This is a genomic window from Nitratireductor luteus (genome assembly GCF_026162365.1).
Taxonomy (GTDB): Bacteria; Pseudomonadota; Alphaproteobacteria; order Rhizobiales; family Rhizobiaceae; genus Chelativorans; species Chelativorans luteus.
This window is the reverse complement of the sequence record NZ_JAOANW010000006.1, coordinates 225,988-389,526: the sequence shown is the minus strand read 5'-3', so window position 1 is coordinate 389,526 and position 163,539 is coordinate 225,988. Positions and strand designations below refer to the sequence as shown.

Below are 163,539 nucleotides of genomic sequence, written 5' to 3'. Positions count from 1 at the left end.
CTGGTGCCCCATGACGGCATGCGCAAGACCATCGCCCGGCGCCTGGTCGAGGCCAAGACCACCATCCCGCATTTCTACCTGACCCTCGACTGCGAGATCGACGCGCTGCTGAAGCTGCGCAAGGAGCTCAACGAGGCGGCGCCGATGGTCGGGAGCGGCGATGGCGAGAAGCCGGCCTACAAGCTGTCGGTCAACGACATGATCATCAAGGCGATGGCGCTGGCGCTCAAGGCGGTGCCGGACGCCAATGTGTCGTGGACGGAGGCCAACATGGTGCGCCATCGGCATGCCGATGTGGGCGTGGCCGTGTCGATCCCCGGCGGGCTGATCACGCCGATCGTCAGGCGGGCCGACGAAAAGACCCTGTCGGCGATCTCCAACGAGATGAAGGACCTGGCCGCGCGCGCCCGCAACCGCAAGCTCAAGCCGGAGGAATATCAGGGCGGCACCACGGCGGTGTCGAACCTCGGCATGTTCGGCATCAAGGACTTCTCCGCCGTCATCAACCCGCCGCACGCCACCATCCTGGCGGTCGGCGCGGGCGGTGAGCGGGCGGTGGTGAAGAACGGCGAACTGGCGGTGGCCAATGTGATGTCGGTGACGCTGTCGACCGACCACCGCGCCGTCGACGGGGCGCTCGGCGCCGAACTGCTGGCCGCCTTCAGGAAGCTGATCGAAAACCCCATGGCGATGCTGGTTTAGCGCCACCGTTGCGTTTCATGGCATGATGAGTTCTGGGCAGACCTGATATGCCCTCCGCTCAACTCGGGAGACACTGGTTGCTGTTGTGTCAAAGGCCACAGCACCGCTAACGGCCTACCCCGCCCGCACCGTCTCCGCCACAAACCCACGTGCCATCAGTTCCCGTGCGGCGTCTTCCCAACTCGGGCAGACCGCGTCGGCGCCGGCGTCGCGCAGGATTTCGGCATGTCCTTCATAGCTGTGGCCGCCCGCGGTCAGGCCGATGGCGGTCATGCCGGCGGCAATCGCCCCTTCGATGCCGAAGGGTGAATCTTCGATCACCACGCAATCGGCCGGATCGAACCCCATCTTGCTTGCGGCGTGAAGGAACAGGTCGGGCGCCGGCTTTCCCCGCGCGACCATGGAGGAGGAGTAGATGCCCTCGCCCACAAGCCCGGCCAGCCCGGTGACGGCGAGGCTGTGATGGATCCGCTCCAGCGACGATGAAGACGCCACGCAACGCGGCCCCGAAAGAACGCTAAGGAAGTCGATCACGCCCGCGACCGGCTTCAGCCTATGCGTGAACAGCTCCTTCGTCACCGGCCACAGATCGGCCTCGCCGGCAGCCAGAAGCCGCTGGCCCGTTTCCGCGCCGATCTTCTCGATGATGTCGGCCTGCTTCATGCCCACGCATGCGGCCACCGCCTCGGGCCCGATGGCCAGGCCATGCCGCCGGTACACCTCGACATAGGCCTCCGCTGCCAGGGGCTCGCTGTCGACGAGGACACCGTCGCAGTCAAGGATAATGAGGCGCTCGGCCATGGCGTTCTCGCTTTTGTCGGAAGAGGTTGGGCGGGTGGAGCGACGAAGTCGTTTATCCCGAATGGGTAAGGCCCGGAAGCCCGTTCTTTCCGCCGGCGTCGAGAATGGCGCGAGCCTGCTTCATCGCCACGCGGCTTTCGACAAGGTCCGGCGCAACCCAATTGGGCTCTCCGCCCAGGAACCGGTCGAGATAGGCGGTCGCATAGGACGGCAGTTCCGCGACGTTCTCGCGATAGGACCACCAGGTACGCAAATCGCCGGCGCAGCGGTCGAGCCGGGGCGCAGCGCCGAACTCCTGCTCGAAAAGCGCGGCAATCGCACAGACGCAATAATTGGTGTAGAGGAAGCCTTCTGGCCAGAAGCGCACGATTTCGGCAGCCGGATCATGCTGCTGGACATCATCGGCGCCGCGCACGACCGTTGCCGGCGCCTTGCGGATCAGTTCCGCCAGCGCCAGCCCGGCTGAGAAGACGATGAAGTCGGCACGGTCGAGCCGGGCGAACTCCTTGCGCGCGTCGACGCGCTCCACCCAATCGAAAAAGACCCGACTCAACCGTGTCTCGTCGATCGTGTAGCATACGCCATAGTGGGCTGCGACGGCGCGCGCATTGGCGCGAAAAGTGGCCCTGAACCAGCGCAACTGCCGCAGCCGGTGCCGCAGGTCGGGCATTAGCGCCAGTTCATCCTTGAAATCCAGGTCCACAGGCTTCTCCTCGGAGGCGGTAGCTTTCGCAGCCTCGTCAAACTTATCATGCCGGTGGAAGAATCCAACAAACCGGCAGGCGGCTTGTTATACAAATTGACATTTGAAAAAACAAATGTTCTTAATCCTGATGTGACCGTCACATGACGAACACAATCGAAGGGGCTTCGGGAGGAGGTGCCTAATGGCAATTTGGCAATGGGGATTGCTGCTTCTGGGCGTGGTCTGGGCGCTCCAGTCCTATGGCGTTTGGCTGCAGATGCGCCACTATGCCGACGTCTTCAAAGGCATCACCGGAAAATACGATGACGGCTATATCGGCACCGGCAATTTCCACGGCCGGCTGAAGAAGGGTGCGATCGCCATCGTCGTGGTTTCGCCGGAGCTTAAGGTGCGCCGGCTGCTCACCATGTCGGGCTGGTCGGTTTTCACGAAATTCCAGCGCAATGAAGGCTTCGAGGGCATAGCGCTCGATCGGCTGCGCGCCGATCCGGCCATCTTCGGAGAAAAGAACCCCGGCGTGAAGGCAGCGGTGACCCAGGCGGTCCAGCAGATCGACCGGCGTATCGAAATGGGTGAGGAGCCCGTGCTGAACATGCCGGCGGTGCAAGCGACGGCCTGAACTGGAAGTTCAACGGCCCTCAGGGCGGGGGCGACGAGAGGAGGGAACATGTCATTCGTATCATTATTGGCGCAGCACGCCGATCTGGCTGCGCATAACCTGCAGATGGCAGGCGCGCTGGCTGGCGACGCGGCGCTGCACGGCAAACAGGCGATGCAGGGCGCCGGCAACGACCTGATCGTCCTGGCGCAGGCCGGCGGCGACATTTCGGTGGAGGAGTTCCGCGAAAGGCTCGAAAACGTTCAGCAGGAGGAACAGCTTGGCTGGCTGACCAACGCCGGCAAGTATTTCATCGGCATTTTCCAGAAGGGCGGCGAGGTCTTTGCCGGCTTCGTGACCGGCATCATTCCGACGCTGGTGGTGCTGATGACCGCCTTCTACGCCGTTACCGAGCTGGTCGGCGAGCAGCGGGTTCATGGCCTTGCCCGCAGCGCGGGCCGCATCGCACTCACGCGTTATACCGTGCTGCCGGTGCTCGCGGTCTTCTTCCTGACGAACCCGATGGCCTACACGTTCGGGACCTTCCTGGAGGAAAAGCACAAGCCGGCCTTTTACGACGCGGCGGTCTCCTACGTTCACCCGCCGCTGGGTCTCTTCCCGCACATCAATCCGGGCGAGTATTTCGTCTGGGGCGGCATCCTGGTCGCGCTCCTGGAGCTTGAAAACCGGGGCGTCGTGCCCGGCGGCTACCATATCACGGTGGCGATCTGGTACGCGCTTGTGGGCCTTCTCGTCATATTGCTCAAGGGCATCCTGACCGAGCGCATCACCGCAATCATGGCGCGCCGCCAGGGCGTCGAGCTTTAAGGCCGGGAGGGAAAAATGACAAAAGAATACAAGCCGGTAAAAATCTCCAAGGGCGCAGGCGGCTGGGGCGGCCCGCTCGTCATCCAGCCGACGATGGAGCGCAACAAGATCGTCTCCGTCACCGGCGGCGGCATCCACCCGGTCGCGCAGAAGATTGCCGAGATGACCGGAGCCGAAGCCGTCGACGGCTTCAAGGCGCCTCCGGTGGAAGGCGAGATGGCGGTGGTCGTGGTAGATTGCGGCGGCACGGCCCGCTGCGGCGTCTATCCGCGCAAGCGAATCCCCACCGTCAATTTGACACCGGTCGGCCAGGCCGGTCCGCTTGCCCAGTTCATCACCGAGGACATCTATGTCTCCGGCGTGAAACCGGAAAACATCGCCTTGGCCGAAGGCTCGGCAGAGGCGGTGGCGGCGGGCACGAAAGAGCCTCTTTCGGGCCAGGCAGCAGCATCCGCACCGCTTGCCCCTGCATTGGAGGAAGGCGGGCTGGTCGGCTTCATCTCTCGCATCGGCCGGGTGATGGGCCGCGTGGTCGGCATCTTCTTCAATGCCGGCCGGCGGACGATCGATCAGGTTATCCGCAACGTGCTGCCCTTCATGGCCTTCGTGACCATGCTGATCGGCCTTATCCTGTATACCGGCATCGGCGACGTGCTCGCGCAGCCGATGGGGCCGCTCGCCAACAACATCATCGGCCTCCTGGTCATATCGGCCATTTGCGGCCTGCCCTTCCTGTCGCCGGTGCTCGGCCCCGGCGCGGTGATCGCGCAGGTCATCGGCGTGGCCATCATCGGTCCGCAGATAGCAAACGGCACCATAGCCCCGGCAATGGCCCTGCCAGCGCTCTTCGCCTACAACACGCAGGTCGGCTGCGACTTCGTGCCTGTCGGCTTGGCGCTGGGTGAGGCCAAACCCAAGACCATTGAGATCGGCGTCCCGGCGGTACTTATCAGCCGCCAGATCATGGGCCCGGTCTCGGTGCTGATTGCCTGGGCTGTAAGCCTGGCCGTACTCTAGAACGTCCCTGTGCGGCGGCAACGCCGCCGCACAGATCTTCAAGAACAATGGTGGAGTGTAGTCCATGACGGTATATCTGAAGACGCGCATAACAGCCGTCGGTCCCGAAGTGGCCGACCTGGCCGAAGGGGGCGTGGTGATCCTCTTCGCCGACGGCGCGCCGGAGGAACTTGCCGAGGTTTCCATTCTCCACAAAAGCGTGGACGGACCCGCCGATAATCAGCCCGAGGCCGGCACCCCGATCCGCATCGGAGCACTCGACACGACGATTACCGCCGTCGGCGAAACGGCCTGGAAAAAGGTGCGCGACATCGGACATGTCGTCATCTCCTTCAACGGTGCTGCCGCCGCCGAACGGCCGGGTGAAATCTGCGCCGGGGTCGTGGATACCGCCGCCCTTGTCGCCGCACTGTCCAGCGGCACCGAGATCACCATCGGCGAATAGCCGGAACAGGCCCAGGAAAAGCAAAGCCCGGCGTTGCGCCAGGACTTGCCCGAAAAAATGAGCTAGATCGCACCCATGGAACGCTCGACAATCGTCAGAGTGCACGAAGGTCTGCACGCCCGCCCCGCCACCCGCTTCGTCAAGCTTGCCAAGAGCTTCGAAAGCGACGTGCAGATACGCAAGGGCGGCAAGGCCGTCAGCGCCAAGAGCTCGGTCAAGCTCATGCTGCTCGGCGTCAAGGAGGGCGACGAAGTGACGGTAAGCGCCGAGGGGGCAGACGCCGCCGAGGCTGTCGAAGCTCTGGTGGCCTATCTGGAGAACCCGCTTTCGGGCACCGAGGAGGGTGCAGAGCCCACCGCCACGGATATTGTTCCCACGGACATGGCAATCCCGTCGCAAGCGGCTGATGGCCCGCCGGCGGGCGCGTTCCAGGCGGTAGGCGCCAGCGAGGGCATCGCGCTAGGGCCGGTCTTTGCCCATTTCCCCGCACGAATCGAACCGGAGCAGAAGACCCTTTCAGCCGATCAGATACCGGACGAAAAGCAGCGTTTCGCCAAGGCGGTCGCTTCCGTCGAGGCCAGGCTGGACGCTTCGCTTGCCGCAGGCGACGTGCCAGCGAGCGACCGCGGCATTATCCAGGCGCTGCGCGATATCGCCGGCGACGACGAATTGAAGGCGGCGACGGAGCGCTCCATCGACGCCGGCCTCGACGCGGTATCCGCCGTCATCGCCGCCTCTTCCGGCATCGCCGGCGATTTCGCAAAGCTCGACGACACCTATCTGAAGGCGCGGGCGGAGGACGTCGAATCCGTCGCCCGGCAGATCTGCCTCGCGCTGCTGGGCGAGGAGGAGGCAAGGCTGGACGACATCGCCGATGGCGCGGTCCTGCTTGCCGAGGACATTGGCGCCTGGGACCTTGCCCGCGCGCCGTTGAAGCGCATCGGCGGCATCGTCTGCGGCCATGGAGGCGCCACCTCCCATGTGGCCATCATCGCTCGCACCCATGGGATTCCCGCCGTGCTTGGCGCCGGCGACAAAGTCCACGACTGGCGGCAGGCCCGGCAGATCGGCATCGACGGGCGCAGGGGCCTCGTCTTTCCCGATCCCAACGCGGAAACCCGCAGGAAACTGGAAGCCGGTGTGGCCGAGGCCGACCGCGAGCGCGCCGCCCTTCAATCGTACAGAGACGTCGAGCCGAAACGCGCCGACGGTACGCCGATCCATATAGCCGCCAATCTCGGTTCCCTCGATGAAATCGAGGTGGCCAGACAAGCCGGCGCGATGGGCGTCGGCCTGTTCCGCACGGAACTGCTTTTCATGCGCCACATGCACCTGCCCTCGGAGGACATGCAGGCCGAGACCTACGGAACGCTCGCCGCCGCCTTCGCGCCCTACCCTGTCATCGTTCGCACGCTCGATATCGGCGGCGACAAGCCGATTGCCGGCATCGAATTTCCCGAAGAGGACAATCCCTTTCTCGGTTGGCGCGGCATCCGCATGTGCCTCGACCGTCCCGACATCTTCAAGACGCAACTCCGCGCGCTGCTTCGCTCCGCCCTCAACGGCAATCTGAAAGTGATGCTGCCCATGGTTTCCGATGTCGGTGAAGTGCGCCGCACCCGATCGCTGATCGAGGAATGCCGCAAGGAACTGACAGCGGAAGGTGTGCCGCATGGCGATTTTGCCCTCGGCATCATGATCGAGACGCCGGCGGCCGTGTTCGCCGCCGATGAGCTTGCCGCCGAGGTTTCCTTCTTCTCGGTTGGCACCAACGACCTCACTCAGTATGTGATGGCGGCCGATCGGCTCAGTCCCTCGGTGTCGGCGCTGAACGATGCCGGCCACCCCGCCGTGATGGCGGCAATCGGGCAAGCGGCAAAGGCTGCGGAAAAAGCCGGGATCGAGATCGGCATGTGCGGCGAGGCCGCAGCCCGCGCTGACCTCATTCCCCGCTTCCTGGACATGGGCCTGACCGAGCTTTCCATGAGCCCGGCCTCGATCCTCGCCGTGAAGAAGCAGGTATCGGGGATTTTGGAAAAGGCGGCGGCTTCGTAGGCCACGGCCGACCCGACAAAATCCTACGGCAGATGCGACAGAAGCGCCTCGAAAACCTGCGTAAGCGCCTCGCGCGGATTCTCCCCCGACAGAGCTGACGCAATCCGTTCGGCACGCGCCTCGACGGCGAACAGGCCGACCTCCGTCAGATCGATCTCACCCACGATCTGGGGATTGAGGCTAGCAAGTGCCGCGGCGAGGACCGCCGGGGCATAGAGCCGGACGGAGGCGTTAAGCTCCTGGCCGGACGAATGGGTGGCGCTCCGGTCCGCCGACAGGATTTCCATGAGCATGGCCGCTGCCAGCGGTGCGACCTCGGACCGCGACCGGAAATTCCGCGAACCCGCATGGCTGAGCCCACGCACCCGGACAAGCGCTGAGGCGAAGACGGCCTCGCGCAGGGGTGCATCATGCAACCCGAAAAACGCGGCACTGCGCTTCGCGGCCGCATACATGTCGCGGCGAAAATCACGCTCGGCGGCCAGCCGCGCGATGCCCTCGACCACCAGATAGTGGCCAAAACCGCGCAGACCGGCGTTCTCGCGCAGATGCGGCGGTCGTACCGACCGAACAGTCTCTTCTGCAAGGTTCAGCGTATCGTCGACCAGGCTGACCGCGTGCGCCACGACCCCGAGCAGTGTGCTACCCAATATCGGCACGCGACGGTCCTCCAGCCTGTCGTGCCTATGCGCGCGGATGAAGTCGCGCACGTCGCGAAGCCCATCCTTGGTGCCCGCGACCGCCTCACCAGGCAAGGCGGCAAGCCGTTCTCCCGTGACAGGTCTCAGCATATGATATTACTCCGCTTCAACCGTTGTTTGCGTGTACAGCATTGACCGGACAGGTTGATCACTGCTTTGCTCCGGGTCATTGATACTTCGATTTTACACCGTCCATTGCCGAGGGGAAGCACAGGGTGCGCGAATGAACAAGGTCCGGAACAAGAAGCACGCCTCCGGTCGAGCAAAGCTCGCTGATCATGATGCCGAGATTTCCCGACAGGGCGTGACGGGCAGTTCCAAGACAGACCGCATCCGCACCCGCGCGGCGTGGATGTATTTCGTTGAGCAGATGACCCAGAACGAGATTGCCGAGGTGCTTGGCATCGGCCGGGTAAGCGTGGTGCGCATGCTGGCCGACGCGCGCGCGCGCAACGAGGTCAAGATCAGCATCGAGGGCGAGCTGGCCGAGATCACGCGCATCGAGCGCGCGCTGGAGAAGCGTTTCGGGCTGGACCAGGCCATCGTGGCGCCGCTGACCGACCCGCAGGCCGATCCCATTCCGGTGATAGGCGCGGCCACCGGCGGCTTCATTTCGGAAGCGATGACACAGGGCATGGCCGTCGGCGTCGGCTGGGGACGAACGCTTTCAAGCACCCTCCCCTATATAAGAGCGCGCCCACTTCCTGACTTCCGCGTTATCTCGCTGCTTGGCGGCGTGGGCGTCGCGCGTCAGTTCAACCCGCCGGAGTTCGCCTGGCGTTTCGCCCAGATCTTCCAGGGCGACGGCTATCTCATCCCCGCCCCCGCCGTTGTCGACAGCGTCGAGACCAAGCGCGCCCTGATCGAACGGTGCGGCCTTAAGGACGTGCTCGCCATGGCCGATGTGCTCGATGCCGTGATCCTTTCGGTAGGCGGCATCGCCTCCGCCACCACCTTCTATCGCGGCGGCTATCTCAGCGAGGCCCAGCGCGAGGAACTGGCAGCCAAGGGCGCGGTGGGAGACCTTCTTTTCCACTTCTTCGACAAAAATGGCAGTCTCGTCGATCATCCGGTCAACGATCTGGGCATGTCGGTCGACATTGACCGGCTGCGCCGCGCACCGCTGCGCATTCTGACCTCTGGCGGAGCCGAAAAGATCCCGGCGCTCATCGGCGCGATGTCGCTGATCGAGCCCACCGTTTTTATAACCGACGAGGAAAGCGCCCGCCAGATGCTGGCGCACAAGGGCTGACGGAAAGCGGACCGGTCCCCATGATGAGAAGGCGCGTCGCCCACGACAACCGCCTACAACTGCCCCGTCGCGCGATCATCCTATTTCGGCGGAATCTTGGAAAGGAGAAGCAGAAGCTCGCTCTGCCGGTGGGTATCCGTCTTGTGAAAGACGGATTTGAGACGCTGACGCGCTGTGCCGATGGTTATTCCGAGCCGCTCGGCAACCTCCCGCAGCGGCGCCTCCGACATCAGTGCCTCACACAACCGCGCCTCGGCCTCCGTTAGACCGAGTAGATGCGCGATATGGCCGGCCCGAAGCCGCGGCCTTGCCTCCAGATCATGGATCACCACCAGCGCAACCGCCGGGGACAGCATGGTCGGCGCCATAAACGGCAGCGATAGGCCCTCGAGCATAAGGGGACGCCCGGCACGCCGGGGAACATGCATGAGCGGCGGCTGAACCAGCGGACTGCGGCTGGTCGAAGCTGCGAGGCACGCATCGGCGAAGGAAAGGAGCCTCTGGTCGACGGGAGGTTCGGCGGCGCGCAGCATGCCGCCCCGGATCACCAGATCGGGCGCGCAGCCCGGCAGCAACGCCTCTGCAGACCTGTTGAGCTCCAGCACCTTCTTGTTGCGGCCGAGTAGAACCGCCGCTTTGGCCTGCGTGGCGAAAGTTTCCAACGCGCTATTCGTGCGTGCCGCCTCCGCAAAACGGGACAGGCGCATCATGCGTGAGAAATGTTCTGACAGGCCCTCCATTTGCCGGGCTTCATCCGGTGAAAAGAAGCCCTGGCGTTTGGAGCGGAGCAATGGAACGCACCACGGCTCGCCCTCTACAAGAAAGGCGACTGCGGCGAAGCCGGAATAACCCCAGCGCAGGTAAAGATCGTTGTAATGGGGAAGGCTCCTGCGTTCTTCGTCCGTTGCAAGATCGTGCTCGAGAATGACGCGCTTTTTCGCCAGAAGCGGCCAGCCGCGCTCGGACCGGTAGTGATTGTCGTACCAGCCGTGCTTAACATACTCCTCCAGAAAGGGGACATATTCAGGCGACGCCGGCATGGTTGCCGCAGCCTCATTGACGTCCTTGGGAAAAATCATCGACGCGGCGGCCCCGGCGGCCAGTGCAAGCTCGTGCATTGCTCCCGACCAGAGCTCAGGCTCGATCGCGGCATCATAGCACCCTTCGAGTGCCTTCTTGATCCTGTCCCGATCCACTCCCCTCAACCCCTGCACCCCGGCTGCCAGCCGGCCCACTGCCCCCAGCGGCATCAAAAACGTTTGCGGCCACTGACAATAAAATCGCTACTTTCGTAAGAATACAACGATAAGTTGGAATCGTTCTTCGTATAGCGGTAACCGACATAAGGCATCACGCCGAACAGGCTGATGGCCTCATGGGCCACGCCGGCCTGAATGCGAAAGAGCTGGTCCCGCTGCGGATCGGTTGAAAGGACGCCGGCGGTATCATACTGTCTGATGCCGAAATCCAGCTGTATGTCGGTATAGAACCCGTTCCTCCAGTACTTCTCCAGCCCCGCGCTGAACTCGACCATATTGGAGGACAAATGCTCCGCCTCGGTGGATTCGCGCTTTCCTTCGATGCCCAGGTTCGCGAACAGCCCATACGAAACCTGGTGACGGACCCCGGCCCGCCCGATGAGGCGCCACCCGTCAAGGTAGGGGTTGTCCGGGAAACGCTGGGCCTCCATGCGCAACGACAGATTGAGATCCGTATTGTCAAAGATGCCTCGAGCCGTCGACACCGCCCCGCCCCAGCGATAGGCGAAGAGCGCGTCGTGGCGCCACTGCACCTCGCCGACAGGCCCCATCGAAAGGCGGGCTCCGCCGACATCGAACTGGAGTTGCGCACTCGGGGCGAAAGTGTAGATGTCACCGCCTTCGTGTTCCACCGCCTTTTCAACCGTACCGGATCCGGCGACGATCAGGTCGACGGCCTCGCCGACGGCGAATCGTCGATAAAGAGTGAGCGATCCGGTAACCGTGCCACCGCTCTCTTCACGGCTCGATGAGCTGACCCGAAACGGCAGGCCGTTGAGATATATCGTGTCCTGGCCAGTACCCCGGTTAACGTTGTTGGATGGCATCGCCGTGAGCGATATGGATGCACCGAAATCGGGGTTGCGCCTGCGGTAAGCGGCCAGCGCCTCCCGGTATTGCCGCTCGATCGCCGGATCACGGATCAGCGCGAGGTTCCTGCGGATATGGAAGACGGCCGCCTTGTGGCGCTGTTGCGCGAGAAGCGCGTTGATGAGGAGATGGCGGGCACGGACATTGCCGGGTTCACTGGCGATTATGCGCCGCGCCCCGGACTCTGCGCAAACCGCATCGCCGCGCGCCAGGCAGGCATAGCCTCGCACATAGACAAGGAGCCATCTGTTCCCTGCGTCCTCGGCGGCAAATCTCGCCGCCAGCGCCCCCGCCTCACCGATCCGGCCCACCGCGATATACCGGTCGATATCGTCGCTAGGACGCGAAAGCGCCGGCGAAACCATGACGGCCAGAACAAGCGCCATCACCGTGCTACGTACCATCGCCACGGTCCCCACCGCCACGCGGACCGGCAACACCGGCCCGCTCACCAGGGCGTAAAGTCGATCCCTGCGTTTCTGGGATTTGCGCTAAGGCGTTCGCTCTCCGGCCAGGACACCCGTGATTACGTGGCTCGCTCCCTCGCCACCCACAATGGCACCGATCTGGCCGGCATCGGTGCCGTAGAAACGGCCCACCGCCGTGGCTTCCGTATCGTCGCTGATGCCGTCGGCGGCCATCTGTGCCGCAGCAGCGGCATTGGCCGTGAGTTCGGAAGAGAACCCGTTGTCTATGATGTCCGCCTGGCCAAGGGCGATCTCGGCGCCATTGGCGGAGATATCGTTGACGGCGCCGTTGCCGCTTTGAGTGTGGCTGACGCGGCTGTCTTTCAGAACGATATTGCCTGCCACCGTGCCGGCACCGAAATCGGCGTTCAGCTTCGTCGTGCCGCGATAGCGCACACGGCTGGGCTCGTCGATGTTGTAATCGGCGTTCTTGACGTAGGCTTCGATGCGGGCGTCGCCCTCATAGGTTGCCGACCCGGTGGTCGGCATATGGGAGGGATCGGTTTCAAGGCCGACAATCGTATAGCCCTCGGAAAACCCGTCCGCGTCATCAGCCGTGGCAGGAGCATTGCCATCCTTTACCCGGACACCATAGCCAAGCGGAACCATCGCAGTATCGCTAGCCTCCAGATCCGCCAGCGTGCCGAAGGCAGGGAAAAAGTAGCCGATCGTACGGTCGTCCCCATTCATATTCTTTTCAATCAGCTCATAGTAGCCGTCGGGATGAAGTTCGGTGCTTGTGAATTCCACGGTCTCGCCAGCGGCGTGAAGAATATAGCCGTCATCGGCTTTTTCGATCTTCACGGATTGCGGCTCATCCAGGCGATCATCCGGGGTGTCGAAGATCGTCTTCACCGGCGCGGCACCGCCCTCGATGGTGTCCCCCGTGTTGACCAGCACCTTGGACATGACGTCGACGGCAGCGCTGGCATAGGTAGCCTGATAGGCGTCGGCATAAGGTGCGGTAGCGATCGTGCCGGTGGTGGCTCCGCCACAACCGGCAAGCGCGGATGCCGCCAGTATGATTGGTAAGGCAGTGGTTCGCGATTTCATGAGATTCCCCCTGTGATGCGCGTTCATAGCAACGAGCCCAAGGGTAACTTTAGGGAAGGTCGGAATGACTCCGCAGCTCCCATTTGGTAGGTGCCACGGCAAATTCCTACCATTTTAGGTTGAAAGAATGCCATAACCCCGAGGTGAACCGGGCCTGCCGTTCAGAACCTGCTGATGGCCCGGGCGGCTTCAGCTGCGAGGGGGGCAAAGCGGGCGCAGAACTCTTCCGCCTGCCATTCGCCCAGCGAGCCGGCGACATGGATCGCGCCGCGCGGCACGCCGGCCGGGCCGAGAATGGCAACGCCGAGCGCCACCTCGCCGGGCAGAACCTCCTCCAGCGTCACGGCATAGCCGTTCTGCCGCGCCTCGCGCACCTTTTTGCGGATGGCATCGGGCTCCGTCAGGGTTTTCGCGGTGAACGGCGTCCTGTCGGAGCGGGTGATGATGTCGTCGACTTCCCCGTCGCTCAGATGCGCCATCACCGCCCGTCCTCCCGAGGTGCAGAATACCGGCACAGAGTGGCCCACCAGCGTGGCGAAGAAGGTCTCCCGCTTGCTTTGCAGGCGCGAGGCATAGACCAGGCGCAGATCGTCGCGCAGGCTGAGGTCGACGCGCTCGCGCACATTGCGCCGCAGCTCCAAAAGGACGGGCGAGGCGCGCGCGATCAAGAGGTTGAGCCTGAGATAGTCGAGCGTGTGGTCCAGGATTCGTATGCCGGGCACATAGCCCCTGTCGTCCGGGTCGCGCTCGATATAGCCGAGTGTCTTCAGCGTGTGCACGACGCGCTGTGCGGCGCTTTTGCCGATGCCTGCGGCGGTCGCGATCTCGTTCAGCGTAAGCGGCCGCCCCGCCTGGTGAAAAGACGACAGAACCTGCATCGCCCGGGCAATCGACTGAACGAACAAGGGATCGTCGGCATGCAGTTCCTGTTCCGACCTGACGCCGCTCTGCGCCCTCAAGATACTCCGCAACTGGTTCTCCCCATGAACGCTTCAAGAAATGCGTTGACTTCCAGTCGCTAGCATAACTATCCTGAAATTAATACAGTCGTATCGCACAGCAATACAAGCAATTCGTCTACGGCATCGGCCCGGAAAAATCGAAGACGATTTCTCGGAAAGCACGATGCGTGGATTCACGGAGTTGGAGCGCCTTGTGCGTCCGAATGGTCGCACGGCGCTCTATGGGGACCGAACAAGGCAGGTGTCTGACGTTGAACGCGACGGGGACGGGCGAACAGCTTTTTGTGGAGCGCGGGCGGACGATGCCTTCGCCTGAAGACGCATCCGCCCCGGGCGTTTGCCTCCGGATGACAGACGGAGGCGTGGCCTGATGGGCAGACGCGTGGCCATGGCGGGCTTCCTTCACGAAACCAATACGTTTGCCCCCTCGCCCGCGACACTCGCGAATTTCGAGCAGGGCGGCGGTTATCTTCCGATCTGCCGTGGCGACGAAATCCTCCGGCGCTGCCCCGGCGTCAATCTCGGCATTTCAGGCGCCGTCGAACGGGCCGCCGCCGCAAACTGGGACATGGTTCCCATCTTGTGGTGCGGCGCAATCCCGTCCGCCGCCGTCGAACGCACCGCCTATGAGGCCATCGCCGGAGAGATCGTCGAGGGCATCGCCAATGCCGGCCCGCTCGACGGCGTCTATCTGGATCTGCACGGCGCCATGGTGGCCGAGCATCTGGACGATGGCGAGGGCGAGCTGATCGCCCGTGTTCGCCAGGTGGTCGGGCCGGACGTGCCGATCGCCGTCAGCCTGGATCTCCACGGCAACATCACCCGCCGCATGTTCGATGAGGCCGATATGCTGGTGGGCTTTCGCACCTATCCGCATATCGACATGGCCGAGACCGGCTGGCGCGCGGCGGACCAGCTGGACCGGCTGATGGTGCGGGGGCGGCCCTTTGCCAAGTCGTTCCGCCGCCTGCCCTATCTCATCCCCATTTCCTGGCAGTGCACCTCGATGGAGCCGGCGCGCGGTCTTTACCGCGAGGTCGCCGACCTCGAAGAAGGTGCTGTCGCCAGCACCTCCCTGTTCACCGGCTTCCCTGCCGCCGATTTTCCCGAATGCGCGCCGACGGTCCTTGCCTATGGAGAGGACCAGGCGGAAGCGGACCGCGCGGCCGACCGTATTTACGAGCTGGTGCTTGCCGCCGAGAGCGCCTTCGCCGGACGCGCCTTCGCGCCGGATGAAGGCGTGCGCGAGGCCATGCGCATCGCCGCCGGCGCATCGAAGCCTGTCGTGATCGCCGACACGCAGGACAACCCCGGCGCAGGCGGCGATTCCAACACGACCGGCATGCTGCGCGCGCTGGTGCTCAACGGCGCCAGGCGAGCCGCCATCGGCATGATCGTCGACCCGGACGCCGCCAGGGCGGCGCATGAGGCCGGTGAAGGCGCGGAAATCGCCATTGCCCTCGGCGGCACCTCGGGCGTCGAGGGCGACGCGCCTTATGAGGGGACCTTCCGCGTCGCAAAACTGTCGAAGGGCGACCTCCATGCGACCGGTCCCTATTATGGCGGAACGCACATGAATGTCGGACCGTCCGCCTGCCTGGCCATCGATGACGTCCGCATCGTCGTCGCCAGCCACAAGGCGCAGATGGCCGACCAAGCGATGTACCGCTTCGTCGGCATCGAGCCGACCGAGATGGCGATCCTCGTCAACAAGAGTTCCGTGCATTTCCGCGCCGATTTCGAGTCGATCGCCGAAACCGTTCTCGTGTGCACCGCACCGGGCACGATGCCGCTGAGCCCCGCCGACCTGCCATGGACGCGCCTTGCCGACGGCATGCGGCTTTCACCAGGTGGTCCCGTCTTCCACCGCAGATCGGAGCGCCAGACCATGGAGGCCTGATCCACCGCCCCGGGCGCGGCGGGAGAACCCGTGCCCAAGGCGTCACCGCCGACCAACCATCGAAACCAAAAAAGGGAACACGATATGTTGCGAATTCGAGAAACCTTGAATCAGTTCCGCGGGCATACCCGCGGCGCCGTCACCGGCATCATGGCCGCGGCCTTGCTCGCCGGAACGGGCATGGCCACCCAGGCGCTGGCGCAGGAAAAGACCATCACTGCCGTCATGCATTCGGGCCTGCGTGTGCTCGACCCGATCATCACCACAGCCCATATCAGCCGCAACCACGGCTATATGATCTACGACGTGCTGGTGGCCGTTGACGAGAATTTCGAACCGCAGCCGCAAATGGCCGACTGGACCATCTCCGACGACAACCTCACCTACACCTTCACCCTGCGCGACGGCCTCAAGTTCCACGACGGCGAGCCTGTCACCGCCGCCGATGCAGTCGCTTCGCTCCAGCGCTGGGGCAAGCGCGATTCGGGCGGCCAGCTCATCTTCGACGTGACCGAAAGCCTGGAAGCCACGGATGACAAGACGATCGTGTGGACGCTGAAGGAGCCCTTCCCGGCCCTGCTCGACACGGTCGGCAAGCAGTCGGCCCTGCCGCCCTTCATCATGCCCGAGCGTGTGGCCAGCGGCTCCGCTGACGAGGCTGTGACGGACTACACCGGCTCCGGACCCTTCATCTTCGTCGAGGAAGAGTATCAGCCGGGCGTCTCGGTCACCTACAGAAAGAACGAGGACTACGTGCCGCGCGAAGGCGCGCCGAGCTGGATGGCCGGCGGCAAGGAGGTGAAGGTGGACACGGTGCGCTGGGTGACCATGCCCGACGCGCAGACCGCCATCAACGCGCTGCTTTCCGGCGAGATCGACTATATCGAGCAGGTGCAGATCGACCTTCTGCCGCTTCTGGAGGCAAGCGAGGACGTGGTGGTGGAGACCCGCGACGATCTCGGCTACCAGACCATCGGCCGCATGAATTTCAAGCACCCTCCTTTCGACAATCAGAAAATTCGCCAGGCAGCACAGATGGCGCTCAGCCAGGAGGACGTGCTCGCCACGCTCATCGGCAATCCGCAATACTACAAGGTATGCGGCGCGATCTTCGGCTGCGGCACGCCGCTGGCCGACGAGACCGGCTCGGAAACGCTGACTTCCGGCGGCGATATCGAGGGCGCCAAGAAGCTGCTGGAAGAGGCCGGCTATGACAACACGCCGGTCGTGCTGATGCAGCCGACGGATGTCGTCAGCCTCACCGCACAGCCCGTCGTCGCCGCGCAGGCGCTGCGCCAGGCGGGCTTCAATGTCGACATGCAGGCGATGGACTGGCAGACGCTGGTGACCCGCCGCGCCAGCCAGGCCAAACCCTCCGAGGGCGGCTGGAACCTGTTCTTCACCAACTGGATGGTGCCGGAAATCAACTCCCCGCTGATCAGCCCTATGCTGAATGGCCGCGGCGACGATGCCTGGTTCGGCTGGCCCGAGGATCAGAAGATCGAAGATCTGCGCGCCGAGTTCATCAAGGCCGACACGCCGGAGAAGCAGAAAGAGGTCGCCTCGCGGATTCAGGCCCACAACATGGAGAATGTCCTGTACATTCCGCTTGGCCAGTACATCATGCCCCAGGCCCGCAGCACGAAGCTGACCGGCATGATCGCCTCACCGGTGCCCGTGTTCTGGAACGTCGACAAGGTGGAGTAAGGCGCCCTCACGGGAAATTGCCGGGCAGCGGCCGGTTTTGCATCCACGCATCATAAGCCGACGCTGCCCTCATCCACCTGCCGGCACCTTCTCCCCGTGAACGGGGAGAAGGTGGTTGGCCGCAACGTTGGCGCCTCCTCTCCCGGTAAGCCGGGCACGGCGCGCGCACTGAAGAACCAAGGCACGGCACCCAATGCTAGGTTACATCATCCGGCGCATTCTCGCGGTCATCCCCGTGATGGTCATCGTCGCCGTTTTCGTCTTTCTGCTTCTGCGGCTGACGCCGGGCGATCCGGCGGCGATCATTGCCGGCGACATGGCAACGCCCGCCCAGCTTGAACGCATCCGCACGAGCCTCGGGCTGAACGACCCGCTGCATGTCCAATTCATCACCTGGGTCGGCCTGCTCCTTCAGGGCGAACTCGGCACGTCGCTGATCTCCAACACGCCGGTGACCAGCATGATCGGCCAGCGCATCTGGCCGACCTTCAACATCGCCGTGCTCACCATCGTCCTGTCGGTGCTGATCGCGGTTCCCATGGGCGTGCTGGCCGCGTGGCGGCATCGCACATGGGCCGATTATGCCGTCATGGCCTTCTCTGTGCTGGGCTTTTCCATCCCGGTCTTCGTGATCGGCTACATCTTCATCCAGGTCTTTTCGCTCGAGCTGCGCTGGCTTCCCGTCCAAGGCTATAAGGCGCCGTCCGAGGGTCTGTGGGCATTCCTGTCGCGGGCCATCCTGCCGTGCCTGACGCTCGCCACCATCTATGTGGCGCTTATCGCCCGCATGACGCGCGCCTCCATGCTGGAGGTGCTGGGCGAGGATTATATCCGCACCGCCCGCGCCAAGGGCGTCGCCGAACAGATCGTTCTTTTCCGCCACGCGCTGCGCAATGCGGCGGTGCCTATCATGACCATCATCGGCACCGGCTTCGCCCTCCTGATCGGCGGCGTCGTGGTGACGGAAAGCGTGTTCAACATCCCCGGCATCGGCCGGCTGACCGTCGATGCCGTGCTCGCCCGCGACTATCCGGTGATCCAGGCTATGATCCTTCTGACCAGCGCGCTCTACGTCTTCATCAACCTCGTCATCGACCTGTCCTACACCTTCTTCGACCCGAGGATCCGCTACTGATGGCCGCGACACCCGAACCCGCCGCCCGGCTGCAATGGCTCTTCGGCGCCGTCGCCCTCCCCAGAGGCTGGCGCATGGGCGCCGGACCGATCATCGCGGCCGCCGTCCTCGGCCTGATCGTGCTGGCCGCCATCTTTGCGCCGCTCATCTCGCCGCACGATCCCATGACCATGGACGCGCTGCAACGCCTCAAGGGGCCGAGCGACACCTATCTTCTGGGCACCGATGCCTATGGACGCGACCTTTATTCGCGCGTCGTCACCGGGGCGCGGGTTTCGCTGTTCATCGGCATCGGGGCAGCGTTCGTGTCGGTCCTGATCGGCCTGATGATCGGCCTCGTCTCCGGCTTCTTCCGGCTGGCCGACGCCGTCATCATGCGCATCATGGACAGCCTGATGGCCATCCCGTCGATCCTGCTGGCCATCGCCCTCGTGGCGCTCAACGGCCCCAGCATCTGGTCGGTGATCATCGCCATCACCATTCCCGAGATACCCCGCGTGGTGCGGCTGGTCCGCTCCGTGGTGCTGTCGGTTCGCGAGGAGCCCTATGTGGAGGCGGCCATTGCGCTCGGCTCCTCCATGCCAAAGATCCTGTGGCAGCATCTGATGCCCAACACCCTGGCCCCGCTCATCGTGCAGGCCACCTATATATGCGCCTCGGCCATTCTCACCGAGGCCATCCTGTCGTTCCTGGGCGCGGGCGTTTCGACCGAGATACCCACCTGGGGCAACATCATGGCCGAGGGCCGCATCTACTTCCAGCTCAAGCCGTCGCTGATCTTCTGGCCCGGCCTGATGCTGTCCCTGTGCATCCTGTCGATCAACCTCCTCGGCGACACCGCCCGCGACCTGCTCGACCCGCGGCTGAAGAAACGGGAGGGATGAGGATGCCGACAATAATGCTCAATGGTTGGAGGCGTCGTCCATGAAGTTCAAGAACCGCACATTCGACGACGCGGAAACCGTTCTCGATATCCGCAACCTCACGGTGAAGCTGGCCGGCAACGAAACCGCCGAGCCGGTGCTCGACCGCGTCTCGCTCAAGATCCGCGCCGGCGAGACGGCGTGCCTTGTCGGCGAGTCGGGGTCCGGCAAGTCGGTCACCTCACTCTCCGTCATGGGTCTTCTGCCCAAGGGCTCGTTGGTGGCCACGGGCGGCACCATCGACATGGACGGCAAGGATCTCCTGACGCTCAGCCCGCAGGCGATGCGCGAAATGCGCGCCCGCCGGATCTCGATGATCTTTCAGGAGCCGATGACCGCGCTCAACCCGGTCATGCGCGTCGGCGACCAGATCGAGGAGGTGCTGGATACCCACGCCCGGCTGCCGGGCGCAGAGAAGAGGCGGCGCGTCCTCGACATCATGGACCAGGTGCACCTGCCCGAGGTGGAGCGCATCTATCGCTCCTATCCCCACCAGCTTTCCGGCGGGCAGCGCCAGCGCATCATGATCGCCATGGCGCTGATCCTCGAGCCCAAGCTTCTGATCGCCGATGAGCCCACGACCGCGCTCGACGTGACGACGCAGCAGCAGATCCTGAGCCTGATCGGCGAATTGCAGGAGAAGCACGGCACTGCGGTGCTCTTCATCACCCACGACATGGGCGTCGTGGCCGAGATCGCCGATACCGTCCATGTGATGAGGCTCGGCCGGATCGTCGAGCAGGCACCGGTGGAAACGCTGCTGCGCCACCCGCAAAAGGACTACACCAAAAAGCTGCTCGAAGCCGTGCCCAGCCTCACACCCCGCCCCTACCAGACCGGCGAGGAACGCGAGACCGTTCTGCGCGTGAGCGGCCTCCAGAAGATCTACAGCACGGGAACCATCTTCGTGCGGCGGGAGCCGACGCGGGCGGCAACGGACGTGGCCTTCGCCGTCGAGCGCGGCCGCACCCTCGGCATCGTCGGCGAATCGGGCTCGGGAAAATCCACCGTCGCGCGTTGCATCATGCGGCTGATCGACCCGACCGCCGGCGAAGTCCGCGTCGCCGGCAAGGAGATCGCAACCCTTTCGCGGCGCGAGCTGCGGCCCTTGCGCAAGCATATCCAGATCGTCTTCCAGGACCCGTTCCGCTCGCTGAACCCGCGCTGGACCATCGGCCGGAGCCTCATCGAGGGACCGCTCAATCTCGGCGAAGACAAGCGCAAATCGCTTGCCCGCGCGGCCGAGCTTCTGGCGCTCGTCGGCCTGCCGGAAGACGCCATCGGCCGCTATCCGCACCAGTTCTCCGGCGGCCAGCGCCAGCGCGTGGCCATCGCCCGCGCCATTGCCATGGAGCCCGACGTTCTGGTGGCCGACGAAGCGGTCTCGGCGCTCGACGTCTCGGTGCAGGCGCAGGTTCTGGAGCTTCTCGACAGCCTGCAGAAGAAGCTCGGCATCGCCATCCTGTTCATCACCCACGATTTGCGCGTCGCCGCGCAAATTTGCGACGAGGTCGTCGTCATGCAGCATGGAAGGATCGTCGAACACGACACCGCCTGGAACGTCCTGTCCAACCCGCAGCACGCCTATACGCGCTCCCTCATCGAGGCAGCCCCCGGCCGCTTCTGGGATTTCGCCAACTTCCGTGAATTGCGGAGCGCGTGAAAAGCGCCCGGACCACCACGCCCAAAGAACGCTACATCGGAGCCAGCCCATGCCCGTACTGCCGAAGATCGCCGAATACGCCGACGAACTGACCGCCATTCGCCGCGACATCCACCAGCATCCCGAGATCGGGTTCGAGGAGGTGCGCACCTCCGGCATCGTCGCCCGGATGCTCCAATCCTGGGGCGTCGAGGTGCATATCGGCCTTGGCAAGACCGGCGTGGTCGGCATCCTCAAAGGCAAGGGCGAAAGCGGCCGGACCGTCGGCCTGCGCGCCGACATGGATGCGCTGCCCATGGACGAGCAGACCAACCTGCCCTTTGCCTCCAAGAATCCCGGCCGCTTCCACGGCTGCGGTCATGACGGCCACACCACAATGCTCCTGGGTGCGGCGCGATACCTGGCCGAAACTCGGGACTTCGCGGGGACCGCGGTCTTCATCTTCCAGCCGGCCGAGGAAGGGTTGGGCGGCGCCCGCACCATGCTGGCAGACGGGCTGTTCGACAAGTTCCCCTGCGACGAGATCTACGGCATGCACAACAATCCGCTCGCCGAGCCCGGCAAGATGGGCGTGAAGCCGGGTGCGGCCATGGCGGGGGCCTCCTTCTTCGACATCACGATCAACGGCGTCGGCAGCCATGGCGCCATGCCCCATCATTCGAAGGACCCCATCGTCATCGCCTCGGCGCTGATCCAGAACCTGCAATCGGTCGTGAGCCGCAACGTACCCGCCGTGCGCACCGCCGTCCTTTCCGTGACGCAGGTGCATTCGGGCTCGGCCTATAACGTCGTGCCCGGCAAAGCCGTCATATCCGGAACGATCCGCTACTTCGATGACGAGGTGATGGAACTCATTCACCACCGCGTCCGCACGCTATGCGCCGGCATGGCGCAGGCCTATGAAATCAGCATCGACGTCGACCTCAGGAACATCTTCGACGTCCTCATGAACGATCCCGACCTCTCCCAGGCCTATCTGGACGCCGCGCGCGACGTGGTCGGCGAGGAGAACGTCTCCGAGACGAAGGACCTCGTGACCGGCAGCGAAGATTTCGCCGACATGCTCAAGGTTGTGCCCGGCGCCTACTGCACGCTCGGTCATAAGGGCTCGATACCCGTCCACAATCCCGGGTTCATTCTGGACGATGAGATTCTTCCCGTCGGCGCCAGCATCATGGCCCGCATCGTCGAAAAGCGCATGCCCCTTTAAGCCCGGACCAATTGCCAACTCCCGAGGAAATCATTTCATGAACGTAACAAGCCTCCCCTTCGACGCCGACGCGATGCTCGCCGGCCTTAAGCCGTGGGTCGAATGCGAGAGCCCGACTTTCGACGCCGCTGCCGTGGACCGGATGATGGACCTTGCGGCCTATGATCTGGCCAGCGCCGGCGCCGAGATCGAGAGGATTCCCGGCCGCATGGGCTATGGCGGCTCGGTGCGGGCCCGTTTCCCACACAAGGATTTCGGCAAGCCCGGCATCCTGATTTCCGGCCATCTCGATACGGTTCACCCGGTTGGCACGCTGGCGAAGAACCCGTGGCGCATCGAGGACGGCAAATGCTACGGCCCCGGCATCCAGGACATGAAGGGCGGCAACTACATCAGCGTCGAGGCGCTGCGCCAGCTCGCGCTCGCCGGCATCGAGACGCCGCTCCCCGTCACCGTGCTTTTCACGCCGGACGAGGAAGTGGGAACGCCCTCGACGCGCGAGCTGATCGAGATGGAAGCCCGCAAGAACAAATATGTTCTGGTGCCCGAACCCGCCCATCGCGAAGGCTCTGCGGTCACGGGCCGCTTCGCGATCGCCCGCTTCAACGTCAAGACCACGGGCAGGCCCAGCCATGCCGGATGGGCGCTCAAGGACGGCCGCTCGGCCATCGCGGCGATGGCGCGCAAGATCCAGGAGATCGAGGCGATGACCACCGACGACTGCACTTTCTCGGTGGGCGTCGTCCATGCCGGCCAGTGGGTCAATTGCGTGTCGTCCACCTGCGAGGCCGAAGTTCTTTCGATGGCCAAGAAGCAGCAAGACCTCGACCGCGGCGTCGAGCGCATGCTGGCGCTGAACGGCGAGGAGAACGACGTGACCATCGAGGTCACGCGCGGTGTCACGCGGCCGGTCTGGGAGCCCGATGAAGGCACGCTCCAGGTCTATGAACTGGCCAGGGGGATCTGTGCCGAAATGGGCTTCGACCTTAGCCATTGCAGCGCCGGCGGCGGCTCGGACGGCAATTTCACCGGCGCCCTCGGCATCCCGACGCTCGATTCCATCGGCGTGCGCGGCAAGGGCCTGCACACGCTGAACGAACATATCGAAGTCGATAGCCTGGTCGAACGCGCCCGGCTGATGGCGGGTCTTTTGACACGGTTGAAATAGCCGAGCGGGATGCGTTCAGGGTGGATCGAGCGCGCCCGGAATAGGCCAGATTGGCGCTCACCCCGTCATCCCGGAAGCCCGAAGGGCTATCCGGGACCCATTGGCAGAACGGCATAAGGCACGGCCCAGTCCTCGCCCGGGCGCCTATCAGCACAACCCACACCCTCTATGGAACCCAGCCACGCCTCTCAATAGGTCCCGGCTCTGCGCGGCTCCGCCGCTTGGCCGGGATGACGGAGATGGGTGCGTTCGATCCGCCGGAACTCGTCATGCACAATGTCAGCCAGCGCGTTGATTGCGCCGCCGCACGACCTCGTAGGTGATGGCGCCGATGATGGTGACGGCGATCATGATCAGCGCCAGCGCGTTGACCGCCGGCGTCAGGCCGGTGCGCACCTTGGTGGCGATATAGACGGTGAGCGGCGTGTCGAAACCGCGCACGAAAAGGGTGGTGTTGTAGTTCTCGATCGACTGCAGCACCGCCAGGAAACCGGCAGCCAGAAGCGCCGGCTTCAAAAACGGCAGGATGACGCGGCGGAACACCATGAACTTCGAGGCGCCGAGCCCCACGGCCGCCTCCTCCTGCGTGCGGTCGAAGCGCTGCAGGCGCGCGGCCACCATCAGCATCACATAGCAGATGATGAAGCTCGATTGCGCCAGCACGATGAGGAACACGCCGCCGCCGACGCCGAGCTGCCGCCACAGCACCAGCGTCGAGATGCCGATCACCACGCCGGGGGTAAGCAGCGGCGAGACCATGACGGCATACATGAAGCTGCGCGCCCGCGCGTGAAGGCTGGTGAGCAGCAGCGCCGCCGCCGTGCCGATCGGCAAGACGACCAGCACCACGAAGAAAGCCACGACGGCAGACGTCCATAGCGATTGCCACATGCCGGTGTCGGCCCACAGCGCGCTGAACCATTGCAGGGTCGTTCCCTGCCACGGCGTGACGGTGGGAAAGCGGCTGGCATTGAAGGTGGCCGCGCCCATGATGGCGAGCGGCGCGAACAGATAGAGGAAGAAGGCGGCGAAATAGAAACCGAAGAACGCCTTGCGGATGCGGTCGGCGGCATTCATTTGGCCACCTCGGTCAGGCTGACGCGGGCGATGCGCAAGGTGACGAGCACGACCGTGAGGCAAAGGACCAGCAGCACCAGCGCATAGGCCGCGCCGCGGTTCCAGTCGCCGCCCTCGAAGAACCAGTTGTAGATGATCTCGGTGAACCAGCGGCTTCCGGGCGCGCCCAGCAAAGCCGGCGCGACATAGGAGCCGGCGGCCAGCATGAAAGTGAAGACGCAGCCCGTCGCGATGCCGGCTTTCGCGTGCGGGATGACCACCCGCCAATGGGTGCGCCAGACGGAGGCGCCCAGATCCCGCGCCGCCTCGATCTGTGACTTCTCCAGCGATTCGATGGCATTGTAGACCGGAAAGAGCATGAACAGGATGTAGGCATAGGTCATGCCGGCCAGAACGCCGCCGTCCCCGTACCATCGCACCGGCTCGTCGATAATGCCGAGCGACATCAGGAGTGCGTTCAGCGGACCGCGAAATGCCAGAAGGATATACCAGGCGAGCGTGCGCAGCACCTCATTGATCCAGAAGGGGATCGTGAGCGCCAGGAGGACGATCGCCGTCTGGTTTTGGGTGGCGTTCTGCGCCAGCCAATAGGCCAGCGGGTAGCACACGATGAATGTGACGAAGGCCACCAGCGCGCTTGCCCAGATCGTCTTGAAGAAGATGGCCCGGTGCACGCCCTCATTGGCCAGGTAAAGAATGTTGTCGAGGGAATAGACGTCGCGCGGGCCGCCGATCTCCGCCGGCGGCAGATTGGGCTTGAGCGCGTAGTCGATCATCATGATGTTGGGCGCCAGCACCATGCCGGTGAGCCACACCGCCACCAGCGCCACGAACAGGGTGCCGAGCCCGCCACCGAAGCGCTTGTAGAGATCAGTCATCGGGCAGCACCACGGCATTGACGTCAGCGAAAGCGAAGGATGCCCGCTCACCGATGGAAGGCGCGTGGCCGAGCCTGGTGCTGGCGATGGACGCGACGAGCTCGCCGCCATCGTCGAGCCTGCCATGGGCCAGCGCGAAGGCCCCCTCGAAGTCGATGCTTTCGATCTCGGCGGTCAGTCTGTTGCCGCCATTGCCGTCCGGCTCCAGCGCCTCGGGACGCACATAAAGCCGTGCCGTCTTTCCCACCGCCAAGCCGTCGCCGGCGCGCCCGCGCAGCCGTCCATGGGTGCTTTCGACCGTGGCGATGCCGTTATCTATGGCCGAGACCTCGCCGGCAATGATGTTCGTCTCGCCGACAAAGGTCGCCACGAAGGGCGTTGCCGGATTGTCGTAGAGCTCGCGCGGCGCGCCCACCTGTTGCAGGATGCCGTCGCTCATCACCGCCACGCGGTCCGACATGGCAAGCGCCTCGGACTGGTCGTGGGTGATGTAGATGAAGGTGACGCCGGTGCGCTTCTGCAGGCTTCGCAACTCGGAGCGCATGTGCTGGCGCAATTTGAGATCGAGAGCCGAGAGCGGCTCGTCGAGAAGCAGCACCTGCGGCTCCACCGCAAGCGCGCGGGCGATGGCCACGCGCTGGCGCTGGCCGCCGGAAAGCTCGCCCGGCATGCGGTCGCCATAGCCGTCGAGGGCGATGAGATGCAGAAGTTCGTCGGCCTTCTTCCGGCGCTCGGCCTTGGCGACGCCCCGCGCCTCAAGGCCGAACGCGATGTTCTCCCACACCGGCATGAGCGGAAACAGCGCCAGCGACTGAAAGATCATGGCGGTCGGACGCTGATCGGGGCCGAGGCCCGCCATGTCCTGCCCACCGATCAGCACCGCGCCGTCCGTCGGCTGCAAAAAGCCCGCCACGATGCGCAGGATCGTCGTCTTGCCGCAGCCCGAAGGCCCCAGAATCGAGAAGAATTCGCCCGCCTCGACGGTGAAGGAAACGTCGCTTACGGCGCGGGTGCGGCCGAAGGACATGCCGACGCTGTGCAGTTCTACGGAATGTGACATATTTGCTCAATGAATGAGGAGGGCGGGCGTGCCAGCGTCCGCCCTCCTAAGAAAAAGCCTCAGGCCGAAAGGAAACGGTCCTGATACTCGTTGCGCTTGGCAACGAACCAGCTCTCCTGGATCGGCCACCACCACAGCTTCTCCAGCGCATCGCCCGGATAGGCGGCGGCGAAGAAGGCCTTGGCCTCGTCGGAGATGAGTTCCTCGGCGCCCACGGCGGTCGAGTTGATCGAGGTGGCGTTGGTGTACATGGCGCCGGCTTCCGGCGTCAGGAACCAGTTGATGAAGGCGTAGGCCTGCTCGATATTCTCGGCGCCGGAGGGGATGGCGACACCTTCCATCCACGCCAGCGCTCCTTCCTTGGGAGCAATGAAGCCGATGGGCAGGCCTTCCTTGGCGAGCGATGCGGCGGTCGAATCCCAGGTCTGGCCGATGGCGCAGCCATTGACCCGGAAAGCGCCCTGCGCCTCGTTCTCATTGTTCCAGAATTGCACGATGTTGGCCTTGCGCGCGATCGCCTCCTGGAGGATGACGTCGTAGACCTTGGTCATGTTCTCTTCGGACTTGAAGGCGTCGGCCATCGGCAAAGGCAGCTTGCCCTCGCCTTGCAGCCAGAGGCCGAGGCCGACCAGCCCGGAATGGGCGCGGACCGTGGCCTTGCCTTCCATCTCCGGCTTCCAGATATCGCCATAGGAGGCCGTGCCGTATTCCAGCGGTGCCTGCTGCTTGTCGAAGGTCAGCGCCTCGGTGCCCCAATCGGTTGGGACCTGATAGCGCTTGCCGTCGATGACGGCGCCGAGATTGGCGGAGTTATTCCAGGCGCTCGGCAGGCACTTCTCGATGTCGACCTTGGACTCGTCGATGGGCTGGACCAGGCCGAACTCGACGTAGTTGGGCACACGGTCGACCGTCGGCCAGATGATGTCGAAGCCGGCGCCACTGTTGGCGCGAAGCTGGTTCAAGAGCTCGTCATTGGTGCCGTAGGGCGTGAAGTTGGCCTTGACGCCGGTAGCGCTCTCGAAGGCCGAAAGCATCTCGTCGTTGAGATAGCCGGCCCAGGCGAAGATGTTGACGGAACCTGAAGACCCCTGCGCGTAGCTGCGCGAAATGAAAGGTGCGGCGAGCGTGAGCCCGGCCACCGAGCCTGCGCCCTTCATGAAGGTACGCCGTTTAACGATTGTCATTTGATACTCCCCTGTTTCCGTTGCCTGACGCGCAGCGGTTAAGCATCACATGTTACATGACGATGAACATGCGGCAATTAAAATGCGCCGGCTATCGCTTGTGCCCTTTTGTCCCTGCGGAGGTTGCTGCAGGGCGCGCTATTCACCCCTGGCGGAAAGCTGGGCCAGCCGCGCCTTGAGGAACCGCCGCTCGGCCGGTTGGCGCGCAAGCTGGAGCGCGCGGCCATAGGAGGCTTTCGCCGCCTCGTGGCGGCCCAGCCTGCGCTGCATGTCCGCCAGCGCGGCGTGGGCAAGGTGATAGCCGTCAAGGCCGCCCCGTTCCATCGCCGCGCCAACGGCCTCCAGCCCCGCCTCGGGTCCGTCGCGCATGCCGAGCGCCGCCGCGCGATTGAGCGCGGCGACAGGCGAAGGCTCGATACGGACCAGCACGTCGTAAAGGGCGACGATCTGCGACCAGTCGGTTTGCGCCACTGCCGGCGCTTCAGCATGAACGGCGGCGATCGCCGCTTGAAGGATGTACGGGCCGACCCGCCGCGAGGCCATGCCCCGTTCGATCAGGTTCCGGGCCTCGGCGATCAGGCGGCGGTCCCACAGAGACCTGTCCTGATCCTCGAGCAGAACGAGGTCGCCGGCCGCATCGACACGGGCGGTCCGCCGGGCTTCGTGCAGCAGCATGAGAGCAAGCAGACCCAGCGCCTCGGTCTCGGCAAGCAGCCCGACCAGCAGCCGGCCCAGCCGGATTGCTTCTGCCGAAAGGTCCGCCCGCGTCAGGCTTGGTCCCTCGGTCGCTGCATAGCCCTCGTTGAAGATCAGATAGATCACCCGCAGAACACTATCGAGCCGCGCCGGCAGTTCCGCCCTGGCCGGGACCTCGTAAGGCAGCGCCTCGTCGCGGATCCTTGCCTTTGCCCGGACGATACGCTGGGCGATGGTGGGCGCGCGGGTCAGATAGGCGCGCGCGATCTCTTCCGTCGTCAATCCGCCGACTTCACGCAAGGTCAAGGCGATGCGGGCATCGGGGGCAAGCGCCGGATGGCAGCAGGTGAAGATGAGCCGCAGTTCGTCGTCCCGGATATCCTCGGACACGGCCAGTTCCGGCTCGCTCTCGGCCAGAACCTTCAAGTCCGGCAAGGCCGCTGCCAGCCGCGCCTGCCGCCGCCAGCGGTCGACCATCTTGAAACGGCCGGCCGACACGAGCCAGGCATAGGGATTTTGCGGAACGCCGTCGCGCGGCCACCGGTCGGCAGCGGCGGCAAAGGCCTCGTGCAAGGCCTCCTCCGCCGCCTCGAACCCGCCCAGAAGGCGGATCAGCGTCGCGAGCACGCGCCGCTTCTCGGTGCGGTAGGCCGCTTCGAGGGCGGCGCGGGCTTGCGCCTCGCTCACAGTTGCGGAGGGGGTGTGCTGAAATCGACCACTGGCCGCACTTCGACGGCCCCTATCCGCGCCAGCGGGTGACCGGCGGCGAGCCTTGCGGCCTCGTTGAGATCGGGCGCCTCGATTATGATGATGCCGCCAAGCATCTCCTTGGTCTCCATGAATGGACCGTCGACCGCCGACATCTTGCCATCGCGCACCTGCGCGGTCATTGCGGATTCGGGCAGTTCCAGCGCCTCGGCCGTGACGAAATGGCCGCTCTCCTTCAATACCTCGTCATAATTGGCGCACTCGGAAAGAGCCGCATTGGCCTCGGGGCTTCCGCCGAACAGCTTCTTGGGATCGTAATAGATGAGACAAGCGTAGCGCATTTCCAGGTTCCTTCTGTTGGTGTCTTGAACGCCCCTTGTCGTTCGGCACTGCCCGGATTCGACAAGCTAGAATATTTTTCTGCCCTTTGTCGAAATGGGCGCGCCGTTGACACGCACCGGTAAAGCTGGGCCAATATCCATGGAGCATAGGTAGTGGCAGGAGAGCGACATGATGCGCCGGGTTTCCCTTGTTCTCTTCATTCTTTGCAGCCTCGCCGTCACAGCCTCCGCGCAGGATGCAAGGCGCATCGTCACCACTCCCGACAGCGACTATTTCGGCTTCGACCTGCGCAGCGAGCAGGATGTCTCGCTCGACCAATGCTCGGCTGCCTGCCTTGGCGATCCGCAATGCCGCGCCTTCACCTACAATGCCAAAGCCCAATGGTGCTTCCTCAAGTCGGATTTCAGCAGGCTCGATCGCTTCGAGGGCGCCATCGCCGGCAAGGTGGTGACGGCCGGTGCCGGCCCGGACATCGGCGCGCCGCCGCCGCTTGCCTTCGTGCCCTCGCATATACTGCAGGAGGCCGACGCCTACCGGGGCGAAGTGCTGGGCAACGCGCCTTCCGGCGATACCGGGCTGGTCGCCCTCACATCGGCCGCCGGCCAGGCGCTAACCGCCTATGACGGGTCCAACGCGATGGCCAATTTCGAGGCCGCCATTGCCATCGAGCCGCAGGATGCGGCGCTATGGACGGGCCTCGCCCGGGCGGCAACGATTGCCCAACCGGACCGGAACCGGAGCGGCTATGTCCTGCAGCGCGCCGGCACAAGCGCCGGCGTGATCGCCTATCGGCTCTCGCGCACCGCCTACGACCGCGCTGATGCGCTCGCGGCCCTTGCCGCCGCTTTGGAGAAACGCACCCTTTTTCGGCCCGCCATCAGCACCTACGAGGCGAGCCTGGCGCTTCGCTCTTCGCCCGAGGTTCAAGCCCTTTATGCCGAACTGAAGCGCACCAAGGGCTTCCGGGTCGTCGACCATTCCGTCGATTCCGACAGCGCGACGCCGCGCGTCTGCGTCCAGTTCTCCGAGGAGCTCGTCAAGAGCGGCGTCGACTACTCCCAATACTTGACCGTCGACAACGGCCGCGCCGCGGCCATCGACAGGAGCGATCAGGAGCTCTGCGTCAGCGGCTTGCGGCACGGTGAGCAGTACCGCATCGTGGTCCGCCAGGGCCTTCCGGCGGCGATTGGCGAAGTGATCGCCGAACCTGTCCCGCTCGAAATCTACATACGGGACCGGTCGCCTGCACTGCGTTTCACCGGCGAGAATTTCGTCCTGCCCACGAGCGCCCGGCGCGGCATTCCGCTCGTCTCGGTCAACGCGTCGAGCGCGGAACTGTCGCTCTATCGCGTGGGCGACAGGTCGCTGGCGCGGCTCGTGGCGGAATCGACATTCCTGAGCCAGCTCAACCAGTATGAGATCGAGCAGGTCGCCAGCGACCTGGGCGAGGAAATCTGGACGGGAACGATCGAAATCGATCCCGAACGGAACAAGGACGTCGTCACCAGCATCCCCGTCGACGAGATCGTGCCGGAACGCAAGCCCGGCATCTACATGCTGGCCACCCTCCCCGAGGGCGACCGCAGCCAGAGCTGGGACAGCCGCGCCACCCAGTGGTTCCTGGTCTCGGACATCGGCCTGTCCACCTTTGCAGGCGGCGACGGTCTGTCGGTTTTCGCCCGCTCGCTCGCCACCGCCCGGCCGATGGCCGACCTGCGACTGAAGCTGCTCGCCCGCAACAATGAAGTGCTCGGCGAGGCGACGACGGACGCCGAGGGCCACGTCCGGTTCGCGCCGGGCCTTGCGCGCGCCGATGGCGGGCTCTCGCCGGCGGCCATCATCGCCGAGAACGGCAATGGTTTCGTCTTCCTCGACATGACGCGCGCCGGCTTCGATCTTTCCGACCGCGGCGTCACGGGGCGGCAATCGCCGGGGCCCATCGACGCCTTTGCCTGGACCGAGCGTGGCATCTATCGCGCCGGCGAAACCGTGCACGCGGCCACGCTCCTGCGCGATCCCTCGGTGGACGCGGTCGAGAACCTGCCGCTTACCTTCATCTTCCAGCGGCCCGACGGCGTCGAGGACCGCCGCATCGTCTCGAAGGGCGCGGGGCTGGGCGGCCATGCCGTCGATCTGGCGCTTCCTGAAAACGCCATGCTGGGCATCTGGTCCCTTCGGGTCCACACCGATCCCAAGCAGGCGCCGATAGCCGAGAAGGTGTTCCTGGTCGAGGATTTCGTCCCCGACCGCACCGAGTTCGAGCTGACCGCGGATCGCGACACGGTTCCGGTGGGCTCGTCTGTCGAGGTCACGCTCGACGGCCGCTATCTCTACGGCGCACCGGCGGACGGCCTGGCGCTCGAGGGACAACTGACCATCGGCACGACACGCACATGGGAGCGGTTTCCCGGCTATGTGTTCGGCCTGCAGGACGAGGACGAAGCCGAAACCGTGCGTGTGCCGCTGGCGGGCCTGCCCGACACGGATCCCGACGGCAAAGCCGCCTTCGACGTTTCCATCGACAGCGTGCCGTCGACGACGCGGCTGCTCACCGCCAATATCAGCGTACAGATGCGCGAGGCCGGCGGACGCGCTGTCGAGCGCGCCATAGACATCGGCATCGAGCCGGAAGCCGAATTCATCGGCCTGAGACCCGGATTTTCGGCCGCACAGGTGCAGGAAGGCGGCACTGCCGGCTTCCGCGTCATCGCGGCGGACGCCTCGGGCGAGCGCATCGCAATGCCGGGGCTGAAATGGTCGCTCCTGCGGGTCCAGCGGAACTACCAGTGGTACCGGAGCGAAGGTTCGTGGCGCTATGAGCCTATCGTCTCGACGAGCCTTGTCCAGGAAGGCACGGTCGACGCATCGCCCGGTTCCGAACCGCAGATCAGCATCCCCGTCGACTGGGGCCGCTACCGGCTCGAGATCGCCGGCGCTGAACCGGGCGGACCGGTCTCCAGCATCGAGTTCGATGCCGGCTGGTATGTCGAGGCGCTCTCGACCGAGACGCCGGACGGCCTCGAAATCGCGCTCGACCGCGAATCCTACAGGGTCGGCGACACCGCGAAGCTGAAGATTTCGCCGCGTTTTGCCGGCGAAGCACTGATAACGCTCGGCGTCGAGAACCTGAACCGCACCTTCACCGCCACCGTGCCGGCCGAGGGCACGACGATCGACATTCCCGTAACGGAAGATCTGGGTGCCGGTGCCTATGTGACAGCGACGCTGTTCCGCCCCGGCGAGGCGGCCGATAACCGCCTGCCGATGCGGGCGATCGGCGTGCGCTGGCTCAAGGTCGATCCCGGTGCGCGCAAACTTTCGGTTGCGCTTGAAACGGCGGAGAAGGTGCGGCCCGGCGAACGGCTCGCGGTTCCCGTCTCCGTCGGCGGGCTTGCCGCCGGCGAGGAGGCCTATGTCACGGTCGCGGCGGTCGATGTCGGCATTCTCAATCTCACGCGCTACGAGCCGCCCGCGCCGGCCGACTGGTATTTCGGCCAGCGCATGCTCGGGCTCGAGCTGCGCGACATATATGGCCGGCTGATCGACGGCTCCCTCGGCGCGGTCGGCCGCTTGCGCACCGGCGGCGACGGCGGCGGCATGACGGCGGCCGGAAGCGCGCCGACGGAAAAGCTGCTCGCCTTCTTCTCCGGCATCGTCCGGCTCGACGATGAGGGCAAGGCCGAAATCGGCTTCGACCTTCCGCAGTTCAACGGCAGCGCCCGCATCATGGCCGTTGCCTGGTCGAGGAGCGGGGTCGGAAGCGCGGCGAAGGATGTCGTCATCCGCGATCCGCTCGTGCTGACGACGAGCCTGCCGCGCTTCATGGCGCCCGGCGATGAAGCGCGCCTGCTCGTCGAGATCGCCAATACGGACGGCCCCGCCGGCCAATACACGCTGACGGCCGAAGGCAGCGGAGCGGTCGCACTCGATGCGCGCACGGCGCCGGAAAGCATCGACCTTGCCGCCGGCGGGCGGACCAGCATATCGCTTCCGGTATCGGCCGGACAGCCCGGCGCGGGCAGCCTCAGGATCGCGCTCGCCCATCCATCCGGCCTTGCCGTCGAAAAATCCGTCGCCCTGCCCGTGCGGCCCGGCGTCGCCCCGGTCACTATCCGGCAATCCGTGCCGCTCGCGGCCAATGGCGGCAGCCTGAGGATCGATGGCGGCCTGCTCGCCGACAGCTTCGCCGAGGGCGCTTCGGTCTCGGTCAATGTCTCGCGCGCGGAGGCCTTCGACATTCCCGCGCTCCTGATGTCGCTCGACCGCTATCCCTATGGCTGCGCCGAGCAGACGACCAGCCGCGCGCTTCCCCTGCTCTATGTCAGCGAACTGTCGAAGGCGGCGGGTCTCAAGGACGATCCCGCCATCAAGGGCCGTATAGAGGAAGCGATTACGCGCGTCCTGTCCTACCAGTCTTCTTCGGGAAGTTTCGGGCTATGGGGCCCCGGCTCGGGCGATCTGTGGCTCGATGCCTATGTCACCGACTTCCTGACCCGGGCGCGGGAACAGGGTTTCGCCGTGCCCGAGCAAGCCATGACGCAAGCACTGCAGAACCTGCAGAACGCCATGGCCTACGACGTCGACATCGCGGCCAATGGCGGTGAAATCGCCTACGCGCTCTATGTGCTGGCGCGCAACCGCAAGGCCTCGGCCGGCGACCTGCGTTATTACGCCGACACCCGCATGGACGAGTTCGCCAGCCCGCTCGCGCGCGCCCAGCTTGCCGCCGCGCTCGGGCTCTACGGCGATGCCGAACGCGCCGAAAGAAGCTTCGGCTCCGCCTTCCGTCTGGCCCAGTCCATGCCGGTGCGCGCCACTGCGCGGGCCGATTATGGCTCGGCCCTGCGCGACGGGGCGGCCATGCTGGCGCTTGCCGCCGAAACGCGGCCCGAACCCGCGCTCATTCCGCAGATGACCAGCTACGTCTCGGATGTCAGGGGGCGCACGCGCCATATGAGCACGCAGGACGAAGCCTGGATGCTGCTCGCCGCCCGCGCGCTGGGCGAAGCCGGCGACAGCATAGCGCTGACCGTCGACGGCGTCGCTCATTCGGGCGCTTTCGCCCGCCGCCTGTCCGGCACGGAGGTAGCCGCCGCACCCTTCACCATCGCCAATGCCGGCGCTGAGCCGATCAACGCCGTCGTCACCACCGTCGCAGCACCCCAGCAGCCGCTTCCTGCCGGGGGAGAAGGCTTCACCATCGAGCGCCGCTACTACCGGCTGGACGGGACGGAGATGAATGTCACGGAAGCCCGGCAGAACGAGCGCTACGTGGTGGTGCTGGACGTCACCGAGGCCAACGAATGGCCCTCGCGGGTGCTCGTCTCGGACCTGTTGCCGGCGGGCTTCGAGATCGACAATCCGAGGCTGGTCGACAGCGCGCAGCTGGAAAACTTTGAATGGATCGGTCAGACGGAGGTGGCCCACAGCGAGTTCCGCGACGACCGCTTCGTCGCCGCCTTCAACCGCGATGCCGGCAGCGACCGGACTTTCCGGCTGGCCTATGTGGTGCGGGCGGTGACGCCCGGCGTCTATACGCATCCCGCCGCCAGCGTCGAGGACATGTACCGGCCGGAATTTTCGGCGCGCACGGCAACCGGCTTCATGGAGATCACGGGCGAGTAGCGGTGGAAAGGTCCGGCAGAGCGCGAAGGTGGATACGGCGTAGCGTCTTGGGCGCAGCCGCGCTGGCGGTCCTGCTTGCGGCCGGCGCCTTCTTCACCCTCGACTGGCTGGACCGCGCCTTTCCGCCGCCGCTCGAAAGCGACGGCGGCCTTTCCGTCGAGGTGCTCGACCGCGACGGCGCGCTGCTGCGCGCCTATGCGGCAGCACAGGACGGACGCTGGCGGCTCAAGGCGGATGTCAGCAAGCTCGATCCGCAATTCCTGAAAATGCTCATAGCCTATGAGGACAAGCGTTTCCGGGCGCATTCCGGCGTCGATCCCATGGCGCTTGCCCGCGCAGCTATCCAGCTCGTCGCCAATGGCCGCATCGTTTCGGGCGGCTCCACCCTTTCCATGCAGCTCGCGCGCCTGCTCGAGCCGCGCAAGGAGCGCAGCTTTGCCGCGAAGTTCCGCCAGATCGCCCGCGCTCTGCAGATCGAAAGGCGGCTTTCCAAGGACGCCATTCTGGAACTCTACCTGACACTGGCGCCCTATGGCGGCAATCTGGAAGGCGTGCGGGCCGCAAGCCTTGCCTGGTTCGGCAAAGAGCCGCAAAGGCTGAGCCTGTCGCAAGCCGCGCTCCTCGTGGCCCTGCCGCAATCGCCGGAGGCACGCCGGCCCGACCGGCATCCGCAGACGGCAAAGTCGGCGCGCGACCGTGTGCTCGCCCGCATGGCCAGAGCCGGCATCATTCCCGAAAGCGAGGTGGAGCGTGCCGCGCGGCAACACGTGGCCTCGAGGCGGCTGCCGCTGCCGGCCTTCGCCGCGCATCTGGCCGACGCCACGATCCGCGCCGAACAGAACGCGCTTCATCATCGGCTCCTGCTGGACAGGGGCATCCAGGCCGCGCTCGAAGCGGTGGCGAAAGAAGGCGCGCGCCGCCTCGGCCCCCGCGTTTCGGTCGCCATGATGCTGGCCGATGCCCGTTCGGGCGAAGTGCTCGCGCGGGTGGGATCGGCCGATTATTTCGATCCGGCGCGCGCCGGCTGGATCGACATGAGCGTGGCGCAACGCTCCCCCGGATCGACGCTCAAGCCCTTCATATACGGACTTGCCATCGAAGACGGGCTGGTGATGCAGGAAACCATGATAGAGGACAGGCCAGCCGATTTTCATGGATACCGTCCGCGCAATTTCGACATGGACTATCAGGGCGACGTCAGCGTGCGCGATGCGCTGCAGATGTCGCTCAACGTGCCGGCGATCCGGCTGCTCGATGCGGTCGGGCCGGCCAGGCTCATGTCGCGGCTGAGAGCCGTTGGCGTGGTCCCCGTTCTGCCGCCGGGCGAAACGCCCGGGCTTGCGATCGGCCTCGGCGGCGCAGGACTGACGCTGGAAGGGCTGGTGCAGCTTTACGCCGGGCTGGCCAATCGCGGCAAGGCGCGACCCCTGCGCCACCACCCGGACGCGGAAGCCGCCAGCCCGGCAACGGTGCTGACGCCGCAGGCCGCGTGGCAGATCGCCGACATGCTTTCGGGCGTGGCGCCGCCCGAAGGCACCCCCCGTCTCGGCATCGCCTACAAGACCGGCACTTCCTACGGCTACCGCGACGCATGGGCGGTCGGTTACGACGGGCGTCACGTCCTGGGCGTGTGGGTCGGCAGGCCCGATGGGGGCTCGGTGCCGGGGCTGACCGGCTATCTCGCCGCCGCCCCAATCCTGTTCGAGGGCTTTTCCCGTTCCGGCGTCGGCGTCACGCCGTTTCCGCGCGCGCCCGCCGGGGCGGTGCGCCTTGCCGCTTCGGAAATGCCCGCCTCGCTTCGCCGGTTCGCTTCTTCGAGCGGCGCGCCCATTCCCGGCGCCCCGACCGAGCCTGCCCCCGAGATCGTTTTCCCGCCCGAGGGCGCCCGCATCGACCTCGGTTTCGCGCATGAAACAGACGCAGCGCCACTGGCCCTGAAGATCATCGGCGGGCGAGCACCGTTCCGCTGGTTGGCCAATGGCGAACCGCTGGCCGAGACGTTCCGCCGCCGCACCGCCTCATGGCAGCCCGACGGCGGCGGGGCTTCGACCCTCACGGTTATCGACGCGGCCGGCCGCACCGCGAGCGTCCGCGTCTTCCTGGAATGACGTCTGTCGAGGTTCAGGACGGGATTTCCGGAACCGGTGCGCTATGATTAGCTAGTTAATGGGACTAACTGGTTGGGCCTATCACCCAACCACCGAGAGACAGGCTGTCACGACGAGCAGGTGTTTGAACATTTGTCATTTCATAATTACTAATGTAACAGTAGTGCTCGGTGCAGGACCAGGCTGCCAGCGCCGTAAAGCGGCCTTCGCGGAGGTCGAGAGCAACGAGGTTCGATGAGCGGTTCCGTCTTCTTCCTGCATATGGCCGGCGCGGTGGCGCTGCTGCTCTGGGCCACCAGAATGGTGCGCACCGGCGTCGAACGCGCCTATGGCAATGTGTTGAGGCAGCGCCTGCGCCGAACGCTGGGCAACCCGGTGCTGGCGGCGCTGACGGGCCTTGCCATGGCGGTAGCCTTGCAAAGCTCCACCGCGGTCACGCTCCTCATCGGTTCCTTCGCGGGCCTCGGCATCGTCACCGGGCTGTCGGGCATCCTCGCGGTCCGCGGGGCAGAGGTCGGCTCCGCGCTCGTCGTGAAGGTGCTCAGTTTCGACCTCACGCTGCTGGTTCCGATCTGCCTGCTTGCCGGGACGGTGATCTTCCTGACCACGGAGCGGCGGCAGTGGCGGCAGTTCGGCCGCATACTCGTCGGCATCGGGCTGCTGATCCTGTCGCTCGAAATGATGAGCGAAGCAGCCGAGCCGCTGCGCCAGAGCACCATCGTTCCGCTGATCGTCGGCTATCTCTCCAGCGACCCGATCTCGGCCTTTTTGCTCGCCGCCGTCGTGACCTATGTGTTTCACTCCAGCATAGCGGCGGTGCTGCTTCTGACGACATTCGCCGCGCGTGGCATCGTTCCGCCCGAACTCGGCATCGTCATGGTGCTCGGCGTCAATCTCGGCTCCTCCTTCATCGCGCCGATGCTGACGCGCGGCTCGCCGCCGGCCTATCGCGTGGTTCCGCTCGGCAATCTGCTCATGCGCGGCCTCGGCTCGGTAGTGTTGCTGGCGGCTTTCGTGGTGTTCGATCCCTCGCTTGAGCGCCTGGGCGCCGATCCCGCCGACCGCATCATTCACGCGCATATCGCTTTCAACATCCTGATCCTTCTGGCCGGCATCCCCCTGTCGCGGCTGGTGCTCAAGGCGACAGAGGCCATAGTGGCTTTGCAGGCCGGCCCGAAGGAAGAGGAGCCGGCGGCCATCCGGGAAACGAGCGCGCTCGACGACGGCGCCCTCACAAATCCGCAGCAGGCGCTCGCCAATGTCACCCGCGAGGCCGTGCGCATGTGCGAAACCATCGAATTCATGCTCTGCCGCATCCTCGAACTGTACGAGAAGGCCGACCGCAGGGCGATCGACGCGCTGGCCACCATGGACGATACGGTCGACCGGCGCCATGCCGCGATCAAGCTCTATCTCGCCCGCATCACCGAGCGGGGCATGTCGGACGAAGAGGCCCGCCGCTGCCAGGAATTGCTCGGCGTCTGCGTCAAGCTGGAGCAGGTGGGCGATATCATCGTGCGCAACATGCTCGCGCATGTGGAGAAGAAGATGGAGCGCGGGGTGGAGTTCACCCCGGAAGGCTGGCGCGAGCTCTCCGGTTTCCATGGGTCCGTGCTGGCCAATGCGCGCCTCGCCTTCAACCTGTTGGTGACGCGGGACGCGGCAACCGCGCGTGAACTGGTGATGGAAAAGGACCGGCTGCGCGAAGTGGAAAAGGAAACGAGCAGACGACATTTCGAACGGCTGCGCCAGGGCTCGGAACAAAGTGTCGAAACCAGCTCAATCCACCTCGACACGATCCGCGACCTCAAGCAGATCAACTCGCTCCTGGCCACCCTCGCCTACCCCGTTCTCGAAGAACAGGGCCTCCTGAGCGGCTCGCGGCTGAAGGCAGTTTGAACGCTACTGCACCGTGCCCAGACCATCCACGAATGCGCCGTCGAGCGGTGTTTCGCCGAACCAGTTGAGCCGGTTCACGGTCGCGAAACCCTTGGCGATCATGCTGTTCTCGTCGCCTTCGCGCGTGCTGTGCGCACGGCCGCGCGGCACTACCAGCTCCACCAGATTGCCGTCATCCTTCACGACCGTGGCAGTACGGGCGATCTTGTCGCGGCCGATCCTCGGTTGGGTAAAGGAGGCCGGCAGGCGCGTCGGAAGGTTGACGCTCAGCCAATGTCCCTCGATTGCCCAGCCGGCGCGGCCTTGCCACAGCCCCCCGATCAACCGCGCCAGCCAGTCGGCGTCGCCATCCCGGACATCGGGCTCCTTGACGCGCGAGAAGCCGATAGCCGGCAGGCCCCAGAAGGTCGCCTCGCGTGCCACGCCCAGTGTTCCCGAATAAGCAAGATCCTCGCCGACATTGCGCCCGTCATTGACACCGGCGATCACAAGATCCGGCTTAGCGCCATCGCGGAACAGCCAGGTCATTGCCGTCACGACACAATCGGCGGGCGTGCCCGAGCAGGAGAAGCGGCGACCGCCGAGGCGGTACACGGTCAGCGGCCGGGCGACGGTCAGGGAGGTTCCGGCGGCGGTGCGCTTGCCATCCGGCGCGACCACCCAGACATCGTCGCTCAGTTTCGCCGCCGCCTCGGCCGCCAGGGCAAGCCCCGGAGCCTCGATTCCGTCGTCATTTGAAACCAGGATGCGCATGATCGCTCTCTATTCGATGATCTGGAGCCCGTGCGGGCGTCGGGCGCGTCACATTCCACCTTCTTGTTTTCCGCATTCATGCAGAAGTCAGGTAATTCCACCTGACTGCAGGACATCAAAGCTCTGCCCCGTGCGAAACCGGGTTTTGAGCGGTGGAAGGTGGTCCCGTATCTGGTGGAGAACATCCAGTTCGCAGGAGTGCCCGAGCACCGCCGGCCGGCCAGCCGCTTCCCACAGCGCAAGGTTCTCCGGCAGGGTCGGGTGCGTCGGCAGGCGTATCCAGGCCGCGCGCGCCCGCTCGACCAGCAATGCCGCCGGAGAGCCCTTCGGCAGATGACCTGTCAAAAGGATCGGATAGCCCTGCTTGTCGGCCGTCCGAATGGCCGCCTTCGCCGGGCCGGCCACACCCATGCCATCATGCACCAGCAGCGGCCGCTCGGGCAACGCTGTTCCTGTCTCCCAATCAATGGCATCAGCCAGCTTTTCGCGCAGGCGTTCGGCGCGCCCCGGCCGCAATGCGCCAGCCACGCCGATTTGCATGGCGAGCGGCGCGCGCATGCCGGCCTCGATCGCAAATGGCAGATCCAGCGTCGCCATCAGCTCCAGCGACCGCCCGGAAAGCGGTGTCGGCAGCAGGCAGCCATCCCGGTTGGCGGCAACCCATACGGCGATCTCTCCCGCCCGTTCCGCCCCCGAAACGGTGTCAATCCCGTAGGAGGCGTCCAGAACCAGGACATCGCAGGCGGGCAATGGCTGCATGTCGAAAACGGGGCTGTTGGGCACCATGTCGGCAGCGTAGACGATCCTTCGCCCCTCATGCTCCACCGAAAACCAGACCCCGCCCGCCACGTGGCCGGAACTGCCGGTCTCCACCCGCATCGAACCCGCTTCAAGCACATCGCCCGGCCGGAAGATGCGTATCTGCCCGCCATCCGGCGGAAACCGCCTCAGTTCATCAGCGTCGGCATATTGCGTGAGCGTGGCCGGCATCTCGGCCCGCGTCTCCGCCGTCATATGGATCGGCCCGCGATAGCCAAGTTTCAGAAGCCGGCACAGCGCGCCTATATGGTCCTCATGGGCATGCGAGATGAACAGCGCGTCGATCTCGGTAACGGGTCGCGCGAGAAGGGGATAATACTCATCGCCCGAAGCACCGACCTTGATGCCCGCATCCAGCATGATCCGTGTCGCCCCATCGCCCACCGCGATGCTGGTGCGGCCCTTCTCACCGAATCCGCCCTGAAGATCGACCCTCAGCATCACGCGACTCCAGCGGCCGGGATCAGCCAGCCCGAGGTCAGGCGTAGCCGCGCGCGACCGCCGGCTTCGAATGTCACCGGATCCAGCTGGTCGAAATGCAGCCCCGTATTCGGCGCGCCGTCGGGCTCGAACTCCACGCGCGCCGCGCCGCCGCGGTAGACTGCTCGCGTTATCGTACCCGCGAAGCCTTCGCCCTTGCCCGTTACCGCCTCGATCTGCGATGCGCGGCAGCAGATGCGAGCGTTCCTGCGCGGGGTTTCGCCCTTGCGGCAGCGCACGACCAGTTCCTGGCCCAGCACCTTGACCTTGCACTCGCCCTTCTTCTCGTCGGTCAGCACATCGGCCGGAAGCACCATGCCCTGCGATATGAAGGAGGCGACCATCTCGTTGGCCGGCTCATGATAGAGCTCGCGCGGTGTGGCAAGCTGCATCAGCCGGCCGTGATCCATGACGGCGATCCGGTCCGCCAGCGCCATGGCTTCGGCCTGGTCATGGGTGATGTAGAGGATGGTGGTGCCGGTGCGCTTGTGGAAATCGGCGAACTCGTCCTCCATGGAGGCGCGCAGATGCACGTCGAGATTTGCCAGCGGCTCGTCGAACAGCACCAGGCTCGGCTCGGCAACGAGACAGCGCGCCAACGCCACGCGCTGCCGCTGCCCGCCTGAAAGATTGGCCGGTCGTCGGTCGGCATATTGTTCCATGTTCACCAGGGCGAGCGCGCCTTTCACCCGCGCCTCGCGCTCGGCCCGGCCCACGCGCGCCACCTTGAGCGCATAACCGATATTCTCTGCCACGCTCATATGCGGCCACAGCGCATAGTTCTGAAAGACGATGCCGACGCGGCGCCTTTCCGGCGGCACGTTCAGTTCGGTCGACGACACGACGCTTCCGCCGATGCTGACGCGCCCGCCCGTCACCTCCTCGAACCCGGCGATCAGGCGCAAAAGCGTGGTCTTGCCGCAGCCCGAAGGGCCGAGCACGGCGAGAAATTCGCCATCCGCCACGTCGATGGAAACGTCGTCGAGCGCATTGGTCCCGCCGAAACTCTTGGTGACGTTGTGGATGCTCAATCCCGCCATGGAAGCACTCCGTCCGGTAATCTGTTTGCAAAGAGGCTGGCGAGCAGCATCAGGAGAAAGGTGGTCGCGACCATGATGGCCGAGACCGCCGCCGCATATTTGGAATCGCCCCCTTGCTCAAAGGAGAAGATGATGACGCCGATGGTCTCCGATCCCGACGACCACAGCAGCGCCGACACCGTCAGTTCGCTGAGCGCCGTCATGAAGATGAGCAGGCCGCCGGCAATCGCCGCTGGCGCGATCAGCGGGAAGATGATGGTGCGCATCCGTGTGAAAAGTCCGGCGCCGGCCACCTGGGCCGCCTCCTCCAGCGCTCGGTCGAGCTGGAAATAGCCAGTGATCGTCGGCCTCACCGCCAGCACCAGGAAGCGCGCCAGATAGGCGTAAAGGATGATCCACACCGTATTGTAGATATGGATCCCGGTAATCGGCATCGGTTTCAGGAACAGAAGCAGCGAAGCGATGGCAAGCACCACGCCCGGCAGCGCATAGGGCAGTTCGATCGCCAGGTTCAGCGCCTTGACCCAGCGATGTTTGCCCCACGCGATCGCATAGGCAAGCGGAATGGCGACGAAGACGGCAAAGATGGCGGCGGTAGCGGACAGATAAAGGCTGTTCACAAATGCGCGCTTGGCGGCCGCATGTTCGAGGATGACGAAACGATAGTTCTCCAGTGTCGCCGTATCGGCGCTTAGCGTGACACCATAGCCGCGCACAAGCGATGTGAGGATGAGTCCGATCAGCGGCAGCACCAGGATGAAGGCTATCAGCAGCCACATGCCGATCTCGACGGGAATGCGCCAGCGGCCAAGCCTGTAGGGCGCGGCGGGTAGCGAGGTCGACGTGATGCGGAAGTCGCGCCGCTTGGCTATCCTGTCCTGCAACAGGATGCCGACCATGGCGATGATGCCGATCAGCACCGAAAGGAAGGCGACCTCCGAAAGCACCGCCGGGCCGCCGCCGGCCAGCCGCTGATAGATGAGCGTCGGCAGCACCAGATAGTTTGCCGGGATGCCCAGAAAAGCCGGAATGCCGAAATTGCCGACGCAGGACACGAAGGTCAGCGCCGCCGCACCCACGATGGACGGCGTCATCAGCGGCAGGATGACTGTGCGCAGCACGCGGAACCAGCTGGCGCCGCTCGATTGCGCTGCCTCGACCAGTTCGCGCGGCAGTTTGCGCAGGCCGGCGCGCACGATCAGGAAGACCAGCGGCGCATACTGGATGCCGAGCAGCAGCACGATGCCTTCCGGCGAGTAAAGCGGATTGGGCGTGCCGAGCGGCGGCGCCATGCCCAGAAGGTCCAGCATCGGGCTGGACGGTCCGAAAACCTGCAGCCATGCGAGCGCCGTCACCTGCGGTGCGATCATAAGCGGCGTAACGAAGCACAGGACGAAGGCCTGGCGTTGGCGCACATCGCTCAGCGACACGAGAAGAGCGACAGCCACGCCCAGGACGAGCGCGAGAAGCGTGCCGCCGAGGCCGACATACACCGTGTTCCAGGTGGCGACCCAGGTAGTGTTGTCGACAAGCCCGGAGCGGATGATGTCGAGGGAAAAACGGCCGCCCGGAAGAACGACCTCCTGAAGAAGCCGCGCCATGGGGAGCAGCGAAAGGACGACGATGAGGACGACGATCCCCACCGTCAGGGCCATCTGCTGGCCCTGACGCTCCTTGAATGCGACGGTCATGCGGCGGAAACCTCAGCCGCCGAACATGGTGGAGAACTTCTTCTTGTTCTCGTCGATCTCCTCGACGACCTTCTCGACGTCGACGGACATGATCTTGACTTCGGTGCCCTCGGGCAGCCAATCGGGGCGGCCGACCGATGGCTTGGCCGGCAGATAGCCTTGCTTCAACGCCAGCTTCTGCCCCTCGTCGGAGAGAATGAAGTCGACGAACTTCTTGGCCGCATCCGGGTTCTTTGCCGTGGACATGATCGCCACCGGCTCGGTCACCGCCGTCACGCCTTCCTCGGGGAACACGAATTCGATGGGCGAGCCGTCCTTCTTGGCATTCATGGCCATGAAGTCGACGAGCATGCCATAGGCCTTTTCACCGCTGGCCACCGATTTCAGCACCGCGCCATTGCCGCGCACGGCGACATGGCCATTCTGCTGCAGCGTCTCGAAATAGTCCCAACCGAGATCGTCACGGTTGACGAAAGCCGAGAGCATGTAGGCGGCGGCGCCCGAATAGAGCGGGCTCGGCATGATGGTGAGGCCCTTATAGGCCTCGCCGGTCAGGTCGGACCAATGCTCGGGCTTCTGCTCCGCCGCGGTGTTATAGGCGATACCGGTGGTGATGAGCTTGGAGCCGAAATAGGTCCTGTCGGCATCGTAAGCCGTTTCCTCGAAGCCTTCGACATTGGCCTCCGGATAGGGCATCAGCCGGTCATCCTTCTTCAGCGTCTCCATGCTCACCGCGTCGGCGATCAACAGCACGTCGGGCTGCGGGCTGCCGGCGGCGAACTCGGCCGCCAGCTTGGTCATCAGGTCGCTGGTGCCGGAGCGGAAGATTTCGACCTCGATGCCCGGATTGGCGGCCATGAATGCATCCACCGTCTCTGCGGCGTCGGCGTCCGGCTGTGACGTGTACAGGACCAAATCCTCGGCGAAAGCGGCCGGGGCAAAGGCTGCGGATGCGAGCAGTGCAGCCGCCAGGGCTGCCCCGCGGATCATGTATTTGCGTTCCATCGAAATGGACTCCTTTTGTTTGCGTCTTCCGACGACTGTCGTGTCGGAACTCCTCCCGTGCATGCGCAGTATGACAGCCAGATAACAAATGCGCCCGTCAATTGAACATGAACATATGTTTTCGGTCAATAACAAAAGAACGCAATAATATTTCGCGATTCGGGGCGCCTTCCGCCCGTTTGCCGCTCCGGCTATGTGTTAGGTTTCGGGCGACGAGAGATGGGGAATCAGCGACGTGCCGCGAAACGCCAAAAGAACGAAGCTGGGCGAGCCCCCGCTTTCCTCGGCCGACATCAACGTGAAGATGGCTTGGCTCTACCACGTCGAGGGACTGACCCAGGAGAAGATCGCCGGCCTTCTCAATGTCAGCCGCATGAAGGTCATGCGCGCGCTGGCCTCCACGGCCCAGGAGCATGTCGTCGTCACCACCGTCAATGCGGACACGACCGAGCAGATCGCCCTCGAGCGGCAGCTGGAAAAGCGGTGGAACTTGCGCAGCGCCATCGTCGTGCCCGCGCCGGAGGAGGCCCGCAATCTGGAACGCGCCATCGGCCATGCCGTCGCCCGCTACCTCGAGGAGCAGTTCCAGGACGGCATGACGCTGGCCATCGGCGGCGGCGCCACCCTGCATTCCAGCCTCGCCTTCATGGCCCGCCGCGACCTGGCGAACGCCACGGTGATCGGACTCGTCGGCAGCCTGCCGCATTCGCAATGGATCAATCCTTCCATCGTGGCCACCAAGGTCGCCGAGCGGCTGAAGGTGGACAGCTATCAGATCAGCGCGCCGGTGGTGGTCGACGATCCCACGCTGCGCGACCGTCTGTGGGAGCAGCCCTCGCTGCGCGATGTGCGCGAGCGGGCCGCGCGCGCCGACATGGCGCTTCTTACCGTCGGCGAAGTCTCGCCCGACGCAACGATCTTCCGGCACGGGATCGTGCCGAAGTCCCTGATCGAGCCTTTGCGCGAGAAGGGCGCGGTGGCCAACATGCTGTGCTACTTCATCGATGCCGGCGGGCGGCTGGTGGACCATGAGATCAACCAGCGGGTGATGGCCATCGAGCTCGATACGGTCTCCCGCATTCCGCACGTCATCCTGGCGGCTGGAGGTGAGCAGAAGGTCGAAGCGATCCTGGCGGCGCTGCGCGCCGTGCCGACACAGGCCCTGATCACCGATGCCGCGACCGCCGCGCTACTGCTCCAGGAGGCCGACGGCTGAAGGCGGGCTACAAAGCCCGATTCAAAACCGCTCTCAGAGCAGCCCGCGCTCGCGCATGAAATCGTCGAGGCCGACATGCGTCATCGCCTCGAACTCCTCCACTGCCTCGATCACCGCGCGGCGCTGCGCGGCAATCAGCAGCAGAACCTGCCGCATCTCGCCCGAGATGCCGAAGCGCGACCACCGGTCTGCCAGATGCGCCGGCAGGCCCGCCGCCGCGCAGAAGCCCTCGATGCTTTCGTAGCCGAGATCGGCGATGAGCGCCTTCGTTTCCTCCGGCGAGGAGCGTGGATCGAGCGCATGATCGCGAAATCGCTGTGCAAGCAACCGCACATCGGCGGGCCCGCCCGCCAGAACCTTTCCGAGCAAATCGGAGACCCCTGCCGGTTTCTGTGTCTGCATGAGCATATCTCCTCTTCTGTTCCGACCATATGCCAGCCGCAAAAGCCACTCAATCGAAATCGAGTGGGAACAAGTCGTCATCGCACTGCGATTTGCTGCCGCGCACCCCCTTGCCCATTGCAAGCCGCATCGAAAACCGGCAGGACGGCATGAACATCCGTGCCGGAGACCTTGCGATGAAGCCTGTATGGGCCGTTGGCCTGATGACCGGAACCGTCCTCGACGGCAATATCGACATCGCCATGATCAGGACCGACGGCGAGCGCATCGAGGAATTCGGTCCGTGGGAGCTCGTCCCATACCCCCGCGATATCCGCGGCCTCTTGGCCGACACGCTCCAGGCGGCGCGGGCGTGGCGCTTCGAGGGACCGGAGCCGGAGATATTCGGCGAGGCCGAGCGGGCGCTGACAGAAGCCCAGTCGCTCGCCGTGAAGGACTTTCTGGCAAGGCACGGCCGCTCGTCATCGGAAGTCGCGGCGGTCGGCTTCCACGGCCAGACGGTGCTCCACGCCGCACCGCAGAACGGTGCGCGCGGCTTCACCCGGCAACTTGGCGACGGCGCGCTGATGGCGGGCATCGTCGGCACCGACGTCGTCCATGATTTCCGCTCGGCCGACATGGCGGCCGGCGGACAGGGCGCGCCGCTGTCGGCCATCTACCACAAGGCCATGCTCGACCGGATCGGCGCCGGCAGCGACACCGCTATCCTCAATCTCGGCGGGGTGGCTAACATGACCTGGCGCGACGGCGACACGGTGATCGCTTTCGACACCGGCCCGGCCAACGCCCCCGTCAACGATTGGGTTGCCCGGCATAGCGGGGCCGACATGGATTTCGATGGCAAGATCGCCGCCAGCGGCAAGGTCGATGAGGGCAGGCTGAGTGCGCTGCTCCAGCATCCGTTCCTGACGGCGCCCTATCCCAAATCCCTCGACCGGTTCGACTTTTCCGCCTCCATGGCCGATGGCCTGGGCGTTGAGGATGGCGCGGCGACGCTGACCGCGTTCACCGCGGCCTCGGTTGCCAGGGCGCTCGACCTCCTGCCGCGGCGGGCCCTTCGCATCGTGGTCTGCGGCGGCGGGCGCAAGAACCCGCTGATGATGCGGGAGATCGCCTCACGCACCGGATGCGCCGTGGTTTCGGCCGACAGCGTCGGGCTGCGCGGCGACGCCGTCGAGGCGGAGTGCTTCGCCTATCTGGCAATACGCTCCTTACGCGGCCTGCCCTACAGCTACCCGCTCACCACCGGCGTGAAATCGCCGCAAACGGGCGGCGTTCTGGCCCGGGCAAACCCCTAGGCGGGCAGCCGCCGAAGGGCTTATCGCCCACGGGGAAGCGTGCTACAGAATATTGGTAGCAGGTTGGTATCAGGCAGGCGTGAAGCAATGCAGGCGAAACAGCACCCGCTCCAGACGGAAATCTCGGGCGGGAAGCATCTGGACGATCTCGATACGTCCACGCTCGTCTCGACGCTGGTCGAAAGCCAGGCCCATGCGATCGGAGCGCTAGAAAAGGCGATGCCGGCGATCGAACGGGCCATCGAGGCGGCCCTTCCCGTTCTCTCCGAGGAAAGCGGGCGGCTGATTTATTGCGGCGCGGGCACGTCCGGCCGCGTTGCCCTCCTCGACGCCGTGGAACTCGGCCCGACCTTCGACTGGCCGCCCGAGCGCATGCTCGTGCTCCTGGCGGGTGGAACCGAGAACTTCGCCGCTGCGCAGGAAGCCGCCGAAGACGACACCGACGCCGCCCGCAAGGCCGTGTCGGATGCCGAAGTCGGTGCCACGGATGTCGTGGTCGGCATCGCCGCGAGCGGCACCACGCCCTTCGTTTTGGAGTGCATGTCGCAGGCCCGGAAGCGCGGCGCGACGACAATCGGCTGCGCCAACAATGACGGCACACCCCTGCTGCAATCCGTCGCTTGGCCAATCCTGCTCGGCACCGGACCGGAAGCACTGCCCGGCTCGACCCGGCTGACGGCGGGGACGAGCCAGAAGATCCTGGTAAACGTCCTGTCAACTGCGTTGATGGTGCGGCTCGGCCGCGTCTATCAAGGCCGCATGGTGTCCATGCGCGTCAGCAACAGCAAACTCGTCGGGCGAGCGGTGACGATGGTCATGGATATCGCCGGCTGTGACGAGGAGCCCGCCCGACAAGCGTTGGAAGTCTGCGCTTATGAGGTGAAACAGGCGATTCTCGTCGCCGAGGGCATGACACCCGGCGAAGCCGCCGCCCTGCTCAGCCGAACCCGGCAACGCCTGGACGAGGCCCACGCCCTATGGAAGGGCCGGTCCACGAGTTGAACCCGGTCAGTAAAGGCTCTTCTTACCGGCTTCCACCGTTCCCAGCACCTTGAACACCTGCCCGCTGCCCGCATCCCGGTAGAAATCCACCCGTTCGCCGTTCCAGTGATAGTCGAGATGCCGGGCCTGCACCGGATTGGCGGCGCAGTCGGGATAGAAAAGCCCGGCGCAATCGCCGTCCGGGAAGCGGACACTGGGATAGACCACGCCGTCCGAGCCCGCTTCGCGAAGCCGAAGGCCGAGCGCCTGGGCAGGTGCATAGTCGTCGAGCTGGAGACTTTCGGCCCATTTGGCCGGGTCTCGGCGCAGATCGTGTAGCGCGGCATCGACGTCCATCACGATCTCGCGAAATTGCGATGTCCAGCCCGGTGCCTCTTCCGTAGCCGCCATGAAGCGCTGATGATGATGGATGGTCTCGAAAAGAGCCGTCTCGAAGCGGTCGCCGACATAAAGGACGCCGAAGCGCCCGGCGCTGAAGCGGCTCGGGCGGTCGGGGCTGACATGGGTGAAAGGCGCCATGAGATAGGTCGCGCCGGGGCCGGCAACGCGGCGTCCGGGCGGCACCAGGTCCAGATTGCCGATATTCGCCATCAGCCGGGGATTGGTCTTCTGCTCGGCCGAAAGCAGCAGCGGCCAGTCGGCCGGGTCGGCGATGTCCTCGAAGAGGTCGATGGGAGGATAGAGGCTGCGGATGATGCGCACCGCGCCCTTCCAGCCCACCCGGCTGACCGGCGGTGTGGCCCCGCGAATGGCATTGCCGTTCACCAGGCTCCGCGCTCCGCGTCGAGATAGCGGCGCACGCGCATCAAATCCGTCAATTCGCCGCCCAGCATGATGTCGAGCGCCGAATTGCCGCCAAAGGCCTCATTGGGTTTCGATATCCAGGAATAAGCGCGCTGCGGTTCGCGGAAGATGATGCGCAGGGCCTTGTGAATGCCCATCAGGTTGGAAAGCCGCGCCCGGCCGTCCCTGTCGATGCGCCCGACAGCCCCCGCCTTCCAGCGCGCATAGGTGCGCACCGGCATGTCCAGCAGAATGGCTGCCTGCTCGTCGGTCAGTTTCCAGCGCGAAAACAGGTTGACCGCCGCGCGAAACATCGCCCCCGCCTCCTCGTCGCTGACCGGCGAGGGAATGAATTCGGCAGCGCGCGTATCGATCGGCTGTAAAAGGACCATGGAACATCTCCCGGCTCAAACGGTCATGGCGATAGACGCTATATCGCCTGTTACCGGAAATATAGCGTCTTTCAGCCATTTGGCAAGGAAATGATGAAATGCGCCAGATGGCGATTTCTACTTGGCGGCAGTGATTATGACCTCGACCTTGTAGTTCGGCGTCGCCAGCCTGGCCTCGCCACAGGCTCGCGCAGGCGGGTTTTCCGGATCGATCCAGCCATCCCAGACGGCATTCATGTCGGCGAAATCCCCCATATCGGCAAGCCATATGACGGCCTGCAATATCTTCGACTTCGACGAACCCGCCTCGGCCAGAAGCCTGTCGACGGAGGCAAGCATGCTCTCCGTCTGCTCCCTGACGGTCTTGCCTTCACCCACCTGGCCAGCCAGATAGATCGTATCGCCGTGAACGACGATCTGGCTCATGCGGGGCCCCTTGTGACGGCGTTCGATTGTCATGTTTCATCCTTTTGAGAAATTACAGGTAAACCGGAAGCCGGTTCTATCAGGCAGCCAAGCGGTCCGGCGCAAGCCGGGATACGAGGTCTTCCAGCACCGGCGTCCGGTTCTCCAGCAGGCTGGCGGCGAAGGCCGAAAGGGCCGGCGCCGTCTGAATGCCATAGCCGCCCTGGCCGGCAAGCCAAAAGAAATTCTTCGCCCCCGCATCGTAGCCCACGACCGGCGTATGGTCGGGCGCGAAGGTGCGCAGGCCCGCCCAGCTCCGCTCGACCCGCGTCACCGCCATGGTCACCGCCTGCTCGAACCGATAGAGCCCCTCGGCCACCACCATGTCGTCGGCAAAGGCGTCGTGCGGGTCCACCGGGTCCTCATCGCAGGGCGACACGAAAAGCCGTCCGCCATCGGGCTTGAAATAGAACTGCTCGGTCACCTCGTCGACCAGCGGCCAGCGCGACGGATCGATGCCCTCGGGCGCCGGCAGCACCGCCATGGAGCGCCGCAGCGGCGTCAGCCCGACAGGCGTCACACCGCACCGTTTCGCTACCGTATCGGCCCAGGCGCCAGCGGCATTGACGATAGTGCCGGCATCGATCGCATGGCGCCGGGTCTCGATCTTCCACCGCCCGCCCGCGTGCTCGGCGCGCACCAGCCCGTCGCCCGAAATCACCGTGGCGCCCTGCCCCCGCGCCTTCTTCAGCCACCCCTGATGCAGCGCATGCACATCGATGTCCTGGGCGTCGGGCTCGTAGGCGGCGGCCCGCAGATAATCCGGATCGAGGATGGGCACCATCTCCCGCGCCCTCTCCGGCGATATCTCCTCCACGCCGATTGCATCGGCGGCAAGATCGGCGACCGCGCCCGCCCGCTCCTCATCGGCAATGTAAAGAATGCCGCGCGGTGTAAGCAGCGGATGCGGGAAAAGCGCATCCTGCGCGCGAAACATCGGCCCGCTTGCCTCGTTCAGCGTGCGGATCGGCCCATTGCCGTAGTTGCGGATATAGATCGCGGCGGAGCGCCCCGTCGAATGATAGGCGAGATCGCGCTCCTGCTCGAGAATGACCACCTTGGCCCGGTTCTCCAACGCCGCCGCCAGGCCGACGCCGGCAATGCCGCCACCGACGACCAGAATATCGGTGGAAAGGGTTTCCTTCATTACGATCTCAGCCGATCTCGCCCGCGACGTCCGCCACCGCCGCTTCGGCAAGGTCGAACATCTCGTCCACCTGCTTCTCCGAAATGATCAGCGGCGGGCAGAAGGCGAGCGCGTCGCCCATATTGCGCGAGATCAGGCCGCGTTCCTGCATCGCCTTGTTGACCCGGCCGCCCAGCGCGCCAGCACCGGGCAGGCTTTCATGGGCGAACTCCACCGCGCCGATAAGCCCGATGCCCCGCGCTTCCACCGCCAGGTCGTGCTCGCCAAGCTGGTTCAGACGCTTCATGAAGCGCGGGCTGATCGCCTGCACATGGGCGACCAGATCACGCTCCTCGATGATCTTGAGGTTCTCCAGCGCGACCGCCGCCGCGACGGGATGGCCGCTGCCCGTATAGCCATGGCCCCAGACGCCGATCCTGGCCGATTCGTCCGCCACCGGCCCGTAGACGTTCTCGTTCACCAGCAGCGCCGAGATCGGCATGTAAGATGAGGAAAGCTGTTTCGACAGGGTCATGATGTCGGGCTCGAGATTGAAGGTCTCGGTGCCGAACATCCTGCCCGTTCGGCCGAAACCGCAGATCACCTCGTCGGCGACGAACAGGATGCCGTGTTTCTTCAAAACCGGCTGGATCGCCTCCCAATAGCCCTGCGGCGGCACGATGACGCCGCCGGCGCCCATCACGGGCTCGGCGAAGAAGGCGGCGATCGTCTCCGGCCCTTCCCGCACGATCATTTCCTCAAGGTCTGCCGCGCAGCGCCTGGCGAACTCCGCTTCGCTCTCGCCGTCCTTCTTCATCGTGCGGTAGTGCGGGCAGGTCGTGTGCAGCACGCCGTCGATGGGCAGGTCGAAGGAGCGGTGGTTGTTGGGCAGCCCGGTCAGGCTGGCGGCGGCCAGCGTCACGCCGTGATAGCCCTTGACGCGCGAGATGATCTTCTTGCGCTGCGGCTGTCCGAGCGCGTTGGAGCGGTACCAGATCAGCTTGATCGCCGTGTCGTTGGCCTCCGATCCCGAATTGGTGAAATAGGCCTTGGACATGGGCACCGGCGCCATGGAAACCAGCTTCTCGGCCAGTTCGGCGGAGGGGCCATGTCCCTTGTGGGTGAAGGTGTGGTAATAAGGCAGCTTCTCCATCTGCCGCATGGCCGCGTCGGCAAGGCGCTTCTCGCCAAAACCCAGCGCCACGCTCCACAGCCCGGCCATGCCCTCGATATAGCGCTTGCCGTTATTGTCGTAGACATGGATGCCCTCGCCCCGCTCCATGATCAGCGGGCCGGCCTCCTCGTGCTTGCGGGCGTCCGTATAGGAATGCAGGTGATAGGCTACGTCCCGGGCTTCGATCGAATTGGGCAGAGGTTTCATGGATCACATCTCTTCGGAAATTGCAGCCAGCGCATCGCGCGTGGCCGTCAGGTAGATTTCGGCATTGTCCGTCAGCGACGGGCCCAGATACCCGCCTTCCTGAATGAGTGCGGTCGGCAGGCCAAGAGCCACGATCTCGCGCGCCATTGTGGCAAAGCCTTCGCCCGTCATGTTCACCTCCGACAGCGGATCGTCGCCGGCCATATCGAAGCCGAGCGAGACGACCAGCGCTTCGGCGCCGAAAGCCTCGATCGCCGCCAACCCCTCGCGGAACCGGGCGAGGATGGCTTCGGCGCCTGCGCCGGGCGCAAGGCACAGATTGAGCGTCGCCCGCGCGCCCGCGCCCTCGCCGCGCTCGTCCTCATAGCCGAGATAGTAGGTCGGGTAGTTGTCCGGATCGGTATGCATCGAGCAGACGAACACGTCGCCGCGCTCATAGAAGATGTCGAGCGTGCCATTGCCGGTGTGGGTGTCGATGTCGAGGATCGCCACCCGCGAGAATTTTTCGCGCAGGCTCTGCGCCGCGATGGCCGCATTGTTGAAGACGCAGAAGCCGTTGGAGGCATCGTGCAGGGCATGGTGGCCGGGCGGGCGGCACAGGCCATAGACCGCACGCTCGCCCGCCTTCACGCGCGCCGCGGTTTCGAGCGCCGTCTGCGCCGACCAGTAGACCGCATCCCAGGTGCCTTCCCGCATCGGCACGGAAGTGTCCGTCGCATACCAGCCGAGCTGGCCGAAAACGGAGGAGGAAGGCCGGCCGGCGCGGCGGCCAGGGTGGCAATTGGGGATCGGCTCCTGATCGCCCGCCTCCGCCCGCCAGCGCCGCCAGGCATCCTTCCAGAAATCGACATAGCCCGCATCGTGGACCGCCTTGATCGGCGCCTCACCGAAATCGCGCGGGGCTTCTATCACAAAGCCGTTCCGCAACAGCATGTCGCGGATGAGGATGGCGCGCTCGGGCTGTTCGGGATGGCTGATATAGGCCCCCCGCCTGAAATATCGCTCGGGATCGTGCCTCAGCTGCCGCTCGTCGAATATGGCTTTCATGTCGTTCTCGTTTCACCTGCAGGGAAAGACCCCCGCTTCACATCAGTACCCACTCGCCCGATCCACCATCGTTTCCGGCACCATGCCCGCCACCACATCCTGCGCTGCCTGCGCAACCTGGGCGGCCATCAGAACCGACGAGGGTTCGCTGGCCTGATGGGGCGTGACCAGAACGCGGTCATGACGCCAGAATGGGTGCTCAGGCGGCAGCGGCTCGCGCTCGAAGACATCGAGCGAAGCCGCCCGCAGATGGTCGGCGTCGAGCGCCGCCAGCAAGTCCCGCTCAACGAGATGCTCGCCCCGCCCGAGCTGGATGAGCACCGACCCCCGCGGCATGGCGGCGAAGAAGCGCGCATCGAGGAGGCCTCGCGTCTCCGCTGTCAGCGGCAGCACGTTGATCAGGAGGTCGGAGCGCGCGGCAACGCGCATCGTCGCATCCGTCCCGGCCTCGTATTCGACGCCCGCCATGGGCGCAGCCGGGGCATTGCGCACCGCCGCCGCCACCTTGAAGCCCATACCCGTCACGGCCCGCGCGATGGCCCTGCCCATCAGCCCGAAACCCAGGATGCCAACCGTGCAATCGCGCGGCGGCACGAAGCTGTCGATGCCCTGCCGCGCCCACTCCTGGCGGGCCTGATGAACAATGTGATGGCGCATGTTGCGATGGTGCCAGACCACGTGCCAGGCGGCGAACCCGGCCATGAAATCGGCCTGGTTCTCGTCCCGCACCCGCGCCACCACCGCATCCTTGGGCAGGCTCGGGCAGTTGACGATGCTGTCGACGCCCGCCGCGATAGAGCAGGCGAGCCTGAGAGCCGGATAGGGCGCGAAGGCGTTCGCCGCCGGCCGCCATGCCAGGGCGAAGCGCACCTTTAGCGGATCGTCTATCGCCTCCGGCCGCCTGAGGCGGACGCGGTCGCGGTGTGGCTCGAAATAGCGCGCGAACATCTCTTCGAGATCGAACGCGGCGCTCAGATAGACGCCCTCGATCGGTTCACCCATTTCCGGCCTCGACCGGCTCGACGCCGCACCAGTCGGCGATGAAGAGGGCGATGGACCCGGTGACGCGCTTGATCGACGAAAGGCTCACCCGCTCGTCGAAGCCATGGATGTTCTCGGTAATAGGGCCGTAGACGAGGCATGGCATGCCGGCATAGATCACGAAGACGCGCGCATCGAGATAGCCCGGCGTGACGAAGCTTTTCAATTCGCTGGACGTCGCCCGGCGATGCGCCTCGGCCAGCGCGGTCTCCGCGTCGCTTCCCTCCTCCAGGATATAGCCGCGTGCGAAAAAGCCGTTCCACGTCACCTGCGGCGAGCGATTGCCGAGAAAGGGATCGTCCGCCAGTTCGCGCGCCAGATGCGCCTCGATCTCGGCCGCGCGCTCCTTGGGGTCGTCGCCCGGATAGATGGCGATGCGGCAGGAAAGCTTGCACCAGGCCGCAACGGTCGAGGCCCAGTCGCCGCCTTCGATCTTGCCGACATTGAAGTTGATCGGATGGTCCAGCTCGGCGAAATAGGGATAGTTCGCCTTCTGCCCGTTCCAGTCCGCGGTAAGCCGCTTCAGGCTTTCGATGACGCGGAAGCTTGCCTCGATGGCGTTGGCGCCGGTGCCCGCCTCGCGCACATGCACCGGGTGGCCCGCCACATGCACCTCGAACCACAGCACGCCGCAATTGGCCCGCACCAGCATCTCGTCCTCCGGCTCGGGGATGATGGCGGCGTCGGCCGTATAGCCTTCGACGAGGCAGGCCAGCGCGCCGTTGCCTGTGCATTCCTCCTCGACCACGCTTTGCACATGCACCCTGGCCGCCGGCTGAAGGCCGATGCGGCGCAGCGCGTCGAGCGCGAAGATATTGGCGGCGATGCCGGCCTTCATGTCGCCGCCGCCCCGCCCGTAAAGCCAATCGCCCACCCGCTTCGGCTCATAGGGCGGCGAGACCTCCCACATGTCGTGTGGGCCTTCCGGCACGACATCCATATGGCCGTTGAGGATCAGCGACTTTCCCTTTTCCGCGCGCGGCTGATGGGTGGCGACGACGTTGACAACATCGGAATAGTCGATGGCGACGGGTGAAAAGCCCGGATGGTCCCTTATCTTGTCCTCGTCGATCCTGAAGGTGCGCACGTCGTATCCGCGATCCACCAGCGCCTTGTGCACGAAGTCCTGAGCCGGCTTTTCTTCGCCGCGCAGGGAAGGGAAGCGGATCAGGTCTTCGGTGAAAGCTATCTGCTCCTCGAAGCCTTCATCGACGGCGGCGAGTATCTTTCGGGTAAGTTGTTCGTCCACTTTGGTTTTCCTGATCGTTTATTGACTGCGCCCAAATTGCTCCCTCTCTCCTGCCGGACATCTCCCCCTCAAGGGGGGAGATTGGCTGTCGTGATCTGCTTCGCCAACTCTTGAAGAAGAAGCGAAACATCGAGGAAAAGATAATCTCCCCCTTGAGGGGGAGATGCCCGGCAGGGCAGATGGGGGATGGCTTGGCGCCACCGAAAATCACCCTCACCCCGCCGCCGCCAATTCTTTCTCGCGGCCGGGAATGGCCTCGATCAAGGTTCGCGTATAAGCATTCTGCGGATTCTCGAAGATCGCGCGCGCCGGCCCCATCTCCACCACCTCACCCATCTGCATCACCGCGATCCGGTCGCATATCTGCGCGGCGACGCGCAGATCGTGCGTGATGAAGATCAGCGCCAGATTGAGCTTTTCCTTCAGCTCGGCCAATAGGTCGAGCACCTGCGCCTGGATGGAAACGTCCAGCGCGGAGACGGCCTCGTCGGCGATGATCACCCGCGGCTCCAGCGCCAGGGCGCGGGCGATACCGATGCGCTGCCGCTGACCGCCGGAGAACTCGTGCGGATAGCGGTCGATGGAGAGCGCATCCAGATCCACCAGTTCGAGTAGTTCGACGGCCCGCGCATAGGCCTCCGCCTTCGGCACGCCATGCGCCATCGGCCCCTCGGCTATGATGCGGCCGACCTTGGAGCGCGGATTGAGCGAGGCATAGGGGTCCTGGAAAATCATCTGGATCGATTTGCGCGCCTCGCGCAGCGCCCTGCCGCTCAGCTTTGCCATGTCCTGACCGGCAAGCCGCACCGTTCCCGCGTCCGGCGCCATCAGGCGCACGAGACAGCGCCCGACGCTCGATTTGCCCGAGCCGGACTCGCCCACAATGCCGAGCGTCTCCCCCTCCGCCAACGTCAGGCTGACATTTTGCACCGCCTTGACCACCCGCTTGTTACCGCCGAACAGGCCGCCGCCGGTGACATAGGTCTTGGACAGGCCCTCCACTTCCAGCACCTTCTGTCTGCCGATGGCATCCTGCTCGCGGTCCGTGGCGAGCTTCGGGATCGCGGCAATCAGCTTGCGCGTATAATCATGCTGCGGATCGTCCAGCACCGCGTCCGCCGAGCCCGTCTCGACGATCCTGCCATACTGCATCACCGCCACCCGGTCGGCGATCTCGGCCACCACGCCGAAATCATGGGTGATGAACATCACCGCCATGCCGTGCTTTTCCTGCAGATTGCGGATGAGCTCCAGGATCTGCGCCTGGGTGGTGACGTCGAGCGCCGTGGTCGGCTCGTCGGCGATCAGGATTTCCGGCTCCAGCGCCAGCGCCATGGCGATCATCACCCGCTGGCGCTGCCCGCCGGAGAGTTGAAACGGATAGGCCCGCGCCGCCTTTTCCGGATCGGGAATGCCCACTTCCGTCAACAGCGCGATGGCGCGGGCCGAGCGCTCCTTCGCGGTAAGCAGATTATGCGCCTCGAACACTTCGGCGATCTGATCCTCCACCCGCATCAGCGGGTTGAGTGCCGACATCGGCTCCTGAAAAATCATCGCGATGCGCCGGCCGCGCAGATCCAGGAGTTGGGCTTCGCTCAGCGTGAGGAGGTCGACGCCGTCGAACAGGATGCTGCCGCCGACCGGGCGCACGAGATCGGGCAACAATCCCATCATGGCATTGGCCGACATGGACTTGCCGGAACCCGATTCCCCCACGATGCACAGGATCTCGCCGGCGTTCAGCTCGAAGCTGACATCGTCGACGGCATAGTCGCGGTCGGCTCCTTCGGGAAGCGCGATGCGCAGGTTTTCGATGCGAAGGACAGGATCGCTCATCGCTATTTCCCCTTTCGCGCCAGACGCGGATTGAGCGCGTCGTTGAGGCCTTCGCCGATCAGGTTGAGCGCCAGGACGGTGAGCAGGATAGCGACGCCGGGGAAGAAGGAAAGCCACCAGGCCTGCCGGATGACGGTGCGTGCCGCCCCGATCATGTATCCCCACGACATCAGATTGGGGTCGCCCAGCCCGAGAAAGGAGAGCGAGGATTCCAAAAGGATCGCGGTGGCCACCATCAGCGACGCCAGAACGATGATCGGCGAGATCGTGTTGGGCAGCACCTGCCGCAGGATGATCGTGCCGCTGGTCTGCCCCGAAAGGATCGCCGCCTCCACATATTCGCGGGAGCGCAGCGACAGCACCTCGCCGCGCACCAGACGGGCCACCGGCGGCCAGCTTACGATGGCGATGGCCGCGACGATGGAATAGATGCTGGGCTGGAAGATCGCCACCAGCACGATGGCCAGCGCGAAGCTCGGCACCGTCTGGAAGAACTCGGTAAAGCGCATCAGCGCATCGTCCGCCCAGCCGCCGAAATAGCCGGCCAGCGCCCCGATGGGAATGCCGATCAGGAGCGCCGCCACGGTCGAGACAAGCCCCACCAGCAGCGACACCTGGGCGCCATAGGCCAGCCCCGTCAAAACGTCCCGGCCCAAGGCGTCCGTACCGAGCGGATGGGATGGCATGTCGAGGGGCGCCAGGAACGGCCGCTGGACCATGCGCCAGGGCGACTGCGGAAAGAGCACCGGTGCCAGGATCGCCACCACGAGCACGATGACCAGGATCACGACCCCGATGACGGCGCCGCGATTGCGGGAGAAGCGTTTCCAGAAATCAGCCATGTCAGCCCACCCGTATTCTTGGATCGACGAACCGGTAGAGAATGTCCGTGATGAGATTGAACAGAAGCACCATGGCCGACGAGATGAAGAACACGCCGAGCAGCACGTTGTAATCGCGCTGTGCCAGCGCCTCGAACATCAGCCGCCCGATCCCCGGCCATGCGAACACCGTCTCGGTGAGCACCGCACCGCCCACCAGTTGCCCCGCCTGCAGGCCAGCAAGAGTCACGACCGGCAGCATGGCGTTGCGGAAGATGTGGCGGCGCTGGATGATGCCGGACCTCAGCCCCTTGGCGCGCGCCGTCTTGACGAAATCGAGCTGGCTCACCTCCAGCATCGAGGCGCGCGTCATGCGCATGTAGACGGCCATGAAGAAGAGGCCGAGCGTGGTCGCCGGCAGGATGAGATGCTGGCCTATATCGAGAACGCGCCTGAAGCCGGTATAGTTCGCCCCCACCGTTTCATAGCCGAAGCCCGGCAGCCAGTTGAGCGTGACGGAAAACAGAAGCACCGCCATCAAGGCCGCCCAAAACAGCGGCGTGGCATAGAACAGGAGCGCCAGGGTGGAGATCAGCGTGTCGGACCATTTGCCAACCCGCGCCGAGGCCAGCACACCCGCCAATGTTCCAAGCAGCAACGAGATGACGAACGCCGTCATGGTCAGAAGCAGCGTCGCCGGCAGGCGCGAAAAGATGAGGTCGGCCACCGGCATCTGCTGCCGGTAGGAAAAGCCGAGGTCGAACTGCAGCACACCGCCGAGATAGATGCCGAGTTGCGTGAGGAGCGGCTTGTCGAGGCCGAACCGCGCGCGCAGATCGGCGATGAATTTCTCGTCGGCCGCCCCCGCCTCCCCCGCCATCACGGCGGCCGGGTCGCCGGGCGCGGCGTGGATGAGGAAGAAGTTCAGGATCAGGATGGCGATCAGGATGATCACCGCCTTGCCCAGTCGCATCAGGATAAAGCGTAGCATGGGTTACTGGCTCGAGCCTCACTGGTGGCTAACGTCGACGGTATGCGCCTGTTCACCCCCCTCTGCCTTGCCAGGCATCTCCCCCTCAAGGGGGGAGATTAGCTGTCACGACTGGCTTCGCCGCTCTCCAACCGCTGCAGGAAAAGCGCAACAGCTATGAAGGCTGATCTCCCCCCTTGAGGGGGAGATGTCCGGCAGGACAGAGGGGGGGCGCGAAGGGCGCAAACGCAAACAGATCCGCCGATCTCACTCTTCGATGTAAGCGTTCTTGAACCCGTCATTGACGCCGATGGCCGTGGTCACCAGATCCTTGACGTTGCAGCGGTAGATGGTCGGGAAGCCGAGTTCCAGAAGCCAGGCGACCGGAACGTCCTCCGTCAGTATCTGCTGGACTTCCGTATAGAGCTGCTGGCGCTCCTCCTTGGTCACGGCGACCGCGGCCTGCGCGAACAGTTCGTCGACCTTCGGGTTCTCATAACCTTCGACATTGTTCCACTGCGATCCCTTGGCGATGTTGCTGGAGATGTAGGTGCGGGCAACGCCCAGCGCCGGATCGCCATACTGGTAGAGATAGGTGAAGGCCATGTCGTAGTCCCACTCGGCCAGCTTCTGGTTCCAGCCGGCCACATCCGTGGCGACGATCTCGACATTGATGCCCACTTCGCCGAGATTCTGCTTCACCGCCTCGGCCCAGCGCTGCCAGGTCTCGCCATAGGGCAGCGGCAGAAGGCGCACGGTCTCGCCGTCGTAGCCCATCTCTTCCAGAAGCGCCTTCGCCTTCTCCGGGTCGTGATCATACTTGTTCACGTCGTCGGTGAAGAAGCGGGTGGAGGAGGAAACAGGGCTTTGGGCGATCTTGCCAAGATCGTTCCACAGCGCGCTCTTGGCGAACTCGCGGTCCATCGCATACATGACCGCCTGCCGGAAACGCTTGTCGGCGGTCGGGCCTTCGCGGTTGTTCAGCCACATCCACGAATGGGGTCCGAAATACTCCCAGCCCTTGTCGGTGATGCAGGTATTGTCCATCGCGGCGATGCGCTGGACGTCGAAATTCTCTACCGAACCGCCCGGAAGGATATCGACCACGCCCGTCTCATAGGCGACCGCGCGGGAGGCGGCATCCGGGATCACATGCCAGTAGATCTCGTCGAGATAGGGCAGGCCCTCCTCATAATAGTCCTCGTTCCTGACGAGACGGATATGCGAGCCCTTCACCCATTCCTCGAACTTGAACGGGCCGGTGCCGATCGGCGTGTTGTTGGCGGGGTTGTTCTCGTAGTCCGTGCCTTCATAGATGTGCTTCGGGATCATCGGCATGGTGCCGACCTCGAAGATGCCCATGAAGGGGCCGAAGGGCTGCTTGAGCTTGAAGACGACGGTCGTGTCGTCCGGCGCGGTGATCGATTCCACATGTTCGAGCGAGGTGCGCAGGCGCGCATGGGTCTCGCGCAGGAACTTGTCGGCGGAGAAGACGACATCGGCCGACGTGAACGGCTCGCCGTCGTGCCACTTCACATTGTCGTGCAGCTTGAACGTGTAGGTCAGCCCGTCCTCGGAGACCTCCCACGATTTTGCGAGCTGCGGCATCGGCTGCAGATCTGTATCGTAGCGGAGCAGTCCCTCATAGATGTTGCCGGCCACCATCTGGGTCGGCCCATTCTGCACCAGACCGACCATCAGGCTCGGCGGTTCGGGCTGGATCACCACATTGGCGCGCCCGCCGGAAACCGGCTCGGCGTGAAGGGCGGTGGAGACCAGGAGGGCCGCCGCGAGTGTCGTCAGTCTTTTCAGCATGGCTGTCGTTCCCCTTTTTTTGCCGGTCCCGCGGGCTGATTGCCTCTTCTTCGCCGGTCCGATTGGCTTTGCTTGTCCGTCTGCCCCGTCAGATCACCCTTATCAATCCACGAGGTCCGGATAGTGCTTGATGGCGAGGCGCTGGAAAGCGTCCCACTGCGGGTCCGGCTTGTTGCCGGTCTGGTGCTCGTCCCAGCCCTCGTATTGGCGGGCGGTCTTTTCCGCCAGGGCCTCGTCGATCAGTCGCGGCGTGCCGCCGGACGACATGATGGCAAGCTGCGCCCGGCAGGCGCGCTCCATGTTGAACATCAGCGCGAAGGCCTCGCCCACCGTGCGTCCGCAGGTGAGCAGCCCGTGATTGCGCAGGATCATCACATTGCGGTCGCCGAGATCGGCCACCAGGCGCTCGCGCTCGCCGAGGTCCAGCGCGATGCCCTCATAGTCGTGGAAGGCGACGCGCTTGTGGAACTGCAGTGACCACTGATTCAGCGGCAGTATGCCCTCCTCCATCGAGGAGATGGCGACGCCGGCCACCGTATGTGTGTGCAGCACGCAGTGCACATCGGGCCGCGCGGCGTGGACGGCGCTGTGAATGGTGAAGCCGGCCTTGTTGATGCCCGCGCCATGGTCGTCGCGCAGGATGTCGCCATTGATGTCGACGGTCACCAGGCTCGATGCCGTCACCTCGTCGAAGCGCAGGCCGAACGGGTTGATGAGGAAGGCATGCTCGCCTTCCTCGCGCGGCGCGCGGCTGGAGATGTGGGTGAATATGCTGTCATCCAGGTGGTAATGCGCGATCAGCCGATAGGCAGCCGCAAGCTCGATGCGCTCGCGCGGCTGGGCCTCGTTGACGTTGCTGGAGTGCTTCTGCGTATCCGCAAGTCGGCTGTGCGCGGTCATCTAATTCCCCTTCTGGTGGAACACCGGAAAGCGCAAGGCGCTTCCGAGCCCTCGATTCCAGGACCAAGGCCGTTCGGCGCGGCGAACCCGCCAAGAGCAGTCAGGCAACCACAGCGGCTCCATCATGTCAATTGTCGACAATCGGCAAAAATTCAGAAATACTCGTCAAGGTCCTCGCGCCAGCAGCGCGAAGTCCTGCAATTTGGGAAGGTCCGCCGAAAGCAGACCGAGGGCATGAACGGGAACGAGGCCGATGGACGACAGACCCGGCGATCAAGACAGGGACCGGCAAGGTGCGGACCGAATCGGCGCCCCCGGCGACGCGCGCCTGTTCTCCGTCGTCACCGCCACCGACCTCGTCACCCAGATCGCGCGCCAGATTACCGAGGCCATCGTCACCGGCCGGCTCAAGCCCGGCGCCCGCCTGACGGAGCTGCAGCTGTCCCGCGAGTTCGGCACCAGCCGCGCGCCCATCCGCGAGGCCGCCCGCCTGCTGGAAAGCCAGGGCCTCGTCGTCTCCAGCCCGCGCCGTGGCTTTTTCGTGCGCACCCTCGAAGCGGAGGATCTGCGCGACATATACGAGTTGCGGATCGGCCTGGAGCTCCACGCCGCCTCGATTGCCATTGACCGCATCGGCCCTGCCGACATCGCCGGGCTGGAGCGCCAGATCGAGAAAATGTACACGCTGGCCGACCAGGGCTCCTTCGAGCAGCAGATCTTCGAGGACTTCACCTTCCACCGCATGCTCTGCCAGGCAAGCGGCAACAGAAGGCTGCTCAGGGTCTATGACGAGCTCGCCACCGAAATGCGTTGCGGCATCACGCTCATCGGCAAGCTCTACGACGACCCCCACCGCCTCGCCGGCACCCACGAACCCATCCTTGAAGCGCTCAAGGAAGGCGACCGCGACCGGCTGCTGGCGGCGCTCAGATATCACATCGCGGTGGCGCAGGACGCGGTGGTCGAGCTGTTTGCCGGCACGGGGGCCAGCACCAGGGAACGCGGCTCCGGCTCGTGAAGGATCATCGAGGCCGGCGTGCCGGCAGCTCTTTCACCTGGCGGCGCGAATGTCCATATATGCCGATCAGGCAATAGGGAGCCCACCCATGATCCCGTTCTCCGTCCTCGACCTTGCCCCCGTTCCCGAAGGCGCTTCGGTTGCCGACGCGCTCGCCAACGCACTGGATTTAGCAGGCAAGGCGGAAGCTGCCGGCTACACGCGCTACTGGCTGGCCGAGCATCACAACATGCCGGGCATCGCCAGCGCGGCCACCGCTGTGCTGATCGGGCAGGTCGCGGCCGTGACCAGGCGCATCCGCGTCGGCGCGGGCGGGGTGATGCTGCCCAATCACGCGCCGCTCGTCATCGCCGAGCAGTTCGGCACGCTCGCCACGCTCTATCCCGGACGCATCGATCTCGGCCTTGGCCGCGCGCCGGGCACGGACATGCCGACGGCGCGGGCGCTTCGGCGCAGCCTGGAAAATGGCGAGGGCTTCCCGCAGGACGTGATGGAGCTGATGGCGTATCTGGGCGACGGCGAGCCCGGCCAGAAGGTGCGCGCCATTCCCGGCATCGGCACTCATGTGCCGGTATGGATTCTGGGATCCAGCCTCTACGGCGCGCAGCTTGCCGCGCATCTGGGCTTGCCCTACGCATTCGCCTCGCATTTCGCGCCGGCCGCGCTCGAACAGGCGGTCGCCGTCTATCGCGAGACCTTCCGGCCCTCGGCGCAGCTCGACAAGCCCCATTTCATGATGGCGCTGAACGTCTTCGCCGCCGACACCGACGAGGAAGGCCTTTTCCTGAAGACCTCCATGCAGCAGGCCTTCGCCAATCTACGCACCGGCAAGCCGGGCCCCCTGCCCCGCCCCGTGCACGACATCGACGCCCATCTGGACCCGGCGGTCCGCGCCATGGTCGACCAGGCGCTCGCCTGCACCGCCGCCGGCTCGCCGGAAACGGTGCGGAAGGGCCTTCAGGGCTTCATCGAGCGCCACCAGCCCGACGAGCTGATCCTCACCGGCCAGATCCACGATCATGCGGCCCGGGTGAAATCCTTCACGCTCGCCGCCGAAGTAATGCAGGATCTGCGCCTGGCCGCATAGCGGCACTCAAGCCTGAAAGGCCAGCCTCGCACCATTCTGCGCATCGAAAAGATGTATCCGCGCCGGGTCCACGGAAAAGTGCAGCGTCCCGCCCTTTTCCAGCGGCAGCTCGGGGTCCAGCCGCGCGGTGATCTCGGCTCCCTCCAGCATGCACACGGCAAGCGTATCGGAGCCGAGCGGCTCGAACACGTCCACCACGGCGGCAAAGCTTGCCCGTTCGGGCGCACAGACCTGCAGATGCTCCGGCCTGAAACCCAGCACCACCTCGGCTCCGTCCGCGGCCTCGACATCGCTGAGCGGCACGTTGAAAGCGCCGTAGCGGATGGCGGGGCTCCGTCCGGCGCGGTCGACGCGGGCGGCAAGCATGTTCATCTGCGGCGAGCCGATGAACTCGCCGACGAACCGGCTGTTGGGCCTGGCGTAGACCTCGTTCGGCGCGCCCGCCTGCATGATGCGGCCGTCCTTCAGGATCACCACCCGGTCGGCCAGCGTCATCGCCTCCACCTGGTCGTGGGTCACATAGATGGTGGTAGTGGCCAGCATCTGGTGCAGGCGCTTGATCTGGGTGCGCATGTCGACGCGCAGCTTGGCATCGAGGTTGGAAAGCGGTTCGTCGAACAGGAAGACCTTGGGCCGGCGCACGATGGCGCGTCCCATCGCCACCCGCTGGCGCTGGCCGCCTGAGAGTTGTCCCGGCTTGCGGCCTAGCAAATCCTCGATCTGGAGGATCGACGCCGCCTCGGCCACCAGGCGCTCGATCTCGCCCCTCGCCACGCCGCGCATCCTGAGGCCGAAGCCGATATTCTCGGCAATCGACATATGCGGATAGAGCGCATAATCCTGGAACACCATGGCCACGTCGCGGCCGCGCGGCTCCACCTCGTTGACCAGTCTGTCGCCGATCAGCATGCGTCCGCCCGAAATCTCCTCCAAGCCCGCCACCATGCGCAAGAGCGTGCTCTTGCCGCAGCCGGACGGGCCGACAAGGGCGACGAACTCGCCGTCGCGGATATCGAGGTCCACCTCGTGGACGGCGCGAAACTTGCCGTAGTCCTTGACGATCTTTTCCAGCGTGACGCTCGCCATGTGCCTCCTCCCGACCGTCCGTTCGCCAAGGGCTCACGCTTCGGTCCATCGCTGCCCCGCAGCCGGTCATTCTTCGTTCGCGGCAGATAATTTCAGGAAGCCTCTTGCATCCCGTCCGCAATATCGATTAATTATCGATAACGATAACGTTACGCAAGGGGGCGAAGCGCATGGCGCTCGAAAATTTCGATCCCGACGCTGCCGGCGACGGCGCGAGGCGGCTTTCGGAGAAGCCGGGCGCCCGCTCGAACCGGCGCAGCGCCATCATTTTCGAGCAGTTGCAGCGCGACATCGTGCTGGGCGACCTAGCGCCCAACGAAACCATCCTCGAGCTGGAGCTGGCCCAGCGCTTCGCCTGCAGCCAGAGCACCATCCGCGAGGCTCTCCTGCAGTTGCAGGAAGAGGGCCTCGTCCACCGCATGGCCCATCGCGGCACCCATGTCGCCGACTGCCGGGGCGACGACGCGCGCGAGCTCATCCTCGTGCGTCACGACATCGAATGCCGGGGAGTGACCCGCGTGATGGAGCGCTACGACCTGCGCCTGAAGCGCAAGCTGACAGCCGAGATCGAAGCGATGCAGTCTGCCGCGGGTGACGGCGACGAATATCTTCTGTCGCTCCACGACCGCAGCTTCCACCTCCAGCTTTACGAAGCTGCGGACCTGCCTTCGATCCGACCCATCCTGCGGCGCTGCCTCATCCACAACCACCGCTACAAGATCCTCAATTCCGAGCCCAATCGCGCCCTGCGCGAGACGGCTGACAGGCACCTCGCCATCATCGAGGCACTCGATAGCGGCGATACGGCCAAGGCCGTGGAGGCGCTGTCCCATCACATCACGACCATCGTCGACCTCGGACCGCATATCGTCGCCAAGCCCGGAGCGCCCGCCTGATGGACGCTCTCGCGAACGTCCCCTCGCCCGAGATGCAGGCTGTTATCGAAAGGCTGGCGCGCGAGGATGGCAGGCTGGGCGACCCGACCCTTCTGCCGCCCGCCGAAGGCCGGGCCATGGCCGCCGCCGCCAATGTCCGGTGGAACCGCGACCTGCCCGCGCTCGAGCGCTGCACCGATTTGTCTGTGCCGGTCGAGGATGGCCGCGCCATCGACTGCCGGCTATTCACACCCGCGCGGGCAGCATCAGGGCTGATCTTCTTCATCCATGGCGGCGGCTGGGCCTTTTGCAGCATCGACACCCATGAGCGCGCCGCCAGGCTGCTGGCGGTCGAAGCCGGTGTGCCGGTCCTGTCGATCTCCTACCGCCTGGCGCCCGAGAATCCCTTCCCCGCCGGTCTTGCCGATTGCGTGGTCGTATGGCGGCAGGTGAGGGCCGGCACGTCGCCGCTCGGCGCCGTGGACGGCCCGGTCGCCGTCGCCGGCGACAGCGCGGGCGCCAATCTGGCGCTGGCACTGATGCTCCACGAGCAGGCGGAAAGCCGGCCCGCGCCGGACCAGGGTCTTTTGTTCTACGGTGCCTATGATGCCGACTTCGGCTCGCAATCCTATCTGGAGCACGCCTGCGGGCCGGGCCTGACGCGCGGCAAGATGATGCGCTACTGGAACTGGTATGCCCCCGACCCCGCCGCCCGCGCCAATCCGCTAATCGCGCCCCTGCGCGCGGCCGACGCGGCGCTGGCCGCGCTGCCGCCGCTTTATCTCAACGCCGCCGGCATCGACCCTCTGCGGTCCGACAGCGAAAACCTTCATGCGCGACTGACGGCTCTCGGCAGGACCGACCGTCTGCGCATTCACCGGGGCGTCGTCCATGGCTTCATGCAGATGAGCCTGGATTTGGCCGAAGCCCGCACGGCCACGAGCGAGGCAGCGTTCGCCTTCCGTGAAATGGCGGGCGCAAGCAAATGATAAAAACACTCGAATGGAGGAGACAGAACATGCAACGCACCATCCTTGCGGCCGCGCTGGCGGCAGGCACCATACTTGGCGCCGGCAGTGCTCAGGCCGACGAAACCGTCCGCTTCTGGTACCATTTCGACAATGCCGACAATCCCATGTCGGCGCTGGTCGAAAAGTTCGAGGAGGAGAACCCCGGCATCAGGATCGAGGCCGAGAACATCCCCTGGAACAGCTACTACGACAATCTTTACACCTCGATCGTCGCCGGCAACGCACCGGACGCGGCGATGGTCAAGATGTTCGCCCAGCCGCGCCTTCTCGAAATGGGGGCGCTGGAGCCTATCGGCGAGATGGTCGAGGCATGGGAGGGCAAGGCTGACCTGCTCGACAACCTGCTCGACCTGACCAAGGCGTCCGACGGCAACACCTATTACCTGCCGATCCAGTATGTCGTTCTGTATCTCTACTATCGCCAGGACATGCTCGATGAGCTTGGCCTCGAAGTGCCCGGAACCTGCGACGAGTTCCGCGATGTCGCAATGAAACTCACCCGCGACACCGACGGCGACGGCCAGCCAGATATCTATGGCTTCGGATTCCGCGGCGGCAAGGGCGGCCATGACCATTGGGGCAGCTTCGTATTATCGCGCGACGTGAGTTTCGAGCCGGGCGGCATGCTGACCGAGGAGGCTATCGCCGGCACTCAGTTCGTGGTGGACCTCTTCCGCGAGGACAAGGTTTTCCCGCCATCTGCCCCCAATGACGGCTTCAAGGAGGTGATCGGCGCGTTCCAGGCCGGCAAGACGGCCATGACGATCCACCATATCGGATCGTCCGCCGACATGGTCGAGGCGCTGGGCGACAAGGTGTCGGCCACCACTGTGCCGGAATGCGGCGGCGGGCGCTGGACCGCCTTTGGCGACGAATCCACCGCGATCCTGTCCTCGGCGCAGAACAAGGAAGCGGCCTGGAAATGGATCTCGTTCCTGTCCAGCGCCGGCAACAACGCGCTCTTCAACGAGGCCACCGGCCAGCTTCCCGTCACCAGGACGGATTCGGCCTCCTGGACGCTGCATGAAAAGCGTTTCGTCGACGCCACGGTCAATTCCCTGCCCTTCGCCGAGCTGCTGCCGAACGTGCCGGAGACCTCCGACTTCGTGAACACGGTCTGGCCGGTCAACATGCAGCGCGCGCTCACCGGCGAGATCACCGCCCGGCAGATGAACGAGGCGATCGACGCGCTCTACAACCCGTAGGCTTGCGGCCGGCAGGGCTACCGCACAAGGGGCGCTGTGCCCTTCCTCCCTCCCCCTTGAGGGGAGGGATTGAGGGTGGCGGTCGCCGGCGGAGCCGGCAACACCGTATGCGATAGCCCTGCCTCCGACACGCTCAGGACGGGGACACGACGAAGAGTTCGATCTGATGCCAGCCGCGGAAATCCAGCGATCATGACCGACACACCGTTTTCCATTACAGCAGCCGGGGCCCCTCCCAAGGGCGGCCGGGCCTCGCTCGCCCGCCGCGTGCTGCCCTACGCGATGCTGTCGCCGGCGGTGCTGGTCACGCTCGCCATCGTCTTCCTGCCGATGGCGCAGGCGGCCTGGATGAGCCTGCACGATTATCTCCTGTGGAAGCCGAGCGGCTTCGCATTTGTCGGGCTCAAGAATTTCGCCACTGCGCTTTCCGACGAGGTGTTCTGGATATCGCTGAAGAACACCGCCATCTGGATCGGCCTCACCGTCCCCGCGCAAATGCTGCTGGGCCTGGTCACGGCCCTGCTTCTCAACCAGAAATTCCCCTGGCGGCCCGTCGCCCGCGCGCTCATCATCATCCCATGGGCTTTGCCCAGCGTGGTCATCGCCCTGATGTGGGTGTGGATCTACGACGCCAATTACGGCGTGCTCAACGAGTTCCTGCTGCGCATGGACATCCTTAAAACCTCCATCCCCTGGCTCGCCGATCCCGATACCGCGCTCTACGCGATCATCCTCACCCTCACCTGGCAGGGCTTCCCCTTTTTCGCGGTGATGATCCTGGCCGGCCTGCAGTCGATCCCCCGCAGCTATTACGAAGCCGCCTCCATCGACGGGGCGAGCGCCTGGCGGCAGTTCTGGCACATCACGCTGCCGGGCATTTCAGGCGTGCTGGTGACGGCGGTTCTGCTGCGCACCATATGGGTCGCCAATTCCATCGATGTCATCTTCGTCATGACCGGCGGCGGACCCGGCTACGCCACCTACACGCTGCCGCTCTACGCCTTCATCAAGTCGCGCACCAATCTGGATTTCGGCTACGGCTCGGCGCTGGCGGTGATGTTCACGATCATGCTGCTCGGCTTCGTGATCCTCTACCTCAAGCGCGCCGGAAAGGCGGTGAACTGATGGTCGGCAGGAAATCGAAGCTGCGCCGCATTCTTACCGTTGACCTGCCGATGCTGGCGATCCTAGCCTTCACGCTCGGCCCCTATCTGTGGATGCTCATCACCTCGCTGACGCAGGAAAGCCGGCTGTTCACCGACGGCCCCTCCCTGGTCGGCGCGACGCTGGAGAACTATGTCCGCCTGTTCCGGACCGTCGGCTTCCTGGAGAACCTGATGCACTCCTTCATCATCGCCGGCGGCACAGTGGTGGTGGGGCTGACGCTCAGCGTGACGGCGGCCTATTCCTTCTCGCGCTTTTCCTTCCGGGGCAAACGGGTGCTGCTTTTGCAGTTCCTCGTCATCAACATGTTCCCCATCGTTCTCCTGATCCTGCCGCTCTTCGTGCTGATGCGCAAAGTGGGGATCCTCGACACCCATTTCGGCCTGATCATCGCCAATTCGACCATCGCCATCCCGTTCTCGGTCTGGATGATGACGAGCTATATCAACGGCATCCCCAAATCGATCGACGAGGCGGCCATGACCGACGGCTGCTCGCGGCTGGGCGCGCTGTGGCGGGTGATCCTGCCGCTGTGTACCCCCGGCATCGTGGCCACCGGCATCTACATCTTCATCACCGCCTGGAACGAGTATCTCTACGCGCTGACGCTGGGCGGGCGAAACGTGCGGCCCATCACCGTCGCCATCCAGACGCTGATCGGCGAATACCAGGTGGAATGGGGCCTGCTCACCGCCGGCGGCATCGTCGGCGCGCTGCCCGCCACCATCCTGTTTCTCATCGTCCAGCGGCGTCTCATCAGCGGCCTCACCCAGGGCGCGGTGAAGGGCTGAAGCAAGGCGATGGATAATCCAAAAGAGGAAATGAAATTGCGAAATCCCGTCGGCATAATTTCCATGCAGTTCGTGCGCCCCTTCACACGCGAGCACTTTGCGCTGTTCGCCCGTATCAAGTCGCTCGGCTTCGACTTCGTCGAGATGCTGGTGCCCGAGCCGGAGGACGATTTCGACCCGGCCGAGGCCCGCGCCGCGCTCGCGGATAACGGGCTCGACGTCGTGCTGGCCGCCCGCGTCAACCTTCAGCGCTCCATCGCCAGCGCCGACCCTTCGGCCCGCAAGGGCGGGCTCGACTACCTTGCCTATTGCGTGGAGGTGGCCGACAGGATCGGCGCGCGCATCATCGGCGGCCCCCTTTACGGCGAACCGCTCGTCTTTGCCGGCCGCGCGCCGTCCCCGCACGGCGAGGACGAGCGCAAGGCGCGCGAGGAGCGCACCGTGGAAGGCCTGTCGCAGGCCGCTCCCCGTGCTCGCGATGCCGGCAAGGTGCTGGCGCTGGAACCGCTCAACCGTTTCGAGACCGACATCGTCTCGACCACGCGGCAAGCGGTCCACGTCGTCGACGCCGTCGCCGATGCCGGGCTCGGCATCGTGCTCGACACTTTCCACATGAACATGGAGGAGCGTTCCATGCCCGACGCGATCCGCCTTGCCGGCCACCGCCTCGTCCATTTCCAGGCCAACGAGAACCACCGCGGTTTTCCCGGCACCGGCCATATCGACTGGCCGCCGATCATGCGGGCGCTGGGAGACATCTCCTATGAAGGCCCGGTCTCGCTGGAACCTTTCCGCCGCGACGACGACCGGGTGGGCCTGCCGATCGCCCATTGGCGCCCGCCGCACGAGGACGAGACCGAAAAGCTCAAGGCCGGGCTCGCCTTCGTGCGCTCCTGCCTCGCGCTGGCGGAGGTGAACCAATGAGCCTGAAGATCGGCTGGATCGGTTGTGGTCGCCATGCCTCGCAGATGCTTCTGCCGCAGCTTGGCCGCAACGACGTGGAGATCGCCGCGGTCTGCGACCTCGACGGCGAGGCCGCCGGCCGCGCCGCCCGGCAATATGGCGTAAAGAACGTCTATGTCGATTACCGGGAGCTCATCGCCCACAGGGGCCTCGACGCCATCGGCATGGCGGTCGGCCCCGACCTCCACCACGCCGCCGCCATCGAGACGCTCGGCCGCGGCCTCCCCGTCTTTCTGGAAAAGCCGCCGGCGGCCACCAGCAGGGGTGCGCAGGAGATCAGCGCGGCCTCCAGGCGCGCCGGCAAGGCGGTGGCGGTCGGCTTCATGAAGCGCTATTCCACCGGCAACCGCATCGCCAGGAATGTCCTGCAGAAGCCCGAGTTCGGCCCGGTGCTCGGCATCACCGGCACCTATATGACCGCGCCCACCTATTTCGCCGGCGAAGTCGATTATACCGGCTTTTTCCTGCATCACTGCGTGCATTACATGGACCTGATCCCGTGGCTGACCGGCGCCGACTTCGCCGAGATGGCCCTGCGCAAGGTGGAGCCCGCGCCCGGGCACCTTCTGTTCCATCTCAATTTTTCCTGCGAGAACGAGGCCATCGGCACCATCGTCATGGGCACGGTGCAATCGCGCGGCACCCCGATGGAGACCATCCAGATCATGGGCGACCATGCAAGGGTGGAGGTGAACAACGTCATCAACGTCGCCTATTACCGCGACCCGCCCTTCAAAGCCGACGACCGGGCGGCCAGCCTTTCCAACGACGTCGACACGCTCTCATGGACGCCCAATTTCACCGCCGCCGCCAATGAGGACCACAAGGGCTACAACGCGCTGATCGCCGATGCCGTGGCGGCGCTGAAGGGCGAACCCAACACCGCCCCCACCATAGAAGACGGCGTCCGCGCCATGGGCCATTTGGAAACGATGATCGCGCTGCTCGGTTGATTCAACGACTGCGTTTCACGCCGAGCCCCTTCGCACCCCCTCTGCCCTGAGCTTGTCGAATGGGCCGGGCATCTCCCCCTCAAGGGGAGAGATCCTCTCTTCATCGATGTTTTCGCTTCTTCTTCAAAGGATTGGTGAAACCGGCCATGACAGCCAATCTCCCCCCTTGAGGGGGAGATGCCCGGCAGGGCAGAGGGGGGTAGCGCAGGGCACGGCGGTCGATCATAGCCATAACCCCCGCCCCACGATGACAACCCCCTCCCTCACCGCTATAAGCCACCAAACGTCCGACGGAGGAACCATTGGCGCGCATTGTCACGGCGGGTGTGGCCGTCATCGATTTTCTCATGCATCTCGACGAAATGCCCTCCCGGCCAGAGAAGTACCGGGCCCGGGACGCGGCCATCGTGGGTGGCGGCGGCGGCGCCAATTCGGCCGTGGCCGTCGCCCGGCTGGGCGGCGAGGCGATGCTGGCCACGCGGCTGGGCGGCGACGCCATCGGCACGATGATCCTCGACGGGCTGGCGACCGAGAGCGTCGACTGCCGGCTGATCAAGCGCTTTGCCGGCCGGCGCTCGTCCTTTTCCTCGATCTTCATCGATGCGGCGGGCGAGCGGCAGATCGTTAACTACCGCGATCTCGACATGGATTTCGGGGCGGACTGGCTGGAGGAAGCCGCCGTTCCAGCCTTCGACGCCGCGCTTGCCGACACCCGCTGGCCGCAGGGCGCGGCAGTGCTGATGCGGCTCGCCCGGGCGCGCGGCAAGCCGGGCGTCATCGACGCCGAAGCCCCGGTGACGGAGGCCGCCGACGCGCTCGGCCTGTGCTCCCACGCGGCTTTCTCCGCTCAGGGTCTGCGCGACTTCGCCGGAGAGGAGGCGCTGGACGAGGCCCTGCGGAAGGCTGCGGCCAGGCTCGACGCCTTCGTCTGTGTCACCGATGGCGGGCGCGGAACGTTCTGGCTCGAGAAGGGCGGCATCGCCCATGAACCCGCGCCAAAGGTGACCGTGGTCGACACGCTGGGCGCCGGCGACGTCTGGCACGGCGCCTTCGCCCTGATGCTTGGCGAGGGCAAGGACACCCGCGCCGCCATCCGCTTCGCCAACGCCGCAGCCTCCCTCAAATGCACCCGCTTCGGCGGCCGCGAAGGCGCACCCGATCGCCCGGCCGTGGAACGGCTGATCGCAGGCGTGTAAACGCAACTGCAGATCTAGAGCAGGCCCCGCATGGCGAGGTTGCGCATCAGCGCCGCCGCCCCGAAGGTCCAGGGCGGGCATTCGGTGCTGAGGCGCACGGTGTTCGAGAGCGCGCCGAGGCCGGGCGCGGAGATGACGACCCGGTCGCCCAGCTTGTGGGTGAAGCCCTCGCCCTCGTGGTCGCGGTCCTTGGTCGGCGCGAACAGCGTGCCCAGGAACAGCATGAAGCCGTCGGGATACTGGTGGTGCCGGCCGATCGTCTGGGCGACGAGGTCTTCCGGGTCGCGGCTGATCTCCGACATGGAGGAATGGCCGTCCAGCGTGAAGCCGTCCTCGCCCTCGACCCGCAGGTCGAGCTCGGCCCTGCGCACGTCATCCAGCGTGTAGCGCCCGTCGAAAAGCCGGATCATCGGCCCGATCGCGCAGGAGGCGTTGTTGTCCTTGGCCTTCGACAGGAGCAGCGCGGAGCGGCCTTCGACGTCGCGCAGATTGACGTCGTTGCCGAGCGTCGCGCCCAGGATGGCGCCGCGCGAATTGACCGCCAGCACCACTTCCGGCTCGGGATTGTTCCATTTGGAGACCGGGTGCAGGCCGATATCGGCGCCCCAGCCGACGGAGGAAAGGACCTGCGCCTTGGAGAAGACTTCCGCGTCGGGGCCGATGCCGACCTCCAGATACTGGCTCCACAGGCCCTCGGCGATCAGCGCCTTCTTGGCCGCGGCCGCCTCGGGCGAGCCGGCCTTCAGGTCGCGCAGGGATTTGCCGATGGCCCCGCCGATGCGCTCGCGGATGTTCTGCGCCAGCGCTGGGTCGCCCGCCGCCCGCTCCTCGATCACCCGCTCCACCATCGAGCCGGCGAAGGTGACGCCGCAGGCCTTGACCGCCTGCAGGTCGCAGGGCGCCAGCCAGCGCACGCCCTGGCCCGACAGCGTGGAAGCGCAGACTTCCTCGACCGTTCCCAGCGCATCGCCGTCGGCCTGCCGCACGAAACCTGCCGGGTCGTCCATCTCCATCACGTCGCGCACGGTCGGCGCCGCCTTCGAGGTGATGTCCACGAGCTGCCCGTCGCGCAGCGTGACCACCGCCGGGCCGATGCCCGGTCTCTCCACCCGGCCGAGATAGACGCCGGAGGCGTCGAGCGCGGGGACCGTGGGTTCGTTCATGATCAATTCTCCGCAGTAGGCGCGTCGGCGCGCAGCAGGCCGGCGCTCTTGAGGTCGGCCCACAGGCCCGTGGGAATTTCCCGCGCCAGCAGCACGATATTGGCGTTGACTTCCTCGGCCGAGACTGCGCCGGGGATGACGGTGCGCACCGCGGGGTGGTGCAGCACGAATTGAAGGGCGGCCTCGATCAGCCGCACCCCATGGGCGGTGCATATCTCCTCGATCCGCCGCACCCGCTCCAGGATGTCGGGCGGCGCGGCGTTGTAGTTATACTTGGCGCCCTCGACCGCGCCCGTCGCCAATATGCCGGAATTATAGGGACCGCCGAGAATGATGCCGATGTCGTCCCGCTCGCAGCGCGGCAGGAAGCTGTCCAGCGCCTCCTGCTCCAGAAGCGTGTAGCGTCCAGCCAGCAGGAAGCAGTCGAATGCGCCCTCGTCGAGCAGCCTTTCGCAGACCTGCCACTCGTTCACGCCCGCGCCGATGGCCTTGATGCGGCCCGCATCCTTCAGCTCGGCGAGCGCCCGGTAGCCGCCGCCGTCGAACAGCTCGCGCATCTTCGCCTCGCTCTCTTCCGGGCTGCCATGGGTGAAGACGTCGACATCGTGCACCAGCAATATGTCAACGGCCTCCACCCCCAGCCGCTTCAGGCTGTCCTCATGGCTCCTCATCACGCCGTCATAGGTGTAATCGAACACATAGCGCCTTTCCGGCACGTCGACGAAGGAAGCCGGCGTCACCTCGCCCGGCGCGCAATCCTCGAGCCAGCGGCCGATCTTGGTGGAAAGGGCCACATCTTCCCCGAAGCCGGCCAGGGCACGCCCGAAACGCTCCTCCGAGAGGCCGAGGCCGTAGAGCGGAGCGGTGTCGAAATAGCGCACGCCACCATCATAGGCCGCGCGCAGCGCCGCCTGCGCATTCTCCTCGCTGACGGCACGGTAGAGATTGCCGAGCGGCGCGCCGCCGAAGCCCGTCCGGGTCAGCATCACGGGCGCCTGCGCGCGCAACGGAACCTTGTCGCCGGCCTTCATGCCGATCCCTCCCATAAGCATTTTGCAGTCAGGTGGAATCACCTGACGTCCGCATAAATGCGGAAAACAAAAAGATAGAGCGTCCTTTATGCATCCGAACGGATGCATGGCGCTCTAAACCAAAGTCTGTCTCACCCCACCCCGAGCGCGCGCCGCCTGGCGCTATCGATATGCGCCTCCAGCGCTTCGAGCGCGGCTTTTTCGTCGCGCGCGGCAAGTGCCTCGACGATGCGCATATGCTCGTTCATCACCGAAATGACGAGTTCCGGCAGCATGCGGGTGTCTTCCTGGCGGATGACGCGGATCTTGACCGAGTTGACGCGGTAGATGCTGGAGATCAGCTCGTTGCCGATGGAATCGATCATCCGGTCGTGGAAGGCCCAGTCTATAAGCTGGGCATCCTTGAGAAGATCCGGCGTCACACCGTCTTCCACGGCCGCCCGCTGCACCGCCAGATGGTCCTCCCGCAGCTTGGCGATCTCCGCATCGCTCGCCGCCCTGCAGAAGCTGACCACGGCTTCCCGCTCCAGGATCAGGCGTAGCTGGAAGGCGTTGCGGATGAGGTCGATGTCGACATGGGCGATCTGCATGCCGCGCTGGGGAACGGTCTTGATCAAACCGTCCGCCTCCAGCCGCGGGATCAACTCGCGGATAGCACCCAGCGGCATGCCGGTCACGGCGACGAGCTCGCGCTGGGACAGGAACTGCCCCGGTCTGATCTCCCGAGAAAACAGCCGCTCCTTGAAGGTCTCATAGGCCTTCTCGCGCAGCGTCGTCGGCTCGCCCGCCTTCTGGTTCATGCGCTATGCCGCCTCTTATGCAGCCCCTTGTTACGCAGCCTTGTCCCGCCCCATCGCCTGCCAGATCTCCCTGAGCATTTCAACGTCGGAAGCGGGGGTGGAATCAAGGGGCGCGCGCACCCTGTCCCAGCCTTTTTCACCGCGCATCACGCCCACCAGCGCCTTCACCGCCGGGGTGACCGGCAGCTTGACCACCGCGTCGACCAGCGCGCTCAGTTCGGGATCGTTCTTGCCGGTCGCCACGAGCTCGGCAAGCCGGGAGGGGAAGAGATTGGCCATGCCGCTGATGGCGCCCGCGCCGCCCAGCCTTACGGCGTGGGCCAGATGGCGCTCGTCGCCGACGAGCACCTGCAGGTCGCGCTCACCGAGGAAAGCCTCGGTCGTCGCCCAGTCGCCTGCCGAATCCTTGATGCCCACGATGAACTCACCGAACCGATCCTTCAGCCTGCGCACGAGCTCCAGCGACAGCGCCGCCGCGGTCACCTGCGGGATATGGTAGAGGATGATGCGCGGCGACTGACCTGCGATCTGGCCGATCAGTGCCGAATACCAGCGGAAAAGCCCCTCCTGGCTGACGCCCTTGAAGTAATAGGGCGGCGGCACGAGGAGGGTGCGAATTCCCGTATCGAGCGAGGCCAGCGCCTGCTCGGCAACGCTGCCGACCGCCGCTCCGCCGACGCAGGCCACGATCCGGTCCGGCGCGACGCCGGCGCTGGTCAGCGCATATTGCGCCTTCAGCCGCTCCGTCATCGACAGCGAAGCCCCCTCGCCCGTGGTGCCGAACAGAGTGACCCGGGCGCAGCCATCGGCAAGCAAGCCGGTGGCATGGGCGGCCATACGCTCCAGGTCGATGGAGAAATCGTCCCGGAACGGCGTGACGAGCGCGGCGGAAATGCCGAAGGTTCCGCCGTTCTGGCGGCTGGAAGCGGTCATGAAAAACCCCTGAAGGATGTGTTTGCTGATTAACATGTTAGTGCGTTATCATCAGCGGCGCAAGCCCGCAGGGGATCGCTCGTAAGCTGTTAGCCCGCCGCCGCCCGCGCGGCGCGCGTGTCCGGCAGCAATATGGTCAAAAGCCCCAGCAGCGGCAGGAACGAGCAGGCTACAAAGACGAACTCGATGCCTTTCCAGTCGGCGATCACCCCCAGCACCGCCGCGGCGATGCCGGCCATACCGAAGGCCAGGCCGAAGAAGATGCCGGCGATCATGCCGACCCGGCCCGGCACCAGCTCCTGCGCGAAGACGACGATGGCCGGAAACGCCGATGCCATGACGACGCCGATCACGCCGGTCAGCACGATAGTCCAGGTCAGATCGGCATAAGGCAGCGCCAGGGTGAAGGGCAGGACGCCAAGGATGGAGAACCAGATCACCGTCTTGGCCCCGACCCGGTCGCCTATCGGCCCGCCGAGAATGGTGCCCAACGCCGCGCCGCCGAGGAACACGAACAGCAATATCTGCGAGGCCTGCACCGACACGCCGAATTTGTGGATCACATAGAAGGTGTAGTAGCTCGTCAGGCTTGCCAGATAGATGTGCTTGGAGAAGGTCAGTATGGTGAGCACCACGAGTGCAACGACGACCGTCCGCCGCGGCAGCATCGGGACCGCCGCGCCGGGCCGTCTGCCGTTGGCCGCGCAATAGCGGCTGTACCAGTTGCCGACCCGCCAGAGCACCATCATGCCCACCAGCGCCGCCAGCGAGAACCAGGCCACGCTGTCCTGCCCCCTGGGAACCACGATGAAGGCGGCCAATAGCGGGCCGATGGCGGAGCCGGCATTGCCGCCCACCTGGAAGAGCGACTGCGCCAGCCCGTAGCGCCCGCCGGAGGCCAGCCGCGCCACCCGCGAAGACTCCGGATGGAACACCGCCGACCCGAAGCCGATGAGCATGGCGCCCAGAAGGAGGAACGAATATTCCTGGGCATAGGCCAGGAACAGCAGGCCGGCCAACGTCGACCCCATGCCGACCGGCAGCGAATAGGGCATCGGCCGCTTGTCCGTATACATGCCGATCAGCGGCTGCAGCAGCGACGCCGTCACCTGGAAGGCCATAGTCAGAAGGCCGATCTGCCAGAAATCGAGCCCGTAGCTTTCCTTCAGCATCGGATAGAGCGCCGACAGCAGCGACTGCATCACATCGTTGAGCAGATGGCAGAAGCTCACCGCGAGGATGATCGTATAGGCCGTGGTCTCCCCGGAAGACCGGGCGCGGATGGCTGCCGTGTCGGCCAAGATCGTGCTCCTGAAAATGATCTGATACGGATCTGCGCCTGATCTTTACGCCCGTTGCGCGCGATCTTCTTTCGTGGTTTGGTCGAAAACTTTCGCAACTGGGCCATCCCATGAACGAGACATCCGCCAGCCACGGCCCCTCCGCCTCATCCCTGGAGGACCGCCACAACCGGATTCTGAGCCGGCTTGAGCAGGTCGAAGGCGCGGTGCTTGCCGTCTCCACCGACTATCCGGACGGCCACCGCGTCCCGGTTCACCGGCACAGCCGCTCGCAGCTGCTCTACGCCCTGTCGGGCGTCGTCATGGTGAGTACCGGCAAGGGGCGCTGGATGGTGCCGCCTGAACACGCGATCTGGCTGCCGGCCGGCACCGACCATGCCGTCGAGATGCTGGGCGAGGTCGAGATGCGGTCGATCTATGTCCTGCCCGATGCGCTGCACGGCCTGCCGGCGGATCTGCGGGTGGTCGCCATGACGGATCTGGTGCGCAGCCTGATTGTGGAGGCGGTGGCGCTGCCCCTGCCGCCGCGACGCACGGCCAGGGCGGGGCTGATTCTGGACCTGCTCCTGCATGAGGTCTCCGGCCTCCCGGAACGGCCGCTGGCGCTTCCCTTCCCGTCCGACCGCAGGCTTGCAGCGCTCTGCCGGCAGTTCCTCGCCGCGCCCTCGGCGCGGGCCACCATAGATGGCTGGGCCAGGGCCGCCGGCATGAGCCGCCGCAGCTTCACCCGCGCTTTCCGGCGTGAGACCGGGCTCGGCCTGTCCACCTGGCGCCAGCAGGCCTGCCTCTTCGCAGCCCTTCCCCGATTGGCCGACGGGGAAGCCGTCACCACCGTCGCCCTCGAGCTCGGCTATGAAAGCGTCGCCGCCTTCACCACCATGTTCAAGCGCATGCTGGGCAAGCCGCCCCGGGCCTGGCTGCGCTGAGCCCCGCACGAGCTTCCGACGCCCCATCAGCTCTCCCCGAAGCAGCCCTGCCGGGGTGATCTGAACCGGCCGAACATCTTCTCGCGCTTTCGGGATGGCCTGTGCGACACCTCGATCGCCTTGTTCAGCCCACTTATGCGCCCGGTGGTCCGCGTCCGGCGCCAGGGTTGGATGGGCCAGGGTTGGATGGGCTTGAAATAGGTGGGCCGCTCAGACAATTTGGCGATACCGTCCAAGCGCTAGTTGTGCCCCGACCGATGCTTACGCGTCAGCGCATTCTCGGCCCGCTTGATGCTTGCCATAATGTCTTGCCGGTCATGCCGCGTGGTATGCTCAAGCAGTGCGGTCTCGGCAAGCCGGGTGAGCTGACCCGAAAGGGCCTCCCGCTGAGAAGCCGCCGTGGTGGTAGCGGCCAGATCGCCCAGTATCTCCGCTATGCGGATCAGGATCGCAGGATGGGCCGTGCCGGCTTGTCTTATCGGATGGAAAGCCGCCGCGAGCAGGTCGGCGACATCGCTGCGGTCGGCGATAATACGCGTTTCACCGTCGCTGTCCTCTATCACATGTGGTTGAACGTGACGCGCAAAGATCTCCTCGAAGGCTGCACCCAGCCTATCGATGACCGCTATCGCCGTGAACGGGTCGTTGGTGCCGGGAGACAGCGCCCTGGTGGCGATCTCGACCAGTTGCCGAATTCCCTGTTCAGGATCTTGGGCGGAAGTGCGCTCTGTTCCGATTGTGAAGGCACGCCGAATCCGCTCCCGTAGCTCTTCGTCGGGAGGCACAGTGCTGTAAATGTCGACATGCTCGCCTTCCCGCAGCAGGTAGCGGCCGGCCCGGACCTTCACCGCGATGCGCACATTGGCCTCGCAGGCGATCGAAAGCAGATGGTCGTAATCCACCACCTGCACGTAGCCGGCCTTTTCCATGCCCATGGGCCAACGCAATCCTTGCAGCGGCTGCTTGCGTGCGTTCTCCTCGCTGTCGTGGTCAGGCAGGATATCGTGCAATGTGCCGCGGAACTCTTGCGAGACGGCTTCCACAACATTGTCGGCGATGATCGAGCGCGCGATCTTGTGAATATAGAAAAGGAGCGCCAGCAGGCAAAGGATGGTCAGCATGCTCGCCGCCGTGACGGCGAGATGAGGCACGCCATTCGACCCAAGGGTGTCATCGAGGGTCCGCAACACCAGAATGACATAGAGGATGGTGCCGATGAAGAGCCCTAGAACGGACTGGATTTGCCGGTCTCCCATGAAAATGGAGATCAGGCGGGGACCAAGCTGGTTTGCCGCGAGCGTCAGAATTACGAATGTAACGGAGACGACAAGCGAGGTCATCGTCATCAGCCCGGAAAGGAGGCTGCCGAGAAGGTCGCGCGCGGTCCCCGCATTTCCACTGTAGACCCACCAGATACGGCCGTTGGGACTGAGGTGGTGGCCATAGTTGAGCAGCACATAAGCGAGCCCCACGGCACCGAAGGCGAACAGCACGGGCACGGGCCAAAGCTGACCCCGCAGCAAAGCGAGGAAATTTCGGATGTGGTCCATGCAGCATCAACTCGGAAAGGCCGTTCGCGATCCATTGCAGAAGGCGCGGCAGCGGATTCGATCAATGTCGCCTCGCGCCGCCTTCGCGGACGAAGCCGGACTACCAGCCGAGCCGAACGACGACCGGCCGGGTCACCGTCAATATGTGCCGGCCCACGAAAAAATCTGACGAGCTGGCAATTTGGCCGCCTCCAGGAACAGAGACGCTCAGCGCTCGTTTGGAGGTTATGCCCTTTGTCCAGCCGCCGCGGAGCCGCGGCGGGAAGCGGAAGAAACAACACACCAAGAGGGTGATGATGACCTGGAGATGCGTCCCCTTGATCTGGTTGGCCTTGGGCCTTTGCAGTTCGGGCATGGGCCCTGCACAGGGGCAGGGCATGGCCTTGCCGGAGGTGGCGCGTCTGACGGAGGATCAGTATGGGCTTCTTTTAAGATCGCGCGATGTCCAAAGCGCGCGCGAGATGATCGAGCAGAACCTGGTCTATGGCGGCGATGGCGAAGAGATCGGTGACGTCACGGACCTGTTTCTTGGCCCGACCGGTGAGATGCTCGCTGTCGTTGCCGAAATCGGAGGTCTGTGGGGCATTGGCGAAACCGACGTTAGTATTCCGTCAAAGCTCGCGACGCTGAACAATCCGGCCGACGGGCTTCGCGGTGTTCTCGTTCCGGTCGAGGAAGACGAGGTGGAGGAACTCATCCCGGAGCGCTCGCTTTCGCTGGAAGATATCACGACGGATATACGGGAACTGGAGGAGCCCATCCGGTTGGAGGGCGGCGCGTGGCGAGCCACCGGTTTGATCGGTGATATCGCCCGGTACGAGGCGCCCGACGGATACCGGGAGTTCGGCATCGTCCTTGACTTCATTATTGAAGACGGCGGCGCGGTTACAGTGGTGTTGCAACCTGGACTCGCCTCCAGAATCCCCGATCTGCTTTCGGTGCCCTTCGAAAGCAATGCCGTGAGTTGGAGCCCGGACGAACCGTTCCTCGACCTCAGCTACTCGTTCGAGGAGTTGATGGCCGCGCCGACGGCCGACCCGAACGACTGACGGTTTACTTGCCATGTATGCCGCGCCGCGATCGCCGGTGAGAGCGCCGGCGACAACAACCGCAACGGGCCGGCTCATGTGCGTTTCGGCGGCGGCATAGGTCGCCAAATGCACGCCATCGCCTCGACAAAGCAGCCAAGGCCGCCGGCGGCCAGTTCGGAACGATCGGATGCCTTCTGACGTTGGGAAAGAGTTACCTGCTGATCGGACGGTGCCGAAGCGGAGTGTCGTCCACACGTGCCACAGATGCGATGGGAGGCTGTTGGATGCAGAGCAGGATTCTGGCCGAGAACAACGGGCAGCGAACCTACGCGCTCGTTCTGGAAACCGGCGATGAGGTGATGGCCTGCCTGAAGGATTTTGCTGAGCGCGAAGATCTCTCGGCAGCCGGCTTTTCCGCCATCGGCGCCTTCAGCAGCGCGGTCATCACCTATTTCGACTGGGAGAAAAAGGACTATCTCAGCAATCCGGTGGACGAGCAGGTGGAGGTGGCATCGCTCAACGGAGACGTCGCGCTGGCCCCGGACGGCAGCCGCGCCATTCATATCCATACCGTGCTCGGCAAGCGCGACGGCACCGCGCTCGCCGGTCATCTCGCCGAGGCCCACGTGCGCCCGACGCTGGAGATCATCCTGACGGAAAGCCCCGTGCATCTGCAGAAGCGGTTCGACCCCGAAAGCGGCCTGGTGCTCATACGGCCGGAGAGCTGAGCATTCGAGTTGAGCTTTTGAGCTGAGCGTTTCGGCCTTTCACGATCGCGGACGGATGACGCGGAACTTCCGGCCGCAGGTCTAGTTGGGCCAGTAGCTAATCCATCATCGAGCGCCGAGGAGACACAGCAATGGCAATGGTCGCCGATTTCATGCTCGACCGTCTCAACCAGTGGGGCGTCAAGCGCATCTACGGATATCCCGGTGACGGAATCAACGGCATCCTCGGCGCCCTCGGGCGGGCGGAAGACAAGATCGAGTTCGTGCAGACCGCGCATGAGGAGCTTTCCGCCTTCGCCGCCTGCGCCCACGCCAAATGGACCGGCGAGACGGGCGTCTGCCTCGCCACTTCGGGGCCGGGCGCGATCCACCTTCTCAACGGCCTTTACGATGCCAAGCTGGACCATACGCCCGTGGTCGCCATCGTCGGGCAGCAAAAGCGCATGTCGCTCGGCGGCAATTATCAGCAGGAAGTGGACCTGATCTCGCTGTTCAAGGACGTGGCCAGCGACTACGTGCACATGTGCACCGATCCGGCGCAGATGCGTCATCTCGTCGATCGGGCGATGCGGATCGCGCAGGCCGAGCGGACGGTTACCTGCATCATCGTGCCCAACGATGTGCAGGAAATGGACGCTGTGTCCTCTCCGCCGCGCCAGCACGGCGCGCTCTTTTCGGGCGTGGGCTATACCAGACCGGCTCATGCGCCCGGCGAGGCCGAACTGAAACAGGCAGCCGAGATATTGAACGGCGGCGAGCGCGTTGCCATGCTGATAGGCGCCGGCGCGCTGGATGCCGGCGCGGAGGTCATCAAGGTTGCCGACCTTCTGGGCGCCGGTGTCGCCAAGGCGCTGCTCGGTCGCGCCGCTCTGCCGGACGACCTTCCCTTCGTCACCGGTTCGATCGGCCTGCTCGGCACCCGGCCGAGCTTCGACCTGATGATGGGCTGCGACACGCTGCTCGTCGTCGGCTCCAGCTTCCCCTATTCCGAATTCCTGCCGCCCGAGGGCCAGGCGCGCGCGGTGCAGATCGATATCGACGGGCGCATGCTCAGCATCCGCTACCCGATGGAGGTGAACCTGGTTGGTGACAGCGCGGCGACCCTCCAGGCCCTTATTCCGCATCTGAAGCGCAAGGAAGACCGTTCCTGGCGCGACGAGGTGGAGAAGAATGTCAGCGACTGGTGGGAGCTGATGGAAGAGCGCGCCATGAGCGCCGCCGATCCCGTCAACCCGCAGCGTGTCCTGTGGGAGCTCTCGCCGCGCTTGCCGGAGAACTGCATCATCAGCGCAGATTCGGGCAGCGTCGCGAACTGGTTCGCGCGTGATCTGAAGCTGCGGCCGGGAATGAAGGCGTCGCTGTCGGGCGGGCTGGCGACCATGTGCCCGGGCGTGCCCTATGCGATGGCCGCCAAATTCGCCTATCCCGACCGCGTCGCGATTGGCCTGGTCGGCGATGGGGCCATGCAGATGCTCGGCAACAACAGTCTGATCGACGTCGCGAAATACTGGCAGCGTTGGAGCGACCCGCGGCTGGTCATCATGGTGCTCAACAATGGCGACCTGAACCAGGTCACGTGGGAGCAGCGCGTGATGGCGGGCGATCCGAAGTTTCCCGATTCGCAGGACGTGCCGGCCTTCGACTATGCCCGCTACGCCGCGATGATCGGCCTCAAGGGCATCAGGGTGGAGACGCCGGACGAAGTGGGCCCGGCCTGGGAGGAGGCGCTTAGCGCCGACAGGCCCTGCGTGCTCGACGTGGTGACGGACCCGAAAGTGCCGCCGCTTCCGCCGCACGTCACCTACGAGCAGGCGAAGAAATATGCCCAGGCGGTGGTCAAGGGAGATCCAGAGGCGATCGGCATCATCTGGCAGTCCTTCAAGCAGGCCGCGCAAGGCGTGCTGCCAAGCCGGCACTAGAACAGGGTGCCTTACCCTCGCCTTTGACCCTTCGAACGAGGGCGGGCTGCTGAGCATCCGGTACTAGGATCGTGAATGACAGAGGCGAAGATCAAGCGCATCGAGGTTCGCAGCATGCCGGGTTCCGACCGACGGTCCGCAGGGCGACGGGACTTTGCGCTGGGATTCCACCACCATGGTGCATCCGTGCCGTCAGAGAGAGTGGTCTCGATTATGTCTTTGCCCTTTTTGTCGAGGTATTCATAGCTTCTCCGAAATCAGACGCAGGCCAAAGGCCGCCAGCGCCGTGCCAATGACCCGTTCTATCCAATGGCCGAAGCGGTCATAGGCTGCGCGGGCCGGTCGCGTTGAGAGCAGGACGATCACAAGCCCATACCAGACGATCTCCAGAAGGAAGCCACCCACGAGAATCGTAAACTTGACCCACAGCGCGGTTTCTGGCGGTACGGCAACAGCGTAAAGACCAATAAAGCAGGCGATCCCTTTGGGGTTTGAGAGGTTGACGATGATGCCCATGCGCAGGCCGCGCAAGGTACCACTGGGAGCTGAACCAGACCGTTGTGCCGAAGTGGCAGGCTTGGTGGTCAGCCAAGTCATGACCCCGAGGTAGACGAGGTAACAGCCTCCGGAAATCTGTATGAGGCTCGCAAGCCAACCGACCTGCGTGAGAACCAAAGCCAACCCCGTCATCGTCAAGACCGCGTAGAAGGTCGCCGCAACGGCCAGGCCGAATGTCGCGCCTACAGCAGAAGACCGTCCACCTGAAATGGCAAGGCTTGAGATAAGCGTAAAGTTCGGGCCCGGACTCACGACAACAGCGGCATAGAGCCCAAGCGTGGTCGCGACAATCAGCAAATCCTGACTCATGATTGGCATCCTGACAGTGGTGCGCGAGATCGAAAAGCCATGCTTTCAGGCTCAGCTTCTACGCCTTCGCGGAGAGACCTGTTACGCGAACGACGGTGGGCAGCCTGCCGCAAATGTGCTCCTTATTCAATGTCCGCAACCAAGACCTCCAGCGTCGTCGCAGGCAATGTCTGCCTACGGGAGGTGGCAAAGCTGGCCACTACGGCCGGCAGGAGGCGCGAAGCGGCCCGGCGGTCCTGGGGCCATGAGCGCACCTTCCGCTATCGGGTTGAAGATGCCAGCAAGCGGCCGTTCAGCCGACGACTCCACCAGCTCATGGAGGCAGTTAATCGCGCCCTGGGTATTCATGTCATATATTCGGGCAAAGCAGCAGCCAACGCATCGATAGCCACGCGAATCTTCGACGGCAAGTACGGCGTCTGCAGCCAGAGCACATAATTGTCGAACACATGTCCGGGATGATCCGCCAGCAGCGGGACAAGTGATCCCGCCTGAATGCGCTCGCGAACCAGCCATGATGGCAGCCAGGCGAGCCCCATGCCCGCGGTTGCGGCGTCGGCGATCGCATCGAGGTCATCGAGACGCAGCCGGTTGGCTGGCGCGACCTCTGCCGGCGGCCGGCCTTGACGGGGAAACAGCCATGAATGGACCCAGCCGGGCCTGCTGTAGACGACGGCATGATGGCAGCCTAGGTCATCCAGGTCCCGTGGCCGACCGTGTTTCTCGAGATAGGATGGCGACGCACAGACGACCATGCGGTGGCGTGCGACGCGGCGTGCCATCACACCGGTCTTGTCCTCCAGCTTGCCGGTCCGGATGGCGAGATCGTAGCCGTCGTCCGCAAGGTCTACGATGCGGTCGTTGAACGACAGATCAAGCTCCAACTCAGGATAATGCTGCGCAAGCTCCAGCAGGATTGGGGCAACGCAGTGCTTGCCCAACAATGCGGGCATGGTGACACGCAGCCGCCCGCGCGGCTGGGAGAGCTGCTCGGCCACCAGCGCGTCCGCAGCTTCGGCTTCAGCGAGCACGATCCGGCAGCGTTCGTAGTAGGCACGCCCGAATTCCGTGATGCTTTGGCGGCGAGTTGTCCGGTTGATGAGGCGCACACCCAGACGCTCTTCAAGATACCGGACATGCTTCCCGACCATCGGTCCGGAGAGATCGAGCGCAGCGGCGGCGGCGGCGAACGAGCCCAGATCGACGGCTTTGACGAACACGGCCATACTTGTAAGTCGATCCACTATTGATAACCCTCAGTTTCTTCTGTCCTGCCTGTATGGCCATTTATCCAGAAGATGGTGGCATGCATAGATTATTTAGCTCAATTATTTTGGAGTTATAGCTGATGGCACGTGTCATTCGTTTTCACGAGCATGGCGGTCCCGAGGTGCTGCGCATCGATGAGGCCGATGACGCAGGGCCCGGTCCGGGAGAGCTTCAAATCCGTGTCAGAGCGCTAGGCCTCAACCGGGCCGAGGCATTGCTGCGCTCGGGATCGTACATCGAGACCCCGAAATTGCCCTCCGGTCTTGGCCTCGAGGCGGCGGGCACCGTTGCAGCAGTCGGTGAAGGCGTTGAGGGCTTCACGTCAGGCGATGCCGTCAGCGTCATACCGCCAATATCGATGGTGCGCTGGCCCGCCTATAGTGAGCTTGCCACGTTTCCTGCCGAGTTCGTTGTCAAGCACCCGCCATCGCTCAGTTGGGAAGCGGCGGCAGCCGTTTGGATGCAATACCTCACCGCATACGGGGCACTGATCGACATTGCCAAACTCCGCAGCGAGGACTTCATTGTCATTACCGCTGCGTCAAGCAGTGTCGGCCTGGCCGCGATCCAAATGGCCAACATCATTGGCGCAACCGTGATCGCGGTCACGCGGACGTCTGCCAAGAAGGAGGCCTTGCTCAACTCCGGCGCTGCCTATGTCATCGCCTCGGCGGAGGAGGATCTGGAAGCCCGGCTGAAGGAAATAACCGGCCCAGACGGCGTGCGTGTCGTATTGGACCCGATCGGCGGCCCGATATTCGGACCCCTGACGGCCGCGATGTCGCGTGGCGGCATTCTCATCGAATATGGCGGCTTGAGCTCCGAGCCAACACCCTTCCCGCTGTTCCCGGTGTTGAGCAAGACACTGACATTGCGTGGTTACCTCGTGCACGAGATCGTCGGCGATCCGGTGCGGTTGGAAGCGGCCAAGGGATTCATCCTCGACGGACTGGTCTCGGGGTCGCTTCGGCCGGTAATCGCCAAAACCTTTCCTTTCGATCAGATCGTCGAGGCACACCGCTTCCTGGAATCGAACAATCAGTTCGGCAAGATTGTCGTGACGGTTTGACCGATCCTGCACTCTCCCGGTTTGCGCGCCGCCAAAAAGGCGGCGGTGTCCGCAAACCGATGACCGTCGCTTGCGTCCTGGGCTGAACTTCAACACTTCACCGGGCTTTCGTTCGCCAAACGCAAGCCACCGGGCCGATTGGCTTGGAACTGGCAGTCGGTCAGCTCAACCAGGTCTCCGCGCGCAAACGCTCGACCGCGAGATCGACGAAGGCACGCACGCGCGCAGCGGCGCGGCGCCCTTCAACATGGACCACGTGGACGGGGATGGGGGGCGGTTCGTGGTTGGCGAGCAAGATCTCGAGCTTGCCGGTGCGGACCTCCTGCTCCACCTGGTAGGCGAGCAAACGGACAATGCCCCGCCCCGCCACGGCCGCGGCGACGGCGACCTCCGCCGAATTGGCAAGGAAGCGCGCCGCCGGCCGCACGATCCTGGTGCGGCCGGCGACCGGAAAGGCCCATTGCCGCTGCGGCACCGAGAAGGAGAAGTCGATCGCCTCCATGCGCAGTAGGTCGGCCGGCTCCCTTGGAACGCCACGCTCGGCGATATAAGAGGGCGCGCCGCAGACGACATGTCGCATGGAGCCGACCTGGATCGCCATGAGCGACGAGTCCGGCAGGTGCGCGATGCGCACAGCGATGTCGAGGCCTTCTTCGACAAGGTCGACGACCCTGTCCACCAGGAGAGTGCGCACCCCGACTTCCGGGTGGCGGGCGAGGAAATCGATGGCGATAGGCGCCACGAACAGACGGCCGAACATCGAAGGCGCCGTCACCGCGACCTGGCCGCGCAGTTCTGAATGGGCGCCGGTGGCGGAGGCCTCAGCCTCGGCCAGTTCTTCCAGAATGCGCCTGCCGTCCGCGAGAAAACGCGCCCCGGTTTCGGTCAGGCGGACGACCCGCGTGGTGCGACTGAACAGGCGCACGCCGAGATGGTCTTCCAGCGCGGCCACCGCGCGGGTGACGGCCGGTGGCGACATGCCGAGCCGCTTCGCCGCAGACGCGAAGCCTCCTTCCTCGGCCACGGCGATGAGAACCTGAATGCTCCTGAACCGATCCATCGATTGTTCCGATTATCGAAATTATTTGCTGAGCCTTTATCGTATTAACACAGTCTCTAAAAAGAACGATCCTTGCAACGTCGTCCATCCGATGTTGCTCAAGGAAGTTCCCATGTTCGCAGAAATGAAGCCTGTCCTCCTCCATCGCCACCCGCTCTCGGGCCATTGCCACCGCGTCGAGCTGTTTTTGTCGCTGCTCGGCCTGCCTGTCGAGTTCGTCGAGGTCGACCTTGCCCAAGGGGCGCACAAGGGGCCCGACTTCCTTGCCCGTAATCCCTTCGGTCAGATTCCGGTGCTGGAGGACGGCGACGTGGTGCTCGCCGACAGCAACGCCATCCTCGTCTATCTCGCGCTTACATACGACGCCTCGCGCAGCTGGTATCCGGCAGACCCGGTCGCCGCAGCTGCGGTTCAGCGGTGGCTGTCGGTCGCTGCGGGGCAGCTCGCCTACGGCCCTGCCACGGCACGTCTCGCCACCGTGTTCAAGCTCCCGCTCGACCACGAGCGGGCAAAGAGCATCGCCGACCAGCTTTTCACGATCCTCGAAGCCCATTTGGCCTCGAGGCCGTTCCTCGTTGGAGAGGCGGCGACCATTGCCGATGTCGCGCTTTATGCCTACACGGCGCGCGCACCGGAAGGCGGCGTGGCGCTTGCGCCTTATCCCAGGGTGAGCGCGTGGCTTTCCCGTATCGAGGCGCTGCCCGGCTTCGTGCCGATGCCCGAGGTGCCGGGACCCGTGGTTGCCTAGCAAAGCATCTCAAAGTTCAACCTTGGAGAGATCCATGTCCTCCCCGCAGACCTACCAGCCGCTTCCAGGATGGGATCGGGACAGCTCGCCCTACCATGCGGGGGAGCAGGCCGTGCAGGCGCGTGCGGGCGCCCGTGAGATGGCCGAGCGCATCGGGCGCAAGGTGATCCGAAGCTTCATGCCCGACCAGCACCGGGAGTTCTTCGCAGAGCTGCCCTTCGTCATCCTGGGCAGCCTCGATGCTGCAGGGCAGCCCTGGGCCTCGATCCTTGCCGGCCCGCCGGGCTTCGTGCAATCGCCCGATCCGCGCCGGCTAACGGTTGCAGGGCGGCCGCTCTCAAGCGATCCGCTGCGCACCAACCTCAGGAAGGATGCGGCCATTGGCGTGCTGGGCATCCAGCCCGAGACGCGTCGCCGCAACCGGGTGAACGGGCGGATGATCGAAGCTGGCAATGACAGCTTTACGATCGCCGTCGATCAGAGCTTCGGCAACTGCCCGCAATATATACAGGCCCGCGCGCCGCATTTCATCGCCCCTGCTTCCAATAGCGAAGCCGGCAAACCCATCCGCCGGGAAGGTGCGGTGCTCTCTGACGAAGCAGCCGAGATGGTGCGCACGGCCGACACATTCTTTATCGCCACCGCCTCGCCCGGCGCAGGCGGAGAGAACCCCGTCGAAGGCGCCGACGTGAACCACCGCGGTGGCAAGCCGGGCTTTGTCGACCTGCGACGGGAGGATGGACGCTCGGTGCTGGTCGCGCCGGACTTCGCCGGCAACTCTGCCTTCTCCACCTTCGGCAACCTGCTGCTCAATCCGAAGGCCGGCCTGCTCTTCGCAGACTTTGCCGCCGGTCATGTGCTGATGCTGACCGGTGAGGCCGAGGTGATCTGGGATGCGCCGGAGGTTCGGGCTTTTCCCGGCGCGGAGCGGCTCCTCTCCTTCCGCATGAGCGAGGGCCTGTTCATGGCGAACGCCTTGCCCATGCGCTGGTCGCACCCCGAGCCTGCGCCGCAAATAGCCGCCACCGGCACATGGGCGGATATAGCGCGCGCTGCCGACGACACAGCCCAGGCGAATACCTGGCGCCGTTTCGTCGTCACGCGGGTCGAAGAGGAGAATGGGTCGGTGCGCTCCTTCCATCTCTCGCCGCAGGACGGCAAGGCCATCGAGCCTCACCTGCCGGGCCAGTTCCTGCCGATCGCTGTCGAGGTTCCCGGCGAGGCGCAGCCACTCCGGCGCACCTACACGATCTCCAGCGATGCGAATGGCCGGGAATACAGACTGACCGTGAAGCGCCAGACTCACGCCGGTGAGCAGCCGAGCGTCAGCAATTGGCTGCACGCCTATGCGCAGGCGGGTACGGTCATTCGTGCTCTGGCACCGCGTGGCGACTTCATCCTCGATACGAGCAGCCGCAGACCCATCGTGCTTTTGTCCGCCGGCATCGGCGTAACGCCGATGTTCGCCATGCTCGGCCACCTGACCGGCGGCATGGTCGGACGGCCGCACCAGCCCGACCGTCCGATCTTCTTCATCCATGCCGCGCGGGATGGCGCAGAGCACGTCTTCTCCCGCGATGTCCGCCTTCTCGCCGAACGCAATACGAACCTGACTGTGCATGTGCGCTACTCCCGCCCGCGGCCGCAAGATGTTCAGGGGCGCAACCACGACAGCACCGGGCGCATCGACCGGGCGCTGCTGCAGTCCCTCCTGCCGCTTGACGACTATGAGGTCTATCTCTGCGGACCGGCGGGGTTCATGCAGACGGCCTATGACCTGCTGACCGGTCTCGGCATCGCCGATGAGCATATCCATGCCGAAGCCTTCGGCCCGGCGCGGCTCCAACGCCGGGCAGCGCCAATGCAGGAGGAACGCCGGAAGCTTGCGCCGGCGGCGGAAGCCGAAGTCACATTTCGTCCGGCGGACATACGCCTCTCCTGGAAACCGGCGAAGGGTTCGCTGCTCGACCTTGCCGAGGCCGCCGGCGTCGATGCCCCCTGGAGCTGCCGGGCCGGCGTCTGCGGCACCTGCACGGCCCGGCTCGTGGAGGGCTCCGTCGCCTACCCTGAGGAACCGACGGCAAGCTGTGGTCCTAATGAAGTCGTGATCTGCTCGGCGGTGCCCGCGAGCCGCGCGCTCGTGCTCGATCTTTGACGAATGTGCTGTGAATTAAGAGGCGGCATTTACGGGGATTGCCATCATCGCGCCATCGGCTACACCGGCTCGAAGATTCCGGCAGACGGGTGCGGGACTGAGACCGCGATGTCCACGGCGGCCATATGGAGCGATAACAGGAACGTTCCCCCTTCCGAAGCGCGGTCAGAGGCGTTTTGGCGTCTTCCGCAAGTCACTTTGACATATTCTGCCAGTCACAAGCGCTGCGCAATCGACCACGATCGCCTCTCACCGCCACCGGATCGGCATGAATGCATGCTGGTCCTCGGAATAGGAAAGACGGGCCATGGTGACGATCACGATCAACGACATTGACCATGCGGTCGAAGCGGACGAAGGCATGCCGCTTCTGTGGGTCATCCGAGACATCCTGGGATTGACCGGCACCAAATATGGCTGCGGCATCGGAATGTGCGGGGCCTGCACCGTGCTTATCGACGGGCAGCCCACGCGCTCCTGCGTGACACCCATCGAGAGTGTCGGCGGACTTGCTGTCACCACCATCGAAGCGATCGAGGACGATCCGGTCGGCCGCCGCGTGGTCGAGGCCTGGGTGGCAAGCCAGGTGCCGCAGTGCGGCTACTGCCAGTCTGGCCAGGTACTGGCAGCCACTGCGCTGCTGAAGCAGAGTCCGCAGCCGAGCGAAGAAGACATCACCGCGACGATGACCAATCTGTGCCGCTGCGGCACCTACAACGCCATCGCCGCCGCCGTGCGGCAGGCTGCGCAGGGTTGAGGAGGGCGAACGCATGAATGCCATCGAGCGCCACATGGTCAACCTTGAGCAATCGTCGGACCGCTCGCCGGTCAACCTGTCGCGCCGCGGCTTTCTCGGTGCGTCGCTCGGCGCACTGGTCTTGGGCGTTGCGCTGCCCGGCCGAGTGGCGCGCGCTCAGGAGGCGGCGGAAATCGAACCCGGCATGCGGGTGAGCGCTTTCATCGAGATCCGCGCCGATGGCGGCGTGCGGCTGCAGAGCCCCTTCATCGAAGGCGGGCAGGGCATCTACACCGCCCTGGCGCAGATCGTCGGCGAGGAGCTCGACGTGGATCCGGCCAGTTTCATCGTCGAATGTGCCCCTCCCGGTCCCGACTATCAGCTGGGCGGTTTCCGTTTCACCGGCGGCAGTCGCTCGGTCCGGTCAAGTTACGAGACGATGCGACGCCTGGGGGCGGCGGCACGGCAGATGCTGCTTCAGGCTGCGGCGGCGCGCCTTGATCTGCCGGTTGCCGATCTTTCCACAGAGCCCGGCCGCGTGATCCACCCGGCTTCGGGCCATGCGCTGAGCTACGGAGAACTTGCTGCGGAAGCCGCTGACCTTCCGGTGCCGGAGAACGTGGCACTGCGGGCGGAGACCGATTTCCGCTGGATCGGCCAGCCCGCTGCGCGGCTGGACGTCCGGGACAAGTCCATGGGCAAGGCCGTCTACACCATCGACGTCAAGGTGGACGGCATGCTGCACGCTGCGGTGCAGCATGCCCCGCGCCTCGGCGGCGAGCCAGGCACGCTCGCCAACGAGGCGGAGGTGAAGGCGATGCACGGCGTCCATTCCATCCATCGCCTTCCCGGCGCGGTGGCGGTCGTTGCCGACCTCTGGTGGCGCGCCCGTCAGGCAGTGGAGGCGCTGCAAGTCAGCTGGACCGAGCCTGCTCCCGACACGCAGAACGCCATGCCGGCGGACTTCTCCACAGAAGCGCTGCGCGCCAAGCTTGCTTCCGCCCCTGGCCCAGGCCTCCAGGCCGAATCCCACGGCGACCCGGCTGCTGCGCTGGAAGGCGCGGCGCGAGTGGTGGAAGCCACCTACGATGCGCCCCTGCTTGTGCACGGCCAGCTCGAGCCGCCGTCGACGATCGCACGCTGGAACGAGGACGGGACGCTCGATCTCTGGCTGCCGAACCAGGCGCCGGACGTGTTCCAGCAGGTCGCGGCGAATGTTGCCGGGATTGAGCAGCAAAATGTGCGGATCCATTCGCCCATGCTCGGCGGCTTTTTCGGCCGGCACTTCCTTTACGACAACGCCAATCCGTTTCCCCAGGCGATCCTCCTCGCCAGAGCCGTCGGCCGTCCGGTCAAGCTGATCTGGAGCCGGGAGGAAGAGTTCCTGCGCGATGCGATGCGGCCGCTCGTCGTCGCACGCTTCCGTGCCGGGCTTGACGCCGAGGGTCTGCCCACGGCCATCGACATTGAAGCGGTCGGCGATGGTCCGGGATTCGAGCCACCGGACACACCGAGGGCATCGGTAGTGGAAGGCCTGGCGGAAAAGCCCTATGCGATCCCGAACCGTCGGGCGGCGCATGTCAAGGTTCCCTATCCGGTTACGCTCGGCTACTGGCGCTCGGTCGGCCATTCCATGAACGCCTTCTTCTATGAGGGTTTTCTGGATGAACTGGCCGATGCCGGCGGGCACGATCCTTACGAGCTGCGCCTGCGCCTCCTGGCCGACCAGCCGCGTCACCGAACGCTGCTGGAGGCGGTCGGCGAACTCTCGGGCGGCTGGAAACGCGGGCCATTTACGGCGGAAGACGGCAGCCGGCGCGCCCGCGGCGTGGCCATGGCCTCGCCGTTCGAAAGCGAGGTGGCAACCATTGCCGAAGTCTCGATCGAGCATGGCGAAGTGGTTGTCCACGACGTCTGGGTCGCCATCGACCCCGGGAGCATCGTGAACCCGGCAATCGTCGAGGCGCAGGTCACATCCTCGGTGGCGATGGGCCTTTCCTCGGCACTGCTGGAGGAAGTGGTCTACAACGACGGCATGCCGCAGGCCCGCAATTTCGACCTTTATCCCTTCCTTGCGCGCTACCAGATGCCGCGCGTGCACGTGCGCATTGTCGAGAGCGGCGCGCCCATGGGCGGCATTGGAGAGCCGGGCGTTCCCGGCGTGCCGCCGGCCGTGGTCAATGCTGTCGCGGCACTGACCGGGCAGCGTGTCCGCAGCCTGCCGCTGTCGAAGGTCCAGTTCGAGGGAACTCTTTGATGAAGAGGGTGCTTGCGGCTGCTCTGCCGGTCCTGCTGCTTCTGGCAGGCCCGACAGCAGCCCAGGAAGGCGATGCCGAACGCGGGCAGGCCCTCTTCCGACGGCAATGCGCCGCTTGTCATCAAGTGGCGCAGCCGCGAAACGGTGTCGGACCGGCATTGCAGAATGTGGTCGGCCGGCCTGCGGCCAACGCGGAGGGCTTCAGCTACTCGCCGGCCCTGCAGGAGTCCGGCATCACCTGGACGCCCGGGACGCTCGACACCTATCTCGCCAATCCCGCCGGCATGGTGCGCGGTACGCGGATGATGCTGCGCGTGGCAGACGAGCAGCAGCGCCGGGACATCATCGAGTTTCTGGCTGCGCAATGATGCGGCGAGCGGCCATGCGCGGCTTGCTCACGATTGAAGCTATAGCCATAGGGGCCGGCCGGCTTGAATGCCGGCCGGTCCATTGATCCCCTGGCTCAGCCCCACTTCATCTCGCCTTTGGCGACCTTGGCGCCGATCTCGAGGGCGACATCCAGGCCGGCATCCGGATAGCGCTTCTTCATCGCCGCGATGAGTTCGGCGCTGTCCTTGGCCTTGGCGAACTCCTCTTCATAGGCGACAAGATAGTCGCGCGTGAAGGTGACGCCGGAGAGATCGGTCGGCCAATCCGGCTTCATGTGGCCGGGCACGACGATCTTCGGATTGTGCGCGGCGATGCCGTCCAGGGCGCGGATCCAGGCCGCGCGATCTTCCGGGTTGGGAACGTCGGCGATCCAGGGATGCAGACCACCATAAACCAGGACGCCGCCGAAAACCGCTTCGAGCGAGGGAACCCAGTGGTAGCGGCGATCGTGCATGTCTTCGATGGTGACGATTTCAACCGTCTCGCCGTCGACCGAAAGCGATGTCACGTCGGAAGGTTCCGGCATCACGACCTCGTCGACCGACTGCGGGCCGTTGTCGCCAAGCTGCGGTCCCCAGGCCTCGATCTTTCCCACGACATTTTCCTCGATGGCGGCGACCGTGTCGGGCGCTGCAATCACACGGGCATCCGGAAACGCGGCTTTCACCGGAGCGAGGCTGAAATAGTAGTCGGGATCGTTGACGCTGACGTAGACGGTCGTGAGCTTCAGGCCGCTCGCCTTGATCGCGTCGGCGACAGCGCTGCCGTCGGAGAGCGTAAAGCCGCCGTCGATGAGAATTGCCTCGGTGGCACCTTTGAGGAGCACGGGCGCACGGAAGAAGCCGCTGTCCTTGGTCGGGAAATACTCCCACGACAGTGACGATTGTGCCAATGCGGGCAGCGGCAAGACGGCCATGGCGGCACCGGCGGTCAGCGTCGTTTTCATGAGTTCTCTTCTCGTATACATGGAATGCTCCTGGTTTGGGGGTTGATGAGGAACTCAGTCCAGACGCGTCCAGCTCCCGGTGAGGGTGAGGAACTTGTGGTCCGGAAGCGTGATGGCGGCGTGGACGGTGTCGTATTCGAAATCCTCGACATGGGCGACGGTGATGCCGTCCGCCTCCTGCCAGGTCACCATGAACACGCCGGGGCGGATGTAGGTCGCCCGATAGGTTTCGGTGGTTGCGGCGGCCTCGAAATCCTCGGCGGCGAAGGGTGCCCATCGCAATGTCTTGCCATCCGTGTCGAAAGCGACGCGAAAGACGGGGTCGCCATAATCCGCCTTGTAGGTATGGCCGGTTGCGGGAAATGCGGTGTCGGTCACGGGTTTTCCTCGTTCTTTGCTTTGGGCGATGTCACGCGGCGCGCAGACCCGCGATCAGATCGTCAGCACCGCCATAGAGCGTGCTCGAATTGACGAGGCGGGCGTCCCGCCCCTCTCCAGCGATGAGGGTCGGCACGCCCCGTGCACCGAAGCGGTGCATCTCGGCCTGTGCCGCCTCGATCCGGCCCGCGTTAAACGCTCGCAGTTCTTCATCGGGGGCTGCAAAGCGCTCGGCGGCCTCATCGAGATCCAGTTCGGCCAGGACATCGGCGATGACGGCCAGATCGCCATTGTCGCGCCCCTCGACATAGCGGGCGCGCTGGATAGCCTTCAGGGCCTCGAACTCCCTTTCGGGCGCGATCAGGCGCACGGCGCTCAGCGCCAACGCGGCGGGGCCGGAATCCACTTGGCCTGCTCCGCTTTCCAGAACGTTCCTGCGATAGGCTTCACTGAAGATCTGGCCGGTGAGCTTGGCGATGCGCTGGTCGGCTTCCCATGCATGCGCCGCAAAACCGGCGTTCATCGGGAACGCGCCAGCGCCGGCGAACAATCCGGTCGGGATGATCGTGACCTCGATGTCGTCCTGTTGCATGAGCTTCCCGATCGCGGGCGAGGCGCCGTAGCACCAGCCGCAGAGCGGATCGAAGAGATAGGTGAGTTGGATTGTCTCGGACATGGATAAGGCTCTTTGTTATGAGGCGCCGACTTCCGGTTTGGCCGCCGGCCTCGGTTCAGTATCCGACGGTGAAGCGCTGGCGTATGTGCTTGGGGTCTTCGATCTCGTCCACCATGGCGATGGCGTAATCCTCGAAGGAAATGCTCGAACCGTTTTCGCCGGTCAGCAGTTCGTCCTTGCCGGTCCGGAACCTGCCCGTCCGCTCGCCGGGCACGAACAGGGCCGAGGGCGACAGGAACGTCCAGTCGAGGTCGTCGATCGTGCGCAGATATGCGAGCGTTTCGGCGCCTTTGGAGGCTTCCTCCTTGTAGGCGGCCGGGAAGTCGGGCTGGTCGAGAAGGCGCTTGCCGGGCGCGACTTCCAGGCTGGCCGCGCCGCCGACAACCAGATAGCGGGTGACGACCGCCTTGCGCAGGGCGTCGGTGATGATCGAGAAATCCGTGCCGACGAACCGGGTCGCGCTGACGACGGCGTCATGCCCCTCGACGAGTTCGGCCAGGGACGCGCCGTCCCGCGCATCGCCCTCGACGGCCGTCACGCCCGGCAGCGCAGGAGTTTTTACGGTGCTGCGCGCAATGGCTGTGACCTGATGTCCCCGATCGGACAGTTCCTCGAGAATGCGCGATCCGACATTGCCGGATGCGCCGATAAGCGCGACATGTGCCATGTCCATCCCTCTTCGGTTTGATATCCTGATCAGGTCTACAAACTAGACCTTGACCGGCCACCTATGGTATCGGGATCGCCCTTGCAAGACGTCATCGTCCGGTGATCAGGTCAGTCCGGTGTGACCACGGGCATCATGGAGCGCAGCAGAATGAGCCAGGAAAATCTCGTTTCCATTCCCTTCGTGTTCGAACAACCTTGTCCGATCAGAGACGTTCTCGACAGGATCGGAGACCAATGGAGTCTGCTCATTCTCCAGGTGCTTGAGCATGGAACCATGCGCTTCAGCGAGATCGAGCGAGCGATCACCGACATCTCCAAGCAGATGCTCTCCAAAACGCTGAGACGTCTGGAGGAGGACGGCTTCGTGCGGCGCACCCTCTATCCGGAGGTGCCGCCGCGCGTTGAATACGAGCTGACGGACCTCGGCCGCTCCTTCCTGGTGCCGATGAAGAGGCTCATTGCCTGGGCGAATGAGAACCATCGGGCGATCTGCGAGGCGCGTGGCGAATATGGCGTAAAGAACGGTGGCCGGTGAGCGGAGCTCTTGCGGTTCCTCGGCGACGGCCGCGATGGATGGCTCGATTGAGCCCACCCACGGCGTTGGTCCTGCGTGCAGCGGCGGGCAACGAAGCGCTGCGCCAGATCATCGCGAGGTCGCACGCCCCCGTTCGCGGCGGTTCGGTTTATTGGCAGTCGGCAGACAGCGAGGAAATGAGCGGTGGCTCGTCAGAGGGCACCAGGTGTTTTAGCTTCTGGGGATTGCGCGTGACGTAGATAGCGACAATCCTCGCGTTTGCGAACTGCAAAGCAGTTGTCTGCACGATATCGTCTGATTCAACTGTAATGAAACCCGGCAGCCCGTTAATGGTGGCATAGCGGATCAGCCGGGATGGCGACCTGGCAAAATACCGGACAAGCGCACCGAAGAGCTTCATCGCTGCATCAAGTCCGACTGCTGGGGCTATGGTCGCCGGAACCTTCCCGCCGCCATCGGCATAGACGACGATGTCCTCGGCCAGGAGCGTGCGCAGCGCGCGCATGTCACCGCTCCGTGACGCGGTGAAGAAAGCGGCCGCAAGCTTTCGCCCATGCTCCCCAGACGCCGTAAATCTCGGGCGGGCCTCATGGATGTGAGTCCGTGCCCGGCTGGCGAGCTTGCGGCACGTTGCTGCCTCTCGCCCGGTAGCATCCGCGACCTCATCGAAGCTCATGCCGAACACGTCATGCAGGAGAAAGGCTGCCCGCTCCAGCGGCGACAGCCTTTCCAGTGCGATCATCACTGGCAGCGTGATGTCGCTGGTCGGTTCCTCATCCTCCGGATCGACGATCGGTTCGGGGAGCCACGGTCCGATATAGATTTCACGCCGACGTCGGGCGGACTTCAGCTCGTTCAGGCAAAGCCGTGTCACAATGGTCCGCAGAAAGGCCGCCGGCTCTTGCACCGCCTTGCGATCGGAAGCGAGCCAGCGCACCCACGCATCCTGAACCACGTCTTCTGCGTCGGCAACCGATCCCAGCATCCGGTAGGCCATCTGGGTCAGGTGTCGGCGAAGATTGGAGCAGACCGGATGAGCACTTGTTTCAGTCATGGTACAGAATCTATCCGTCGATCATGTCATGAGGTTTCTACGTCCATACTTTTGCAGCCACGCGCGAATTGAAGCGCGGTCCTTGCCACGCGTCGACCCAGATGGCGCGCGGTCTCGAGATCGGACTCCGGTGGAGCCACGTCAGGACCCTCGTCAATATTCGACTGAGCGCCCGCGCCCAACCAGAATCCGAGCCTGTTCAGGTCGTCCTCTGATCCTGATGAGGAGCAGTTCGCCGGGGGCAGATCAAGGCTTACCCAATGCATTCCGTGCTGTGCGGCAAAGAGCGCCATTTGGATGAGTGTAGAGAGCTTGTCGCCGGATCTCGATCCGGAATTGGTGAAGCCGGAGGCGACCTTGTCCTTCCAAAGATAACCGCGGGCCATGATCGCGTTCGAGCTTGCTTCCTGGAACGCTTTGAACGAGGCGGAAGCCGCGCCGACATAGGTCGGTGCGCCGAAAATGATCGCCTGTGCCGCATTGAGATCGTCCCAACGCTGTTGCGCTTCCGCATCGGTCAGAAGCAGCGCGTTCACCCCGTCAATCTCTTCGACGCCTGCCCTGACCGCCTCGGCCTGGCGTCCGGTGTGTCCGTAACCGGTGTGATAAACGATCGCGACACATGTCGGTGGGGAAATCCCCGGTGCTCCGATGATGAGTTCCCGGCTCCTATCCTGATCGGCCATCTTCGTTTCCTTCGCGAATTGTCGGTTCAAGGAACATGACAAGGCAGCCGGGCAGGATGTGACGCGCGTGAGCAATTTTCTCGGGGTCGGCCTGACATTGCCCATCGCAGGGATGAGGTGCGGCACCAGCAGCGTCACGAGAGACGCGTTTGTTCCCAGCCGATACGATGAAGCTGAAACAATGGCTGAATGCGAGCGCCATCGTAAGACTGCGAGGACACCAACTGCCGCACACGAGATGCGTTTGCCCGCCGGCTTTTCAGCTTGGAGGGTTCCGCCCTGCTGGTCAGGACCAGATCCGGGACCAGAAGCCTCGAACGCTCAACGAGACCCTCGGCTACACGGCGGACCACCGGATCGACATTGCGGCGGGTGAGATTGATATTGATTTCGGCCTCTCACCTAAAGCACGGCCCAGGCCCGATAGCGTCCGCGTCCCGTGAGTTCCCGTGGCGCCAGTTCGCCGATCAGGTTGAGCGCCGCCCGTTGGGTGATCTTCAGCTCGTCGGCGATCATGCCGGCCGAAACGATCGGCCGCGACAGGATGAGTTCGGCCAGTTTCGGCAGGCGGGAGCTTTTTCGTCGCCCTCTTAGCCGGCGTTGGAACTGGGCGGCGGCGAGTTCCAGCCGGTCGATCTCCTTCATGCCGGCGAGCGCTCCGGCCGATATGGCGTCGAAGAAGGCATGGCAGCGGGTCGACGCCTTGCGCGACATGCGTTGCTCGCGGGGGATCTCGCGCAGGGCCGCCGCAAGGCTGAACAGATGCCGGGTCTTGCCCCTCTTGCGCAGGAACGCCGTGACCAGGAGATTACCCAGCCAGGGTTGCCGCTCCAGCGGCTGCAGTGCCTGCCATGCGTCCCAGGCGTGAAACGCCATCAGCACCGGCGGCAGGCCCGACGCCTCGATGCTTGAAAATCGGGCATGCCAGTCGGCCAGCAGGCCGCGCTCGTCCCTGTCCCCATCGCGGATCAGCGCGTCGATGGAGGCGGCGCCAGGTCCGGTAAAATCGGCCGCCTCCCCCGCTTGCGCCTGCGCTTCGCCCGGTGCCAGCGGCCACAGCGCGGCTTCAGCGGCATGGCTCCCTCCCCTGCCCTTCTGCGCCAGAAGCCGGTTGCTGCGCGCCAGCACCGCGTCGATCTCGGCCAACTCCTCGGCGAAGCGGTCGTCCTCATCGGGCGGCATTGCGGCCGCATCGGGCGGGGCCGGCCGTTCCGGCAGAGGCGCGGCAAGGCTCTCCTCCCGCGCCTGCAGCGCCGCGAGGCCGGCGGGCCCCGTCGCCCAATCGGGCGGTTCGGCGGCGATGCGCCGGCGCTTCCGCAAGACCATATGGGCGCGGGTCAGTTCGTGCGAGGGGCTGCGCACATCGAGCCGCCCGTCATGCAGCACCAGATCCTCCATGTGGACAAGTTCGCCTTCGAGCCAGCAGGCGGCAACCGCATCGGCGAAATCCCGGCGCAGCAGGAACCCATCGCCCCGGTCGCTGCGCCCTATCCGCTCGTCGAGCCGTGCGAGCCCGTCTTCCGCCCGTGCAAGAGGCGAAAGCAGGTCCGGGTGGTCGAGAAGGAGAGATTCGTAAGCCATTGGTTCATGGTTATCATTTCCTTAATACGGAAGCTATCTCAGTGTTAGCTTCCGTTGGTCGGGAAACGTCGCATCCATCAATTTCATGAATCGGTTGAGCCGGATCGATTCAGCAAATACGTTGGACGCGGAAAGCTTTGCCAGGCGAGACTCGGGCCATGGAGAAAACACCGTCCGAGCACCTTCTTTTCCGAATCGATGCCTCCCGCAATATGGCACGCTTTTATTGCCTGTCCATAGAATCCAGCCTGTTCGGCGATGCCGCGCTGGTGCGCCAATGGGGGCGGATCGGCACGCGCGGCCGCGCCCTGGTCAACCTCTATCGCAGTCAGACGGAGGCCCGGGCAGCCTTCGACCGGCTGCTTGCCGCCAAGCAGAAGCGCGGATACCGGCTGGATGCCAGAAGTCATCACGCCGCCTGACCTGAACCGAGCCGGTCCCGAAGACCACGCGCCGCCAGTACCGAAAGCATCGGCTTCAGCGAGAAATCTCCCATTTCCGCCCGCGCCGTCAGTCCGCGCAGATATCCGCCCGGCGATTTGATCTGGTCGATGCGCTCCAGGATCGCCGCGACCGCAGCCGCCGCAGCCGCCTGCCCCAGAACCTGCCGTGCTTTTTCCCAAGCGCTGCCCGATATGCCTAGCATGGAGCGGACAAGGTCGGCCGCCGCCGCCAGATCCCGCCAACCGGCGATGCCATGCGGCGCATAGTCCCTGATCTGGGGGCAGGCGGAGAGAACGAGCGTCAGCTCTATTGGCTCTACCGGTCGGCTTGGCCTTGGCGGTTGACAGCTGTCAACTTTCCGGGAGGAAGCGCTGACGTTACGGTCGTGCTTTTCAAAATCCAGTTGCTTATCTACTAAGGAATATTCTGACTCTGAACCCTCAATATGGCGCTCATTTTGCGCGTCATTGGCGCTCATTTTCGGTGATTCCGGGCTGGTTTCCGGGACGTTTGAGCTCGTTTCGACCGCTTGAACAGGGCTTTCAGCCAGGAATTCAGCCTCCAGACGCGCCCGCAGCGACACAAGCGCATCCCTGCGGCGCGTCAGTTCGGCCCGCGGCGTGTTGCGGCCGAGCCGCCCCGAGAGGGCTTCGAAATCGGCGATAAGGTCGCCCGCCGCCCTGCCCTCTTGCCCGGCCGCCTTCAGGATGGCCGCAATGTCGCGCAGATGGATGGTGATTTCGGCGCGCAGCATGCGGATCGCCTTCGCCTCCTCGCGGGCTTGCCCGGCCAGCCGCTCGATTTCGCCAGCCCGCATGACGAGCGGCGCAAGATCGAAGCCGAAGGCAGCCTCCACCTCGCCCTTGTCGTTGCGGCAGGCAAAGCGCTTGCCATTGGCGCTGTCGCGGCGCAGCATCATGCGCGCTTCCACCAGGCAGGCCAGATGACGGCGCAGCGTGGCCGGCGCCATGCCCCGGGTCCGGAGCGACAGTTCGGCGTTGGAAGGGAAGACGATCAACGGCCGGCGCAAATCGAGTTGGCGCTCGGGGTAAAAGCTCATCAGCGCTTCCAGCACGGCGATGGTGCGGTCCGACAGGCCAAGCGCGGCTTTGGCCTCCGTTACCGCGCGGATGAGTTTCCATTTGTCCGCCACGGCATCGGCCCGCGCCGAATCATCTTGCCCTGCGGCGGCCTTCCTGCTGCGCATTATTTGCTCGTTGAGTGCGAATTGCGCACGCGCCAACCCTCGCCCGCCGAATGGCGAGACGGCAAATCTGTCCGTCATGGCTCTTACCTTTCATCAGGCAAGAAAAAGACGGCCACCGGAACGGTCCGATGCTTGACATTGTCGGTCGGAAGTGATTCTTTCAGATTGCTACATCGAAAAGGGGCTTCCGGAATGGCAACGTTTCGGGGGCCTTTTTTCTTGCGGTCTCTACCTCGTTTTCAATTCATCTCGTTACGCTGTGGAACACTCTACGCGCGCCGGCCAAACCGTGGATAGATCGGCCGTGGGCCGATTGACCGCGGTCGGCCGACGCCAACTGTCATTCGCCCGCGCCTTCCTCGGCGAGACGTCGGGCAAGCTCCGGCAGGTGCTGCGCCACATAGGCGGCGAGCCCCGGATGGTTCTTCTCATCGAACTCAAGCTGCGGCCGTTCGCCCGGTGTCAGGCGGGCCACGATGCGGCCCTTCCCGTCCTCGATTACCCGTGGCTGCGGCTTTGGCGGCTTGCGGCCAGGCACCCGCTTGGCCAGCCGGTCGAAAAGCAGGCGGAAGCGCTCGTCCGAACCCGCATCGGCAAAGCGCCCGGAGCGGATTTCTTCCTGCGCCATCACCACGGCGGCTTCGCGCTTGAGAAATTCTGCCAAAGCCAGCCAGCGCGGCCGTCCGGCCTTGGGCGCGGGACCGATGGCGCGGGCTATATCGGCGGGCACGGCGCCGGCCACCGCCAGAAGCCGCGTCATCTCGGCCTTGTGGATCGATAGCGCCCGCTGGACGATGCCGCGCTCGAAGCCATGAGCGATCAGCGCATGGGCGAAAAAGGCGCGTTCGATGAAGGAGAGGTTGCGCCGCTCGGTGTTTTCCTTGCCCTGGGCCAGCACCAGTTCGTCATCGGTGAGCGTGCGGACGATGGCCTTGACCGGCTGACCCAGCCGAGCGGCGGCGCGCACGCGGCGATGGCCGTAGGCAACCTGGTACCGGCCTTCCGCTGTGGGGTGGGGGCGCAGGAGGACGGGGACCTGCTGGCCGTTCTCGCGCATGCTGTCGACCAGCCCCTGAAAGGCCTCGTCGCCCTTGTCCTCGTGGCTCAGCCGGTCGCGCACGAGCGAGGGATCGATCAACTCGGGATCGATCTCGACGACGCGTTCGCCCTTGGTCAGGCTTTCCTTGATGGCACGGGCCTCGTCGAGCTCCCGCGACATGGAATTGAGCGTAAGCCCCATGGCCTTGACCGCACCCGACGCGCTGCGACCGCCCTGGGGGGCCGACTGGCTCTTGGTCTCCGGTGCAGGTGGCAAGGGGTCCGGCGGTGCCGATGGAGCTTTGTCGGCCGGGGCAGGGGAGGGCGCCTCGCCTGGAAGCGGACCGCCGCCGAACAGTGCCTTGAGATGATCCTTGCGCTTGCTCATGCCGCTCCTCCCTCACGGCCCCCGTCACGATCCCATGCCGCGCGCACCAGCGCCTCGACCTCGGAATTGACAGCTGTCAACGCTTCCATGGCGCGATCGTAGGTCGTGCGGGTGAAATTGTCCCGGCCCACCTCGTAGAGCGTCTGCTTGGTCAGGCCGGCATCGGAAATCGCGGTGGATTTCACCATCGGCGCCGTCAGCACCCGTTCTCCGAATTGCGATCGCAGAAAGCCGACGATCTGCGTTTGCGGCCCGTCATTGGGCTCGTAGCGCGTGATGAGGTAGCGCAGGAAATCGAAATTGAGCGTTCCGCCGGCCGAACGCACCACCGATAGAAGATCGGCAGTCATGTAGAGGAACTGGCTCATGGAGGCCACGTCCAGCATCTGCGGATGCACCGTCACGATGACCGAAGTGGCCGCGCACAGGGCCGATAGCGTGAGGAAGCCGAGCTGCGGCGGGCAGTCGATGACGACGATGTCGTAATCGTCGGCGACCGAGGCAAGCGCCGCCTGGATGCGGGCGAAGAAGAAATCATCGGCCCGCGAGCCGGAGCCCGATCCCGTTTGCCGTTCGGCCAGCATGCGCGGCGTCGTGTGTTCGAACTCGTGCAGTTCGAGATTGCCGGGCACGATGTCGAGGCCGTCGAAATAGGTCTTGCGAATGATCTGCGAAAGCGGCCTGCGCTCCTCGTCATAGCGGATCGCGCCATAGAGCGTATCGTTGCCGGTGAGGTCGATTTCCGGCTGGTAGCCGAACAGCGCCGACATGGAGGCCTGCGGGTCGAGGTCGATGGCCAGCACACGATAGCCCTCCAGCGCCAGGTGCTGGGCGAGATGGGCGCTTGTCGTGGTCTTGCCGGAGCCGCCCTTGAAATTTGTCACGGCGATGACCTGCAGATGCTCGCTCTGCGGGTCGCGCCACTTCACATAGGAGCGGGCCTTGGCGTGGTTGCCCTTGGCGCGCGCCTGGGCGGCCAGGTGCTGGCGCAGCGCATTGATGTCGGCCAGCGAATAAAAGCGTCGCCCGCCGGGTCCGGTATCGGGCTGCGGGCCCTCGCCGGCGATGGATAATTGGCGCAGATAGCCGTCGGAAACGCCGATCAGTCGGGCTGCCTCGCCGCTCGTGAAAGTGCGCAACACCTTGCTCGACGTCGGCGCGAAAAGCCGGTCGCGCAGGGCGCGCAACTGCTCCGACAGCAAGGCGGCGTCGGCCGCGATCGTCTCGTCCGCCGCCGGACTTCCGGTTACCGGATTTGCGGTGTCTTCCAATGCCATTTTCCCTCCGGGAGGCCCACGCCTCCGTCTGCAATGGCTCTGCGCTGCGCCAGATATCCCATTGGCCTCGGCCAATGGGATACGCCCGATCTCCGGCAGGTTTCCCGGCGCGGCCAAATATTAGCCGGCTTTTCCACCCAACAACCCGCAGCTTATGCCGATTCGCCCCGTTCGCGCGACCCCGGTTACACTTTGCGCCGCAAATGCGGGCAAGCACCCCGTATCGGTTGTCAGGGCAAGCTACGCATGACTGGCAGGATTGATGCCGCCGGACCCCAGTTACGCTAAAACCATCTATTCACGATCAAATCCGTATCCATCTGGTATCGGCTGATCGCCCATCGTCAAGAAGTTTTTGGTTAACAAGTGGTTAACAGCAATGGGCGTCGCGGGCCGGACGACGCGCAAGCCCATGATATCGCGGCGATTCAGACCGTAGTGAAGGATCACCGATGCCTCGCGCAAGACAGGATAACGGTGGCCGGGGAGCCGTCATTCGACTTGAACGCGCATCGATGGGCAGACAAGGACGGGGAGGGGAGGGGCTGTGATTCTATCACCCGGACCGGTGCCCGGCGGATGCTGCATTGCAAAAAAATCATGCGTCACCCCTTTACTGTACCGTTTGGACGGTATATGTACCATCCGGACGGTTCGGAAGATGCAGGTATTCTTTCTGACCCCGCATCCCGACGAAATCCGGAACAACAGGCGCGGCGCGCCGCGCAGTAGGGCTGACCATGGTTGAAGTGACACGCACGGACAGACGCACATCCAATTCCCGGCAGGATATCCTCGAGGCGGCCCAGCGCCTGGCCTCGCGCGAAGGCGCGGGCAAGCTCACTATCGAGGCCGTTGCCAGGGAAGCCGGCCTGTCCAAGGGCGGGGTGCTTTACAATTTCCCCTCTAAGGATCTGCTTCTCAAGGGTATGCTCGACTGGATGATCGAGACGATCGCCCCGCTCATCGACGAGCATCGCGACGCGCTGGAGGGCCAGCCCAATCGCACACTGCGCGCGCTCATCAAGGCATCGGACTTCAAGGCCAAGAACATCGATCCTTCCGTTCCCATGGCCATTCTGGCCGTTGCCGCGGAAGATCCCGAACTTCTGGCGCCGATGCGCGCTGAGATGCAGGCACGCTGGCAGCAGGTGCTGGACGACGGCACCGATCCGGAGCTGGCGGCCCTGCTTTGGGCGGCGGCCGACGGGCTGATGTTTCACTGCATGCTTGGGACCGGAGTCTTCCCCGAAGAACGGCGCACCCACCTTCTGGGGCGCCTGGACGAACTTGCAACCCAAATCTGCAAATAGCGCACTACAAATAAAGGCACCCGACGATGTCAAAGTTCATTCGCTTCGGCGCGCTCGCGCTGACTGCACTTGCCCTTGCCGCCTGCTCGGAAAGCGAAGCCAATAACGAAAAGCCGGCACCCGTGCCGACCGTTTCGATCAAGGCCGTCTCCGACACGCCGTCGCTCGACACCCGCAATTTCGTCGGACGCCTGGCGCCGGTCAGCACCGTCGAAATGTCCTTCCGGGTCGGCGGCGAGCTGGTCGAAATGCCGGTGATGGAAGGAACAAAGGTGGAAAAGGGCGCGCTTCTGGCGGCGCTCGATCCGGTCGACTACGAACTCGCCTACCGCCAGGCCAAGCTTTCCGAGGAGCTTGCTCGCGCCGATTTCGAGCGCAAGGAAAAGCTGCTCGCCAGCCGCTCCGTGTCCAACGCTGTATTCGACCAGTCGAAGACGGAATATGAATTGCGCAAGGTCGCGGCCGAGAATGCGCAGCGCGATCTCCAGCACACGCGCCTCGAAGCACCCTTCGACGCGCTCATCACCCGGCGCCTGACCGATACCTACACCAATGTCGCTGCCGGCGCGCCTGTGCTGCGCATTCAGGATATCAGCGAGCTTCGCGTCAAGATTTCGGTGCCCGAAGATCTCGTCCGCCTCGTCGGACAGCCGGGCGCCATGCAGGTGGAAGCTTCCATCCCGGGCATCGACCGGCGCTTCCCGCTCGAATATCGCGAGCACAACACCGAGGCCAATGATGTCGCCCAGACCTATGAGGTGACGTTCGGCATGAAGCCGCCGGAAGGCCTTAACCTTCTGCCAGGCATGACCGCCTCGGTCGCCATACGCTATGCCGGCCCCATGGGTGACAAGGTGGCTGACAAGATGGGCGTCAAGCCGCTCTCCGTGCCGCTTTCGGCGGTCGATACCAGCGTCGATGGCTCCTTCCAGGTGTGGGTGTTCGACGCATCGACCAAGCAGGTCTCCCCGCGCAAGGTAACGCTCGGGAGCCTCGAGGGCGAGCGCGTGCCCATCCTGTCGGGGCTCGACGGTAACGAGATGATCGTCGCCGCCGGCGGGCCGAAGCTCCAGGATGGAATGACCGTCCGCTCCATGAACGCATTCTGACCAGGGCAGACCAGCGCCTGACCAAGCGGGCGCGCCACGCGCCTGCTTCCTTCCCATTTCCCGCGTCATTATTTTGAAAGCGATAGACTGATGCAGATCGCCCGCACAGCCATCGACCGCCCGATCTATACCTGGATCGTCATCCTGTTCTGCCTGTTCGGCGGCATCTGGGGCCTGTCGAGCGTCGGCCGGCTGGAAGATCCCGCCTTCACGCTGAAATCGGCCATCGTCGTCACCCAGTATCCCGGTGCCACCGCCGAGGAAGTGGAACAGGAGGTGACGGAGGTCCTGGAATCGGCCGTCCAGCAGATGTCCCAGCTCGATTTCGTCACCTCGAAATCCATGCCCGGCGTTTCCGAGCTTCAGGTCGAGATCAAGTCGACCTTTGACGGCGAGGAGATGCCGCAGATCTGGGACGAGCTGCGCCGCAAGATCGGCGACGCCCAGTCGAGCCTGCCCACGGGCGCGGGCCCCTCCATGGTCAACGACGATTTCGGCGATGTGTTCGGCCTGTTCTATGCCGTCACGGCTCCCGGTTTCTCCGACGCGGACAAGCGCTCCATTTCCAGCTTCCTGCGCCGCGAGCTCCTCACGGTTCCGGGCGTGGCGAAGGTGACGACGGCGGGCGAGCCGACCGAGACGATCTATCTGGAAATCGCCAACGAGAAGCTGACGCGCTTCGGCATTCCCATCGAGCAGGTGGTGTCCACCATCCAGTCCGAGAACGCGGTGGAGCAGGCCGGCGCGGTGCGCATCGGCGACAAGCGCGTGCGGATTTCGCTGCAGCCCTCCTTCGATTCGGTGGCCGCCATCGAGGCGCTGCGGGTCGGGCAGCCCGGTACGACCGAGCAGATCAGCCTGCTCGATATCGCGACGATTGTGCGCGCGCCGACCGAAGTGCCCGACCACATCATCCATTTCAACGGCGAAGACGCCTTCACGCTGGCGGTCGCCGGCGTCGCCGACACCAACATCGTGGAAGTCGGCCATGCCGTGGATGCAAAGCTCGCCGAGCTGGCGCCGCGCATTCCGCTGGGCGTGGAGATCAGCCCGATCTACCAGCAGCACGAGGTGGTCGACAGGGCGATCGGCGATTTCATGATCAACCTCGTCATGTCGGTGGCTATCGTGATCGGCGTGCTGTGCCTGTTCATGGGCTGGCGCATGGGCATCGTGGTCGGCGTCACCCTTCTGCTCACGGTGCTGGGCACGGTCATGTTCATGGCCATCTTCAGCATCGAGATGGAGCGCATCTCGCTCGGCGCGCTCATCATCGCCATGGGCATGCTGGTGGACAACGCCATCGTCATCGCCGAAGGCATGCTCATCAACATGCAGCGCGGCATGAGCGCGCGCGACGGGGCCGGCGACGCCGCCTCCCGCACCCAGATACCGCTTCTGGGCGCGACGGTGATCGGCATCATGGCCTTTGCCGGCATCGGCCTTTCGCCGGACGCGACAGGCGAGTTCCTGTTCTCTCTGTTCGCCGTCATCGGCATATCGCTGCTATTGAGCTGGGTGCTGGCGATCACCGTCACGCCGCTGTTCGGGCACTATCTCCTGAAACCGGGCTCGGGCGATGCCGATGCGGACCCCTATAAGGGCGCCATCTATGGCGGCTATCGCGGACTGCTTCGCGGCGCGCTGCGGGCGAAGGTGGTGACCATCGTCGCGCTGATCGCGCTCACCGGAGCCTCCTTCTACGGCTTCGGTATGGTGCGCCAGCAGTTCTTCCCCGATTCCAACACGCCGATCTTCTACGTCAACTACACGCTGCCGCAGGGCGCCGACATACGCGCCACCGAGCGCGACATGGGCGAGATCGAGAAGATCATCCTCGAAAAGCCGGGCGTGAAGGCCGTCTCCACCTTCGTCGGCAGGGGCGCCAGCCGGTTCATGCTGACCTATGCGCCCGAACAGCCGAACCCGGCCTATGGCCAGTTCATCGTGGAGATGGAGGAGCGCGGCCAGATCGACGCGCTGGCGGCGGACCTGCGCGACGAGCTCGGCGTGGCCTTTCCGCAGGCCGAGATCCGCACCGAGCGCCTGGTCTTCGGGCCCGGCGGCGGCGCCAAGATCGAGGCGCGCTTTTCCGGCAACGACCCGGCCGAGCTGAGGCGGCTGGCCGACGAGGCCATAACGGTCATGAAGGAGAGCGGCGCGCTGATCGACATCCGCCAGAACTGGCGCCAGCGCGAGCTGGTGCTGGCGCCGCGCCTCAACGAGGAGCGCGCGCGCATCTCCGGTGTCGGTCGCGGCGATGTCGCCCAGACGCTGGCCTTCGCGACCACCGGCATTCGCTCCGGCACCTATCGCGAGGGCGACGAGGTGATCCCCATCGTCGCCCGCCCGCCGGCCGACGAGCGCCTCGACGTGACGCGGCTCGAGGACCGCCTCATCTGGAGCTCGGGGCAGATGGCTTTCGTGCCGATCACCCAGATCGTCGAGAGCTTCGACACCGAGCCGCAGGAAGTCCTGATCCGCCGCCGCAACCGGGTGCGCACCCTGACCGTGCAGGCCGACCCGGCCGGCGACCTGACCGCGGTCGACGCCCACAACGCGGTGCGCGCCCGGATCGAGGCGATCCCACTGGAGCCCGGCTATCATCTGGAATGGGGCGGGGAGTATGAGAATTCCGGCGAGGCGCAGGAATCGCTGGGCCGCCAGCTTCCGCTGTCCTTCCTGGTCATGCTGGTGATCTCGGTTCTGCTGTTCGGCCAGTTGCGCCAGCCTCTGATCATCTGGCTGGTCGTGCCGATGGCGGTGTGCGGCGTGGTGGCGGGGCTGCTGTTCACCGGCCTGCCCTTCACCTTCACGGCGCTTTTGGGCCTGCTCAGCCTTTCCGGCATGCTGATGAAGAACGGCATCGTGCTGGTCGAGGAGATCGACGCGCAGATAGCCACCGGAATGCCGCGCGACAAGGCACTGGTCGACGCCAGCGTCAGCCGCTTGCGCCCCGTGTTCCTGGCCGCCGTCACCACCGTGCTCGGCATGCTGCCGCTTCTGAGCGACGCCTTCTTCGCCTCGATGGCTGTCACCATCATGGGCGGCCTCGCCTTCGCCACCGTCTTGACGATGATCGCCGTGCCGGTGCTCTACGCTTCCTTCTTCCGCATCAGGCTGGCGCGGGAGAAGGCGGGCGATGAGATGCCGGAGGCGGCGGTGCCGGAGGGCGCCTAGAGGGCGTCTAACCCGGGCTGCCCGCCTCCCGCCATTTGGCGTCGGGCACCACGACGAGTTTGCCGACGAAGTGCTTTTCCATGAAGGCTCTTTGGGCGTTGTGGAAATCGGATAGCCTGTAGGTTTGCGCGAGCAGCGGCTTGACTTTGCCGGTCTCGATATATCCGACCAGCCGCCGGAAGTCCTTTCGCGTGCCCTGCGAGGAGCCATGCAACTGCAGGTGCTTCAGATATACGGTGCGCAGGTCGAGCTGGACCACCGGACCAGCAATGGCGCCGGCGGTGGTGTAGCGGCCTTCGGGACGCAGGATGCGCAGCAAGGGGTTGAACAGCGGCCCGGCAACGAGATCGGCGACGACATCGATGGGTTCGCCGCCGGTGGCTGCGGCGGCCGCTTCCACGAGGTCGCCCGGTTCGCGCGTGATCACGGCTTCCGCGCCGATCCTGCGCAGCGCCTCCTCCTTGCCCTGTCCGGTGACGGCATAGGGGATGGCGTCCCGCGCCCGGCAGAGCTGCACGATGGCCGAACCGACGCCGCCCGAGGCGCCCGTCACCAGCACGCGCTCGCCGGCGCGCACACCGGCTCGTTCCAGCATGTGCTCGCCGGTCAGGTAGGCGCAGCAGAAGGTTGCCAGCTCCGCATCGCTCATGCCGGTGTCGACGATATGGGCATTCTCCGCCGGCACCGTCGTATATTCCGCGTAGCCGCCGTCGCGGCCGTGGCCGATATAGTCGATATCGGCGAGGCTATCGTCGTCGCGATTGTAGAGGCTGAAATCGACCATCACCCGTTCGCCGACGCGCTCCTGCGCAACGCCTTCGCCCACGGCGGCGATGCGCCCGACTATGTCTGCCCCCTGGATGCGGGGAAAGGTCAGCGTCGGCCGGCCGCGCCGCCACGAGGAAACCGCTTCTGGGTCGGTCTCACTGCCATAAGCGCCCTGGCGTACCCAGACATCCGTGTTGTTCATGCCGCAAGCCGTCACCTCGATCAGCACCTCGCCGGAGGCGGGGCGGGGCACGGGAACGTCCTGGCGGTAGACGAGGGCGTCGAGATCGCCATGCCGGGTGAGCAGCACCGCCTTCATGGTGTCCGGGATCATGGGGTCTCCTTTATGTCGAGGATACTGTGTTACGGGTTTCGCCGGCCAGAAGCCGGCCCGCCCCAGGGATGGCTGTTCCGACTCCCAGTAGGGAAAGCCCATGCCAAAGCGAGACCTGGTTGGCTGTCAGAACCGTGCGCCCGGTTCGCCTTTCCAGATCTTCGACGACGTCGAGGCTGTTGATCGCCGTGTCCGGGATCAGGATGGGTTCATCTCCACGGGCCGGCAGTGATCCGGCGAAACGGTCGACCTCATCGACGAGGGAGAGGCGGAACGAGCTTGGGCCGTCGGGCGAATCCAGGGCCTGCCACCGTTCCACCGAGATCCCGGCCGAGCCGAGGCAGGCTTTGAACGCCTGCGTTACCGGTTCGGGATAGGCCCCGAGCAGGTGCACTCTGTCCAATTGAAGGGCGTTCAGCGCGGCAATGAAGGCAAGGCTCGTGCTCGTGGCCGGGCGCGCCGCGATCTCGGCCAGGGCAGACGCCTGCGCCTGCGCCCAAGAAAGCCCTCCGATGAAGCTGCCGCTGGTGCAGGCCCAGACGATGGCGTCGCAGCCCTGTGCCGCGAGCTCGCCTGCGATAGGCCCTATGACCTCCGCATCGCCGGCCTTGAAAAGAATATCCTCGAGATGCCCGCCCTCGATCCTGGACAGAAGCGTGAGCGCCGTGACGTCGTCGCGCCCTCTCGCGGCGAGCCAGGAATCGAGACGATGCATCTCGGATGCGATGGGATCGTCCGGCAGGATGAACCCGAGCTTGGGTACGGTGTTTCGTTCCGTGGACATGGCCCCATCTTTAACGCCTGAGGCAGACTACGAGAAGGGTGCGCAGGTATCGTTCCGAACTGAAGCGGGCGACATATTCTGGTCAAGTAACGGTGATACTACTACCAATGATCCAGAAATCAGAACACGTATTGGAAATAACTGTTCAGATAATAGTTTAACAATATAACTTAATAAAAATCATGTCATTATTGAAGTTTATTTTCATTTTATGCGACACCAAGAGGAATAATTTGATGCGCTCCTTTATAGTCGGGGTGCTTGCCGCGCCCATAATTGCCCTTGTCCCGCTATCAGCCTTGGCCCAGTCGTCGCAGCCTGTTCCGACCGGCGAGCTGATCGAAAAGGTCGATATTCCGTATGAGAGCTTCACGCTCGACAACGGCCTGCGCGTTCTGGTGCACACCGACCGGAAGGCGCCGATCGTTGCCGTCTCCGTCTGGTACGATGTGGGGTCCAAGGACGAACCGAAGGGCAAGACGGGTTTCGCGCATCTTTTCGAGCATCTGATGTTCAACGGAACGGAAAGCGTGCCCGGCGATTTCTTCGAACCGCTGCAGCAGATGGGCGCGACCGATGTCAATGGAACGACTTCGTTCGACCGCACCAACTATTTCGAAACCGTGCCCACGGGTGGGCTGGAGCGGACATTGTTCCTCGAATCCGAGCGCATGGGCCACCTGCTCGGCGCGGTAACCCGGAAAACGCTCGATAACCAGCGCGGCGTCGTTCAGAATGAGAAGCGGCAGCGCGACAACCAGCCCTATGGCCTCGTCGAATACGCGCGGCTCGCGGCGCTGCTGCCGGAAGGCCATCCCTATGGACATTCGACGATCGGCTCGATGGCCGACCTCGACGCGGCGAGCCTCGAGGACGTCCGCGATTGGTTCCGCCAGTATTACGGGCCCAACAATGCGGTCCTCGTGCTGGCCGGCGACGTCGATGTGGAGACCGCGAAGCCGCTGGTCGAAAGATATTTTGGCGACATCGCGCGAGGCCCCGAGAAGGAGCCCGTTATTGCACCGATCCCCACGCTCGCCGCGCGCAAGGATGAGGTGATGAAGGATCGCGTGGCCACCACGCAGATCTCCCGCAGCTGGGTCGTGCCCGGCCTCAACGATCCCGACACGGTACCGCTTTCCGTGGGCGCTTCCGTGCTCGGTGGCCTCGCCACCTCCCGGCTCGAAAACATCCTGGTGCGCGAGGAAAAGGTTGCGCTGAACGTCTCCGCCCGTGTGGAAATGCTCGCGCAGATCGGCTTTTTCGAGGTGCGCGTCGAGGTGACGCCGGGCGCCGATACCGAGATGGTTTCACAACGCCTCGATGCGATCCTGGCCGACTATATCGAAAAAGGGCCAACCGCCGATGAAGTGAAGCGCGTCGTCATGCGGAAGGTCGCCGGCGATATTGCCGGCCTTGAATCGGTGGGCGGTTTTGGCGGCAAGGCTGTCGCGCTTGCAGAAGGCCTGCTTTATTCCGGCGATCCCGATTTCTACAAGAAGCAGCTCGCCGCCTATGCCACGACCACGCCGGCGCAGGTCACGGCGGCGCTGCGGAAATGGCTGAAGCGCCCGGTCTATGCGCTGCGCGTAGTTCCTGGCGAACGGGATCCTTACGAGGAAGCCGCCGCGTCGCAAGCCAGCGCGCCTCAAGAGGACGAAAAGCCGAGACCCGCACCTGCCAGTGGCAATGAGGCAAGCGCAGGTGCGAAGGCTGCGCTCGATCGCTCGAAGCTGCCGGAACTGGGCAAGATCGAGGAACTCGATTTCCCCACAGTCGCGCGCACCAAGCTCTCCAACGGCATCGAGATCGTCTATGCCAACCGCAACGCGGTTCCGCTGACGCAGATCGCGCTGAGCTTGGACGCGGGCGATGCCGCCGACCCCAAGCCCGCGCTCGGCACGCAGTCCCTCATGCTCTCGCTGCTCGAGGAAGGCACAACCAGCCTCGACTCTCTCCAGATTGCCGAGCGTCAGGAAATCCTTGGTGCCAGGATCAACAGCTACGCGTCGATGGACCGCACTGACGTCAATCTCTCCGCGCTGTCCGGCAATCTGGCACCCTCGCTCGATCTGTTCGCGGATATCGTGCGCAACCCGGCCTTCGCGCCTGACAAGGTCGAGCAACAGCGTCAGCGGCAGCTTGCGGCCATCGCGAAGGCGATGACGGAGCCTTTCAGCCTTGCGTTCCGCACGTTACCCCCGCTGCTCTACGGCACCTCCCACCCCTATGGGGCGCCGGGCACGGGCGATCCCGCCGCGGTGGCCGGGATCGGCCGCGACGACCTCATTGCGTTTCATCGCGCCTGGTTCCGCCCCGAGAAAGCACGCTTCTTCGTGGTCAGCGACCGGCCGCTTGCCGACATCGAGCCGCTGCTGGAAGCGCGCTTCGGTGAATGGCAGGGAGTGGGCCCGGTCGGCACGAAGGTCGACGATGCCCCGGTGCCCGTGCCCAGCCCGCGCATCGTCCTTATCGACCGCAAGGATTCGCCGCAGTCGCTTATCATCGGCGGTTTGGTTCTGCCTGTGAAGGGGACGGAGAAGATCGCCGACCTTATCGCGGCCAACGAGGTGCTGGGCGGCGGATTCCTGTCGCGCATCAATATGGACCTGCGCGAAACCAAGGGCTGGTCCTATGGTGTGTCCGCCCGGGTCAATCGCGTCGAGGGACAAGTTCCCTTTATGGTCTCTGCACCCGTGCAGGCGGACAAGACCGGGCCGGCGCTCACGGCGTTGCGGAACGAGATCAAGGCGTTTCTGACCGACAGGGGTGTGACCGCCGCCGAGCTTGAGCGCACGAAGAACGGCCGTATCCGGGAAATTCCCGGCAGGTTTGAAACCGCCTATGCCGTGCTTTACGGGATGCAGCGCAATGATCTCTACGGGCGTCCGGACGATTATTATGACAGGCTCGCCGAAAATTATCGCGGCATGACCGCCGCGCGGCTCAATTCCGCCGCGCGCGCGGCGATCAGGGACGACCAGATGCTCTGGGTAATCGTCGGCGATGCGGACAAGGTGAAGGACCAGCTCGAACCGCTCGACCTGCCCCTGGAGATCGTGCCGTCGGCGCCGCAGCTCTGACGGGGCGGGGTGAGCTCAGATTGATTTGGCTTCGGCCATATCCTGTCGTCCCGGAAGCTCTGCAGTCGGCAGGGATGAATTGGGGAAATGGCGCTCTCCGAAAGCACCGGCGAACTTCCCCGGAGTTGATGATGGAGGTGGCCGCCCACCCCCGTCATCCCGGCCGACAGCAGGGAGAGCCGGGACCTATTGGGTTGGCGCGGCCGAGTTCCGCAGAAGGGACCGCTGGCGCTGACATGCGTCGGGGCGAGCCCTTCGACAAGCTCAGAGGGGCCGCGTTCTACGATGACCTTCCAATAGGTCCCGGATAGCCCCTTCGGGTTTCCGGGACGACGGTGGGGCGGTCGGCTTCGTCATCCTCATCAACGTCGGAATCAGGGACCACCTCGAAAAACAGAGTTGACGACGACGGTGGGGTTCCTGGCTCCGCCTGGAATTCCTCACGCTCTGCTATGTCAGCAGATTGCCGCGCGTTCGACGATTGTGGCGAGCACCTCGTCGGGATCGCGTTTCCACCAGTTTTGGGCGGAGAAGATTTCCACCTCCTGCAGGCCGGTGAAGCTGGTCTTCTCGACCCATGAGCGGATGCGCGGCAGGTCTATGACGCCGTCGCCCATCATGCCGCGGTCGAGCAGGAGATCGGTCGTCGGCACCAGCCAGTCGCACACATGGTATGCCATGAGGCGGTCCTTGCCGGCGCGGGCGATCTGCGCCTCCAGCTCGAAGTCCCACCAGGTATGGTAGACGTCGCAGGCGACGCCGATGCCGGGGCCGAGGCGGTCGCAGATGTCGAGCGCCTGGCGCATGGTCGACACGCAGGCGCGGTCGGCGGCGTACATGGGATGCAGCGGCTCGATGGCAACGGGCATGCCGGCCGCGCGCGCATAGTCGAGCGTCTTGGCAAGGCCTTCCTCGACGAAGCGGTGGGCGGAGCCGAGATCTTTCGACCCCGGCTCCAGCCCCCCGACCACCATGACGAGGCAGGCCGCCCCGATCGTCACGGCCTCGTCCACGGCGGATTTGTTGTCGTCGAGCGCTGCCTGGCTCACCTTGCCGTCGCGGGTGAACATGCCGCCCCGGCAAAGGCCGGTGACGGCAAGGCCATTATCCGCGATCATGCGGGCCGCTTCCTTCGCGCCGAGCTCGGCGAGCTTGTCGCGCCACGGCGCGATGCCGCCCAGCCCATGGCGCGCGGCGCCCTCGATGCATTGGCGCAGGTTCCACTGTTCGCGCACCGTCGCCGTGTTGAGCGACATGACCTTTGCGGAAGGCATCTCAGACCTCCACGCCGCGGGCGGCGAAGACGGGCCGTGCCCGCGCCGCGGCCCGTTCGGGATCGCTCAGCGCGCCGGCTGCATTGGCAAGCCGGATCAGTTCTGCAAGGTGCAGCGTCGAGCGCGTGCTCTCCTGGCCGCCGATCATGGTGAAATGGTCCTGGAAGCCGTTGAGATAGGCGAGGAACACGACGCCGGTCTTGTAGAAGCGCGTCGGCGCCTTGAAGATGTGCCGCGACAGGGGAACCGTCGGGTCGAGGATTTCGCGATAGCGCGCCCGCTCGCCCTTGCCGAGCGCCGTCAGCGCGCTGGCCGCCTGCGGGGCGATGGCGTCGAAGATGCCGAGCAGCGCGTGCGAATAGCCCCGCTCGCCGCCCTCTATCAGGTCGGGATAGTTGAAATCGTCTCCCGTATACATGATCACGCCTTCCGGCAGGCGCTCGCGCATGGCGATTTCCTTTTCCGCCGAAAGCAGCGAGATCTTGATGCCGTCGATCTTGGCCGCGTTGCGGGCGAGAATGTCGAGGCAGGTGTCCATCGCCCTCATATGGTCGGACGAGCCCCAATAGCCTTCCAGCGCCGGATCGAACATTTCGCCCAGCCAATGGATGATGACCGGCTCGGCCACCTTTGAGAGAATGCGGTCGTAGACCATGCCGTAATCGTCGGGCGATCTGGCGCAGGCGGCGAGCGCCCGGCTGGCCATCAGGATGATGCGCCCGCCGGCCTTCTCCACCGCCTGACACTGCTCCTCGTAAGCTGCGATCACGTCGTCGAGCGAGAGATCGGGGGAGGGGGGCAGGTGATCGGTGCCCGCGCCGCAGGCCATCACGGCACCGCCGCCGCGTGCCTTCTGCGCCGCGACGGAGCGCTGGATAAGCTCCAGCGAGTTCTGCCAGGTAAGCCCCATGCCGCGCTGGGCGGTGTCCATGGCTTCGGCGACCCCCAGACCGAGGTCCCACAGATGCTCGCGGAAGGCGATGGTGCGGTCCCAGTCGATGGCCGGCTCCAGCCATGGGTCGACATCGGCCAGCGGATCCGCCACCACATGGGCGGCGGCCAGCACCTTGCGGTTATAGGCAGCGGGCTCGACCGGGTGGCTTTTCGGCGTGGAAAGCGTGAGCGGGACGAGCCGGCCTTGCGCGTCGGGCAGTTTCAGCGTGGCCATGGTCAGATCTCCAGCGCCGGAACGTCGACCCAGCAGCGCTTGCGCCAGCTTTCCAGCGCGCAATCGACGAGCTGCACGCCCTTGGCGCCTTCGACCAGCGTGTACTTCCACGGGCCGTCCTCGGCCACATGGCGCAGGAACTCTTCCCACTGCACCTTGAAGCCGTTGTCGAAGACCATGTTGTCCGGCACCTCCTCCCAATCGTCGAAGAAGTTCATGGTCTGCTTCTGGTCCGGGTTCCATACGGGCTTGGGCGTGTTGGCGCGGTGCTGGGTGAGGCAGGAATGAAGCCCGGCCACGGCCGAGCCATGGGTGCCGTCGACCTGGAAGGTGATGAGATCGTCGCGCCGCACGCGCACCGCCCAGGACGAATTGATCTGCGCAATGATGCCGCCTTCGAGCTCGAAGGTCGCATAGGCCGCATCGTCGGCGGTGGCCTTGTAGGGCCTGCCGTTCTCATCCCAGCGCTCCGGGATATGGGTCGCGCCCAGGCACGAGATCGACTTGACCGGGGCGAACACATTGTCGAGCACGTAGCGCCAGTGGCAGATCATGTCGGAGATGATGCCGCCGCCATCCTCGGCGCGGTAGTTCCAGCTTGGCCGCTGGGCGGGCAGGAAGTCGCCCTCGAACACCCAATAGCCGAACTCGCCGCGCACCGACAGGATCTTGCCGAAGAAGCCGGCATCGCGCAGGCGCTTGAGCTTGAGCAGGCCGGGCAGGTCGAGCTTGTCGTGGACCACGCCGTTCTTGACGCCCTTTTCCTTGGCGTAGCGGGCGATGTCGACGGCGATGTCCAGCTTTTCGGCGATGGGCTTTTCGCAATAGACATGCTTGCCGGCGTCGATCGCCTTCTTCAGCAGTTCGGGGCGAAGCTTGGTGGAGGCCGCGTCGAAGAAGATGGTGTCGTCCGGATTGGCGAGCGCGGCGTCGAGATCGGCGGTGAAGCGGGCGACGCCGAGCCGGTTCGCCAGCGCCTCGATCTTGTCCGGGTTGCGGCCGACGAGGATCGGGTCGGGCACCAGCATCGTGCCGTCCGAAAGCGCGATGCCGCCCTGGTCGCGGATCGCCAGCACCGAGCGGATGAGGTGCTGGTTCATGCCCATGCGTCCGGTGACGCCGTGCATGATGATGCCGATGCGCTGTTTCTTCATTCTGAGGTCTCCTGATATGCGTAGTGATCGAATTGGGGGACGGCGGCCAAGCCGAAGCCGGAGGTCGCCAGCGAGCCGAACGGCAAGGCCGAGGCCGTCTTCGGCAAGCGGCTCGTCATGTCGCCTTGTCCGTCAACAGATAGGCGAGCACCATTTCCTCGGCGTGCTTCTTGCGTTCCTCGAGCCATCGGTCGGTGTCGATGCCGGGCTTGAAGACGATGGAGAGCGTGTAGCTGTTGGACAGGGGGAAGTAGAAGAAGCCGGCTATCGAAAGATAGAGCTCGACCGGATCGATATCCGGGCGGAACAGGTTCTCTGCCTGCCCGCGCTTGATGATCTCGCGCAGCATTTCGACCAGGTGCGAGTTGATTTCCGCGACGCCTTCCAGGGTGCGGATGGTCTGCCCGCGGCGCTGGTTCTCGGTGTTGAGCAGACGCATGAACCAGGGATTGTCGTGGAAATGCTGGGCAGTGAAGCGCAGCAGCTTGACGATGGCCTCCTTCGGGTCGAGGGCGCTGAGATCCAGCTCGCGCTCGCCTTTCCGGATCTGGATATAGGCCTCGCGCAGCACCACGGCGTAGAGCTCTTCCTTGTTGCCGAAATAGGAATAGATCAGCGCCTTGTTGCAGCCTGCTCGCTCCGCGATGCGGTCGATGCGGGCGCCCGTATCGCCATATTCGGCGAATTCGTTCATGGCGGCGGCGAGGATGTCCTGCCGGGTCCGCTCCGCGTCCCGCTTGGGCGCGTCGTCGGCGCGCGGTTTCAGCGTCCTCGGCATGTAGCGTTCGTCGACGGTGCGGTCGTCGCTCATGTTCCCCTCCCCATATTGGCAATCGCCCCTGATAGCCGGCCGACCTGCCGCCTGACCACAGGAATGCCGGCCATGATGGTGAAGACGATCAGCGCCACGAAGACCATGGAAAAGGGCCGAGTGAAGAAGGGCGACAGATCGCCGTCGCTGAGCGTCAGGCCGCGGCGCAGGTTCTTGTCGAGAAGATCGCCCAGGATGATGCCCAGCACCAGCGGCGGCATGGGGTAGCCCAGTCGTCGCAGGGCGAAGCCGAGAAAGCCGAAAAACACCATGACCCAGATGTCGAAGATGCGCTGGGTGAGCGCGTAGGGGCCGATGACGCAAAGCGTGAAGACCACCGGCATCAGCCGTTCGCGCGGAACCCGCAGCACGAATTCGAACACGGGCGCAAGCGATATGCCGAAGATGAAGATCGCCACCGTTGCAAAGAACAGCATGACGGCGACGAGGTAGATGAAGTCCGGCTGCTCGATCATGATCATCGGGCCGGGGCGGATGCCGTGGATGAAAAGGGCGGCGATCAGCACTGCCGCCGGCGCGGAACCGGGCACGGCAAGCGTCAGCGCCGGGATCAGGGCGCCCGGCACGACCGCGCTGTTGCCTGTTTCGGCGGCTGTCAGCCCCTCGATGGAGCCTTTGCCGAACTGGTCTCTTTCCTTGCTCTTTCGCTTTGCGGCGGCGTAGGAGGCCCACGCGCCGATATCTTCGCCGACGCCCGGTATGAGGCCGACGATCGTGCCGATGATGCCGGAGCGCAGCACGGTCACGCGGTACTTCCACGCTTCCATGAAGCGGGGAAGGCCGGCGCCCTTCTCGCGCTCGGAGCGCACGACCTGCGCCTTGGGCTGCCACATCACCATCAGCACCTCGGCCAAGCCGAATGCGCCGACCATCGCCGGGATCAGGCCGATGCCGCCGTTCAGCTGGTCGAAGCCGAAGGAGAAGCGCACATGGGCGTGGAGGCCCTCGGAACCGATCATCGCCACCATGAGCCCCAGAATGCCGGCGATATATCCCTTGACCGGCGTCGTGCCGGAAGTGAGCTGGCCGGAGATGAGAACGCCGAAAACGGCCAGCCAGAAATATTCGAAGGAGCCGAATTTCAGCGCCAGATCCGAAAGCGCCGGCGCCAGGGCCACCAGCATCACGATGCCGACCAGCGTGCCCAGCGTCGAGCCGGTGGTGGCCACGCTCATGGCATAGGCGGCGCGGCCCTGCTTGGCCAGCGGGAAGCCGTCCAGCGTGGTCGCCGCGCTTGCCGGTGTGCCCGGAATATTGAGCAGGATGGCGCTGCGCGAGCCGCCATATATCGCGCCCACATACATGCAGATCAGCACCAGGATCGCCGCCTCGCGCGGCAGGGAATAGGTGAGCGTCGTCAAAAGCGCTACGCCCATGGTCGCCGTCAGGCCCGGCAGGCTGCCGACTGCGATGCCGAGCAGCGTCGCCCAGGCGGCATGGAACACCATCTCGAAGGTCGAGAGCGTCGCGAAGGCGTCAAAAAGGCGGGTGAACGCTTCGATCACGGCAGCCTCACCAGGAATGCGTAGCGGAACAGGATGCTGGTGGCGGCGGCGACAGCCACGCCCAGCACGATTGCGATTGCGGCGATCCGGGCCAGATGGGCTTTACCCCTGGATGGGTCTGCCTCGAAGATGAGGATGAAGCTTGCCACGAAGATCGCGGTGGCGGCCGGAAAGGGTATGTTGCCGACAAGCAGCAGCGCATAGACGCCGCAGGAAAGTGCCGTCAGCACCAGATCCCGCGTCGAGCCGGTGTCGGCTTCGGGCTGCGGTCCGCTCGCCAAGGCGTTGCGCGCCTGCAGAAAGAGCACGACGGAAGCAAGCATCAGGGCGGCGCCCAGCAACATCGGCAGGAGGCCGGGAATCGAGGCCGGATGGATCTGGCGGATTTCCAGCCGGTCCATCGTATAGCCGCCATAGCTCATCGCGGCGCCCAGAACGAACAGGGCCGGTGCGGTGTAAAGATCAGCGCGCATGGTTGCGGTCTGCCGGTTTTCGGGGTTCTCGGTCTGGCCGCGCCGGGGTCAGCCCGGCACGGCCACTACGTCATTTGATGCAGGCCTATTTGGCGGCCTTGCAGTCGATGCCGATTTCGGACGGGTCGACGACGGCCTCGCCGCGTTCCACGCGGGCGCAGGCCTCGGCAATGATGACGGGCATCGCCTTTGCCAGGGCTTCCTCACCATAGGCCGGGTCGAACACCGCCCCGCGCTCCTTGGCGTAGGTCTGCAGTTCCTCGGAATTGGCGACGTGCTCGGCCCATGCCTTGTCGACCGCGTCATAGACCTCCTGCGGCGCGCCGGTCGGGATCAGGATGCCGAAATAGTCGGCGGCGATGTGCATGTCCGGCAGCCATTCGGTGATCGGCGGAATGGGATCGAGCCCTTCCACGGTCAGCGGCTTGTCGGAAAGCACGGCCAAGGGCCGCAGCCTGCCGCCGCGGATCATCTCGGTCTGCTCGACGGCGAGCTGTGTGGTGGCGACGACTTCGCCGCTGGCAGCGGCGATGGCCGCCGGGTTGCCGCCGTCATAAGAGACCATGCGGGCATTGATCTCGCCAGCCGCTTCCTTGATGGCCGCCAGAGCCATGCCGCCGGACGAGTTCACGCCCGCCGTGCCGACCGTGACCGCGTCTCCGGTCCGCATCGCTTCGAGAAGCTGTCCGAAATCCTGGTATTCGGAATCGGCGTTGACCGAGACCACCGGCACATTCGCGACATGCAGGTAGATCTTGTAGTCCTCGATGCTGGTGTCCTCCACCAGGCCGGTCACGGCGTAGGTGGCGTTGTTGGCGATTGCGTTGGCGGTCCAGGTGTAGCCGTCACGCGGCGCATCGAGGGCGGCCTTCGTTCCGATCGAGCCGGAAGCGCCGGGCTGGTTGACGACGACGATCTGTGCGTCGAGGGCCTTTTCCAGGATAGGCGCGACCACGCGCGTCACCTGATCGGTGGAGCCGCCGGCCGACCAAGGCACGATGATGTTGATGGGCTTGTCGGGCTTCCACTGGGCGTGCGCCGGCAGAGTGAGAAATGTGGCTGCCAATGCGGCGAGCGCGAGACGTTTCATATGTTCCTCCCGTCAGGATTGGAATGTAACTGACTGGTTAGTTATAAGAGGGACGTAGCAACGGTGTCAATCGCTGTGTCATGGGCGGGGAGGTGAGGGGAGTGTGGAAGGGTTCAGCCGAGCGCGGTCTCGACAGGGCGGCATAGAGCGCGATACGCTCATGGGTGGCGCGGGGATTCATCGCGGCGGGCAGGTTCCATGGATATGTCGAACCCGCACAAAGCGCGGTTGGCGCGCAAGGTCAATGTCCAACCCGGAACGGGGTTCTTGCGGTGCTCGGATTGCCGACAGCGGTCGATGGCGCCCGATGCAGCCCGTATGGACTCCAGCGTGGCATTTCAGGCCCCGCTTGTGACTTAAACTGAACTCGATACCCTCACTGGGGCCCGACCGTTGTCGCCGTTCTGACTGGCGGGGAAGGAATTCGGAAGTCCCGGCTCAGGAGATGCGAACGCGCTGCAAGGAAGGACGGCCGGCGCGGCGCAATATGCGGCCCGCGCCGACCGAAGGACTTATTCAACGGGTACCATCAGATGTTCGTAGGGTGTTCCCGCCCACATCACCCAGGGCTGCGACATGTCAGGTGTATCTCCGGGCTGTGGGTAGTCCGCCGGAATTTCCGGCAAGCTGAAGATCATGACGTGTGGCGGCTCCTGCGCCAGTTCCGCGCCTTCAGCCGGCTTGGCAAAGGGATCGACATTGCTCGGCGTAGCGCCGCCCGCCAGCATGTAGCCAAGCCCCACCTTGCCTTTTGGCGGTTCCGTCTTGTTCATCCAGGCCTCGGCCCACGCCATCGCATTCTGGTCAAGACACATCGGATTGTTGCCGGGGCCCGGGTCGTCCGCTATGCAGGTGAAGTTGTTGGTGCCTTCTTTCAGCGTTCGTATCTCGCCGTTTTCGCCGATCGCGATGACCGTCGCATTGCGCGCCACCGCCTCAGGTGCCGCAGACATTGCATTGTCGATCAGTTCCTCGTCACTCATGTCAGCCGCCAGAACTGCTGTAGACAGCCCAAGCCCGGCAAGGGCAGCGGCCATTGAGTACATTGACCACAGACGCATTTCATCCTCCCAAAACGAGCGTCGGTCGGGGCGAGCGCTGCCGTCTCGGTGCCGGTGCGCCCGCCGCGACAGAACGCACCAAAAAACCATTATACGCCTGGCCGAATACGGCGGCCATCTAGCCAATTGGCTATGGAGCCTTGCAGTCAGGTGGACTCGCCTGACGTTTGTATAAAATCGGCAAAGCAGGAAGATGGAGCATCCTTTGTGTTTCCGAATGGACCCACGGCGCTCCAGGCGGGCCCAGTGGAACCATCCAGTGTCACCCGTCGGGCAATGCCGCCAATGGCGACAAGCCGAAACCCGGACTTGAATGCCATCCGGCATTCGGGACCGTTAGCGGCCATTAAGTCCGCTGAAGCAGGAGAACAAGTCCACTCGGCAGCGCGTTAGAGTAGAATGAAAAGATTGCTGTTATCCCGGAAGCCAGAATGGAATTGCTTTTTCCGGTGACAAAGCACTTAAGCCATAGAAAACCGTTCCGGAATCCCTATTTTTTGCGCTCCTTGCGAAATCGTTTCGCGACATGGAGATTGAAATGCGCAAACTGGTTCTTGCCGCCGCCCTTCTGGCGGTATCCACCTCCGCTTCCCTTGCCGACACCATCAAGGTGGGCATGTCCGGCGGCTATTTCCCGTTCACGTTCGTCAAGCAGGACAAGCTGCAGGGCTTCGAAGTTGACTTCATCAATGCGCTTGCCGAAGAGACGGGCGACGACGTGGAATTCGTCACCATGAGCTTTTCAGGCCTCGTCGGCGCGCTGGAAGCCGGCCGCATCGACACCATCGCCAACCAGATCACCATCACGCCGGAGCGCGAGAAGAAGTTCGCATTCTCGCAGTCCTATGTGATCGACGGCGCCCAGGTGGTGGTCAAGCGCGGCAACGAGGACGAGATCCAGGGTCCGGAAGACCTGAAAGGCCGCACCGTCGCCGTCAATCTCGGCTCGAATTTCGAGCAACTCCTGCGCGAGCTTCCCTATGCGGACGAGATCGACATCAAGACCTATGAGAGCAATCTGGAGCAGGAGACGGCGCTCGGCCGGGTCGACGCCTTCGTCATGGATCGCGTGAGCGCGACGCAGGTGATCAAGGAAACGCCGCTGCCGCTGGCGCTGGCCGGCGAGCGCTTCTCGGAGATCCGCAACGCGCTGCCTTTCCGCGACGACGAGGAAGGCCGGGCGCTGCGCGACCGGCTCGATGCGGGCATCACCACGCTGAAGGAAAACGGCACGCTGTCTGAAATCTCGCAAAAGTGGTTCGGGGCGGATATTACGGAGTAGCAGAGGCGATTCCGGTCACCGAGGCCGGCGCCGCCCCCCACCCGTCTCCCACCCGTTGCGAGTAGAGGGTGAGGGCGGCGCCGGCGTTCGAACGGGATTTCGGATCGCGCAACCAGACCGCCAGGAAAGAGCCCAGGCCCGTGCGACCACTCGATCTCGACTACATGTTGGGGCTCGTCCCCGTTCTCTTGAAATACGTGCCGCTGACCCTGGCCATGGCGTCGGTCGCCATGGTGCTGGCCCTGGTTCTGGCTTCACTGATGGCCATCATCCGGGTCATGAAGGTGCCGGTGCTCGACGGGTTCACCCGTTTCTTCATCAGCTTCTTTCGCGGCACGCCGCTGCTGGTACAGCTCTTCCTGTTCTATTACGGCTTGCCGCAGGTCTTTTCCTTCCTCACCGCCATCAATGGTGTGACGGCGGCGGTGATGGGGCTGACGCTGCATTTCGCCGCGTACATGGCCGAGAGCATCCGCGCCGCCATCGTCGGCGTCGACCGCTCCCAGTGGGAGGCTTCCCTGTCGGTGGGCATGACGACGGCGCAGATGATGCGCCGCATCATCCTGCCGCAGGCCGCGCGCGTGGCCGCGCCCACGCTGGTCAATTACTTCGTCGACATGATCAAGAGCACCTCGCTCGCCTTCACGCTCGGCGTCACCGAGCTCATGGGCGCGACCCAGAAGGAAGCGGCAGGAAGCTTCCTCTATTTCGAGGCCTTCATCCTGGTCGCCCTTATCTACTGGGCCATCGTCGAAACGCTGACCGTCCTTCAGCGTCGTCTGGAAATCCGTCTTGGAAAGGCGCATGCCCGATGATCTCTGTTCGCGGACTGACAAAGCGCTACGGCGCCAACACCGTGCTCGACGGTATCGATCTCGACATCGGCGAAGGCGAGCGCGTTGCCGTCATCGGTTCTTCAGGCACCGGCAAGTCGACGCTGCTGCGCTGCCTGAATTTCCTGGAGAAACCGGACGAGGGCGACATTCGCATCGGCGACATATCCGTCGATGCCCGCACCGCCTCGGCGGCGGAACAGCGCCGTGTGCGCCGGCACACATCCTTCGTCTTCCAGAACTATGCGCTCTTCGCCAACAAGACCGCGCTCGAAAACATCGCCGAAGGCCTGATCACTGTGCGTGGCTGGCCAAAGGAGGAAGCCCACGCGCGCGCCCGCGACATCCTTTCCACCATCGGCCTCGCCGACAGGGGGGAGAGTTACCCGGCCGCTCTTTCCGGCGGTCAGCAGCAGCGTGTCGGCATCGGCCGCGCAATGGCGGCGGACGCCGAGCTGATGCTGATCGACGAGCCGACCTCGGCGCTCGATCCCGAATGGATCGACGAGGTTCTGCAACTTCTCAAGAAGATTGCCGACGCGCGCCAGACAATGCTGATCGTCACCCACGAGATGCAGTTCGCCCGCGACATCGCCGACCGCGTAATCTTCATGGACGGCGGCAGGATCATCGAGCAGGGCCCGCCCGCCCACATGTTCAAGGACCCCTCCGACCCGCGCACGAGAGCTTTCCTGCGCAAGGTGCTTTAGAGCGCATCAGGTTTTGACGGAAGCATATCCTGCATTGAGGATGTAGTTGGCGCATTCTTCCGGTGAGAACTGGTCGAGGATATCGCCGATTGTGCGCCAGAGGGTTTCGCGGGATCGGGCGGCGGCATCTCGCAGCCAGTGCTTGAGCTTGGCAAATGCCTGTTCGATGGGGTTCAGGTCAGGAGAACATGGCGGCAGGAACAGCAAATGAGCTCCGGCTGTGCGGATCGCTCTTCGCACGGCCTCGCCTTTATGGCTGCCGAGATTGTCCATCACGACGATATCCCCGGGTTTCAGCGTGGGCGCCAGCACCTTCTCGACATAGGTGCGGAAGATCTCGCCATTCACCGGCCCGTCAAACACCCATGGCGCGTCGATCCGGCGTGCCTCAGCGCCGCGATGAATGTGGATGTGTTCCAGTGTCCGAACGGGGCAGCTCCGGGTAGCCTGTCGCCTTTTGGTGCCCAGCCCCGCAGCGGCGCCATGTTGGTCTTTACCCAGGTTTCATCGATGAACACCAGCCGCGCCGGATCAACCCGGCCCTGATGGCGCATCCATCTGTCCCGGCGGCGCTTCACATCCGGGCGCTCGCGCTCGTTCGCGACCAGCGTCTTTTTTTGAAACTGAGCCCGCAGGCACGCAGGAACCGCCAGACCGTATCGTGGCTGACTTCCACACCGCGCTCGGCCAGCAACGCCTGCAGCCCTTTCACCGTCAACTCCGGGCGGCGCCGGACCTGATCAAGCAGCCAGTCCCGATGCGGCTCAAGCACCGGTTTGCGATGTCCGCCCATCTGGCCGGGGTTCACCGAGCGGGTTCGGGCCGCGCGCTGCGTCCATTTCACCACGCTTGATGGGGCCACCGAAAACCGCCCGCCAACCGCCCGGCAACTCTCTCCGGCCTGCATTGCAGCGACTGCACGCTCACGAAGATCATTCGAACAGGGCTTCGTCATCCATGCTGGCCTCCTTCACCAGTATGGATTCTGAATCACAGATACGGTCGAACCGGAATCCCAAATCGATTCAGAGAGAACCAGATATGCTCTAGTTCTACGGTTTCGTTTCACCGCCGCGCCCTTGCGTCCGTAGCGCAGGGCGCGGCGTGAAACGAAACTGTAATCCAGTACCCGCTACTCGCTTGCCGGCGATGCCGGCAGGGCGGCGCGCCATTGCCTGAGGAAGATTTCGCGCTTGGCGCGGTCGAGCCCCACCAGAAGGGCAGGGGACATGGCGATGGGCCGCAGCGTCTGGGGGTCGGCCCGGGGATCGGCACTGTCGTGACCCGTCAGGCGCGCGAGCTGGTCGGCGCCGTCCACCGGCGAGAGGAGGCGCATCTGGCGGGAGAGGATGTCGCGGCCGGCCGGCGACAGCATGAAGGATATGAAGCGCGCGGCCATTTCAGGTTGGCGCGCCTCCCGCGACACGAAGGCGGCCCGCGCCATGACCAGCGTGTAGTCCGACGGCAGGATGACGCCGAACCGGTCGTCGCGCTCGATGCGTTCCAGCGCATAGGAGCCCAGCACATTGTAGCCGACCAGCAGGCGGCCGTCGGCGACCCACTCCAGAATCTCCGCCGTGCAGCAGAACAATCGCGCCTCGTTGCGCCCCAGGCTCTCCACCAGCCGGCCCCAGGTGCTCGCCTGCAAGGCGTCCTGGAAGGCAAACAGATAGCCCACGCCCGAGCTTTCGATGTCGTAGGTGCCTATCCGGCCGACGAAATCCTCGCTGTCGCGCAGAAGGTCGATGAGCTCGAAGCGGCTTTGCGGCACCGGCCGGTCCCTGAACCATTCGCGGTTATAGACGGTCACGGCGGGCTCGAAGGTGAGGCCGAACAACTCGTTGCGCCAGCGTGCCCAGTCGGGCAGGGCTTCCGCCGCCGGCAGGTTCAGGGGCAGGGCGCAGCCGTCATTGACGAGCTTCAGCTGCTGGTCGATCGACGACGAGACGACGAGATCGGCGGCGAAGCGGCGTTCCGCGCAGGCTCTGTCGATATCGGCGTCGAGCTCGTTCGTGGTCAGTTCGCGATAGGCTATGGCGACCCCGGGATTGCGTTCCTGGAACGCCAGCAGCATGGGTTCGAACACGGCCAGATCCGTGGTGCTTTCGATCACCAGCGTCGCCGAAGCCGTGCCGGCGCGCGGTGGCAGCCGGGACATGGCGGCATTCGCCGGCGCAAGCGCCGTCAGCACAAAGGAAAGCGCTAGAAGCAGTCTCAAAGGGTCTCTCATGAATGGTCCATGGGGAATTGGAAGCCGATGGCGAAGCCGCCGCCTTCCGGCTTGTGGCGGATGATGCGCGCGCCATGCATGGCGGCGACCGAGGCGACGATGGAAAGCCCGAGGCCGGCACTTTCCGGGCTGATGCCGTCCGAGGTGAAGCGCTCGCCAATGCGGGCGGCGGCCTCCTCCGACATGCCGCTGCCCCTGTCGGTCACGACGATCTGCGCCTCGGCATCGCCCTGGCGGGCAACGCGCAGCGTCACCGGCGGACGGCCGTGTCTGATCGCGTTGTTGATCAGGTTCTTGACGGCCTCGCGCAGGCTGACGGGATCGCCTTCTATCCAGATCTCCTCGTCCGGCAGCTCGACCAGAACAGCCTCGTCGGCCACGGCGCGCGTTTCGCGCTCCGCCTCCAGCGCCACCCGCCGCAGATCGATCCTCTCCATGGTGGCGGTGTCGGCGCGGTGGGCGATCAAGGCATGGCTCAGAAGCTGGTCGGCGAGACGACCGAGGCCGACGCTGCGCGCATAGAGCCTCCTGTGCAGTCGCTCCAGCCGGGCGGGGTCCTTTTCCTCCAGCGCCAGTTGCGCCTGGGCGCGCAGCGCGGTGATCGGCGTGCGGATCTGGTGGGCGGCATCGGCGACGAAGTTCTGCATGGCCTCGATGCGCTTGTCGAGACGGCCCATGAAGCGGTTGATCGCCTGGAGCAGGATCGCGATTTCCTGCGGCGCCGGCACGTCGATGGGCGACAGGTCGTTCGCCTCGCGCATCAGCATCGCCCGCTCGACGCGCGCCAGCGGGCGCAGCGCGATCCGCAGCACGATGAGGGCCAGGAACAGCAGCAGTACGCCGGCGGCGGCGATGATGAGGACGGCGCGGGTGGCGATGCTCGTGGCCAGCGCGCTGCGCTCGCCGGTCGTCTGCGCCACCAGGATCATCACCTCGCCGCTGATCGAGCGCTCGGCGAGCTGGCGGGTGAGCATGACCGCACGCACCGGCGTGCCCTTGTAGCGCGCGTCATAGATGACCGCGCCGGCGCCGCGGCTTTGCCGGGCGGGCCGGGGCAGGTCGTCATAGCCCGTCAGCGTGCGCCCGTCTGGGCCGATGACCCGGTAGAAGACCCGGTCGTTCCGCGCCAGCGACAACAGCTCGAAGGCGGAGACCGGCAGGTCCACCTGGGTCTGCCCGTCCGCCACCGATATGCGCTCGGCGATCTGCAGGGCCGCCCCGCGCAGCAGCCTGTCGAAGGTCTCGTCGCTCGCCGCCTGGCCGAATTGGTTGGCCGCAAGGATCGTCGCAGTGACGACGGCGATCAGGATCAGCACCATGGCAAGGCCGAGCCGGAAGGCGATCGACTGGCTCTTGGCCGACGAGACAGGCCTCGCGTGGCCGGGTGCGGTCCCAGACCCGATCCCACCAAACCCGATCATGGCGTCCTCTTGACGGCCTGATAGCCGAGGCCGCGGAGCGTCTTGATTTCAAGGTCCGCACCTTCCAGCTTGCGCCGTAGCCGTGCCACATAGACCTCCACTGCATTGAGGCCGGCTTCACCGGTCAGGCCGTAGAGCCGCGAGTAAAGGTCATCCTTGTCGAGAACCCGGTTGAGGCCGCCGGCAAAGGCCTCGAGCAGGATGAATTCGCGCCGCGTCAGCTCGATGTCGCGGTCGCCGATCCGCACCGTGCGTGCGGCGAAGTTGCATTTCAGGTTGCCGATCTCGACGATAGTGTCCGCCGCGCCGTACTGCCGGCGGCTGACCGCCCGAGCGCGCGCTTCGAGCTCGCGCAGGTCGAAAGGCTTGACCAGATAATCGTCGGCGCCGAAGTCGAGCGCGTCGATCTTGTCGTCCACATGCATGCGCGCCGTCAGCACCAGCACCGGCACCATGTTCTTTTCCGCCCGCAGATGCTTGAGGAAATCAAGGCCAGAGCCGTCGGGCAGGTTGAGGTCGAGAATGATCAGGTCGAACGGGTCGAGGCCGGCGAAATGCGCCGCATCCTCGCGCGTTGCGGCATGCTCGCACACATGGCCTTGCTTCTGGAAATGGGCGAGGATGGCTTCCGCCACGTCCTCCGTATCCTCGACCACCAGGATGCGCACGAAAATCGTCTCCCCGATCTGACAGCTTAATGACAGCTTGCCGACTTATCTTCGGCGAACCTTCGCACGAAACACGTGCGGCAGGAATATGGGAGGATATCCAATGAGAAAGCTCGCTGCAGCAGGCGCTGCAACCCTTTTCGCCGCTATTGCCTTCACCGGCCAGGCCTTTTCCTTCGAGCCGAAGCAGACCGAATGCGTCGCGCCGGCCAATGCCGGCGGCGGTTGGGACTTCACCTGCCGCCAGGTCGGCAAGGCGCTTTATGATCTGAAGATCGTGCCCGGCCCCGTGCAGGTGACCAATCTTGCCGGCGGCGGCGGCGGCGTCGCCTTCGCCGAGGTCGTCGCCAAGCGCAACACCAACAACGATCTCATCGTCGCCGCATCCTCGGCCACTACCACCAGGCTTGCCCAGGGTGCGTTTCCCGGTGCGAACCAGGATCAGGTGCGCTGGATCGGCACCGTCGGCGCCGATTACGGCGTGATCGCCGTATCCAAGGATTCGCCGATCAACACGCTGCCGGAACTGTTCGAGAAGGTGAAGGCCGATCCGAAATCGGTTTCCTTCGCCGGTGGTTCGGCGGTCGGCGGCTGGGATCACCTCAAGGTGCTCATCGCCGCCAAGGAAGCCGGCATCGATGATGCGCGCACGATCAAATATGTCGCCTTCGAGGGCGGCGGCGAGGCCGTTACCCAGCTTCTGGGCGGCCATGTGCAGGCCTTCACGGGCGACATTTCAGAGACCAAGGGCTTCGTCGATTCGGGCGATCTCAAGGTGCTCGCCGTGCTTTCCGAAGAGCGTCTGCCTGGTGAATTCGCCGACTTCCCCACCGCCCGGGAACAGGGGATCGATGCCGTCGGCGCCAACTGGCGCGGTTTCTATGCCCCCGGCGGCATGAGCGACGAGGCCTATGATTTCTGGGTCAACGCCGTCAAGACGACCTATGAGAGCGACGAGTGGAAACAGATCATGGCCACCAACGGCCTGATGCCGCTCGCAAGGTTCGGCGATGAGTTCGACGCCTTCATCGCCAAGCAGGTCGCCGACACGGAAGCGCTCAGCCGCGAGATCGGCATCCTGCAGTAGCGTTCGCCATGGTGTGGAATGGGTGAGGCGGTCCACGCCGCGCCCTTTCGCACCCCCCTCTGTCCTGCCGGACATCTCCCCCTCAAGGGGGGGAGATTGGCTGTCACCACCGGTTTCGCCAATCTCTCGAAGACGAAGCGAAACGTCAATGAAGGGATGATCTCCCCCCTTGAGGGGGAGATGCCCGGCAGGGCAGAGGGGGGCAACGCAGGACGCGACTGTACCAAACCAGAAAAACAGGAGAGGAAGCGATGAGCGACCGTATTCTCGGCGGCACATGCCTGGTGCTGGCGCTGCTGTACATCTATTTCGCGACCCAGATCAGGGTCGGCTTCATTTCCGATCCGATGGGACCGAAGGCCTTCCCGATCGCCATCGGCGTGGTGCTGGCACTGGGCTCGCTCTACACACTGCTGCGTCCAGACCCCGAGCCGGTCTGGCCGAAGCTCGGACGCTTGGGCGAGATCGTCTTCGCGGTCGTCGTCATGGTGGCCTACACCTACGCGTTGCCCGAGTTCGGCTTCATTATCTCGACGACCTTCGCCGCCGGCTTCCTGAGTTGGCGCCTCGGCGCAACACCGTTCGCCGCCGCCATTGCCGGCGTCGGCATCGCGCTCGGCATCTTCGTGGTCTTCCGCCTCATCCTGAAACTGTCGCTGGCGATCGGCCCGTGGGGCTTCTAGAGCAATTCCAGGAAAAGTGGAAACCGGTTTTCCGTCCGGAATTGCGTAAAAACAAATAGTTAGACCAGTTCAACGTTTCACGGAAGCGTTGAACTGGTCTAAGCAGGAGACTCGATATGGACGTTCTCGCAAGCCTTGCCGACGGCTTCGCTGTCGCGCTCACCTGGCAGAATCTCGGGCTGGCCCTTATCGGCTGCTTTCTGGGCACCATCATCGGCGCGCTGCCGGGGCTTGGGCCCTCCAATGGCGTGGCGATCCTCATTCCGCTCGCTTTCACGCTCGGCCTGCCGGCCACGCCGGCGCTGATCCTTCTGACTTCGGTCTATTACGGCGCCATGTATGGCGGGCGTATCTCCTCGATCCTGCTCAACATACCGGGCGATGAGCCGGCGCTGATGACCACGCTCGACGGCTACCCTATGACGCAGCAGGGCAAGGCCGGCGAGGCGCTGGCGCTGTCGGGCATCGCTTCCTTCGTCGGTGCCTTCTTCGCCACCTGGGGCCTTGTGTTCCTGGCACCGCAGCTCGTCAAGGTCGCGCTCTTGTTCGGCCCGGCCGAATATTTCGCGCTCTTTACCTTGGCATTTGCGACACTTGGGGGCATTGCCGCGCGCAATCAGGCGAAGGCGGTCATCGCGGCCGCCCTGGGTCTCGGCATTGCGATGGTCGGCGTCGATCATCAGACCGGCGTGCCGCGGCTGACCTTCGGCGAGATCCATCTTTACGAAGGCATCCACTTCCTGATCGCCATTGTCGGCTTGTTCGCCATCTCCGAGGTACTGCTGTTTCTCGAACACGCCAAGGGTGAGGCGCCGGAGGCTTCGGCCACCAAGCTCAACCGCATCACGGCGCCGCTCTCGATGCTCAAGAAGACGGCGGGCGCCATGGGACGCAGCACCATTGTCGGCTTTATTGCCGGCGTCCTGCCGGGGGCGGGCGCTTCGCTGGGCTCCTTCGTGTCCTACACGATGGAGAAGCGCATAAGCGACAAGGATGGCACTTTCGGCAAGGGCGATCCGCGCGGCGTGGCGGCGCCCGAGGCCGGCAATAACGCGGCCGCTGGCGGCGCGCTGGTGCCCATGCTGGCGCTGGGCGTACCCGGTTCCGGCACGACCGCCGTGCTTCTGGCCATGCTGATGGCGCTCAACATCACCCCCGGCCCGCTGCTCTTCACGCAGCAGCCGGATGTCGTGTGGGGCCTCATCGCCGCGCTGTTCATCGGCAACATCATGCTGCTCCTGCTCAACGTGCCGATGGTCGGTATCTTTGTGCGGGTGCTGCAGGTGCCGACGAAATATCTCATGCCGGCCGTGGCGATGATCGCCTTCGTAGGCATATACGGCCTGTCGGGCTCGACCTTCGACCTCCTGGTGATGATCGGCTTCGGCGTGGGAGGCTATGTCCTGCGCAAGCTCGACGTGCCGCTGGTGCCGGTTATCCTCGGCATCCTGCTCGGCAATGAGATGGAAAAGAACATGCGCCGCGCGCTGACGATCTCGGACGGCGAATATTCGATCCTGTGGGGTTCGCCCATCGCCATCACGATCTGGGTACTTGCCATCGTCGGCTTCGTCGCCCCGGTCCTCATCGGCCGCTTCCTGCGGCCGAAGAAGGATGTAACGGTTTCGCCTTGATCCAATAGTCACGTTTCCGCCGCGCCCCTTCGCACCCCCCTCTGCCCTGCCGGGCATCTCCCCCTCAAGGGGGGAGATTGGCTGTCATGGCCGGTTTCGCCAACCTCGAAGAAGAAGTAAAACGTCGATGAAGAGATGATCTCCCCCCTTGAGGGGGAGATGCCCGGCAGGGCAGAGGGGGGTGACAAGGGGCGCGGCGGTAAATCACAACTCAGTGCCAACACCAAGCCCGATAAACCTACCCACCCACCCGATACGCCTTTATCGAAGCCGGCTTCATCTGAATGGAAAAGCCCGGCAGGCGGGGCGGCATATAGGCCGCGTTCCGGGTGATGCAGGGGTCGAGGAAATGTTCGTGCAGGTGATCGACATACTCGATCACGCGGCCTTCCTTCGTGCCCGAGACCGCCACATAGTCGATCATCGACAGGTGCTGCACATATTCGCACAGGCCGACGCCGCCCGCATGCGGCCAGACCGGCAGGTCGTATTTCGCCGCCATCAGCAGCACGGCCAGCACCTCGTTCAGCCCGCCCATGCGGCAGGAATCGATCTGCACCACGTCGATGGCGCCCTCGGCGATGAACTGCTTGAACATGATGCGGTTCTGGCACATCTCGCCTGTCGCCACCTTCATCGGCGCGACCGCCTGGCGGATCTTCCGGTGGCCGGCCACATCGTCCGGACTGGTCGGCTCCTCGATGAAGAGAGGATTGGCGAAGGCCAGTTCCTTCAGCCATGAAACGGCCTGGTCGACCTCCCACACCTGATTGGCGTCGATCATCAGATGGCGATCGGGGCCGAGCACCTCGCGGGCAATCGCCAGCCGCCGCTTGTCGTCTTCCAGGTCGCGCCCGACCTTCAGCTTCACATGATCGAAACCGGCATCCACGGCTTCCTGGCAGAGCCGGCGCAGCTTGTCGTCGGGATAGCCCAGCCAGCCGGCGGACGTCGTGTAGCAGGTATAGCCCTCGTTCTCTAGAATGGCCAAGCGTTCGGCCTTGCCGGGCTCCGCGCGCTTGAGTATTTCAAGCGCCTCCTCCGGCGTGATGGCGTCGGTGAGATAGCGGAAGTCGACGATGGAGACGATCTCTTCGGGCGTCATCTCCGCCACCAGCCGCCACACCGGCTTGCCCGCTTCCTTGGCCCATAGATCCCAGACGGCGTTGACGACCGCGCCGGTGGCCAGATGCATGGCGCCCTTGTCGGGGCCGATCCAGCGCAACTGGCTGTCGCTCGTCACATGCCGCCAGAAGCGGCCGGGATCTTCCTTGATCCAGTCGAGATCGAGGCCCACGACCAGATGGCGCATGGCCTCGATTGCCGCGCAGCAGATATCGTTGCCGCGCCCGATGGTGAAGGTCAGCCCATGCCCTTCCAGCCCCGCCATGTCCGTTTCGAGGACGACATAGGCGGCGGAATAATCGGGATCCGGATTCATCGCATCCGAGCCGTCGAGCGACTGGGACGTGGGAAACCGCAGATCGTGGGTTTTCAGGTCGGTTATGCGGGTCACGGGCTGTCTCTGTCTATGGCATCGGCTTTCGCAAAGCGCGATGCGTTGGTTCAATGCGCAGTTCGCAGTTGCGATTTGCCGCCGCGCTCTGCGCCCCCCTCTGTCCGGCAGGGCAGAGGGGGGTGTGAAGGCCGCAGCGGTCAATCGCAACTGTAGAGCTACTTATCCGCGACGCAGGTCTGCTTCTGGACGCCTAGCCCCTCGATGCCGAGTTCGACCACGTCGCCGGGCTTCAGATAGCGCGGCGGCTTCTGACCCATGCCGACGCCGGGCGGCGTGCCGGTGGAGATGATGTCGCCCGGCTGCAGGGACATGAAGCGCGACAGATAGGAAACCAGATGCGCCACGCCGTAGACCATGGTGCCGGTGGTGCCGTCCTGCATGGTCTCGCCATTGACCTTCAGCCACATGGGCAGGTTCTGCGGGTCGGCCACTTCGTCCTTCGTCACCAGCCAGGGGCCGGTCGGGCCGAACGTGTCGGCGGACTTGCCCTTGGTCCACTGGCCCTGATGCTCGATCTGGAAGGCACGCTCGGAAACGTCATGCACCGTGCAATAGCCGGCTACGTAGTCCAGCGCCTCTTCCTCGCTCACATATTTGGCTGTCTTGCCGATGACGACGCCAAGCTCCACTTCCCAGTCCGTCTTTTCCGAACCGCGCGGGATGACGAGGTCGTCGTTCGGTCCGCAGATGGCGGACGTGGCCTTCATGAAAATGACCGGTTCCGGCGGCACGGCCAGGCCGGATTCCTCCGCATGGTCGGCATAGTTGAGGCCGATGCAGACGAATTTTCCAGTGCCGGTGACGCAGGGGCCAAGGCGCGGATTACCTTCCACCAGCGGCAGCGCGGCCGCGTCCAGCGAGGAGAGAGCGACAAGGCTTTCGGGAGCAATGGCGGCTCCCGCCACATCGTCGATCTTGCCGGAGAGATCGCGGATATTGCCGTCGGCATCGATCAGACCGGGCTTTTCCGCGCCCGGCGCGCCATAGCGAACTAGCTTCATGATTTGTATCCCTTACAAGGTTTCAGATGGTCCAGCCGCCGTCGATGGCATAGGCTTGGCCGGTCGTGTAGGTGGCGCCGGCGAGATAGACCGCAAGGTCGGCGATCTCCTCCGCCGTGCCTAGGCGGCCGATGGGCTGGCGGGCGATGAAGGCCTTGCGCGCGGCATCATAGTCGCCGGTCTCCCTGAGGCGGTCCTGCAGGGAAGGGCTGTCCACCGTCCCGGGGCAGATGGCGTTGCAGCGGATGCCCTGGCCGACATAGTCGGCGGCGACCGCCTTGGTCAGGCCCAGCACCGCGGCCTTGGTCGTTCCGTAAGCGAAACGGTTCGGCACGCCCTTCATGCTGGAGGCGACGGATGACATGTTGATGATCGCCCCGTCGCCGCGCTCCAGCATGCCGGGGAGCACGGCGCGGATGGTGCGTATCATCGCCTTCACGTTGAGGTCGAAGGCGAATTCCAGATCGCTGTCCTTCATTTCGAGGATCGAGCCGCCATGCACCACGCCGGCGCAGTTGAACAGCACGTCGACCGCGCCGATCTCGGCGACCAGCTTCCTCACCGCGTCATTGTCGAGCACGTCCAGCCTCGCCGTCGTGACATTCGTCTCGCCGTCGAGCTCGGCCAGCACCTTCTCGTTCACGTCCGTGGCGATCACTCTTGCCCCAGTGCGCGCGAAGGCGAGCGCGCTTGCCCGGCCGATGCCTTGCGCGGCGGCGGTGATCAGTACGGTTTTGTTCTCAAGGTTCATGGAAAGCCCCTATCTCATGCCGTCTTGTTGCGACGTTCGACGATGTAAAGGTGATCGGCGGCGAGCACCACCTCGTCCTTCTGGTTCAGCACCTCGCAGCGCTCCACGACCCGGCCCATGTCGGGGCGCTTGGGGTCGTCGCGCTTTTCCACGATCGTGGTGCGGGTGCGGATCGTGTCGCCGATGAAGACCGGCTTGACGAAGCGCAGCCGGTCGTAGCCGTAGGAGAACGAGACCGGGTTGATGACATTCGCCGTCAGCCCGATGCCGATGGCGAAGACCATCGTGCCGTGGGCGATGCGCCCGCCGAACTCGGACTTCTTCATGAACTCCGCATCCATGTGATGCGGGAAGAAATCGCCCGTATGGCCGGCATGCACCACGAAATCGGTCTCGGTGATCGTGCGGCCGAAGCTCGTGCGCCCGGAGCCGATCTCGTAGTCTTCGAAATAGGTGGTGATTTCCATCAGGGCCTCCGTGGCAGGGGTGTGGCCGGCGCGGCGCTGGAGCGATAGGCGGCCTCGACCAGCGCCATCGTGTTCCAGGCATCCTCGACGGAGCTGACCAGCGCATCGTCCTCGCCGCCGGCAAAGCGCTGGAGATTGGCCATGCGGCCGGCAAAGGCATCGGGAAACCAGGTGCCTTCCAGCGGCACGTTCACCCAGTCCGCGCCGCCGGCGGGACGGATCTCCAGAATATCGGGCTCGCCGCGCGGATAATCGAGATTGACGCCGAGCTTGAGATAGGCCGCGCCCTTCGTGCCGCAGATGCGAAACTCGCAGGCCTGGTACTTGCGTCCGAAATCATGATCGTGATTGACCGACAGCGCGCAGCGCACCTTGTCGCCATAGTCGAGGATCGCGCTGGTGCGGGTCTGCGCCACGTCATGGTTCGGGTGGCCGAGCGTCTTTGCGTGAACGCCCTGCGGATCGCCCAGGATCTGGCGGATCAGGTCGAGATAATGGATCGAATGCATGGCGATCTCGATGCGCGGCAGGCCCTTGAGGAAAGGCCAGAGCTGCCAGGGCGTTGCGAGCGCCAGCCAGGCGTCGAAGTCGACGACCTCGCCCAGATGGCCCTTGGCGATGGCGTCCTTCAGGGCCAGCATCATGGGCGCGAAGCGGAGCTGGAAGTTGACCGCCGCCACCAGCTTCTTTTGGCGGCAAAGGGCGAGGATATGCGTCGCCTCGTTAAGGTCGCTGCCCATCGGCTTCTGGATCAGCGCCGCCGCTCCGTCGGGCAGGGCGGACAGAACTTCGGCATGGCGCGAGGGCGGCGTGGCAAGGTCGAACACGGCGCCTTCGACCGCCGCCGCTTCCTCGATATTGCCGAACGCCCTCACGTCCCATTTGGCGGCTAGCGTCTCCGCCTTCTCCCGGTCCGGGTCGTAGAGGCCGGCGATGGGAAACCCGGCCTTGCGGTAGGCCGGAAAATGCGCGTCGCCGACGATGGACCCGGCGCCGAAGGTGACGATCGGGCGCGGCTTGGAAGGCAGGGGCCAGGATTGGGTGAGGCTTGAAGGGTCGAACTCAATCATGATGGAAAACCTCCTCCATCATGGCCCACCACTCGCCTTTGCCCCGCGTTTCGAGCGGCTCCTGGCAGGGCATGCAGACATCCCACCATTTCTGCGTGGCGGGATCGGCCGCCATCTTCGCCGCGTCGGCGGCGAAATCGGTGCCGTGATATTCCCAGTAGCCGAACAAGAGGTTCTCCGGCTCCTTCAGGAAGATCGAATAGTTGCGGATGTTGCAGGCCGAGATCATGGCAAGAACGTCCGGCCACACTTTCGCGTGCAGGCGCTTGTATTCCTCGACCTTTTCGGGCTTCAGGCCGATGACCATTCCCATGCGCTGCATGTCATCCTCCCCTGGCGGTTATCTCGGTCGTGACGTCGGCGATGCTGCGCGCCTTCAGCGCGTCGAAGTCCCAGTCGATGCCCAGCCCCGGCTCGGACGGCGCGACCGCGTAGCCGTCCTCGACCTTCATGCGGCTGCCGGTGATGTCGTCGAGCTGCGGAATATACTCCACATACTTCCCGTTCGGCACCGCGCAGACGAGGCTGACGTGAAGCTCCATCAGGAAATGCGGGCAGACGGGGATGTCGAAGGCTTCGGCCATGTGCGCAACCTTCAGCCACGGCGTGATGCCGCCGATGCGCCCCACATCCACCTGCACGATGGAGCACGCGCCCTTCTGCATATATTCGCGGAAATGGCGGATCGAATAAAGCGATTCGCCGATGGCGACCGGCGTCGAAGTCGAACGGCTGAGGCGCACATGCCCGTCTATGTCGTCGGCCGGCAGCGGCTCCTCAATCCAGGCGAGATCGAGCGGGCGCAGGCGCGCCGCGCGGCGGATCGCCTCGTCCACGGTGAAACCCTGATTGCAGTCGGTCATGATCTCGTAGTCGTCGCCGACCGCCTTGCGCACCGCTTCCAGCCGGCGGAAATCCTCGGCGCCGGACGGCTTGCCGATCTTCACCTTGGAGCCGGTGAAGCCCTTCGCCCTGGCGTCCAGCGCATCCTCGACCAGCGCCTCGGCCTCGATATGCAGCCAGCCGCCCTCGGTGGTGTAGAGCGGCGCCCGGTCCCTGGCGCCGCCGGCCAGCTTCCACAGCGGCAGGCCCTGCTTCTTTGCCCGCAGGTCCCAAAGCGCCGTGTCCACGGCGGCAAGCGCGATGGCCGTGATGGCGCCGATGGTGGTGGCATGGGTGGCGAATTCCAGCTCGTGCCAGATCGCCTCGATGCGGTCGGCATCGCGGCCGATCAGGCGGGGCGCCAGATGATCGGCCAGAAGCCGCATCACCGAGGAGCCGCCCGTGCCTATCGTGTAGGAATATCCGAGGCCCGTCGCCCCGTCCGCATCGGTGACGACGACGATGGGCGTTTCCTGGCTGATAAAGCTCTGGATGGCGTCGGTGCGCTTGACCTTCGGCACCAGGTCGACCATCCGCAGCTCGACTTTCTCGATGCGCGCCATGGCTCTAGCTCCTCAGGCTCTTGCCTGTGCCGGCCTCAAACAGATGCGCCTGCGACAGGTCGAAGGAGAGATTGACGGTATCGCCCCGCTTCATCTGGCGGGGGTTGAGCATGCGGGAAACCCATTCCATCCCGTCGAAATTGACGAAGACCAGCGTCTCGTTGCCCAGCGGTTCGGTGATGGAGACGGTGCGCTCCATCTCGTGCACCTCGTGGGCCTCGCCCGAATGGATGCCATGCCCGGTGGGATAAAGGTCGTCGGGGCGCAGGCCGAAGACCACTTCCTGCCCGACCGCCACCTTCTCGCGGAACCGGGCGGGGATGGGCAGCGTGTCGCCGCCCCTGAACATCAGCTTGCCGTCGCTGACGACGGCCTCGCGCAGATTCATGGGCGGGGAGCCGATGAAGCCGGCAACGAACAGCGTGGCCGGGCGGTGAAACACGTCCTCGGGCGTTCCCACTTGCTCGATATGGCCGTCGCGCATGATGACGATGCGGTCGGCCAGCGTCATCGCCTCCACCTGGTCGTGGGTCACGTAGATGACCGTCGACTGCACCTTGGCGTGCAGCTTCTTGATCTCGGTGCGCATCTGCGTGCGCAGCTTGGCGTCGAGGTTCGACAGCGGCTCGTCGAACAGGAAGACCTCCGGGTTGCGCACGATGGCGCGGCCCATCGCCACCCGCTGGCGCTGCCCGCCCGAAAGCTGCGAGGGTCGCCGTTCCAGGAGGGCTTCCAGGCTGAGCGTCTTTGCCGCCTCGGCCACGCGCGTTTCGATTTCGGCCTTGTCCTTGCCGGCGATCTTCAGCGAGAAGCCCATATTCTCCGCCACCGTCATGTGCGGGTAGAGCGCATAGGACTGGAACACCATGGAGATGTTGCGGGCGCGCGGCGGCAGGTCGTTGACGATGTGGCCGCCGATGCGGATGTCGCCGCCCGAAATGTCCTCCAGCCCCGCGATCATGCGCAGCGTGGTGGACTTGCCGCAGCCCGACGGGCCGACAAGGGCGATGAATTCGCGGTCGGCGACATCGAGGTCGATGCCGTGCACCACCTGGGTCGCGCCGTAGCGCTTTACGAGCTTGCTTAGGGAAACGGGTGCCATATGATTTTATCCTTTCACCGCGCCGGAGGTGAGGCCCGATACGAGGTGCTTCTGGACGATGAAGGTGAGGGTCAGCGCCGGGATGATCATCACCACAGCCAGCGCGCACATGCCGCGCCAGTCGATGGTGAACTCGGCCGTGTAATCGAGGAGGCCGACCGGCAATGTCTTCGAGTTCACCGAGCGGGTGAGCTGCGAGGCGAGCGCGAATTCGTTCCACGAGATGAGGAAGGCGAAGATGCCGGCCGAGGCGATGCCGGGGCGGGCCAGCGGAAACTCGACCTGCCAGAAGGCCTGCCAGCGCGTGCAGCCGTCGATCTGTGCGGCTTCCGCCAGGTCCTTCGGCACCTGGCGGAAGAAGCCGTCGATCAGCCACACGGTAAAGGGCACGTTGAGCGCGACATAGGCCATGATCAGCCCGAAATGCGTGTCGATGATGCCGAGCTTCGCATAGACGTAGAAGAGCGGAAGCGACAGGGCGATGCCGGGCACGGTCCGCGTCAGCATGAAGCCCAGGAAGATCGAGGATTTGAAGGCAAAGCGGTAGCGCGCGAACGCGTAGCCGCCGGCCATGCCGATGGCGAGCGCGATCACCGTCGAGGTGACGGAGATGACGAGCGAATTGCGGAAATACTCGATCACCGGAATGCCGCCCTGGCCGACGCCCGAGAACATAGCGATATAGGCGTCGAAGGAAAGGTTTCTCGGAATCCAGACTGGCGGCTTGGCCATGATCTCGACCGTCGGGCGCAGCGAGGACAATACGATCCAAAGGCCCGGCAGGCAGATGATCGCCATGGCGATGAACAGGCCAAAAAGATGGGCCGCTTTGAGAAAGCCGCGCTTGACGCGGTGTGTGGCGTTCTTGTCCATCTCTACCACTCCGCCCCGATCTGGCTGCGCGCCTGCGCCAGTTTGCGGAAGAAGATGACCGTGAACACGATCGACAGGAAGATCGCGAAATAGGCCATCGCGTTGGCCAGTCCCATGCGTGCGTCGGAATAGCCGGTGCGGGCGATCAGCGTCCACAGGATCTCGGTGCGCTTGGCCGGTCCGCCATCGGTCATGATCTTCACGATGTCATAGGCGCGGGCGATGTCTAGAGAGCGGATGGTCATGGCGATGAAGGCAAAAGGCATGATGAAGGGCCAGGTGACGTAGCGGAAGGTCTGCCACGGCGTGCAGCCGTCGACGCGGGCGGCCTCCATCGGCTCCTTCGGCATGGCCATCAGCCCGGACAGGATGAAGATCGCGAAGACGGAGGTCGAGGACCAGACTTCGGCCGTCAGAATCGCGATGAAGGCGAGCGTGCCGTCGATCAGCCAGGGGATCGCCCGGTCGGTCAGCCCCAGCGACTGCAGCGCGTTGTTGATGAGGCCGATATTGTCGTTGAACATGAACTTGAACTGGAAGCCCACGAGGATGGGCGAGAACATCATCGGAAACATCATGACGGTGCGTAAGGCTCGCTGGCCCCGCGTGGCCTTTTCCACCAGCATGGCGAGCCCCAGCCCGAGGATCATTTCCAGATTGAGCGCGACGGTCAGGAGCAGGACCGTGCGGCCGAAAGCCACCCAGAAGTCCCAGTCGGCCAGAAGCCGCTCGTAATTGCGGAACCCGATGAAGATCCAGATGGAATCGGGCCGTGTCAGCCTGAAGGGCGTGAAGCTGGAATAGAGCGAAAGCAGCAGCGGCACGACGACAACGGCGGCCAGTACGATGAAGGTCGGCAAGAGGAGCAGGAAGGGCGCCGGTAGTCGCCAGCTTTTCATGGGATGCTTCGCCTCAAGTTCGTTCTCCAGTTGCGTTCCACGCCGCGCCCTTCACACCCCCTCTGTCCTGCCGGACATCTCCCCCTCAAGGGGGGAGATCATTTCTTCATCGATGTTTCGCTTCGTCTTCTAGAGTTTGGCGAAACCGTTCATGATAGCCAATCTCCCCCCTTGAGGGGGAGATGCCCGGCAGGGCAGAGGGGGGTACCGCAGGGCGCGGCGTCAAACGCATCTGTAGGATCAGGGTCTGTCGACACTCACGGTTTCAGAAAAGGCGGCGCGCCTTTCGGCGCGCCGGAGTTGGCCGTCATGCGAGGAAGGATCTTGAGCCCTCCCCCGTTGGGAGCTTATAGTTCGCCCGCATCCTCGAGGATTTCCGTCGCCTTCTGGGCAGCCTCGTCGAGCGCCTGCTGAGATGTCTTGTCGCCGAGAATGGCGGCTTGCAGCTCAGGATAGACGGCATTCGAGATCTCGATCCATGAAGCCGTCTGCGGTACCGGGAACGCATGCTCGGCCGCCTGCTGGAATGCGGTGAGCACTTCCTGGCGGTAGGCATCGCCTTCGGCCTCGGCAACCACCCATTCCCAGACCGCGGTGCGAGTGGGCAGCGGGCCGGCGGAGGCTTCCAGCTTCTGGCTGTCCTCGTTGGTCAGCCACCAGACCAGCGACGCGGCGGCTTCCTTGTCGCCGCAGCTTTCGGTAACCGAGAAGCCGTGATGGCCGGACCAGCCGGTGCGCTTGCCCGAAGATCCCTTCGGCTGCACTTTCACGCCGACATTGCCGGCGACCTTGGAGGAAGCCGGATCGTTGAAGAACGCGGCCCAGCCCGGCCAGTCGAGATTGAGCGCGACGGTGCCGGAGGCAAAGCCCTGACCAAGATCGTCCCACAGATAGTTGGTGGTGCCGGCCGGAACGGCCCTGGCCTTGTAGAGGTCGACGAACCAGTCGAGCGCGCGCACGCCGGCTTCCGAGTTGAAGGCGGGCTCGCCATCGGCGTTCAGATATTCGCCGCCTTCGGCGACGAGCATTTCATAGAAGCGGCCATTGATGGCTTCTTCCTTGCCGGCATATTGCGTGCCGTAGAAATCCGGCGGGTTGGCGAAGAACTTGGCCTGGTCGGCGACCTGTTCCCATGTCTCGGGCGGCGCCAGGTCGTAGCCGTACTGCTCCTTGAACTCGGCCGCCTTGGCCTCGTCCTCGTAAAGGCTCTTCTGATAATAGAGCGCCGAAACGTCGAACTGCGCGCGCGGCAGCATCACCAGCTTGCCGCCGAGCGTGGAGGCGGCGATATTGGCCGGAACGAAAGCCTCGATCTCCTCGCTGGGAAGCAGCGCGGAAAGATCGGCGTAGATGCCCGGATATTGTGGCGCGAAGGAGGAGTGGTTGGAGCCCACGCACCAGCTTATCGTGCCGGTTGCGATGTCGGACTTGATCTCCTTGTCGAGCTCGAAATGGTTCTTCTTGGAGACGACGTTGACCTTGGCCCCGGTCGCCTGCTCCCATTCGGCGATGCGCGCGTAGAGCGCCTCGTATTGCTGGCCGCCGATGAGCTTGGCGTCGATCGTGACGCCGTCGAATTTACCGGGCAGTTCCTGCGCCATTGCCGAGCCCGCGCCGATTGCCAGCGCGATTACGCCGGCGGACGCGCCGGTGACGAAACGTTTCATGGATTTCCTCCCAAACAACAGACGCATCCATCCGAATTTCGTCGGAAGCGTCGACAGGCGTCGCTCTGCAAAGACGAGAGCTTAATTCATATACAAACATTCCATTCATGGGGCGTCAAGCGCAATGTCGTTGCTTTGCGCCGCCGTTTCCGTATATGAAGCCGAAAATTTACTGGAGAAAGCCGTGACCGGTGAAGACAGCGAACGCTACCGCGCGCCCGCCCTGGACAAGGGTCTCGACATTCTCGAATTGCTGGCCGGCGTCGATGGCGGGCTGACCCAGGCCGAGATCGCCAAGAAGCTCGAGCGCAGCCCCAACGAGTTCTACCGCATGCTGGACCGGCTGGTGCGGCGCGGATACGTGACGCGCATCGACGGCGACCGCTATGCGCTGACATTGAAACTGTTCGGTCTCGCCCAGCTGCACGCTCCCGTGCGCCGCCTCGTCTCCTATGCCACGCCGCTGATGCGCGAGCTTGCGGAGATGACGCGCCAGGCGAATCAGCTCGCCGTCTTCGACCGTGGTTTTGCAGTCGTCATCGCCCAGCAGGAGGCGCCGGGCTATTGGGGCATATCGATCCGCGTCGGCTCGCATATCGGCCTGTTCGACACCGGGTCGGGCCATATTCTGCTGGCGTTCCGCTCGCCCGAGGAGCGCGAGATGATGATCACCGAGAACGCGCGCAGCAACGAGAAGCCGGAACTTTCGCCGGAGTTCTTCGACCGGCTGGATCAGATACGCGATCGCGGCTATGAATTGATGCCGAGTGCCCAGACCGCGGGGGTGTTCAACCTGTCGGCCCCGGTGCTAGGTCCCGATGGCAAGTCCATCGCGGCGCTGACCGTGCCCTACATCGCACTGGTGGGGCCGCAGGCCGGCCCCGACATCTCCGGCACCATGCAACTGGTGCTGAAGACCGCCGGGAAACTTTCGGAGCTGGCCGGTGCGGGAATGCGCCACATATGAGTTCTGTCCGAGGCGGTCGTCTTGAGCCGGTCGCCCCCATCCGAGAAATCCCCGGGGAGGGGAGAATAGACGATGTTCATCGACACGCATCTGCATGTCATCGACAAGGCTGCGCTGGACTATCCCTGGCTCGGCGGCGCGGCGGCGCTGAACCGCGACTTCCTCTATGAGAGCTATGAGCGCGAGGCCCGGCGCGTCGGCATCGAGGCTGCCCTGCATATGGAGGTGGATGTCGCCCCCGCCCTGATCGAGCGCGAGACCGACTATGTCGCGGGCCTTGCCGCCCGCGAAGGCAGCCTCATCGTCGGCGCCATCTCGTCCGCCCGGCCGGAGGAAGAAGGCTTTGCCGCGCTTGTCGAGCGTCAGCAGGAAAACCCGCTGGTGAAGGGATTCCGGCGCGTGCTGCATGTGATGCCGGATGAGCTCTCCGAAGCCCCCTTGTTCCGCGAGAACATCAAGCGCCTTTCCGGCACCCGCTTCACCTTCGACCTCTGCGTGCTGCCGCACCAGATCCCCCGCGCCGTCGAGCTCATCGACCTGGCTCCAGACGTGCAGTTCATCCTCGACCATTGCGGCGTGCCCGACATAAAGGGCGAGGCGATGGAGCCGTGGCGCAGCCATATGCGCGAGATCGCAAAGCGCCCCAATGTGGTGGGCAAGATTTCCGGCGTGATCGCCTATGCGGATGCGGAGACGTGGACGCTCGACACGCTGCGGCCCTATGTCGAGCACACCGCCGAATGCTTCGGCTTCGACCGCCTCGTCTGGGGCAGCGACTGGCCCGTCTGCACGCTCGGCGGCGGCCTGTCGCCCTGGGCGGCGGCGACCCAGGCGCTGTTCGGCGGCTGCACCGCCCGCGAGCGCGCCAAGGTCTATCGCGAGAACGCCAAGCGGATCTGGGGTCTGGGCTGAGGGCGGAGAAACGGTCCGAAAAGGGGCAATTTTCAGGGGATTTCGGCCGGTTTCCGGCTCAAAATCGCGGCGGATCGGGCGGTTTCGGCTGAAAAAAAGCGGTCCTGGCCGGTTTTTTTACCGGCCAAAACTCGCGGCGAACATCGCGTTCAGACTACCGATGACACCCGCCGCTTCCTCGCCGTTTCGCAGCCCTTCGTTCAGCCGGTCCGAGGCCTCTTGCTGGAAGGCCATGTAGCCGTTATGGCGCGGGCGCAGCCAGCCGTGCTCCAGCGTTTGCCTGGTGTTGCGGTAGAAATCGCCGGTGGCCGCGTTCACCGCGTCGTCCTCCCAGCCGGCGGCGTGGCCGGGCTGGCCTCCGGCCTCCGGGAACGGCCCGCGCTGGACCTCGGCGCCGGCGATCCAATAGGCGAAGTCGATGGCCGCTTCCACATTCGCGCTAAACGCCGAAACCGCGATCCCGGTGCCGCCGATGGCCGAACCTTTCGGGCCGTCGGGACCGGCCGCCGGGATGTCGGCGAAGGCAAGGCGGCGGGGCCGGAAGCCGGACATGGCATAGTTGACGTAGCCGTAGATCAGCGGCGCCGACGCGATGGTCGAGCCCGGCTCGGCCATCGCCTCCGATACGGCGATTGGGTCCATCTCGAAGCAGGCAGGGTCCACGAGGCCGGCGAGTTCGGCCAACAGGTCGTAGGCCGTGCGTCCGGCCGCTTCCTCGATGAGCGCGCCCGGGCCTTCATCGGTGCAGGCATGGCCGAGATTGGCCGCGAGCGTGTAAAAGCTCATGAGGGAATGCGGTGGTCGCAGCGGCAGTAGGACGCGGCCCTCGCGCGCCAGCTTCACCAAATCTTCCCACCGCTTTGGCGCCGCATCGATGAGGTCAGGCCGATAGGCCTGCACCTGCGCCGCGGCGTCGATGGGGAAGGCCCACTGCCGGGCTTGCCGCCGGTCGCCGGGCCCTTGATCGCTGGGCCATTGGTAGCTGGCATAGGACCGACCGACGCTGCCTTCGGCCAGCGCCGCCCGTTCGGCCTCGCGGCCCGCCACGTCGAGCGGGGCAAGGCATCCTTCCTCGGTGATCTGGCCGACATGGGGATGGTCGATGACGATCAGGTCGTACTGACGGGCGAGTTCTTCGACGGGGAAGGATTCGAAGTCCTGCAGCGAGCGCTTGTCCCAGACGATCTCGACGCCTTTGGTCTGCTTCCAGATCGCCGAGCAGGCGACCATGGGATCATAGCCGCGCGGATGGCTCCAGGTCATGCCCTTCAGCTTGATCACAGGCCGAACTCCTCGCGTATCCTGTCCGATTGCTCGCCGATGCGCGGCGCCGCGCGGTCGATCCTGGCGCGCACGCCGTCGATGCGGATCGGCGAAGTGGTGGTTTCGATGGAAACGCCGTCCTCGCGCGTGACGGTCTGCAGCATGTCGAGCATGCGGAAGCCGTCATGGGCGAGCAGGTCGTTCCAGTCGAAGACCCGCGAGCACCAGATATCGGCCGGCTCCAATATGGCGAGCCATTCGTCGGTCGTGCGCGTGGCGGCCTTCCCGGCGATGATGGCCTTTATCGCGTCGCGTTCGGCGAACCAGCTCGCCGGGTTGTCGCGGTAGGGCTCCAGCGCCTCGATCTCCATCAGATCCGCCAGCTTCGGAATGGGCGTCATGGCGATGGCCAGAAAGCCGTCGCTCGTGGGATAGACGCCGTAGGGCGCGGCCAGATAGGCATGCGCGCTGCGGGTGGATGCCCGCCGGGGCATTCGCCTGCCGTCATTGAGAAAGGTGGTCAGCACCTCGAACTGGAGGTCGGTCAGCGCTTCCAGAAGGCTCGTCTGCACATGGGCGCCGCGACCCTTGATGCCGCGCCTGACGAGCGCTGCCAGAATGCCCTGCGCCGCCGCCGCGCCGGCCAGCATGTCGGCCACCGCCAGGCCGAAGGGCACCGGCCCCTGTCCCTCGTCGCCATTCAGCCACATCAATCCGGAACGCGCCTGCGCGAGCAGATCCTGCCCCGGCCGCATGACCCACGGGCCGTCTTCGCCATAGCCGCTTATCGAAGCATAGACGAGGCCGGGGTTGAGCTGCTTGACGGTCTCATAGCCGAGCCCCAGGCGCTCGATGACGCCGGGCCGGAAGTTCTGGATCAGCACGTCGGCGCTGGCGATCAGCTTCTTCAGCGCCGCCAGGTCGGCTTCGCTCTTGAGGTCGATGGCGAGGCTTTCCTTGCCCCGGTTGATGGCGTGGAAGATGGTCGAATCGCCGCCGATCTCCGTGTCGCTCAGGTAGAGATGGCGCGACAGGTCGCCCTGGCCCGGCCGCTCGATCTTGATCACGCGCGCGCCCAGATCCATGAGCCGCAGCGAGCAGTAAGGACCGGACAGGAACTGGCTCATATCGATCACGACGAGTCCGTCGAGGGGCGGGGAATGTGGTTCTTGCATGGGGATTATTTCTCGGTGGCAGCCAACGCAGCGGTGGCCTTCTTCTTCCCAGGATCGTTCACAGGATGTTCCTCCCTTGCGTCGGGCTTCGGAGGCAGCTGGGGCGCGTCGTTCGAGACGACAGCCGCCGGTCGATGCTCCTCCCGACCGTCCAAGCATGGGACATTCATCTGTGATTTGCAAGTTCATATATGAAATGACGGCGTGGCGCGATGCTTTTGCCGGCTTTGCCGCCGTACGTCGCGGAGGTCGGTGCTGCCCCTCATCCGCCTGCCGGCACCGGCCGGGGTCGAACCATGGGTCTCGGCCCGTCCTTCGGACCCCCGTGAACGGGAGAAGGAGAATAAGGGCGAACACCGGCGCCCTTCGGCCCGTTTGCGGTGACGAGATGGGGTGGGTGAGGGTGAGGCGGGGGGACCTATTCCTCGTCGAGGAAATACTGCCCGTGGCTTTCCCGGATGCGGCCGATGATGCCGGAGATGCGCGACAGGTGCTCGCGGATCACCGTGGCAGCACCCTCGACATCATGCACACGCAACGCGTCCATCAGCGCTATGTGGTCGTTGAGCGCCAGTTCCGCTCCGAAGGAAAGGCTGAGATAGCGCACCCGGTCCATATGCGCCTTGTAGTCGCGGATGAGCTTCCAGGTGTAGCCATGGCCGGACATATGGCAGATCCGCTTGTGGAAGTCGTCGTCCAACTCGTGAAACAGGACCTTGTCGCCGGCCTTCACCGCCTTGCGCTGCTCGTCGATGAGCGCGTCGAGCTCCTGGATTTGCGGCTTTTCCAGACGGGCGGCGGCGGCCCGCACCGTTTCCAGCTCCAGCGCCGTGCGCACGAACCGCGCCTCATGCACCGCGCGCACCGAGATCTGCGTCACCGTCGTCGCCCGTTGCGGACGCACCAGCAGGAAACCGAGCTGCGACAGGCGGTAGAAGGCATCGCGCACGGGCTGGCGCGAGACGCCCATGAGCTTGGAGACTTCCGCTTCCGACAGCTTGGTGCCCGGCTCGATCTTCAGCTCCACCACCTGCCGGTACAGCGTGTCGAAAACGAGATCCGTCACCGACGGGGCGCGCAACTCCTCGATCTGGCGGCGTGGAAGTTGTTCGAGCACATCAGCCTCCGTTGACTCGCAATGCATACTAACATATTAGATTGCCAGATTAACGCAAGCCGCACGGAAATCCTGGGGAGGAGCAAGGCTTTGGCGCTTTTGGACGAAGGCAGGCTGTTTCCGGCGGAGGCTCGCACACGTAGCCTGGCGCGGAGTCTGTACGACGAGGTCAAGGCGCTCCCTATCGTCAGCCCGCACGGCCATACCGATCCCCGCTGGTATGCCGAGGACGAAGCCTTTCCCGATCCCGCCCGGCTTTTCGTGACGCCCGATCACTACGTCTTTCGCATGCTGTTCTCGCAAGGGATCAGCCTCGACGCGCTCGGGGTGCCGAGGGCCGACGGCAGCGTCGGCGAGACCGACGGGCGCAAGATCTGGCGGCTTTTCGCGCAGAACTATCATCTGTTTCGCGGCACGCCCAGCCGCCTGTGGCTGGACCACTCCTTTCAGGAAGTATTCGGCCTGGACGTCCCGCTTTCGGCAAAGACGGCCGATTATTATTACGAGCATATCGATGCCTGCCTCAAGAGGCCGGAGTTCCGTCCGCGCGCCCTTTTCGAGCGCTTCAATATCGAGGCGATCGCCACCACGGAAAGCCCGCTCGACGATCTGCGCTGGCACCACATGATCCGGCAGTCCGGCTGGAGCGGGAAGGTGGTGACGGCCTACAGGCCGGACGCCGTCGTCGATCCCGAATTCGAGGGATTTGCCGCCAATGTCGCCCGTTTCGGCGAGTTGACCGGTTGCGACACCTCAAGCTGGGACGGCTATCTCGAAGCCCATCGCAAGCGGCGCGCCTTCTTCAAGCAGTACGGCGCGACCAGCACTGATCATGGCCATGCGACAGCACGCACGGAGAACCTTTCCGCGCAGGAGGCGGCGCGGTTATTCGCCAAGGCGCTTGCCGACGAATGCACCCCCGACGAAGCGGATGCCTTTCGCGGGCATATGCTGACCGAGATGGCGCGGATGAGCCTGGACGACGGGCTTGTCATGCAGATTCATCCCGGCTCCTTCCGTAACCATTCCGCCGCCATGATGGCGCGCTATGGCCGTGACAAGGGTTTCGACATTCCCACCCGCACGGATTACGTGCGCGCGCTCAAGCCGCTGCTGGATGCCGTCGGCACGGAGCCTGGGCTGACGGTCATCGTCTTCACGCTGGACGAGACTTCCTATGCGCGCGAACTGGCGCCGCTGGCCGGCGTCTATCCGGCCTTGAAGCTCGGCCCTGCCTGGTGGTTCTTCGACAGCCCGGAAGGCATGCGCCGCTACCGGGAGATGACGACCGAAACCGCGGGCTTCTACAATACTGTCGGTTTCAACGACGACACACGCGCCTTTTGTTCGATACCCGCCCGCCACGACGTGGCACGGCGGGTCGACTGTGCTTACCTCGCCACGCTGGTCGCCGAAGGGCGGCTCGGCCTGGAAGAGGCAGGGGAGGTCGCCCACGACCTCGCTTACAGGCTTGCCAAGCAGGCTTACCGGCTATGAAGCCACAACCAGGGAGGAAATAATGGTTGGTTTGAAAACGCTTAAAAAGGCCCTGATCTCCGGCGCGGCACTCGCCGTTCTGTCGATCTCGGCCCATGCCGCCGATCTCGTGCTGCGGTCCTCGGACACGCATCCGGATGGCTATCCGACCGTCGAGGCGGTCAAATATATGGGCAAGCTCGTCGAGGAGCGCACCGATGGCCGCATCGGCATCGAGGTGTTCCATTCGGCTCAGCTCGGCGAGGAAAAGGATACGATCGAGCAGACGCGCTTCGGTGTCATCGACATGAACCGCGTAAGCTTGGGCCCCTTCAACAATCTGATCGAGGAAACCCGCGTCCCCTCGCTGCCCTATATCTTCCGTTCCGTCGAGCACATGCACAAGGTGATGGACGGCGAGATCGGTCAGGACATCCTCGACGCCTTCGAGGAGCACGGCCTTATCGGCCTTGCCTTCTACGATGGCGGCGCACGCTCCTTCTACAACTCGAAGAAGCCGATCACCTCCAAGGAGGACCTGGCCGGAATGAAGTTCCGCGTCATGCAGTCGGATCTGTTCGTCGACATGGTCGACGCGCTGGGGGCCAACGCCACGCCGATGCCCTATGGCGAGGTCTACTCCTCGATCCAGACAGGCGTCATCGACGGTGCGGAAAACAACTGGCCGTCCTTCGAATCTTCGGGCCATTTCGAGGTCGCGGGCTACTACACGCTCGATGAGCACCTGATCGTGCCGGAAGTGCTCGTCATCTCGAAGACGAGCTGGGACAAGCTGTCGCCGGAAGATCAGGAAATCCTGCGCCAGGCGGCGAAGGAATCGGTGCCCTACATGCGCAAGCTCTGGGCCGAGCGGGAAGCCGCATCGGAAGCCAAGGTTCGCGAGGCGGGCGTCGAGATCATCTCCGGCATCGACAAGACGCCCTTCATCGAAGCAATGGGACCGGTCTATGAAAAGCATGTCACCAGCGACAAGCTGAAGGACCTCGTCGAGCGCATCCGCGCCGTCGAATAATCTTCAGATCATGATCTGACCCATGCCGTGGCGCGGATCTTCCGCGCCACGGCCTTCCGATCGGTTTCTCAGGAGCGGCATCTTGCAGGCAAGAATGTTGAAAGTGGCGCGCGTGCTGGGCGTCGTCTCGCGGATCTCGCTTTGGATATCGGCGTCGGGCCTGGTGCTGATGACCGCCTTCATCGCCTGGCAGGTGTTCGGGCGTTTCGTGCTCAACAACAGCCCGACCTGGACGGAACCGGCATCGCTGCTGCTGATGGGCTGGTTCATCTTTCTCGGCGCCGCCGTGGGCATCCGCGAAGGATATCATCTGAGCTTCGACGTTCTGCTTTACGTCATCCCCTTGAAGGTGAAGTCGGTGCTGCGGACGGTCTCGGACCTTGTCGTCGCGGGCTTCGGCTTCGGCATGGCCTGGTACGGAGCGGACCTTGCGATGAAGACATGGGATTCCACCATGCCCTCGCTCGGCCTGCCGGACGGCGTGTCGCTGATCGCGCTGTCGTGCGGCGGGGTGCTGATCGTCATCTTCTCGACTGAGCGCATCGCCCGGCGCATGGCCGGTCTTCCTACCGCGCATTTTGGCGAAACCGAACTGCCAAAGGATTAGGGCCCGTGGAAATCTATATTCTCTTCGGGACATTCGTGTTCCTGCTGCTTATCGGAACGCCGGTCGCCTTCTGCCTGGGCGTCTCCTCCCTTGCGACCGCGCTCTATATGGGCATGCCGCCGCTGATCGTGTTCCAGCGCCTGAATTCGGGCGTCTCCGTCTTCGCGCTGATGGCTATCCCCTTCTTCATCTATGCCGGCGTGCTGATGGTGCGCGGCGACATCGCCCGCCGTCTGGTGGCGCTGGCCGGCTCCTGGGTCGGCAGCTTTCGAGGCGGCCTCGGCCAGGTCAACATCGTCGCCTCAGTACTGTTCGGCGGGGTTTCCGGCTCCGCGGCGGCGGATGCCTCGGCCATCGGCGGGCTGATGATCCCGCAGATGAAGGACAAGGGCTACGACGTCGACTATGCGGTCAACGTCACCGTCGTCTCGTCGATCATCGCGTTGATGCTACCACCGTCGCACAATCTGATCATCTATTCGATTTCCGGCGGCGGGCGCATCTCGATCGCCGACCTCTTCACCGCCGGCATCATACCGGGGCTGATCCTGGCGCTGTCGCTGATGATCGCGGCCTGGTTCGTCGCCAAGCGCCGGGGCTATCCCACCGACCCGTTCCCCGGCTTCCGCATCATGGGCTCGCTGTTCGTTTCGGCGGTGCCGGGGCTCATCCTCATCGCCATCATCTTCGGCGGCGTGCGCTCGGGCGTCTTCACCGCTTCGGAAAGCTCCTGCGTCGCGGTCGTCTATGCGCTGCTGGTGACGGTGCTCGCTTACCGCTCACTGTCCTGGGCGGCTTTCGTCGAGGCGACATTCGCCGCCGTGCGCACCACGGCGATGGTGCTGCTGGTCATCGGCTGCGCGGCGGCGTTCGGCTGGCTGCTCGCCTTCCTGCGCGTGCCTGCCTCGCTGGTGGCATTCCTGCAGGGCGTGTCGGAAAACCCGCTGATCATCCTCCTGATGATCAATATCGTGCTGCTGATACTGGGCACGTTCATGGACATGTCGCCACTGATCGTCATCACCACGCCGATCTTCCTGCCCGTGGCCATGGCGTTCGGGGTCGATCCGGTTCATTTCGGCATCATCATGATCCTCAATCTGGGCATCGGCCTGTGCACGCCGCCGGTCGGCGCGGTGCTGTTCGTCGGGTGCGCGGTCGGCCAGATACCGGTCTGGCAGGTGGTGCGCACGATCTGGCCGTTCTACCTGGCCGCGATCGCGACCTTGCTGCTGGTCACCTATGTGCCGGCGCTGTCGCTGTGGCTGCCGCAGCTTTTCCGCTAACGGAGACGAAAATGACCAATGCATATTTGCGGGCGTTTCCCGCCACCGACGCCAGCGGCAACGTCACGCGCCGGGTGCTGTCCGACAGTCCGGAGCTGATGGTGGTGGAATTCGCGTTCGCGGAAGGCGGCGTCGGCGCGCTGCACAGCCATCCGCATGTACAGGCGACCTATGTGCAGTCCGGCCGGTTCGAGTTCACCATCGCCGGCGAGACCTTCGAGGTGGGACCGGGCGATTCCTTCGTCGTTCCCTCCGGCGCCGAACATGGTTGCCGGGCGCTGGAGCCGGGCGTGCTGGTCGACAGCTTCACCCCCCGCCGCGACGACTTTCTGTAGTGAATCACGAGGAGAAGAACATGCTTTCCGTCGAGACCCGTCATGCCATCGACCCCGCGACCGCGCGCGGCTTCGACACCGAAGCGCTGCGTCGGAATTTCCATGTGGGCGGCATCTTCGCCGACGGCGAAATCAAGCTGATCTATACCCATTACGACCGCATGATCGTCGGCGGCGCGGTGCCCGCCGGCAAGGACCTCGTGCTTGACGAGGTGCCGCAGTGTGGCACCGACACCATCCTGGCGCGGCGGGAGATGGTCGTGGTCAATATCGGCGACGAAGGGGTCGTGCGGGCGGGCTCGGACTACGCCATGGCCAAGGGCGACATGCTCTATCTGGGCATGGGGTCGGGACCCGTCACCTTTTCGGGCGGCGGGCGCTTCTACATCCTCTCGGCGCCGGCTCACAAGACCTATCCCTCGCGCCTCATCAAGATCGACGAGGCGGCGCGCATCGACCTTGGCTCGCAGGCCACCTCCAACGAGCGCACGATCCACCAGTTCGTGCATCCCGAAGTGATGGAGTCCTGCCAGCTCGTGGTCGGCATGACGAAGCTCCACAACGGCTCCGTCTGGAACACGATGCCGGCCCATGTGCATGACAGGCGCATGGAAGCCTATCTCTATGTCGACCTGCCGGAGGACCAGATGGCCGTTCATCTGATGGGCGAGCCAACCCAGACGCGGCATATGATCGTGCGCAACGAGGAAGGGGCGATCTCGCCGCCGTGGTCGATCCATTCCGGGGCCGGAACGGCTTCTTATACTTTCATCTGGGCGATGGCTGGCGATAATGTGAACTACAAGGACGTCGAGATGGTCGGCATGGGAGAAATGCGCTGATGCGGATTTTCTCGCTCAAGGGAAAGACGGCGCTGGTGACCGGCGCCAATACGGGCATCGGCCGCTCGATTGCGCGCTGCATGGCCGAGGCCGGCGCCGAGGTGATCTGCGCCGGGCGTTCCTCGTGCGAGGACACGGTGGCCGAGATCGAGAAGGGTGGCGGCAAGGCGCGCAGTCTGCATCTGGACTTGTCCGACCCGATGGCGGGAGGAAAGATATTCGAGCAGGAAGGGCCGATCGACATTCTGGTGAACAACGCCGGCATCATCCGTCGCGCCGACGCCGTCGATTATACCGAGGCCGATTGGGACGACGTCATGGACGTCAACCTGAAGGCGGTGTTCTTCATGTGTCAGGCTTTCGCCAGGGCAGCGTTCGCCCGTGGTGCGGGCGGCGCAATCGTCAATATCGCCTCGCTGCTCTCGTTTCAGGGCGGTATTCGCGTGCCGGCCTATACGGCGTCCAAACATGGCGTGGCGGGTCTCACGCGGCTGCTGGCCAATGAGTGGGCGGCGAAGGGCATCAATGTGAACGCCATAGCGCCCGGCTATATCGCCACCAACAACACCGAGGCCCTGCGTAACGATCCCGATCGCGCGCGGGCCATCCTCGACCGCATTCCCGCCGGCCGCTGGGGCGAACCCGACGATATCGGCGGCACGGCCGTCTACCTGACCTCGCCGGCCGCCAAATATGTGCATGGTGCGTTCCTCAATGTCGATGGAGGCTGGCTTGCCCGCTAACCCGCCGCGTCTTTCAAGTCCGCTCGGGGAGCGACCCCGGCCAGGCATCGTACATCTGGGGCTGGGCGCTTTCTTCCGCGCCCATGGGGCGCTGTATATCGAAGAGGCGATGCGGCAGTCCGGCGGCGACTGGGGCATCATCGGCGTCAGCCTGGTGCGCCCGGCCCAGCGTGACGCGCTCGCCCCGCAGGACTTTGTGTACACGGCGGTGGAGCTTGGCCCCGAGGACCAAACACGACGGGTCGTCGAGATCGTGCGCGATGTGCTGGTTGCCAGGGAAGAGCCGGAGGCGGTGCTGGCAGCCATGAGCGATGCCGCCATCCGCATCGTATCGCTGACGGTTACCGAAAAGGGCTATTGCCACGAGCCTGCCACGGGAGGATTGAACCGCGACCATCCGGACATCGTCCACGACCTCCAGAACCCGGACGAGCCGCGGTCGGCGCCCGGGTTCCTCGTGCGGGCGCTGGCGCGGCGCCGGCAGGCGGGGCTGAGGCCCTTCACCGTGCTTTGCTGCGATAATCTGCCGGACAATGGCAGGATGCTGCGCGGCATCGTGCTGGAACTCGCGGAGCTGATCGACCCGGCGCTTCGGAGCTGGATCGCGGAGGAGGGCGCTTTCCCTTCGACCATGGTCGACCGCATCGTGCCGGCGACGAAAGACGAGGATATCAAGAGGCTGGCCGAGGAAACGGGCATGCTCGACCTTTCTCCCGTCATGCACGAGCCATTCCGGCAATGGGTCATCGAGGACAATTTCGTCGATGGAGACCGGCCGGACCTTGAGGCGGTCGGCGTCGAGATCGTCAAGGACGTGGCGCCTTTCGAGCACATGAAGCTGCGCTGCCTCAACGGCACCCATTCCTCGCTTGCCTATCTGGGCTATCTGGCCGGCCACGAGACCATCGCCGAGACGGTGGCGGATCCGGTATTCGCCGACTTTGTCACGCACCTGTGGCAGCAGGAGATCATTCCCTCGCTGACGCCGCCGGAAGGGGTGGACCTTACGGCCTACACGCAGGCGCTTTTCACCCGCTACGCCAATCCGGCAATCCGTCACCGCACCGGGCAGATCGCGATGGACGGCTCGCAGAAACTGCCGCAGCGCGTTCTGGGCACGATAAGCGAGAATATCGAAGCCAGGCGCCCAAGCGCCGGCCTCATTCTCGCGGTCGCCGCATGGATGCGCTATGTCGGCGGCATCGACGAGAAGGGCGCGGCCATCGACGTGCGCGATCCTCTGGCCGACCGGCTCAAGCAGTTGAGCGACGGTGCGGACGGCCCGGATGCAAAGGTGGAAGCGCTGCTTTCCGTTCGCGAGATATTCCCGGCCACCCTTGCCGCTGACACGCGTTTCACCGGTCCGCTGAAGGAGGCGTACGCCGCGCTGATAAACGATGGAGCTCGGAAATGCGCGGAGGGGATCGCGGGATAGATTCAGGACGGATCGAGCACGCCTGCCATCATCAACTCTGAAGAAGCTCGTGGATGCTTTTGTAGGGCCAAGGTGCACCTGACTCGCCATAGCCCGCAGGGAGAGCCGGGACCCATTGGAAGAACCGCACAGAGCCCGGCCCTGGCCCCGGCGCACTTCAGCACCGACAGCTTCTTCTGCGGAGACCGGCGGCGCTAACCCAATGGGTCCCGGCTCTCCCTGCGGTCGGCCGGGATGACGGAAGTGGGTACCCGTCGCCGCCCTCGTTCGCGAGATAGTCGTCATCCTCAACGCCAGAATCAGGGCGGGTTCGCAAAACAGAGTTGATGATGGCAGATGCGTTTTGGTCCATCCTGAACTCATCACGCCTCACACCGTCAGATGCCGCTTCACTTCGGCCTTGTCCAGGTCGCTGGCCGGTCCTGAATGCAGGATTTCGCCGCGGTCCATGATGTAGATACGATCCGACAGTTCGCGGCAGAAGTCGAGATATTGCTCTACCAGAAGAACGGTCATGCCGAGCTCGTCGCGAAGGAACTGCAGCGCGCGGCCAATGTCCTTGATGATCGAAGGCTGGATGCCTTCAGTCGGTTCGTCCAGGATGAGCACCTTGGGGCGGGTCACCAGCGCGCGTCCGATGGCGAGCTGCTGCTGCTGACCGCCGGAAAGATCGCCGCCGCGCCGCGACAGCATCTGCTTGAGGACGGGAAATAGCGTAAACACTGTTTCGGGTATGGAACGATCCGATGGTTTCAACGGCGCGTAGCCGGTCATCAGGTTTTCCTTCACCGTCAGCAGCGGGAAAATCTCGCGCCCTTGCGGGACATAACCGAGGCCCAACCGGGCGCGCCGATAGGGCGGGGCGTTCTTCAGCGCCTGGTCCGCGATCGATATCTGGCCGCTCGTGACTGGATGAACACCGGCAATAGCCCGCAGGAGCGAGGACTTGCCAACGCCGTTTCGCCCGAGCACGGAGGTGATCCGGGCGGGAGCAGCCTCGACGCTGACGCGGCGCAGCGCCTGTGCCGCGCCGTAGTGGAGGTCGATGCTGTCGACGGAGAGAGCGGTCATATTATCTTCCCAGATAGCTTTCCACGACGCGAGGATCGGCGCTGACGTGATCGAGGCTGCCCTGCGCCAGCACCGAGCCTTCGGCCAGCACCGTCACGCGGGCGGCCAGATCGCGGATGAAGCTCATATCGTGTTCGACCACCATCACAGAACGTGTCTGAGAGATCGCCTTGAGGAGCTTCGCCGTCTCGACGGTCTCGGCATCCGTCATGCCGGCGACCGGCTCGTCCACCAGGAGCAGTTTCGGATCCTGCGCCAGCAGCATGCCGATCTCCAGCCACTGTTTTTGGCCGTGGCTGAGATTGGCCGCGAGATTGTGCTGACGGTGGGTCAGGCGCACGGTCTCGAGGATCTCGTCCAGGCGCGTCTCGTCCTCATCGTCTGCGTGATAGAACCAGGCCGAAAACACGCCACGCGGCTTTTTGAGCGCCAGTTCCAGATTGTCGCGCACCGTGTGGCTTTCGAAGACCGTCGGCTTCTGGAACTTGCGGCCGATGCCCAGCTCCGCGATGGCCGCCTCGTCGAGCCTGGTGAGGTCCACCGAACCGTCGAAATAGACCTCGCCCTCGTTTGGCCGCGTCTTGCCGGTGATGATATCCATCATCGTCGTCTTGCCCGCGCCATTGGGGCCGATGATCGCCTGGAGCTCGTTGTGCCGCACGACGAGCGACAGGTTGTCGATCGCCTTGAAGCCGTCGAAGGAGACGGAAACGCCGTCGAGATAGAGAAGCGTGTCGTTGCGCGCGTTCATGAGAGCAGTCCTGTCACAGTGCCAGCACCCTTCGTCATCTGTGAACTCCGCTATTCTGCCGGCGAGGGCTCGGGCGCGATGTCGCTGCCCTGTTCCGCCCTCGCCGAAATGCGTCGCGCCTTGAGCGCCGACCAGCCGCCGGTGAAGGCACCGACGATGCCCTTGGGCAGGAAGATGGTGACGGCCACGAAAAGACCACCCAGCGCGAACAGCCAGAATTCCGGAAAGACGCCGGTGAACCAGGACTTTCCGGCGTTGACGAGGATTGCGCCGATGATTGGTCCTACCAGTGTGCCGCGTCCGCCTACGGCGGTCCAGATGACGATCTCGATGGAGTTGGCCGGGGCGAACTCGCCGGGATTGATGATACCCACCTGCGGCACGTAGAGCGCGCCGGCGATGCCGGCCATGATGGCCGAGGCGGTGAAGGCGAAGAGCTTGTAGTTGTCCACGCGGTAACCCAGAAAGCGCGTCCGGCTTTCAGCGTCGCGCGTGGCCACGAGCACCTTGCCCAGCTTGGAATTAACGACCGCCGAGCAGACGATGAAGCACAGCGCCAGCGCGATGGCCGAGGCGGCGAAGAGCGCGGCGCGCGTCGTCGAGGCCTGGATGGGGAAGCCCAGGATGTCCTTGAAATCGGTCAGGCCGTTATTGCCGCCGAAGCCCATGTCGTTGCGGAAGAAGGCGAGCAGCAGCGCATAGGTCATGGCTTGGGTGATGATCGACAGATAGACGCCGGTCACGCGGGAGCGGAAGGCGAACCAGCCGAAGACGAAGGCGAGCACAGCGGGCGCCACTATCGCCACAATCGCGGCGAACCAGAACATATCGAAGCCATGCCAGTACCAGGGCAGCGCGTCATAGTTCAGGAACACCATGAAATCCGGCAGGACAGGGTTGGCATAGACGCCGCGGTCGCCGATCTGACGCATCAGATACATACCCATCGCATAGCCGCCCAGCGCGAAAAACGCGCCGTGGCCGAGCGAAAGAATGCCGCAATAGCCCCACACCAGATCCAGCGCCAGGGCCAGCATGGCATAGGTGAGATACTTGCCGAACAGCGGCACGAAATGATCGGGTACCCGCAGCGGATGGCCGACGGGCAGGGCAAGGTTGGAAAGCGGCACGAGGACGGCGATGACTGCCAGAAGGGCCACTACCCAATTGGCCTTGCCGTCGAAGGCGCGGAACAGGGTCCTGGTGATCATGCGTCCACCGCCCGGCCCTTGAGCGCGAACAGACCGCGCGGGCGCCTCTGGATGAACAGGATAATGAAGACGAGGATGAAGATCTTGCCGAGCACGGCGCCGGCAAACGGCTCCAGGAACTTGTTGGCGACGC

At 64.5% G+C, this 163,539-nt stretch carries 146 protein-coding genes and 2 pseudogenes (1 of these 148 only partly in view); 62 read left to right on the top strand and 86 right to left on the bottom strand.

Features of this window, described 5'->3' with window-relative positions:
- Positions 1 to 702: 2-oxo acid dehydrogenase subunit E2 (locus N1058_RS10735; RefSeq protein ID WP_265517501.1), on the top strand; the 702-nt coding region annotated here is incomplete at its 5' end.
- Between the two features lie 114 nt (positions 703 to 816).
- On the opposite strand, the gene N1058_RS10730 is transcribed toward N1058_RS10735, so the two are convergent.
- On the bottom strand, positions 817 to 1,503 hold the full coding sequence (locus tag N1058_RS10730) for an HAD family hydrolase (RefSeq protein WP_265517500.1): 687 nt from the start codon (positions 1,501 to 1,503) through the stop codon (positions 817 to 819).
- Between the two features lie 52 nt (positions 1,504 to 1,555).
- Positions 1,556 to 2,206, bottom strand: a complete 651-nt coding sequence (locus tag N1058_RS10725; protein WP_265517499.1) for a hypothetical protein — start codon at positions 2,204 to 2,206, stop codon at positions 1,556 to 1,558.
- Positions 2,207 to 2,390: 184 nt separating this feature from the next.
- Between N1058_RS10725 and N1058_RS10720 the strand changes: the two genes are divergently transcribed.
- The 5 genes from N1058_RS10720 to ptsP all read left to right on the top strand — a co-directional run bounded on the left by N1058_RS10720 (position 2,391) and on the right by ptsP (position 7,152).
- The gene (locus N1058_RS10720) at positions 2,391 to 2,828 is read left to right on the top strand and encodes a transcriptional regulator GutM (protein WP_265517498.1); all 438 of its coding nucleotides are present in this window, start codon (positions 2,391 to 2,393) and stop codon (positions 2,826 to 2,828) included.
- Positions 2,829 to 2,876: 48 nt separating this feature from the next.
- Positions 2,877 to 3,635: a PTS glucitol/sorbitol transporter subunit IIC gene (gene srlA / locus N1058_RS10715; protein WP_265517497.1), complete on the top strand. Its 759-nt coding sequence runs from the start codon at positions 2,877 to 2,879 to the stop codon at positions 3,633 to 3,635.
- Between the two features lie 15 nt (positions 3,636 to 3,650).
- Complete coding sequence (srlE, locus tag N1058_RS10710) at positions 3,651 to 4,652, top strand: PTS glucitol/sorbitol transporter subunit IIB (RefSeq protein ID WP_265517496.1); 1,002 nt, start codon at positions 3,651 to 3,653, stop codon at positions 4,650 to 4,652.
- 64 nt (positions 4,653 to 4,716) lie between these two features.
- Positions 4,717 to 5,097 carry a PTS glucitol/sorbitol transporter subunit IIA gene (locus tag N1058_RS10705; RefSeq protein ID WP_265517495.1) on the top strand — a complete coding sequence of 127 codons (381 nt, stop codon included), beginning with the start codon at positions 4,717 to 4,719 and terminating at the stop codon, positions 5,095 to 5,097.
- Positions 5,098 to 5,172: 75 nt separating this feature from the next.
- Positions 5,173 to 7,152, top strand: coding sequence for a phosphoenolpyruvate--protein phosphotransferase (ptsP, locus tag N1058_RS10700; protein WP_265517494.1), 1,980 nt, complete (start codon positions 5,173 to 5,175; stop codon positions 7,150 to 7,152).
- 23 nt (positions 7,153 to 7,175) lie between these two features.
- Here the strand turns inward: ptsP and N1058_RS10695 are convergent, their stop codons facing one another.
- Positions 7,176 to 7,943 (bottom strand): hypothetical protein, encoded by a 768-nt coding sequence (locus N1058_RS10695; protein WP_265517493.1) that lies wholly within the window; start codon positions 7,941 to 7,943, stop codon positions 7,176 to 7,178.
- Positions 7,944 to 8,076: 133 nt separating this feature from the next.
- On the opposite strand from N1058_RS10695, the gene N1058_RS10690 reads away from it, so the two are divergent.
- Positions 8,077 to 9,105 (top strand): sugar-binding transcriptional regulator, encoded by a 1,029-nt coding sequence (locus N1058_RS10690; RefSeq protein ID WP_265517492.1) that lies wholly within the window; start codon positions 8,077 to 8,079, stop codon positions 9,103 to 9,105.
- A gap of 80 nt (positions 9,106 to 9,185) precedes the next feature.
- On the opposite strand, the gene N1058_RS10685 is transcribed toward N1058_RS10690, so the two are convergent.
- The 4 genes from N1058_RS10685 to N1058_RS10670 all read right to left on the bottom strand — a co-directional run bounded on the left by N1058_RS10685 (position 9,186) and on the right by N1058_RS10670 (position 13,725).
- On the bottom strand, positions 9,186 to 10,355 hold the full coding sequence (locus tag N1058_RS10685; protein ID WP_265517491.1) for a helix-turn-helix transcriptional regulator: 1,170 nt from the start codon (positions 10,353 to 10,355) through the stop codon (positions 9,186 to 9,188).
- Positions 10,355 to 11,686, bottom strand: coding sequence for a surface lipoprotein assembly modifier (locus tag N1058_RS24125; protein ID WP_265517490.1), 1,332 nt, complete (start codon positions 11,684 to 11,686; stop codon positions 10,355 to 10,357). The genes N1058_RS10685 and N1058_RS24125 overlap by 1 nt, the downstream gene beginning before the upstream one ends.
- Before the next feature lie 39 nt (positions 11,687 to 11,725).
- Positions 11,726 to 12,754, bottom strand: a complete 1,029-nt coding sequence (locus N1058_RS10675) for a transferrin-binding protein-like solute binding protein (protein WP_265517489.1) — start codon at positions 12,752 to 12,754, stop codon at positions 11,726 to 11,728.
- 161 nt (positions 12,755 to 12,915) lie between these two features.
- Entirely contained in the window at positions 12,916 to 13,725 is an 810-nt protein-coding gene (locus N1058_RS10670) for an IclR family transcriptional regulator (RefSeq protein WP_265517488.1), read from the bottom strand.
- A 361-nt stretch (positions 13,726 to 14,086) separates the two neighbouring features.
- Between N1058_RS10670 and N1058_RS10665 the strand changes: the two genes are divergently transcribed.
- The 7 genes from N1058_RS10665 to N1058_RS10635 all read left to right on the top strand — a co-directional run bounded on the left by N1058_RS10665 (position 14,087) and on the right by N1058_RS10635 (position 23,422).
- The gene (locus tag N1058_RS10665; RefSeq protein ID WP_265517487.1) at positions 14,087 to 15,616 is read left to right on the top strand and encodes a M81 family metallopeptidase; all 1,530 of its coding nucleotides are present in this window, start codon (positions 14,087 to 14,089) and stop codon (positions 15,614 to 15,616) included.
- A gap of 84 nt (positions 15,617 to 15,700) precedes the next feature.
- Positions 15,701 to 17,323, top strand: coding sequence for an ABC transporter substrate-binding protein (locus tag N1058_RS10660; protein ID WP_265517486.1), 1,623 nt, complete (start codon positions 15,701 to 15,703; stop codon positions 17,321 to 17,323).
- 193 nt (positions 17,324 to 17,516) lie between these two features.
- Positions 17,517 to 18,458, top strand: coding sequence for an ABC transporter permease (locus tag N1058_RS10655; RefSeq protein ID WP_265517485.1), 942 nt, complete (start codon positions 17,517 to 17,519; stop codon positions 18,456 to 18,458).
- Positions 18,458 to 19,342, top strand: a complete 885-nt coding sequence (locus N1058_RS10650) for an ABC transporter permease (protein ID WP_420847970.1) — start codon at positions 18,458 to 18,460, stop codon at positions 19,340 to 19,342. The genes N1058_RS10655 and N1058_RS10650 overlap by 1 nt, the downstream gene beginning before the upstream one ends.
- Positions 19,343 to 19,382: 40 nt before the next feature.
- The gene (locus tag N1058_RS10645; RefSeq protein ID WP_265517484.1) at positions 19,383 to 21,044 is read left to right on the top strand and encodes an ABC transporter ATP-binding protein; all 1,662 of its coding nucleotides are present in this window, start codon (positions 19,383 to 19,385) and stop codon (positions 21,042 to 21,044) included.
- A 49-nt stretch (positions 21,045 to 21,093) separates the two neighbouring features.
- Positions 21,094 to 22,254 carry a M20 aminoacylase family protein gene (locus tag N1058_RS10640; RefSeq protein WP_265517483.1) on the top strand — a complete coding sequence of 387 codons (1,161 nt, stop codon included), beginning with the start codon at positions 21,094 to 21,096 and terminating at the stop codon, positions 22,252 to 22,254.
- A gap of 37 nt (positions 22,255 to 22,291) precedes the next feature.
- Positions 22,292 to 23,422, top strand: coding sequence for a M20/M25/M40 family metallo-hydrolase (locus tag N1058_RS10635; RefSeq protein WP_265517482.1), 1,131 nt, complete (start codon positions 22,292 to 22,294; stop codon positions 23,420 to 23,422).
- Between the two features lie 279 nt (positions 23,423 to 23,701).
- On the opposite strand, the gene N1058_RS10630 is transcribed toward N1058_RS10635, so the two are convergent.
- From N1058_RS10630 to N1058_RS10605, 6 genes are all read right to left on the bottom strand, one after another.
- Positions 23,702 to 24,499, bottom strand: coding sequence for an ABC transporter permease (locus N1058_RS10630; protein ID WP_265517481.1), 798 nt, complete (start codon positions 24,497 to 24,499; stop codon positions 23,702 to 23,704).
- Positions 24,496 to 25,377, bottom strand: coding sequence for an ABC transporter permease (locus tag N1058_RS10625; RefSeq protein ID WP_265517480.1), 882 nt, complete (start codon positions 25,375 to 25,377; stop codon positions 24,496 to 24,498). The genes N1058_RS10630 and N1058_RS10625 overlap by 4 nt, the downstream gene beginning before the upstream one ends.
- The gene (locus tag N1058_RS10620) at positions 25,370 to 26,437 is read right to left on the bottom strand and encodes an ABC transporter ATP-binding protein (RefSeq protein ID WP_265517479.1); all 1,068 of its coding nucleotides are present in this window, start codon (positions 26,435 to 26,437) and stop codon (positions 25,370 to 25,372) included. Before N1058_RS10620 ends, N1058_RS10625 begins: the two co-directional genes overlap by 8 nt.
- A 59-nt stretch (positions 26,438 to 26,496) precedes the next feature.
- Positions 26,497 to 27,621, bottom strand: coding sequence for an extracellular solute-binding protein (locus tag N1058_RS10615; RefSeq protein WP_265517478.1), 1,125 nt, complete (start codon positions 27,619 to 27,621; stop codon positions 26,497 to 26,499).
- A gap of 138 nt (positions 27,622 to 27,759) precedes the next feature.
- Entirely contained in the window at positions 27,760 to 29,004 is a 1,245-nt protein-coding gene (locus tag N1058_RS10610) for an RNA polymerase sigma factor (RefSeq protein WP_265517477.1), read from the bottom strand.
- Complete coding sequence (locus N1058_RS10605) at positions 29,001 to 29,366, bottom strand: YciI family protein (RefSeq protein WP_265517476.1); 366 nt, start codon at positions 29,364 to 29,366, stop codon at positions 29,001 to 29,003. The genes N1058_RS10610 and N1058_RS10605 overlap by 4 nt, the downstream gene beginning before the upstream one ends.
- A 169-nt stretch (positions 29,367 to 29,535) precedes the next feature.
- Here N1058_RS10605 and N1058_RS10600 point away from each other — a divergent pair, with 169 nt between their 5' ends.
- The 3 genes from N1058_RS10600 to N1058_RS10590 all read left to right on the top strand — a co-directional run bounded on the left by N1058_RS10600 (position 29,536) and on the right by N1058_RS10590 (position 38,999).
- A complete protein-coding gene (locus N1058_RS10600; protein ID WP_420847969.1) occupies positions 29,536 to 34,992 on the top strand; it encodes an alpha-2-macroglobulin family protein in 5,457 nt (1,818 codons plus the stop codon).
- Positions 34,993 to 35,039: 47 nt separating this feature from the next.
- Entirely contained in the window at positions 35,040 to 37,100 is a 2,061-nt protein-coding gene (gene pbpC, locus N1058_RS10595; RefSeq protein WP_265517475.1) for a penicillin-binding protein 1C, read from the top strand.
- 234 nt (positions 37,101 to 37,334) lie between these two features.
- Positions 37,335 to 38,999, top strand: a complete 1,665-nt coding sequence (locus tag N1058_RS10590) for a Na/Pi cotransporter family protein (protein WP_265517474.1) — start codon at positions 37,335 to 37,337, stop codon at positions 38,997 to 38,999.
- Between the two features lie 3 nt (positions 39,000 to 39,002).
- Here the strand turns inward: N1058_RS10590 and N1058_RS10585 are convergent, their stop codons facing one another.
- From N1058_RS10585 to N1058_RS10565, 5 genes are all read right to left on the bottom strand, one after another.
- Complete coding sequence (locus N1058_RS10585; RefSeq protein WP_265517473.1) at positions 39,003 to 39,752, bottom strand: 5'/3'-nucleotidase SurE; 750 nt, start codon at positions 39,750 to 39,752, stop codon at positions 39,003 to 39,005.
- Between the two features lie 87 nt (positions 39,753 to 39,839).
- The gene (locus N1058_RS10580) at positions 39,840 to 41,012 is read right to left on the bottom strand and encodes an MBL fold metallo-hydrolase (RefSeq protein WP_265517472.1); all 1,173 of its coding nucleotides are present in this window, start codon (positions 41,010 to 41,012) and stop codon (positions 39,840 to 39,842) included.
- The gene (locus N1058_RS10575; RefSeq protein ID WP_265517471.1) at positions 41,012 to 42,091 is read right to left on the bottom strand and encodes an ABC transporter ATP-binding protein; all 1,080 of its coding nucleotides are present in this window, start codon (positions 42,089 to 42,091) and stop codon (positions 41,012 to 41,014) included. The genes N1058_RS10580 and N1058_RS10575 overlap by 1 nt, the downstream gene beginning before the upstream one ends.
- Positions 42,079 to 43,782 carry an ABC transporter permease gene (locus tag N1058_RS10570; protein WP_265517470.1) on the bottom strand — a complete coding sequence of 568 codons (1,704 nt, stop codon included), beginning with the start codon at positions 43,780 to 43,782 and terminating at the stop codon, positions 42,079 to 42,081. The genes N1058_RS10575 and N1058_RS10570 overlap by 13 nt, the downstream gene beginning before the upstream one ends.
- A 12-nt stretch (positions 43,783 to 43,794) precedes the next feature.
- Positions 43,795 to 44,787, bottom strand: coding sequence for an ABC transporter substrate-binding protein (locus N1058_RS10565; RefSeq protein WP_265517469.1), 993 nt, complete (start codon positions 44,785 to 44,787; stop codon positions 43,795 to 43,797).
- A 304-nt stretch (positions 44,788 to 45,091) separates the two neighbouring features.
- On the opposite strand from N1058_RS10565, the gene N1058_RS10560 reads away from it, so the two are divergent.
- The gene (locus N1058_RS10560) at positions 45,092 to 46,003 is read left to right on the top strand and encodes a sugar-binding transcriptional regulator (RefSeq protein ID WP_265517526.1); all 912 of its coding nucleotides are present in this window, start codon (positions 45,092 to 45,094) and stop codon (positions 46,001 to 46,003) included.
- Positions 46,004 to 46,036: 33 nt separating this feature from the next.
- Here N1058_RS10560 and N1058_RS10555 read toward each other — a convergent pair whose 3' ends face one another.
- Entirely contained in the window at positions 46,037 to 46,405 is a 369-nt protein-coding gene (locus N1058_RS10555) for a hypothetical protein (RefSeq protein ID WP_265517468.1), read from the bottom strand.
- Between the two features lie 176 nt (positions 46,406 to 46,581).
- On the opposite strand from N1058_RS10555, the gene N1058_RS10550 reads away from it, so the two are divergent.
- Both N1058_RS10550 and N1058_RS10545 read left to right on the top strand, forming a co-directional pair.
- A complete protein-coding gene (locus N1058_RS10550; RefSeq protein WP_265517525.1) occupies positions 46,582 to 47,703 on the top strand; it encodes an anhydro-N-acetylmuramic acid kinase in 1,122 nt (373 codons plus the stop codon).
- Between the two features lie 87 nt (positions 47,704 to 47,790).
- Positions 47,791 to 48,705, top strand: coding sequence for an N-acetylmuramic acid 6-phosphate etherase (locus N1058_RS10545; RefSeq protein WP_265517467.1), 915 nt, complete (start codon positions 47,791 to 47,793; stop codon positions 48,703 to 48,705).
- A gap of 6 nt (positions 48,706 to 48,711) precedes the next feature.
- On the opposite strand, the gene N1058_RS10540 is transcribed toward N1058_RS10545, so the two are convergent.
- The 13 genes from N1058_RS10540 to N1058_RS10480 form a co-directional block, all read right to left on the bottom strand.
- Positions 48,712 to 49,473: an RES family NAD+ phosphorylase gene (locus N1058_RS10540; RefSeq protein WP_274709237.1), complete on the bottom strand. Its 762-nt coding sequence runs from the start codon at positions 49,471 to 49,473 to the stop codon at positions 48,712 to 48,714.
- Complete coding sequence (locus tag N1058_RS10535) at positions 49,467 to 49,880, bottom strand: MbcA/ParS/Xre antitoxin family protein (protein WP_265517465.1); 414 nt, start codon at positions 49,878 to 49,880, stop codon at positions 49,467 to 49,469. Before N1058_RS10535 ends, N1058_RS10540 begins: the two co-directional genes overlap by 7 nt.
- Before the next feature lie 117 nt (positions 49,881 to 49,997).
- Positions 49,998 to 50,339 carry a RidA family protein gene (locus N1058_RS10530; protein WP_265517464.1) on the bottom strand — a complete coding sequence of 114 codons (342 nt, stop codon included), beginning with the start codon at positions 50,337 to 50,339 and terminating at the stop codon, positions 49,998 to 50,000.
- Between the two features lie 46 nt (positions 50,340 to 50,385).
- Positions 50,386 to 51,492, bottom strand: coding sequence for an NAD(P)/FAD-dependent oxidoreductase (locus N1058_RS10525; protein WP_265517463.1), 1,107 nt, complete (start codon positions 51,490 to 51,492; stop codon positions 50,386 to 50,388).
- Between the two features lie 7 nt (positions 51,493 to 51,499).
- Positions 51,500 to 52,852 carry an aspartate aminotransferase family protein gene (locus tag N1058_RS10520; protein ID WP_265517462.1) on the bottom strand — a complete coding sequence of 451 codons (1,353 nt, stop codon included), beginning with the start codon at positions 52,850 to 52,852 and terminating at the stop codon, positions 51,500 to 51,502.
- A 3-nt stretch (positions 52,853 to 52,855) separates the two neighbouring features.
- Entirely contained in the window at positions 52,856 to 53,899 is a 1,044-nt protein-coding gene (locus N1058_RS10515; RefSeq protein WP_265517461.1) for a histone deacetylase family protein, read from the bottom strand.
- Between the two features lie 42 nt (positions 53,900 to 53,941).
- The gene (locus tag N1058_RS10510) at positions 53,942 to 54,901 is read right to left on the bottom strand and encodes an NAD(P)-dependent oxidoreductase (RefSeq protein ID WP_265517460.1); all 960 of its coding nucleotides are present in this window, start codon (positions 54,899 to 54,901) and stop codon (positions 53,942 to 53,944) included.
- Positions 54,894 to 56,189, bottom strand: coding sequence for an ArgE/DapE family deacylase (locus N1058_RS10505; RefSeq protein WP_265517459.1), 1,296 nt, complete (start codon positions 56,187 to 56,189; stop codon positions 54,894 to 54,896). The genes N1058_RS10510 and N1058_RS10505 overlap by 8 nt, the downstream gene beginning before the upstream one ends.
- 213 nt (positions 56,190 to 56,402) lie before the next feature.
- Entirely contained in the window at positions 56,403 to 58,025 is a 1,623-nt protein-coding gene (locus N1058_RS10500) for an ABC transporter ATP-binding protein (protein ID WP_265517458.1), read from the bottom strand.
- A 2-nt stretch (positions 58,026 to 58,027) separates the two neighbouring features.
- Positions 58,028 to 58,867 (bottom strand): ABC transporter permease, encoded by an 840-nt coding sequence (locus N1058_RS10495; RefSeq protein WP_265517457.1) that lies wholly within the window; start codon positions 58,865 to 58,867, stop codon positions 58,028 to 58,030.
- A 1-nt stretch (position 58,868) separates the two neighbouring features.
- The gene (locus N1058_RS10490; protein WP_265517456.1) at positions 58,869 to 59,837 is read right to left on the bottom strand and encodes an ABC transporter permease; all 969 of its coding nucleotides are present in this window, start codon (positions 59,835 to 59,837) and stop codon (positions 58,869 to 58,871) included.
- A 246-nt stretch (positions 59,838 to 60,083) separates the two neighbouring features.
- On the bottom strand, positions 60,084 to 61,631 hold the full coding sequence (locus N1058_RS10485) for an ABC transporter substrate-binding protein (RefSeq protein WP_265517455.1): 1,548 nt from the start codon (positions 61,629 to 61,631) through the stop codon (positions 60,084 to 60,086).
- A gap of 102 nt (positions 61,632 to 61,733) precedes the next feature.
- A complete protein-coding gene (locus N1058_RS10480) occupies positions 61,734 to 62,531 on the bottom strand; it encodes a class II aldolase/adducin family protein (protein WP_265517454.1) in 798 nt (265 codons plus the stop codon).
- A gap of 253 nt (positions 62,532 to 62,784) precedes the next feature.
- On the opposite strand from N1058_RS10480, the gene N1058_RS10475 reads away from it, so the two are divergent.
- Together N1058_RS10475 and N1058_RS10470 are read left to right on the top strand one after the other, a co-directional pair.
- Positions 62,785 to 63,549: a GntR family transcriptional regulator gene (locus N1058_RS10475; protein WP_265517453.1), complete on the top strand. Its 765-nt coding sequence runs from the start codon at positions 62,785 to 62,787 to the stop codon at positions 63,547 to 63,549.
- An 88-nt stretch (positions 63,550 to 63,637) separates the two neighbouring features.
- Positions 63,638 to 64,636 (top strand): LLM class flavin-dependent oxidoreductase, encoded by a 999-nt coding sequence (locus N1058_RS10470; RefSeq protein WP_265517452.1) that lies wholly within the window; start codon positions 63,638 to 63,640, stop codon positions 64,634 to 64,636.
- 6 nt (positions 64,637 to 64,642) lie between these two features.
- Here the strand turns inward: N1058_RS10470 and N1058_RS10465 are convergent, their stop codons facing one another.
- Positions 64,643 to 65,722 carry an ABC transporter ATP-binding protein gene (locus tag N1058_RS10465; RefSeq protein WP_265517451.1) on the bottom strand — a complete coding sequence of 360 codons (1,080 nt, stop codon included), beginning with the start codon at positions 65,720 to 65,722 and terminating at the stop codon, positions 64,643 to 64,645.
- Positions 65,723 to 65,892: 170 nt separating this feature from the next.
- Between N1058_RS10465 and N1058_RS10460 the strand changes: the two genes are divergently transcribed.
- From N1058_RS10460 to N1058_RS10425, 8 genes are all read left to right on the top strand, one after another.
- Positions 65,893 to 66,618 carry a GntR family transcriptional regulator gene (locus N1058_RS10460; RefSeq protein WP_265517450.1) on the top strand — a complete coding sequence of 242 codons (726 nt, stop codon included), beginning with the start codon at positions 65,893 to 65,895 and terminating at the stop codon, positions 66,616 to 66,618.
- Positions 66,618 to 67,586, top strand: coding sequence for an alpha/beta hydrolase (locus N1058_RS10455; protein WP_265517449.1), 969 nt, complete (start codon positions 66,618 to 66,620; stop codon positions 67,584 to 67,586). The genes N1058_RS10460 and N1058_RS10455 overlap by 1 nt, the downstream gene beginning before the upstream one ends.
- Before the next feature lie 29 nt (positions 67,587 to 67,615).
- A complete protein-coding gene (locus N1058_RS10450; RefSeq protein ID WP_265517448.1) occupies positions 67,616 to 68,833 on the top strand; it encodes an ABC transporter substrate-binding protein in 1,218 nt (405 codons plus the stop codon).
- Positions 68,834 to 69,025: 192 nt separating this feature from the next.
- Entirely contained in the window at positions 69,026 to 69,958 is a 933-nt protein-coding gene (locus N1058_RS10445; protein WP_265517447.1) for a carbohydrate ABC transporter permease, read from the top strand.
- On the top strand, positions 69,955 to 70,788 hold the full coding sequence (locus tag N1058_RS10440) for a carbohydrate ABC transporter permease (RefSeq protein WP_338040664.1): 834 nt from the start codon (positions 69,955 to 69,957) through the stop codon (positions 70,786 to 70,788). Before N1058_RS10445 ends, N1058_RS10440 begins: the two co-directional genes overlap by 4 nt.
- 36 nt (positions 70,789 to 70,824) lie before the next feature.
- The gene (locus tag N1058_RS10435; RefSeq protein ID WP_420847968.1) at positions 70,825 to 71,712 is read left to right on the top strand and encodes a sugar phosphate isomerase/epimerase family protein; all 888 of its coding nucleotides are present in this window, start codon (positions 70,825 to 70,827) and stop codon (positions 71,710 to 71,712) included.
- Positions 71,709 to 72,704 carry a Gfo/Idh/MocA family protein gene (locus N1058_RS10430; protein WP_265517445.1) on the top strand — a complete coding sequence of 332 codons (996 nt, stop codon included), beginning with the start codon at positions 71,709 to 71,711 and terminating at the stop codon, positions 72,702 to 72,704. Before N1058_RS10435 ends, N1058_RS10430 begins: the two co-directional genes overlap by 4 nt.
- A 302-nt stretch (positions 72,705 to 73,006) precedes the next feature.
- Positions 73,007 to 73,900, top strand: coding sequence for a PfkB family carbohydrate kinase (locus N1058_RS10425; RefSeq protein ID WP_265517444.1), 894 nt, complete (start codon positions 73,007 to 73,009; stop codon positions 73,898 to 73,900).
- Positions 73,901 to 73,914: 14 nt separating this feature from the next.
- Here the strand turns inward: N1058_RS10425 and N1058_RS10420 are convergent, their stop codons facing one another.
- From N1058_RS10420 to N1058_RS10400, 5 genes are all read right to left on the bottom strand, one after another.
- The gene (locus tag N1058_RS10420; RefSeq protein ID WP_265517443.1) at positions 73,915 to 75,063 is read right to left on the bottom strand and encodes a fumarylacetoacetate hydrolase family protein; all 1,149 of its coding nucleotides are present in this window, start codon (positions 75,061 to 75,063) and stop codon (positions 73,915 to 73,917) included.
- 2 nt (positions 75,064 to 75,065) lie between these two features.
- Positions 75,066 to 76,094, bottom strand: coding sequence for an aldo/keto reductase (locus N1058_RS10415; RefSeq protein ID WP_265517442.1), 1,029 nt, complete (start codon positions 76,092 to 76,094; stop codon positions 75,066 to 75,068).
- Positions 76,095 to 76,225: 131 nt separating this feature from the next.
- Entirely contained in the window at positions 76,226 to 76,894 is a 669-nt protein-coding gene (locus N1058_RS10410) for a GntR family transcriptional regulator (protein WP_265517441.1), read from the bottom strand.
- A gap of 30 nt (positions 76,895 to 76,924) precedes the next feature.
- Positions 76,925 to 77,827 (bottom strand): dihydrodipicolinate synthase family protein, encoded by a 903-nt coding sequence (locus N1058_RS10405; protein WP_265517440.1) that lies wholly within the window; start codon positions 77,825 to 77,827, stop codon positions 76,925 to 76,927.
- A gap of 89 nt (positions 77,828 to 77,916) precedes the next feature.
- Positions 77,917 to 79,128 (bottom strand): MFS transporter, encoded by a 1,212-nt coding sequence (locus N1058_RS10400; RefSeq protein WP_265517439.1) that lies wholly within the window; start codon positions 79,126 to 79,128, stop codon positions 77,917 to 77,919.
- 110 nt (positions 79,129 to 79,238) lie between these two features.
- On the opposite strand from N1058_RS10400, the gene N1058_RS10395 reads away from it, so the two are divergent.
- Positions 79,239 to 80,054 carry an AraC family transcriptional regulator gene (locus N1058_RS10395; protein WP_265517438.1) on the top strand — a complete coding sequence of 272 codons (816 nt, stop codon included), beginning with the start codon at positions 79,239 to 79,241 and terminating at the stop codon, positions 80,052 to 80,054.
- A gap of 47 nt (positions 80,055 to 80,101) precedes the next feature.
- Here N1058_RS10395 and N1058_RS10390 read toward each other — a convergent pair.
- The 3 genes and pseudogenes from N1058_RS10390 to N1058_RS10380 all read right to left on the bottom strand — a co-directional run.
- A pseudogene (locus tag N1058_RS10390) lies at positions 80,102 to 80,219 on the bottom strand (IS6 family transposase); the annotation flags it as partial.
- 74 nt (positions 80,220 to 80,293) lie between these two features.
- Entirely contained in the window at positions 80,294 to 81,604 is a 1,311-nt protein-coding gene (locus N1058_RS10385) for a DUF2254 domain-containing protein (RefSeq protein WP_265517437.1), read from the bottom strand.
- Positions 81,605 to 81,704: 100 nt separating this feature from the next.
- On the bottom strand, positions 81,705 to 81,959 hold the full coding sequence (locus tag N1058_RS10380; protein WP_265517436.1) for a hypothetical protein: 255 nt from the start codon (positions 81,957 to 81,959) through the stop codon (positions 81,705 to 81,707).
- Here N1058_RS10380 and N1058_RS10375 point away from each other — a divergent pair.
- The 3 genes from N1058_RS10375 (at position 81,958) to N1058_RS10365 (ending at position 85,282) form a co-directional block, all read left to right on the top strand.
- Positions 81,958 to 82,653: a PRC-barrel domain-containing protein gene (locus tag N1058_RS10375; RefSeq protein WP_265517435.1), complete on the top strand. Its 696-nt coding sequence runs from the start codon at positions 81,958 to 81,960 to the stop codon at positions 82,651 to 82,653. The two genes, N1058_RS10380 and N1058_RS10375, sit on opposite strands and share 2 nt — an antisense overlap.
- A 266-nt stretch (positions 82,654 to 82,919) precedes the next feature.
- Positions 82,920 to 83,363, top strand: coding sequence for a PPC domain-containing DNA-binding protein (locus tag N1058_RS10370; protein WP_265517434.1), 444 nt, complete (start codon positions 82,920 to 82,922; stop codon positions 83,361 to 83,363).
- 131 nt (positions 83,364 to 83,494) lie between these two features.
- Positions 83,495 to 85,282 (top strand): thiamine pyrophosphate-requiring protein, encoded by a 1,788-nt coding sequence (locus N1058_RS10365; protein WP_265517433.1) that lies wholly within the window; start codon positions 83,495 to 83,497, stop codon positions 85,280 to 85,282.
- A gap of 240 nt (positions 85,283 to 85,522) precedes the next feature.
- Here N1058_RS10365 and N1058_RS10360 read toward each other — a convergent pair whose 3' ends face one another.
- Together N1058_RS10360 and N1058_RS10355 are read right to left on the bottom strand one after the other, a co-directional pair.
- A complete protein-coding gene (locus N1058_RS10360) occupies positions 85,523 to 86,149 on the bottom strand; it encodes a LysE family translocator (protein WP_265517432.1) in 627 nt (208 codons plus the stop codon).
- A gap of 344 nt (positions 86,150 to 86,493) precedes the next feature.
- Positions 86,494 to 87,393 (bottom strand): LysR family transcriptional regulator, encoded by a 900-nt coding sequence (locus N1058_RS10355; protein WP_265517431.1) that lies wholly within the window; start codon positions 87,391 to 87,393, stop codon positions 86,494 to 86,496.
- Between the two features lie 104 nt (positions 87,394 to 87,497).
- Here N1058_RS10355 and N1058_RS10350 point away from each other — a divergent pair, with 104 nt between their 5' ends.
- On the top strand, positions 87,498 to 88,487 hold the full coding sequence (locus N1058_RS10350) for a zinc-dependent alcohol dehydrogenase family protein (protein ID WP_265517430.1): 990 nt from the start codon (positions 87,498 to 87,500) through the stop codon (positions 88,485 to 88,487).
- Between the two features lie 160 nt (positions 88,488 to 88,647).
- Here N1058_RS10350 and N1058_RS10345 read toward each other — a convergent pair whose 3' ends face one another.
- Complete coding sequence (locus tag N1058_RS10345; protein ID WP_265517429.1) at positions 88,648 to 89,547, bottom strand: LysR family transcriptional regulator; 900 nt, start codon at positions 89,545 to 89,547, stop codon at positions 88,648 to 88,650.
- 112 nt (positions 89,548 to 89,659) lie between these two features.
- Here N1058_RS10345 and N1058_RS10340 point away from each other — a divergent pair, with 112 nt between their 5' ends.
- The 5 genes from N1058_RS10340 (at position 89,660) to N1058_RS10320 (ending at position 95,811) form a co-directional block, all read left to right on the top strand.
- Positions 89,660 to 90,295 (top strand): glutathione S-transferase family protein, encoded by a 636-nt coding sequence (locus N1058_RS10340; protein ID WP_265517428.1) that lies wholly within the window; start codon positions 89,660 to 89,662, stop codon positions 90,293 to 90,295.
- 34 nt (positions 90,296 to 90,329) lie between these two features.
- Positions 90,330 to 92,450 carry a pyridoxamine 5'-phosphate oxidase family protein gene (locus N1058_RS10335; protein WP_265517427.1) on the top strand — a complete coding sequence of 707 codons (2,121 nt, stop codon included), beginning with the start codon at positions 90,330 to 90,332 and terminating at the stop codon, positions 92,448 to 92,450.
- A gap of 307 nt (positions 92,451 to 92,757) precedes the next feature.
- Complete coding sequence (locus N1058_RS10330) at positions 92,758 to 93,207, top strand: (2Fe-2S)-binding protein (RefSeq protein WP_265517426.1); 450 nt, start codon at positions 92,758 to 92,760, stop codon at positions 93,205 to 93,207.
- A 13-nt stretch (positions 93,208 to 93,220) separates the two neighbouring features.
- On the top strand, positions 93,221 to 95,443 hold the full coding sequence (locus N1058_RS10325; RefSeq protein ID WP_420847967.1) for a xanthine dehydrogenase family protein molybdopterin-binding subunit: 2,223 nt from the start codon (positions 93,221 to 93,223) through the stop codon (positions 95,441 to 95,443).
- On the top strand, positions 95,443 to 95,811 hold the full coding sequence (locus N1058_RS10320) for a c-type cytochrome (protein ID WP_265517425.1): 369 nt from the start codon (positions 95,443 to 95,445) through the stop codon (positions 95,809 to 95,811). The genes N1058_RS10325 and N1058_RS10320 overlap by 1 nt, the downstream gene beginning before the upstream one ends.
- A 95-nt stretch (positions 95,812 to 95,906) precedes the next feature.
- Here the strand turns inward: N1058_RS10320 and N1058_RS10315 are convergent, their stop codons facing one another.
- From N1058_RS10315 to N1058_RS10300, 4 genes are read right to left on the bottom strand one after another with little or no spacing between them, the layout of a single operon-like run.
- Positions 95,907 to 96,800 carry an MBL fold metallo-hydrolase gene (locus N1058_RS10315; RefSeq protein ID WP_265517424.1) on the bottom strand — a complete coding sequence of 298 codons (894 nt, stop codon included), beginning with the start codon at positions 96,798 to 96,800 and terminating at the stop codon, positions 95,907 to 95,909.
- Between the two features lie 33 nt (positions 96,801 to 96,833).
- The gene (locus tag N1058_RS10310) at positions 96,834 to 97,157 is read right to left on the bottom strand and encodes a MoaF-related domain-containing protein (protein WP_265517423.1); all 324 of its coding nucleotides are present in this window, start codon (positions 97,155 to 97,157) and stop codon (positions 96,834 to 96,836) included.
- 31 nt (positions 97,158 to 97,188) lie between these two features.
- Entirely contained in the window at positions 97,189 to 97,833 is a 645-nt protein-coding gene (locus N1058_RS10305) for a DsbA family protein (protein WP_265517422.1), read from the bottom strand.
- A 55-nt stretch (positions 97,834 to 97,888) separates the two neighbouring features.
- Positions 97,889 to 98,500, bottom strand: a complete 612-nt coding sequence (locus tag N1058_RS10300; RefSeq protein WP_265517421.1) for an NAD(P)-dependent oxidoreductase — start codon at positions 98,498 to 98,500, stop codon at positions 97,889 to 97,891.
- 150 nt (positions 98,501 to 98,650) lie between these two features.
- Here N1058_RS10300 and N1058_RS10295 point away from each other — a divergent pair, with 150 nt between their 5' ends.
- Positions 98,651 to 99,037, top strand: a complete 387-nt coding sequence (locus tag N1058_RS10295) for a winged helix-turn-helix transcriptional regulator (RefSeq protein ID WP_265517420.1) — start codon at positions 98,651 to 98,653, stop codon at positions 99,035 to 99,037.
- A 148-nt stretch (positions 99,038 to 99,185) separates the two neighbouring features.
- Here the strand turns inward: N1058_RS10295 and N1058_RS10290 are convergent, their stop codons facing one another.
- From N1058_RS10290 to N1058_RS10280, 3 genes are all read right to left on the bottom strand, one after another.
- Positions 99,186 to 100,091, bottom strand: coding sequence for a sigma-70 family RNA polymerase sigma factor (locus N1058_RS10290; protein ID WP_265517419.1), 906 nt, complete (start codon positions 100,089 to 100,091; stop codon positions 99,186 to 99,188).
- 26 nt (positions 100,092 to 100,117) lie between these two features.
- Positions 100,118 to 100,777 (bottom strand): flavodoxin family protein, encoded by a 660-nt coding sequence (locus tag N1058_RS10285; RefSeq protein ID WP_265517418.1) that lies wholly within the window; start codon positions 100,775 to 100,777, stop codon positions 100,118 to 100,120.
- A gap of 402 nt (positions 100,778 to 101,179) precedes the next feature.
- On the bottom strand, positions 101,180 to 102,358 hold the full coding sequence (locus N1058_RS10280) for an RHE_PE00001 family protein (protein WP_265517417.1): 1,179 nt from the start codon (positions 102,356 to 102,358) through the stop codon (positions 101,180 to 101,182).
- 158 nt (positions 102,359 to 102,516) lie between these two features.
- On the opposite strand from N1058_RS10280, the gene N1058_RS10275 reads away from it, so the two are divergent.
- Positions 102,517 to 102,780 (top strand): WGR domain-containing protein, encoded by a 264-nt coding sequence (locus tag N1058_RS10275; RefSeq protein WP_265517416.1) that lies wholly within the window; start codon positions 102,517 to 102,519, stop codon positions 102,778 to 102,780.
- On the opposite strand, the gene repC is transcribed toward N1058_RS10275, so the two are convergent.
- From repC to repA, 3 genes are all read right to left on the bottom strand, one after another.
- Positions 102,768 to 104,087 (bottom strand): plasmid replication protein RepC, encoded by a 1,320-nt coding sequence (gene repC, locus N1058_RS10270; protein ID WP_265517415.1) that lies wholly within the window; start codon positions 104,085 to 104,087, stop codon positions 102,768 to 102,770. The two genes, N1058_RS10275 and repC, sit on opposite strands and share 13 nt — an antisense overlap.
- A gap of 262 nt (positions 104,088 to 104,349) precedes the next feature.
- Complete coding sequence (repB, locus tag N1058_RS10265; RefSeq protein WP_265517414.1) at positions 104,350 to 105,435, bottom strand: plasmid partitioning protein RepB; 1,086 nt, start codon at positions 105,433 to 105,435, stop codon at positions 104,350 to 104,352.
- The gene (gene repA, locus N1058_RS10260) at positions 105,432 to 106,712 is read right to left on the bottom strand and encodes a plasmid partitioning protein RepA (protein WP_265517413.1); all 1,281 of its coding nucleotides are present in this window, start codon (positions 106,710 to 106,712) and stop codon (positions 105,432 to 105,434) included. The genes repB and repA overlap by 4 nt, the downstream gene beginning before the upstream one ends.
- A 740-nt stretch (positions 106,713 to 107,452) precedes the next feature.
- Between repA and N1058_RS10255 the strand changes: the two genes are divergently transcribed.
- The 3 genes from N1058_RS10255 (at position 107,453) to N1058_RS10245 (ending at position 112,314) form a co-directional block, all read left to right on the top strand.
- Positions 107,453 to 108,025, top strand: coding sequence for a TetR/AcrR family transcriptional regulator (locus N1058_RS10255; RefSeq protein ID WP_265517412.1), 573 nt, complete (start codon positions 107,453 to 107,455; stop codon positions 108,023 to 108,025).
- A 26-nt stretch (positions 108,026 to 108,051) separates the two neighbouring features.
- Positions 108,052 to 109,134, top strand: coding sequence for an efflux RND transporter periplasmic adaptor subunit (locus N1058_RS10250; RefSeq protein WP_265517411.1), 1,083 nt, complete (start codon positions 108,052 to 108,054; stop codon positions 109,132 to 109,134).
- Positions 109,135 to 109,224: 90 nt separating this feature from the next.
- Entirely contained in the window at positions 109,225 to 112,314 is a 3,090-nt protein-coding gene (locus tag N1058_RS10245) for an efflux RND transporter permease subunit (protein ID WP_265517410.1), read from the top strand.
- Positions 112,315 to 112,321: 7 nt separating this feature from the next.
- Here N1058_RS10245 and N1058_RS10240 read toward each other — a convergent pair whose 3' ends face one another.
- Positions 112,322 to 113,416: an alcohol dehydrogenase family protein gene (locus N1058_RS10240; protein WP_265517409.1), complete on the bottom strand. Its 1,095-nt coding sequence runs from the start codon at positions 113,414 to 113,416 to the stop codon at positions 112,322 to 112,324.
- Between the two features lie 10 nt (positions 113,417 to 113,426).
- A complete protein-coding gene (locus tag N1058_RS10235; RefSeq protein ID WP_265517408.1) occupies positions 113,427 to 114,200 on the bottom strand; it encodes a maleate cis-trans isomerase family protein in 774 nt (257 codons plus the stop codon).
- 236 nt (positions 114,201 to 114,436) lie between these two features.
- Between N1058_RS10235 and N1058_RS10230 the strand changes: the two genes are divergently transcribed.
- Entirely contained in the window at positions 114,437 to 117,283 is a 2,847-nt protein-coding gene (locus N1058_RS10230) for a M16 family metallopeptidase (RefSeq protein ID WP_265517407.1), read from the top strand.
- Between the two features lie 455 nt (positions 117,284 to 117,738).
- On the opposite strand, the gene N1058_RS10225 is transcribed toward N1058_RS10230, so the two are convergent.
- From N1058_RS10225 to N1058_RS10190, 8 genes are all read right to left on the bottom strand, one after another.
- Entirely contained in the window at positions 117,739 to 118,557 is an 819-nt protein-coding gene (locus N1058_RS10225; RefSeq protein ID WP_265517406.1) for a sugar phosphate isomerase/epimerase family protein, read from the bottom strand.
- A gap of 1 nt (position 118,558) precedes the next feature.
- Complete coding sequence (locus N1058_RS10220; RefSeq protein ID WP_265517405.1) at positions 118,559 to 119,725, bottom strand: dihydrodipicolinate synthase family protein; 1,167 nt, start codon at positions 119,723 to 119,725, stop codon at positions 118,559 to 118,561.
- 2 nt (positions 119,726 to 119,727) lie between these two features.
- Positions 119,728 to 120,879 (bottom strand): Gfo/Idh/MocA family protein, encoded by a 1,152-nt coding sequence (locus tag N1058_RS10215; RefSeq protein ID WP_265517404.1) that lies wholly within the window; start codon positions 120,877 to 120,879, stop codon positions 119,728 to 119,730.
- A gap of 115 nt (positions 120,880 to 120,994) precedes the next feature.
- Positions 120,995 to 121,690, bottom strand: a complete 696-nt coding sequence (locus tag N1058_RS10210) for a TetR/AcrR family transcriptional regulator (protein WP_265517403.1) — start codon at positions 121,688 to 121,690, stop codon at positions 120,995 to 120,997.
- Positions 121,687 to 123,216 (bottom strand): tripartite tricarboxylate transporter permease, encoded by a 1,530-nt coding sequence (locus N1058_RS10205; protein WP_265517402.1) that lies wholly within the window; start codon positions 123,214 to 123,216, stop codon positions 121,687 to 121,689. The genes N1058_RS10210 and N1058_RS10205 overlap by 4 nt, the downstream gene beginning before the upstream one ends.
- A complete protein-coding gene (locus N1058_RS10200; protein WP_265517401.1) occupies positions 123,213 to 123,689 on the bottom strand; it encodes a tripartite tricarboxylate transporter TctB family protein in 477 nt (158 codons plus the stop codon). Before N1058_RS10200 ends, N1058_RS10205 begins: the two co-directional genes overlap by 4 nt.
- A gap of 85 nt (positions 123,690 to 123,774) precedes the next feature.
- Positions 123,775 to 124,779, bottom strand: a complete 1,005-nt coding sequence (locus N1058_RS10195) for a Bug family tripartite tricarboxylate transporter substrate binding protein (RefSeq protein WP_265517400.1) — start codon at positions 124,777 to 124,779, stop codon at positions 123,775 to 123,777.
- A gap of 512 nt (positions 124,780 to 125,291) precedes the next feature.
- Positions 125,292 to 125,840 carry a hypothetical protein gene (locus tag N1058_RS10190; protein WP_265517399.1) on the bottom strand — a complete coding sequence of 183 codons (549 nt, stop codon included), beginning with the start codon at positions 125,838 to 125,840 and terminating at the stop codon, positions 125,292 to 125,294.
- Positions 125,841 to 126,378: 538 nt separating this feature from the next.
- Between N1058_RS10190 and N1058_RS10185 the strand changes: the two genes are divergently transcribed.
- The 3 genes from N1058_RS10185 to N1058_RS10175 all read left to right on the top strand — a co-directional run bounded on the left by N1058_RS10185 (position 126,379) and on the right by N1058_RS10175 (position 128,665).
- Positions 126,379 to 127,122 (top strand): amino acid ABC transporter substrate-binding protein, encoded by a 744-nt coding sequence (locus N1058_RS10185; protein WP_265517398.1) that lies wholly within the window; start codon positions 126,379 to 126,381, stop codon positions 127,120 to 127,122.
- Between the two features lie 140 nt (positions 127,123 to 127,262).
- The gene (locus tag N1058_RS10180; RefSeq protein WP_265517397.1) at positions 127,263 to 127,937 is read left to right on the top strand and encodes an amino acid ABC transporter permease; all 675 of its coding nucleotides are present in this window, start codon (positions 127,263 to 127,265) and stop codon (positions 127,935 to 127,937) included.
- Positions 127,934 to 128,665: an amino acid ABC transporter ATP-binding protein gene (locus tag N1058_RS10175; RefSeq protein ID WP_265517396.1), complete on the top strand. Its 732-nt coding sequence runs from the start codon at positions 127,934 to 127,936 to the stop codon at positions 128,663 to 128,665. The genes N1058_RS10180 and N1058_RS10175 overlap by 4 nt, the downstream gene beginning before the upstream one ends.
- A gap of 6 nt (positions 128,666 to 128,671) precedes the next feature.
- Here the strand turns inward: N1058_RS10175 and N1058_RS10170 are convergent.
- The 4 genes and pseudogenes from N1058_RS10170 to N1058_RS10155 form a co-directional block, all read right to left on the bottom strand.
- A pseudogene (locus tag N1058_RS10170) lies at positions 128,672 to 129,620 on the bottom strand (IS630 family transposase).
- A gap of 177 nt (positions 129,621 to 129,797) precedes the next feature.
- Positions 129,798 to 130,883, bottom strand: coding sequence for an ABC transporter substrate-binding protein (locus N1058_RS10165; protein WP_265517395.1), 1,086 nt, complete (start codon positions 130,881 to 130,883; stop codon positions 129,798 to 129,800).
- 8 nt (positions 130,884 to 130,891) lie between these two features.
- Entirely contained in the window at positions 130,892 to 132,316 is a 1,425-nt protein-coding gene (locus tag N1058_RS10160; protein WP_265517394.1) for a sensor histidine kinase, read from the bottom strand.
- Positions 132,313 to 132,984 (bottom strand): response regulator transcription factor, encoded by a 672-nt coding sequence (locus N1058_RS10155; RefSeq protein ID WP_265517393.1) that lies wholly within the window; start codon positions 132,982 to 132,984, stop codon positions 132,313 to 132,315. Before N1058_RS10155 ends, N1058_RS10160 begins: the two co-directional genes overlap by 4 nt.
- 103 nt (positions 132,985 to 133,087) lie before the next feature.
- Between N1058_RS10155 and N1058_RS10150 the strand changes: the two genes are divergently transcribed.
- From N1058_RS10150 to N1058_RS10140, 3 genes are all read left to right on the top strand, one after another.
- The gene (locus N1058_RS10150) at positions 133,088 to 134,071 is read left to right on the top strand and encodes a Bug family tripartite tricarboxylate transporter substrate binding protein (RefSeq protein WP_265517392.1); all 984 of its coding nucleotides are present in this window, start codon (positions 133,088 to 133,090) and stop codon (positions 134,069 to 134,071) included.
- A 251-nt stretch (positions 134,072 to 134,322) separates the two neighbouring features.
- Complete coding sequence (locus N1058_RS10145; RefSeq protein WP_265517391.1) at positions 134,323 to 134,754, top strand: tripartite tricarboxylate transporter TctB family protein; 432 nt, start codon at positions 134,323 to 134,325, stop codon at positions 134,752 to 134,754.
- A gap of 116 nt (positions 134,755 to 134,870) precedes the next feature.
- Positions 134,871 to 136,388: a tripartite tricarboxylate transporter permease gene (locus N1058_RS10140; protein ID WP_265517390.1), complete on the top strand. Its 1,518-nt coding sequence runs from the start codon at positions 134,871 to 134,873 to the stop codon at positions 136,386 to 136,388.
- A 238-nt stretch (positions 136,389 to 136,626) separates the two neighbouring features.
- Here N1058_RS10140 and N1058_RS10135 read toward each other — a convergent pair whose 3' ends face one another.
- The 11 genes from N1058_RS10135 to N1058_RS10085 all read right to left on the bottom strand — a co-directional run bounded on the left by N1058_RS10135 (position 136,627) and on the right by N1058_RS10085 (position 147,182).
- Entirely contained in the window at positions 136,627 to 137,904 is a 1,278-nt protein-coding gene (locus tag N1058_RS10135; protein WP_265517389.1) for an L-fuconate dehydratase, read from the bottom strand.
- 158 nt (positions 137,905 to 138,062) lie between these two features.
- Complete coding sequence (locus N1058_RS10130) at positions 138,063 to 138,908, bottom strand: fumarylacetoacetate hydrolase family protein (protein WP_265517388.1); 846 nt, start codon at positions 138,906 to 138,908, stop codon at positions 138,063 to 138,065.
- 22 nt (positions 138,909 to 138,930) lie between these two features.
- Positions 138,931 to 139,659, bottom strand: coding sequence for an SDR family oxidoreductase (locus tag N1058_RS10125; RefSeq protein WP_265517387.1), 729 nt, complete (start codon positions 139,657 to 139,659; stop codon positions 138,931 to 138,933).
- A gap of 14 nt (positions 139,660 to 139,673) precedes the next feature.
- Positions 139,674 to 140,126: a MaoC family dehydratase gene (locus tag N1058_RS10120; RefSeq protein ID WP_265517386.1), complete on the bottom strand. Its 453-nt coding sequence runs from the start codon at positions 140,124 to 140,126 to the stop codon at positions 139,674 to 139,676.
- A complete protein-coding gene (locus N1058_RS10115) occupies positions 140,126 to 141,196 on the bottom strand; it encodes a Gfo/Idh/MocA family protein (protein ID WP_274709221.1) in 1,071 nt (356 codons plus the stop codon). The genes N1058_RS10120 and N1058_RS10115 overlap by 1 nt, the downstream gene beginning before the upstream one ends.
- Positions 141,189 to 141,518 (bottom strand): L-rhamnose mutarotase, encoded by a 330-nt coding sequence (locus tag N1058_RS10110; RefSeq protein ID WP_265517385.1) that lies wholly within the window; start codon positions 141,516 to 141,518, stop codon positions 141,189 to 141,191. The genes N1058_RS10115 and N1058_RS10110 overlap by 8 nt, the downstream gene beginning before the upstream one ends.
- Before the next feature lies 1 nt (position 141,519).
- The gene (locus N1058_RS10105) at positions 141,520 to 142,641 is read right to left on the bottom strand and encodes a mandelate racemase/muconate lactonizing enzyme family protein (RefSeq protein WP_265517384.1); all 1,122 of its coding nucleotides are present in this window, start codon (positions 142,639 to 142,641) and stop codon (positions 141,520 to 141,522) included.
- A 4-nt stretch (positions 142,642 to 142,645) separates the two neighbouring features.
- Positions 142,646 to 143,743, bottom strand: a complete 1,098-nt coding sequence (locus N1058_RS10100; RefSeq protein WP_265517383.1) for an ABC transporter ATP-binding protein — start codon at positions 143,741 to 143,743, stop codon at positions 142,646 to 142,648.
- Between the two features lie 6 nt (positions 143,744 to 143,749).
- Positions 143,750 to 144,616 (bottom strand): carbohydrate ABC transporter permease, encoded by an 867-nt coding sequence (locus tag N1058_RS10095; protein ID WP_265517382.1) that lies wholly within the window; start codon positions 144,614 to 144,616, stop codon positions 143,750 to 143,752.
- Between the two features lie 2 nt (positions 144,617 to 144,618).
- Positions 144,619 to 145,515: a carbohydrate ABC transporter permease gene (locus N1058_RS10090; protein WP_265517381.1), complete on the bottom strand. Its 897-nt coding sequence runs from the start codon at positions 145,513 to 145,515 to the stop codon at positions 144,619 to 144,621.
- A gap of 347 nt (positions 145,516 to 145,862) precedes the next feature.
- Positions 145,863 to 147,182 (bottom strand): ABC transporter substrate-binding protein, encoded by a 1,320-nt coding sequence (locus N1058_RS10085; RefSeq protein WP_420847966.1) that lies wholly within the window; start codon positions 147,180 to 147,182, stop codon positions 145,863 to 145,865.
- Positions 147,183 to 147,366: 184 nt separating this feature from the next.
- Between N1058_RS10085 and N1058_RS10080 the strand changes: the two genes are divergently transcribed.
- Together N1058_RS10080 and N1058_RS10075 are read left to right on the top strand one after the other, a co-directional pair.
- Complete coding sequence (locus N1058_RS10080) at positions 147,367 to 148,149, top strand: IclR family transcriptional regulator (RefSeq protein WP_265517380.1); 783 nt, start codon at positions 147,367 to 147,369, stop codon at positions 148,147 to 148,149.
- 72 nt (positions 148,150 to 148,221) lie between these two features.
- Positions 148,222 to 149,061: an amidohydrolase family protein gene (locus N1058_RS10075; protein ID WP_265517379.1), complete on the top strand. Its 840-nt coding sequence runs from the start codon at positions 148,222 to 148,224 to the stop codon at positions 149,059 to 149,061.
- Between the two features lie 117 nt (positions 149,062 to 149,178).
- On the opposite strand, the gene N1058_RS10070 is transcribed toward N1058_RS10075, so the two are convergent.
- The 3 genes from N1058_RS10070 to N1058_RS10060 all read right to left on the bottom strand — a co-directional run bounded on the left by N1058_RS10070 (position 149,179) and on the right by N1058_RS10060 (position 152,616).
- Positions 149,179 to 150,324, bottom strand: coding sequence for an extracellular solute-binding protein (locus N1058_RS10070; protein WP_265517520.1), 1,146 nt, complete (start codon positions 150,322 to 150,324; stop codon positions 149,179 to 149,181).
- 14 nt (positions 150,325 to 150,338) lie between these two features.
- Complete coding sequence (locus tag N1058_RS10065; protein ID WP_265517378.1) at positions 150,339 to 151,499, bottom strand: CaiB/BaiF CoA transferase family protein; 1,161 nt, start codon at positions 151,497 to 151,499, stop codon at positions 150,339 to 150,341.
- A gap of 418 nt (positions 151,500 to 151,917) precedes the next feature.
- Positions 151,918 to 152,616, bottom strand: a complete 699-nt coding sequence (locus tag N1058_RS10060) for a GntR family transcriptional regulator (protein ID WP_265517377.1) — start codon at positions 152,614 to 152,616, stop codon at positions 151,918 to 151,920.
- 90 nt (positions 152,617 to 152,706) lie between these two features.
- On the opposite strand from N1058_RS10060, the gene uxaC reads away from it, so the two are divergent.
- The 8 genes from uxaC (at position 152,707) to N1058_RS10020 (ending at position 160,373) form a co-directional block, all read left to right on the top strand.
- Positions 152,707 to 154,113, top strand: coding sequence for a glucuronate isomerase (gene uxaC / locus N1058_RS10055; RefSeq protein WP_265517376.1), 1,407 nt, complete (start codon positions 152,707 to 152,709; stop codon positions 154,111 to 154,113).
- 22 nt (positions 154,114 to 154,135) lie between these two features.
- Positions 154,136 to 155,125, top strand: coding sequence for a TRAP transporter substrate-binding protein (locus tag N1058_RS10050; RefSeq protein ID WP_265517375.1), 990 nt, complete (start codon positions 154,136 to 154,138; stop codon positions 155,123 to 155,125).
- Positions 155,126 to 155,207: 82 nt separating this feature from the next.
- A complete protein-coding gene (locus N1058_RS10045; protein ID WP_420847965.1) occupies positions 155,208 to 155,732 on the top strand; it encodes a TRAP transporter small permease in 525 nt (174 codons plus the stop codon).
- A gap of 5 nt (positions 155,733 to 155,737) precedes the next feature.
- The gene (locus N1058_RS10040) at positions 155,738 to 157,018 is read left to right on the top strand and encodes a TRAP transporter large permease (protein WP_265517374.1); all 1,281 of its coding nucleotides are present in this window, start codon (positions 155,738 to 155,740) and stop codon (positions 157,016 to 157,018) included.
- A gap of 11 nt (positions 157,019 to 157,029) precedes the next feature.
- Positions 157,030 to 157,353, top strand: a complete 324-nt coding sequence (locus N1058_RS10035; RefSeq protein ID WP_265517373.1) for a cupin domain-containing protein — start codon at positions 157,030 to 157,032, stop codon at positions 157,351 to 157,353.
- 20 nt (positions 157,354 to 157,373) lie between these two features.
- Positions 157,374 to 158,195, top strand: a complete 822-nt coding sequence (gene kduI / locus N1058_RS10030) for a 5-dehydro-4-deoxy-D-glucuronate isomerase (protein WP_265517372.1) — start codon at positions 157,374 to 157,376, stop codon at positions 158,193 to 158,195.
- Positions 158,192 to 158,938, top strand: a complete 747-nt coding sequence (kduD, locus tag N1058_RS10025) for a 2-dehydro-3-deoxy-D-gluconate 5-dehydrogenase KduD (RefSeq protein WP_265517518.1) — start codon at positions 158,192 to 158,194, stop codon at positions 158,936 to 158,938. The genes kduI and kduD overlap by 4 nt, the downstream gene beginning before the upstream one ends.
- A complete protein-coding gene (locus N1058_RS10020; protein ID WP_420847972.1) occupies positions 158,916 to 160,373 on the top strand; it encodes a mannitol dehydrogenase family protein in 1,458 nt (485 codons plus the stop codon). The genes kduD and N1058_RS10020 overlap by 23 nt, the downstream gene beginning before the upstream one ends.
- A 369-nt stretch (positions 160,374 to 160,742) precedes the next feature.
- Here the strand turns inward: N1058_RS10020 and urtE are convergent, their stop codons facing one another.
- The 4 genes in view from urtE to urtB are tightly spaced (at most 50 nt apart) and all read right to left on the bottom strand, a layout consistent with a single transcriptional unit that may run on beyond the window.
- The gene (gene urtE, locus N1058_RS10015) at positions 160,743 to 161,444 is read right to left on the bottom strand and encodes an urea ABC transporter ATP-binding subunit UrtE (RefSeq protein WP_265517370.1); all 702 of its coding nucleotides are present in this window, start codon (positions 161,442 to 161,444) and stop codon (positions 160,743 to 160,745) included.
- Position 161,445: 1 nt separating this feature from the next.
- A complete protein-coding gene (gene urtD / locus N1058_RS10010) occupies positions 161,446 to 162,195 on the bottom strand; it encodes an urea ABC transporter ATP-binding protein UrtD (RefSeq protein ID WP_265517369.1) in 750 nt (249 codons plus the stop codon).
- A gap of 50 nt (positions 162,196 to 162,245) precedes the next feature.
- On the bottom strand, positions 162,246 to 163,406 hold the full coding sequence (urtC, locus tag N1058_RS10005) for an urea ABC transporter permease subunit UrtC (RefSeq protein WP_265517368.1): 1,161 nt from the start codon (positions 163,404 to 163,406) through the stop codon (positions 162,246 to 162,248).
- Positions 163,403 to 163,539 carry the 3' portion of an urea ABC transporter permease subunit UrtB gene (urtB, locus tag N1058_RS10000; RefSeq protein ID WP_265517367.1) on the bottom strand. The gene runs 1,480 nt beyond the window's last position, so only the last 137 of its 1,617 coding nucleotides appear in the window; its start codon lies beyond the right edge, outside the window — the gene reads right to left on this strand; its stop codon occupies positions 163,403 to 163,405. Before urtB ends, urtC begins: the two co-directional genes overlap by 4 nt.

Coding starts and splice junctions, on each gene's coding strand:
- N1058_RS10095 (WP_265517382.1), bottom strand. CDS start 144,616: ATGGACAAGAACGCCACACACCGCGTCAAGCGCGGCTTTCTCAAAGCG.
- N1058_RS10420 (WP_265517443.1), bottom strand. CDS start 75,063: ATGAACGAACCCACGGTCCCCGCGCTCGACGCCTCCGGCGTCTATCTC.
- repB (WP_265517414.1), bottom strand. CDS start 105,435: ATGAGCAAGCGCAAGGATCATCTCAAGGCACTGTTCGGCGGCGGTCCG.
- N1058_RS10195 (WP_265517400.1), bottom strand. CDS start 124,779: ATGAAACGTCTCGCGCTCGCCGCATTGGCAGCCACATTTCTCACTCTG.
- N1058_RS10570 (WP_265517470.1), bottom strand. CDS start 43,782: ATGACCGTCGCATTCAAGGAGCGTCAGGGCCAGCAGATGGCCCTGACG.
- N1058_RS10145 (WP_265517391.1), top strand. CDS start 134,323: ATGAGCGACCGTATTCTCGGCGGCACATGCCTGGTGCTGGCGCTGCTG.
- N1058_RS10720 (WP_265517498.1), top strand. CDS start 2,391: ATGGCAATTTGGCAATGGGGATTGCTGCTTCTGGGCGTGGTCTGGGCG.
- kduI (WP_265517372.1), top strand. CDS start 157,374: ATGCTTTCCGTCGAGACCCGTCATGCCATCGACCCCGCGACCGCGCGC.
- N1058_RS10415 (WP_265517442.1), bottom strand. CDS start 76,094: ATGAAGGCCGGCGACAAGGTTCCGTTGCGCGCGCAGGCGCCCGTGATG.
- N1058_RS10515 (WP_265517461.1), bottom strand. CDS start 53,899: ATGAAAGCCATATTCGACGAGCGGCAGCTGAGGCACGATCCCGAGCGA.
- N1058_RS10330 (WP_265517426.1), top strand. CDS start 92,758: ATGGTGACGATCACGATCAACGACATTGACCATGCGGTCGAAGCGGAC.
- N1058_RS10370 (WP_265517434.1), top strand. CDS start 82,920: ATGCAGAGCAGGATTCTGGCCGAGAACAACGGGCAGCGAACCTACGCG.
- N1058_RS10480 (WP_265517454.1), bottom strand. CDS start 62,531: ATGACCGCGCACAGCCGACTTGCGGATACGCAGAAGCACTCCAGCAAC.
- N1058_RS10730 (WP_265517500.1), bottom strand. CDS start 1,503: ATGGCCGAGCGCCTCATTATCCTTGACTGCGACGGTGTCCTCGTCGAC.
- N1058_RS10555 (WP_265517468.1), bottom strand. CDS start 46,405: ATGCAGACACAGAAACCGGCAGGGGTCTCCGATTTGCTCGGAAAGGTT.
- N1058_RS10600 (WP_420847969.1), top strand. CDS start 29,536: ATGATGCGCCGGGTTTCCCTTGTTCTCTTCATTCTTTGCAGCCTCGCC.
- N1058_RS10230 (WP_265517407.1), top strand. CDS start 114,437: ATGCGCTCCTTTATAGTCGGGGTGCTTGCCGCGCCCATAATTGCCCTT.
- N1058_RS10530 (WP_265517464.1), bottom strand. CDS start 50,339: ATGACAATCGAACGCCGTCACAAGGGGCCCCGCATGAGCCAGATCGTC.
- N1058_RS10365 (WP_265517433.1), top strand. CDS start 83,495: ATGGCAATGGTCGCCGATTTCATGCTCGACCGTCTCAACCAGTGGGGC.
- N1058_RS10620 (WP_265517479.1), bottom strand. CDS start 26,437: ATGTCACATTCCGTAGAACTGCACAGCGTCGGCATGTCCTTCGGCCGC.
- N1058_RS10695 (WP_265517493.1), bottom strand. CDS start 7,943: ATGCTGAGACCTGTCACGGGAGAACGGCTTGCCGCCTTGCCTGGTGAG.
- N1058_RS10130 (WP_265517388.1), bottom strand. CDS start 138,908: ATGAAGCTAGTTCGCTATGGCGCGCCGGGCGCGGAAAAGCCCGGTCTG.
- N1058_RS10185 (WP_265517398.1), top strand. CDS start 126,379: ATGCGCAAACTGGTTCTTGCCGCCGCCCTTCTGGCGGTATCCACCTCC.
- N1058_RS10190 (WP_265517399.1), bottom strand. CDS start 125,840: ATGCGTCTGTGGTCAATGTACTCAATGGCCGCTGCCCTTGCCGGGCTT.
- N1058_RS10500 (WP_265517458.1), bottom strand. CDS start 58,025: ATGAGCGATCCTGTCCTTCGCATCGAAAACCTGCGCATCGCGCTTCCC.
- N1058_RS10305 (WP_265517422.1), bottom strand. CDS start 97,833: ATGTCCGAGACAATCCAACTCACCTATCTCTTCGATCCGCTCTGCGGC.
- N1058_RS10495 (WP_265517457.1), bottom strand. CDS start 58,867: ATGGCTGATTTCTGGAAACGCTTCTCCCGCAATCGCGGCGCCGTCATC.
- N1058_RS10035 (WP_265517373.1), top strand. CDS start 157,030: ATGACCAATGCATATTTGCGGGCGTTTCCCGCCACCGACGCCAGCGGC.
- N1058_RS10050 (WP_265517375.1), top strand. CDS start 154,136: ATGGTTGGTTTGAAAACGCTTAAAAAGGCCCTGATCTCCGGCGCGGCA.
- N1058_RS10235 (WP_265517408.1), bottom strand. CDS start 114,200: ATGTCCACGGAACGAAACACCGTACCCAAGCTCGGGTTCATCCTGCCG.
- urtC (WP_265517368.1), bottom strand. CDS start 163,406: ATGATCACCAGGACCCTGTTCCGCGCCTTCGACGGCAAGGCCAATTGG.
- N1058_RS10085 (WP_420847966.1), bottom strand. CDS start 147,182: ATGAAACGTTTCGTCACCGGCGCGTCCGCCGGCGTAATCGCGCTGGCA.
- N1058_RS10240 (WP_265517409.1), bottom strand. CDS start 113,416: ATGATCCCGGACACCATGAAGGCGGTGCTGCTCACCCGGCATGGCGAT.
- N1058_RS10100 (WP_265517383.1), bottom strand. CDS start 143,743: ATGGCACCCGTTTCCCTAAGCAAGCTCGTAAAGCGCTACGGCGCGACC.
- N1058_RS10660 (WP_265517486.1), top strand. CDS start 15,701: ATGTTGCGAATTCGAGAAACCTTGAATCAGTTCCGCGGGCATACCCGC.
- N1058_RS10285 (WP_265517418.1), bottom strand. CDS start 100,777: ATGGCCGATCAGGATAGGAGCCGGGAACTCATCATCGGAGCACCGGGG.
- N1058_RS10020 (WP_420847972.1), top strand. CDS start 158,916: ATGGAGGCTGGCTTGCCCGCTAACCCGCCGCGTCTTTCAAGTCCGCTC.
- N1058_RS10295 (WP_265517420.1), top strand. CDS start 98,651: ATGAGCCAGGAAAATCTCGTTTCCATTCCCTTCGTGTTCGAACAACCT.
- N1058_RS10345 (WP_265517429.1), bottom strand. CDS start 89,547: ATGGATCGGTTCAGGAGCATTCAGGTTCTCATCGCCGTGGCCGAGGAA.
- N1058_RS10335 (WP_265517427.1), top strand. CDS start 90,330: ATGTCCTCCCCGCAGACCTACCAGCCGCTTCCAGGATGGGATCGGGAC.
- repC (WP_265517415.1), bottom strand. CDS start 104,087: ATGACGGACAGATTTGCCGTCTCGCCATTCGGCGGGCGAGGGTTGGCG.
- N1058_RS10625 (WP_265517480.1), bottom strand. CDS start 25,377: ATGACTGATCTCTACAAGCGCTTCGGTGGCGGGCTCGGCACCCTGTTC.
- N1058_RS10520 (WP_265517462.1), bottom strand. CDS start 52,852: ATGAAACCTCTGCCCAATTCGATCGAAGCCCGGGACGTAGCCTATCAC.
- N1058_RS10115 (WP_274709221.1), bottom strand. CDS start 141,196: ATGATTGAGTTCGACCCTTCAAGCCTCACCCAATCCTGGCCCCTGCCT.
- N1058_RS10635 (WP_265517482.1), top strand. CDS start 22,292: ATGAACGTAACAAGCCTCCCCTTCGACGCCGACGCGATGCTCGCCGGC.
- N1058_RS10300 (WP_265517421.1), bottom strand. CDS start 98,500: ATGGCACATGTCGCGCTTATCGGCGCATCCGGCAATGTCGGATCGCGC.
- N1058_RS10685 (WP_265517491.1), bottom strand. CDS start 10,355: ATGCCGCTGGGGGCAGTGGGCCGGCTGGCAGCCGGGGTGCAGGGGTTG.
- N1058_RS10070 (WP_265517520.1), bottom strand. CDS start 150,324: ATGACCTGGAGCCATCCGCGCGGCTATGATCCCATGGTCGCCTGCTCG.
- N1058_RS10175 (WP_265517396.1), top strand. CDS start 127,934: ATGATCTCTGTTCGCGGACTGACAAAGCGCTACGGCGCCAACACCGTG.
- N1058_RS10110 (WP_265517385.1), bottom strand. CDS start 141,518: ATGCAGCGCATGGGAATGGTCATCGGCCTGAAGCCCGAAAAGGTCGAG.
- srlE (WP_265517496.1), top strand. CDS start 3,651: ATGACAAAAGAATACAAGCCGGTAAAAATCTCCAAGGGCGCAGGCGGC.
- N1058_RS10605 (WP_265517476.1), bottom strand. CDS start 29,366: ATGCGCTACGCTTGTCTCATCTATTACGATCCCAAGAAGCTGTTCGGC.
- N1058_RS10690 (WP_265517492.1), top strand. CDS start 8,077: ATGAACAAGGTCCGGAACAAGAAGCACGCCTCCGGTCGAGCAAAGCTC.
- N1058_RS10120 (WP_265517386.1), bottom strand. CDS start 140,126: ATGGAAATCACCACCTATTTCGAAGACTACGAGATCGGCTCCGGGCGC.
- N1058_RS10455 (WP_265517449.1), top strand. CDS start 66,618: ATGGACGCTCTCGCGAACGTCCCCTCGCCCGAGATGCAGGCTGTTATC.
- N1058_RS10250 (WP_265517411.1), top strand. CDS start 108,052: ATGTCAAAGTTCATTCGCTTCGGCGCGCTCGCGCTGACTGCACTTGCC.
- N1058_RS10150 (WP_265517392.1), top strand. CDS start 133,088: ATGAGAAAGCTCGCTGCAGCAGGCGCTGCAACCCTTTTCGCCGCTATT.
- N1058_RS10315 (WP_265517424.1), bottom strand. CDS start 96,800: ATGTATACGAGAAGAGAACTCATGAAAACGACGCTGACCGCCGGTGCC.
- N1058_RS10280 (WP_265517417.1), bottom strand. CDS start 102,358: ATGGCTTACGAATCTCTCCTTCTCGACCACCCGGACCTGCTTTCGCCT.
- N1058_RS10350 (WP_265517430.1), top strand. CDS start 87,498: ATGGCACGTGTCATTCGTTTTCACGAGCATGGCGGTCCCGAGGTGCTG.
- N1058_RS10675 (WP_265517489.1), bottom strand. CDS start 12,754: ATGAAATCGCGAACCACTGCCTTACCAATCATACTGGCGGCATCCGCG.
- N1058_RS10645 (WP_265517484.1), top strand. CDS start 19,383: ATGAAGTTCAAGAACCGCACATTCGACGACGCGGAAACCGTTCTCGAT.
- N1058_RS10650 (WP_420847970.1), top strand. CDS start 18,458: ATGGCCGCGACACCCGAACCCGCCGCCCGGCTGCAATGGCTCTTCGGC.
- N1058_RS10290 (WP_265517419.1), bottom strand. CDS start 100,091: ATGACTGAAACAAGTGCTCATCCGGTCTGCTCCAATCTTCGCCGACAC.
- N1058_RS10090 (WP_265517381.1), bottom strand. CDS start 145,515: ATGAAAAGCTGGCGACTACCGGCGCCCTTCCTGCTCCTCTTGCCGACC.
- N1058_RS10245 (WP_265517410.1), top strand. CDS start 109,225: ATGCAGATCGCCCGCACAGCCATCGACCGCCCGATCTATACCTGGATC.
- N1058_RS10320 (WP_265517425.1), top strand. CDS start 95,443: ATGAAGAGGGTGCTTGCGGCTGCTCTGCCGGTCCTGCTGCTTCTGGCA.
- N1058_RS10445 (WP_265517447.1), top strand. CDS start 69,026: ATGACCGACACACCGTTTTCCATTACAGCAGCCGGGGCCCCTCCCAAG.
- N1058_RS10580 (WP_265517472.1), bottom strand. CDS start 41,012: ATGCTGAGGGTCGATCTTCAGGGCGGATTCGGTGAGAAGGGCCGCACC.
- N1058_RS10385 (WP_265517437.1), bottom strand. CDS start 81,604: ATGGACCACATCCGAAATTTCCTCGCTTTGCTGCGGGGTCAGCTTTGG.
- N1058_RS10575 (WP_265517471.1), bottom strand. CDS start 42,091: ATGGCGGGATTGAGCATCCACAACGTCACCAAGAGTTTCGGCGGGACC.
- N1058_RS10275 (WP_265517416.1), top strand. CDS start 102,517: ATGGAGAAAACACCGTCCGAGCACCTTCTTTTCCGAATCGATGCCTCC.
- N1058_RS10405 (WP_265517440.1), bottom strand. CDS start 77,827: ATGACCGCTTCCAGCCGCCAGAACGGCGGAACCTTCGGCATTTCCGCC.
- N1058_RS10160 (WP_265517394.1), bottom strand. CDS start 132,316: ATGATCGGGTTTGGTGGGATCGGGTCTGGGACCGCACCCGGCCACGCG.
- N1058_RS10450 (WP_265517448.1), top strand. CDS start 67,616: ATGCAACGCACCATCCTTGCGGCCGCGCTGGCGGCAGGCACCATACTT.
- N1058_RS10210 (WP_265517403.1), bottom strand. CDS start 121,690: ATGAGCGACGACCGCACCGTCGACGAACGCTACATGCCGAGGACGCTG.
- N1058_RS10075 (WP_265517379.1), top strand. CDS start 148,222: ATGTTCATCGACACGCATCTGCATGTCATCGACAAGGCTGCGCTGGAC.
- N1058_RS10215 (WP_265517404.1), bottom strand. CDS start 120,879: ATGAAGAAACAGCGCATCGGCATCATCATGCACGGCGTCACCGGACGC.
- N1058_RS10125 (WP_265517387.1), bottom strand. CDS start 139,659: ATGAACCTTGAGAACAAAACCGTACTGATCACCGCCGCCGCGCAAGGC.
- N1058_RS10705 (WP_265517495.1), top strand. CDS start 4,717: ATGACGGTATATCTGAAGACGCGCATAACAGCCGTCGGTCCCGAAGTG.
- N1058_RS10585 (WP_265517473.1), bottom strand. CDS start 39,752: ATGCGCATCCTGGTTTCAAATGACGACGGAATCGAGGCTCCGGGGCTT.
- N1058_RS10375 (WP_265517435.1), top strand. CDS start 81,958: ATGGGCCCTGCACAGGGGCAGGGCATGGCCTTGCCGGAGGTGGCGCGT.
- N1058_RS10105 (WP_265517384.1), bottom strand. CDS start 142,641: ATGGCGCGCATCGAGAAAGTCGAGCTGCGGATGGTCGACCTGGTGCCG.
- ptsP (WP_265517494.1), top strand. CDS start 5,173: ATGGAACGCTCGACAATCGTCAGAGTGCACGAAGGTCTGCACGCCCGC.
- N1058_RS10485 (WP_265517455.1), bottom strand. CDS start 61,631: ATGCTGAAAAGACTGACGACACTCGCGGCGGCCCTCCTGGTCTCCACC.
- N1058_RS10665 (WP_265517487.1), top strand. CDS start 14,087: ATGGGCAGACGCGTGGCCATGGCGGGCTTCCTTCACGAAACCAATACG.
- N1058_RS10430 (WP_265517445.1), top strand. CDS start 71,709: ATGAGCCTGAAGATCGGCTGGATCGGTTGTGGTCGCCATGCCTCGCAG.
- repA (WP_265517413.1), bottom strand. CDS start 106,712: ATGGCATTGGAAGACACCGCAAATCCGGTAACCGGAAGTCCGGCGGCG.
- N1058_RS10360 (WP_265517432.1), bottom strand. CDS start 86,149: ATGAGTCAGGATTTGCTGATTGTCGCGACCACGCTTGGGCTCTATGCC.
- N1058_RS10630 (WP_265517481.1), bottom strand. CDS start 24,499: ATGAATGCCGCCGACCGCATCCGCAAGGCGTTCTTCGGTTTCTATTTC.
- N1058_RS10535 (WP_265517465.1), bottom strand. CDS start 49,880: ATGGTCCTTTTACAGCCGATCGATACGCGCGCTGCCGAATTCATTCCC.
- N1058_RS10340 (WP_265517428.1), top strand. CDS start 89,660: ATGTTCGCAGAAATGAAGCCTGTCCTCCTCCATCGCCACCCGCTCTCG.
- srlA (WP_265517497.1), top strand. CDS start 2,877: ATGTCATTCGTATCATTATTGGCGCAGCACGCCGATCTGGCTGCGCAT.
- N1058_RS10255 (WP_265517412.1), top strand. CDS start 107,453: ATGGTTGAAGTGACACGCACGGACAGACGCACATCCAATTCCCGGCAG.
- N1058_RS10655 (WP_265517485.1), top strand. CDS start 17,517: ATGCTAGGTTACATCATCCGGCGCATTCTCGCGGTCATCCCCGTGATG.
- N1058_RS10380 (WP_265517436.1), bottom strand. CDS start 81,959: ATGCCCGAACTGCAAAGGCCCAAGGCCAACCAGATCAAGGGGACGCAT.
- N1058_RS10475 (WP_265517453.1), top strand. CDS start 62,785: ATGGACGACAGACCCGGCGATCAAGACAGGGACCGGCAAGGTGCGGAC.
- N1058_RS10550 (WP_265517525.1), top strand. CDS start 46,582: ATGAAGCCTGTATGGGCCGTTGGCCTGATGACCGGAACCGTCCTCGAC.
- N1058_RS10565 (WP_265517469.1), bottom strand. CDS start 44,787: ATGGAACGCAAATACATGATCCGCGGGGCAGCCCTGGCGGCTGCACTG.
- N1058_RS10325 (WP_420847967.1), top strand. CDS start 93,221: ATGAATGCCATCGAGCGCCACATGGTCAACCTTGAGCAATCGTCGGAC.
- N1058_RS10460 (WP_265517450.1), top strand. CDS start 65,893: ATGGCGCTCGAAAATTTCGATCCCGACGCTGCCGGCGACGGCGCGAGG.
- N1058_RS10140 (WP_265517390.1), top strand. CDS start 134,871: ATGGACGTTCTCGCAAGCCTTGCCGACGGCTTCGCTGTCGCGCTCACC.
- N1058_RS10200 (WP_265517401.1), bottom strand. CDS start 123,689: ATGCGCGCTGATCTTTACACCGCACCGGCCCTGTTCGTTCTGGGCGCC.
- N1058_RS10470 (WP_265517452.1), top strand. CDS start 63,638: ATGATCCCGTTCTCCGTCCTCGACCTTGCCCCCGTTCCCGAAGGCGCT.
- N1058_RS10410 (WP_265517441.1), bottom strand. CDS start 76,894: ATGAACCAGAAGGCGGGCGAGCCGACGACGCTGCGCGAGAAGGCCTAT.
- N1058_RS10465 (WP_265517451.1), bottom strand. CDS start 65,722: ATGGCGAGCGTCACGCTGGAAAAGATCGTCAAGGACTACGGCAAGTTT.
- N1058_RS10395 (WP_265517438.1), top strand. CDS start 79,239: ATGAACGAGACATCCGCCAGCCACGGCCCCTCCGCCTCATCCCTGGAG.
- urtE (WP_265517370.1), bottom strand. CDS start 161,444: ATGACCGCTCTCTCCGTCGACAGCATCGACCTCCACTACGGCGCGGCA.
- N1058_RS10560 (WP_265517526.1), top strand. CDS start 45,092: ATGGCTTGGCTCTACCACGTCGAGGGACTGACCCAGGAGAAGATCGCC.
- N1058_RS10510 (WP_265517460.1), bottom strand. CDS start 54,901: ATGGGTGAACCGATCGAGGGCGTCTATCTGAGCGCCGCGTTCGATCTC.
- N1058_RS10615 (WP_265517478.1), bottom strand. CDS start 27,621: ATGACAATCGTTAAACGGCGTACCTTCATGAAGGGCGCAGGCTCGGTG.
- N1058_RS10525 (WP_265517463.1), bottom strand. CDS start 51,492: ATGAAGGAAACCCTTTCCACCGATATTCTGGTCGTCGGTGGCGGCATT.
- urtD (WP_265517369.1), bottom strand. CDS start 162,195: ATGAACGCGCGCAACGACACGCTTCTCTATCTCGACGGCGTTTCCGTC.
- N1058_RS10065 (WP_265517378.1), bottom strand. CDS start 151,499: ATGCAAGAACCACATTCCCCGCCCCTCGACGGACTCGTCGTGATCGAT.
- N1058_RS10590 (WP_265517474.1), top strand. CDS start 37,335: ATGAGCGGTTCCGTCTTCTTCCTGCATATGGCCGGCGCGGTGGCGCTG.
- N1058_RS10220 (WP_265517405.1), bottom strand. CDS start 119,725: ATGGCCACGCTGAAACTGCCCGACGCGCAAGGCCGGCTCGTCCCGCTC.
- N1058_RS10490 (WP_265517456.1), bottom strand. CDS start 59,837: ATGCTACGCTTTATCCTGATGCGACTGGGCAAGGCGGTGATCATCCTG.
- N1058_RS10225 (WP_265517406.1), bottom strand. CDS start 118,557: ATGCCTTCCGCAAAGGTCATGTCGCTCAACACGGCGACGGTGCGCGAA.
- N1058_RS10640 (WP_265517483.1), top strand. CDS start 21,094: ATGCCCGTACTGCCGAAGATCGCCGAATACGCCGACGAACTGACCGCC.
- N1058_RS10545 (WP_265517467.1), top strand. CDS start 47,791: ATGCAGGCGAAACAGCACCCGCTCCAGACGGAAATCTCGGGCGGGAAG.